The organism is Bradyrhizobium sp. 482_C4_N1_8, from assembly GCF_052075965.1.
Classification (GTDB): Bacteria; Pseudomonadota; Alphaproteobacteria; order Rhizobiales; family Xanthobacteraceae; genus Bradyrhizobium; species Bradyrhizobium barranii.
Genome location: NZ_CP197231.1, coordinates 6,517,511 through 6,748,196 on the forward strand (window position 1 = coordinate 6,517,511; position 230,686 = coordinate 6,748,196).

The 230,686-nt window shown below is 64.5% G+C and carries 187 protein-coding genes, 2 pseudogenes and 1 riboswitch (2 of these 190 cut by a window edge); of the genes and pseudogenes, 88 read left to right on the forward strand and 101 right to left on the reverse strand.

Features of this window, described 5'->3' with window-relative positions:
- The 3 genes from AB7Z56_RS31105 to AB7Z56_RS31115 all read right to left on the reverse strand — a co-directional run.
- On the reverse strand, positions 1-5,930 hold the 5' portion of the coding sequence (locus tag AB7Z56_RS31105; protein ID WP_441256715.1) for a filamentous haemagglutinin family protein. It extends 7,447 nt beyond the left edge of the window; the window shows 5,930 of its 13,377 coding nt (coding positions 1-5,930); the start codon lies at positions 5,928-5,930; its stop codon lies off the left edge, out of view.
- 333 nt (positions 5,931-6,263) lie between these two features.
- The gene (locus AB7Z56_RS31110) at positions 6,264-7,109 is read right to left on the reverse strand and encodes a hypothetical protein (RefSeq protein ID WP_283018557.1); all 846 of its coding nucleotides are present in this window, start codon (positions 7,107-7,109) and stop codon (positions 6,264-6,266) included.
- Positions 7,110-7,326: 217 nt separating this feature from the next.
- Positions 7,327-8,829: a substrate-binding domain-containing protein gene (locus tag AB7Z56_RS31115; RefSeq protein WP_231144459.1), complete on the reverse strand. Its 1,503-nt coding sequence runs from the start codon at positions 8,827-8,829 to the stop codon at positions 7,327-7,329.
- Positions 8,830-9,375: 546 nt separating this feature from the next.
- Here AB7Z56_RS31115 and AB7Z56_RS31120 point away from each other — a divergent pair.
- The 4 genes from AB7Z56_RS31120 (at position 9,376) to AB7Z56_RS31135 (ending at position 15,440) form a co-directional block, all read left to right on the forward strand.
- On the forward strand, positions 9,376-10,305 hold the full coding sequence (locus AB7Z56_RS31120; RefSeq protein WP_231144458.1) for a peptidylprolyl isomerase: 930 nt from the start codon (positions 9,376-9,378) through the stop codon (positions 10,303-10,305).
- A gap of 50 nt (positions 10,306-10,355) precedes the next feature.
- Positions 10,356-11,270, forward strand: a complete 915-nt coding sequence (locus AB7Z56_RS31125; RefSeq protein ID WP_085402769.1) for a glycosyltransferase family 2 protein — start codon at positions 10,356-10,358, stop codon at positions 11,268-11,270.
- A 45-nt stretch (positions 11,271-11,315) separates the two neighbouring features.
- Positions 11,316-13,511, forward strand: a complete 2,196-nt coding sequence (locus AB7Z56_RS31130) for a glycoside hydrolase family 55 protein (RefSeq protein WP_231144457.1) — start codon at positions 11,316-11,318, stop codon at positions 13,509-13,511.
- A 159-nt stretch (positions 13,512-13,670) separates the two neighbouring features.
- Complete coding sequence (locus AB7Z56_RS31135) at positions 13,671-15,440, forward strand: carbamoyltransferase family protein (protein WP_231144456.1); 1,770 nt, start codon at positions 13,671-13,673, stop codon at positions 15,438-15,440.
- Positions 15,441-15,537: 97 nt separating this feature from the next.
- On the opposite strand, the gene AB7Z56_RS31140 is transcribed toward AB7Z56_RS31135, so the two are convergent.
- Positions 15,538-16,923, reverse strand: coding sequence for an MBOAT family O-acyltransferase (locus tag AB7Z56_RS31140; RefSeq protein WP_166351439.1), 1,386 nt, complete (start codon positions 16,921-16,923; stop codon positions 15,538-15,540).
- A 47-nt stretch (positions 16,924-16,970) separates the two neighbouring features.
- Positions 16,971-17,948: a hypothetical protein gene (locus AB7Z56_RS31145; RefSeq protein WP_231144454.1), complete on the reverse strand. Its 978-nt coding sequence runs from the start codon at positions 17,946-17,948 to the stop codon at positions 16,971-16,973.
- A 509-nt stretch (positions 17,949-18,457) separates the two neighbouring features.
- Here AB7Z56_RS31145 and asnB point away from each other — a divergent pair.
- The 4 genes from asnB to AB7Z56_RS31165 all read left to right on the forward strand — a co-directional run bounded on the left by asnB (position 18,458) and on the right by AB7Z56_RS31165 (position 24,607).
- A complete protein-coding gene (asnB, locus tag AB7Z56_RS31150; protein WP_231144453.1) occupies positions 18,458-20,242 on the forward strand; it encodes an asparagine synthase (glutamine-hydrolyzing) in 1,785 nt (594 codons plus the stop codon).
- A gap of 10 nt (positions 20,243-20,252) precedes the next feature.
- Positions 20,253-21,419 (forward strand): glycosyltransferase, encoded by a 1,167-nt coding sequence (locus AB7Z56_RS31155; protein ID WP_283018555.1) that lies wholly within the window; start codon positions 20,253-20,255, stop codon positions 21,417-21,419.
- A 538-nt stretch (positions 21,420-21,957) separates the two neighbouring features.
- Positions 21,958-23,343, forward strand: coding sequence for a glycosyltransferase WbuB (locus AB7Z56_RS31160; protein ID WP_283018554.1), 1,386 nt, complete (start codon positions 21,958-21,960; stop codon positions 23,341-23,343).
- 25 nt (positions 23,344-23,368) lie between these two features.
- Entirely contained in the window at positions 23,369-24,607 is a 1,239-nt protein-coding gene (locus AB7Z56_RS31165; RefSeq protein WP_231144450.1) for an acyltransferase family protein, read from the forward strand.
- Between the two features lie 46 nt (positions 24,608-24,653).
- Here AB7Z56_RS31165 and AB7Z56_RS31170 read toward each other — a convergent pair whose 3' ends face one another.
- A complete protein-coding gene (locus AB7Z56_RS31170) occupies positions 24,654-26,000 on the reverse strand; it encodes a hypothetical protein (RefSeq protein WP_354233013.1) in 1,347 nt (448 codons plus the stop codon).
- A 248-nt stretch (positions 26,001-26,248) separates the two neighbouring features.
- On the opposite strand from AB7Z56_RS31170, the gene AB7Z56_RS31175 reads away from it, so the two are divergent.
- Together AB7Z56_RS31175 and AB7Z56_RS31180 are read left to right on the forward strand one after the other, a co-directional pair.
- Positions 26,249-28,747: a tetratricopeptide repeat protein gene (locus tag AB7Z56_RS31175; protein ID WP_354099366.1), complete on the forward strand. Its 2,499-nt coding sequence runs from the start codon at positions 26,249-26,251 to the stop codon at positions 28,745-28,747.
- Positions 28,748-28,776: 29 nt separating this feature from the next.
- Complete coding sequence (locus AB7Z56_RS31180; protein WP_231144447.1) at positions 28,777-30,039, forward strand: O-antigen ligase family protein; 1,263 nt, start codon at positions 28,777-28,779, stop codon at positions 30,037-30,039.
- 56 nt (positions 30,040-30,095) lie between these two features.
- Here AB7Z56_RS31180 and gspM read toward each other — a convergent pair whose 3' ends face one another.
- Genes gspM through AB7Z56_RS31225 form a run of 9 tightly spaced genes read right to left on the reverse strand, consistent with a single transcriptional unit; the run spans position 30,096 to position 37,440 of the window.
- Positions 30,096-30,653, reverse strand: coding sequence for a type II secretion system protein GspM (gspM, locus tag AB7Z56_RS31185; protein ID WP_071915597.1), 558 nt, complete (start codon positions 30,651-30,653; stop codon positions 30,096-30,098).
- Positions 30,650-31,720 carry a PilN domain-containing protein gene (locus AB7Z56_RS31190; RefSeq protein ID WP_231144446.1) on the reverse strand — a complete coding sequence of 357 codons (1,071 nt, stop codon included), beginning with the start codon at positions 31,718-31,720 and terminating at the stop codon, positions 30,650-30,652. The genes gspM and AB7Z56_RS31190 overlap by 4 nt, the downstream gene beginning before the upstream one ends.
- Positions 31,717-32,664 (reverse strand): general secretion pathway protein GspK, encoded by a 948-nt coding sequence (locus AB7Z56_RS31195; protein ID WP_231144445.1) that lies wholly within the window; start codon positions 32,662-32,664, stop codon positions 31,717-31,719. The genes AB7Z56_RS31190 and AB7Z56_RS31195 overlap by 4 nt, the downstream gene beginning before the upstream one ends.
- Positions 32,661-33,344: a PulJ/GspJ family protein gene (locus AB7Z56_RS31200; RefSeq protein ID WP_231144444.1), complete on the reverse strand. Its 684-nt coding sequence runs from the start codon at positions 33,342-33,344 to the stop codon at positions 32,661-32,663. The genes AB7Z56_RS31195 and AB7Z56_RS31200 overlap by 4 nt, the downstream gene beginning before the upstream one ends.
- Entirely contained in the window at positions 33,344-33,748 is a 405-nt protein-coding gene (locus AB7Z56_RS31205; RefSeq protein ID WP_231144443.1) for a prepilin-type N-terminal cleavage/methylation domain-containing protein, read from the reverse strand. Before AB7Z56_RS31205 ends, AB7Z56_RS31200 begins: the two co-directional genes overlap by 1 nt.
- Complete coding sequence (locus AB7Z56_RS31210; RefSeq protein ID WP_354099368.1) at positions 33,726-34,220, reverse strand: prepilin-type N-terminal cleavage/methylation domain-containing protein; 495 nt, start codon at positions 34,218-34,220, stop codon at positions 33,726-33,728. The genes AB7Z56_RS31205 and AB7Z56_RS31210 overlap by 23 nt, the downstream gene beginning before the upstream one ends.
- Positions 34,177-34,647, reverse strand: coding sequence for a type II secretion system major pseudopilin GspG (gspG, locus tag AB7Z56_RS31215; RefSeq protein ID WP_231144442.1), 471 nt, complete (start codon positions 34,645-34,647; stop codon positions 34,177-34,179). The genes AB7Z56_RS31210 and gspG overlap by 44 nt, the downstream gene beginning before the upstream one ends.
- 17 nt (positions 34,648-34,664) lie before the next feature.
- Complete coding sequence (locus AB7Z56_RS31220) at positions 34,665-35,882, reverse strand: type II secretion system F family protein (protein WP_231144441.1); 1,218 nt, start codon at positions 35,880-35,882, stop codon at positions 34,665-34,667.
- A gap of 4 nt (positions 35,883-35,886) precedes the next feature.
- Positions 35,887-37,440 carry a GspE/PulE family protein gene (locus tag AB7Z56_RS31225; RefSeq protein ID WP_231144440.1) on the reverse strand — a complete coding sequence of 518 codons (1,554 nt, stop codon included), beginning with the start codon at positions 37,438-37,440 and terminating at the stop codon, positions 35,887-35,889.
- 528 nt (positions 37,441-37,968) lie between these two features.
- Between AB7Z56_RS31225 and gspD the strand changes: the two genes are divergently transcribed.
- The 9 genes from gspD to AB7Z56_RS31270 all read left to right on the forward strand — a co-directional run bounded on the left by gspD (position 37,969) and on the right by AB7Z56_RS31270 (position 53,736).
- Positions 37,969-40,242: a type II secretion system secretin GspD gene (gene gspD / locus AB7Z56_RS31230; RefSeq protein WP_231144439.1), complete on the forward strand. Its 2,274-nt coding sequence runs from the start codon at positions 37,969-37,971 to the stop codon at positions 40,240-40,242.
- A 31-nt stretch (positions 40,243-40,273) separates the two neighbouring features.
- Positions 40,274-40,771 carry a tetratricopeptide repeat protein gene (locus tag AB7Z56_RS31235; RefSeq protein WP_283018551.1) on the forward strand — a complete coding sequence of 166 codons (498 nt, stop codon included), beginning with the start codon at positions 40,274-40,276 and terminating at the stop codon, positions 40,769-40,771.
- Positions 40,772-40,973: 202 nt separating this feature from the next.
- Entirely contained in the window at positions 40,974-41,621 is a 648-nt protein-coding gene (locus AB7Z56_RS31240; RefSeq protein WP_231144437.1) for a transglutaminase-like cysteine peptidase, read from the forward strand.
- Positions 41,622-41,868: 247 nt separating this feature from the next.
- Positions 41,869-43,254 carry a hypothetical protein gene (locus AB7Z56_RS31245; protein ID WP_231144436.1) on the forward strand — a complete coding sequence of 462 codons (1,386 nt, stop codon included), beginning with the start codon at positions 41,869-41,871 and terminating at the stop codon, positions 43,252-43,254.
- Between the two features lie 446 nt (positions 43,255-43,700).
- Positions 43,701-46,862 carry an AIDA repeat-containing protein gene (locus AB7Z56_RS31250; protein WP_441256716.1) on the forward strand — a complete coding sequence of 1,054 codons (3,162 nt, stop codon included), beginning with the start codon at positions 43,701-43,703 and terminating at the stop codon, positions 46,860-46,862.
- A 246-nt stretch (positions 46,863-47,108) separates the two neighbouring features.
- The gene (locus tag AB7Z56_RS31255; protein ID WP_441256717.1) at positions 47,109-49,307 is read left to right on the forward strand and encodes a type I secretion system permease/ATPase; all 2,199 of its coding nucleotides are present in this window, start codon (positions 47,109-47,111) and stop codon (positions 49,305-49,307) included.
- Complete coding sequence (locus AB7Z56_RS31260) at positions 49,294-50,715, forward strand: HlyD family type I secretion periplasmic adaptor subunit (protein WP_231144434.1); 1,422 nt, start codon at positions 49,294-49,296, stop codon at positions 50,713-50,715. The genes AB7Z56_RS31255 and AB7Z56_RS31260 overlap by 14 nt, the downstream gene beginning before the upstream one ends.
- Before the next feature lie 133 nt (positions 50,716-50,848).
- The gene (locus tag AB7Z56_RS31265) at positions 50,849-53,389 is read left to right on the forward strand and encodes an arylsulfatase (protein WP_441256718.1); all 2,541 of its coding nucleotides are present in this window, start codon (positions 50,849-50,851) and stop codon (positions 53,387-53,389) included.
- Positions 53,386-53,736, forward strand: a complete 351-nt coding sequence (locus AB7Z56_RS31270; RefSeq protein ID WP_085402745.1) for a hypothetical protein — start codon at positions 53,386-53,388, stop codon at positions 53,734-53,736. Before AB7Z56_RS31265 ends, AB7Z56_RS31270 begins: the two co-directional genes overlap by 4 nt.
- Before the next feature lie 84 nt (positions 53,737-53,820).
- Here AB7Z56_RS31270 and AB7Z56_RS31275 read toward each other — a convergent pair whose 3' ends face one another.
- The 12 genes from AB7Z56_RS31275 to AB7Z56_RS31330 all read right to left on the reverse strand — a co-directional run bounded on the left by AB7Z56_RS31275 (position 53,821) and on the right by AB7Z56_RS31330 (position 66,764).
- Positions 53,821-54,501, reverse strand: a complete 681-nt coding sequence (locus tag AB7Z56_RS31275; RefSeq protein ID WP_063986547.1) for a response regulator transcription factor — start codon at positions 54,499-54,501, stop codon at positions 53,821-53,823.
- A 274-nt stretch (positions 54,502-54,775) separates the two neighbouring features.
- Complete coding sequence (locus AB7Z56_RS31280) at positions 54,776-56,353, reverse strand: Do family serine endopeptidase (protein ID WP_441256719.1); 1,578 nt, start codon at positions 56,351-56,353, stop codon at positions 54,776-54,778.
- A 219-nt stretch (positions 56,354-56,572) separates the two neighbouring features.
- The gene (locus AB7Z56_RS31285) at positions 56,573-57,916 is read right to left on the reverse strand and encodes a methyl-accepting chemotaxis protein (RefSeq protein ID WP_063984544.1); all 1,344 of its coding nucleotides are present in this window, start codon (positions 57,914-57,916) and stop codon (positions 56,573-56,575) included.
- Between the two features lie 128 nt (positions 57,917-58,044).
- On the reverse strand, positions 58,045-58,527 hold the full coding sequence (locus AB7Z56_RS31290) for a cytochrome c-type biogenesis protein (RefSeq protein WP_063984545.1): 483 nt from the start codon (positions 58,525-58,527) through the stop codon (positions 58,045-58,047).
- A gap of 4 nt (positions 58,528-58,531) precedes the next feature.
- A complete protein-coding gene (locus tag AB7Z56_RS31295; protein ID WP_063984546.1) occupies positions 58,532-60,511 on the reverse strand; it encodes a heme lyase CcmF/NrfE family subunit in 1,980 nt (659 codons plus the stop codon).
- Positions 60,508-61,017, reverse strand: coding sequence for a cytochrome c maturation protein CcmE (ccmE, locus tag AB7Z56_RS31300; RefSeq protein WP_063984547.1), 510 nt, complete (start codon positions 61,015-61,017; stop codon positions 60,508-60,510). Before ccmE ends, AB7Z56_RS31295 begins: the two co-directional genes overlap by 4 nt.
- A 37-nt stretch (positions 61,018-61,054) precedes the next feature.
- Positions 61,055-62,164, reverse strand: coding sequence for a c-type cytochrome biogenesis protein CcmI (gene ccmI / locus AB7Z56_RS31305; protein ID WP_063986548.1), 1,110 nt, complete (start codon positions 62,162-62,164; stop codon positions 61,055-61,057).
- Positions 62,165-62,295: 131 nt separating this feature from the next.
- Positions 62,296-62,565 carry a hypothetical protein gene (locus AB7Z56_RS31310; protein WP_028149902.1) on the reverse strand — a complete coding sequence of 90 codons (270 nt, stop codon included), beginning with the start codon at positions 62,563-62,565 and terminating at the stop codon, positions 62,296-62,298.
- A gap of 99 nt (positions 62,566-62,664) precedes the next feature.
- Positions 62,665-64,068: a hypothetical protein gene (locus AB7Z56_RS31315; protein WP_441256720.1), complete on the reverse strand. Its 1,404-nt coding sequence runs from the start codon at positions 64,066-64,068 to the stop codon at positions 62,665-62,667.
- Positions 64,069-64,229: 161 nt separating this feature from the next.
- A complete protein-coding gene (locus AB7Z56_RS31320) occupies positions 64,230-65,606 on the reverse strand; it encodes a sensor histidine kinase (RefSeq protein WP_063984549.1) in 1,377 nt (458 codons plus the stop codon).
- A 92-nt stretch (positions 65,607-65,698) separates the two neighbouring features.
- Entirely contained in the window at positions 65,699-66,373 is a 675-nt protein-coding gene (locus AB7Z56_RS31325) for a response regulator transcription factor (RefSeq protein ID WP_014496705.1), read from the reverse strand.
- 235 nt (positions 66,374-66,608) lie between these two features.
- A complete protein-coding gene (locus tag AB7Z56_RS31330) occupies positions 66,609-66,764 on the reverse strand; it encodes a hypothetical protein (protein ID WP_187387765.1) in 156 nt (51 codons plus the stop codon).
- 236 nt (positions 66,765-67,000) lie between these two features.
- Between AB7Z56_RS31330 and ku the strand changes: the two genes are divergently transcribed.
- From ku to AB7Z56_RS31370, 8 genes and pseudogenes are all read left to right on the forward strand, one after another.
- A complete protein-coding gene (gene ku / locus AB7Z56_RS31335; RefSeq protein WP_063984550.1) occupies positions 67,001-67,975 on the forward strand; it encodes a non-homologous end joining protein Ku in 975 nt (324 codons plus the stop codon).
- A gap of 60 nt (positions 67,976-68,035) precedes the next feature.
- Positions 68,036-68,272: a hypothetical protein gene (locus AB7Z56_RS31340; protein ID WP_063984551.1), complete on the forward strand. Its 237-nt coding sequence runs from the start codon at positions 68,036-68,038 to the stop codon at positions 68,270-68,272.
- Between the two features lie 198 nt (positions 68,273-68,470).
- Positions 68,471-68,650: a hypothetical protein gene (locus tag AB7Z56_RS31345; RefSeq protein WP_028149907.1), complete on the forward strand. Its 180-nt coding sequence runs from the start codon at positions 68,471-68,473 to the stop codon at positions 68,648-68,650.
- A 217-nt stretch (positions 68,651-68,867) separates the two neighbouring features.
- Positions 68,868-69,032: a Flp family type IVb pilin gene (locus tag AB7Z56_RS31350; protein ID WP_014496710.1), complete on the forward strand. Its 165-nt coding sequence runs from the start codon at positions 68,868-68,870 to the stop codon at positions 69,030-69,032.
- Positions 69,033-69,382: 350 nt separating this feature from the next.
- Positions 69,383-69,817 carry a hypothetical protein gene (locus tag AB7Z56_RS31355; RefSeq protein WP_231144432.1) on the forward strand — a complete coding sequence of 145 codons (435 nt, stop codon included), beginning with the start codon at positions 69,383-69,385 and terminating at the stop codon, positions 69,815-69,817.
- Positions 69,818-70,008: 191 nt separating this feature from the next.
- Positions 70,009-71,652: pseudogene (locus AB7Z56_RS31360) on the forward strand (thiamine pyrophosphate-requiring protein); the annotation flags it as partial.
- 95 nt (positions 71,653-71,747) lie between these two features.
- The gene (locus AB7Z56_RS31365; protein WP_063984554.1) at positions 71,748-74,264 is read left to right on the forward strand and encodes a GAF domain-containing protein; all 2,517 of its coding nucleotides are present in this window, start codon (positions 71,748-71,750) and stop codon (positions 74,262-74,264) included.
- Positions 74,265-74,285: 21 nt separating this feature from the next.
- Entirely contained in the window at positions 74,286-75,986 is a 1,701-nt protein-coding gene (locus AB7Z56_RS31370; RefSeq protein WP_063984555.1) for an alpha/beta hydrolase, read from the forward strand.
- 3 nt (positions 75,987-75,989) lie between these two features.
- Here the strand turns inward: AB7Z56_RS31370 and AB7Z56_RS31375 are convergent, their stop codons facing one another.
- Positions 75,990-77,576 (reverse strand): MDR family MFS transporter, encoded by a 1,587-nt coding sequence (locus AB7Z56_RS31375; RefSeq protein WP_063984556.1) that lies wholly within the window; start codon positions 77,574-77,576, stop codon positions 75,990-75,992.
- Positions 77,577-77,732: 156 nt separating this feature from the next.
- Positions 77,733-78,248, reverse strand: a complete 516-nt coding sequence (locus AB7Z56_RS31380; protein WP_014496718.1) for a YcgN family cysteine cluster protein — start codon at positions 78,246-78,248, stop codon at positions 77,733-77,735.
- Between the two features lie 291 nt (positions 78,249-78,539).
- Between AB7Z56_RS31380 and AB7Z56_RS31385 the strand changes: the two genes are divergently transcribed.
- From AB7Z56_RS31385 to AB7Z56_RS31395, 3 genes are read left to right on the forward strand one after another with little or no spacing between them, the layout of a single operon-like run.
- On the forward strand, positions 78,540-80,825 hold the full coding sequence (locus AB7Z56_RS31385) for a transglycosylase domain-containing protein (RefSeq protein WP_071915626.1): 2,286 nt from the start codon (positions 78,540-78,542) through the stop codon (positions 80,823-80,825).
- 9 nt (positions 80,826-80,834) lie between these two features.
- Positions 80,835-81,413 (forward strand): DUF1214 domain-containing protein, encoded by a 579-nt coding sequence (locus AB7Z56_RS31390; RefSeq protein ID WP_063984558.1) that lies wholly within the window; start codon positions 80,835-80,837, stop codon positions 81,411-81,413.
- Complete coding sequence (locus tag AB7Z56_RS31395) at positions 81,410-81,994, forward strand: DUF1254 domain-containing protein (RefSeq protein ID WP_063984559.1); 585 nt, start codon at positions 81,410-81,412, stop codon at positions 81,992-81,994. The genes AB7Z56_RS31390 and AB7Z56_RS31395 overlap by 4 nt, the downstream gene beginning before the upstream one ends.
- Positions 81,995-82,341: 347 nt before the next feature.
- Here AB7Z56_RS31395 and AB7Z56_RS31400 read toward each other — a convergent pair whose 3' ends face one another.
- The 3 genes from AB7Z56_RS31400 to AB7Z56_RS31410 are packed head-to-tail and all read right to left on the reverse strand — an operon-like array spanning position 82,342 to position 83,310.
- Entirely contained in the window at positions 82,342-82,611 is a 270-nt protein-coding gene (locus tag AB7Z56_RS31400) for a glutathione binding-like protein (RefSeq protein ID WP_354123439.1), read from the reverse strand.
- Positions 82,506-83,033 carry a glutathione S-transferase family protein gene (locus tag AB7Z56_RS31405; RefSeq protein WP_354233017.1) on the reverse strand — a complete coding sequence of 176 codons (528 nt, stop codon included), beginning with the start codon at positions 83,031-83,033 and terminating at the stop codon, positions 82,506-82,508. The genes AB7Z56_RS31400 and AB7Z56_RS31405 overlap by 106 nt, the downstream gene beginning before the upstream one ends.
- A gap of 40 nt (positions 83,034-83,073) precedes the next feature.
- The gene (locus AB7Z56_RS31410; protein WP_187388104.1) at positions 83,074-83,310 is read right to left on the reverse strand and encodes a DUF1127 domain-containing protein; all 237 of its coding nucleotides are present in this window, start codon (positions 83,308-83,310) and stop codon (positions 83,074-83,076) included.
- A 129-nt stretch (positions 83,311-83,439) separates the two neighbouring features.
- Between AB7Z56_RS31410 and AB7Z56_RS31415 the strand changes: the two genes are divergently transcribed.
- On the forward strand, positions 83,440-84,378 hold the full coding sequence (locus tag AB7Z56_RS31415; RefSeq protein ID WP_063984561.1) for a transcriptional regulator GcvA: 939 nt from the start codon (positions 83,440-83,442) through the stop codon (positions 84,376-84,378).
- Positions 84,379-84,450: 72 nt separating this feature from the next.
- Here AB7Z56_RS31415 and AB7Z56_RS31420 read toward each other — a convergent pair whose 3' ends face one another.
- The 3 genes from AB7Z56_RS31420 to AB7Z56_RS31430 form a co-directional block, all read right to left on the reverse strand.
- The gene (locus AB7Z56_RS31420; protein ID WP_441256721.1) at positions 84,451-85,197 is read right to left on the reverse strand and encodes a sulfite exporter TauE/SafE family protein; all 747 of its coding nucleotides are present in this window, start codon (positions 85,195-85,197) and stop codon (positions 84,451-84,453) included.
- Positions 85,198-85,326: 129 nt separating this feature from the next.
- A complete protein-coding gene (locus AB7Z56_RS31425) occupies positions 85,327-85,923 on the reverse strand; it encodes a superoxide dismutase (RefSeq protein ID WP_231144430.1) in 597 nt (198 codons plus the stop codon).
- A 25-nt stretch (positions 85,924-85,948) separates the two neighbouring features.
- Positions 85,949-86,845, reverse strand: a complete 897-nt coding sequence (locus tag AB7Z56_RS31430; RefSeq protein ID WP_063984564.1) for a DUF1259 domain-containing protein — start codon at positions 86,843-86,845, stop codon at positions 85,949-85,951.
- Positions 86,846-87,553: 708 nt separating this feature from the next.
- Here AB7Z56_RS31430 and AB7Z56_RS31435 point away from each other — a divergent pair.
- Positions 87,554-88,336 carry a sulfite exporter TauE/SafE family protein gene (locus tag AB7Z56_RS31435; RefSeq protein WP_063984565.1) on the forward strand — a complete coding sequence of 261 codons (783 nt, stop codon included), beginning with the start codon at positions 87,554-87,556 and terminating at the stop codon, positions 88,334-88,336.
- A 7-nt stretch (positions 88,337-88,343) separates the two neighbouring features.
- Here AB7Z56_RS31435 and AB7Z56_RS31440 read toward each other — a convergent pair whose 3' ends face one another.
- From AB7Z56_RS31440 to AB7Z56_RS31460, 5 genes are all read right to left on the reverse strand, one after another.
- The gene (locus tag AB7Z56_RS31440; RefSeq protein WP_063984566.1) at positions 88,344-89,516 is read right to left on the reverse strand and encodes an MFS transporter; all 1,173 of its coding nucleotides are present in this window, start codon (positions 89,514-89,516) and stop codon (positions 88,344-88,346) included.
- A 28-nt stretch (positions 89,517-89,544) separates the two neighbouring features.
- Positions 89,545-90,765 (reverse strand): MFS transporter, encoded by a 1,221-nt coding sequence (locus AB7Z56_RS31445; protein ID WP_063984567.1) that lies wholly within the window; start codon positions 90,763-90,765, stop codon positions 89,545-89,547.
- On the reverse strand, positions 90,762-92,132 hold the full coding sequence (locus tag AB7Z56_RS31450) for an NAD(P)-binding domain-containing protein (protein ID WP_063984568.1): 1,371 nt from the start codon (positions 92,130-92,132) through the stop codon (positions 90,762-90,764). The genes AB7Z56_RS31445 and AB7Z56_RS31450 overlap by 4 nt, the downstream gene beginning before the upstream one ends.
- Before the next feature lie 50 nt (positions 92,133-92,182).
- On the reverse strand, positions 92,183-92,500 hold the full coding sequence (locus tag AB7Z56_RS31455; protein WP_063986549.1) for an ArsR/SmtB family transcription factor: 318 nt from the start codon (positions 92,498-92,500) through the stop codon (positions 92,183-92,185).
- Positions 92,501-92,591: 91 nt separating this feature from the next.
- A complete protein-coding gene (locus AB7Z56_RS31460; protein ID WP_080586512.1) occupies positions 92,592-92,792 on the reverse strand; it encodes a GDCCVxC domain-containing (seleno)protein in 201 nt (66 codons plus the stop codon).
- Between the two features lie 98 nt (positions 92,793-92,890).
- Here AB7Z56_RS31460 and AB7Z56_RS31465 point away from each other — a divergent pair, with 98 nt between their 5' ends.
- Genes AB7Z56_RS31465 through arsC form a run of 4 tightly spaced genes read left to right on the forward strand, consistent with a single transcriptional unit; the run spans position 92,891 to position 94,890 of the window.
- Positions 92,891-93,253, forward strand: coding sequence for an ArsR/SmtB family transcription factor (locus AB7Z56_RS31465; RefSeq protein WP_063984569.1), 363 nt, complete (start codon positions 92,891-92,893; stop codon positions 93,251-93,253).
- On the forward strand, positions 93,246-93,773 hold the full coding sequence (locus tag AB7Z56_RS31470) for an arsenate reductase ArsC (RefSeq protein WP_063984570.1): 528 nt from the start codon (positions 93,246-93,248) through the stop codon (positions 93,771-93,773). Before AB7Z56_RS31465 ends, AB7Z56_RS31470 begins: the two co-directional genes overlap by 8 nt.
- The gene (locus AB7Z56_RS31475) at positions 93,773-94,474 is read left to right on the forward strand and encodes an aquaporin (RefSeq protein WP_063984571.1); all 702 of its coding nucleotides are present in this window, start codon (positions 93,773-93,775) and stop codon (positions 94,472-94,474) included. Before AB7Z56_RS31470 ends, AB7Z56_RS31475 begins: the two co-directional genes overlap by 1 nt.
- Positions 94,471-94,890, forward strand: coding sequence for an arsenate reductase (glutaredoxin) (gene arsC, locus AB7Z56_RS31480; RefSeq protein WP_063984572.1), 420 nt, complete (start codon positions 94,471-94,473; stop codon positions 94,888-94,890). The genes AB7Z56_RS31475 and arsC overlap by 4 nt, the downstream gene beginning before the upstream one ends.
- Before the next feature lie 76 nt (positions 94,891-94,966).
- Here arsC and AB7Z56_RS31485 read toward each other — a convergent pair whose 3' ends face one another.
- The 4 genes from AB7Z56_RS31485 to AB7Z56_RS31500 all read right to left on the reverse strand — a co-directional run bounded on the left by AB7Z56_RS31485 (position 94,967) and on the right by AB7Z56_RS31500 (position 100,512).
- Positions 94,967-98,137 (reverse strand): efflux RND transporter permease subunit, encoded by a 3,171-nt coding sequence (locus tag AB7Z56_RS31485; RefSeq protein ID WP_063984573.1) that lies wholly within the window; start codon positions 98,135-98,137, stop codon positions 94,967-94,969.
- Positions 98,134-99,567: an efflux RND transporter periplasmic adaptor subunit gene (locus AB7Z56_RS31490; RefSeq protein WP_063984574.1), complete on the reverse strand. Its 1,434-nt coding sequence runs from the start codon at positions 99,565-99,567 to the stop codon at positions 98,134-98,136. Before AB7Z56_RS31490 ends, AB7Z56_RS31485 begins: the two co-directional genes overlap by 4 nt.
- A gap of 84 nt (positions 99,568-99,651) precedes the next feature.
- Complete coding sequence (locus AB7Z56_RS31495; RefSeq protein ID WP_063984575.1) at positions 99,652-100,044, reverse strand: FixH family protein; 393 nt, start codon at positions 100,042-100,044, stop codon at positions 99,652-99,654.
- A 102-nt stretch (positions 100,045-100,146) separates the two neighbouring features.
- Entirely contained in the window at positions 100,147-100,512 is a 366-nt protein-coding gene (locus AB7Z56_RS31500; RefSeq protein WP_063984576.1) for a hypothetical protein, read from the reverse strand.
- Positions 100,513-100,743: 231 nt separating this feature from the next.
- A riboswitch (cobalamin riboswitch) is annotated at positions 100,744-100,951 on the forward strand.
- 200 nt (positions 100,952-101,151) lie between these two features.
- On the opposite strand from AB7Z56_RS31500, the gene AB7Z56_RS31505 reads away from it, so the two are divergent.
- The 3 genes from AB7Z56_RS31505 (at position 101,152) to AB7Z56_RS31515 (ending at position 105,283) form a co-directional block, all read left to right on the forward strand.
- On the forward strand, positions 101,152-103,500 hold the full coding sequence (locus tag AB7Z56_RS31505; RefSeq protein WP_231144429.1) for a TonB-dependent receptor: 2,349 nt from the start codon (positions 101,152-101,154) through the stop codon (positions 103,498-103,500).
- 138 nt (positions 103,501-103,638) lie between these two features.
- Entirely contained in the window at positions 103,639-104,046 is a 408-nt protein-coding gene (locus AB7Z56_RS31510) for a GFA family protein (RefSeq protein WP_063984578.1), read from the forward strand.
- A 160-nt stretch (positions 104,047-104,206) separates the two neighbouring features.
- The gene (locus AB7Z56_RS31515; protein WP_063984579.1) at positions 104,207-105,283 is read left to right on the forward strand and encodes a Cj0069 family protein; all 1,077 of its coding nucleotides are present in this window, start codon (positions 104,207-104,209) and stop codon (positions 105,281-105,283) included.
- 22 nt (positions 105,284-105,305) lie between these two features.
- On the opposite strand, the gene AB7Z56_RS31520 is transcribed toward AB7Z56_RS31515, so the two are convergent.
- On the reverse strand, positions 105,306-106,133 hold the full coding sequence (locus AB7Z56_RS31520; protein ID WP_063984580.1) for an MBL fold metallo-hydrolase: 828 nt from the start codon (positions 106,131-106,133) through the stop codon (positions 105,306-105,308).
- 93 nt (positions 106,134-106,226) lie between these two features.
- Between AB7Z56_RS31520 and AB7Z56_RS31525 the strand changes: the two genes are divergently transcribed.
- The gene (locus AB7Z56_RS31525; RefSeq protein WP_063984581.1) at positions 106,227-107,090 is read left to right on the forward strand and encodes a LysR family transcriptional regulator; all 864 of its coding nucleotides are present in this window, start codon (positions 106,227-106,229) and stop codon (positions 107,088-107,090) included.
- On the opposite strand, the gene AB7Z56_RS31530 is transcribed toward AB7Z56_RS31525, so the two are convergent.
- Both AB7Z56_RS31530 and AB7Z56_RS31535 read right to left on the reverse strand, forming a co-directional pair.
- The gene (locus tag AB7Z56_RS31530; RefSeq protein WP_063984582.1) at positions 107,087-107,848 is read right to left on the reverse strand and encodes a hypothetical protein; all 762 of its coding nucleotides are present in this window, start codon (positions 107,846-107,848) and stop codon (positions 107,087-107,089) included. The two genes, AB7Z56_RS31525 and AB7Z56_RS31530, sit on opposite strands and share 4 nt — an antisense overlap.
- Before the next feature lie 15 nt (positions 107,849-107,863).
- On the reverse strand, positions 107,864-108,052 hold the full coding sequence (locus tag AB7Z56_RS31535; protein ID WP_014496746.1) for a hypothetical protein: 189 nt from the start codon (positions 108,050-108,052) through the stop codon (positions 107,864-107,866).
- A 255-nt stretch (positions 108,053-108,307) separates the two neighbouring features.
- On the opposite strand from AB7Z56_RS31535, the gene AB7Z56_RS31540 reads away from it, so the two are divergent.
- A complete protein-coding gene (locus AB7Z56_RS31540; RefSeq protein ID WP_063984583.1) occupies positions 108,308-109,282 on the forward strand; it encodes a DUF2336 domain-containing protein in 975 nt (324 codons plus the stop codon).
- On the opposite strand, the gene AB7Z56_RS31545 is transcribed toward AB7Z56_RS31540, so the two are convergent.
- From AB7Z56_RS31545 to AB7Z56_RS31555, 3 genes are read right to left on the reverse strand one after another with little or no spacing between them, the layout of a single operon-like run.
- The gene (locus AB7Z56_RS31545; RefSeq protein ID WP_063986550.1) at positions 109,279-109,623 is read right to left on the reverse strand and encodes a DUF1491 family protein; all 345 of its coding nucleotides are present in this window, start codon (positions 109,621-109,623) and stop codon (positions 109,279-109,281) included. The two genes, AB7Z56_RS31540 and AB7Z56_RS31545, sit on opposite strands and share 4 nt — an antisense overlap.
- 57 nt (positions 109,624-109,680) lie before the next feature.
- On the reverse strand, positions 109,681-110,397 hold the full coding sequence (locus AB7Z56_RS31550) for a peptidoglycan-binding domain-containing protein (protein ID WP_063984584.1): 717 nt from the start codon (positions 110,395-110,397) through the stop codon (positions 109,681-109,683).
- On the reverse strand, positions 110,390-112,261 hold the full coding sequence (locus AB7Z56_RS31555; protein ID WP_283018546.1) for a PAS domain-containing sensor histidine kinase: 1,872 nt from the start codon (positions 112,259-112,261) through the stop codon (positions 110,390-110,392). The genes AB7Z56_RS31550 and AB7Z56_RS31555 overlap by 8 nt, the downstream gene beginning before the upstream one ends.
- A 409-nt stretch (positions 112,262-112,670) precedes the next feature.
- Between AB7Z56_RS31555 and AB7Z56_RS31560 the strand changes: the two genes are divergently transcribed.
- Entirely contained in the window at positions 112,671-113,096 is a 426-nt protein-coding gene (locus tag AB7Z56_RS31560) for a DUF5330 domain-containing protein (RefSeq protein WP_063984586.1), read from the forward strand.
- Between the two features lie 68 nt (positions 113,097-113,164).
- Positions 113,165-113,593, forward strand: coding sequence for a SufE family protein (locus AB7Z56_RS31565; protein WP_028149946.1), 429 nt, complete (start codon positions 113,165-113,167; stop codon positions 113,591-113,593).
- A gap of 5 nt (positions 113,594-113,598) precedes the next feature.
- On the opposite strand, the gene AB7Z56_RS31570 is transcribed toward AB7Z56_RS31565, so the two are convergent.
- Complete coding sequence (locus AB7Z56_RS31570) at positions 113,599-114,015, reverse strand: MucR family transcriptional regulator (RefSeq protein ID WP_063984587.1); 417 nt, start codon at positions 114,013-114,015, stop codon at positions 113,599-113,601.
- Positions 114,016-114,173: 158 nt separating this feature from the next.
- Positions 114,174-115,034, reverse strand: a complete 861-nt coding sequence (locus AB7Z56_RS31575) for a hypothetical protein (protein ID WP_063984588.1) — start codon at positions 115,032-115,034, stop codon at positions 114,174-114,176.
- A gap of 312 nt (positions 115,035-115,346) precedes the next feature.
- Between AB7Z56_RS31575 and AB7Z56_RS31580 the strand changes: the two genes are divergently transcribed.
- Positions 115,347-116,996, forward strand: coding sequence for a glycosyltransferase family 39 protein (locus AB7Z56_RS31580; RefSeq protein ID WP_063984589.1), 1,650 nt, complete (start codon positions 115,347-115,349; stop codon positions 116,994-116,996).
- Between the two features lie 188 nt (positions 116,997-117,184).
- A complete protein-coding gene (locus AB7Z56_RS31585) occupies positions 117,185-117,964 on the forward strand; it encodes a class II aldolase/adducin family protein (protein WP_028153549.1) in 780 nt (259 codons plus the stop codon).
- A 303-nt stretch (positions 117,965-118,267) separates the two neighbouring features.
- On the opposite strand, the gene AB7Z56_RS31590 is transcribed toward AB7Z56_RS31585, so the two are convergent.
- The 3 genes from AB7Z56_RS31590 to AB7Z56_RS31600 form a co-directional block, all read right to left on the reverse strand.
- The gene (locus AB7Z56_RS31590) at positions 118,268-119,662 is read right to left on the reverse strand and encodes a M20/M25/M40 family metallo-hydrolase (protein WP_063984590.1); all 1,395 of its coding nucleotides are present in this window, start codon (positions 119,660-119,662) and stop codon (positions 118,268-118,270) included.
- 24 nt (positions 119,663-119,686) lie between these two features.
- Positions 119,687-120,970 (reverse strand): glycosyltransferase family 87 protein, encoded by a 1,284-nt coding sequence (locus tag AB7Z56_RS31595; protein ID WP_187387766.1) that lies wholly within the window; start codon positions 120,968-120,970, stop codon positions 119,687-119,689.
- Between the two features lie 337 nt (positions 120,971-121,307).
- Complete coding sequence (locus AB7Z56_RS31600; RefSeq protein ID WP_063984592.1) at positions 121,308-122,933, reverse strand: helicase HerA-like domain-containing protein; 1,626 nt, start codon at positions 122,931-122,933, stop codon at positions 121,308-121,310.
- Positions 122,934-123,281: 348 nt separating this feature from the next.
- Here AB7Z56_RS31600 and AB7Z56_RS31605 point away from each other — a divergent pair, with 348 nt between their 5' ends.
- The 16 genes from AB7Z56_RS31605 (at position 123,282) to AB7Z56_RS31680 (ending at position 138,379) form a co-directional block, all read left to right on the forward strand.
- A complete protein-coding gene (locus tag AB7Z56_RS31605) occupies positions 123,282-123,647 on the forward strand; it encodes a hypothetical protein (RefSeq protein ID WP_063984593.1) in 366 nt (121 codons plus the stop codon).
- A 24-nt stretch (positions 123,648-123,671) separates the two neighbouring features.
- Positions 123,672-124,079 carry a DUF4332 domain-containing protein gene (locus AB7Z56_RS31610; protein ID WP_071915663.1) on the forward strand — a complete coding sequence of 136 codons (408 nt, stop codon included), beginning with the start codon at positions 123,672-123,674 and terminating at the stop codon, positions 124,077-124,079.
- Positions 124,080-124,307: 228 nt separating this feature from the next.
- Positions 124,308-125,168, forward strand: a complete 861-nt coding sequence (folP, locus tag AB7Z56_RS31615) for a dihydropteroate synthase (protein WP_063984595.1) — start codon at positions 124,308-124,310, stop codon at positions 125,166-125,168.
- Positions 125,165-125,533, forward strand: coding sequence for a dihydroneopterin aldolase (folB, locus tag AB7Z56_RS31620; protein WP_008553485.1), 369 nt, complete (start codon positions 125,165-125,167; stop codon positions 125,531-125,533). Before folP ends, folB begins: the two co-directional genes overlap by 4 nt.
- A 1-nt stretch (position 125,534) precedes the next feature.
- The gene (gene folK / locus AB7Z56_RS31625; RefSeq protein ID WP_063984596.1) at positions 125,535-126,026 is read left to right on the forward strand and encodes a 2-amino-4-hydroxy-6-hydroxymethyldihydropteridine diphosphokinase; all 492 of its coding nucleotides are present in this window, start codon (positions 125,535-125,537) and stop codon (positions 126,024-126,026) included.
- A gap of 81 nt (positions 126,027-126,107) precedes the next feature.
- Positions 126,108-127,979, forward strand: coding sequence for a methylmalonyl-CoA mutase family protein (locus tag AB7Z56_RS31630; protein ID WP_441256722.1), 1,872 nt, complete (start codon positions 126,108-126,110; stop codon positions 127,977-127,979).
- Positions 127,976-128,440 carry a GFA family protein gene (locus tag AB7Z56_RS31635; RefSeq protein ID WP_063984598.1) on the forward strand — a complete coding sequence of 155 codons (465 nt, stop codon included), beginning with the start codon at positions 127,976-127,978 and terminating at the stop codon, positions 128,438-128,440. Before AB7Z56_RS31630 ends, AB7Z56_RS31635 begins: the two co-directional genes overlap by 4 nt.
- A 23-nt stretch (positions 128,441-128,463) precedes the next feature.
- Positions 128,464-130,620 (forward strand): methylmalonyl-CoA mutase, encoded by a 2,157-nt coding sequence (gene scpA, locus AB7Z56_RS31640; RefSeq protein ID WP_063986551.1) that lies wholly within the window; start codon positions 128,464-128,466, stop codon positions 130,618-130,620.
- Positions 130,621-130,657: 37 nt separating this feature from the next.
- Positions 130,658-130,954 carry a nucleotidyltransferase family protein gene (locus tag AB7Z56_RS31645; protein ID WP_063984599.1) on the forward strand — a complete coding sequence of 99 codons (297 nt, stop codon included), beginning with the start codon at positions 130,658-130,660 and terminating at the stop codon, positions 130,952-130,954.
- Positions 130,955-130,986: 32 nt separating this feature from the next.
- Positions 130,987-131,760 (forward strand): RsiV family protein, encoded by a 774-nt coding sequence (locus AB7Z56_RS31650; RefSeq protein ID WP_063986552.1) that lies wholly within the window; start codon positions 130,987-130,989, stop codon positions 131,758-131,760.
- Between the two features lie 131 nt (positions 131,761-131,891).
- Positions 131,892-132,884 carry a tripartite tricarboxylate transporter substrate binding protein gene (locus tag AB7Z56_RS31655; RefSeq protein ID WP_028146998.1) on the forward strand — a complete coding sequence of 331 codons (993 nt, stop codon included), beginning with the start codon at positions 131,892-131,894 and terminating at the stop codon, positions 132,882-132,884.
- Between the two features lie 191 nt (positions 132,885-133,075).
- Positions 133,076-133,567 (forward strand): tripartite tricarboxylate transporter TctB family protein, encoded by a 492-nt coding sequence (locus AB7Z56_RS31660; protein ID WP_063984600.1) that lies wholly within the window; start codon positions 133,076-133,078, stop codon positions 133,565-133,567.
- Positions 133,568-133,571: 4 nt separating this feature from the next.
- On the forward strand, positions 133,572-135,083 hold the full coding sequence (locus AB7Z56_RS31665) for a tripartite tricarboxylate transporter permease (RefSeq protein WP_063984601.1): 1,512 nt from the start codon (positions 133,572-133,574) through the stop codon (positions 135,081-135,083).
- 51 nt (positions 135,084-135,134) lie between these two features.
- Positions 135,135-136,124, forward strand: a complete 990-nt coding sequence (gene meaB, locus AB7Z56_RS31670) for a methylmalonyl Co-A mutase-associated GTPase MeaB (RefSeq protein ID WP_063984602.1) — start codon at positions 135,135-135,137, stop codon at positions 136,122-136,124.
- Positions 136,121-136,777, forward strand: a complete 657-nt coding sequence (locus AB7Z56_RS31675; RefSeq protein WP_063984603.1) for a pyroglutamyl-peptidase I — start codon at positions 136,121-136,123, stop codon at positions 136,775-136,777. Before meaB ends, AB7Z56_RS31675 begins: the two co-directional genes overlap by 4 nt.
- Before the next feature lie 231 nt (positions 136,778-137,008).
- On the forward strand, positions 137,009-138,379 hold the full coding sequence (locus tag AB7Z56_RS31680; RefSeq protein WP_063984604.1) for a TIGR03808 family TAT-translocated repetitive protein: 1,371 nt from the start codon (positions 137,009-137,011) through the stop codon (positions 138,377-138,379).
- 28 nt (positions 138,380-138,407) lie between these two features.
- On the opposite strand, the gene AB7Z56_RS31685 is transcribed toward AB7Z56_RS31680, so the two are convergent.
- The 4 genes from AB7Z56_RS31685 to AB7Z56_RS31700 form a co-directional block, all read right to left on the reverse strand.
- Positions 138,408-139,130: a TIGR03809 family protein gene (locus tag AB7Z56_RS31685; protein WP_231145230.1), complete on the reverse strand. Its 723-nt coding sequence runs from the start codon at positions 139,128-139,130 to the stop codon at positions 138,408-138,410.
- Between the two features lie 511 nt (positions 139,131-139,641).
- A complete protein-coding gene (locus tag AB7Z56_RS31690; RefSeq protein WP_063984605.1) occupies positions 139,642-141,348 on the reverse strand; it encodes a S8 family serine peptidase in 1,707 nt (568 codons plus the stop codon).
- A gap of 15 nt (positions 141,349-141,363) precedes the next feature.
- Positions 141,364-142,053 (reverse strand): hypothetical protein, encoded by a 690-nt coding sequence (locus AB7Z56_RS31695; protein ID WP_063984606.1) that lies wholly within the window; start codon positions 142,051-142,053, stop codon positions 141,364-141,366.
- Positions 142,050-142,619, reverse strand: coding sequence for a sigma-70 family RNA polymerase sigma factor (locus tag AB7Z56_RS31700; RefSeq protein ID WP_008140099.1), 570 nt, complete (start codon positions 142,617-142,619; stop codon positions 142,050-142,052). Before AB7Z56_RS31700 ends, AB7Z56_RS31695 begins: the two co-directional genes overlap by 4 nt.
- A gap of 433 nt (positions 142,620-143,052) precedes the next feature.
- Between AB7Z56_RS31700 and AB7Z56_RS31705 the strand changes: the two genes are divergently transcribed.
- A complete protein-coding gene (locus AB7Z56_RS31705; protein ID WP_063984607.1) occupies positions 143,053-144,210 on the forward strand; it encodes a GGDEF domain-containing protein in 1,158 nt (385 codons plus the stop codon).
- Between the two features lie 63 nt (positions 144,211-144,273).
- Complete coding sequence (locus AB7Z56_RS31710; protein WP_063984608.1) at positions 144,274-145,377, forward strand: DUF2336 domain-containing protein; 1,104 nt, start codon at positions 144,274-144,276, stop codon at positions 145,375-145,377.
- Positions 145,378-145,387: 10 nt separating this feature from the next.
- On the opposite strand, the gene AB7Z56_RS31715 is transcribed toward AB7Z56_RS31710, so the two are convergent.
- Both AB7Z56_RS31715 and AB7Z56_RS31720 read right to left on the reverse strand, forming a co-directional pair.
- Positions 145,388-146,026, reverse strand: a complete 639-nt coding sequence (locus AB7Z56_RS31715; protein ID WP_014496784.1) for an NrsF family protein — start codon at positions 146,024-146,026, stop codon at positions 145,388-145,390.
- Positions 146,027-146,028: 2 nt separating this feature from the next.
- The gene (locus AB7Z56_RS31720; protein ID WP_028146986.1) at positions 146,029-146,574 is read right to left on the reverse strand and encodes a sigma-70 family RNA polymerase sigma factor; all 546 of its coding nucleotides are present in this window, start codon (positions 146,572-146,574) and stop codon (positions 146,029-146,031) included.
- 289 nt (positions 146,575-146,863) lie between these two features.
- Between AB7Z56_RS31720 and AB7Z56_RS31725 the strand changes: the two genes are divergently transcribed.
- From AB7Z56_RS31725 to AB7Z56_RS31745, 5 genes are all read left to right on the forward strand, one after another.
- Complete coding sequence (locus AB7Z56_RS31725) at positions 146,864-147,499, forward strand: hypothetical protein (protein WP_063984609.1); 636 nt, start codon at positions 146,864-146,866, stop codon at positions 147,497-147,499.
- Between the two features lie 162 nt (positions 147,500-147,661).
- A complete protein-coding gene (locus AB7Z56_RS31730) occupies positions 147,662-148,441 on the forward strand; it encodes an enoyl-CoA hydratase (protein ID WP_063984610.1) in 780 nt (259 codons plus the stop codon).
- Positions 148,442-148,629: 188 nt separating this feature from the next.
- Positions 148,630-150,060 carry a TolC family outer membrane protein gene (locus AB7Z56_RS31735; protein ID WP_283018544.1) on the forward strand — a complete coding sequence of 477 codons (1,431 nt, stop codon included), beginning with the start codon at positions 148,630-148,632 and terminating at the stop codon, positions 150,058-150,060.
- A gap of 25 nt (positions 150,061-150,085) precedes the next feature.
- Entirely contained in the window at positions 150,086-150,649 is a 564-nt protein-coding gene (locus tag AB7Z56_RS31740) for a hypothetical protein (protein ID WP_063986554.1), read from the forward strand.
- Between the two features lie 46 nt (positions 150,650-150,695).
- On the forward strand, positions 150,696-151,658 hold the full coding sequence (locus AB7Z56_RS31745) for an amidohydrolase family protein (RefSeq protein WP_063984612.1): 963 nt from the start codon (positions 150,696-150,698) through the stop codon (positions 151,656-151,658).
- Between the two features lie 20 nt (positions 151,659-151,678).
- Here AB7Z56_RS31745 and AB7Z56_RS31750 read toward each other — a convergent pair whose 3' ends face one another.
- From AB7Z56_RS31750 to AB7Z56_RS31760, 3 genes are all read right to left on the reverse strand, one after another.
- Positions 151,679-154,795: an efflux RND transporter permease subunit gene (locus AB7Z56_RS31750; RefSeq protein WP_063984613.1), complete on the reverse strand. Its 3,117-nt coding sequence runs from the start codon at positions 154,793-154,795 to the stop codon at positions 151,679-151,681.
- 29 nt (positions 154,796-154,824) lie between these two features.
- Complete coding sequence (locus AB7Z56_RS31755; RefSeq protein WP_063984614.1) at positions 154,825-156,069, reverse strand: efflux RND transporter periplasmic adaptor subunit; 1,245 nt, start codon at positions 156,067-156,069, stop codon at positions 154,825-154,827.
- A gap of 145 nt (positions 156,070-156,214) precedes the next feature.
- Entirely contained in the window at positions 156,215-157,627 is a 1,413-nt protein-coding gene (locus tag AB7Z56_RS31760) for a CoA transferase (RefSeq protein ID WP_063984615.1), read from the reverse strand.
- Positions 157,628-157,740: 113 nt separating this feature from the next.
- Here AB7Z56_RS31760 and AB7Z56_RS31765 point away from each other — a divergent pair, with 113 nt between their 5' ends.
- A complete protein-coding gene (locus AB7Z56_RS31765) occupies positions 157,741-158,028 on the forward strand; it encodes a hypothetical protein (protein ID WP_063984616.1) in 288 nt (95 codons plus the stop codon).
- Between the two features lie 176 nt (positions 158,029-158,204).
- Positions 158,205-158,975 (forward strand): SDR family NAD(P)-dependent oxidoreductase, encoded by a 771-nt coding sequence (locus AB7Z56_RS31770; protein WP_063984617.1) that lies wholly within the window; start codon positions 158,205-158,207, stop codon positions 158,973-158,975.
- Positions 158,976-159,230: 255 nt separating this feature from the next.
- On the opposite strand, the gene AB7Z56_RS31775 is transcribed toward AB7Z56_RS31770, so the two are convergent.
- From AB7Z56_RS31775 to AB7Z56_RS31785, 3 genes are read right to left on the reverse strand one after another with little or no spacing between them, the layout of a single operon-like run.
- Positions 159,231-162,605 (reverse strand): error-prone DNA polymerase, encoded by a 3,375-nt coding sequence (locus AB7Z56_RS31775; RefSeq protein WP_063984618.1) that lies wholly within the window; start codon positions 162,603-162,605, stop codon positions 159,231-159,233.
- The gene (locus tag AB7Z56_RS31780) at positions 162,602-164,188 is read right to left on the reverse strand and encodes a Y-family DNA polymerase (protein ID WP_063984619.1); all 1,587 of its coding nucleotides are present in this window, start codon (positions 164,186-164,188) and stop codon (positions 162,602-162,604) included. The genes AB7Z56_RS31775 and AB7Z56_RS31780 overlap by 4 nt, the downstream gene beginning before the upstream one ends.
- Positions 164,091-164,873 (reverse strand): ImuA family protein, encoded by a 783-nt coding sequence (locus tag AB7Z56_RS31785; protein WP_063984620.1) that lies wholly within the window; start codon positions 164,871-164,873, stop codon positions 164,091-164,093. The genes AB7Z56_RS31780 and AB7Z56_RS31785 overlap by 98 nt, the downstream gene beginning before the upstream one ends.
- Before the next feature lie 163 nt (positions 164,874-165,036).
- On the opposite strand from AB7Z56_RS31785, the gene AB7Z56_RS31790 reads away from it, so the two are divergent.
- From AB7Z56_RS31790 to AB7Z56_RS31800, 3 genes are all read left to right on the forward strand, one after another.
- A complete protein-coding gene (locus AB7Z56_RS31790; protein WP_231144422.1) occupies positions 165,037-166,272 on the forward strand; it encodes a putative DNA modification/repair radical SAM protein in 1,236 nt (411 codons plus the stop codon).
- Positions 166,272-167,714 carry a UdgX family uracil-DNA binding protein gene (locus AB7Z56_RS31795; RefSeq protein ID WP_354095224.1) on the forward strand — a complete coding sequence of 481 codons (1,443 nt, stop codon included), beginning with the start codon at positions 166,272-166,274 and terminating at the stop codon, positions 167,712-167,714. The genes AB7Z56_RS31790 and AB7Z56_RS31795 overlap by 1 nt, the downstream gene beginning before the upstream one ends.
- Positions 167,715-167,821: 107 nt before the next feature.
- A complete protein-coding gene (locus AB7Z56_RS31800) occupies positions 167,822-169,450 on the forward strand; it encodes an inorganic phosphate transporter (protein WP_063984623.1) in 1,629 nt (542 codons plus the stop codon).
- Positions 169,451-169,521: 71 nt separating this feature from the next.
- On the opposite strand, the gene AB7Z56_RS31805 is transcribed toward AB7Z56_RS31800, so the two are convergent.
- A complete protein-coding gene (locus AB7Z56_RS31805) occupies positions 169,522-170,694 on the reverse strand; it encodes a M20 aminoacylase family protein (protein ID WP_063984624.1) in 1,173 nt (390 codons plus the stop codon).
- Positions 170,695-170,905: 211 nt separating this feature from the next.
- Between AB7Z56_RS31805 and AB7Z56_RS31810 the strand changes: the two genes are divergently transcribed.
- From AB7Z56_RS31810 to AB7Z56_RS31835, 6 genes are all read left to right on the forward strand, one after another.
- Positions 170,906-172,525, forward strand: coding sequence for a GMC family oxidoreductase (locus AB7Z56_RS31810; protein ID WP_063984625.1), 1,620 nt, complete (start codon positions 170,906-170,908; stop codon positions 172,523-172,525).
- A gap of 10 nt (positions 172,526-172,535) precedes the next feature.
- On the forward strand, positions 172,536-173,417 hold the full coding sequence (locus tag AB7Z56_RS31815; RefSeq protein WP_063984626.1) for an alpha/beta fold hydrolase: 882 nt from the start codon (positions 172,536-172,538) through the stop codon (positions 173,415-173,417).
- A gap of 263 nt (positions 173,418-173,680) precedes the next feature.
- Positions 173,681-174,622: a metallophosphoesterase family protein gene (locus tag AB7Z56_RS31820; RefSeq protein WP_063984627.1), complete on the forward strand. Its 942-nt coding sequence runs from the start codon at positions 173,681-173,683 to the stop codon at positions 174,620-174,622.
- A gap of 39 nt (positions 174,623-174,661) precedes the next feature.
- Positions 174,662-174,985: a cupredoxin domain-containing protein gene (locus tag AB7Z56_RS31825; protein WP_028146964.1), complete on the forward strand. Its 324-nt coding sequence runs from the start codon at positions 174,662-174,664 to the stop codon at positions 174,983-174,985.
- 142 nt (positions 174,986-175,127) lie between these two features.
- Entirely contained in the window at positions 175,128-175,676 is a 549-nt protein-coding gene (locus AB7Z56_RS31830; RefSeq protein ID WP_028146963.1) for a sigma-70 family RNA polymerase sigma factor, read from the forward strand.
- The gene (locus AB7Z56_RS31835) at positions 175,673-176,440 is read left to right on the forward strand and encodes an anti-sigma factor family protein (RefSeq protein ID WP_063984628.1); all 768 of its coding nucleotides are present in this window, start codon (positions 175,673-175,675) and stop codon (positions 176,438-176,440) included. Before AB7Z56_RS31830 ends, AB7Z56_RS31835 begins: the two co-directional genes overlap by 4 nt.
- A gap of 113 nt (positions 176,441-176,553) precedes the next feature.
- Here the strand turns inward: AB7Z56_RS31835 and hpnO are convergent, their stop codons facing one another.
- Positions 176,554-177,945: an aminobacteriohopanetriol synthase HpnO gene (hpnO, locus tag AB7Z56_RS31840; RefSeq protein ID WP_028146959.1), complete on the reverse strand. Its 1,392-nt coding sequence runs from the start codon at positions 177,943-177,945 to the stop codon at positions 176,554-176,556.
- A 141-nt stretch (positions 177,946-178,086) separates the two neighbouring features.
- Here hpnO and AB7Z56_RS31845 point away from each other — a divergent pair, with 141 nt between their 5' ends.
- A complete protein-coding gene (locus AB7Z56_RS31845; RefSeq protein WP_063984629.1) occupies positions 178,087-178,764 on the forward strand; it encodes a DUF2147 domain-containing protein in 678 nt (225 codons plus the stop codon).
- On the opposite strand, the gene AB7Z56_RS31850 is transcribed toward AB7Z56_RS31845, so the two are convergent.
- A complete protein-coding gene (locus AB7Z56_RS31850) occupies positions 178,732-181,320 on the reverse strand; it encodes an MMPL family transporter (protein ID WP_063984630.1) in 2,589 nt (862 codons plus the stop codon). The two genes, AB7Z56_RS31845 and AB7Z56_RS31850, sit on opposite strands and share 33 nt — an antisense overlap.
- Positions 181,321-181,782: 462 nt before the next feature.
- Between AB7Z56_RS31850 and ispH the strand changes: the two genes are divergently transcribed.
- From ispH to AB7Z56_RS31865, 3 genes and pseudogenes are all read left to right on the forward strand, one after another.
- Entirely contained in the window at positions 181,783-182,709 is a 927-nt protein-coding gene (gene ispH / locus AB7Z56_RS31855) for a 4-hydroxy-3-methylbut-2-enyl diphosphate reductase (RefSeq protein ID WP_063984631.1), read from the forward strand.
- Between the two features lie 35 nt (positions 182,710-182,744).
- Entirely contained in the window at positions 182,745-183,905 is a 1,161-nt protein-coding gene (gene hpnH / locus AB7Z56_RS31860) for an adenosyl-hopene transferase HpnH (RefSeq protein WP_063984632.1), read from the forward strand.
- 68 nt (positions 183,906-183,973) lie between these two features.
- Positions 183,974-184,219: pseudogene (locus AB7Z56_RS31865) on the forward strand (ROK family protein); the annotation flags it as partial.
- A gap of 70 nt (positions 184,220-184,289) precedes the next feature.
- Here AB7Z56_RS31865 and AB7Z56_RS31870 read toward each other — a convergent pair.
- The 6 genes from AB7Z56_RS31870 to AB7Z56_RS31895 all read right to left on the reverse strand — a co-directional run bounded on the left by AB7Z56_RS31870 (position 184,290) and on the right by AB7Z56_RS31895 (position 190,448).
- The gene (locus AB7Z56_RS31870) at positions 184,290-185,039 is read right to left on the reverse strand and encodes a phosphorylase (protein WP_063984634.1); all 750 of its coding nucleotides are present in this window, start codon (positions 185,037-185,039) and stop codon (positions 184,290-184,292) included.
- The gene (gene shc / locus AB7Z56_RS31875; protein WP_063984635.1) at positions 185,036-187,003 is read right to left on the reverse strand and encodes a squalene--hopene cyclase; all 1,968 of its coding nucleotides are present in this window, start codon (positions 187,001-187,003) and stop codon (positions 185,036-185,038) included. Before shc ends, AB7Z56_RS31870 begins: the two co-directional genes overlap by 4 nt.
- Positions 187,004-187,053: 50 nt before the next feature.
- On the reverse strand, positions 187,054-188,310 hold the full coding sequence (hpnE, locus tag AB7Z56_RS31880) for a hydroxysqualene dehydroxylase HpnE (RefSeq protein WP_063984636.1): 1,257 nt from the start codon (positions 188,308-188,310) through the stop codon (positions 187,054-187,056).
- Positions 188,310-189,149 (reverse strand): presqualene diphosphate synthase HpnD, encoded by an 840-nt coding sequence (gene hpnD, locus AB7Z56_RS31885; RefSeq protein ID WP_063984637.1) that lies wholly within the window; start codon positions 189,147-189,149, stop codon positions 188,310-188,312. Before hpnD ends, hpnE begins: the two co-directional genes overlap by 1 nt.
- Complete coding sequence (gene hpnC / locus AB7Z56_RS31890) at positions 189,139-190,023, reverse strand: squalene synthase HpnC (RefSeq protein WP_063984638.1); 885 nt, start codon at positions 190,021-190,023, stop codon at positions 189,139-189,141. Before hpnC ends, hpnD begins: the two co-directional genes overlap by 11 nt.
- 191 nt (positions 190,024-190,214) lie before the next feature.
- The gene (locus tag AB7Z56_RS31895) at positions 190,215-190,448 is read right to left on the reverse strand and encodes a hypothetical protein (protein ID WP_063984639.1); all 234 of its coding nucleotides are present in this window, start codon (positions 190,446-190,448) and stop codon (positions 190,215-190,217) included.
- A 452-nt stretch (positions 190,449-190,900) separates the two neighbouring features.
- Here AB7Z56_RS31895 and AB7Z56_RS31900 point away from each other — a divergent pair, with 452 nt between their 5' ends.
- Together AB7Z56_RS31900 and AB7Z56_RS31905 are read left to right on the forward strand one after the other, a co-directional pair.
- The gene (locus AB7Z56_RS31900) at positions 190,901-191,398 is read left to right on the forward strand and encodes a hypothetical protein (RefSeq protein WP_063984640.1); all 498 of its coding nucleotides are present in this window, start codon (positions 190,901-190,903) and stop codon (positions 191,396-191,398) included.
- A gap of 179 nt (positions 191,399-191,577) precedes the next feature.
- The gene (locus AB7Z56_RS31905; RefSeq protein ID WP_441256723.1) at positions 191,578-192,294 is read left to right on the forward strand and encodes a hypothetical protein; all 717 of its coding nucleotides are present in this window, start codon (positions 191,578-191,580) and stop codon (positions 192,292-192,294) included.
- A 28-nt stretch (positions 192,295-192,322) separates the two neighbouring features.
- Here AB7Z56_RS31905 and AB7Z56_RS31910 read toward each other — a convergent pair whose 3' ends face one another.
- From AB7Z56_RS31910 to AB7Z56_RS31925, 4 genes are all read right to left on the reverse strand, one after another.
- Complete coding sequence (locus AB7Z56_RS31910) at positions 192,323-194,689, reverse strand: efflux RND transporter permease subunit (RefSeq protein ID WP_063984642.1); 2,367 nt, start codon at positions 194,687-194,689, stop codon at positions 192,323-192,325.
- A gap of 207 nt (positions 194,690-194,896) precedes the next feature.
- Positions 194,897-195,679 carry an ethanolamine ammonia-lyase subunit EutC gene (eutC, locus tag AB7Z56_RS31915; protein ID WP_063984643.1) on the reverse strand — a complete coding sequence of 261 codons (783 nt, stop codon included), beginning with the start codon at positions 195,677-195,679 and terminating at the stop codon, positions 194,897-194,899.
- Between the two features lie 6 nt (positions 195,680-195,685).
- Positions 195,686-197,272: a B12-binding domain-containing radical SAM protein gene (locus AB7Z56_RS31920; RefSeq protein WP_063984644.1), complete on the reverse strand. Its 1,587-nt coding sequence runs from the start codon at positions 197,270-197,272 to the stop codon at positions 195,686-195,688.
- A 152-nt stretch (positions 197,273-197,424) separates the two neighbouring features.
- Positions 197,425-198,807: an ethanolamine ammonia-lyase subunit EutB gene (locus AB7Z56_RS31925; RefSeq protein WP_441256724.1), complete on the reverse strand. Its 1,383-nt coding sequence runs from the start codon at positions 198,805-198,807 to the stop codon at positions 197,425-197,427.
- A 219-nt stretch (positions 198,808-199,026) separates the two neighbouring features.
- On the opposite strand from AB7Z56_RS31925, the gene AB7Z56_RS31930 reads away from it, so the two are divergent.
- Entirely contained in the window at positions 199,027-200,766 is a 1,740-nt protein-coding gene (locus AB7Z56_RS31930) for a methyl-accepting chemotaxis protein (protein ID WP_063984646.1), read from the forward strand.
- Between the two features lie 228 nt (positions 200,767-200,994).
- Here AB7Z56_RS31930 and AB7Z56_RS31935 read toward each other — a convergent pair whose 3' ends face one another.
- From AB7Z56_RS31935 to AB7Z56_RS31995, 13 genes are all read right to left on the reverse strand, one after another.
- Positions 200,995-202,428 carry a hypothetical protein gene (locus AB7Z56_RS31935; protein WP_231144420.1) on the reverse strand — a complete coding sequence of 478 codons (1,434 nt, stop codon included), beginning with the start codon at positions 202,426-202,428 and terminating at the stop codon, positions 200,995-200,997.
- Between the two features lie 810 nt (positions 202,429-203,238).
- On the reverse strand, positions 203,239-204,090 hold the full coding sequence (locus AB7Z56_RS31940) for a phosphatase PAP2 family protein (protein ID WP_187387768.1): 852 nt from the start codon (positions 204,088-204,090) through the stop codon (positions 203,239-203,241).
- A 743-nt stretch (positions 204,091-204,833) separates the two neighbouring features.
- Positions 204,834-206,048 (reverse strand): acyl-CoA dehydrogenase family protein, encoded by a 1,215-nt coding sequence (locus AB7Z56_RS31945; RefSeq protein WP_063984648.1) that lies wholly within the window; start codon positions 206,046-206,048, stop codon positions 204,834-204,836.
- A 233-nt stretch (positions 206,049-206,281) separates the two neighbouring features.
- On the reverse strand, positions 206,282-207,493 hold the full coding sequence (locus AB7Z56_RS31950) for an ABC transporter substrate-binding protein (RefSeq protein WP_063984649.1): 1,212 nt from the start codon (positions 207,491-207,493) through the stop codon (positions 206,282-206,284).
- 113 nt (positions 207,494-207,606) lie between these two features.
- The gene (locus AB7Z56_RS31955) at positions 207,607-207,831 is read right to left on the reverse strand and encodes a hypothetical protein (protein WP_014496835.1); all 225 of its coding nucleotides are present in this window, start codon (positions 207,829-207,831) and stop codon (positions 207,607-207,609) included.
- A gap of 92 nt (positions 207,832-207,923) precedes the next feature.
- The gene (locus AB7Z56_RS31960; protein ID WP_014496836.1) at positions 207,924-208,499 is read right to left on the reverse strand and encodes an HdeD family acid-resistance protein; all 576 of its coding nucleotides are present in this window, start codon (positions 208,497-208,499) and stop codon (positions 207,924-207,926) included.
- Positions 208,500-208,628: 129 nt separating this feature from the next.
- A complete protein-coding gene (locus AB7Z56_RS31965; RefSeq protein ID WP_063984651.1) occupies positions 208,629-210,152 on the reverse strand; it encodes an FAD-dependent oxidoreductase in 1,524 nt (507 codons plus the stop codon).
- A 32-nt stretch (positions 210,153-210,184) separates the two neighbouring features.
- Positions 210,185-210,811, reverse strand: a complete 627-nt coding sequence (gene folE, locus AB7Z56_RS31970; protein ID WP_063984652.1) for a GTP cyclohydrolase I FolE — start codon at positions 210,809-210,811, stop codon at positions 210,185-210,187.
- Between the two features lie 126 nt (positions 210,812-210,937).
- Positions 210,938-211,828 carry an alpha/beta fold hydrolase gene (locus AB7Z56_RS31975; RefSeq protein WP_063984653.1) on the reverse strand — a complete coding sequence of 297 codons (891 nt, stop codon included), beginning with the start codon at positions 211,826-211,828 and terminating at the stop codon, positions 210,938-210,940.
- Positions 211,829-211,939: 111 nt separating this feature from the next.
- On the reverse strand, positions 211,940-212,767 hold the full coding sequence (locus AB7Z56_RS31980) for an HD domain-containing protein (RefSeq protein ID WP_063984654.1): 828 nt from the start codon (positions 212,765-212,767) through the stop codon (positions 211,940-211,942).
- Positions 212,768-212,972: 205 nt separating this feature from the next.
- Positions 212,973-213,851, reverse strand: coding sequence for a transglutaminase family protein (locus AB7Z56_RS31985; RefSeq protein ID WP_063984655.1), 879 nt, complete (start codon positions 213,849-213,851; stop codon positions 212,973-212,975).
- Positions 213,848-216,373 carry a circularly permuted type 2 ATP-grasp protein gene (locus AB7Z56_RS31990; protein WP_063984656.1) on the reverse strand — a complete coding sequence of 842 codons (2,526 nt, stop codon included), beginning with the start codon at positions 216,371-216,373 and terminating at the stop codon, positions 213,848-213,850. The genes AB7Z56_RS31985 and AB7Z56_RS31990 overlap by 4 nt, the downstream gene beginning before the upstream one ends.
- 27 nt (positions 216,374-216,400) lie before the next feature.
- The gene (locus tag AB7Z56_RS31995; protein WP_063984657.1) at positions 216,401-219,670 is read right to left on the reverse strand and encodes a transglutaminase family protein; all 3,270 of its coding nucleotides are present in this window, start codon (positions 219,668-219,670) and stop codon (positions 216,401-216,403) included.
- A gap of 263 nt (positions 219,671-219,933) precedes the next feature.
- Here AB7Z56_RS31995 and AB7Z56_RS32000 point away from each other — a divergent pair, with 263 nt between their 5' ends.
- Positions 219,934-220,860, forward strand: coding sequence for a lipase family protein (locus AB7Z56_RS32000; RefSeq protein WP_187387769.1), 927 nt, complete (start codon positions 219,934-219,936; stop codon positions 220,858-220,860).
- 13 nt (positions 220,861-220,873) lie between these two features.
- Here AB7Z56_RS32000 and AB7Z56_RS32005 read toward each other — a convergent pair whose 3' ends face one another.
- The 8 genes from AB7Z56_RS32005 to hpaR form a co-directional block, all read right to left on the reverse strand.
- A complete protein-coding gene (locus tag AB7Z56_RS32005) occupies positions 220,874-222,397 on the reverse strand; it encodes a UxaA family hydrolase (protein WP_071915717.1) in 1,524 nt (507 codons plus the stop codon).
- 159 nt (positions 222,398-222,556) lie between these two features.
- Complete coding sequence (locus AB7Z56_RS32010; RefSeq protein WP_028146930.1) at positions 222,557-223,333, reverse strand: HpcH/HpaI aldolase family protein; 777 nt, start codon at positions 223,331-223,333, stop codon at positions 222,557-222,559.
- 128 nt (positions 223,334-223,461) lie between these two features.
- Entirely contained in the window at positions 223,462-224,547 is a 1,086-nt protein-coding gene (locus AB7Z56_RS32015) for a malate/lactate/ureidoglycolate dehydrogenase (RefSeq protein ID WP_063984660.1), read from the reverse strand.
- Between the two features lie 15 nt (positions 224,548-224,562).
- The gene (locus tag AB7Z56_RS32020; RefSeq protein WP_063986556.1) at positions 224,563-225,291 is read right to left on the reverse strand and encodes an ABC transporter ATP-binding protein; all 729 of its coding nucleotides are present in this window, start codon (positions 225,289-225,291) and stop codon (positions 224,563-224,565) included.
- Positions 225,291-227,069: a branched-chain amino acid ABC transporter ATP-binding protein/permease gene (locus AB7Z56_RS32025; RefSeq protein ID WP_063984661.1), complete on the reverse strand. Its 1,779-nt coding sequence runs from the start codon at positions 227,067-227,069 to the stop codon at positions 225,291-225,293. Before AB7Z56_RS32025 ends, AB7Z56_RS32020 begins: the two co-directional genes overlap by 1 nt.
- The gene (locus tag AB7Z56_RS32030; RefSeq protein ID WP_063984662.1) at positions 227,066-227,938 is read right to left on the reverse strand and encodes a branched-chain amino acid ABC transporter permease; all 873 of its coding nucleotides are present in this window, start codon (positions 227,936-227,938) and stop codon (positions 227,066-227,068) included. Before AB7Z56_RS32030 ends, AB7Z56_RS32025 begins: the two co-directional genes overlap by 4 nt.
- Before the next feature lie 83 nt (positions 227,939-228,021).
- A complete protein-coding gene (locus tag AB7Z56_RS32035; RefSeq protein ID WP_063984663.1) occupies positions 228,022-229,167 on the reverse strand; it encodes an ABC transporter substrate-binding protein in 1,146 nt (381 codons plus the stop codon).
- Between the two features lie 305 nt (positions 229,168-229,472).
- Positions 229,473-229,988, reverse strand: coding sequence for a homoprotocatechuate degradation operon regulator HpaR (gene hpaR, locus AB7Z56_RS32040; protein WP_063984664.1), 516 nt, complete (start codon positions 229,986-229,988; stop codon positions 229,473-229,475).
- A 125-nt stretch (positions 229,989-230,113) separates the two neighbouring features.
- On the opposite strand from hpaR, the gene hpaH reads away from it, so the two are divergent.
- Positions 230,114-230,686, forward strand: partial view of a 2-oxo-hept-4-ene-1,7-dioate hydratase gene (gene hpaH, locus AB7Z56_RS32045; RefSeq protein WP_063984665.1) — the 5' portion only. 234 nt of this gene lie beyond the right edge of the window; 573 of the gene's 807 nt are visible here — the first part of the coding sequence; it begins with the start codon at positions 230,114-230,116; its stop codon lies beyond the right edge, outside the window.

A 230,686-nucleotide genomic window follows, 5' to 3' on the forward strand; every position in this document is an offset into this window, starting at 1 on the left:
TCGAAGTCGTTGAGCTGGGCAACGTCGAGGCCGACATAGCCGGCCGGAATGTCGTTGTTGACGTACCCGGCATGGCCGACCACCGCGAGCTTGGGCGCGCTTATGTCCAGCTCGCTGCCGCGGCCGGTGTTGCCGTTTCTGTCCTGTCCCGGCAGCGTCCGCGCAACGCCGTTCATCACGATCGACTGGAGCGCGGAGATCGACAGCCGGCCCGCATCCATCGGCAGCCGCGGCGCCGTGACATTGTTCTTGGCCGCCAGTTGGGCATAATAGGCGTTGGCGCCGTTGAAGCTGTACTCGCTGTATTGCTGCCAGACCGAGCTTGTCTGCACCGCGAACACCGTCTGGCCGGACGACTGCTTTCCGGGCGCGGTCGACTGCGTGTAATGACCGGTCACCAGAACGGTGCCATCAGGCAGTTTGGTTCCCGTGGCAATGTTCTTGCCGGTGTTGTCGCTGGAATAGACGACGACACGCATAGCGCCCGGCAGCGTCGCATAGTGCGCCGGATAAAGCGTATAGGTCCCCGCCGGGATGCCGTTGCCGCCGTCGATCGTGATCTGGGTGCCGGCCAGCGGGATCGCGTCGCCGGCGGTGACGGTCTTGCCCGCATCGGCACTGCGCGCGGTCGCAAAATGGATGTCATACGCAGCGATCGGATCGGTCTGCGACGGCAACAGCGCGTAGACGGTCTGGCCGGAAGGCGTCGTGGTCAGGCTATCGCGCGAGCCGCCCTTGCCCGCAATCCACTCCATGGCCTGGATATCGCCGCCGCCACGCAGGTCGATCGTCGAACCGTCGGCGCGCGTTACGTTCGATCCGGCCAGGATCAAACCCTTCGACGGCGGTTGCGCCAGCGGATTGAGATTGGCGTTGTAGTACCAGTTGGTGCCGTCGGACGTCGCACCATAGGGAACGGTCGTGTCGGCCAGCGACACCGAGGTGAGGCTCCCGGCCTCCAGCACCACCGACTGCGTGATGATCTTGGACACTGCGCTGTCGGTATTGCCGAGCGCGATCTTGCCGAGCGGCGCGAACAGATTGCCCGCTTGCTCGATGGTCCCGGCATACACGGTGATGCCGCCGCCGGCCGATAGCGGAATCCCGGTGTAGCTGTTGGCGGGCGCGGCGAACTTTACGTTCCCCGGCGTCTCGATCGTGAAGTTAACGGCGGAGACCGGATAGATTCGCTGGGCGGAGAGCAGGAGATCGCCGGCCGAGACCAGCTTGCCGGTGAAACTCGACTGCTCCGCCGTCGCGCTGGTGTCGTTTCCATTGGTCTTGAGACCGTTCACAACCTTGAGCGTGCCGAGGCGGAGGTCGCCGCTCGCAATCAGGTTGATCTGGCCGAAGCCCGAGAAGTCGAGGCCCGGCTGAGCGTCACCCGGTTTGAAATTGGACGGTCTTCCACTCTCCAGATCGATCGTCTGTGCATTCACCGTCAACGTGCTGGTGCCGGCCACCGGCTTAATACTGGAGAAGCCGGTGAGCACGACATAGGGCGCCGCAATGCGTGCATCGATCGAGCCGGATCCCGGCGCCTCGATGTCACCTGCCGCAATGTGCAGACGGCTGGTTACGGTCCAGTTCAGCGAACTGGAAATCGTGAGCGCTTTCCATGACGGATCGCTGTCGCCGTAGGTGGTGCCGGGCACATCGGTGAAGATGCGCGCGGCGCCGCCCTGCGCCGCGGCGGCGTAGAGATAGACGTTGTCAAACGGCGCGAGCTGATCGGCCGAAACGGTGAGCGTCGTCGGCGCGCTAATGACGCCGGCGGCGCCCTGCTGCAGGAATATGTTGCCGCCTCCGAGCAGGATGGTCCCGCCATTGGCGCGCGCGTCAGCATGCACCGTGCCATCGCCGGCGACATAACGGCCACCGGCCGCGGCGAAGCTGCCGCCCCAGGAAAATCCGCTGACGTCTGCGCTCACCGTGCCGGCGTCGCTCCAGGACCATTGCGACGTAGTCGCGCCGCGCGCGCCTGCCACCTGGATGTTGCCGGCCGCGCCGGAGACGTCGACCACCGCGCCGGCATCGGCGACGAGGTAGCTTTGCTGCGGGGTGCCGGCGGAGCCAGGAGCGCCATAAGCGAAATAGAACTTGTTCTTGTTGGTATCTGTCGGGTCTGTGTAGGTGTTGACCGTAGTAATCGCTCCACCTTCCACCGCGAACGTACCGCCAGCGATGTAGCTACCGCTCGTCCTTGGACCGTTGACCGTCCCGAACAGGGAATTGGCGACGAATGTCCCGGACAGGTCGATCTTCGCGTCAGACGAAAGATGCGTCGCCAGCGAGTTGATGAAGACGGAGCCGCCATGGTCGATGATCGTGCCACGCAGCTCGACGGACTGCGCTGGGACGCTCCAATCCGGAGTGCTTGGCTTTGGACTGGTAGATGTCGACCCGCTGCGATCTTTTGTGACCGCAGCCATCGTGATGCTCGCCTTGGGATCGGTGATGATCTTCGAACCCGTATCGAGCTTGATTTTGTCGGCCCTGAGCGTGAGATCGACCGGCTTGCGCCGGTCGTCCGCAAGCAGTGCCAGTTGCGGCGCGGGCTGCTGGCCGAGCTTGGTCCCGGTCGGCGTCGCTGTGTAGTCGGCGAGACTCGCCAGGTTCTTCTGCTGAAGGGTCAGGCTGGTCCCGGCCGAGACGATGATCTGGGCGTCCGCGCCGGACCAGTCGTCGCTCACCGTCTCGATGATGTAGGAGCCGAAGCCGCCGCCCGTCAGCAACGAGACAGGCAGCGTGCTCGCTTTGCCGCCGATGCGGATCGACGACGTCTGACTATCCTCGATCCGGATGGTGCCGACCGCGGCAACCCTCAGGCTCCCGTTGCTCTCGAAGCCATAGCCACGCAGGGTGCCGTCGAGCCCGATGACAGCCGGCTTCGCTAGATTTGGCGTTGGATGATGTGGGCCATTGATATCCTCCCACTGTCCACCCGAGTACAGGGCGAGCGAAATGCTGCCTGCCTTGCCAGCCATCACGCCATTGGCTGCGGTCTTGGCCTTGCCCTGCGGCGAGATGTAACCACCACTGGATACATCAAGGACGCTACCGTTTGCTAACAAGATGCTTCCGGTCGCGTCCAGGTAGCCATCTACGACAGCTGTGCTGTCCTTGGTTGTGGTAATCGAAACTGTGCCGCCATTGGTGAAGGCGGGACCAGCCGCGTCAACTCCCGCCACTCTTCCGATATCGTTTACAAATCGACCGCTGACATCGATCGTGCCCTCGACGAAAATGTTCGCGGCGATCGCGTGACCCGATTGATCGGTTGGGGCCTTGAACAAAGAACTGAATTTGCCTCCAACCGAGACACGATCCGTTGATAGGCTGACGCTTCCCCCTGCCGCCGAAACCGTTCCAGCGATATCGATCGCACCACCCGCCGTGACGGAAAGGCTGCCGCCGGCCGCGAGATTGAGCATGCTGCCATCCGACAACACGAAATCGTTCGCCGTCACCTTCAGCGAGCTGAGGCCGTAACCCGACAGGATGTCGGCCGACAGATTCGTCGTATAGGTGCTTTGCGTTGTGTAATTGGCCGATGCCGTCGCGCCGATCTGCACGCTCGACGGTGTCGTCAGCTCGAGTGAGCCCTGCAACGGCAACTGCCCGCCGCTGATCTGCCGCTCGCCGGCTGTCGAGCCGAAATACATCGTCCCGAGCAGCGCCGGATTGACGGTCACGACGCTTACGCGTCCGGCGTCATGCCCCTCGGTGAAGCCTGCCGAATAGATCTGGGTTGGCGTGGACCAGGTTTCCGTGACGCCCCAGCGCGCATGCTTGACGATGAACTGGCCCGCGATCCCGAGATAGGTCATGTTCGGGTCGGCGTTGGTCATGCTGTAGATGCGGCCGTCGCTGCCGATCAGGCGCGTCGTGTTCACCATGCCGGGCAGGAACTTCACGCTGCCGCCCGCGACATTCATGATCGAGCCGTCGGTCTTGACGCTGGCAGCACCGTTGCTGGTGGAGAGGTCCGTCGCGAGAGACACGCTGCCGCCGACGGTCATCAGCTGGTAGATGCTGCGCGGGACCTTGGCGACATAGCCGCTGGCGTCCGCGAGCGGCGTTCCCACCCACGTGGTGCCGTCGCTGCGGGTGCCGGTGTTGCGGATGTCGATATACATCGTCTGGCCGTACAGCGCGCCGTTGCGCTGCAAGGGCATGTCGGCGAACTCGGCGCGCGGCTGGAACGAGATGATGTTGTAGCTCGCCGGCAGCTCGACGTTCTGGAGCCCGGCGACGTCGACCGTTGCACCCGGCGAAAGCAGGACGCTCTGCGCAGCGTTCGAGTTGGAAAGGACGCCGCCTTCGTTGCCTCCGCTCGTGCCGACCCTGCCCTGCTGGAAAAGGTTTGGTACGTCGCCCGTCGGAAAGAGCTTCGCGTTGAGCGAGACCTGCGCCGATGGCGCCGAGATCAGCCCGTTCGATCCGACCGTGACGTTGGTTTGCGCCGACATCTCGATATAGGCCGGCGCGAAGCTCTGCGTGCTCGCCAGTCCCGCCGCGCCGTCGTCGACCGGAAGGCTCGAGATCACGCCGTTCATGGTGACGCTGGTCGCCGCGCGGAGAAGCACGAAGCTGTTGCGGTCGATACTTGTATCGACCGAGATCACGCCCTGGATCAGTCTTCCGGCGCTGTCGGCCAGAGCGTGACCGCTCGCATCTGTGGGATTTCCGATCGCAACGGTATCGCCATTCATCACCAAGATGCCGCGAGAAGCGTCGATCACACCGTCATGTTTGACTGCACCAGTGCCAGCCAGATAAGTGCCCGCAGCACCAGTTGGATAGCCAAAGGGTTTCGATGGATCTCCCGCTACGTCGTAGTACGACGACGCAAACTGCGACAGCCTGAATTCGGTGCCGCGGAATTTGATGGTGTTACCCTTGTCATCCTTGCCCAGTACACTGTCCGGCAGCGCCGAATAGCCGTTCGGAACGACATCGATCGTTCGCGCCGCCACCATGGCGACCTCCCCACCGGGCGTGGTGATCGAGCCGGAATTGTAGACGTTGGCGCCGAACAGATAGACCGAGCCGGGCGAGCCAAGCGAAACCTGGTCTGAGAGGATATTGCCGGTGATGGACGCGCCGCGCTCGACCTTGATGTCGCCGGCGATCAGCTTGGTCGCCGCGCCGCCGTCCTTGTCATAGATCGAGAACGAGTTGAGATCGGCGATGCCGTTGTTGAGAAAAAACTGGTCGCGCGTCGCCAGATCGCTGCCGAGCTTGCCGACATCGAGGCTGGACGCGATCAGCGTGTGAACGTTGACCTGTGAGCCCGCGCCGAAGATGATGCCGTTGCGGTTGATCAGGTAGACGCCGCCGATGGCATTGATCTGGCCAAGAATGCGGCTCGGCGAGGCGCTGGGATCCTGCACCCGGTTCAGCGCAATCCAGTCGGACGCGGACTGCCTGAAATTGACCGTGGTGTTGGCGCCGACGTTGAACGTGTCCCAGTAAAGAATGCTCTTCTTCTGGGTCTGCTGGATATCGACCGAGACCTTCGAGCCGCTCGTCGTCTGCTTCGGCAAATTCGCGCCGAGCCATTTGGAGGCATCGGCCTTGATGCCCGCCAATGGATCGCCCGCGGTGCCGCCGAACGGCATCAATCCGCCCGGGCTCAATCCATTCGGGACGGACGACGCAGCGGCCTGGGCGGCGGCGGCAGCATCCGACTGGAGCTTGCGCGCGGCGGCAAGCGCTGCTGCCGCACGGGCAAGCGAGGTCTGGGCCTGGGTCGCCGCGCCGGCAGCCTGCTGCGCGGCCAAAATCGCCGCCTGCTGTGCGGCCGCCGTCGGCACCACCGTGCTGGCGCCCGGCGTGAGGCTGCGTGCATGGCCGAAACCGCCCGCGACCGACAGCGCCAGCAGGCTGACGCCACAAAGCAGCGTCCGCTCAAACGCACGCCGCATCCCGGGGGGAGAAACAAGGATATCGCGATGGGGCACGCTGCGGCACTTTCTGATTGCAAGTTCCAGTCGAGCACGCCGCTGATGCAGGCGCATTCGCGCCTCGCATTTACTTTTCGTTTACTAACATTCATATGTCAGATTTGTAGCATTGAAGCACTATGTGCATCCGCGACATCGCGTTCCTCCGGCCGAGGTGCGGCAAAATCGCTTCAATTTCAGCAGGAAAGCGTGCGATTAATTATGTTATTGCTTGTTATCAGCGCGTTATCGCGTCGATGCGGGCTGCGGCGGCCCGGCCAGAATGGCCCTAAAGCATGATGAGATTGAGCTGCCCTAGCGCTGGCCCTGGTTGGCAAACGGGCTAAGCAGACCCGGCGGCAGCTTGAAATTTGCCGGCTGCGCACTCTTGTTGATCGTCAGGTTCTTGCTGGCGCCAGGGTGGACGTCGGAAGCCGGGGTTGGCCCACCTCGCGGAGGCGGGACCGGCATGGCGACCGGAACGGGCGGCGGCCCTGCAAGCACTGGCCCGCCCGGAACCGCGCCGGCCTTCATGTCGGGCGACGGGATGTCCAGCACGGTAATATCGAGTCCCCTCGCGAACTCCACCTGGCGCCGCTCGACCGCCCGAAGGGTCCATCCTTTGTGGTTTTCGCCCGCTTTCAGCCGGACCACGGACTTGCTGGCGGAATCAATGAACAAGCCGATCTTTTCGCTGCCGACGATGGTGCCGAGCAGAGAAAGCTGCGGCCTCTCGGGTTCGGCCGGCGGCGGCGGAGCTACCTGCACGGGCGCCGGCATGGCAACCGGTGCGGGCGCAGGCGGCCGTCGCGTGGGCGCAAACAGCGGCCGCTCGCGGCCGGCTGTCAAACGCCCGAGCGGGATAGCCCACAGCGGGTTGTCGCTGAGCGCGCGTTGTGCCGGCGGAGGCGCCGGCGGCCGTTCGACAATCGCGGGCGCCGGCACGACGGCGGGAGCTGGGGCCGGGCCGGTCGGCTTCGTGGCAAACAGATCATCGCGCGACTCGGCGGACGGAGAATCCATCGAACCTGGCGCGCTGACGGCGAACGCCTGGACGCTTCCCCCGGCAAGGATGCCAGCGAGCAAAGCAATGTATAGGCGCGTCGACATGGCACTGACCGTCCCTGATCGGACCCGAGCGATAACCGTCATGAATATCAATCATGTGACATTTGCGAGCAGGGAACCGATGTCCCAGGCCGGTCCGCGAGATCGCAGGGCATGTCAGCATCAATGCGCGCGCGCCCTATCGTCCGCCGCCATCACATCTACTGGGGCACGATGTTGGATCAAAGCCGGGCGCGCTTCAAAAAAATGCACCCGGCGAGCCGGGTGCAAAGTGTTGTCGATCGTCGATCAGGCTGAGACCTGATAGCGATCAGTAAGCGCCGACCTTGCCGGTGCAGCCGCTGCCGCCCACACCGTTGGTCGGGTCGTTGAGGAGCGTGTAGATTTCGCCCTGCCAGACAGCCGGAACCTGAGCGAAGCCGTTGTCGTTCATGATCAAAGCCGACCCGCTGCCGTAAACGTAGTCGAGGAAGGTCTTGAACCAGATGAACGCGTTGTTGCTGTTCGAGTGCGTCTGGTAGCACTGATACATTTCGAACCAGGAGAAGCCGGAGATCGGATACGAACCGGAAACCACCGGATTCGGATTGACACCCTGCAAGCTCCAGGTCAGCGGGTTCGCACGGCTGACGCTGTCGAACTGCGGGATGGCGGTCGCCATCGCCTTCTGCGCACCCTGGAAGGTCGGCGGCTGGAACTTGCCGGTCGCGCCGGTGATGTCCCACTGCGACTGGAGGTTGGCGGTCTTCAGGCCACCGGCCTTGACGGGCAGCCAGAAGTCCTGGGAGGCGTAGCCGATCGCACCGTTCGTCGAGGTGACGAGGGTGACGAGGGCGCCGCTGCCCGAGGCGTTGGCGAACGTGCCGGGGCTGGTCACGGCGTTGCCGCACTGGTCGGTCGGGAACTGATCCGGCCAGTTCAGCTGGTTCGCACCGCGCGCGAGCAGCGGAGTGGTGCAGGCCTGCGAACGATCGGTCCAGGGGAAAGCGTACGACACGACGGTCGCATCGCTCTCGCTGTTCGGTCCGAACTCATAACGGCACTGCTCAACCAGCGCGTTGGAGAGCAGGAAGGTGGTGCCGCTGCCGTCCTGACGATGCACGAAGGTGATGTTGCCGGTGCCGAGCGTGCCACCGTTGAGCGTGGTCAGGATCGCGTTGTTCCACTTGGTGATGTGGCCCGACGCGATGCCGCAGAACGCGTTACGCGACAGGTTGAGGCCGCTGCTGCCGCCAGCCGGGGTCGCCGGCAGAATGTTCAGGGTAGCGCCGGCACCATCCTTGCCGTTCAATCCAAACGCAACGGCGCCGATGACCGCCGGAATCTGGATGAGATTGCCGAACTTCGACTGCGCGCTGCTGGCGCCGCCCGTGTTCCAGGCGGTCATGTCGGCGGCGTTGACGACGTCGTCGCTGCCGATGAACTGCACGCCATCATAGTCGGAGATGTTGTTGATGCCGAAGTTGCTGCTGGTGTAGGCGGGAGCGGAAGAGGAAGGCGTTCCGATCTGGGTCTTGTCGTTGGTGCGCAGCACGGTCTTGCCGTTGCCCGAACCGGTACCGGCATAGAGAATCGCGCCGCCGATGCCGCTGGTGTTGAAGCTACCGCAGCTCGCAGCCTTGGCCATCGGACCCGGCTTGCCGGGGCTGCCCTGCGCCTGGGTGTAGATGCAGTCCATCAACTGCCGATAGACAACCTGCGGGAACGTCGCGCCCGCGCCAAACGCAACCGACTGCGCCTGAGCAGATTCGGAAGCAACGCCCATCGCAGCGAACGCAACCGATCCCAAGAGTAAAGTCTTCAAGTTTCGCATAACCTCAGTCTCCCTGTTTGGATACCCCAAGCCTGCTACGATCAGCAGCCGGGCCCCGGAGCGAGGCGGACGCTATCGGCGGTATGTGAGACTTTGATTGTTGTTTTGTGAATTATGATACTCATCTCATCTACAATGAGATCGATCTTCGTGCCGATCCGGCGACAAGCTCATAATTTCACGAGCAGAAGCATGGAATTCTCGCCCGCACCAAATGTTATCCACGCATCAAATCGCATCGTAAAATATGTGGACGCCGTCGGATCGGACGCCTCGCACGTATCCCGAAGCTTGAAGCGCGAACATCCGCGGCGCAATCGACCCGCCCTATTCGACGATCATCTCTTTACGACGTGCTGTGAGCAAATGCCTGCGTGCTTTCACAGACCTGTCTTGTCGACATCACATCACCGTTAATGTCGCATCGTTAAAAGGCACCCCGGCAATCCGGCCGCGCCGCACATGATGCCTCGTATCACAACAATATCGTTCGCCATTGTGTGAGTGCTGCGCGGATAAGACCAGCAAGCAAGAAGGATCCACGAAATGAACGCTCTGCCCGGTTTCCGCATGCCTTACCGCGCAATGACGGCACGCGCCGGCTTAGCTACCGTCTGGCTGGCCGTCATGCTCGGCGCCGGAGCACCGGCATTTGGCCAATCGCCGTCGGCCGATCCCGTTGTCGCCGTCGTCAACGGAAGCCCGATCCATGAGAGCGATCTGGAACTGGCGGACGAAGTCATCGGCCGAAATCTGCTGGTTCAAGACCCCATCGAGAGGCGCGAAACCCTTCTGAAGATGGTGACCGACGCCGTGCTGCTCGCGAAGGTGGCGACCGATCGACACATAGAAGACCCGGCCGATCTTCAGCGCCGCGCCATTTTCGCGCGCAATCAGGGCCTCACCAATCATCTTCTGACTGTCGTTGGTCAGCAGGCGGTGAGCGAGGAGGCAATGCGCAAGGCATATCAGGAGGTCGTGCTCAATGGGGTGACAACCGAGCCCGAGCTGCATCTGCGCCACCTTGTCTTCATGATCGCTCCGCCCGCGGACGATGCCGCGGTCAAGGCGGCCGAACAAAAGGCCAAGGCGGCGATGGACAGGATCAACAAGGGCGAGGACTTCACAGTCGTCGTCGCCGAAGTGTCCGAGGACCCCGTCACCAAAGCGAGGGGCGGCGACTACGATTGGCGGCAGCGCGGCGAAATGGGCAAGGAATACGCCGACGTGGCGATCAAGCTGAAAAAGGGCGAGGTTTCGCAGCCGTTCAAGACTGCAGTTGGCTGGCATATCCTCAAACTCGAGGATACGCGTCCACGTAAACCGGCCGACTACGACAAGATCCGTGATCGCCTGGCCGCGATGGTCGCCTCTGCAGCGCAGATCGAGCTCGTGGATAAAGTGCGCGCCGAGGCGAAGATCGTGCGCATGGACCAGATTCATAAAGCGGACAAGGAAGGCGCCAAAGTCAGGTAGCGCCCCTGCCCTGCCTGCCAATCCCGCGATATCCCGGCAGTGAGTAAGCTATGGGCCTTGCCGTCATCATCCTGACGCACAACGAAGAGCGCCACATCTTGCGGGCTCTCGCCTCGGTTGCCAAAATTGCAACCGAGGTTTTTGTTGTCGACAGCTTCTCAAGCGATCGAACGGTCGAGTTGGCGCGCGCTCAAGGCGCAACCGTATTGCAGAACCGATTCGTCAACTACGCGAAGCAGTTTCAGTGGGCGCTCGAGAATGCCCCGATCACCGCCTCGTGGATCATGCGGCTCGATGCCGACGAAATCATCGAAGCCGATCTCGGCGCCAGAATTCGCGATGAACTGCCGCGCCTGAGCAACGAGGTCGTCGGGATCAACCTCAAGCGCAAGCACATCTTCCTTGGTCGCTGGATTCGCCATGGTGGCCGCTACCCGCTCCTCCTCCTGCGGATCTGGCGACGCGGCCACGGCCGCATCGAAGACCGCTGGATGGACGAGCACATGATTCTGTGGGGCGGCCAGACCGTTACATTCGATGGCGGGTTCGCCGATCACAATCTCAACGATCTGACGTTCTTCACCGACAAGCACAACAAATACGCCACACGCGAGGCAATCGATGTGATCAACGAGCGTCACCGCCTGTTCGGGCGCGATGTCGATCTGATATCGGAGGAAGGCTCGCGCCAGGCAGCCATCAAGCGCTGGATCAAGGAACGGCTGTACAACCGTATCCCTTATCAAATCAGCGCGCCGGCCTATTTCCTGTTTCGCCTGATTTTCCAGCTCGGTTTTCTCGACGGCAAGGAAGGCCTCGTCTATCACGGATTACAGGGTCTCTGGTATCGCTTCCTTGTCGGCGCAAAGGTGGAAGAGCTGGAAGCCGCCATCTCTCATCTGAAAGATCCGGCGGAAATGCGCGCGGAGCTACGACGCCTGACCGGCCTCGTCATCGAGCTCTGATCAACATGCGCTCGAAAGCCAAAATGATTTCAATGGGCACGGTCCATGACGCGTAGTGTCGCGGCCATGGTTGCCCTATTCCAGTTGCTTTGGATGGCGGAGGCAACCGCACAGTCCGCGATGTTCTGGTTCAACGATCCTGTCGGTCCGGACGAAACCGTGCTCGTCACCGGCGCCGAGCTCGACAAGATTACATCTGTGACGGTTGACCGAATTGGCGACGGCCCCTCCCGCGAGAGCGGACAGGAAACCTCCGTTCCGATTCTGCAGGCCAATCCCCTCTCCCTTAAATTCACGATCCCGGAGCAGTTCACACCCGGGATCTATCGCTTCAGCCTGACCCATGCCCAAGGCACTCTCAGCGGCCGCATCAACCTGCCAACAATCTATTGGACGCAGGGAAACCTCGGCGACGAGGTCTCGCCGTCGGGCTGGCTCCAGGTGTTCGGTCGCAATATCGTTCGCCAGGCAAGCCGTGCACAATTGTTGATGCTGCCCGATGCCGGGAGCGCACCGACGAAAGCCGTTCTGACCAAAGGCGACCTGTGGCGCGGTGCGTTTCGCATCCCTGATCAGGTTTCACCCGGCCGCTACCGGTTGCGCCTCTCCAACGGAGACGGCGGCGACACCGAATGGGTCGACGTGGGCAGCATCGTCGTGCGCTCTCCCGAGGCGAACGCGGTGCAATCCTTCGATGTACGGGCGTATGGCGCTAACGGCGACGGCAAGTTTGATTGTACTCGCGCCGTCAAGGCCGCCATCGAAGCTGCGAGCCAGGCCGGAGGCGGGACCGTGTACTTTCCGCGCGGGCGCTATCTGATCTCGGACATGATCGCCATTCCACCTCGCGTCAAATTGCAGGGGGAACGCATCGATCTGGTCAACCTGGTCTGGCCTAGTCTGGCAACGCTTCCGGCCGCACTGATACAGGGAAGGTCGCAGTTCTCGGTCGAAGACCTGACAATCTACGCATCGAACCACCCGCACATCATCGCGGGGGGCTTTCAGTTCGGCGACGCCCCTATTCCTGACGCGGCCGATATCGCCATCCGACATGTTCGCATTCGCGGTTCGGCCTTCCGGGGTCTCATGGAGGCTGAAGCCACCCTGCAGCAAATGAACGACTTCCGCCGGATCTATCCCGATGGATCTCCCGACACCATTCGATTGAGCGGAAACAGGATCGAAGTATCCGATTGCGACATTCTCGGATCCGGACATTCGCTTCGCCTCTTCAAGGCAACCAACGCGATTGTGGCCCGCAATATCCTGACCAACGGCCGCTATGGCTCCTACTCGATCGTGGGATCGCGTCAGGTCATATTTGAAGGCAATACGGTGACTGCCGCCGACCTCCAGGGAACTGGCGGCGGAATATCGACGCTGTCAAAATGGGTCAGCGCATCCGAGAACATCTTCGTCGGCGGCAACACGTTCAAGGCCATTTATGGCTGGGATCGGGAAGCCATGACGTCGGACGGGCCAGGCGGATTCTATTTCGGACACGCGAACAGCACTGGTCCGGATCGGTTGTCGCTGCTGGATGCAGCCAATCCGTATCCGGCCGGCACGGACTGGACCGGCGCCGCCGTCATGGTGGTCAACGGGCGCGGTGCCGGCCAATACGCCAGGGTCAAAGCATTCGAGAAAAAGCCGTCCGACTTGTCGGTGGTGCTCGATCGACCGCTCGAGGTGGCGCTGGACTCGAATTCGGAGATCACAATTACCCAGGCGCAGCAGAACTATCTGATCATCGATAATGACTTCGAAGACACGGGCGTCGCCGCGCAGACGTACGGGACGGCGCTGGGACATGTCATCTCCGGCAATCGATCCAACAGGACCAGCGGTTTTGCCGTCTTCGGACTGTCCTACGACAGTTTCCAACCCGGCTGGCGGATTCAGATCCTCGACAATCACATACTCGAGGGAAACGTCTACCGGGCCGGGCCCGAACGGAGCATTTTCTCCAATGAGGCTTCAATTCTCGTCCAGGCGAACCAGACCGCAAAGGCTCCGGGTCGGCCGCCGATGGTGCAGGCGGTGATCGTTCGAGGCAATCGCCTCGATCAGGACGCTCACATCGAAATCAAAGGCTTTGCCGCGACCTCGCCCGGCGTCCGCGACGTGGTCGTCGAAGGAAACACCATGGGGCCATCACGGGTCGGTCTGATGATTGATCGCGGCGTCGCGTGGTGGCTCAGCCGAAGGAACGTCGAAGAACGGCGTATCCAGAAATAGCGCTGCGAGCTAACGCCCCCGCCTCGCGCTCCCTCTCGATCGGTCACGGTAATGATAAGTTCCGTTGTTAGTTAAACCTCTGCTCTGGCTGCGATCTCCCGCTGTGGCCGAACGGAATTCCTCTCCGGCAGCCGCTTCACAACCTGAAAGACTGTACCGATGACCGCAATTCTCGGCCTCAACCTCAACCATCCCGATGCCTCCGCGGCGCTCATCATCGATGGCAAGGTGGTCGCAGCTTCGGCCGAGGAGCGCTTCGGCAAACGCATCAAGCATGACCCGTCCTTCCCGCTGCAGGCGATCCAATCGGTTCTTGCCATGGGCGGCATATCGTCGAAGGATCTGGATTTCATCGCGGTCGCGCGCGATCCGTCGCAGAATCGCGCGGCCCAGGTCTCGTATGTATTGCGCAATCCGCTTTCGGGCGGCAAAGCGGCGCTTGAGCATATCCGGCGGGCCAAGGACGAGCTGAGCATCAGCGAGCAGGTCGCCGAGGCGTCCGGGCAGGCCCCGGACATGGTCAAGGCCAAAGTCGTCAACGTGGAGCATCATCTGTCCCACATTGCGAGCTCGTACTACTGCTCGCCGTTCGATGGGCTGACGGCCGGTTTCTCCTATGACGGCAGCGGCGATTTTACCAGCGCGATGGCGGCGCGCTGCGAGGGGACACGGATCGACGTGCTCGACCGCGTCAACCTGCCGAACAGCCTGGGCTTCTTCTACACGGCATGCTGTCAGTTCATCGGCTTCGCCGAATATGGCGAAGAGTACAAGGTCATGGGTCTCGCGCCATACGGCGTCGACAGCTTTGCGGACACGATGCGAGAACTCGTCCAAACGCGGCCCGATGGCTGGTTCAAGCTCGCCGAGGGCTTCTTTGGCATGCACCGCGGCGGCGAAAGCGGAAAGATGGACGAGCGAAATCACGTGGAAATGTTGCGCTTGTTCACCGACAAATGGATCGAGAAATTCGGTTCACCGCGCCAGCGCGGCGAGGAGCTGACGCAACGGGACAAGGACATCGCCCGCTCCTGTCAGGTCCGCTTCGAGGAAGTGGCGGTGCATTGCTTCAACAAGCTGCACGATCTGGTCCCGAGCAAACAGGTCGTTTATGCCGGAGGTTGCGCACTCAACGGCGTCATGAACGCACGCCTGTTGCGCGACACGCCCTTCCAGCAGGCATATATGCAGCCGGCCTCATCGGATGACGGTCTGTGTCTCGGTGCAGGCCTGTGGACATGGCACAATGTCGCGGGCGGACGAGAACGATTCCATATGACGCATTCCTATTGGGGGCCGGCTCACTCGGATGAGACGATGCGGCGCGCAGCAGAATCGGCCAAAACTCCCATGCGCGAACTATCGCCCGGCAACGTTCCGAAGGCGGTCGCATCCCTGTTGCACGCCGGGCTGGTGGTTGGCTGGTACCAGGGGCGATCCGAATGGGGCCCGCGCGCTCTTGGCAATCGCTCCATTCTCGCCGACCCGACCCGCGCCAACATGAAGGATGTGATCAACGCCAAGATCAAGCGAAGGGAGGGCTTCCGTCCCTTTGCTCCGACCATCTTGCAGCCGGCGGTATCGACCTATTTTGAACAGGATGTGTTCAGTCCCTTCATGATGCATGTCGTCAAGCTTCGCCCGGAATGGCGGGAAAGACTTCCCGCCATCACCCATGTCGACGGCACCGGACGGCTGCAAAGCATCGCGCGGGACACCAATCCACTCTACTACGACTTGATCCACAGCTTCGGCGAACTGTCCGGGATACCGATCGTGCTCAATACCAGCTTCAATGAGAACGAACCGATCGTCGACACACCCGAACAGGCCATGAGCTGCTTCCTTCGCACCGGTCTCGACGCCATCTGCCTTGGCAGGTACCTGGTTGTGAAAGGCGAGCATGCCAAGCTGTTGTCGGACGCGTAGGCCGCTGACGCCGTGAATTGGGGCGGTTGCGCCCCCCCTTTCGTTCTTCGGATCAGGATCTTCACGCCCAACCTTCGCGGCCGTGCGTCGGCCGCGGTCAGAACTGGAAGTAGATGAATTCGGCATGTCCAAAAATGCCGAACAGCACGATGTAATAAGCCAGCGCGACACCGGCAGCCGTTGGCAGCCAGCGCACCTCCCACAGTTCACGAAGGCGCTGCGGCCGAAACGACAGGTGGAAGTCGATCACGAACAGCAGTGCGAGCGAGACGGCGAGCATCACCAGTTCGCCGCTCGCGAGATCCAGCATCTTCAGGGTGAAATAGGAGATGGGACCGAAGTCGCCCAGGCTCCGCAGGGCGACGATCGCATTGGCGACGCTCGTCGACCGGAAGAAGACCCATCCCACGAGCACGACGGCTAGCATCCAGGCCCAGCCGAGCAGCAGACGAGCCGGCTCGCCGAGCCATGCTTCCGGTTTCGCAAGCCTGATAAAGGCTCGTTCGACAACCAGGCAGACCCCATGCAGCGTGCCCCAAGCGACGAAGTTCCACGCTGCACCGTGCCAGATACCACTGACCGCGAATACGATGATGAGATTGCGCGCGGTGGAGCCTTCGCTGCCGCGGCTTCCCCCGAGCGGAATGAACAGATAATCGCGGAACCAGGTCGACAGGGAGATATGCCAACGGCGCCAGAACTCGTTCAGGCTGGTGGCGAAATAAGGTTGCCCGAAATTGATCATGAGATCGAAGCCCATGATGCGTGCCACGCCACGCGCAATGTCCGAGTACCCCGAAAAATCGCAATAGATCTGGAGGGCGAAGAGCACCGCCGCGAGCAGTTGATAACTGCCGGAATACTGCGCCGGATTGGCGTAGATCCCGTTCACCACCGACGCGACCACGTCGGCGATGCACATCTTCTTGAACAGGCCATAGCCGACGAGCAACAGGCCCGCTGTGACATTTTGGTAGGAAAGCCGATGCGTGATCCGGAACTGCGGCAGCATGTGTGCCGCACGCTCGATCGGACCGGCGATCAGCTGCGGAAAGAAGCTCACATATTGGGCATAGGTGATAAAGTCGCGCTCAGCGGCAACCCGGCGATTGTACACGTCGAGCGTATAGCCGACCGACTGAAACGTGTAGAACGAAATGCCCAAAGGGAGCACCAGGCCGAGGGCATAATCCGGCACCACATACCCGAACAGCCCGACCACGCCGAGCACGTTCGAAATCAGGAAGTCCAGATATTTGACCGTTCCGAGTACGCCCAGGTTGATCGACAGCGCGATGATCAGCGCCGCCTTGCGTCCGCCATCGGTCCGAGCCCGCGCCATCATGAGTGCGGTCGTGTAATCCACGATCGTCGTCAATCCGAGCAGGAGTCCAAAGGAAGGGCGCCAGCTCATGTAGAATATGTAGCTGGCGATCAGCAGCACCAGCGGCTGGGTTCGCCCCGGCAACGAGAAGAACACCACCAGGAACGTTACGAAGAACGCCAGAAATTCGAAAGAGTTGAAGAGCATCAGTCGAATGCTCCGGTGGCCTTCAGCAATTTGGCCAGATCGGCCGTGTAGGCGCGCGCCCCGGCCGGATTCATGTGCTGCGGATCGGCAAAGAGCGCTGGCGGATACATGAAATAGTCCGGCCCAAACACCCGAATGAGGGGCCGATCCGAGATCATCATCGACCTGGCGTCGTCAGCGGCTGGCAGCGGAGCAGCCTCGCCAGCGCGGAAGAAGCCCGGAACAATCATGATCTGGAAGCCATACTGGCTCGCCAGCCGTTCGAGGTGATTACGAGAGTGAGACTTTTCAGGGATCATCCGTAGCTCAATACGTGCGGGATGATCGGTCGGCAGGGTGTAGTCATCCGGAAGGCGATCGCCCGGGTAATGGCTCTGCGACTTGATGAAGTACCAGCCCCGGTCGCGGAGCATTGCAGCGCGCTGGATCTCCACATCGCGGCGCGCGTCGGACAGTCGATCCAGATTCTGAAAAGCGAACAGCGCTGCTTCACGGGGCAAATTACGAAAAGGAAACAGCGTGCTTGCCAACAAATTATCGTTGCGCAGGATATCAGCAAAATTATCGGATGCGCCCTTGTCGTCCCAAGGGATCGTCAACAGCACGTGCGTGGGAACGTTGCCGGCTTCCAACGCGGCTTCCAGAATCGGTAGAAAGCGAACTTCGCCGGGCAGGCCAAGGTTATACGATCGGAAGCCGGATCCGACGGCCGCATCCAGGTCGGATGGACGCAACGCCGAGAGAAGCTTGCTGTTGCCGAAGACCATCACCCGATTGCGGTCCTGCGGACCGAACATCCGGCCCTTCACAAGCGTATCCAATTTTGCGTACGCAATGACGACCGAGCCCGGCCTGATAAAAGGCAGCATGGCGTAGGCGGTGTACAGCGAGAGCCACACCGCGCCGAACAACAGCCCGAAGACGACGACGGATTTGAACCACGGAGCGGCGATCGCGGCCGGCTCTTCTGCATTCACGGCCGATGCGGCCTCCGGAGATGGCAGAGGCGAGCGGACCGTGGCTGTAGCTCGTTCCGATATCTCTGAGCTCAGTGAAATCCGGTCAGAGAGTTGGCGCCGGCGAGGCTTGTACATATCCGACGGAACTCACGGGACAGAGCATTGGGACGATCGGGTGCCGTCGGTGGTGACGGGCCGTTCGCCGTGCCCGAACTGCAAGCGCGCGTGCGCCGGCGTGGTGCGTTCGGAAGCGGAGAACATGCAGCCCTGTTATCATTCTGTTATGTTCAGCCGAGGTCCTATCAAACGAACATTACAGTTTGACGATATCGAGGTCGCAGCACTCGATACATGCAGCGCATTGCCGAAGACGGTAACATTGAGTAGATAAACCGGCCGCTGGTCCGGGCTTCCCCGTCACATCGCGCGAGGGCCTGCGCAGGGAGGACGATTCAGGGCGCCGTAACGCACCGTCGCACAATTATCATCGTGCATGACAACGTCCCTCGCTGACCGAAAGCTGAACCATGTGTGGAATTGCTGGCGCCTTCGCATACCGTGCCGAGGCGCCCCCCATCGACAAAGCCGAGCTGCTGCGCGTGCGTGACGCGATGCTCGCGCGCGGTCCGGATGCCGCCGGCCTGTGGATGGCCGCCGACGGGCGCGTCGGCTTCGGACATCGCCGCCTGGCCATCATCGACCTGAGCGAGGGCGGCGCGCAGCCCATGCTTGACCCCGAAACCGGCAATTGGATCTGCTTCAACGGCGAGATCTACAATCACCAGCAGTTGCGCGCCCGGTTGCACCACGACGGCGTCGCGACGCGAACTCAATCGGACACCGAAGTGTTGCTCAAGCTCTACGCCCAGCGTGGCGAAGAGATGTTCTCCGACCTTCGCGGCATGTATGCCTTCGCAATCTGGGACGCGCGTCGGCGCGAGTTGCTGCTGGCCCGGGACCCGTTCGGCATCAAGCCTCTGTACGTGGCCGACGACGGCGCCACCATTCGCTTCGCGTCCCAGGTCAAGCCGTTGCTGCAAGCCCCGGTGGACCGGAGGCCCGAACCGGCGGGCCACGCCGGCTTCCTGCTGTGGGGGTCGGTACCCGAGCCATACACCCTGTACCGCGGCATCCGCGCGCTGCCGCCTGGGCACTGGCAGCGCTTCAGCGCCGCGGGCGCCGGACGGCCGGTCCGGTTTGCAAGCATCGTGGATGCGTTGGGTCGCCTGCCCACGGCCTCCGGCGCCCGCACCGACGACGCACTTGATCAGATCGCCGCAGCGGTCAGGGACAGCGTCGCCGCGCACATGGTGGCGGACGTGCCTGTTGGCGTCTTCCTTTCGGCGGGATTGGATTCAACCATGCTCGCGGCCTGTGCGGCGAGTGCCGGCGAGTTGCGCACGCTGACCCTGGGCTTCAACGAGTATGCCGACGGCCCCAACGACGAGGCCGGACTGGCCGACGAGGTCGCCGGCCTGCTCCACGCAAAGCATGCGCTGCATCGGATTTCAGCCCGCGACTTCGAGTGCGACCGGCAGCACCTGATCGACGCGATGGATCAACCCTCGATCGACGGCATCAACGTCTGGTTCGTCTCCAAGGCTGCGGCCGCGCAAGGCCTGAAGGTTGCAATCTCGGGGCTCGGCGGCGACGAGCTGTTCGGCTCTTACCCGAGCTTCCGGCAGGTACCGCGCCTGGTGAGCCTGATGCGGCGCGCACCGGTCGGCGCGCGAACCGGGCTGCTGCTGCGGCATCTGGCCCAACCTTTCGCCTCGGCACTGCCGTCGCCCAAATATGCGGGACTCGCCGAATACGGCCACAGCCTGTCGGGGGCATATCTGTTGCGGCGAGCACTCCACATGCCGTGGGAGCTCGCGCAGCTGATGGACCCGGCCATGGCCAGAGATGGCCTGGAGGAGCTCGCGACTATGAACCGCCTCGATGCCAGTACCGAGGGCCTGGAGAGCGACCGGCTGGCGGTCTCCGCTCTCGAGATGCAGTGGTACATGCGCAACCAGTTGCTGCGCGACGCCGACTGGGCGGGTATGGCGCATTCGCTCGAAATCCGCGTGCCCCTGGTCGATCTGCAACTGCTGCAACACTTCGTGGAACTTCCGGATTTCGATGCGAACAGCGAAAAGCGCACCATCGTCAGGCGCGTCGCGCCCGAATTGCCGGAAGGCGTGCTGAACCGGCCCAAGACCGGCTTTGCGGTGCCGATCCATCAGTGGCTCAATCCGGGCGCGAGCAGCGGCGTCACGCGGCATCGAGACTGGGCGATGACGCTGTATCGACATTTTGCCGCAGCCTGAGGAGACACCAGTGAGGCTGCTTCACGTCATTTCCTCCGCCGATCCCAGCAATGGCGGGCCCATCGAGGGCGTGCGCCAGCGCGGCTTGCGACTGCTGGAGATGGGCCATCAGGTCGAAGTAGCGTGTCTGGATGATCCCAGGGCGCCTCATCTGGAATCCTTTCCGTTACCCGTGCATGCACTCGGGCCGCCGCGCGGCAGCTATCATTTCTCGACGTCGCTCCAGCCATGGCTGCGCGCCCACGCCGGCGGTTATGACGCAGTCATTGTGAACGGTATCTGGCAGTACCACAGCTTTGCCGTTTGGCAGGTCATGCGCGAGCTGAGGCAGCCCTACGTCGTGTTCACGCACGGCATGCTTGATCCGTGGTTCAAGCAGAACTATCCGCTCAAGCATCTGAAGAAGTGCCTCTACTGGCCCTGGGCCGAATACCGGGTTCTGCGCGACGCTGCGGCTGTGCTGTTCACGAGCGAGGATGAGCGGTTGCTTGCGCGCCGCTCGTTTTGGCCCTACCGGGCGCAGGAGGTCGTGGTGTCCTACGGCACGCGATTGCCGCCGCAGGACGGATCCCCGCTACGAGAGGCTTTCCTTGCCGCCCATCCCGAGTTGCGCGGCAAGCGGGTGTTGCTCTTTCTCGGGCGGCTGCACGCCAAGAAGGGCTGCGATCTGCTTGTCGAGGCATTCGCCCACGTGGCGGCCGAGGAGCCTCGCCTGCATCTGCTGATGGCCGGGCCGGACCAGACCGGCTGGGTCGCTCAGCTCAAGGCCCGGACCCGCGCCTTGGGCGTGGCCGATCGCATCTCATGGCCCGGCATGTTGCAGGGCGACGCCAAATGGGGCGCGTTCCACAGCAGCGAGGCCTTCGTGCTGCCCTCCCATCAAGAGAACTTCGGCATCTCGGTCGCCGAGGCCCTGGGTTGCGGCCTGTCCGTGCTGATTTCTGACAAGGTCAATATATGGCGCGAGGTTCAAGCGGCCGGCGCAGGTCTAGTCGCCGAAGATTCGCTGCCGGGCACACTCAAAAACCTGCGCGCATGGCTGGCCATGTCTCCGGAAGACCGGGCGGCCATGGGCCGACGGACCCACGACCTGTTCGCGGATCGGTTCAGTGTTGACCGGATGGCGACGGCACTGATCGATGTCGTGCGTGCGGTGCAAGCCTCTCCGCGCTCGTGACGCGAGAACCCGGTATTTGGCGAAGTTCGGACGACCGGATCGAGGTCTGAGTTCGTCGATGACCCCGCCGTAGCATGTCGCGATCTTTCGTCATCTGGAACGTGTGACCCGGACCGCCGCCGCGCCATAACCGGCAGCGACAATGCAGCCTCGCAACAACCTGCGACGCTTGGCCTCGCCGCCGCGATCCGCGTCCTGGCCTGATCTCGGACTGCCGCCCGTGCGGAGCCAGGCTTCTCATCGCCGTATGTTGCACCGATCGACTTAATTCCCGGGATCGCCGTGCCACGCCGCCCCTTGTTACTTGTCGTATCGTTATTACGATAACGTCACACAAGAAATGATATCAGACCTAACAATACGCAGGAGGGCGCACGCCGCTGTCGGTCCTATCCAGGATCGTCTCGGACTCGGCTTCACCCCCAAGACACGCTCCCGCCTGCAGGCGCCACGACCGAACCCGTAACCGGATCGGCGGGCTGGGATTTGTCGCGGCCGGTCGAAGCCCCTTTCGCTTCGACCGAAAATGAGGACGGTCATGCGGGTGTTGGTGATAGGGATAAATTATGCTCCCGATCTGATCGGCGTGGCGAAATACAACACCGAATTCTGCGAGAGTCTCGCCAGTTGGGGTCACGAGGTTCGCGTCGTCACGGCCCCGCCCTATTACCCCGACTGGAGCATCCCACCGGGATATCGTTCGAGATGGTATCGCCATCAACGTCTGAACGATGTGGACGTCATTCGGGCGCCGATCTACGTGCCGAGCCGGCCCTCGGGTCTCAAGCGACTGCTTCACCACACCTCCTTCATGCTTTCGGCAGCCGTTCCCGTTCTGTCGAGCGCGCTCTGGTGGCGCCCCGATATCGTCTTCGTGGTGGCGCCATCCCTGCTTTCCGCGCCCATGGCGGCATTGGCCGCCAGGATGACCGGCGCATCCTCCTGGGTTCATGTTCAGGACCTCGAAGTCGACGCAGCCTTCGAGGTCGGGCTGCTCCGCAGCGGCGTCACGCGCAAGCTGATGCGTACGGTCGAACGATGGATACTGCGTTCATTCGACCGTGTTTCGACCATCTCGATACAGATGGTACGCCGCCTCGAGCACAAGGGCATCGTGCCTACCAGACTACGCGAGTTCCGGAACTGGATCGATACCAGCATCGTCGTGCCGGGAAGCAATCAAACGCAGCTCCGCTCGGAGCTGCAGCTGGCGCCGACCGATATCGTGGCGCTCTACTCGGGAGCCATGTCGAACAAGCAGGGGCTTGAGCTGATCATCGAAGCCGCCGCAGCATTGAAGGACAGCCAGCCCTCGGTAAAGTTCGTTCTCTGCGGAAATGGCCCGGTCAAACCGGCATTGGTGCAAATGGCTGCCGGTCTGCACAACGTCCGCTTCCTTGATCTCCAGCCGCTCGATCGGGTCTCGGAGCTGCTCAGCACCGCCGACATTCAGCTCTTGCCGCAAAAGGCCGAGATATCCGACCTGGTTCTGCCGTCCAAGCTGGCCGGCATGCTCGCATCCGGCCGACCGCTCATCGCGATGACCGAGCCTGGTACGGGGATCGCGTCCGAGGTGGAAGGTGCTGGCCTCGTCATCGCTCCGGGCGACGCTGGCGCGCTTGCCGCGGCTGTCACGATTCTGGCCGAAGACGAGGCACTGCGGGATCGCCTCGGTGCCGTCGCGCGCGCACGCGCCGAACAGAAATGGGATCGCATCTCGATCATCCGTTCGCTCGAACACGAATTCATGTCCCTTCCGCAACGGACCGCCACACCTGCTCCGCGCACCGCGCCATTGGCGACGCCGGTTCGCTCGATCGAACATGTCACGACGGGCAGCCGCCGCCGGCCAGAGACGTCAGGGTGGCCGCCCTCAAGAGAGCCCTTGCGTCCGCGAGCCAGGGGCGTCGGCTCTGAACACTAGCAAGACTGGACGGGGATCAGTACCGATGACTTCCGCGCTGCCCAAAGGAGAAAGCATCTCCGCTCGGATGGAATCCGTTGAGGGCCATTCAACAGGCTTCGACTACCTCAGGATACTTCTCTCTACGGCCGTCCTCTTCATCCACAGCAAGACGTTTACGCTCGGCGCAGATGTCCAGACCTTCAAGTCGCTGGTTGACTCGACGGTCCGCGTCGGCATGTTTTCCATGGCGCAGCCCCCGATCTACCAGCCAATTCTCTGGGCAGTGGTGCCGGCTTTCTTCGCCCTTAGCGGATTCCTTGTTTCAGGAAGTCTGCATCGTTCAAAGACGACAATCGGCTTTCTGTTGCTGAGAGTGCTGCGTATTATCCCGGCGCTTTGTGTCGAGTCGCTTCTCGCAATGCTGGTGCTCGGTCCGCTCGTGACCAGCTTCACCTTGGCCGCGTATTTCAGTGATCCCCTGTTTCGGGCATATCCTCTCAATATCATCGGCGATATCCAATATTATCTGCCTGGTGTCTTTCTCAACAACCCTGTGCCGCGGGTCGTGAATCTGCAGCTCTGGACCATTCCGGCGGAGATGTACTGCTACGCAATCCTCGCTACCCTGCTCGTCCTGCAGCTCGCACACCTGCGCCGGACCGTTCCGCTCGTCACCGTGGCGACGTTCATCTGCTTGCTGGGAATGCAGGCACTGGGAATTCATGCGCCGGCGGACTGGTCTGCAGGCGACGGGAGAGTGCAGATCGAGACTCTCGTCCTCGCGTTCTTGATCGGCGTGTCCTTGTTCGAGCTCAAGGACAAGGTTCCGCTGCGAGCTGACCTTTTCGCTCTTTCGGTCGTGCTTTCCTACGCCCTGCTCTGGGGAGGAGCGCTGCAATATCTGGCGATGATCCCGATCGCCTACGCCACCGTCTTCGTCGGACTTTCCAACTTCCGCGAGACGTTCGTCAATCGGACGGGCGACTATTCCTACGGAGTGTACCTGTATGGACTACCGGTACAGCAGCTCCTCGTCTACCTCTTTCCTGAGAACCGGAACTGGCTGCTCAGCTTTGCCATGGCTTATGTCCTCAGCCTGGTGTTCGCGGCGCTGTCCTGGCATCTCGTCGAATCGAAGGTCCTGGCGAAGAAGAGGGTTATCGTCGCTGCTGCCGAAAATTTCCTGAGGCCTTTGTCATTCCGGTTGCCATGGGGGCCTGCAGCCAAGCCAGTCTCCGCTCCCCCCATCGCGATGGTGCCGAAACCGGCCGACTTGAGCTGATATCACAGGACTACAAGATCGGGGCTCGGCCGTCCAGGCTCGTCCCTCAGGGACGCAGATAGCGATATCCGACATAGAGCCCAACCAGATTCAAGACGACCTCTCCCGCCACGAAAGCATAGACACCAAGCATCGAAACCAGCAAGTAACTGACCAGCATTCCCGCCGCCGAGCCGATCGCCAGAGCTCCGGCGGCGAGGCCATACGCGCCCGTCGCAGCCAGGGCTTGCATCATCATCAGCAACAGCGACATCGTGAATATCGTCGGCGCGAAGCCGGCGATGACAATCGCAGCCCGGTGCAAGCCAAAATCCGGCACCTGCGCAGCGATGCCGGCGACGACTGTAACCCCGACTGCAAACGTCGCCGCGCAATAGAGCGCCATTCTCTGCGCCCCGAGCATATTGCCGAGGCTCTGCTTTCCGGCTGCCGACAGTTTCTCGACGAGGCTTGGGAATTCCACCCTCAGCACGAACCCTACGATCTGGGTCGATGCCGTCACGATCTGCTTGGCGTACACGAAAAGGGCGGTCGTCTCGGCGCTGAGATAGACCGTGCTCAATACCAACTGAACGCGCATGTTGACCTGCCCCGGCAAGATCTGGAACGACAGGGCACAGCCGTCCGTCAGTGCCCTTGTCAGGCCCGCACGTGTCACCCTGTGAAATCGCGGGTACCAGCCCTTGCGCGCCAGCGTCGTCCATTGCGCGATCAACGTCACGAGATAGCCTATGGAAAAGGCGCCGCCCAGGATCGCGCCTGCTGCGGCAGCCAACTTGTGGGCCGCCAAGGCGAGGCCGGCGGCGGTGGCCAGGTAAGCCACCGATCCCGTGATTCCGCTGATGCCACTAAGTCTCAGGCCGTCGAGCAGACCAACCCCGTTGACGGCCCACAGCAGCAATCCGGGGAGCGCAAGGGCGACGTACCATCGCGAAAACTCGTCAGACGAGAGTCGCCAGACATACAGGGCTGCAGCGACACCGACGATCAAGGCCACCGTGATCCTTATCGCGCTCGTCTCGCAGAATATCCGCCATACCTCGCCGCTTGCCTCTCGACCGCTCGGCAAGCGGGCGACTGCCCGGGCGAGTGTCGTACTCGCACCGGCATCAACGAGGACGATGCCCAGAATGGCAAAGGAATAATGCGTGCCGAATGCGGCGAGAAGTTCGTACTCGCCTGCGGCTACGAGTACGGTCTGGACGATGAATATCGCCCCTTGACCGAGGCCGAACCCGGCGACCAGCAGCCCGATGTTGGCAATCTGCCTCCATTGGCCATGGACGGCTCTGACCCACCCGGCGGCGCGCATTTGTGCAAGCCGGTATCGAGACGCCGCAGGGCTCCGCGTTCCATCCGAGGCGTTGGAGCTCGCGACACTTGTTTCAAGCATGATGTTTTCCGGGGCGGGCGTCGTTACCTGAACCTACGGCTGGCAGCGCCGATGTAGACCAATGTTACACTAATTGATACCTCGCATAACCGGTCCGACGACAGCTCGCGGATCATCGCATAGCTCGCCGCTAACTTCGCCGATGTCACAGTCTTGTGCAATTCGGAACGTAAGGAGTGGGGTCGGGTCAAGCAGAGCGGGAGTTCGTCCCGGCCATCGGGCCTTTGAGGCAGTGTGCGGTTCGAGCGATGCGTGACGAGCGACGGATATTGGATCGGGCGCTGTCCTTGCATGACAAGGGGGACATCGCGGCCGCCGCCAAACTGTATCGACGCATCATCGATGCCAATCCCAATAATCTTCACGCCGTGCACTTCCTGGGCGTGGCCGAGGCAGCGGCGGGAAATATTGATCGCGCAAAACTGCTGATGACACGGTCGTTGCAGTCAAAGCCGGTCAACGTGGAGTTCATTGAGAATTACGCGGCCGTGCTCCACCGGGCCGGCGAGCATGACGAGTTGGTCCGGCTGTGCCAGCACGGACTACAATTCGCGCCGACCAGCCTGGGACTTCTGCATGGAAGCGCAGCTGGGCTGTTGGCACTGAGCCGCCATTCGGAAGCCATCGAACATCTGACACGCCTGTTGATACATCACCCCGGGCATTTTCCGGCCCACTTCATGCTGGGTTCGGCGCTGGCGAAGTCGCGCCAATATGAACTGGCACTCGCTTCGTATGACCAGGCATTGCAGTTGAACCCACAGCTCGCGGAGGCGCATCTCGATAAGGGAACGATCCACTTCGCGACCTGCCGTTACAACGACGCGCTCTCGGCCTATGACAACGCCCTCACGCTGCGGCCCGATCTTGCGGCAGCGGCACTCGGCCGCTGCTACGCCCTGATCCAGCTGGGCCGGCGCGACGAAGCTCTGGCTGCCGCGGACCACACATTGAAGCTGCAACCCGACCTCCCCGAAGCATGGGCTGGCCGCGGCAACGCGCTCCTCGATCTCGGTCGCCTCGAGGACGCTGCGGCAGCGTACGACCGTGCGCTCACCATCGGGCCGTACCTCGCGTCGGCCTGGTCCGGACACGGCAATATTCTCCTTCGATCAGGCCGTCAGCGCGATGCGGAGGTCGCGTTCGATCGCGCCATCGCTGCGGATGCCGCTTTCGCCGAGGCCTGGCTCGGGCGCGGGACTGTGTTGCTGTCCCTTGGCCGTCACCACGATGCGGCGGCGGCTCTCGACCGCGCCACAGTCCTGAATCCCGGCCTGGTGAGCGCCTGGCTGGCGAAGGGCCAGGTCGCCTATCTCGAGAAGCGTTATGACGACGCGTTGGTCGCCTGGAACAGGGCTCTCGACCTCAATCCGGATCAGTCCGCCGTGGCCGCCGCCTGTTTGCGCGTCAAGTTGCATCAATGCGATTGGACGGATTTCGAGAGTGGTTGTGCCTCGGTCAGGTCATCGGTCCGAAGCGGGAAGCTCGTCTCACCGTTCATGTTCGTCGCGATTCCGTCCACATCGGCCGAGCAGCTTCAATGCGCGCGCACGTGGGCCGAGAACAACTTTCGTCTCCAGAGTTCGCCGGTCTGGCGCGGCGAGCGCTACACTCACGACCGCATCCGCATCGGCTATCTCTCGGCGGATTTTCATCAGCACGCGACCTCGCAACTGATGGCGGGCGTCTTCGAACATCACGACAGGACGCGCTTTGAAATCACCGCCATCTCGATCGGCCCAAACGACGGCTCGGACATGCGCCGGCGGATCGAAGCCGCGTTCGAGCGCTTTGTCGACGCCAAACCGCAAAGTGACACTCAAATCGCCGAGCTTGTCAGGGCTCTGGAAGTCGACATCCTCGTCGATTTGAAAGGATATACCCAGGACGCGCGCACCGGCATCTTGGCCATGCGTCCCGCCCCGATCCAGGTCAACTATCTCGGCTTTCCCGGCACCATCGGTGCAGGCTTCATCGACTACATCGTCGCAGACCGAAACGTCATTCCCGAGCACGATTACGATTGCTACGTGGAGAAAATCGCCTGGCTTCCCGAAAGCTATCAGGCAAACGATCGCGACCGTGCAATTGCGGATCTGATGCCTGTCCGCGCCGAGCACGGCCTTCCGGATGACGCTTTCGTCTTCTGCTGCTTCAACGACAACTACAAGATCACGCCCGACGTTTTCTCATCCTGGATGCGGATTCTCGCCGCGGTGGAGAACAGCGTGTTGTGGCTGTTCGAGGACAATCCAACGGCTGCGGACAATTTGCGTCGAGAGGCGCAGGCAAGGGGCGTGGCGCCGCGTCGTCTGGTTTTCGCCCAACGGCTCCCCACCTCCGCGCACCTGGCGCGGCATCGTTGCGCGGACCTTTTCCTCGATACAGTTCCGTACGGCGCTCATACGACCGCCAGCGATGCGCTCTGGACCGGACTTCCGGTCGTGACCTGCCTCGGCGAAACATTCGCGGCGCGTGTCGGGGCGAGCTTGCTCAATGCGATCCGCCTGCCCGAACTGATCACGACGACGCCGGCGGCCTACGAACAATTGGCGATCGAACTGGCGAACGATCCCGCCAGGCTCGCGGCGCTGAGAGCGAAGCTGGCCCGCGATCGACTGACGACACCTTTGTACGACACGGAGCAATACACGCGTGATCTGGAGACGGCATACGCGGCCATGATGGAGCGGCACATGGCGGGATTGCCGCCGGACCACGTCCGGGTGCCGGGAACCACCGTCTGACAAGCGCACCCGCAAGAGGGACGATTTCCTTGAACCTGCCAGCATCTTTCGTCGATCGATCGACGACCAACCCGGGCAAGCACCGATTGACCGCTGGTGCTGCCGCAATTTTCCGCGCACGCAGCGTTTCGACGATTGCAGTTATCGGGACTTTCTGGGCGTGGTGCGGCCTCCTTTCCTTCCCCATGATTGACCTGAACCCGGACTTCGCGGACGTTCCAACTTCGTTTGCCCTGGGCGGCACGGTTCTGATCGGACAGATTACCGGAATCGCGCTGTTCATCACGACGGTGTCCTTGATGCACGCTTCGCGGGCGTTCGCCAGCCTGGGGCGATTGAGCCTCGCCCAGGTCGCGATCATTGGCATCATCTACCTGTCTGTTGTCCTACAATTGCACGATGACGAGGCGGCGACGTTCGTTGGCGTTTTTTACACCATTCTGCTCATGCTGACTGCTTTGATGCTGTCTGTCGTATGGACGCTGCCACCGGACGACATCGAAACCTGCATGAAGGTGGCATCCATCATATTTTGTCTGTTCGGCATCTCCGCGCTGGCCGTCCTGGGATTACCGCAAGGCCGCAATGTCGGGGGTATTCAACCAAATCTTTTTTCCGCACCGTTACTCGCAGGCTTCATTCTGTCGCAGTTTCACGCTGGGAAAACGGGTATCGTCGTCAGAATCCTGTGCTTCTCGATGGCCGCTCTCGTCAGCTCGCGATACGCCTTGATCGGCTGCATTTCCGCGCTTGTCGTGCATGACTTGACCTTCAATTCCCTGCGCCCGTGGAAGGTTGCCGCGGCGATCGTTGCGTTGCTGTTGTGCATATTCCTTTGGCCGCAGATTGCCACCTTTCTCGCGCTTGACGATTCAAGTCGAGATCTGTCTTCAGGATTCACAGGAAGGGATGAATACTGGTACGCGGCCCTGGCGACGATCATGGATCATCCGCTCGGCATCGGATTCAAGCGCGCATCAGCCTTTGAGGCCGGGCACAATGGCTACCTGAAGACGCTGGTGGAATTCGGAATCGTCGGGGGCGGATTGATAATCCTCTTTGTCGGCTGCGTCATTGCCGCTGCACGCGCCGAAGCAGTGCGATCAACGGGGAAGGATCGGCAGCAACGCCGCTTTGCCTGTGCCCGCTTGGGCGGATTGGTCGCCCTGGCGTTTGGGGCCTTCTTCCAACCCCAGTTGTTCAGTCTCGGCGACGCGTTCGGGGTCTCGCTCCTGTTGCTGCTGTTCAAACCCGAAATGAAGCCGGTATCCGGTCGCGCAGCAATTGCGTGAGCGCAGACCGCGCAACGATCGCGAGCTGATTTCGCCTCCACCCGAGGTCGCTTCGTTCACTTCGCGTTCTGTCGCTGCGCCGAGATGCCGAGGACCAGGCGCAACTTGCTGTTGTCGGCGCTGCCCGAGGCGGTCTGGACGACCAGACCATCGATGAACAGAAAGGGCATGCCGGCCTCCAGGTCATAGAGGAGCGGCTGAAGAGATGCTGAAGCGAGCTCGATGTTGAACGTCGCCGAGACGAAGCCGGATTTGGCGAGCGGTCCCTGGACATCGACCTGCGACGACAGCGTGTTGCCGTTCACCCGCTTGGTCGCCGCGAGCACCCGCTGGAGCAGCACGGCGCTTGCGACCGAGGCCGTCTGTCCTTCGAGGAACGCCGAGCCCGTGGGAACGCTGATATCGGCCCGGACGGCGGGCGGCGGCGTAGCACGCCGAGCCTCGAGCGTCTGAAGGATCTCCGCGGCTGACGCCGCAGCATCGCGGCTACCCAGGATCTCGATCACGGTCTGCACTGTCGTGAACGCGAACAACACCACCAGCGCCACATAGGCCGCGACCGCGGCGACCGGTAAGCGCGTGAGATATCCTTCGAACTTCTGCATGCTGATCATGTGCCCGGCCCGAATTGCGGCTTGATCCTGGTCTCGATGTGGAAGCGCTCGCCCGCCTCGTTGGCGGCGCGCGTCGTCGGTGCGAAGAAGGCTGCGCTGGCGAAATGCGGCGACTGCTCCAGGATCTGGATCAGCGACGGGGCGTCGCTGGTCAGACCCGTGATCTGGAGCTTGTCGCCCTCGATCCTCAGCTCGGTCGCATAGGTGTGGTCGGGCAAGAGGCCGGACAGCTCTTCCAGCACCATCACGGCCGACGGCATCGTCTGCTTGCGGCGCGCCAGGATTTCGAGGGGCGAGCTGCCCTGGCCGCCCTGCCCGCCGCGCGCGAGCGCGCGGCGTTCGGCGATCCGGCGCTGGGTCTGCTGCAGCTGGGCATCGTAGGAATCGGTGGCGACCCCGCCGAGCCCGACCGACAGCATCGCCAGCACGCCGGTCGTCGCGAGGACTGCGATCAGCGCAAAGCGGAGCCGGCTCGAGCCGGTTTGCCCGCCGACGCGTTGACGATAGACGGCGACCTGCTCCATCCCGGGCGCCGAGGTCGATATCTCGACGGCGGCCGCGCCTGCATCGAGGAGAGCTTGCGACAACGACGTCACCGCCGCGCGCGCCGTCGCCACCACCGTCAACTCGACATGGTCGTCGGCGATCGCCTGCGGCGGCGTCCAGTGAAACACCGCTTCCGCCGGGCTCCAGGGTGTCAGCCGATCGATCTGGGCACGAATGATGCCGTCGAGAAACTCCACTGCACGTCCCGGTAGCTCCAGCGGACGAAATACGAAGCGCGATGGCTGAAGTGCGAGGTCGACCATCGCACCCTTCATCGCCGCGGACCATTCGTCCGACAGCGGCTCGGTGATAACGCCATCGACGATGTCGATGCGACCGGGCGGCAGGTCTGCGTCCTTGCTCGTCGTCGAGGCAAGGCGCAGCGTCAGAGCGCCCTCCTCGTCCTCGCTGATCGCGATCTGCCGCGCACCGCGCGTTCGTTCGAGCCGCGCGCTCACCGTGCGTGCAACGCTGTCGATCCACAGCGACAGCGCGGCTGCGATTTGACTGGGAATACTCATCGACTCTCCCGCGGCCTTGGCCGCCCTCCTCGATCCGGATCAACTTCGTCGGTCCATGCCAGTACGCGGAAGGCCTCCTTCTCGCCCGGTCCCGGAATCCGGATTACCGCCTCGGGCGTTCTTTGCCGGCCGTCCCGTAGCGTGATCCGTATGCGCACCCGATAGGCGTCGCTCGCCGATATCGTGGCACCCGGCTGCCGCCCGCCGAGCGCGCCGATGACGAACTCTGGATTGTCGGGCGGCAGGTCCGCGCGCTGATTGAGGAAGGCGTCGAGCCTGGCCGTCGTCATGTCCGGCAGTGCCGCGATCACTTCCGGCGCAGCATCGAGCACGTTGACCTCCGCCATACCGCTGTAGACGGTCACGAAAGGCATCGCATGCTCGACCAGCTCGACCGGCAGGCCGAGCACCAGCCACAGCTCATCGGCGCTGGCGAATGGCGCTTGCCGCGGCACGTAAGTGAGGTCCGCCGCAGCATAGGCCGCCGGCTCCGTATCCCGCCCGTCCGGTCTCGGCGTGCGCCGCCAGGCGACGACGCGCGCGGCATATTCGTCGGCTGCTTCCGCCGGCGCGCCGAGCGCCCTGAACAGTCCCGCGATCATCGCACGCGGCGCCATGTTGAGATTGATCCGTGCCGATTCCGACATGTACTCGACGCGTACGGAGGCATCGGCCAGGCGGAAGCCGAAGCCGCCATGGGTCGGACGCCGCATCGTCGCAGGCGCCGACAATTGGTAGGCGGCGAGCTCGACACCGGCCGAACCCAGCATCTCCCATTGCGTCGCGGCGTCCAGCGCCGAGAGCGCATTGGCCGATTGTGCGATGTAGACCGAAGCGACAGTCGCAAGCGCGGCCAATCCCGCAAGCAGCCACAGGGTGGCGACGACGATGAACCCGTCCTGCGCTGCAAGCCTGCGTCTCAGTCGAGCGGACGGACTGGTCATTGCGTCGGCCCGTTACCGGATTGCGTCTGCGTCGCCTCCTGCTCGGTCGACGGATCCGGCCGCGGCGCGCTTGTCTCGACATGGATCCGGGCGGCGCTCGAAATCACGGTTCCGCGCTCGACATCCCTGATGTCGAAGCGGACCGACATCGGCAGCTCGCCGGAGTTGAGCCAGCGGCTGCCCCATTTGCCGTCAAGGCCGGCATAGGCGAAGCTGATGCGATATGGCAGCCGCAGCAGCACGACGGGATCGACGAACGGAATCTGGTCTGCCCTGGGATCTCCCGCCTTCAGCAGCACGAACGGCGCGCGCGTGCGCACCAGTGCCGGACCGTTTCTGTCGTTGATCTCGGAGATCCGCACGATCTCCAGACCCGGCCGACCATTCGGGCCGAGCACGGAGCGAACGAACATCACGGCCTGCTCCCCGCCGCGAAACAACGGCAGATTGTCCGACCGCGTCACGTAGTCGGCCGCCGCCAGATCGGCCGTGAGCCGGTCGAGAGCGACCGCGACCTGCTCGTTGCGCTGGGCACGGATGATGCCGCGATTCCAGCTCGGCAGCCATTGCCCGGTGACCGAAGCCAGCGCGCCCATGATCAGGCCCATCAGTGCCAGCGCAACCAGGGCTTCGAACAGCGTGAAGCCGTCTTCGGCGCGCCATTGCCGGGCGTCGGTCATCAGCTCCCGCCCCTGCTCTGCAAGCGGATCGTTTCGAACGACACGATCGCTCCGCCCGGCGCCTGCACGCGCAATTCGACACGCTGCGGAACGAACCGCGACTCCGGCACGACAGGCACATCGTCGAGGAATGGCGTCAAGCGCATCTGCCAACGGTGGCCGGCGACCCGTCCGCGCAGATCATCAAGCATCGGCGCTCCGGCGCGCGGCAAGGTGGACACCACCACGCGCGCCGCATTGACGAGGGCGGCATGCTGCTCGAGCTTCCAGGCGCCGCGCGAATTGGTCGCGACCAACGTTCCGATCGCAGCGAGCACGATCGTCACCAGTGCGAGCGCCACGACGGCCTCGATCATGGTGAAGCCGGCTTCGCGCCGGCGGCTAGAGGACTTCCTGCGCGACAATGTCCACGCCTCCCGTCAGCCAATTCACGCGCACCTCGATGGCGTTGCCCAGACGTGTCAGGCGGATCGTGCCGCCGCATGACATGCCGCTGGCGAAAAAACTGATGGTCGAGAACGCCGGCCGGCCGTTGCAGCGTTGCGGCAGCAGCGCGTCGAACACCACGTCCTGCGGCACCTGGATGATCCAGGGGCCCGAACCCGACCTCACGGTACGTGCCCGCGCGTCCACAACGGCGCTGACCGCGCCGTAGCGCGACAGCGCGGCATTGCGGTCGGCCTTGAGCAGGGCCGCAACCTCGATCGCATAAGCCTCGAGCCGCGGCCGCGAGGTCTGCGACGGAAAGCGCGGCAGCAGCACGGCCGCGAGCATAGCGACGATGGCCAGCACGCAGACCATTTCGAGCAGCGTGAAGCCGGCCTCGCCCGTATCAGTTCGCTCCGGAGACGAGATCGGCCGACGTTCCCGTTCCACCCTCCTGCCCGTCGGAGCCGAGCGAGCGAATTTCGTAGGGCGCGCGTTCCGCCGGCTGCTTGTAGACATAAGGATTGCCCCATGGGTCGTTGGGAACGTTGCCGCCCTTTAAATACGGGCCATTCCAGGACGCCACGCCGCTCACGGCATGAGCGAGGGCGCCGAGTCCTTCCGAGCTGGTCGGGAAGCGGCCGGCGTCGAGGTAGAACAGGTCGAGCGCGCTGCTGAAACTCTGGATCTGTATCTTGGCCGCCTTGACGCGGGATTCGCTGAGATAGTTCAGCACCCGCGGGCCGACCAGCGCCATGATCATGCCGATGATGGTGATGACGACCAGCATCTCCACCAGCGTAAAGCCTTCCTCGCCGCGACGCCGGCGCCGCCGCCTCGGCGCAGGGAACAGCGCCTTCCTAGACACGCGGATCATGCGAAACCCTCCCCTTCTCAACCGACAACTTGCGTCACTGACAACAGCGCCGTCATGACCGACACGATCAGGCCGCCGACCACGACGCTGATGAGGATGATCGCGGCAGGCCCGATGATGGCGACGACGCGATCGAGCTGCCGTTGCAGCTTTTCCTCGTAGAACTCCGCGACCCGGCCCGACAGCGTCGGCAACTGCCCGGTCTCCTCGCCGAGCCGCAGCATCCGCACCGCGACGGGCGGCAGCACGGCCGAAGCAGCCAGCGCCTCGGCGAGCCTGCCGCCATGGCGCACGCGGTCGGCCATCGCCGCCCAGGCCTGCACGTTGCCGGTCGCATTCATGATGTCGATCAGGATGCGAAGCGTCGCCGTCAGCGTCACGCCGCTGCCGAGCAGAATACCGAGATTGCGCGAGAACAGCGCGGCGCGGTGGAATTCGACCACGGTCGAGATGACAGGCAGCCGCGCGATCTGCGTGACGATGCTGGCGCGGACCGATGGCCTGCGCCACGCCAGCCAGCCGCCGATGACGGCGATGGCAACCACGGCGCCGACCTCGAAGCCGTGACCGCGCAGGATGTCCGACAGCGTCAGGAACACCTCGATGACGGGATCGGTCTTGGCGTTGAAGTCGCGCAACACCGCCGAAAACTGCGGAAGCACGAACGTGACGAAGAAGATCAGCACGCCACCGGCCGCGAGCAGCACGAAGGCAGGATATTGCAGGGCGCCGGTCACCTTGCGGCGCAGAGCCTCCGCGCGCGTGCGCTCGGTCCCGATCGTCTCCAGAATGTGGTCCAGCGTGCCCGACATCTCGCCGACTCTGACCAGGGCGACATACATGGGCGGAAACAGCGTCGGCTCGCGCGCAAGCGCTTCGGCAAAGCTCTCGCCGGACATGATCGCGGTCTTGATGGTATTGACGACCGGACGAAGCCGGCTGACGTCCATATCGCCTGCGAGCAGTTCGAGCGCATCATTCAACCGGGCACCGGCCTTCAGGAGCAGAGCAAGGTCGCGCGTGAAGATCGTGACATCCGCGGGCCCCGGCTTCGACAACGTCAACGACGCCAGCGAGAGCGACCAGCCCTTGGCTTCCTCCGCGGGCCCGGCATCGATCGCGACTAGGCCGAGATATTCGATGCGTTGGGACACTTCGGCGAGGTTGGCCGCCGTGATCGAGCCGGAGACCACCTCTCCCTTCTGCGTCAGCGCACGATAGCGAAAATTCGGCATCTCGTCACCGCACGGTGGTCACGCGCAGGATCTCCGCCGCCGAGGTCATGCCCGACAGGCATTTGGCGAGGCCATCCTCGATCATGGTCGTCATGCCGTTGCGGATGGCCACCTTGTCGATGGATTCCCAGTCGGACTGTTCCTCGACCAGCGCGCGGACTTCCTCGTTCATCTCGAGCACCTCGAACACACCGATACGGCCGCGATAGCCGACATTGCCGCAGCGCTCGCAGCCGACGGGTTCGAAGATGACATTGCCGACGGACAGACCGACCGCCGTGTAGCGCGGATCGGCCTCGACGTCGGCATGGGTCAGCGGCCGGCTGCTCTTGCAGCGGTCACAGAGCTGCCGGACCAGGCGCTGCGCGATCACCGCGCGCAAGGTCGAGCGCAGCAGGAACGCCTCGACGCCGAGATCAAGCAGGCGCGGCACGGCGGCCGCCGCCGTCTCGGTGTGCAGCGTGGTCAGCACGAGATGGCCGGTGAGCGCTGCGTGGATCGCGACATGAGCGGTCTCGGAGTCGCGGACTTCGCCGACCATGATGACGTCGGGGTCCTGGCGCACGAAGGAGCGCAGCGCGGTGGCGAAGGTCAGGCCGATCGAGGGCTTGGCCTGCGACTGGGAGATGCCGGGGATCTCGTATTCGACGGGATCCTCGATGGTCAGGATTTTTCGGGTCGGCTCGTTGAGCAGCGACAGCACCGTCGCGAGCGTCGTGGTCTTGCCGCTGCCGGTCGGGCCGGTGACGATGATCATGCCGTGCGGCAGTGCCAGCATGCGCCGCAATTTGCCCTGGTCGCCGGCCAGGAAGCCGAGCTTGTCGATCGACAGCAAAGCGCGGTCCCGCGGCAGCAGGCGGATGACGGCGGACTCGCCATGCTGCGTCGGCATGATCGCGACGCGCACGTCGATTTCCGAACGCGCCGCCCGCACCCGCGCGCCGCCGTCCTGCGGCAACCGGCGCTCGGCGATGTTCAGTCCCGCCAGGATCTTGATGCGCGAGATCACCGCCGCCGGGGGCACGCCGTTCGGTGTCGCGACATTGCGCAACAGCCCATCGACGCGCATCCGTATCACCAGCGAGGTGCGGCCGGGCTCGATATGGATATCGCTGGCGCGCAGCTCGACGGCGGTCTCGAACATGTCGTTGACGGCGCGAACGACCGGCGCGCCGCTGGCAAGGTCGCGCAGATTGTCGATGTCGTCATCCTGCGCCGTGGCATTGACGGCGGTCTCGGCGCTCGCGCTCTCCTCCTCGCCGAGACGCTGGTCGAGCACGGTGGCGATGTCCTCGAACGAGGCAACCTTGATGGTCGGCCCCGTGCCAAGCACGATTGCGGCCGCCTGTATGGAGGCCCGGTCCGTGGGGTCGGCCAGTACAAGTACCGGCGATCCGCCAGTGGGCTGGCACGGGAACACCGCCATTTCGCGCAGGAACCGGCGCGAAAACTGTTGCGCGCGGGATTCCGTCGCCATCATCTCCTGAAGCGTGACGCGCGGAAGCTCGAAGAACAGCGACACCTCATCGGCGAATTCGCTCGCCGACAATTCACTCATTTCCCACAGCTTACGCAGACCACCTTCGGCAGGGCGGGACCCATTCAGCCTGCCGAGTTTGTCCGCGTCCGGTTTCAGGCCAACCTTCTGGCTGAAACGAGCTACGAACTCGTGCGCATTCGGGGAAGCCATGGACGTCTACCGCAGTCACTCTGATGGCCGCAGAGCGGCGAGCGGGCCGTTTACCTTAGTTTTCCGATTGGAAATGTGACGGCATGATCGAGCGCAATATCGTCCCCGGCCAGTCACAACATGATCGAACAGAACGTCCTTGATGTCTCTGCCCAATTTCCCGTCGCATCACATTCTCACAACAAGCTCGCGTGACGGGCGCAAGGCTAACAGAATTCGTAACACACGACTGTCATACGAGAGGGTTAAGCAAGCCGCATTCGGCCCGCCCCGCCTCGACGGGAACAACAGCGGGCGGCGCGTGAGTGAGGCAGTCCAGTGAGCCGAGCAACATTCCGGATCGGCTTGGTTGTCCAATGCGCTGCCATCTGCGTATTGCTCGGATCGTGCAACACGGTGAGCGGCATCGCCGATGCCGACACCAAGGATCCGGATGTCTTCGACAAGGTCCGCTCGGTTGACCTGTTGCCGCGCTATCCGAACCAGTTGCCGCAGCGCGAACTCTCGACCGGCCCCCGCGCCAAGACCGCGATCTACGCGGCGGTTGCCAGCGACGATGCGCCAACCGCCACCTCGTCGCAGCAAGCGGCGGTCAGCACCGACCGGTTCGAGCTCAATTTCGACAATTCGCCGGTCGCATCCGTCGCCAAGATCGTGCTCGGCGACATCCTCGGCGTCGGCTACGTCATCGATCCGCGCGTCCAGGGCAATGTCAGCCTCTCCTCGGGCCGCCCGATCCCCAAATCCGACGTCGTCTTCGCGCTCGAAAACGCGCTGCGGATCGGCGGCGTCGCGCTGGTGCGCGACGATACCGGCTACCGGCTGATGCCGCAGGGCGACGCGGTCGGCGTCGGCGGTGCGGACGCCTCCGATCGCATGACACCCGGCTACGGCATAACGATCGTGCCGCTGCAATATGTCTCGGCGCAGACCGTCATCAAGCTGGTCGACAGTTTTGCCACCAAGCAGGGCATGATCCGCGCCGACACCAGCCGCAACCTGATCCTGATCCAGGGCTCCGGCAGCGAGCGCCGCAACGCGGTCGATCTCGTGCTGAGCTTCGATGCGGACTTCTTGAAGGGACAGTCGGTCGGTATCTTCCCGGTGCAGAACAGCAATCCGGGACCGATCATCGCCGAGCTCGAGAAAATCGTCGATTCCGGCGAAGGCGGCATGACGCAGAACGTGATCAAATTCCAGTCGATCGCCCGGATGAACGCGGTGCTCGCGGTGACGCGGAAGCCGGAGCTGTTGAACCGTGTCGAAACCTGGATCCGCCGCCTCGACACCACCAATACAGGCCGCTCGGCGGTCCACGTCTACCGCGTGAAGTTCGGCGACGCCCGGCAGATCGCGCGGGTGCTCAACGACGTCTTCGGTTCGAGCAGCTCTTCCGGCTCGTCCGCCTCTCAGCTCGACAGCCCGGGTGGACAGGTCGCACCAGGATCCGGCCTCGCCTCGAGCTCGAGCGGCGGCTCTGCGCTCAGCCGCCTGTCGGCCTCGCCCAATCAGTCAAGCAGCGGCTTTGGCTCGAATTCAGGCGGACGCGCCGCAAGCGCGGGTGCTTCCGACGCGTCTACCGGCAATCAGGCCGCCTACGGTTCATCATCCGCTTCGCAGGGCGGCGGCAGCCTGTTCGACAACTCCTCCACAGGACAGAATTCAGGCCGCGGCGGCGCAGGTCCCGGCAACGTTCTCGACGGTGTCCGCATCACTGCCGACAGCGTCAATAACACGCTGTTGATCTATGCGAGCCAGGAACAGTACCGGATCATCGAGCAGACCATCAAGGAGATCGACCAACCGCAGCTCCAGGTCGCCATCGACGCCACCATCGCCGAGGTGACGCTGACCGACGATCTCCAATACGGCATCCAGTCCTACATCATGAGCCGCGATGTCGGCCTGAAGCCCAACACCGGCTCGGTGGGCTTTAACGGCGCAACGTCGGTCGCCGCGGCGGCAGCCGATGTCGTGCTCCAGCGCGCCATCCCCGGCTTCAACTTCCTGGTCGGCTCGGCGCAGACGCCGCGCGCCGTGCTCAACGCGCTGCATGCGATCACCGACGTCAAGGTGCTGTCGAACCCGTCCGTGGTCGTGATCGACAACCAGGTCGCGACCCTCCAGGTCGGCGACGAGATCCCGATCCAGACCGGAAGCGCAACCGTGCTGACCGGCAACAACACCATCGCCAACACGACCGACTATCGCAGCACCGGCATCATCCTGCGCGTGGTGCCGCGGATCAATGCCAACGGCAATGTCAGGCTCGATGTCGAGCAGGAGATCTCCAATCCGGTCAGCAACTCGTCGTCAGGATCGTCCTCGACGTCGACCAACTCGCTGACGCCGACGGTGTCGACCCGCAAGGTGCGCAGCTCGGTCGCGGTCGCGAGCGGACAGACGGTCCTGCTGGCGGGCCTGATCAGCGACACCCAGACCAAGAGCCGCGCGGGCATTCCGGGCCTCGACCAGATTCCCGGCCTCGGCGAAGCCGTGTTCGGGCAGACGGACAAGCAGGTCAAGCGCACCGAGCTTATCATCTTCATCCGGCCGCAGATCATCCGCGACGGCGCCGATGCTCATTTCGTTGCCGAGGAGCTGCGCACCAAGCTGCGCGGTACGATCAACGCGATCGGGCCGAGGCCCGCGCCGACGACCTACCGCTGAGCCAGTACAAATTGCCCGAGGAGCGGTTCACATGATCAGGTCCAGCAGACTCTTGATTGCCGCCATCGTGCTGGGACTTGCCTCGACAAGCATCGCCCACGCAAATTCCCTCGGCGCCGGAACCGGCGCCTTCAACCGCGGCGACTACAATACCGCTGCCCGTCTGCTGTTGCCGCAGGCCGAGCGCGGCAATGCCCGCGCGCAAGGGATGGTCGGCTTCATGTACGCGACGGGACAAGGCCTGCCGCAGGCCTATGACGCCGCCGGCTACTGGTACAGGCTGGCCGCCGAGCAAGGCGACACCACGTCGCAATATCTGCTCGGCCTCGCCTACGACAAGGGCCAGGGCGTGCCGCAGGACGACGTCGCCGCCTACAAATGGCTGAACCTCGCGGCTGCGCATGCACCGAGGAAAACCCGCGAGAATTTTGCAAAGCTGCGCAATGCCGTCGCCTCGAAGATGAGCCGCGGCCAGATCGCGGCCGGCCAATGGCACGCGCTGCGCTGGCCCGAGGAGTCGCCGTTCTGATCGACGGCGCGGGCCGCAAGCTGCGGGGAACGCCGTCATATCATGATGTGACGGCGTAACGCCGGTCTTAACGGAAATCATACCATCACCGCCGCCGTCCCAGCCGACATCGCGCGGATCGGTACAATTTGAAGCAATCGCTTAGCCGGATCGCGAGCTGTCTCTGCCAACGTCCCCTGCACAGGGAGCGTCGGGGCACGACATGGCGGGAAATCGCAACGCAAAACAGAGACTGACGACGCTGGCGGCCGCCGGCCTTGCCGCGGCCTGCCTGTCGATGGCGCTGCCGGCCCATGCTTTCCTGGCCCGCCCCACCCTGTTTGCTGCGATCGGCGCCGCGACCAAGGCACCGTCCGGCTGGCAACAGTTCTGCGCCGAGAATGCCGAGGACTGCCGGCCCGGCGCTGATCAGGCCCGGGACGTCGTGCTCACGCCCGAACTGCTTCAGCAGCTCTACGAGACCAACAAATACGTCAATGATCGCGTCGCCTGGACCAGCGATGACGCGCTTTACGGCAAGGCCGAACGCTGGACGCTGCCGCTCGATCGCGGCGATTGCGAGGACATCGTCCTGCTCAAGCGCAAGATGCTCGCCAAGCTGGGCTGGCCGCAGGGGTCGCTCCTGATCACAACGGTCGAGGAGCCCGGTCCGGCCAAAGGTCGTCACGCCGTACTCACCGTCCGCTCCGACCGCGGCGAGATGATCCTCGACAACCAGACCCCGGAAATCCTGTTCTGGTACGAGACCAAATACCGCTACCTGTCGCGGCAAAGCGCCACCGACCCGAACGTCTGGGTGGCCTTCGGCGCCGAGCAGCCCAGGCCGCCGGCTTTTCCCGTCGAGCGTTAATTCCCCGTAGAGCGACCCTGAAGACCAGCCTCTCGGCCACGGCGCGCCGCGCGGTCGCCGGTCATGCGCGACAGTCCGCATGACCTCGCAAGACGTCCGGCGTTTCGCCGCACCTTCTTGTTCTGAACATCACTATAACATTGTTCGCGCGTTATGATACAAAATATATCATTAGCGACGGAATGATTCCCATTCCGAGTTGTATCATCATCGCGACCATCCCCATTAGCGCTCATTTGAGGCATCAATGACCACTCAAGTTGTATTTGGCGGCACGACAACGATCTCCGCCCCCACCACCACGACCTACATCGTCGTCTCGGGCACGCTCGACGTCGCCAGCGGCGGCGTCGTGTCCGGCGCGACCGCGGTCGGCCCCGGCACTGTCATCATGATCGAGGCCGGCGGCACCGCCAACAACTCGACCATCGCCGGCGGTGTGCAGTACAATTACGGCACGGCCAACGGCGTCGTCATCTCCAACGGCGGCACCCAGCACGTCTATGGCGGCACCGCCAGTAACGTCGTGATCAGCGCCGGCGGTTACCAGGACGTCATGAACGCCACCGTCACCGGAACGACGCTCGCCGGCTTCCAGCAGGTGCATGTCGGCGGCGTGACCTACGCGACGGTCATCGTCAACGGCGGCAACGAATTCGTGGCGGCCGGCGGCACCACCAATGGCACGATCATCTCGTCGGGCGGCCTGCAATATGTCGGCGAGGACGGCACCGCCAACGGCACCGCGATCAACAACGGCGGCTATCAATTCGTGCTCGGCACCGGCAATGACACCGTCGTATTCGGCGGCGGCGTCCAGGAAGTCGCCGGCACGACCAACAACACCACCGTCAACAGCGGCGGCATTCAGCACATCGTGCTGGACGGCACCGCGATCACGACGACGGTCCAGGCCGGCGGCTTCCAGCAGGTCAACAGCGGCAGCGTGCAGGGCAGCCAGGTCAGCGGCGGCCTTCAGGTTCTCGGCACCGGCAGTTCGACCGACACGGTGGTTCTGTCCGGCGGCAGCGAATATATCGGCTCCGGCGCTTCGGCGACGGGAACGACGGTCAACGCCGGCGGCCTGCAATATGTGGACGTTGGCGCTTCGGCGGCCTCCACGACGGTCAACGGCGGCTTCGTCTTCGTGGCTGGCACGGCCTCGGGCGCGACCGTCAACAGCGGCGAGTTCGATGTGGTTGGCAGCGCCAGCAACACGCATCTCGCCGGCGGCGCCGAATATGTCTATGCCGGCGGCGTCCAGAACGGCGTCGATTTCGCTGGCTCGGCTTCGACGCTCTATCTCGAGGACGCGTCCGGCCTGACCGGCACGATCTCGAATTTCGAGATCGGCGACGTCATCGACTTCCGCAACCTTGCTGTGACCTCGTACGAATTCGATGGCGCGACGCTCACGCTGACCACCAGCAACGGCTCGCTCGCCTATCAATTCGCAGGCGTCGAGGCCGGCACCGCGTTGAACGTCGCCTCCGACGGCCATGGCGGCACGTCCGTGTCGCTCTCGCTGCTCTCGCAGTTCTCGGCGAGCCTGGTCCCGGATGCTGGCGAAGGCGCGATCACGCAGCAGGGCTCCGATCCCGAGAGCGCCTCGCTCGTTCACGCCCAGAGCTGACCTGAGACGACATTGCTGTACCGGGACAAGTCCCGGTACAGCTTCCTCGGCTGTCGAGCCCTGCTCCGGCCAAGGCCATCGACGCAAGCCTCGCCATCGCTCATCAAATCTCAGACGCAACAGGTCGCGCGCCATCGAGGGGCAACCCGCGAGCACGTCCGTGCGACGGCGGCTCCGGTCACGCCTGCCTATGCGGGAGGCATGCCCAGCGCGAGATTGCATACCATTTGGAGCACCCGCACCGGCTGCACGCGCGGACCCCCTTCATATCATTGATGTAACGTTATTCCGGACAAAATGCCGCACATCGCGCAAAAATGTATCATAAAATATCATAAATAGATCGTTTAGAGCGCATGCAGGTTCGGCGCAGGCCTCCGCAGCAGGCGGTCGCGGCGCGGAATTCAGCCCTTCAGCGCTCTCTTTAGCATCACTTGAGGTATGTTATGACCACCGTCGTAAAAATGGGTACCGAATTTCAGGTCAATAGCCAGACGGCTGGCAGCCAGTGGTATCCCTCCATTACCGGCCTCACCAATGGCGGCTTCGTCGTCACTTGGCAGGACGGCCTCGCCGGCTCCACCAGCGGCAGCAGCACGCTCGGCGACGCCAGCGGCTCCGCCGTCCATGCCCAGCTCTATGCCGCGGACGGCAGCAAGGTCGGCGGCGAATTCCTGGTCAACACCCAGACCAACGGCTCGCAGGCCTCCCCGGTCGTGACCGGCCTCAGCAACGGCGGCTTCGTCGTCTCCTGGCAGGACCAGAACTCCACGAGCGGCGACATCAAGGCCCAGATCTACGGCGCGAACGGCGCCCCGGTCGGCGGCGAATTCCTGATCAACTCCGTCACCGCCAACAACCAGAATACGCCGGCCATCACCGGCCTGCCCAATGGCGGCTTCGTCGTCGCCTGGACCAACCAGGGCAGCGTCGCGCCCGACATCAAGGCCCAGGTCTATGACGCGAACGGCGCCAAGGTCGGCTCCGAATTCCTCGTCAACTCCGCCAGCGCCAACTTCGATCAGGAGCGCGCCTCGATCGCAACGCTCAGCAACGGCGACTTCGTCGTCACCTGGAACGATTTCCGCACCGGCAATTGGGAAGTCCGCGGTCAGGTGTTCCACCCGGGTGCGAGCGGCGCGACCAAGGTCGGCTCCGAATTCACCGTCGACACCGCCTATTACAACAGCCGCATGGTTGCCGGCGTGACCGGTCTTGCCAACGGCAATTTCGTCATCAGCTTCGAGGACACCAGCGGCGAAATTCGCGCGCAGGTCTTCACGGCTGGCGGCAGCAAGGTCGGCTCGGAATTCCAGGTCAACACCCAGACCGGCGGCAACCAGGGCTTTTCGAGCATCACCGCACTGACCGGCGGCGGCTTCGTCGTGACCTGGTCGGACGAAGGAACGGCCGACGGCAGCGGCTCCGGCATCAAGGCGCAGGTCTATGATACGGCCGGCAACAAGATCGGCGGCGAGTACATCGTCAACTCGCAGACCAACAGCTATCAGTACTATCCGACCGTCTCGGCGCTCGCCAATGGCGGCTTCGTCATCAGCTGGCAGGACTTCAGCCAGACGCTTGGTGACAACTCCTCCTACGGCATCACCGCGCAGGTCTTCAACCTGTCGAACGCCCCGACCGCGCCGACCATCGTGTCGGTCACCGATGACGTCTCGCCCAACAGCGGCGCGCTCGCCAACGGCGCCAGCACCAACGACACCAACCTGACGGTCCGCATCGCAACCGGCAGCAACTTTGCCGGCGACGTCGTGCAGCTGTTCGACGGCCAGACCGCGATCGGCTCGGCAGTCACGCTCTCGCTCGCCGACATCGCGCGCGGCTACGTCGACATCCAGACCGGCCTGCTCGGCAACGCGGCCCACGCCATCACTGCGAAGGTCACCGATACGACCGGCGCCGTGAGCGATGCCGCCTCCGCGATCAACGTGACCGTCGACACGGTTGCCCCGGCCGTCGGCGTCACCGGCGTGACGCTCGACACCGCCAACCTGCCCACCTTCACGGTGAGCGGCACCACCGAAGCCGGCCTTCTGGTCTCGGTCTATGACGGTGCCACCCTGGTCGGCACTACCACGGCTGGCGCCAACGGCTCCTGGAGCCTCGCCGGCCTGACGCTGGTGGAAGGCGCCAACAACCTGACCGCCAAGACCACCGATGCAGCCGGCAACGCCGGCACCTCGACCGTCTTCGCGGCGCCGACGCTGGTCTCGACCGGCGCGGTTTCGGTCACGGGCGCGTCGACGACCTCGCAGGGCTATGTCGTGCTCGGCGACGGCACTCTCGATGTCGTCACCGGCGGCAACGTCTCCGGCCAGATCACGATCGGCAATGGCGGCGTCGTCGACGTCCTCAACGGCGCGACCACCGAGCATACCAACATCCGCAGCGGCAGCGTGCAGTACGACTACGGCACCGCGAACGACACCATCGTTCACGCGGGCGGCCAGCAGCACGTCTACTTCGGCGGCAGCGCCAACGGTTCGACGGTCGAGGCCGGCGGCTACCAGGACGTCTACTCGAATTCGACCGTCACCAACGTCAGCCTCAGCGGCAACCAGCAGGTGCTGGCGGGCGGAACGGCCATCGACACCACGGTCTATGGCGGCGGCTACCAATATGTCGGCGATGGCGGCACCAGCGCCGGCACGCTGGTCAAAACCGGCGGCTTCCAATACATCGATGCCGGCGGGTCGGCCAGCGACACCGTGATCGACGGCGGCTTCCAGTATGTCGACGGCACGGCGACCGGCGGCTCGGTCGGCGGCGGCAACTCGCTGGGCGGCGGCGTCGCGACCGGTGTGACCGTCAAGAACGGCGGCGCGCAGCACGTCTACCACGGCGGCAGCGCGACCGGCACGATCGTTGCGGCTGGCGGCTTCCAGGACGTCTACCACGCCACCGTCTCCGGCACGAACCTCAGCGGCAATCAGCAGGTGCTGGATGGCGGCATCGCCGCGAACACCGTGATCGAGAACGGCGGCAATTCGTACATTGGCGCGGGCGGATCGGTGACGGCGACCACGGTCAACGGCGGCGGTCTGCTCTATGTCGACGCCGGCGGCTCGGCCGCGTCCACGACGATCAACGGCGGGGTCGGGTTCGTGATCGGAACGGCGTCCGGCACGACGCTCAACAGCGGCGAACTCGACGTCGCAGGCACCGCCGACAACACCCACCTTGCGGGCGGGGTCGAGCATGTCTTCGCCGGAGGCGTCCAGAACGGCGTCGACTTCGCCGGCTCGGCTGCAACGTTGACGCTCGAAAACGCGTCCGGCCTGACCGGCACGGTGTCGAACTTCGAACTCGGCGACACGATCGACCTGCTCAACACGTCGGTCTCGTCGTTCACCTTCGACGGTACGACACTGACGCTCGCCACGAACTCGGGCAGCCACACCTACCAGTTCGCGGGCGTTCAGTCCGGCACCGAGCTCAACGTCACCGACGACGGCCACGGCGGATCGGCGGTCTCGCTGTCGCTGCTGGTGCAGCAATCGGCGAGCATCGTCCCGGATGCCGGCGAGAGCAGCCTCGTGTCTTCGGACACGACGCAGCAGCAGCCCACGCTGGCCAGCCACGGCTGATCGGCCAACACGATCTGCGCACCGGGGTCCCCGCCCCGGTGCGTCATGCGATCGCGGCGGGAGGTGAACTTGCCTCCCGCCGTCCCGCATCCCGCCGCAGAACGCCAAATCCGACCGTTATGTGAGCGGTCCGACATAGTTATCAAACCGTAACATAGCCGCGTTAGCTATCGGCCGCCCTGCCGACCGGCGGGACACCCGTCCGTGAAATCGTCCGGACCCGATGACCGCGGATATTTGCTTCCAATGAGCCCGAACGAGACCATTTCACGCGACCCGGCCGCCAAAGAGCAGCCGAAGGAGCCGCCGGTGCAGGCCGTGCCGAAGCCGCCGGCCGACCCCGGCCTGACCGCGCTCGTCATGATGCTCCAATTCCTCGGGGTGCCCGCCGAGCCGGAGCAGCTCCGCCATCAGCTCGGCGTCACCGTGATCGGCACCACCGAGATGCTGCGCTGTACCAGGCAGTTCAACATCAAGGCGCGCGTGGTGAAGACGAGCTGGGACCGGCTCGACAAGACGCCGCTGCCCGCCATCGTCCCCTTGCGCGACGGCGGCTTCCTGATCCTCGGCAAGGCCGGCGACGGTAAGGCCATCGTGCAATATCCGGGCTCGCCGCGGCCGCAGATGCTGACCAAGGCGCAGTTCGAGGTGCTCTGGGACGGCCGCATCGTGCTGATGACCAAGCGCGCCGGCCTCGCCGATCTGTCGCGGCGCTTCGACATCACCTGGTTCATGGGCGCGGTCAACCGCTATCGCGGCCTGCTCGGCGAAGTGCTGCTCGCCTCGTTCTTCCTCCAGATCTTTGCGCTGGTGTCGCCGCTGTTCTTCCAGGTGGTGATCGACAAGGTGCTGGTGCATCGCAGCCTCGGCACGCTGGATGTGCTGGTCGCCGGCATCGTCGCGATCTCGATCTTCGAGGTCGTGCTCGGCGCGCTCCGCACCTACCTGTTCTCGCACACGACCAACCGCATCGACGTCGAGCTCGGCGCGCGGCTGTTCCACCACCTGCTGGCGCTGCCGCTGTCCTATTTTCAGGCGCGGCGGGTCGGCGACACGGTCGCGCGGGTGCGCGAGCTGGAGAATTTGCGCAACTTCATCACCGGCTCGGCGCTGACGCTGGTGATCGACCTGTTCTTCACCTTCGTCTTCCTCGGCCTGATGGCGTTCTACTCGCCGCTGCTGACCGCGATCGTGCTGGCGTCGTTCCCGCTCTACATCGTCATCTCGGCCGGCGCCACGCCGCTGTTCCGCTACCGTCTCGACGAGAAGTTCAAGCGCGGCGCGGAGAACCAGTCGTTCCTTGTCGAGAGCGTCACCGGCGTCGAGACCTTGAAGGCGATGGCGGTCGAGCCGCAGATGCAGAAGCGCTGGGAAGAGCAGCTTGCCGGCTACGTCGCCTCGAGCTTTCGCGTGGTCAATCTCGGCAATGTTGCAAGCCAGGCCGTTCAGTTCGTCAGCAAGATCAACATGGCGATCCTGCTCTATTTCGGCGCCAAGCTGGTCATCGACGGTAACCTCACGGTCGGCGAGCTCGTCGCCTTCAACATGCTGTCGGGACGTGTCACCGCACCGGTGCTTCGGCTCGCCCAGCTCTGGCAGGATTTCCACCAGGCGCGGCTGTCGGTCGAGCGGCTCGGCGACATCCTCAACACCGTGCCCGAGCCGACCCATCGCCCGGGTCGCGCGGCGTTGCCTGCCATCCGTGGCGACATCACCTTCGAGCATGTCGGCTTCCGCTATCGCGTCGACGGACCGCAGATCCTGAGCGACATCACCCTGAAGATTCCGGCCGGCCAGATCGTCGGCATCGTCGGCACCTCCGGCTCCGGCAAGAGCACGCTCGGAAAACTGATCCAGAGGCTCTATCTCCCCGAGTGCGGCCGCGTGCTGGTCGACGGCAATGACCTTGCGGCGGTCGACCCGACCTGGCTGCGCCGGCAGGTCGGCGTCGTGCTGCAGGAGAACATGCTGTTTAACCGCTCGGTGCGCGACAACATCGCACTCGCCGACCCCGCGCTGCCGATGGAGCGCGTCGTCGCCGCAGCGAAGCTCGCCGGCGCACACGATTTCATCCTCGAACTCCAGGATGGCTACGACACCGTCATCGGCGAGCGCGGCAGCACGCTGTCCGGCGGCCAGCGCCAGCGCATCGCGATCGCACGCGCGCTAACGACCAATCCGCGCGTTCTCATCTTCGACGAAGCAACGAGCGCGCTCGACTATGAAAGCGAGCGCATCATCCAGCACAACATGCGCGAGATCACGGCGGGCCGTACCGTTCTGATCATCGCCCACCGTCTGTCGACCGTGCGTACCGCGGACCGCATCATCACCGTGGAGCGTGGCCGTATCGTCGAGGACGGTTCGCACGACCAGCTGATCCGCAGCGGCGGCCGCTACGCCACGCTGCATCGTGTCCAGGCAGGCATCCATGAAGTCGGCTAAGGCGATGATGGCCTCGCTGCGCAGCCCGACGCGGACGCGCGACGAACTGGCGTTCCTCCCCGCGGCGCTCGAGATCGTCGAGACCCCGCCTTCGCCGATCGGCCGCGCCATCTCCGCGTCGATCTCGGCGGTGTTTCTGATCGCGCTGGTGTGGGCCAGCATCGGCACGATCGACATCATCGCGACCGCGACCGGCAAGATCGTCCCCGACGGCCGCACCAAGGTGATCCAGCCGTTCGAGACCGCGGTCGTGCGCGCCATCCACGTGCAGGACGGTCAGCGCGTCAAGGCCGGCGACCTCCTGATCGAGCTCGATCCCACCATGAGCCAGGCCGAGCTCGGCCATCTCCAGAGCGATCTGCTGGCGAGCGAGCTCGACATCGCACGTCTGCACGCCGCACTTGCCGGCGGTGATCCCGCCAAATTCATCGCGCCCGCGCGCGCGACCTCCGATCAGATCCGCACCGCAAAGCGTTTCCTGGCCTCGCAGGCCGCCGAGCAGGCGTCCAAGATCACCTCGCTCGAATGGCAGGGCACGCAGAAGAAAGCGGAGCGTTCGACCAGCGAGGCCACGATCGGCAAGATCAGCGCCCTGATCCCCATCATGCAGCAGCGGGTCGATGTGCGAAAATATCTCGTCGACCGCGAGTTCGGCTCCAAACTGCAATACCTCACGGAAACGCAGGACCTGGTCGCACAACAGCAGGAATTGCTGGTCCAGAAGAGCCACTATGCCGAGGCCGATGCCGCCGTTGGAGGCATCGAGGAGACGCTGCGGCGCACCGAGGCGGAATATCAGCGCGGCCTGTTTGACGAGCTTGCGAAAGCCGAGCAGAAGGCGGCTGGCCTGCGCCAGGACATCGTCAAGGCCGAGCAGCGCACCAGCCTGCTGCGCCTCGCCGCGCAGGAGGACGGCATCGTCCAGCAGCTCGCCGTGCACTCGGTCGGCGGCGTGGTGACGCCGGCCCAGACGCTGATGGTGGTGGTGCCCACCAGCGGCGGCCTCGAGATCGAGGCGATGATCTCGAACCGCGACATCGGCTTCGTCAATCCCGGCGAGGAAGCCGCGATCAAGGTCGACACCTTCAGCTTCACCCGCTACGGCCTGCGCCAGGGCAAGGTGCTCAGCGTCTCCCAGGACGCCATCGTCCGCCAGAAACCGCCGGAAAAGCCCGGCGACACGCCGGCCGGCACCGACACATCATCCAGTGAACCCAAGGGCCAGGAGCTGGTTTACTCCGCCCGCGTCTCGCTCGACCGCTCGCAGATGGACATCGACGGCCGCACCGTCAACCTCGCGCCCGGCATGGCCGTAACCGTCGAGATCAAGACCGGCACAAGGAAGATCATCAGCTATGTGGTGTCGCCGCTGATCCGCTATGGGCAGGAGAGTTTGCGGGAGCGGTGAGACGGCCGCGAATCCGGCGGGATGGTATCGGGATCTCTGGCCCAGCCCAACCGGCACATTTGACCTAAATCAAGCAGGTATCGGTTAGCGGTGACAGCCTCAACCCGCCAAATGGACTGCGGGAGGTCGGAATATGAAAATCCGTTGCCGCACCCTTGCGACCACAGCAAGTATTCTCGCCCTCGGTTGCATCTCCGCGTCGGCTCAGCAGGTCACGGGCACCCCAGGCTCGCCCGCAGCCACGACGACAATTGACGGCAAGCTGCTTCCGCCGCCGCCTCCAGAATTCGGAGGGGTCATCAACGAGAGAGCCTCGGAGTCGAAGGCGTGGTGGGCACCGCGTGTCGTACCGCCGAAGGGCGCGCCCAATGTGTTGCTCATCATGACCGACGACCAAGGTTTCGGAGCGCCGAGCACCTTCGGCGGCGTTGTCCCCACGCCCGCGATGGATCGTATCGCTGCGCAGGGCCTGCGCTACACCAATTTTCATTCCACCTCGCTGTGCTCACCGACGCGGGCGGCGCTCATCACCGGCCGCAATCATCATTCGGTCGGCTTCGGAGTCGTCGGCGAAATATCGACGGGATTCCCAGGTTACGACTCGATCATTCCGATCGAGAAGGGCACCATCGGCACCACCCTGAAGGCGAACGGGTACGCCACCTCGTGGTTCGGCAAGAACCATAACACGCCCTCATATCAATCGAGCCAGGCGGGGCCATTCAATCAATGGCCCAATGGCATGGGCTTCGAGTATTTCTATGGTTTTGTCGGCGGCGATGCCAGTCAGTGGCAGCCGAATCTGTTCCGCAACACCACAGCGATTTATCCATTCCAGGACAATCCCCGCTGGAACCTGACAACCGCGATGGCCGACGAAGCCATCCAGCACATGAAACAGCTCAAGGAGATCGCGCCCGACAAGCCGTTCTTCGTTTATTACGTGCCCGGCGGCACGCACGCGCCGCATCATCCGACGCCGGACTGGATCAAGAAGATCAGCGACATGCACCTGTTCGACCAAGGCTGGAACAAGCTGCGGGAGACGATCTTCGCCAACCAGAAGCGGTTGGGCATCATGCCCGACCACGCCAGGCTGACGCCATGGCCGAAGGAATTGCCGCAATGGGATTCTACCGGCGAGTTGGAGAAGAAGCTCTTCATCAAGCAGGCAGATGTCTATGGCGCCTACCTTGCCTACACCGACTATGAGATCGGCCGCGTCATTCAAGCCGTCGAAGACCTCGGAGAGCTCAACAACACGTTGATTATCTACATCGGCGGCGACAACGGCGCGAGTGCCGAAGGCATGATCAACGGTACGCCCAACGAGTTCACGACCTTCAATGGCGTCCCGGTGCCGGTGAAGGCTCAGTACCTCTGGTATCCGTTCTGGGGCTCGGACAAGACTTTCCCGCATTTTGCCGCGCCCTGGGCGTGGGCGATGGACACTCCATTCAAGTGGGTCAAGCAGGTGCCGTCGCATTTTGGCGGGACCGCCCAAGGCGTCGCCATGTCCTGGCCCGGCCATATCAACGATGTCGGAGGCATCCGTCGCCAATTCCATCACGTCATCGATATTGCCCCGACCATCCTCGAAGCAACCGGCATTTCGCAACCTGACACGATCGACGGTATCAAACAGAGCCCCATGGAAGGGGTGAGTATGGCGTACACATGGGACAAGGCGAACGCCAATGCCAGGACGACGCACACGACCCAATATTTCGAGATGCTCGGCAATCGCTCCATCTATCACGATGGGTGGGCGGCGGCCACGACGCCGATCACGCTTCCATGGGAGCTAAGCAGCGCGCCCCCGCCAGATGTGATCACGGGCTACAAGTGGGAGCTCTACAACGTCCAGGAAGACCCCACTCAGTTCAATGATCTGGCCGCCAAAATGCCGGAGAAGGTCAAGGAGCTGCAAGCCGTCTTTGATGTCGAGGCGAAGAAGTACAACGTGCTGCCGCTCGATAACACGACGCTCGCGCGTTGGAATACGCCGCGCCCAAGCCTGACGGCTGGGCAGACGGTATTCACCTATTCGGGCGAACTGACCGGTGTGCCGGCTAGCGCCGCGCCGAGCATCCTCAACAAGTCCTATACCATCACCGCCGAGGTTGAGATTCCCAACGGCGGCGCTGAAGGGATGATCGTCACCGAAGGCGGACGTTTCGGCGGCTACGGGCTACTTCTAAGCAAGGGTGTGGCGGGCCTTCGGCGGGGTAAGCCCGTGTTCCTCTACAACCTGCTCAACCTCAAGCGCACGGTCTGGTCGGGACCGGAGTTGACCGCGGGCAAGCACACCATCGTCTTCGACTTCAAGTCGGATGGGCCGGGATTGGGCAAGGGCGGTACAGGCGTACTTTCAGTGGATGGCAAGGAAGTAGACCGGAAATCCATAGAACACGGTACGCCGATCACGTTCCCCGAGGACGAGACCTTCGACGTCGGCCAGGACACCCGCACCGGGGTCGCGATGCTCGAGTATCGCTACGATCCTCCGTTCAAGTTCACGGGCAAGATCAACAAGCTGACGTTCAAGCTCGGACCTGAGTTGAAGGACCCAGCGCAAGCCAAGGCAGAACTTGGACCTATGCCAGCGCCGGAGCCGGATCCCATTGAAGAGTCGAAGTCTCAAAAGCCACCCGCGAACGTTGGGAAGAAATGAAAGGCGCATTGGCGTTCGCCGCCATCAGCGAAGCTGCAACGGGATTGGCGCTGTTGATCGCGCCGTCGCTGGTTGGCCAGTTGTTGCTGGGCGAGCAGCTTTCCGGTGTCGCAACGCCGGTCGCGCGTGTCGCCGGCATTGCGCTGATTGCCTTGGGGATCGCCTGTTGGCCAGGGTGGCCGCCACTGCCGGGCATGTTGATCTACAACGGAGCCATCACCCTATATTTGGCCTACCTCGGTTTCGCAGGTGGATTGAGCGGCGTCCTTCTGTGGCCGGCAGTCGTCCTTCATCTAATCCTGACCACGCTCTTGATGCGCGGCGGCTCGCAAAGCCGCGACCGCTGAATTTCTCATCGACCCCGCCGTTTCCGGGGAAGCTTCAAAATTCTTCTGGCTCAGTGCCTTGCGTATTGAAGAGTATCCAAAGCTTTAACGTATCCCATCCCGGATCATGTATCCGGCGCCGCGGATCGTGTGCAGCAGCGGCCGCTCAAAACCCTTGTCGATCTTGGAGCGCAGCCGCGAAATGTGCACGTCGATCACGTTGGTCTGCGGATCGAAATGGTAGTCCCAGACGTTCTCCAGCAGCATGGTGCGCGTCACCACCTGGCCGGCATGCTTCATGAGGTATTCGAGCAGGCGGAATTCGCGCGGCTGGAGCGTCAGCTCGTCCTTGCCGCGGGCGACGCGATGGGACAGCCGGTCGAGCTCGAGATCGCCGACGCGGTAGAGCGTGTCCTCGGCCGGACCGCCGCGGCGCCGTGACAGCACTTCGACCCGGGCCAGCAGCTCGGCAAAGGAATAAGGCTTCGGCAGATAGTCGTCGCCGCCGGCGCGCAGACCCTTGATGCGATCGTCGACCTGCCCGAGCGCGGAGAGAATCAGCACCGGCGACGAGTCGCCCTTGTCGCGCAACGCGCCGATCAGGGACAGGCCGTCACGCTTGGGCAGCATGCGGTCGACCACCAGCACGTCGTAATCGCCGCTCTCGGCCATGGCGAGGCCTTCCTCGCCGTCGGCGGCGTGGTCGGCAATGTGTCCGACTTCACGAAACGCCTTCACGAGATAGTCGGCGGATTCGCGGTCGTCTTCGATGATGAGGAGGCGCATCGTGCGTTCGGCGGCGGTCAAGGGGGTCAACCTTCTCTGAACATGGCGCGAGCGGCAATCGCATGCAAGCCAAGCAAACGGGACTTGGGTAGGCAAAAAGGCGGGCGGTGAAGCTGGGGGGACCTCACCGCCCTAGGCCTTCCGACGGAGGGGGGCGTAATTCCACCGGAAGGTAGGCTGGGGGAGCGGGCCTTACGCTGCTCCCCCGAAGGGCGTCGGCGGCGGGGGCGACTGATGCCGGCGACACCCCTCATCTCGTAGACCTCCTGACGGCTTAGCCCTTGGCGATGGGCACGGCGACGAAGCGCGACTGGCCGCCGCTCTTCACGCGCATCAGGACGCTGTTCTTGTTGTCGGTCCGCGCCGTGTTGATGGCGTCGCGGACTTCGCCGGCGGTGCTCACGCTCTTGCCGCCGACTTCGAGAATGACGTCGCCTTCCTTGAAGCCGCGTTCGGCCGCGGCGCTCTTCGGATCGACTTCGGTGACCACGACACCTTCCTTGCCGGCGCCGGCGACGGAGTCGGCGGGCGCGACGGTCATGCCGAGCTTGGGCACGTCGGTGCCACGGCTCGCACCCTTGCCGCTATCCTTGTCGGTGTCGGCCTTGGCCTCGATCGTGTTCGGCAGCTGGCCGAGGGTGAGGTTCACGACCTTGTCCTGGCCCTTGTGCAACACGTTGAGCTTCACGGTCGCGCCGGGCGCCATGCCGCCGATGGTACGGGCAAGCTCGCGGGCATCCTTGACGGATTCGCCGTTGACCGAGGTGATCACGTCGCCGGACTCGATGCCGGCCTTCGCCGCCGGACCGTTCGCCTGCGGCTCCGCCACCAGCGCACCTTCAGCCTTCTTCATGCCGAGGCTGTCGGCGATATCGGACGTCACCGGCTGGATCTGGACGCCGATCCAGCCGCGGCTGACCGAGCCCTTGTCCTTGAGCTGGGCCACCACGCTCTTCACGGTGCTCGCGGGAATCGAGAACGCGATGCCGACGCTGCCGCCGGAGGGCGAGTAGATCGCGGTATTGACGCCCATCACCTCGCCGTTGGTGTCGAAAGCGGGACCACCGGAATTGCCCTTGTTCACGGGCGCATCGATCTGGATGAAATCGTCATAGGGACCGTTGCCGATGTCGCGGCCGCTGGCCGACACGATGCCCGCAGTCACGGTACCGCCGAGGCCGAAGGGATTGCCGACCGCGAGCACCCAGTCGCCGATCCGCGGCTTGCTGTCGGCGAGCTTGGCGAACGGGAAGTTCGAGCTGCCCTCGACCTTGATGAGGGCGAGGTCAGTGCGCTGGTCGGTGCCGATCACCTTGGCGGTATAGGTCTTGCCGTCGTCGGTCGTGACCTCGACCTTGTCGGCGCCGTCGACCACGTGGTTGTTGGTCACGGCAAAACCGTCGGCGGAGATGAAGAAGCCGGAGCCCTGGCCCTGCACGACGCGGCCGCGGCCACCCTTCTGGCCCGGGAAACCATCCGGACCGCCGAAGCGGCGGAAGAACCGCTCCATCGGCGAGCCCGGCTGGAACGGCGAGGAGGAATCGTCGCCATCGTCGTTGCTTGCGGTCTTCTCCTTGATGTTGACCTTCACCGAGATCACCGACGGTTTCACGCGCTCGACGATGTCGGCGAATCCGACCGGACGCTCAACCTTCCGGACCTCGTTGTTGACCTGCGCATGCGCCGGGCTGGAGAACAGCTCGCTCGGCGAGGTCGACGGGCTGAAGCCGTGGACGGCAATCCCGAGGCCAGCGACGACCGAAGCCATCAGCGCGATCCTGCGCGCGGAGAAAACCGACCGGCGGGGCGACCGGTAGGACGGAAGGTTCGTAAGGTCGGGACGGTCGGTCATGCAGGAATCTCCAAGGCCTTGAATTCTTTCGGTGCCGGATGGCAGCACGTTACGGACATGAAGATGGGGGCTCCCGCCTTACCGTGCGCTGGCGGCGGGGTTAAACTTTTGTAATGAAGGGTCGCGCCGTTGCGGCAGTTTATCGCACGCCGAAAGTCGTGGCCTTACAGGAACTTAATCGAGTTCCCCTGACGAGCGTCGAACACGCCTTTGGCGAGATCAGCTCGCCCTCACGCTGACGATGAATTCGTCGACTTCACGCTTCAGGGTTTTGGCCTGCTGCGACAGATCGACGGCGGAATCGCGCGCTTCGGCCGCCATGCGGCCGGTCTCCGCCGACGTCGAGGTGATCTGGACGATGTGGTTGGAGACGTCCAGCGTTCCATGCGCGGCATCCTGCGCGCTGCGGGTGATGTCCTGCGTGGCGTTGCGCTGCTGGGCGGTGTCGACCTCGATGCCCGACATGATCGACGAGATCTCCGACAGCGTCTTCGAGATGCCGTCGATCGCGCCGCGCGTCTCCGCGGTGATGCCCTGGATGCTGGCGACGTGCGAGGTGATCTCCTCCGTCGCCTTGCTGGTCTGGTGCGCGAGGCTCTTCACTTCGGAGGCAACCACGGCAAAACCCTTGCCGGCGTCCCCTGCCCGCGCCGCCTCGATGGTGGCGTTGAGCGCCAGCAGGTTGGTCTGCGAGGCGATCGCCTGCACGAGCTGCACGACCTCGCCGATCTTGTCGGCGGCATCCGACAGCGTGTGGATGGTGTCGCGGCTCTTCTCGGCCTGCGTCGCCGCGCCTTCGGCACGCTGCGTCGCGTCGGTGACGCGGCGGCTGATCGTGCCGATCGAGTTCGTCATCTCCTCGGCCGAGCCCGCGACGATCTGCACGCTGGCGCTGGCCTGGTTCGCCGCGCTCGCGACTGCATTGGCCTTGGAGCTCGTGTCGTTGGCCGTACGTGACAGCGTTTCGGCATTGCTCTTCAGGTGCGCGGCCGAGGACGCCACGCTGTCGACCACGCTGGCAACGAGATCGTTGAAGCGCTTGATCCGGGCGTCCAGGAATTTCGACCGCTCGGCCTGATGCTGCGCTTCGTGTAATTGCTGCTCGGTGAGGCGCCGCCGCTCCAAGCCGTTGGTCTTGAACACTTCCAGTGCGCCGGCGAGCAGGCCGATCTCGTTGGTACCGCCGAGACCCGGAACAGGCGTCTCGAATTTCTGATCGGCGACCTCACGCATGGCGTGCACAATCGCCGCCAGCGGATTGAGGATGCCGTTGCGCACAGCGAACCAGGTGGTGAGGCAGATCGCGACAGCGACCACCGCGATCACGCCGCAGGCGATCAGGAAATAGGAGAATGCCGCCTGCGCCTGCTGGTAGATCAGCATTGCATGCTCGCGCGCGGGGCCGCTGAGCGCGGCGAAATCCGACGACAGGCTGGTGATCTCGTTGTTGAGGTAGAGCACCGCGACGAAGCCGGTGCCGCCGCCGATGCCCAGCAGGAACAATAATGCAGCGACGACGGCGCCGACCAGGAAGCGGATCGTCAGATTGCTGTTCGTGAACATCGGCTGAGGACTCAAAAATCTGGAATCGAATTTCGCGACAAGCTTCCAGACAAAGGTCAACAGAGCATGAAACACGCGGCCGCAGACGGCCTACGTATCATTACGTAGGCCGGGACGACTTGAAGTCGCTAGGACGACTTCGTCTCGTCCGACATCAAGGCTGCGAGCCGAGCCTCTTCCTCGGGCGTGAGCGGCGGAGCTGGTAGGTCTGCACCGCTTCGCGCGCGCCGGCGGATTTGCAGCCAGAGCGCCAGGCCGCCGCCGATCAGCAGCAGCGGCGCGAGCAGCCACAACAACACGGTCTGCCGCTCGAAGCGCGGCTTGAGCAGCACGAACTCGCCATAGCGCGCGACCAGGAAGTCGAGCACCTGCGAATTGCTGTCGCCGGCAGCGATCCGCTCGCGCACCAGCAGCCGCAGATCGCGCGCCAGCGGCGCGTCGGAATCGTCGATCGACTGGTTCTGGCAGACCATGCAGCGCAGCTCGCGCGATAGGTCGCGGGCGCGCACCTCCTTCGCGGGATCCGACATGATCTCGTCGGGCTGCACGGCGTGGGCGGCGGGCAAAGCCAGCAGCGTGAGCGCAACGATCGTGACCATCATCCGCCGCATCGGATCACTCCGCCGGCTGAAGGCGCTGCTTGGCCCGCGCCGGCTTCGGTGCGCCGACCCGCAGGCGCCGATCGGACAGCGACAGCATGCCGCCAAAGGCCATGAGCACCGGTCCCCACCAGATCAGCAGCACCAGCGGCTTGTGATAGATGCGCACCGCAATGGCGCCATCGGCAGTCGCGTCGCCGAGAGAAACGTAGAGCTGGCTCGCGCCGCGCGTCAGCAATGCGGCCTCGGTGGTCGAGGACCCGCGCGTCGTGAAGTTGCGCTTGGACGGCGTCATGACGCTGATCTTCTCACCGTCGCGGCTGACGTTGAACTCGGCGATCATCTCGCGGAAGTTCGGCCCCTGACGCTGGGACAGGCCGTCGAGCTTGAGATCATAGCCGGCGACGTGTGCAACGTCGTTCTGCTTCATGGTCGCGATATACTCGCTGTTCCAGGTGGTCTCGCAGACGATCCCGATCAGCGCGACGCCGAGGCCCGCATGGGCAAACACAGAACCCCAGGCCGAACGCGGCAGGCCGCGGGCCCGGTGCAGCGTCGTTGCGAACGGCAGGCGGAACAAACCGGTCCGTTCGGACAGATCGGTCACGGCACCGGCGATGACGAAGACTCCAAGCCCAATTGCCAATGGTGCCAGCGCACTGCCACCACGGGTCCAGGCCCAGACGATGGCGATCACAACGAGCGCGGCAACGCCCGCCGCAAGCAGCCGCTGGGTGACGCCGAGCAGATCGCCGCGCTTCCACGCCAGCATCGGCCCGAACGGCACCACGAGCAGCAGCAGCGCGAACAGCGGGACGAAGGTGAGATTGTAGAAGGGCGCGCCGACCGACATCTTGAAGTCGAGCGCTTCCATCGCCAGCGGATAGAGCGTGCCGAACAGCACGACCGCGCAGGCTACGCTGAGCAGCAGATTGTTCAAGACCAGCGCGCCCTCGCGCGAGATCGGCGCGAACAGGCCGCCCTGCTTCAACGAGGTCGCGCGCCCTGCGAACAGCGACAGGCTGCCGCCGATGAACAGGCAGAGGATCAGCAGGATGAACACGCCGCGCGTCGGATCGGTGGCGAAAGCGTGCACGGAGGTGATGACGCCCGAACGCACCAGGAAGGTGCCGAGCAGCGACAGCGAGAAGGTCAGGATCGACAGCAGGATGGTCCAGACCTTCAGCGCGTTGCGCTTCTCCATCACCAGCGCCGAGTGCAGCAGCGCCGTGCCGGCGAGCCACGGCATCAGCGAGGCGTTCTCGACCGGATCCCAGAACCACCAGCCGCCCCAGCCGAGCTCGTAATAGGCCCAGTACGACCCCATCGCGATGCCGAGGGTCAGGAAGATCCAGGCCACCAGCGTCCACGGCCGCACCCAGCGCGCCCAGGCCGCGTCGATCCGCCCCTCCATCAGCGCCGCGATGGCGAAGGAGAACGAGATCGAGAAGCCGACATAGCCGAGATAGAGCATCGGCGGATGCACGGCGAGGCCGATGTCCTGGAGCACCGGATTGAGATCGCGTCCCTCGATCGGCGGATTGGCGATGCGCAGGAACGGATTCGATGTCACCAGGATGAAGAGATAGAAGGCGCTGGCGATCCACGCCTGCACGGCCAGCACATGCGCGCGCAGCGACAGCGGCAGATTGTTGCCGAAGGCGGCGACCATTCCGCCGAACAGCGCCAGGATCGAGACCCACAGCAGCATCGAGCCTTCATGGTTCCCCCACACGCCGGTGATCTTGTAGATCAGCGGCTTCATCGAATGGGAGTTCTCGTAGACGTTGGCGACGGAGAAATCCGAATTCACGTGAAGCATCACGAGCGCGATGAACGACGCACCGACGAACAGCAGCTGCGCCAGCGCGGCGGAGCGCGCCACGTTCATCAGCGCGTCATCGCGCAAGCGCGCACCGATCAGCGGCACGATGGACTGGATCAGCGCCAGGCCAAGGGCTAGCACCAGCGCGTAGTGTCCGGATTCCGCGATCAACGCACTGCTCCCTGCGGGTTGCCCTGCGCGGTCGTCGCCGCGGGCTTGACGCTATCAGAAGCCTTGGCGCCGTAATCGTCCTTCCAATGCCCCTGCTTCTTCAGGGCATCGGCGACTTCCTTGGGCATGTAGGTCTCATCGTGCTTGGCGAGCACGGTGTCGGCCTTGAACACGCCATTGGCGTCGAGCGCGCCTTCGGCGACCACGCCCTGCCCTTCCCGGAACAGGTCGGGCAGGATGCCCTTGTAGGCGACCGGCAGCTTGGCGCCGCCGTCCGCAACCTCGAAGGTCACGGCGAGATTATCGCCGCGCTGGAGCGAGCCGGGCTGCACCAGGCCGCCGAGACGAAACCGCTTGCCGGGCTCGACGTGCTTTTCGGCGACCATCGTCGGCGTCGAGAAGAACACGATGGAGTCGCGCAGAGCGTTGAGCACCAGCGCGGCTGCAAGCGCGAGCACCGCGAGGGAGCCGCCGATGATGGTCATACGTCGCTGCTTGCGCGTCATCGCGTATCCGTTCTCCGCTCGCCTCGTCCCGACATCGTCATCCGTCGAGCCCGAGAGTCTTGAGGCCTTCGTTGAGCTGGCGCAGCCGCGCGGCGTCGTTGGCGACCGCCTGTCGGGCGTCGGTCGAAGCGCCCATTGCCCTGTCACGATCGCCCATCACGAGATAGGCGCGCACCAGGCGCAGCCAACCCTCGACATCATCGCCGTTCTGCTTCAGCCGGGTGGCCAGGCGTTCGACCATGCCGCGCACCATCGCGTTGCGATCGCCCTCGTTCATGTCCTTGGAGGCTGCGATCGTCTCGTCAGACAGCGCCGGCATCGTAGCGCCACCGCCGCCGACCCGCGCCAACGAGGTCTGCACCAGAGGACGCCACGGCGCATCCGCCGGCGCTTTCGCCAGCAGTGCGCGCCAGATGTTGGCGGCATCGTCCTTGCGGCCATCCTGCTCGGCGGCAAGCCCGAGGAAATAGTTCGCCTTGGGATCGTCCGCGTTCAGGCCACGCGCGCGCTCGAATTCGGTCTTGGCCTCGGCGGTCACCACACCGCCGGCAGCAGCCGCGATCGCCTCGCCGAGATCGGCCCGGCGCTCCGAACTCTCGCCATTGTAGGTGAGCGAGTTGCGATAGGCGCGCACCGCATCGTCGAAGCGGCCGAGCCGCACCAGCACCGGCGCGAGCACGTTCCAGCCGCGCCCGTCGGTCGGATTCTTGTCCAGATGCTGCTCGACCTGCACGACGAGATTCTCGAGCGCCATGCCGGACCCGGCCCCGCGCTCCCGCTGCGCCAGGGGAAAGTCCTGAAGCCTGGGCGAGCCGAGCGGCATGTAGACGCCGATCGCAATGAGCGGCAGGCCGGCAAGCGCCAGCACAGCCGCCGCGCGGCGCCATTTGAGGCTCGATGTCGGTTCCGATACCGGCTCGCTCCCGGCCGCGGCAAGCAGCCTGCGGCTGATCTCGACACGTGCGGCCTCGGCTTCCGGCGCGGCGATCAGTCCTGCGGCGAGATCACGCTCGATCTCGGCCAACTGGTCCTTGTAGACCGCGACCTCGCTCCCCTGATTTTGCGCGCGTCCGCTGCGGCCGAGCGGCAGAAGCACGGCGAAAATCGCCGCGACCGTCATCAGCGCGAACACGAACCATAGCGTCATCTGGCAAGCTTCCGGCGGCGCGCGAACCGCGCCCATAGGTGGCTTTACACCACGGCCGGACGATGCGGCAATTGACAATTGTCAATTCGGCGCGACCGCACACAGTCCCGAAACTGTGAAAATCCAACGGCTTAACGGATCTCGAAGTCCGCGCTTTGAGCCGCGTCCTCGCCGTGCCCGTTGAAGGCCCTCAGGAAGTATGTTCCCGGCTCGATTGCTTCAGGCAATTTGATGCGCAACGCCCCGACGGGAACGGGCGATGCAACCCTGGTGACGGTCTCAGGCAGTTGCCGGCCGCTTGCCTTCTCGATCAGCACCACCTTCGCGCCAACCATCAGCCTCTGATACTTGGCGACAATGACGCGGTTTTCAATTTCGATGGAGCTGATAAGGGGTTTCATGCGCCCACAGATAGAAATTCCAAAATCTTGCACGGCGACCGTAGGGCCCGCCACCGGCACCGTCAACCACAAATTGTGATCACAAAAAAATGCGCTTGATCAGCTTGCCCGCGACGATTTGCGCTCGCCCGTGGCCGCGTTCTCCGCGGCGCGGCTCATCAGCGACGCATAATCATCGCCGAACAGCACCTGGCAGAAGCGGATCGCGGCCTGCACCTGCTGCTGCCGATAGGTGCGGACCTTGTGATCGGCCGCACGCAGCGACTGCACCAACTGCTCGGTTGAGCGTTCGACATATTGCTGGAGATCGGAATAGGTGCGCAGCGTCACCTCGTTGATCGCAAGCTCGCTCGCATAGTTGCGGCAGGTCGCGACGAAATCGATCAGCGCCGCGGTTTCCTCGACCTCGGTGCTGTCGATCCGCGCCCCCGGCGGAATGTCCTTCTCGGCGCGCTGGCGCAGGATGCGGCGAACGCGGCCGGGAACGCTGTCGATCTCCGATTGCAGCGCATTGGAGATGTCGGCCCGGATCGAGGTCAGCTGCTTGCCCCAGACGGAATCGTTGCGCAGATCGAGCTCCGTGCGAAGACCGCGCACGCCGTCATGCAGCGCCTTGAGATTGTCGGCGACGTTCTCGAAATGGCCGCGCTTGATGTCCATGCGCAGGATCGCGGCAACGCAGGACAAATCATGCAAAGCGATCGTGACGGCCACGCCGTAGGGCGTCGCCGCGACGCGGATCTCGTCGTCGGACGCGGCAATCTTGATGGCGAGGCGGATGATCTGCCACGGCGCGGTCATCCGCTGCACAACCATCGACAGCGCGAAGGGCAGCATCTGCGGCGTCTGGAGCGCGGGGATGTTGAGCGTGGAAGTCACTGACGCGATTTGGGCTTCGCCGAAGGCACGCAGGAAGCGCGGCAGCTTCTCGTTCAGCGTAGCGATGGCCTCCCGGACCTGAAGCACCGCTCCGATCGAATAGAGGTCCTCGATCACGTTGGGCGGGCCGACGCGGGCGAGCGCGCGCGACTTGTCGCCGCCGCCGGGACCCGTCAGCCCGAAGATGGCATCCGCGGCCACCGCCTGGAGCTTCGCGGCGAGGGCTTCGACCTGCCCTGCACTGTCTGAAGCCGGCATGCGCGCCAGCGCCGCCTCGAATTCGTTGACCTTGTCGGGGGCGCCATCGCGGCCGAGCCATTGCCAGATCGGATGCAATGAGGAGCGGCGGATCTGGCCGACCCTGACAGGGGCGCCCGTCTCGACCAGGAACGGTTCCAGCACCTGGAACAACAGCCGCGACAGATCGTCCGTGCGCGGCGGCGCAGCCTCGTCGACTTCGGTCTTGCGGACGATCTTGCGCAGCTGCTCGAGCACGAGCGTCGCCACCGCCGTGTCCTGGCCGCTCTCGAGCGCGCGCTCGAACTCCCGCATCAGCAGCGCCTGCGACTGCGGCGGGAGCTGCGCGAGATATTCCCTCAGCCGCTCGATCGATGTCTGGCTCATGCGCCCGGGTGATGCACGATAAAATGGCAGACGTGGGATGCGTCCTGCGCGATCATAGATGGGGCCCACTTAAGAAGCCGTTTAGGAAGTCGCTCCGAAATAGCTCCGGTTTGGTCCGGATCGGTGCCGGACCGGTCAAATAGTCGAGCCGGAACAAAGGATTATATTCCGGGGAGGACCAGCTCCGCCCGCAGGCCACCAGTCGGGGCGCCCGCGAGCGAGAGGCTGCCGCCATAGAGCGCGGCGAGGTCGGTCACGATGGACAGGCCGAGTCCCGAGCCGGGCTTGGACTCGTCGAGCCGCTGGCCGCGCCGGGAGACCTGGGCGCGCTCGGCCTCCGACAGTCCGCGGCCATCGTCGTCGACGATGATCCGCAGGCGCGGGCCGGCGCCCGTCTGGTGCGGCGCTTCCACCAGAACCTCGATGAAGACCTGCGAGGCCGCCCATTTGCAGGCATTGTCGACGAGATTGCCGACCATCTCCTCCAGATCTTGCCGCTCGCCGCGAAACTTTGCGGACGGATCGGCCTTCGCCTCGACCAGTATCCCGCGATCGCGATGGATCTTCTCCATGGTCCGCCGCAGCGCCTCGATGACGGGTGCGACCTCCGTCACGGTCGCGACCACCGAGACGCGCGCCGCGATGCGCGCGCGCTCCAGATGATGGGCGAGCTGGTCGCGCATCACGTCCGCCTGCTCCATCACCTTGGCTGCGAACGGCTCGGTGGCGTGCGTGCCGGCCTCATTCACGATCACCGAGAGCGGCGTCTTGATCGCATGGGCGAGATTGCCGACATGGGTGCGCGCGCGCTCGACGATCTCGCGATTGGCATCGATCAGCGCGTTGGTCTCGCGCGCCAACGGCGCGATCTCGACCGGGAATTCACCTTCGAGCCGCTCCGCCCGCCCCGAGCGGATGTCGGCGATAGATTCCGAGATGCGCTTGAGCGGCGCGAGACCGAACCTCACCTGGAACACCGTGGTCAGCAGCAGCACGATGCCGAGCGCGGTGAAGGTGCCGCCGAGATAGTAGTCGAAGCTCCGCGTCTCGTCGAAAATCTCGGTGTCGTCGCCGGCGACGCTGACCAGATATTTGCCGTCCGCGCCGAGATCGACCGGCCGCTCCACCATGCGGAGATTCTGTCCCTCGGGCCCGTCGACATAGGCGAGGCGGATGCCGGCAGCGGTGAGCTCGGTGCCCTGCTCCTCCAGCTTCGGCAGCTTCTTGTCCCAGAGCGAGCGCGAGGAGCGCACCTCCGGCTTTTCGGTGTCGGTCCGCGTGATCTGCCAGTACCAGCCCGACAGCGGCAGCTCGAACAGGGGCTCGCCGAGCGACTGGAATTGACGGTCCGGCGGCTCGTCGGGCGTCGCGACCTCCGCGATGAGGGTGCGCAGATAGAGATTGAGCCGGCGGTCGAAGGCGCGCTCGGTGGCGCTCTTGTAGACCGACGACAGCACCACCCCGGTGATGGCCAGGATCACCACGAGCCACGCCGTCGCCGACAGGAACAGGCGGTTGGCAAGCGAGCTAGCGGCCATCGGAAGGATCCCGGCAGGCGCAGGGGGGCGGGGCGTCGGACGTCATGACCGGACCAAGGCCCCTGTTCGGCCGGCCGTCAAGTCCTGACGCCTCAAGCGCCGGGAGCAGGCGGCGGGGTCAGGAGATAGCCGAGGCCGCGGACGGTCTGGATGATGTCGACGTCGAGCTTCTTGCGGATGCGGCCGACGAAGACCTCGATGGTGTTGGAGTCGCGGTCGAAGTCCTGGTCGTAGAGGTGCTCGACCAGCTCGGTTCGGGACACGACGCGCCCCGAATGGTGCATCAGGTAGGCCAGAAGCCGATATTCGTGCGAGGTCATCTTGACCGGATTGCCGGAGACGCTGACCCGTCCGGTCCTGGTGTCGAGCGTGACGGGGCCGCAACTCAATTCGCTCTGGGCATGGCCGGTGGAGCGGCGCAGCAGCGCGCGGATGCGGGCCAGCACCTCCTCCAGATGGAACGGCTTCGGCACGTAATCGTCGGCGCCGGCATCGAACCCCTGGACCTTGTCGCTCCAGCGGTCGCGCGCGGTGAGGATCAGGACCGGCATGGTGCGGCCGTTGCGGCGCCAGGCTTCCAGCACCGAGATGCCGTCCTTCTTCGGCAGGCCGATGTCGAGCACAACGGCATCGTAGGGCTCATTATCGCCGAGATAATGCCCCTCCTCGCCGTCGAAGGCACGGTCGACGACGTAGCCGGCGTCGGTCAGCGCCTTGGTGAGCTGCCGATTGAGATCGGGGTCGTCCTCAACAACAAGCAGGCGCACGCTTCTCTCCAGAAATAGACTGCACAATCGATCGCCAGAGATGAGCAATTCCGGCGTGAACTGAATATGAACACGGGGAACCGGCCGCGTTACTTTTTGGTCATATAGAGCTTCTCAAGCGCCGACGCGACTGCGCCCGCCAGGCAGCCACCGGACGAGCCGGCGGGCGTGGCGGGCGCAATGTGCCGCGTTACGCGACGAGTCGGAAGGTCCGAACCGTCCCGTCGATCGGCCGTCAGGTCCGGAAGAACACGAACCAGATGACGGCAAGGATCAGGACCGCGAGCCCCGTCGAGATGGTAAGCAGAGCCGCCACTGACGGCCCGGGCTCGCCCTGACGCGCCTCGGTGGCGGTTTCGACGATCTGATCGTGCTCTCGCGCGGTTGCCATATTGCCCTCAATCTCTGGATGTCGGCTGCGGTGGTCGCGCCCCCCCTCGCGGCCTGATGTCTTGAGCCAACGCGTGATTGGATATGATGTTCCGGCTTTTGCCGCTGCATCGGGCTGCAACCCCGCGCCGGGCGGCCGGTTAACGCAGTTGCAAGATTCCGCAATCCGCCTTGCTATGATTCGTTGTTCCCCGATGGTATCCTCGTCCTCTGTCCCCGTTGCGTTTGGAGTAGCCCATGGCCCCCCGCGCCAATTGGAAGGGTTTTCTGCGTCTGTCGCTCGTGACCTGCCCGGTCGCGCTGTATCCGGCCACTTCGGATACCGAGAAGGTCTCGTTCAACCAGATCAACCGCAAGACCGGCCACCGGATCAAGTACCTCAAGGTCGACGCCGAGACCGGCGACGAGGTGACCTCCGAGGACATCGTCAAGGGCTACAAGGTCGACACCGACACCTATATCGAGGTCACCAAGGACGAGCTCGACGACATCGCGCTGGACTCGACGCACACGATCGAGATCGACGAGTTCGTGCCGAAGACCGATATCGACAGCCGCTATTTGATCCGCCCCTATTATCTCGTGCCTGACGGCAAGGTCGGCCACGACGCCTTCGCGGTGATCCGCGAGACCATCCGCAGCATGGACAAGGTCGCGATCGGCCGCGTCGTGCTGACCAACCGCGAGCACATCATCGCGCTGGAGCCGCTCGAGAGCGGCCTGATGGGCACGCTGCTGCGCTATCCCTACGAGGTCCGCAGCGAGAAGGAATATTTCGACGACATTCAGGACGTAAAGCTGACCAGGGACATGCTCGACCTTGCCAAGCACATCGTCGAGAAGAAGTCCGGCGCGTTCGAGCCCGAGCTGTTCGAGGACCATTACGAGACGGCGCTGATCGACCTCATCAACAAGAAGCGCAGCGGTGCACCGATCGCGGCGAAGGCCGCGCCGAAGACCGGCGGCAACGTCATCAACCTGATGGACGCGCTGAAGAAGAGCATCGCCAGCGAGAAGGACATGGCGCCCGCGGCCAAGGCCGCCAAGGAGCCCGTCAGGGAGACCGTCAAGGGCAAGAAGCCGAAGAAGCGCGTCGAGGGCCAGCGCGAGATGCTGCTGCCGATCACCGGCAAGGGTGGCAAGACTGCAGCAGCCAAGGAAGCGCCCCCGAAGAAGGCCGACAAGCCGGCGCGGGCGAAGAAGGCCGGTTAGACGCAATCCGCGTCTGCAATCGCGCCGTGATGTCTCCCCTCGCCGATCGGCCGGCCTGACATGCCCTGGTCGACGGCGTTCGACGATCCCGTTCGCGCAAGTCACAAGCGCAAGCTGCTGACACTGCAAGACGCGGCGGACTACATCATGCAGCTGCCTGAGGACGCACAGCACGAGGTGCACTGGCAGACCGCCATCGAGACGTTGATCAACGCAGCCGAGACAGGCGGCGGCTGGGTGATGTTCGCCCGCATCGCGATGTTGCGGGCGCTGAATGCGGACGGCCGCAACCGATGAGCGCCTTGGTTGTCGTCCTTTGTTGTCATCCCTGGCAGGCATCCGTGCCGACCGTGACGAACAGGCTCAACAAACCGTTAATCGGCGCCCTCGTGTCCAGCACGACAGGGTATTCCTACGGGCGACAAAATTAACCGTTGGTTCCCCTTATGCGCAGCATGGTTCCGGCTCCGATCGAGCCAAGGTTCGCGTGCCCCCGTGCAGCAGGACGTCAGAAAGAACTACATCAGCATCGTGAACGACGCGCCTGATCACGAGCAGGCGGCGAGCACCGCGCCGCGGCCGCAGCCGGGCACGATGAAGGACTTCGTCGGCCGTCTCGCGACCGTGCTGAAGCGCCGCCTCCCCGCCGCACCGGGCCCGACCATCACGCCCTGACAGACACCGCGGCTTCCGCGCGTCCTTGCGGAGGGCGGTCGATTTGAATCCATTTGGATGGATCGATGGAACCTTAATTTAATGGATGCCATCGTATGTGACGGAGGCGCGGCCGCCCGGGCTTCATTCTTCCGTCGCGCAGAAAAATCTATTCGATCTATTTACCAGTCCGAAAACGACGCTGCCACACATTGGATCGGATGAAGAGGAGTTGGCAATGACTTTGCTTAGGTCTTTCCTTGCCGATGAGACTGGCGCAACCGCCATCGAATACGGCCTGATTGCCGCCGGCATTGCACTGGCGATCGTGACCGTCGTGAACAACACGGGCAGCCAGCTCCTCAACAACAAGTTCAACTCGATCAGCTCGTCGCTGAAGTAACGGCCGCCTCGTAACGGCCGCCCTGGCCTGAGGCGACGTCCCTGCACGCGCCGGCTCGGGCGCGGCCGTCGGCGCATGCTCCCTCCGCGATCTCGTCATTGCGAGCGCAGCGAAGCAATCCAGAGTCCTCCCGCGGAGGAATTCTGGATTACCTCGCTGCGCTCGCAATGACGGTGGGTGGCCCGTAAAGCACTCAAAATCGTGTCCCGGACGCTACGCAACGTCCTTCGAGCAACCACATCCTCGCGCTCCCGCGCTTTGACGGCCTTTTGAGTCCTGATAGTCTTCGGCCCGGCGTGGTTCGACGGGCCATGCTCAATCATTGGACCAGAGCTGTTTGAAGGATGCGGATGAGAAGCGCGACGGTCTTGGCTCTCAGCCTCATGTTTGTCGGCGCATGGTCGCACGACAGCGCGAGAGGACAGACTTCGGTCGCGCCTCCGGTTTCGCTTGCCCCGCCCAATGCATCGCCACCGCGCGCGAGCGCCAAAACTTCCAGAATTCCGCCGGCGACATCCGGCAGGGAGGCTTCGCCCCCTGTGATCGGCGGGCCTCCGCCGATGCCTAATCCGGCCGCCGACTACGATGGCTTCAGCGTAGGCACCGTCGACGACAACGACGCCTCAAGCCAGGTGACGCCGCCTGTGAGGTCACGCGCAGCAAAGGGCGCCAAGTCCAATTCCACGTCCAATCCCGATACAAATGGCCTCGGCGGCCAGTCATCGATCGATCAGGAAGATGAGGCGTTGAAACGAAAGCTGACGATCTGCAAAAACTGCAAGTAGGACGTTTGTAGCCCGGATTGCGCTTCCGCCCTCGCTCTTCGAGCTACGGCGGACAAGTCGCTCCGTCCGGGCTACGGCAGCTCGCTGCATGGCTGACCTACCGCGACCGTCGCCCACCCGTGCTTTACCCTTCTGTAAATTCCTGATCCTCTCTCCCCAATCGGCCGGAGCAACCGGCCAAGCCTGAGGAGAGAGACGCCATGAAGCTCGGCACCGCCATTGCGGAAATCATGAAGCGCGAGGGGATCGAAATCCTCTGCGGCTATCCGGTCAACCATCTGATCGAGCACGCGGCCAAGGCCGAGATCCGGCCCGTGATGGTGCGGCAGGAACGCGTCGGGGTGCATATGGCGGACGCGATCTCGCGGGTGACGTCGGGGCGTTCGATCGGCGCCTTCTGCATGCAGCACGGGCCGGGCGCCGAGAACGCAATGGGCGGCGTTGCGCAATGCTATGGCGAATCCGTGCCCGTGCTGGTGCTGCCGATGGGCTATCAGCGCCGGCTCGCGCATATCGAGCCGAACTTCAATTCCAGCGAGGCGATGAAGCCGTTTTCGAAATCGTCCGAGCCGATCATTTTAGCGTCCGAGGTCACCAACATTTTTCGCCGTGCCTTCACCAAGCTCAAGAACGGCCGCGGTGGGCCCGTCATTGTCGAGATCCCCGCCGACATGTGGAACGAGGAGGTGCCGGAGCCGCTGAACTACACGCCGGTGCTGCGCACGCGCTACGGCGCCGATCCCGTTCATGTGAAGGAGGCGGCAGCCCTGCTCGTCAACGCGAAGCGCCCCGTGATCTATGCCGGCCAGGGCGTGCACTACGCGCAGGCCTGGCCGCAACTGAAGCGGCTCGCCGAGCGGCTCGCCATTCCCGTCACCACCAGCCTAGGGGGCAAATCATCGTTCCCGGAAACGCATCCTCTGTCGCTCGGCTCGGGCGGCCTCGCGGTGCCGCGCGCGGTCCCGAAATTCCTCGCTGAGGCCGACGTGATCTTCGGCATCGGCTGCTCGTTCACGGAAACCAGTTTCGGCATCGCGATGCCCAAGGGCAAGACCATCATCCACTCCACGCTCGATCCGAACCATCTCAACAAGGATGTGGAAGCCAAGGTCGGCCTCGTCGGCGATGCCGGCCTCGTGCTCGATGCGCTGCTGGAGGAGACCGGCAAGACCGTCACGAAGGATCGCGATGCATCAGCGATCGCTGCCGAGATCGCCGCTTCGCACAAGGAGTGGCTGGCGAAATGGATGCCAAAACTCACCAGCAATGACGCGCCGCTCAGCCCCTATCGCGTGCTCTGGGACCTCCAGCACACCGTCGACATCAAGAACACCATCATCACCCATGATGCCGGCAGTCCGCGCGACCAGCTCTCGCCGTTCTGGAAGGCGGTCGAGCCCCTCACCTATCTCGGCTGGGGCAAGACGACGCAGCTCGGCTACGGCCTTGGGCTCGCGATGGGCGCAAAACTCGCAAAGCCCGACAAGCTCTGCATCAATGTCTGGGGCGACGCCGCCATCGGGTTCACCGGTATGGATTTCGAGACCGCGGTGCGCGAGCGCATCCCGATCATGTCGATCCTGCTCAACAATTTCTCGATGGCGATCGAGTTGAAGGTGATGCCGATCTCGACCGAGAAATATCGCTCGACCGACATTTCCGGCGACTATGCCGCGATGGCGCGCGCCTTTGGCGGTCATGGCGAGCGGGTGACGAGGCCGGAGGACATCATCCCCGCGATCAAGCGCGGCATCCAGAAGACGAAGGAAGGCGTGCCGGTGCTGCTGGAGTTCATCACCAGCAAGGAGACCGAGGTGTCGCGGCCAGGGACTTGAGGCGGCCACAAGGCTGTGGGCGCTGGCTCCGGCCGCAGGAGATGTGATAATCGGGCTTGGTACCGCGTACGTCGCGGCGCTTAGCCGGATTATCAATGACCGCGCCTCCCCAGGACAAGGCCGCCGAGCTCGAACGGCAATTGCGATCCCAAGCGGCCGAGAATGCCCGCCTGCAGGCCGAGCTTGCCATTGCGCGCGACCGCCAGAACGCCAGCATGGAGATCCTGCGCACCATCGCCAACTCCTCGGGCGATGCTGAGGGCTCGCTGCAACAGATCGCGGAAGCGACCATGCATCTGTTCGGCGCGCCGAGCGCCACCATTCACATTGCGGAAGGCGACGGGTGGTCCAGGGTGATCCGTGTCGGTGACAGCTCCATGCGCGTCGGCGCCGGCGTGCCGCTCGCCCAGCTCAAGATCGGCGGCCGCAACATGCCCGGCACCATCGTGGCCGAGAACCGGCAGGTTCATGTCCCCGATCTCGACAATGTCGATCCGGCCATCGCCGACTGGCCCGGCATGCCTCACGCTCGCGCCGCCGGCACGCGTTCGATGTCCGGCTCGCCGCTGCGGCTTGAAGGGAAGGCGATCGGCGCGCTGATCGTCTACCGCGACCGCCTCGCGCCCTTCACCGATGACGAGATGGCGCTGCAACAGAGCTTTGCCGACCAGGCCGCGATCGCGATCGAGAACGCGCGCCTGTTCAACGAGACGCGGGAATCACTGGAACGGCAGACCGCGACCGCCGACATTCTGAAAGTGCTGGCGAGTTCGCCCTCCGACGTGCAGCCGGTGTTCGACGCCGTCGCCGCCAACGCCAACCGGCTGATCGGCGGCTTCTCCACCGCCGTGCTGCGCTATGTCGACGGCGCCGCGCACCTCGTGGCATTCACGCCGGGCGATCCAGCCGGCGACCGCGTGCTCCAGGCCTCGTTTCCGGTGCCGTTCGCGCAGTTCCCGGCGTACCAGCTCACGGCCCATGGTGAATCGGCGCAGCTGCCGGATACCGAGCTCGAGCCGGCGGCACGCGACATCGCGCGCGCCCGCGGCTTTCGCAGCATGCTGTTCACGCCGCTGATGAGCGAGGGCGAGGCCAAAGGCGTCATCATCGCCACGCGGCGGACGACCGGCACATTCGCCGAGCATCATGTGCGGCTGCTGCAGACCTTCGCCGACCAGGCGGTGATCGCGGTCAAGAATGTCAGCCTGTTCAACGCCACCAGGGAAGCGCTGGAACGGCAGACCGCGACCGCCGACATCCTCAAGGTGATCGCGGCCTCGCCGGCCGACGTCACGCCGGTGTTCCAGGCCATCTCCGACAGTGCCAAGGCGCTGGTCGGCGGACATTCCTCCACCGTCACCCGCGTCTTCAACGGCATGCTGCATCTGGCCGCCTTCACCACCGACAACGAGGCCGGCAACGCGGAGCTGCGTAGCTCGTTCCCGGCGCCGCTTGCGGCATCGGGCATTCACAGCCGGGTGGCGACGAGTGGTGAATACGCCTTCCGCAGCGACATGCAGAACGAGCCCGACCTCACGGAGGCGATGCGGGAGCTGGCGCGGACGCGAGGCTATCGCAGCATCCTCGTGATTCCGATGCTGCGCGACGGCATTGCGATCGGAACCATCGGCGTGACGCGCCGCGAGGCCGGGCCTTTCCCGGACAAGGCGATCAGCCTGCTCAAGACCTTTGCCGACCAGGCCGTGATCGCGGTCGAGAACACCCGCCTGTTCAACGAGGTGCAGGACCGCACGCGGGAGCTCGCCAGATCGCTCGACGATTTGCGCGCGGCGCAAGACCGCCTGGTCCAGACCGAAAAGCTGGCCTCGCTCGGCCAGCTCACCGCCGGAATTGCGCACGAGATCAAGAACCCGCTCAACTTCGTCAACAATTTTGCATCGCTCTCGGCCGAGCTGACCGACGAGCTGAACGAGGTGCTTGCGCCCGTCCCGCTCGCCGACGATCTGCGCGCGGAGGTCGACGAGCTGACGGGGCTGCTGAGAGACAATCTTGGAAAGATCGTGCAGCACGGAAGGCGGGCCGATTCCATCGTCAAGAACATGCTGCTGCATTCGCGCGAGGGCGGCGGCGAGCACCGGCTGAGCGACATCAACGCCCTGGTCGAGGAGAGCCTCAACCTCGCCTATCACGGCGCGCGTGCCGAGAAGCCGCTCTTCGACGTGACGATGAAGAGCGAGCTCGACCCGGCGGCAGGTTCGGCGGAGGTGTTTCCGCAGGAGATTTCCCGGGTGCTTTTGAACCTGATCTCGAACGGGTTCTATGCGGTGACCAGGCGCCAGATGGGCAGCGGCGCCGCCGGTTACGAGCCGGTGGTGATCGCCGCGACCCGCGACCGCGGCGACAGCATCGAGATCCGCATCCGCGACAACGGCACCGGCATTCCGGAAGACGTGAAGGCGAAGATGTTTAATCCGTTCTTCACCACCAAGCCGGCCGGCGAAGGTACCGGTCTCGGGCTGTCGATGAGCCACGACATCATCGTGAAGCAGCACGGCGGCACGATCGACGTCACGACAGAGCCCGGCGCGTTCACGGAGTTCACGATCCTGTTGCCGCGAAAGAGCAGCTTTCCGGACACGACCGGAGGATAGCGTGGCTCGGGAGGTGCTTTCATGAATCCAGCTCGGTTCATTCGGCGACAATTGCTGTCGCTGTCCGGCGTCGGCCTCATGCTGGGTGCGCTGTTCTTCGCTGCCGCGCTGACGCCGACGCTGATCCCGCGCAGCTATCTCACGCAAGGTGCCCTCGCCGGCGGCTGCTTTGCGATCGGCTATTTCACCGGAATCCTGTGGCGCCGGCTGTGGCACTATCTCGAACTGCCCGAACCTTCGGCGCGCGCAAGATCAATTGCGAATGCACTGGCCGCAGCCGTCTGCTTGCTCGTCGTCATCGTCTTCCTTTGGCGCACGGCCGAATGGCAGAACTCGATCCGCGCCGTGATGAAGATGGCGCCGTTGGAGACCGCCCATCCGCTCAAGGTCTGCGTCATCGCCCTGATCACGTTCGTCTTGCTGCTGGCGCTGGGGCGGCTGTTCGCGCTTGTCGCCCGCTTTCTCGCCGCGCGCACACGACGCCTCGTTCCGCGGAAGGTCGCGAACGTGATCGGCGTGCTCGTCGCAGCCCTGCTGTTCTGGTCGATCGCCAGCAATGTCCTGATCCGCACGGCGTTCAACGCACTCGATTCCTCCTTCCGCGAACTCGATGTTCTGTTCGAGCCCGAGCGGCCGCAGCCGACCGATCCCGGTCGGACGGGAAGCCCGGCATCGCTGGTGAAGTGGACCGAGCTCGGGCGCATGGGGCGCCGGTTCATTGCCTCAGGCCCGGCCGCAGCCGAGATCAGCGCCGTCACGGAAAGGCCTGCGCAGAATCCCGTGCGCGTCTATGTCGGGCTCGGGAGCCGCAACACCGCGCAAGCGCGCGCCAGGCTTGCGCTCGAGGAGCTCAAGCGCCAACACGGCTTCGACCGCAAAATCCTGATCGTCATCACGCCGACCGGCACGGGCTGGATCGATCCGGCCGCGATGGATACGGTCGAATATCTCCACCATGGCGATGTCGCGAGCGTCGCGATGCAGTATTCCTATCTCAACAGTCCGCTGTCGCTGCTGTTTCAGCCCGAATACGGCGCGGAAGCGTCGCGCGCACTGTTCGCGGAAATCTACGGCTACTGGACGACGCTGCCGAAGGACAAGCGGCCGAAGCTGTATCTGCATGGACTGAGCCTCGGCGCCATGAACTCGGAGAAATCCGCGGAGCTGTTCGAGACGATCGGGGATCCCATTGGCGGCGCGCTGTGGAGCGGGGCGCCATTCGAGAGCCGCATCTGGCGATCGGTCACCGCGAACCGCAATCCAGGATCGCCGGCCTGGCTCCCGGAATTCCGCGACGGCCGCCTCGTCCGCTTCATGAACCAGAACGGGCCGACGGTGCCGCCGGATAGGCCCTGGGGGCCGATGCGCGTCGTTTATCTGCAATATGCCAGCGACGCGATCACGTTCTTCGCCTACCGCGACGCCTATCGGGCGCCGGACTGGATGAATGCGCCGCGCGGGCCGGACGTATCACCGGAGCTGCGTTGGTATCCCATCGTGACGATGCTGCAGCTCGCCCTCGACATGGCGGTCGCGACCGCGACGCCGATGGGCTTTGGCCATGTCTACGCGCCCGAGCATTACGTCGATGCCTGGGTCGCGGTGACAGATGTCAATGATTGGTCCGCCGAAGCACTCGCGCGTCTCAAGGAACAGCTTGCGGCGAAGGCGCGAAAGACGAGCGCAGGTGATGCCGACGACGATCCCGATCGCGGCGGCTAACCCCTACTCCGCCATCTCCACCTGCTGCGTGACGGAGGGGCCGGCGAGTGGCCGCTCCTCCATCATGATCAGGCAGAGCGAGGCGGTGGTCATCAGCGCGGTGGCGGCACCGAAGACGTAGCGGAACGCGTGCCTCATATCCTCGGCGGGAATCGCGGGGATGTTGCCCACGGCATGATGCTCACCGGCCAGCGGAACGTCGGCGCCGAGCGCGATCAGCAGGATCGCCGCGAACGCCGCGACCGTGAACGAGGACATCAGCGAGCGGAAGAAGTTCATCGCGCCGGTGATGGTGCCGACTTGCGGGCGCGCGACCGAATTCTGCAGCGAGACCACGCAGACCGGGAAGGTCGTGCCGAGGCCGAGCGCAAACGCGGCCATCAGCATCAGCAAGCCCCACAGCGGCAAGGTGGTGACCGTGAGGGCGAGGCCGCACAGCGCGGCCCAGGACGTGCCGATGATGGCAACGCGCTTGTAGTGCTTTGCGCGCGCCATGGTACGGCCGGCAATCGCCGCACCGCAGGTCGAGACTGCCGCGAGCGGAATCAGCGCAAGGCCCGCCTCGCTGGCACTGAGATGGTAGACCGACTCGTAATAGAGCGGCAGCTGCACGGTGAGGCCCGTGATCGCACCGAGCCCGCAGCCACCGGCTGTCATGGCGAAAGGCGCCACCGAACCCGTCAATAGCTTCAACGGCAGGAACGGCTCGTCGGCCCGCCGCGCGTGCCACACGAAGGTGACCGCGAGCGCGACGGCGCCGCCCACCATCGCAAGCACGGTCGGCGAGAGCCACGGATAGCGCGTGCCGCCCCAGGTCAGCACCAGCATGAAGACGACCGCAGAGGCCATCAGCAGCACGCCGCCGAGCCAGTCGACCTTGCGCTTGCGGTGGAACACCGGGATCTTCTTCATCTTCGGCAGCAGCATCGCGATGGCGGCGGCCGCGAGCGGCAGATTGATCCAGAAGATCATCGACCAGTGCAGATGCTCGGCGAACACGCCGCCGATGACCGGGCCCAAAATGCCGCCGACCATCCAGACGCTGGAGAAATAGGCCTGGTACTGGCCGCGCTCGCGCGGGGAGACGATGTCGGAGATCACGGTCTGCACGACAGGCATGATGCCGCCGCCGCCGAGGCCCTGAAGGCCGCGCGCCAGAATCAGCATCGGCATGTTCGGCGCGATCGCGCACAGCACGGAGCCGGCGACGAACAGGCTGAGCGAAATGATGATCATCACGCGGCGGCCGTAGATATCGCTCAGCGTCCCGAACACCGGTGCGACCGCGGTCGAGGCGAGCAGATAGGCGGTGATGACCCAGGAGAGATTGGAGACGTCGTGAAACTGGCGCCCGATGGTCGGCAGCGCGGTCGCGACGATGGTCTGGTCAAGCGCAGCCAGGAACATCGTCAGCATCAGGCTGATCACGATGGTCCGGACCTCGTCCTGCGACAACGGCGCCGGCGGCGCGAGCGAAGGCGCGTCGTCGACGCTCAAGACCTCGCTGGGAAGGCGGGACAGCTCTTCGGCAATGTCGTCAGGCAACGCCTGAATGTCGGCAGAACTGCTCTGCCGGTCGAACTTGTTCATCTCGATCGGAAGCCGTGAAGCGGCGCAAACGCCGCGAAGGATTCGTTCTATGCAGGCAATGTAGAGAGGAAAGTTCTTCTCAGGCAGGCACCGCGGCGCATGGGTGCATCCCGCCGCGGGGTCATCGCGATGACGTGATTCGACGTCGCAGGCGGGTCAGTCCTTCGGACGTCGCTTCAGGCGTGCCCGTTTCGGCAGCTGCGCCGGCCATTGCACGATGTGGTCCTCGAGCTCCTCGTCCGGGATCTCCTCCTCGCTGCCCTCGACCCGGCCGCGGACGGAGACGCCGGCTTCATGAACGGTGTTGGGATCGCCCGAGACCAGCGGATGCCACCAATAGAGGTCGCGCCCTTCCGCGACCAGCTTGTAGCCGCAGCTCGGCGGCAGCCAGTTCAGGGTGCGGACATTGGCCGGGGTCAGGCGGACGCAGTCGGGAACCTTGGCGGAGCGATTCGGATAGTCTTTGCAGCCGCAGGTCCCGGCATCGAGCAGCTTGCAGCCGACATGGGTGAAATAGATGTCGCCGGTATCCTCGTCCTCGAGCTTGTTCAGGCAGCAGCGGCCGCAGCCGTCGCACAGGCTCTCCCATTCGGCCGTCGACAGCTCTTCCAACGTCTTGGTTTTCCAGAAGAATCCTTCCTGGCCTGAAGGTCGTTTGGGAGCTGCGGTCATGCGCCTCAACAAGGGTTCGAAAGAGCTACGGCTCGTTCATCTACGGCGTGCGGCCGGGACGCTGCAAGCAACGCCCAATTGAGGCCCGTAATGAACCGGGGTCAATTAGGCCTGTTGTTCAAAATCGCGAGCCTGACCATTGGTTTATGGGCCCTGCTCGGCTAGAAGGAACAGCAAGTCCCCTCGGACGCGAACCGGCGCCTTGGGTTTGCCGTAACATTCCCTCAAGACGTCTCGGTGCCGCCCGGCCGGGTGCCTGAACGCTGTCGAACCGAGCCTCAAGGGTTCTAGGTGGTCCAGAACACACCATCCAACTGGAAGAGCCGCATCCGGAATTTCTTTCTGGATCTCGACGCGCGCATCGATTCCTCGCTGTTCTCCTCCGCCAAGGGCATCCGCGAGCTCTACGAGCGCTACTCGACCTTCATGGACCGCTTCTATGTCGGGCGGTGGAAGCGCTGGGTTTTCATCGAGCCGCTGTCGGAGGCCGCGACGCTGGGCCTCGGCGGCCTGGTCGTGATGCTCACCCTCGCCATCCCCGCCTTCCGCGAGACCGCGGACGAGGACTGGCTGAAGAAGTCCGACCTGGCGGTGTCGTTCCTCGACCGCTACGGCAACCCGATCGGCAGCCGCGGCATCAAGCACAACGACTCGATCCCGCTGGAAGACTTTCCGGACGTGCTGATCAAGGCGACGCTCGCCACCGAAGACCGCCGCTTCTACGAGCATTTCGGCATCGACATCGCCGGCACCGCGCGCGCGCTCGTCACCAACGCCCAGGCCGGCGGCGTCCGCCAGGGCGGCTCCTCGATCACCCAGCAGCTCGCCAAGAACCTGTTCTTGAGCAACGAGCGCACCATCGAGCGCAAGGTCAACGAGGCCTTCCTGGCGGTCTGGCTGGAATGGCGCCTGACCAAGAACGAGATCCTCAAGCTCTATCTCGACCGCGCCTATATGGGCGGCGGCACTTTTGGCGTCGACGGCGCAGCCCACTTCTACTTCAACAAATCCGCGCGCGACGTGACGCTGGCCGAAGCCGCGATGCTCGCCGGCCTGTTCAAGGCGCCGACCAAATACGCGCCCCACATCAACCTGCCCGCGGCGCGTGCCCGCGCCAACGTCGTGCTCGACAACCTCGTCGACGCCGGCTTCATGACCGAGGGCCAGGTGTTCGGCGCCCGCCGCAACCCGGCCTTCGCGGTCGATCGCCGCGACGAGGCCTCGCCGAACTACTATCTCGACTACGCCTTCGACGAGATGCGCAAGCTGGTCGACACCTTCCCGAAATCCTACACCGAGCGCGTCTTCGTGGTGCGCCTCGCGATCGACACCAACGTGCAGAAGGCCGCGGAAGACGCCATCGAGAACCAGCTGCGCCAGTTCGGCCGCGATTATCACGCGACGCAGGCCGCGACCGTCGTCTCCGATCTCGACGGCGGCATCCGCGCCATGGTCGGCGGCCGCGACTATGGTGCCAGCCAGTTCAACCGCGCCACCGACGCCTACCGCCAGCCCGGCTCGTCGTTCAAGCCTTACGTCTACACCACCGCGCTCCTCAACGGCTTCACGCCAAACTCGATCGTGGTCGACGGTCCGGTCTGCATCGGCAATTGGTGTCCGCAGAACTATGGCCATTCCTATTCCGGCTCGGTGACGCTGACGCAGGCGATCACGCGCTCGATCAACGTCGTGCCGGTCAAGCTGTCGATCGCGATCGGCCAGAAGGAACAGCCGAAGGCGCCGAACCCGGCCAAGCTCGGCCGCGCCAAGATCGTCGAGGTCGCCCGCCGCTTCGGCCTCAAGGCGCCGCTGCCCGACACGCCGTCGCTGCCGATCGGCTCGGACGAAGTCACCGTGATCGAGCACGCCGTCGCCTACGCCACCTTCCCCAACCGCGGCAAGGCGGTGACGCCGCATTCGGTGCTGGAAGTGCGCACCGGTGCCGGTGATCCGGTCTGGCGCTGGGACCGCGACGGTCCGAAGCCGCGGCAGGCGATCCCGGCCTCCGTTGCCGCCGACATGGCCGGCATGATGAGCCACGTCGTCAGCGAAGGCACCGCGCGCCGCGCCGCGCTCGACGGCATTCCGACCGCCGGCAAGACCGGCACGACCAATGCGTATCGCGACGCCTGGTTCGTCGGCTACACCGGCAATTTCACCTGCGCGGTGTGGTACGGCAATGACGACTATTCGCCGACCAACCGCATGACCGGCGGCTCGCTGCCGGCGCAGACCTGGCACGACATCATGGTCACCGCGCATCAGGGCGTCGAGGTCCGGGAAATCCCCGGCATCGGCATGGGCCAGAAGCTGCCGCCGCAGCCGACGGCAGCGCAGGCCAATGCGGCGCCGAAGGTGCTGGAGACCAAGCCCGGCCCGCCGCCCGTGCTGACCAAGCGCGGCGCCGACGTCCTGGTGCGCGTCGAGAAGCTGCTCGATGACGCCGCCAGGACCGCGACCAAGGCGGCTGCCGACGACGACAAGCTGGCCAAGCCGGCGTCGTCGACGAGCGCGCTCGCCTTCCCGCAGAACTATGCGGAAGAGAATGCGAATGCATCCGTCCCGCGCAAGAACTGATCGAAACCCGTGCGGCTGATCCTGATCACATTGACGGCCCTTCTGCTCGCGAGCGTGGTCGGCGTCGGCGCGACCTGGATGACGACGACGCGCGGCACCGAGATCGGCGCGCTGACCATCGGCCCGTGGACCGCCCGCCCGCGCACCGGCACCGCCGACGTCGATCCCTATTCGCGCGCCACCATCGTGCGCAATGGCGAGCTGCCGATCGGCACCGGTGACGGCGTCGCCTTCACCGCGACCGCCGACGAGAAGAAGAAGGCGCTCGACGGCCGCTGCGACGTCATCGTCTCCGGCGTGACGCCGCCGGCGCGGTTCTGGACGCTGACGCTGTACGACCGCAAGGGCCACCTCGTCGCCAATTCGCTGCAGCGCTATGGCTTCACCAGCCAGGAGATCGTGCGGCAGTCCGACGGGACGTTCGAGATCCGCATCGCCTCGCGCTCGCGCGCCGGCAACTGGCTGCCGACCGGCGGCATCGAGCGCTACGCGCTGATGCTGCGCCTCTACGACACGCCGGTCGGGGTCGCGACGCGCACCCAGCGCGATGCGCCGATGCCCACGATCAAGACGGTGGGCTGCTCATGATCCGCCTGATGTTCACCATCGTCGCGGGCGTGGTGCTGGGCCTCGTGGTCCATCTCGTCAGCGTGCTGGCGCTGCCGCGGATCGCGACACAGGACGCCTATTCGCGGCTGACGCCGATGACCAAGCTCAATGCCGTGACGCAGCTTCCCCTCGCCGATCCCAACAATTCGCCGATGCCGTTCATGGACCCGGCCTTCGCGATCGCGATCTGCCGCTACGACCTCACGGGCGGGCCGCTCAAGCTCACGGTGCCGGTGAGCCAGGCCTACACCTCGGTGTCGTTCTACACCCGCAACGAGATCGCCTATTACGCCATCAACGACCGCTCCGCCGGCAAGAAGGTGATCGAGCTCGACCTCATGACCGAGCCGCAGCACAACGAGCTGCCCGAGGACGAAGAGATCACCGCGGCCGACCGCCTCATCATCGATTCCCCTGCTACCACCGGCCTGATCGTGATGAAGGCGCTCGCCGCCGAGCCCGGCCTGATGCAGCAGGCGCAAAACTCGCTTCAGGCTGCGACCTGCGCGCCGCAGACAGAAGCGCCCGCCAAGGCCGAAGCGCCGCGCGGACGGCGCTGAGCGCGGCCGTTTCGGCGAGCCGCAATACAAAAACTGAAAAACAACCCCATGCACAGTAGCGGGGGCATTGAAACTGTTAGCTAATCTGAACGACCGATCAGCAGCAGCGCGACCTCAGCGGCGAGACCATTTTGGCCGCCTTTGACACGTCGGGCAAAACACTGGCATGATGGCAACATCGAAAGTTCGTAACACCCGCGGCGGAGCAATCCGCCGCGTTTTTCATGTCGTAGCACAGGTTGCCGTGATCTAAGGATCACCGTCGTCCCCCGCCGCTCGAAAACGCAATCCACTGCGTCGGGTACCTGGCGGAAAGTCCCTGCCCCCAGTGTCAGTCCAAGCCTAGCTCAATATCTCGGGCGGTGCGAGTGCGCCCACTCGCGGGCATGCGCAATGGGCGCGCGCGGCGGCAGGATCGCGCGCAGCTTCTGCGTCGTCGGCAGGCTCTCCATGCGCTCCCGCCATCGACAGAAGGCCGGATATTTCGGGTACATGGCCTTGCCTTCCTCCGTCAGGCTGAACGCAAAGGTGCTTGGCAAAAGGTAGAAATCCGCGATCGAGAGTTCTGGACCGAGGAGGTAGTCCCGACCATCGGCGAGCTCGCGCTCGATGGCCACGAGTGCGTTCTCGACCTTGGCAGTGCGTGCGCCACCACCTTCTCGTCGGATGCAATCCCGAGCTCGGGAAACACCAGCCGCTCGTGGGTCACATGGTAGATCATGTAGGGATAGACGTAGGAATCGACGACACCGATCCATTGATTCATGCGAGCCCGCGCGTGCGGGTTCTGCGGCGTCAGCCGTGCTCCCGCGAACACCTCGTCGATGTAGCCGACGATGGCGCGCGTCTCGTAGACGGTGAAGTCGCCGTGCCGGAAGATCGGAACGCGGTTGAACGGATGGAGCGCGAGATGCTCGCTCCTGCCCATCACGGGCTCGAGGTCCTCGAAGCGGTAGGCCACGTCCTTGTGGGTGAGGACGAGCCGCACGATGTTGACGAACGTGCTGCGGGGAAAGCCGTAAACGATGGTCTCGGACATCTTTTCTCCTCCCGGTTCGCTTGCTGTCGATCGGGCTCGATCAGCGCCAGAACGGCTTGTTCGCTTGCTCCAAGGCCTCTTCCCGGGTGAGCCCGAGATCGGCAAGGAGATGGGGATTGTCGGCAATCGCGCGAAGATCGTCGCGCTGATTTATCCGCTCGATACGGGCAAGCCATCTGCCGATCAACGCCTGCCATGAATTATGTTTATGATCCGCAGCCGTCGCGCTGCGTCGAACTCGCGCCGGAAAACCGCGAACGGCAATAGGTATTGACATTTATTGCCTCCAACTCCCATGATTTCGTGTCGTGGCCGCCTGCATAGGGCCGGCAGGGCAAAGTCCGCAAAGCATCGTTTCTCGGGCCAGCCCCAATTTTTCTCATGAAGTCCCTCAGGAAGGTTCGTCATGCGCCCGCGTTTGCCACCGCTGAACGCACTAAAGGCCTTCGAAGCCGCAGCCCGCCACGAGAGCTTCACGCGGGCCGCCGAAGAGCTGTGCGTCACGCAAGGTGCGGTGAGTCATCAGGTCAAGGCGTTGGAAACGGAGCTCGCCATCAAGCTGTTCAGCCGCGAGCGCCAGCGCCTGATCATCACGGAAGCGGGCCGCGACTATCTCGCGGTGATACGTGATGCGCTGGACCGAATTGCCGCGGGTACGGAGCGGCTGTTGCAGCGACAGAACGCAGGCGTGCTCACGGTCAGCACGTCCCCGGATTTTGCCGCCAAATGGCTGGTGCATCGCCTCGGCCATTTCGCGGAAGCGCATTCGGGAATCGATCTCCGCGTCTCGGCAACGATGCATCACGTCGATTTTGCGCGTGAGGAGGTCGATCTTGCGGTCCGCCATGGCGATGGAAACTGGCCGGGCCTCGATGCCACAAGGCTCTGCACGGAACGGCTCTTCGCCGTGTGCAGTCCCAAGCTGCTGTCGGGACGCCGCCGCATCGGCGGGGTCGCGGATATCCTGAGATTTCCCCTGATCCACCTCGACAGCAGGTCCGACTGGGCAAATTGGCTACGTGGCGTCGGCATTGACGACGCCGATGTCACGCATGGTCCGGTGCTCAATCGCGCCAGCATGGTCATCGATGCCGCAATCAACGGCCAGGGCATCGCCCTGGCCCGCACGACATTAGGGGCCTGGGACCTGATCAATGGACGGCTGGCGCTGCCCTTCCCGGAGTCGGTGCCATTGTCGAAGAGCTATTGGATCGTCTGCCCCAAGGCGACCGCGTCACTTCCGAAGATTGCGACATTTCGTGACTGGCTGCTCGCGGAGGCGTCGAGCGACCTGCGCCTGCTTAAATCCGTCATCGGGACACCAAAGGCAGCGAGGCGGCGATAGGCCTCTTTCCGGCGATTTTCTCGTCCGCGGAGAATAGTCCGAGGTGGTAAGCCGCCGGGGATTCGGCTGATATCAACGCAGTCCGAACGACAGCACCGATGCGATCAGCGACAATCCCGCGAGCAGCAGAAGCGCCAGCACGGTCCTGCGGAAGGTCTCGTCGTTGATCTTGCCGAAAAGTTTGAAGCCGGACCAAAGGCCCGCGACCATGAAGGGAACGCCCAATGCGTATAGCATCAGCGTTTCCTTCGTTATGGTACCGGCTACGGCCTGAGAGCTCGAGATGACAACGAACGCCACGAACAGCACTGGCTGAAACACCGCGCGCTGCACGTCCTTGGGCCAGCCGCGCCATTGGCAGGAAATCGTCGAGATCACGCCGCCGAGCCCTGTCAGGCCGCCAAGCAAGCCGTTGGAGACGCCAATGGCGATATCGGCTCCGACTCCGATCTTTACCGGAGCGAATACGGGCTTCGTCAGGCCGTAGATTGCGTAGAGCACCAGCAGGACCCCCACACCAAATCGGAGGTAGCTGGGGTTCAGGTAAGCGAGAATGCTGACGCCGATCGGGATGCCGATGACAGTTCCGAGCGCGAGCGGCCAAGCCTTCCGAAGGTCGAGGAGATGTCGCAGCTTGAAGATGCCGTAGCCCTGCGTGAGCAAGCCGTAGCCTGCGATCAAGGTAGCGGTCTGCATCGGCGTGATGATGTGCAGCCATACGCCCGACACCACGAGGCCCATGGCGAATTCGGAAAAGCCGCTGACGAAGCCGCCAGCGAGCGCGGCAAGTGCGAAGAGAGCGAAGACAGGTCCATCCATGGGTCGTCTCCCCAAGAACAATGCAGGCGAGCACTTGGATGGATATCCATCTGATGGGGAGGTCGCGGGTCCCCGCAATCGATCACTCGTTTGGCAATACCTCGGCGTCCTACCCCCCTCCCGCCTCTTTCAGGATTCCCCGGCGTATCGATCGTACAATTTGGCGGCGTTCTCCCAGCGAATGGCCTCCATGTAGACGTCGACATAGCGGGCGGCGGCAGCGCCGAAATCCATGTGATAGGCGTGCTCATACATGTCGAGCACCAGCACCGGCCGACCGCCGGCGAGCGTTGTGGTATGATCTGCGGCCCATTGATTGATGAGCCGCCCGTCACGGGGTGAATAGGCAAGGATCACCCAACCCGAGCCACCGCCTTCGGCCTTGCCCATGGCCGCGAATTCCGTACGCCAGCGCTCGATGCTGCCAAAGTCGCGCGCAATCGCATCGGCGAGAGCGCCGCTCGGCCTCTCGGATCCACCAAGACCGTCGAAGTAGATCTCGTGCAGGATCATCGAGTTCGTTGCGATCAACTCCTCGCGCTTCAGGCCGTTGATGAGAAAGTTCGGCGCCTTCGCGAAATCGAGCTCTGCGAGCTGCGCGCCAATCGCGTTGAGCCGCTTCACGGCTCCGCCGTAGTTGTTCTCGTAGTGGCTGACGAGCACCTTTTCAGAGATTCCGCTGATCGACTTTGGATCGAACGGCATCGGTTTGGCTTCGTAACGCATCGGGCTTCTCCTTCTAATCCTTGGCTCAACTTTTCGTGCTGGCAGTCTTGTCCAGGGCCGCGCGCAAGCCTTCGGCGAGCTTCACGGCATCGTCGTTCGCCCAGAAGTGCATGAAGAAAAGCCGCGGCTGCTCATCCAGCATGTGGCTATGCAGCGCGGTCACCTCGATGCCGTGCGTGCGCAGCGCCAGAATGACAAGGTTGACCTCGTTGCCCGTCAGCACGAAGTCGCCCGTGATGGCCGCCTTCCCGCCCCCCGTCGGCTGGAAGTTGATACCGATCGCAACGCCCATTGGGGCGACAGGGGTCAATGGCATGCCATCTTGCGTGATCGGATCACGTCGCTTCACGTTGAATTGGTAGACGCCTCCGTTGACCTGTCCCTTGCTGCCGATAATCTGGTCGAGCTTCGCGGTGTCTAGGTCCACGGCCGGCGGCGGGCTCGCCGGCGCTGCGACGGTCAATGGAGTCTTGCTTTCGGCAAGTGCATCGTGGATCGCAGCGGCGAGCTTGACCGGGTCCCCGTGCCCGGCAACATGCATGTAGAACGTCGCCGGACTCGCGCGCAGCAGATGATTGTGGATGGCGGTGATCTCGAGGCCGTTCGCGATCATCTTCGCCATCACGGGATTGATCTCGGTTTCGAGCAGCACGAGGTCGCCCATGACCATGGCGCCGCCGTGCCCAGGCTTGAACGCAACCCAGCCGCCGAGCGCCAGCGCCGGCTTGATCGTCACCCCGTCCAACGTCACGGAGAGATCGCTGCGGGGAAAGCCGTAGCGGTGGACGTCGTCCGAAACGGCGGGCTTGCGGCCCAGCGTCTCGTCAACCTTCTGCCAGTCGATGTTCTGCGCTTGAGCCGTCGAGACCGAGCCAAGGAGGCAGGCGCCGAGACCGATGAACGTGAAGAGTGTGTTTCTCATTGATGTGCTCCTAGGTCTTGAAGCAGCTGCGGCTAATCACGCCCCGAGATCGATCGCATCGGCCCATCAAGCGGGAGGCCCAATCCTGGACGTCGCGCGAGCGTCGCCCGGCGCCGGGTATCAGGCGGGGGTCGGCTGAGACGTCCCCGTCAACGCGCGCATCGATAAGCGCCGGCGTATTCGCCGTGCCGATCAGTCTAGATAATCTGCCGGAAGAAATGGGGATGTATGATGCTGACATGCTGCGCCCTTGGTGATTAAGGACGCGATACTTGGGCATGTCGCCTCACGGGGAGATCGCACATCCCCGTAGCGGCGAATTAAAACCCGGATGGCCGAACTGTCAACCTGCTTAAGTCGGGGAATGCAGAAGTCATCGGAGGCACGTCACGAGGATAGCGCCGACGGTTTGGAACCTTTGGCACGTCGAGCAAAAGACCCGCATACAGGCAGCATCTAAAGTTCGTAACACCCGCGCGGAGCAATCCGTCGCGGTTTCATGTCGGAGAAAAGCGAGCCATGATCGAAGGATCGTCATCGTCCCCTGCCACTCGAAGCCGAGTGGACGTAAGTTTGCAACGCCCGAGATTCTAGACTAGCCTGTTCCTCTGCCCCACTCCCTGCCGTAAGCAGGTGTGAAGCTCCCCGCCACGACGGATTACGGGCAAGTCCAGTTTTGCGCACCAGCGCATTTTTTCCGTCGTGTCCATGCGAAACAATTCCGCCGCGTTCGGCTCGGGCGCAATCATCGGTACCTTGGGCGGCCTCATCGGCCTCGGGGGCGCTGAATTTCGTCTGCCGCTGCTCATCAGCTTGTTCAGGTTTCGCGGTCTTGAAGCCGTGGTCCTCAACAAGGCGACGAGCCTGATCGTGGTGGCCAGCGCGCTGCCATTTCGTGCCCGCGCCGTTCCCTTTGCCGAAATATATGCGCATTGGCCGGTCATCCTGAACCTGCTGGCTGGCAGCCTTGTTGGCGCCTATGCCGGAGCATCCTGGGCGACGCGCCTCAAATCCGAAACGCTCTACAAGATCATAGCCGTCTTGTTGCTGCTGATCGCAGGTGTGCTTCTGTTCGCGCACAGCACTGCGGCAGCAACCGCCCCGGCGCTAGCCGGCATGTACCTGATTATCGCGGGCGTAGCGGCAGGCTTCGTGATTGGCATCGTGACGTCGTTGCTCGGCGTTGCCGGTGGAGAATTCCTGATCCCCACCCTGATCCTGCTGTTCGGCGCGGACGTCAAGCTGGCAGGCAGCCTCTCACTCGCGGTAAGCCTTCCGACGATGCTGGTGGGCTTCGCGCGCTATAGCCGCGATCAAAGCTTTTCAGTGCTCCGCGCCAACTGGCAGTTCATGCTTGCAATGGCGATCGGATCGATCGTCGGTACATTCATCGGCGGCTTGCTGCTCGGCGTTGTCCCGAATTCGATTCTTTTGCCGGGATTGGCTGTGATCCTGGTCATCTCAGCCGTGGAGATATGGCGGCACGAGTAGAGCTGGCTCAGGCGTGATACGTTCGATCCATCCGCGCCCAGAGCAGCGCGAACGGACCCAACGCAATTCCCGCCGCAAGAACGATGAACGCCAGCAGCCAGCCGGTCGCGCTCTGCGGACCGCCGGCGGCGTCGAGCGCGGCGCCGGTTCCCCAGGCTCCAACCGCCGACAGACCGAAGCCGACCGTCGAATGCAAGGCCAGGGTCGCACCGCGATGTTCGGAAGTCGCCGCGGCAGACATGCCGGCAGTCAACGCACCTGAATCGGCGGGCACGGTCAGGCCATAGGCGAGCAGCAGCAGTGCGAGCACCCATGCCGGCGCCGTCGCGTTGAGGCCGATGATAAGTGCGACGCAGGCCGATGCGATCATGACGATCGTGATCGCCCGATGGCGGCCGAATTTCAGCGCGGCCTCGTTGCCGAGGATGCTTGCGGGCATCGAGATCACCGCGAAGCAGAAGCTCAGCACGACGGGACTCAACCAAGACGGCGCGCCCTGGTGCGCAACGACGAAGGTCCAGAACCCGACCAGCCAGGTGCGGATGCCGTAAAGCTCGAAGCAGTGCGCGCCATAGCCGAGGATGTAACCGAGCGCCTCGCGGTTGGCGAAGACGGGTGCGAAGTTGAGCAGACGTCCCGCCTTCGGCGCGGACCGCTGCTCCCGCATCAGAAGGCACGCGACGACCATGGCGACGGGACCGAGGCCGGTGACGAGGAAGGCGGTGCGCCACCCCCAGCGGTCGGCGATCAGTTGCGCGACCAGGAACGAGAGGCCAACGCCGACCGAGAAGCTCGAGGTGTACAGTGTGACGGCGCGTGAGGTGTTGCCGGCGGGAAGCCGGTCCGTCAGCGCCTTCAGGCCCGGCATGTAGGCGCCGGCAAATCCAAGCCCTGCAAGGGACCAGATCGCGGTGGCCGACCAGAACCCTTGCGCGAAGATTCCGAACGCTGCGGTCGCGAGCCCGCTGACGATCGAGCCCCAGAGCAGGACAATCCTCGCGTCGATCCGGTCGGTCAACGTCGTCAGCACGGGCACCGCGAGCATGTAGCCGAACGCATAACCGCTCGCCATCAGGCCGCCTTCGGCAGCGGAGAGGCCCCACTCCGGCATCAAATGCTGCGCCAGATTTGCGGACAAGGTCACATGCGGCAGGAGGTTGCCGACCTGCCCAATGCACATCACCGCAATCAGAGACCGACCGCCGAACTTACGAATTTTGTTCTCCTACCTGGAGAGGCGTTGAGTTTGCCCGCTCCGTACGAAGCAGCAAGAGCGCGAAGAAGGCCGAGACCGAGACGAGCGCGCTGATCCACAGCGCACTGCTGCCGATGTGCTCCACCATCAGCCCCAGTGCGAGCGGCGCGGCGGCACCCGTCAGTCTAGAAGGCAGCGAGATCATGCCGACCCGCCTGCCGAATCCGGCCGGCCCAAACAGCGCCAATGGAAGCGTCCCACGGGCAATGGTGATGATGCCGTTGCCCGCTCCGTACAGCACCGTGAAGGTCGACGCGAGCAAGGGTCCGCCCATCACCAGCGCAACGACGCCGATCGGATTCATCAGCATGGCCAGCCTCGCCGAAAGCAGCGGGTGAAACCGGGCGAGCCATCCTGCTTCCAGCAGACGCGCGCCGACTTGTGCAGGCCCAACCAGCGCGCCCGCGAGCAAGGCCTGAGCCGGTGTGGCGCCGAACGCAACCAGCATGGTCGGCAGAATGGCCGAGATGCCCGAACTGACGAAGCTAGCTGCCGCGAACATGTAAGCCAGCAGCACCATCGCGAAGGTCTCGCTCTGGCGTCCGGATTGCTGGATTGCACCCGGCCCCGGTCGAGCCTGTTGGTCCAATGGGACGGCGCGCGGCAGCGAGAGATTGAGCGGCAACGCAACAGCGATATGGATCGACGCCCATACCTGACAGGCGACGCGCCAGCCGTACTCCGACGCGAGCCAGGTCGTGAGGGGCCAACCGAGCGTGCTGGCGAAACCGGCGATCAGCGTGATGCCGGTGATGGTTCGTCGTGCATTGGTACCGTAGATGCGCGCAAGCGTCGCAAAGGCCGCCTCATAGAGGCCCATGCCCATACCGATCCCGAGCAACGTCCAGGCCGCAATCAGCACCGCCACGCCATGGGCCACGGACAGCAGGAGCAGGCCTGCCACAAACACGAGGTTCGAAATGGCAAGCAGGCTGCGCCCGCCAAACGTATCGATGGCATGCCCCACGCGCGGGCCGAGCAGACCAGAGATGACGAGCGCTCCCGACAGCGCGCCGAACACGTAAGTCGGCGCGAGACCGAGATCGCGCGCAATCGGCGCAGCCAGGATGGCCGGGAGATAATAGCTCGACGCCCATGCAACCGTTTGCGCGGTGCCGAGCGCGGCGACGACGCCGAGCGGGCCTCGGGCTTGGCCCGCGAGAACTTGCTTCATGAACAACCACACCCCGAAGCGCCGGCCTTCTTGGCCGTTTCGTCGGCAGCACAGCAGGCGGACAAATCCTCCTTCGCCGGCCCGCCGCAACATCCCGATGCGGTCCCGGCGGCCTCGACACCGCCACGTGTGCAGACGCCGGTCTCCGGCAGCACAAGCTCCACCCTCGCCGCCGCCTCCTTGTCGCCGGCGATGTCGGCCGCAATCGAGCGAACCTGCTCATAACCCGTCATCATCAGGAAGGTCGGAGCGCGGCCGTACGACTTCATGCCAGCCATGTAGAAACCCGCTTCATCATGCGCGAGCTCGCGCGCGCCGTGGGGACGCACCGTCCCGCAGCTATGCTCGTTGGGGTCGATCAGCGGCGCCAGGGCGACCGGTGCCTCGATGGCGGGATCGAGCCGCAAACGCAGTTCGGACAGGAACGAGAAGTCAGGACGGAAACCTGTCGACACGATCAGTTCGTCCACGACCACGCTTCGCCCTCCGCAACAGGACCCTGCCGCGATCTTGAGGCGACCTTCGGAGTCCGAGAGGTGCGTCACCCCGAATTCGGTTTCGACCTTGATCTTCCCGGAGGCAACAAGTGCGGCGAAGGCACTGCCGAGTTCGCCGCGCGCCGCGAGCTTGTCGTTACGGCCGCCGCCAAACGCCTTCGCGGGATCGGCGCCGCGCAACAGCCAGACGGGCTGCGTACCCGGCACTTCGTCGGCGAGATGCACGAGATCGATCAGCGTGCCCACCGCAGAATGGCCCGCGCCGAGCACCGCAACAGTCTTCCCGGCATATCTGGAACGGCCGGCACCCCGCACATCCGGCATGCCGTAGGCAATTCGGTCGCCGCATTCGGATTCACCGATCGCCGGCAGGCCGTTGCGGCCGGCCGGATTGGGGGAGAACCATGTGCCTGATGTATCGATCACGGCGTCTGCACGCAGAACCTCGGGCCCCTTGCCGTTCTGATAGCGGATTTCAAAAGGCGCCTGCTCGCGCCCCCTGGTCTTTGCCTTGTCGAAGCCGACGCGGCTGATGGCCGAGACGCGGCTGGAGGTCCGGATCACATCGCGCAGCGACGTTCGCGTCGCGAGCGGCGTCAGGTATCGATCGAGCAGTTCGCCGCCGGTCGGATAGGATTGCGGGTCCGGCGAATTCCATCCCGTCGGTGCAAGCAGGCGCGCGGCGGCCTTGTCGACATTGTACTCCCATGGCGAGAACAGCTGGACCTGCTGCCACTGGCGGACGGCGTGTCCGGCTTCGGGTCCGGCCTCGAGCACGATGGGAGACATGCCGCGTTCGAGCACGTGCGCGCCCGCAGCCAGGCCGACCGGCCCTGCCCCGACAATGGCAACTGTCTTTCCGTCGCTCATTTCGCTACTCCCGTTGTTCTAGAATCATCGAATAATTCGGCCCAAAAAAATCAGGCCGCCGTTTTGGTATCCTTGCATTCGGTTTCGTCGGCACAGCACTCCGACACCAGGAAATCCACCAGGCCCCGCATCCCGTCGTAGTTCGCGTGGCAGACCAGGGTCGTGGATTCGCGGACCTGACTAATGAGCCCGACCGCAACCAGAGACTTGATGTGATGAGATAGCGTCGATGCCGGGATCTTCAGCTTGTCCTGCAAGCGACCGACGGGCATGCCCGGCTGTCCAGCCCGGACCAGCGCCCGATAAATCTGGAGCCGCGTCCGGTTACCCAGGGCTTCCAAGCGTGCTGCTGCGTCGTCGATCTTCATGACCATAAGATGCGCCGATCCGCCCTCGCCGTCAACCGTATTTCTAGAATATTGGAAATATATATATGCGACCGCCCCCGGCGGAGCGGCTTCAGCAGCACTTTCCGTTCTGCTGGATCGGCGGACAAGGGACCGATCCGTACGAACAGAAGACGCAGCAATCGCCGCTCGTCGGCTTGAGCCGGGTCCCGCATCCCTTGCAATCGTAGAAGAACTGACAGGCGTCGGTCGGCATGGTTTCGGCTGACGCGTGATGACAGACCGGACACGTGATCACCGATTGGGTTTGCATGGCCGGCTTTCCTCGATCGCAAGACACAACGCATTCTAAGCGCGGCGAGTTCGGAAATTCAATTGACGCTTTATCATCATTTCTATAAATCTGGATATATGGAAACTGAAGAAGCAGTCCTGGCGCTCGCCGCCCTGTCACAATCGACCCGTCTGGAGGCCTTCCGGACGCTGGTCCGACACGAGCCCGATGGCCTTGCGGCCGGCGACCTCGCACGTCTGCTGGAAGTCCCGCCGAATACGCTTTCGGCTCATCTCTCGATCCTGACGCGTGCCCGCCTCGTCACCTCCGAGCGACACAGCCGTTCAATCGTCTATCGCGCCAACCTTGCGGAGTTCAGGGACGTTGCGGTTTTCCTGCTTCGGGATTGCTGCGGCGGCCGGCCGGAGGTTTGCGAACCGGTTGTCGAGAGCCTTCAAGCCTGCTGCTCGCCAAAGCGAAAGGAGCGAAGCCGTGCCTGACCAGATGTACAATGTTTTGTTCTTGTGCACCGGCAATTCGGCGCGCTCGATCCTCGCCGAGTCGATCCTTCGCAAGGACGGAGCCGGCCGTTTTCAGTCGTTCTCCGCCGGCAGCGCGCCGAAAGGCGCGGTGCACCCGCTGGCGCTGCGCACGCTGGAAAGCATGGACTACCCCGCCGACGGGATGCGCTCGAAGAGCTGGCTGGAGTTCGCCGCTCCCGATGCGCCGGTGATGGATTTCGTCTTCACCGTTTGTGACAATGCGGCCGGTGAATCCTGCCCCATCTGGCCGGGACAGCCGATGACCGCACATTGGGGTATCGAGGACCCCGCCGCAGCCGAAGGTACCGATCTGGAGAAACAGGCAGCGTTCGTCACCGCATTCCGCTACCTCAAGAATCGGATCGACACCTTTGTGAGCCTGCCGCTCAGGAGCATCGACAAGCTCTCCCTCGGCACCAAGCTGCGCGAGATCGGACGCTCCCAGGGCGCAACACATTCAACGCCGAAGGCCGGCTGATGGACAATTTCGATCTTCCACGGCGCCTCGCAGCCGAAGCGCTCGGCACGGGCATTCTCGTCGCCACCGTCGTCGGCTCCGGCATCATGGCCGAGACGCTGACCAAGGACGTAGCGCTGGCGCTTCTGTGCAATACCCTGCCGACCGGAGCCATTCTGGTTGTCCTGATCACCGTGCTCGGTCCGATCTCCGGCGCGCATTTCAATCCCGCGGTGACCCTCGTCTTCACCGGCAAGCGCGAGCTTCCGGTCAACGAAGCCGTGCTCTACGTGGTCGCGCAGATCGCCGGCGGCATCGCGGGAACGATGGCCGCGCATCTGATGTTCGGACTTCCCCTGCTCGATTTCTCGACGAAGGTTCGAACGGGAGGGCCGCAATGGTTCGCCGAAGCGGTCGCCGCCTTCGGTCTGGTCGCGACGATCCTGGCCGGCATCCGATTTCAGCGGACGGCGGTTCCCTGGCTGGTGGGCCTTTACATCACGGCAGCCTATTGGTTCACGGCCTCCACGTCGTTTGCAAATCCGGCGGTGGCCATCGCGCGGTCGCTGACGAACACGTTCTCGGGCATTCGTCCGACCGACCTGCCCGGTTTCATCCTTGCGGAGCTCTGCGGAGCATTCGCCGGCATGCTGTTGATGAACTGGCTGCTCGGACAGTCGAAGTCGCGCGGCCCTGTCCCAATCGCGGAGACGACCCGATGAACGTCACGATCTACCACAACCCCGATTGCGGCACCTCGCGCAACACGCTGGCGATGATTCGACAGAGCGGCGCGGAGCCCACGGTCATCGAATATCTCAAGACCCCGCCATCGCGCGAGACGCTCAAGCAGCTGATTGCAGCGATGGGCATCACGGTTCGCGGATTGCTGCGCGAGAAGGGCACGCCGTACAAGGAGCTCGGCCTCGCCGACCCCAAATGGACCGACGACCAGTTGATCGATCAGATGCTCGCGCATCCCATTCTCATCAACCGCCCGATCGTCGTGACCTCGAAGGGCACGCGCTTGTGCCGCCCTTCCGAAGCCGTCGTCGATCTCCTCGACAATCCGGTCGGCCGGTTCACGAAGGAAGATGGCGAGGTGGTCGAAGCGCGCCAGGCGACTCACCGCCCCTAACGCTCCTCGGTCGGAATCCGCCGCGGTTTTTTTCACGCCAGAGCGGAGGTCGCCGTGAAGACGACCTCCGCCCAGCCTATTCGGCGGCTTGCGACGCGCGCGCGGTCCATTCGTCGGCAGGAGCCGATCGTTCGCCCGATGGAAGCCCCCGGCCCTTCACCAAGCCGAAAATTGCGGGGATCACGACCAGCGTCAGCAGTGTCGATGACGTCATGCCGCCGATCATGGGCACCGCAATGCGCTGCATGATCTCCGATCCGGCCCCGGTGCTCCACATGATCGGCAGCAGACCGGCCATGATGGCAACCACCGTCATCATTTTGGGCCGCACGCGCTCGACCGCGCCCACCATGATGGCGTCGTGGAGATCCCGGCGCGTCAGTGGCCTCCCCTCGGCGCTGCATCTGGCCTTCACCTCGGCCAGCGCGTGATCGAGGTAGATCAGCATGACGACACCCGTCTCGGCGGCGACGCCTGCGAGCGCGATGAAGCCGACCGCGACGGCAACGGACAGGTTGAAGCCGAGCCACCACATCATCCAGATGCCGCCGACCAGCGCGAACGGCAGCGACAGCATCACGATCAGCGTCTCGGTCATCGCCCGGAAGTTCAGGTACAGCAGCAGGAAGATGATCGTGAGCGTCACGGGCACCACGATCTTCAGACGGGCGGCGGCGCGCTGCAGATATTCGTACTGGCCGCTCCACACGACGTAGGTGCCGGCGGGAAACCGGATGCTCTCCGTCACGGCGCGTTGCGCGTCAGTGACGTAGCTTCCGATGTCGCGATCCCGGATGTCGACGTAGATGTAGGTCGCAAGCTGGCCGTTCTCCGTCCGGATCGACGTCGGCCCGCGCGCGGGTTCGACCTTCGCCACCTCGCCGAGCGGCACGGCGCCGCCCGACGGCATCGGCACCAGGATGTCGCTGGCGATGGCCTTGGGGTTGTCACGAAGGTCGCGCGGATAGCGCATGTTCACGGTGAACCGCTGCCGTCCCTCCACGATCGTCGTGACCGTCTGACCGCCGAGCGCGGCCGCGATGGTGTCCTGGACGTCCTGGATCAGGATGCCGTAACGGGCGAGCGCCTCACGGTCGGGAACGATCTCGAGATAATAGCCGCCGATGCCACGCTCGGCGTAGGCCGACGAGGTGCCGGGTACGGTCTTGATGACGCGTTCGATCTGCTTCGCGAGCCGGTCGATCTCGGCGAGGTCATTGCCCATGACCTTGACGCCGACCGGCGTGCGGATTCCGGTCGAGAGCATGTCGATACGTGCCTTGATCGGCATGGTCCAGGCATTGGAGACACCCGGAAACTGCAACGCCTTGTCCATCTCGGCGATGAGACTGTCGACGGTAACGCCGGAACGCCACTGCTCCCTAGGCTTCAGGTTGACGATCGTCTCAAACATCTCTGTCGGGGCGGGATCGGTCGCAGTGGCGGCTCGTCCCGCCTTGCCATAGACCGAAGCGACCTCCGGGAACGACTTGATGATGCGGTCCTGCATCTGCATCAGCTCGGCCGCCTTGGTGACCGAAATGCCGGGCAGCGTCGTTGGCATGTAGAGCAGCGTTCCCTCATTCAGCGCCGGCATGAACTCGGTGCCGAGCTGGCGCGCCGGCCAGATCGTCACCGCAAGCACGACGAGCGAAGCCAGGATGACCGGCGTCTTGGCGCGCAGAACCCCCTTGATCACGGGACGGTAGACCCAGATCAGGAAGCGGTTGATGACGTTCCTGCTCTCCGGGACGATCCTGCCGCGGACGAAGATCACCATCAGCGCCGGCACCAGGGTGACGGACAGCAACGCCGCGGCGGCCATCGAGAAGGTCTTCGTGAACGCCAGCGGGCTGAACAATCGGCCCTCCTGCGATTCCAGCGTGAAGATCGGCATGAACGACACGGTGATGATCAACAGGCTGAAGAAGAGCGCGGGGCCGACCTCGGATGCCGCGTCGATCAGAACCTGCACGCGTGACTGATCGGGCCCCGCCCGTTCGAGGTGCTTGTGTGCGTTCTCGATCATGACGATGGCGGCGTCCACCATGGCGCCGATCGCAATCGCGATGCCACCCAGGCTCATGATGTTCGATCCCAGCCCGAGCAGCTTCATGGCGCCAAACGCCATCAACACGCCGACCGGCAACATCAGGATCGCGACGAGTGCGCTGCGGACATGCAGCAGGAACACGATGCAGACGAGCCCGACGACGATGCTCTCCTCGAACAGGGTATGCTTGAGGGTATCGATCGCCGCGTAGATCAGGTTCGACCGGTCGTAGACCGGCACGATCTCGACCGATTTCGGCAGGCTGCTCGCGATCTCCCTGAAGCGCTTCTTGACGTTTTCGATGACGTCGAGGGCGTTGACGCCGAACCGCTGCAGCACGATGCCGCTTGCGACCTCGCCCTCGCCGTTCAATTCGGCGATGCCGCGCCGCTCGTCGGGCCCGAGCTCGACGTTGGCGACGTCCCGCAGCAGCACCGGCGTGCCGTTGCTCGTCTTCAGCACGATGTTGCCGAGATCGTTGATGCTCTTGATGTAGCCCTTGCCGCGGATGACGTATTCGAACTCGGAGAGCTCGACGGTGCGGCCGCCGACGTCGGCGTTGCTGGCGCGGATCGCCTCACGTATTTTTTGCATGCTGATGCCGCGGTCGCGCATCCGCTGCGGGTCGAGGACCACGTTGTACTGCTTGACGAAGCCGCCGACGCTGGCGACCTCGGCGACGCCTTCGGCCTTGGCCAGCGCGAACTTCAGATTCCAGTCCTGGATCGTGCGCGTGTCCGCCAGGTTCAATTCCTTCGATATGACGGCGTATTGGTAGACCCAGCCGACGCCGGTCGCGTCGGGCCCGATGGTCGGGGTGACGCCGGCGGGAAGCCTGGACGCCGCGCCGTTCAGGAATTCCATGACGCGCGACCGCGCCCAATAGATGTCGGTGCCGTCCTCGAAGATCACATAGACGAAGGAGACGCCGAAGAACGAGAAGCCGCGTACGACCTTCGATTTCGGCACGGTGAGCATCGCCGTCGTCAGCGGATAGGTGACCTGATCCTCGATCACCTGCGGCGCCTGGCCGGGATACTCGGTGTAGACGATGACCTGCGTATCCGAGAGGTCCGGGATCGCATCCAGCGGAAGGTGAACCAGGGCATAGAGGCCGGCGGCGGCCGCGAAGCCGGCGCCGAACAGCACGAGCAGCAGATTGCGCGCCGACCAGGCGATGATGCGGGCGATCATTTGTGATCTCCCGTTGCATTGCCAGGGCCGGCGTCGGTGGCCTGGGATGCCGCCTCGCCAAACCCCTTCAGCGCGGCCTTCAGGTTGCTTTCCGCATCGATCAGGAAGTTGGCGGAGGTCACCACCGCCTCGCCGTCCGCGAGACCATGGCGCACCTCGACATAGCCGCCGCCGCGACGGCCGAGCTTGACTTCCCGCGGCTCGAAACGCCCTTCCCCCTTGTCGACGAGCACGGCCTGCCGGCTGCCGGTGTCGAGCACCGCGCTGTCCTGTATCGCCAGGACGGGCGCGGCATCGGCCGTGTCGATGTCGGCATCGACGTACATGTCGGGCAGCAGCACCGCGTCCGGATTGGCGAGCTCGATCCTGATGCGAACGGTGCGCGTGTCGCGGTTCACCTGCGGATAGACGACGGCGATGGTCCCGGTGAAGGTCCGGCCGGGGAAACTGCGCGCGCGCACCGCGACTGACTGCCCCACCGCGATGTTGCCGAGATCGCGCTCGGCCACGTCGACCAGCGCCCAGACCACCGAGGTGTCCGCGATCCGGAACAGAACGTCGCCGGGATTGGCCCGCATCCCTTCGATCGCATTGCGTTCGAGCACGACCCCGTCGCGCGGCGCAGACCAGCGTATGGCGACGGGCGCGGTGTGCGTCTTGTCCATCTCCGCAATGACGGACTCGGGAACGTCGAGATTGACCAGCCGCTGTCGCGAGCCGCGGCCGTACATCTCGACACCGCCGACCGTCTTGGAGGTGATCGTCGCAAGATATTCCGCCGCTGCGGACGCCACCGCCGAACTGTAGATTTCCATCAGCGGCTGGCCGGCCTTCACGCGCGTGCCGGTGGTCACGTCGGCGACCTTCTGCACGAAGCTTTCGGCGCGCATCGCGATCACCGACACGCGGCGTTCATCGAGCTGGATCGTGCCGGGCGCCTTCACCGAGACCCGGATCGAGCGCCGCGTGACGGGCTCGGACTTCACGCCCGCGCGCTGGATCTTGCCGGGCGACAGCTTCACCGTGCCGTCGTCGGTGTCGTCGCCTTCGTAAACGGCGACATAGTCCATCCCCATCGGATCCTTCTTTGGGACGGGCGACGTGTCGGGCAGCCCCATCGGATTGCGGTAGTAGAGGATTTTTCGCGGCGAAGCCGCTTGCGCCTTCGGTAGCGCCGGCGCGACGGCCGCTCCATCGTCGTCGTAGACCGGCAGATAGTCCCGCCCGCGGTCGTCCTTCTTCGGACCCGCAGACCAGAGCGACGCGCCGCTTGGATCGCGGTAGTAGAGCGGAGTTCGCTCCGCGGCGGCCGCAGCCGATGATATGTCGGCCTCAGCGAGCCAGCCCGCACCGTTCGAATGCCAGTAGTAGCCGGCCAGGACCAGGCCGCCGCCCAGCGCAAGTGCCGTCAGGAGACGCAGCGTTTTCATGTCGTGTATCCGCGCACCCGGGAGCGCGCGTCCGTGTGAAGGAAAAGGGGGAATGTCGGGCGCTGCCGGGCAGCGCCCGAACGCTCACTTGACCGCCGTGACGATCACCTTGCCGGTGACGGTCTCCGGTTCGCCCTGCACCTTCACGGACAGCGTCATCTGGTAGCGGCCAGCCATCGGCAGGTCCGTCTTGAAGGCGTACACACCAGGCTCCCTGGACGGCAGCGGCGCGACCGCCGATTCCATCTCGGCCATCCCGTCCGGGGCCATGTCGAGGCGGGTCTTGAAGATGACTGCGTCCGGTATCGGCTTGCCGGACTGCTTGTTCGTCAGGCGAACGGCGAGCGTGACGTCTTCGCCCTTCCTCATCTGCGGAGTGACGGGCTCGAAGGCGTAGTCGCCCGCGCCCGCCATCGCGGCTGAAGCGGCAAGCGAAAGGGTGGCGGCGAGAGCCGCGGTGCGGATTTTGGAAAGCATTGTCTTGTCCTCATGAATTGATCTTTCGCCGTGGCGCGTGAAGCGCGCACGTCAGTCGTCGTCGCGAGCAGGCATGCCGCTCGCGTCTCGGGCTTTGCGAGATCAGATTCGAGGAGGTCGGAAAGGAGGACTGCCGCCGCGGAAGGAAACGACCTGATCCGGGGGAATAGCCAACGTGCTGGCCATGACGGCGAGACGCTCGAACGCCACGGGCCTGACATCACCGAGCGCGATGATCCCACCGACGCAGCAGAAGCCCATCCCGCACTTGTAGCCGCCGCTATGGGAGCCTGTTCCCTTCATGTCGGGACAACAATCGTCCATCGACATGTCGGCGTCGCCGCTCATGTGCATGGCCGTCTGCATGCCATCCGACGACATTGCGAGGTTCGCCGCGGACGCGCCAACCGGCAGCATCGCCAAGGATATGGCGATGGCGACTGCCAGGATGGTACGGACGAACTGCATCAATATCGACTTACTTTGTCAGGCCGGAACTCGGCCTCAGTAGCATATTCGGGCACCAAAGGCAGTCATTGATCGTGGTCAAGCGTTCGTTACCCAGGCTGGTCCGGAGGCCGGGTTGGACGTTTCGACGCGGTCCTTCGGACTATCGTGCAAAACAGCAACACAAGGCCACCATCGACCGACCAGCCCGTCCAGCAGCCCGCGCGGATGTTGACGCGCTCATCCCCTGATGCCAGTTTCGTGATCGGTAGTGTCCGCAAGGACTCTTCAAGGGAATGCGGTGCGTCCACCTCAGTGGGCAATTCCGCGGCTGCCCCCGCAACTGTAGGCGGATAGTCGACGACCAAACAAACCACTGGAGCCCCGCTTGGGCCTCTGGGAAGGTGGTCGAAGGCGATGACCCGCGAGCCAGGAAACCTGCTGCCAGCCATGGTCACGCGCGAACGCATTGGGCGGGGTGCCCTGATGTCGGACAAGTAGCCGGTGCATCCGCCGCCTGGGGCGAAGGTGGATGACTAAGGCAACCGCGGTGACGGTTTGTTTGCGTCGCCGCAGAGCGTTGTTGTGCAACATTTTCATTTCCGTGCTGGCGCAAGGCCAGCGTTATCGCGTGCTTTCCTGATTACTCTGCTCTCGTCGGTGTCCTTGTCGTCCGCGGCGCTCGCGCAAAGCGCGGCGCAGGACAACCGCTCCCGGGAGGTCGGCCCGGTGATCGTGTCGCCGCCTGCGCCGCGACAGGCTCCTGCCGTCAGCCCCGGCACTCAGAAGCAGCGCGCCGCCCGGCGCGCCGCGGGACGCAATCGTGGCGCCCCTGCTGTCGCCGTTCCGGCCACGCAAGCTCCGAGCGGCCCGGTGCAGACGCCGCTCAACACGGCAGCCGTCACCGATGTCGGCTCCCGGCTCGGCATCACGGCGCGCGAGATGCCGGCGACCGTCGAGGTCATCAGTCAGCGGACGATGCAGGACCTGGGCATCCGGACCACGACCGACGTCGCCAAGGCTGCAGTCGGCGTCACCGGCGGCGATGCGCCCGGCGCGCCCGCCATCTTCTCGATGCGTGGCTTTTCCGGCGACCAGATCTCCACGCTCTACAACGGCATCCCGATCGGGCCGTCGACCATGACCGGCCGTCCCATGGACGTGGCTGGCCTCCAGCAGGTCGAGATCATCAAGGGACCGGACTCGCTGGTGGCGGGCCTCGGTGCGACCGGCGGCGCCATCAACTACGTGAACAAGGCGCCGCACACCGGACCAATCGTCAACGACGCCTTCACCTCCTACGATTCCTTCAACGGCTATCGCGCCGGTTACGGATCGGGCGGCAGCACGCTGATCAACGGCCTCGACTACCGCTTCGATATCAGCCATTTCAACAACAAGGGCTTTATCGACGACACCTATTCGAAGCTCAGCAACGTCTCGGGCCAGCTGAACTATCGCGTCAACGAGAACCTGAAGATCTGGGGCGCAACCGAATACAGGCAGGACAACGACCGCTTCTACTGGGGGACGCCGCTGGTGCCGGCGAACGCGCCGGGCATCGTGCCGACGTACGGCATCGTGTCCGGCGTCTGGAGCAACTATTACCTCGGCGGCGGCACGCCGGTCCCGGTCACCATCGACGCGCGCACGCTGACCACGAACTACAACGTGCTCGACAATCACAGCGGCGCCAACGAGCTCTGGCTGCGCAGCGGCTTTCAATGGGACATCACCAACAACATCTCGCTGAAAAGCCAAGTCTACGGCTATGACGCCCACCGGCACTGGTTCAACAACGAGATCTCGTCGTTCGACCAGACCGTAGGCAATTTCGCAGGCGCGCAGAGCATCTACCGCGAGCGCCTGGCGCTCGATCACGCGCAGCGGCTCTACGGCAACATCACCGACCTCACCGTCAATTCCAACGTCGCCGGAATGGACAATCGCTTCGTCGCCACCGTGGCGGCGAGCAGCAACCAGTTCAACGTCTCGCAGGACACGTTGTTCTTCAATGACTACGTCGATCTCCTCAATCCGGACCGCGGCCTCTACGGCCCGCGCAGCGACGAGAAGATCTACACCCATCTCGACACCACCTCGCTGTCGTTCGAGGACCGGCTCAAGCTGACCTCGACCTTCGCGCTGATCGGCGGCATCCGTTTTGAGAATATCGAGCTGTCGCGGACCCGCTTCGACGAGACTGGCCTCCTGAAAGCCAGCTATCCTTTCTCGAAGACGTTCAATCCGGTCACCGGACGCATCGGCTACACCTGGGACATCGCGCCCGGCGTGATGCTTTACGGCCAGTACGCGACGGCGGCGGACCCGACGGTCGCGAACATCTTCATCCTCAGGCCCACGACGCCGCTGCTGCTCACGACGTCGCGAACCTACGAGACCGGCGTGAAGCTGCTGTCGGCCGACAAGCGCGCGGAGGCCACGCTCTCGGCCTTCGACATCGAGCGCAAGAACGTCTACGTCCCCGAAAGCGGCATCCTCTTCAACGTCGCCGGCAAGATGGCCTCCAAGGGCGTCGAGATTGCCGCCGCGGTCAATCCGGTCGCGGGCCTGAAACTATGGGGCAACGTCGCCTTCGTGCAGTCGCGCTTCATCGACTTCACCTATGTCGACGGCAATGGCGACTTCCAGTCCTATTCGGGCAAGACGCCGCCCAACGTTCCCAACTTCATCGCCAACGCCGGCGCCTCCTATCGCTTCGACACGAAGCTGCCGGTGGAGATCGGCGGCCTCGTCCGTCACGTCGGCGACCGCTTCAACTTCCAGGACAATCTGGTCACGATGGACGCCTACACGATCTTCGACGCATACGCGTTCGTCGATATTCCAAAAGCCTATTTCCCGGGCGTCGACCAGACCCGGATCAGCTTTCGCGTGAGGAACCTGACCAACAAGCTCTACGCGGCCTGGGGCGATCCGGGTTACACCGACCAGATCATCCTGGGCGCGCCGCGCAGCTACGAGGTCGCGGCTTCGTTCAAGTGGTAGTCGCGGATCACCTCGTCCGCGCCGTGGCGGGAGGTGTCACGCGACAGTAGGACGCAATCGCAAATCGATTGCGCCGTTGAAGCCGCGGGTCTCGAGAGCTATCGATCAACGAAACCTCGCTTCCATCGGGAGGAACGCATGAGCACCATCACCGGCGGTTGTCACTGTGGCGCAATCCGCTATCAGGTCGAGGGCGAAGCGATCGTGCACGCGCTGTGTCACTGCCGCGATTGCAGGCTTCACGCGGGCGCTCCCGTCGTCGGCTGGACGATGTACGCGGACGATGCCGTCAAGGTGACCAAGGGCGAGCCCAAGGTGTATCACTCCTCGGAACATGCCTGGCGGCACTTTTGCGGCGACTGCGGAACCGGCCTGTTTTATGTCAATGCCGACATGTTACCCGGGGTCATCGACGTCCAGAGCGCGACCTACGACGATCCCGATGCCGTACCGGCGACGATGCACATCCAGGTCGCAGAGCGCCTTCGATGGATGGAGCGCGCGCACGAACTGCCGACATTCGACCGCTATCCTCCGCCACCGTAGCGGCGCGCGCGAAGCGTTCGCCGTCTGGATGGAACCGCACAAACACCATCTTGCAACGGCCGGACGATCTCACGTAGATTGATCGGCGTGGGGACGAAGCAGACTCCCCGTGAGACCTCGGTCCAAGCTCTGCGCAGCACGCCATTCGTGGAGCTTGCGCATGGATACCGAACGCCACCCTCCTCTCCGCCCTACCGTTGCCATCCTCTCCCGCGGCGACGCTGCCGCGCGCCGGGACACGACGGCACAAAACAGCCGCTTCGTCCGCGTTTTCGAAGCACTCGCCGCGGTCGGCATCGAAGCCCGGCCGGTGATCTACGACGAGATCTTCGCCGACGCCGTCCGCGATCAACTGCTCGCCGTCGATGGCGTGCTCGTCTGGGTCGATCCGATCCATCAGGGCAAGACGCGCGAGGCCCTCGACCCGCTGCTTCGCGACGTTGCGGCGCAAGGGCCATGGGTGAGCGCACATCCCGACGTGATCCTGAAGATGGGCGTCAAGGACGTGCTCTACCGAACGCGTCATCTCGGCTGGGGAGCCGACACGCATCGCTATGACACCGCCGCAAGCTTCCGCGCCGAATTTCCTTCGCGCCTTCAGGCGAACGGTCCGCGCGTGCTCAAGCAAAATCGCGGCAATGGTGGCCAAGGGGTGTGGAAGGTGGAGGCCCTGCCCAACGCGGACGCCATGGTTCGCGTGCTGCATGCCCAACGCGGCAGTCTACCCGAGGACATGCCGCTCGATGCCTTGCTCGCCCGCTGCGAACCGTATTTCGGATGGGGCGGCTGCATCATCGACCAGGCGTTCCAACCCCGCCTGCCCGACGGCATGATCCGCTGCTACATGAGCGGCGCTGAGGTCGTGGGCTTCGGGCATCAATTGATCAAGGCGCTGATCCCGCCGCCGGAAGGCCCCGACGCACCTGAGGCGCAGCCGGGCCCACGGATCATGCACGGACCCGATGCTCCGCAATTCCAGGCGCTCCGAAGATCGATGGAGGACGAATGGACGCCGCAGCTGATGGACACGCTCGGCATCGACGAACCGTCGCTGCCGGTGATCTGGGACGCCGACTTCCTGTACGGGCCCCGCGACGCCGCCGGTACCGACACCTACGTCCTGTGCGAAATCAACGCGAGCTCATGCTTTGCGATTCCCGACGACGCGCCGGCGGCAATCGCCCGAACGGTGAAGCACCGCTTGCTCCGGACTCAAGCAGTGCGTTCGGGCGCATAACCGGCGGCCCGGCTTCGACACCCTAATGCGCAGCGCAGCGGCAGCTTTCATAGGCGACGGGATCGTGGCTGTTGACGATGCTCACGCGGTCGCCGTGGTTCAGCTTCAGCGCGCGCAGCCGCGCCTGGTTGGCGATCCGCATCTTGCGATCCATGTCGCCGCGGCGCTGGAAATAGCCGAGCATGAGCGGCACGTGCGGCGACGCGTCGAGCTGGCCGTGGTGGAAATAGCTGTCGCCGGCATGCAGCAGCCATTTCTCGCCTGATCGCACCGCGATGCCGCAATGGCCGAGTGTGTGGCCGGCGAGCGGGATCATCAGGATGTCGGCTTCCTTGTCGCCGAGCGCGCGCACGCCCTTGAAGCCGAACCAGTCCTCGCCGGCCTCGCCATAGAATGTCCAGCCCGGCCCATGGCTCCACTGCCCCGTGACATAACGCCCTTCGGGCGGCGCGGGCTTGCGCAGCACCGCCATGTCGTATTCGGCGCGGTGGACGTGGATCGCGGCATGGGGAAAGTCCGGCACGCCGCCGGCGTGGTCGCGGTCGAGATGCGTCAGCAGCACGTGGCGCACATCGCTGGGCGAGTAGCCGAGCGCCTTCACCTGCTCGACCGCCGTCTCCGCCGGATCCAGCCTCGGCGCGGTCTGGCGCAGCCATCGGCCCCCGAGCCGATCGGGCGTTGCGATATCGCCGAGACCGATGCCGGTGTCGACCAGAGCGAGTCCGTCCCTCGTCTCGACCAGCAGGCAATGGCAGACCAGGCGGGCGCGCTGGAACAGGCCGCCCGTGCCGTTCACAAGGCGGCGGCCCATGGGGCACATCGTGCCGGTGTTGAGGTGCTGGATCTTCATGGCGCGTTCCTGCTGTTGTGAGCAGGGCGTTCTTGCCACCGGGCGATCTATAGGTAAAATATTGAATATTGATACTATCTCTAGGCATATCCTATGGACATCCGCGAGCTTCGCTACTTCGCAGCCGTGTACCGCGAGCGCAATCTGACCGCGGCGGCGCGGGCTTGCTTCGTGTCGCAGCCGTCGATCTCGACCGCGATCACCCATCTGGAGGCCGAGCTCGGCACCACCCTGTTCATCCGGCACAAGAAGGGCGTCGCGCCGACCGCCTCAGCCGAGCAGTTTCATGCGCTGGCCCGCCGCATCATCGACGAGGCGGACGCCGCACGCAGCCTGTTCAGGAAGCCGAATACGAAGACCACCGTCACGCTGGGACTGATGCGCACGCTCGACATACCCCGAACGATCGCGCTGCTGAAGCCGCTGACGGCGCGCACCGACATCGCGCTCCGCCTCGTCGGCAGCGACGAGCGCGCCGATGCGCGCATCATCTCGAAGAGCATGCTCCGCGCCGACGAGCATTTCGTCGCGCTGTGGAGCGAGCGCTATGTCGCCGCACTTCCGCCCTCGCATCCGCTGACGCTGAAGGAGAAGCTGCGGACCGCCGATCTCGCCGGCGTCCCTCTGATCGACCGCTGCCATTGCGAGCAAAGCGAATTCTTCGGTCGGAGCTCACAACGAAGGCAGACCGCGGCGATCGCGCAATCGGAGGATTGGGCGATGGCGCTGGTCGCGGCCGGCGTCGGCATTGCCATCGTCCCGGAAGGCGTGGCGCGCGGCAACCCTGATGTCGCGGTGCGCGAGATCGAGGTCAGGGTCAAACGCGAGGTCGGCCTCGCCTACCGCGCGTCAGAGCCGCTGGCGGATGCGCTGAAGGAGTTTGTCGGGAAGCTCCAGAGGCAGCGGCGAAAGCCGGATCGGACCGGCCCACGGCGTAACAAGCGCAGGAAGTCCTAGCCCTTCGTGACCACGGCGCGCCCGTAAGGCGGCTGCGCCGCGACCGGCGGATTGGCGGTCTGGGCTGCGAGTTCGCCGATCAGGCGGTCGGCATCGGCGGCCATGCCGTCGGGCGCCTGGATCACCAGACGCTCCAGCGCCCAGCGATAGGACGAGACGCGCTGCTCGAGGCACAGCTGCACCCACTGGATGATCAGCGAGTTCTCCTGCATGCGCGCGACCGCATCGTCCCTCTCCCTTGGCGAGAGCTCGGAGACGCGCGCCATGGTCGCATCGCGCTTCCTGTCGAGATCGATGACGCGGATCGCGGAGCCGAAGAACGGCTCGAAACGGGTGATGTCGTTGCGCACGTCCTCGATCAGCTGCGCATAGCGCGATGAATGCGAGCGATGCGGCTCGTCGATCAGCGTGCGCCCATACATGGTGCGGTCGAACACGACCTTCTGCTGCCAGGGCGACGGCAGCGCCCTGTAGTCGCCGAATACGCTCTTCCAGGCGGGCCGCGACAGCGGCGGCTCGATCATGGGATAGGCGAGATCGCGAAGCTGGCGCTCCGCGTCGGTGAGCTGGAATTGTGACGACTTCAGGCCGACGCTGCCGGTGGCCTCGGCCCCGAGCCAGCGATGCATGTCGTCGCTGCGCATGTCAGCGCGGGTGCGGCCGAAATCGCCGCCGCTGCACGCGCCGAGCGTCGCACCGACGAGTGCGAGCAGGACGGCCGTTACGACAGGCCGGATCTGGCGGATGGCATCCGGCATTGCAAAAGCCGGATGCTAGCGGCGACGACGACGGCGCCCCGGCGCTGTGCCCTGCTCCGGCCCGCGATCGCCGCTGGTTTCTTCCGTCTGGCGCTCGATGCGGATCACGGGGAGGATCAGAATCGTTCCCGTTTCCGTACGCGGCGTGGCATCCCCCGACGAGCCTGCCCGGCGACCGGCCGGAAATTCGATAATGGTCCCCATATCAGCTCTCTATCAATTGCCGCGCGACCGAGCGCGCTGGTGCAACGTGCGTTCATTAAGATCAGTTCATGGTTAACGGGGTGTAAACGCGCCTTCCGGACCGTAACTTCACGGGCGGCCTCCCGCGTCCCGTTGCGGGACGACAACACCTGAAATGATGGGGTCGACTTCACGCCTCGTTTTCCTTAACGAGCCTTTAAAGGAACCTGCGTTAGGCTCGCGGACGAGTATCTTTTCCAGGTCGCGTATCTCTCCATGACCAAGTCGCTGTTTCCCGGATTCGACGGGCTGATGAGCCTCTCCCGTCGCGAAGGCGTTGATGTTCGCCCGACGCTGCTGCGCGTGCTGACGGACCTCTATGTCCAGGCGCCCACCCACAGCGACGACGAGCAGCGCCAGTTCATCGAGCTTGCGACGCGGCTGATCGACCAGGTCGACGATGCGACGCGCGCGGCCGTCAAGGCGAAGCTTGCGATCTATCCGCAGACGCCCGTCCCGGTCCTGCAGAAACTCGGGCTGGTTGCGACCCAGGAAGGCCGCAGGGTTCCGCTCGCGCGCGAAATTCGCAGCTCCCCGCAGGCGGCTTCGCCAGCTCGCACGCCGACCGACGCCGAGTTGCGCATGGCCGCCAACATGGCGATGCAGCCGAAGGAAGCGGCCGAGATCCACGACATGTTCTTCCGCGCCGATGCGACCCAGCGCGCGCTGGTCCTGCACAATCTGGCGCAAACCCCGCTGAAGGCCGCGCCGCGGATTCCGACCGTGCGTGCCAAGCGCGCGCTCCAGATCCTGGAGATGGCGGCAATCGCCAACGATGTCGAGAATTTCACCTACGAGCTCGGCGACAGCCTGATCCTGCCCTCGCGCGTCGCAGCCCAGATCGTCGACGATGCCGGTGGCGAAGCGCTCGCAATCGCCGCGCGCGCGCTCGACATGCCGAGCCCGAACTTCCAGCGCATCCTCCTGTTCTTCAAGCCGGAGATCGGCACGTCGGTCGATGCGGTGTACCGGTTGTCGCGGCTCTACGACCGGCTCAGCGACCGCTCCGCGCTGGTGATGCTGGCGGCCTGGCGCGGCTCGACGCTCGCAGTCACGCGCGCAAAATACCAGTCGTCGCTGCATGACAGCGAACGCCAACGCCCGCGTGCGGGCGCCAGCCAGACCCGGCCGGGCGTGCAGCCGGGCTCGGCGCCTGCGGTGCGGACGGGCACCGACGGATCGGACCGCTAGGTCTTCGCCAATTCGAGGAAGTGACGACCTTTGCGGTCCTCGGTCTCGACGATCCAGGCGTCCGGATCGAAGCGGATTTCCTTGGTGAGGCGCTCCTCGACCGCTGGCTCAGGCATCGGCTGCGCGGCAAGTGGCACGAAGAAGCGATCGACCGGCCGGCCGTCGTCATAGACGGTCTGCGGCGCCGGTACGTACAGCATCGCGTTGCCGTCGAGCAGCGACACCTTCACGAATACCGCGCCCGCCTCCTCGGCACCGCGACGACGCACCGCCCCGAACACGCCTTCGGTCTGGCACCGGCGCAGGTAGGCGGAAACCCAAATGTTTGATTTCAAACGCATGAAGAGCACGATAGGCCAGTGCTGCAATCAGCACCAGCCTTCGCACAACAATGACGCTTATTCGACGGGGTGGCCGATCGCGGCTCCGAGCTCGCGCAGCAGGCGGTCGGAGACCTGACCCGTCACCTGCATCTTGTGCTCGCGCTCGAATTTCTGGATCGCGGACTGCGTCTCTGCGCCCATCGTGCCCGTGATCTTCAAATTGCCATAGCCGTATTCGGATAGCGCGCGCTGCACGCCGGCGATACGCCGCGCGGCCGGACTCTGCGCGACGGGAATCGGCGCCGGCGGACGCGCGATGGCGACGGATTGCGGCGGCGCCGACGTCGTTTGCTTGACCAGATTGGTCATCGGATCGCCCGCGCGCGGCGTCGATGCCGTCGCCTCGACCGGCTTCTCGGGGGCCTTCTCGGCGGCGCGCTCGACAGGCTTGGGCTCGGCGCGGAATTCCGTCGCTCTCGGCTCCAGCGGCGAGGTATCCGCGCCGACGGGGCGCGGACGCGGCAAGGGGTTCGACAGCGGCACGGACGACGGCGCGGGAAGATTGATCACGGTGCCGAACATCGGCGCCGGATGCCGGCCGGTCTGAAGGAACAGCGCGTTGGCAACGATCGCGCTGACTGCGGCGACGGCGACGAGACCGGCCAGCGTGTCCTTGGGACTGTGCAGCAGGATGCGCATCGCAAGATTGCGCTCGGTCTCGACATCGATGACCGCGGCCTTGGCGCCACGGCGGCGCGGAGCGGCTTCGTCCTTGGCAGACTTCTTAGGCACTTTTCTTCACCAGAGCTGGTTGGTCGTGAGATTGGTCCTGAAGCTCCTGGCGCGGCACCGGCGTCAGCGTCGCGATCTTGCTCTCGGCCGCCATTCTATCGGACGTCTTGGCCTGCGGCGGCGTGTAGACGAGCGGCAATCTGACGGTGACGGAGGTGCCCTCGCCGAGCCTGCTTTGTACAGTCAATTCGCCGAGATGCAACGCCACCAGACTCTTCACGATCGAAAGCCCGAGACCCGTGCCTTCGTGACGGCGCTGATAGGTCTTCCCGGCCTGGAAGAACGGCGCACCGATGCGCTTGAGATCATCGGCCGCAATGCCGACACCGGTGTCGCTGATGCGCAGCGCGAGCTGCGATCCGGACACCGCGGCCGATACGGCGACCTGACCGCCGCGCTCGGTGAACTTGATGGCGTTGGCGACGAGATTGAGCACGATCTGCTTGAAGGCGCGCGGATCGCCGGTCATGACAGGCAGGTCCTGCGGCGCATCGGTGATGAGGTCGATGCCGTTCTCCCGCGCCTTCAGCGCCAGCAGATTGCAGCAATGCATCAGAGAGGCGCGCGGCGTGAACGGTTCCGACGCAATCTCGAAATTGCCCGATTCCATCTTCGACATGTCGAGGATGCCGTTGACGACCGACAGCAGATGCTGGCCGGAATCGTTGATGAGCTGGGCATATTCCTTGCGTTGGGCCGCACCCAGCATCAGGGTCTGCTCCTGCGCGATCATCTCGGAGAAACCGATGATGGCGTTGAGCGGCGTGCGCAGCTCGTGGCTCATGGTGGCGAGGAAGCGGGTCTTGGCAGCATCGGCCGCTTCCGCGGCGCTGCGCGCCTGATCGAGCGCCTGCTCCGCGAGCTTGCGATCGGTGACGTCGCGCATCACGCCGACGACTTCCGCCTCGCGCGTGGCATCGCCGTCAATATCCTGGCGGCCGATATCCTGGTCGAGCGGCCGGCAGCGCATCTCGACCCAGATGAAATCGACCTGGCCACGCTCCGATCCGGCCGGCTCCCGCCGCAGCCGGAACTCGACGCTGCGCACGTCGCCGCGCGCGGCATCGGAGAGCGCGGTGAGATAGGCCGGACGATCGGCGACATGGACGCGGTCGAACAGGCCGTGGCCGAGCAGCTGCGCGACGGGCATGCCGAGCATGGCTTCCACCGCCGGCGAGATGAACTGCACCGCGCCGTTGCGCCGATGCCGCGAGATGACGTCGCTCATGTTGCGCGCCAGCAGCCGATAGCGCTCTTCCTCGCGCAACAGCAGTGCAACGCTGGTGCGCGCGAGCGATTCCGCACCGAAGGCGAGGCCCGCGGCATAGAGCGTCGCCGAGGCGACGCCGAACGCCATCAGCACGCCGCGTTGTGCGGCGCTGGCGTCTCCAGCCGGAAGCCAGCCGAGCTGGCCGGCAAAGATCAGGACGCCGGCGCAGGACAGCGCAAGCAGGGAGGCAAAGGCCGCGACGCGGCGCGAGGCCGACAACGCGGCTTCCAGGGGAACCACGACCAGCCAGATCGCAGCGAATGATTCGATGCCGCCGGTGGTGCCGGCAACCGCCATGATCAGGCCGGCGAGCGCCAGCGACGACAGCACATGGGCGCCTTCATAGCGGCCGGTGCGCGACAGGAACCATGACAGGAGAATGGGGGCGATCAGCCACGCGAAGGCGGCGACCTCGATCGCGCTCGGCACGCCGCGCGTGGCGAGATAGACCGGGAATGCGGCAAACGCGGCCAGGCTGCCGAGCAGCCGCGGCGCCATGAAGGCGCGATGGCGCGCTCGCGTCAGCGCGTCGTAACGCGCGGAGGGATGCAGCAGTGCATCGAGACAATCGCGGATGATACTCAAAACTGTCACGGGTCTCGCGCTTCGGCCCACTCGTCGAGAAGACGCGCCGGAACGCCTCCTTATCGTTGAGCCACCGTGTCAGAGCGACCTTAAACGAGTGCTAAGGCAATGCGGCCCGCCGCCGGACACTGTGTCATCGCGGAGATTTTTAGGCGATTTGACCACGTCATCATCGGGGATGGTGAACACAGGGTTTCACCAGTCCCCGCATGGTTTCGAATTGGTGGACAAGCGGCGCCACCGGAATCACGGGGCTCCGGCGTCAATCGAAAATTTACGACGTGGCGGTTCGGGAAGATTCTTGCGTAGATTTTCCGCGAATTAAGCGGAAGGCAATCACTTGCGATTTATCGAGAGTTGCTAGGTCCGGCGCCTCGCGGGCATCGCCGCGGCGGGATCTAACATACAGGTCGATAAGATGCGCTTTCTGCTCCGCATCACATTCTGGCTCGGGCTGGTGCTGGTGCTCCTGCCGCGGGACAAGACGCCCGAATCGGAGAAGCTGCCGCAGATCGGCGCCGCCGATGCGGTGCAGGCTGCGACCGCGGCCGTCTCCGACGTGACCCAGTTCTGCAAGCGCCAGCCGGCGGCCTGCGAGGTCGGCGGCCAGGCCGCGACCATCATCGGCCAGCGCGCACAGGACGGCGCGAAGAAGATCTACCAGATCATCAACGACAAGAAAGAACAGCTCGAGAAGACCGACAAGAAGGCGCCCGATCATACCGGCTCGATCGCGCTGGCCGGCGAAGGCGATGCCGCCTCGGGCGAGGCGCCGCGCGACACCCTGAGCCAGGACGACCTCGCGCTGGAATGGCGCGGCCCTGCGGCGGCGCCGGCGAATTAGCGGCCAAACCCTATCGATTTCGCCTCCTCGCATCCTTATATTGGCCTGAACGGGAACATTGGGCCAGCATGACGACGATCGACGAAATCAGGGACAATTTCGAGCTCCTGGACGAGTGGGACGACCGCTACCGGTACGTCATCGAGCTCGGCCGCACCCTGGAACCGATGCCCGAATCCGAGCATTCGGCCGAGAACAAGGTGAATGGCTGCGTCAGCCAGGTCTGGCTCCAGAAGCTGGTCGATCGCGATGGCGGCGCCCCGATCCTGAAATATCGCGGCGACAGTGACGCCCACATCGTGCGCGGGCTGGTCGCGATCGTGCTCTCGCTTTACTCCGGCCGCACGCCACAGCAGATCCTTGCGACCGACGCGATCGCGGTGTTCAACGAATTCGGCTTTCGCGATCATCTGACGCCGCAGCGCTCCAACGGCCTGCGCTCGATGGTCGAGCGCATCAAGACCGACGCGAAAGAGGCGCTCGCGGAAGCCACCTGAAGCGGTTACTTCCGCTTCCGCTGCTGCTGTCCCAGTCCCATCTGCTTTGCCAGTTGCGAGCGCGCCACCGCGTAGTTCGGCGCGACCATGGGATAGTCGGCCGGCAGGCCCCATTTCTCGCGATATTGCTCCGGCGTCATGTTGTACTGGGTGCGCAGATGGCGCTTCAGCGACTTGAAGCGCTTGCCGTCTTCCAGACAGACCAGATAGTCCGGCGCGATCGACTTCTTCAGCGACACCGCCGGCTTGGCCGGCTCGAGCGGCGCGGTCTCGGTGCGGCCTGACGAGACGCGCACCAAGGCGCCATGCACCTGGCTGATCAGGTTCGGGATATCGGCCGCCGGCGTCGGGTTGTTGCCGACATAGGCGGACACGATGCTCGCCGTCAGCTCGATGAAATTCTTAGCCCCGTTATCCGACATGGGCCCGACCTTTCCCTGACCTTGCGTCTCGCCGGAGAGACGACGCCTAAGTATTCCGTGTCAACAATACATTCGGCCGAAATAAGACGACTGACGAATATGAGCTGATTACTGACGAAGTGACAAGAACGATGGCGCTCTACTTGGACGCGGCGGCCTCAGGACCGCTGGTCGAGATGGGCGCGCAGTTCGTCGATCGAGGCGAAGCGCATCATGCCTTCCGGCATCTGCGCTTCGATCGAGCCATCGGAATAGAGCGAATAGGCCATGCCGTCGACGATACCCGATTTGAGCACGGTCACGGGCGCCTGCTCGACCGGCGTCGGTTCGGGGGGAGGCGGCGGCGGGCCGGGCTCGGTAAAGATCGACGGGGAGCGCGGCGGCGGGCGACGCCCGGCGGCCGGCGGTTCCGGTGGCCGCATACGGTCCGGCCTCGGCCAGGCATCGTCGAAGCTCGCCGGCTGACTCTCCGGGCCGGCCGGTTCCGTGGGCTCGTCATGAGGCTGCGGCGGCAAGCTCTCTGTCGCCTTCGCCTCCGCGCGCTCGCGCTCCTTGCGGGAGGACGATGCGAACAACAGGTTGCGGCGGCGCGGCGCTTCCGGAGCCGCAGGCGGTGTCGGAGCTTCCGGCTCCGGCGGCGGTTCGGCGCGCGGCCGCTCGCGCGCGGCGGCCTCGCTCTGCCACGGCGGCAGACCCGCGGCCGGTGGTGGCTCGGTTTTCGTCGCCGGTGCCGGGAACGGCTCGGACACTGGCGCGCCAGGCACCGCGAGGCCCGGCAGCACGGGCCTGACCCGAACCTCGGCCGGCGCGGCCGATCCGGCCAGCCGGCGGGCGATGCCCTTCAGTTCCACGACCACGACGTAAAGGCCGGCCAGTAACATTCCGGAGCAGACGCCAATGGTGCCGGAGATTATGAGGGTGCTACCGAGGCTGGCCTCCCTAACGGTGAAGCCGAACAGGATCGTAAGGAGGCCCGCCAGGACGGCGAAAATCCCCACAATCAACAATGCCAAGCTCATCGAACTCACCCCTGGTCGCGCAGCCGTGCGCGACACCCGTTACGCCACGATACCGTCATACGGTGTTCCACGCCAACGGCGAATTAGAGCCTGCGTTCCTAAAGGGAAGGATATCAGGGACTTATTCACATTCCCTTCAGCTACCACCCGCTACTTCTAACCTGCTCTCAACTGTCTGGATTTGCTGCGTCGCATCAGGATTTTAGCCATAATGCCCAATTACTTGGTAATGGAACTGCGCTATAGGGATTCCGGGGAAGTGGCCCGCGGGCACCAGCAGGGCCAAGAGGGGATTCCGGGTCACCAATAGCCATGACATCCATCACGACTTCGGCGATCGACACGCCTCTGCGGCGCTCGGTTGAACGGACTTGCGACGATCTCGCCATGCTGGTGCTGGCTGCGGTCGCCGTCATTGCAGGCTTGACCTTCCGCGACTACGGGCTCGGCTGGGACGATTACACCCACGCTGAATATGCCGACCTGCTGCTGCGCATGTTCGGTTCCGGCTTCAGGGACACCGCGGCGCTCTCTTTCGCGAATCTCTACATGTATGGCGGCGGCTTCGACATGGTCGCGGCTCTCCTGCACAAGGTCATTCCGCTCGAGCTGTTCGAGACGCGACGCATGCTCGGCGCCATGGTCGGCGTGATCGGGCTTGCGGTGACGTGGCGGCTCGGCCGCCGCATCGGCGGGCCCCTTGCCGGTCTTGCCGCGCTCCTGCTGCTCGCGCTCTGCCCGATCTTCTACGGCCACATGTTCATGAACCCGAAGGATGCGCCCTTCGCGGTGGCCATGATCATCCTGATGCTGGGCCTCGTCCGTCTCGCCGAGGAATATCCGCAGCCGTCGCCGCGCACAATCCTGATCGTCGGCCTGGGTGCCGGCCTCTCGCTCGGCTGCCGCGTCCTCGGCGGCCTCGCACTGGTCTACGCCATGATCGGCTTCATGCCGCTGTTCCTGGAGGAGCTGCGCACCGAAGGCGCCCGCGAAGCAGCCCGCCGCTTCGCCCATGTCGTCTACGTGCTGCTGCCCGGCCTCGTGTTCGGCTATCTCGTGATGGGCCTGATCTGGCCGTGGTCGATCATGGAGCCCGGCAATCCCTTCGAGGCCCTGACCTATTTCTCGCACTTCTTCGAGAAGCCCTGGAAGGAGATGTTCGACGGCGCGATCGTGTCCGTGCCCGACATGCCCTGGTCCTATCTGCCGACGCTGTTCGCGCTGCAGCTTCCCGAGGTGATGCTGGTGCTGATGGGCGGCGCCGTGGTTAGCACCTTCGCGATGCTGCCGCGCCGCGAGGTTCCGGCGCGCCGCAAGACCATCCTCTTGATGCTGACGCTGGCGGCGACCCTGCCGCTCGCGATCGCGATGGTAAAGCGGCCGGCGCTGTACAACGGCATCCGCCATTTCGTCTTCGTGATCCCGCCGATGGCGGTGCTCGGCGGCGTCGCCTTTGCCTGGGCCATGGAGCGCCTGCGCACCAACCACCGCACCTGGCAGCCCGTCGTGCTCGCGACCTTCTGCTTCGGCCTCGCGCTGTCGCTGGCCGAGATGATCCGGCTGCATCCCTATCAATACACGCACTTCAACCACATCGCCGGCACCGTGCGCGGCGCCGACGACCGCTTCATGCTGGACTATTGGGGCCTTGCGCTGAAGCAGGCCTCGGACGAATTGCGCGAGCAGATCGTCGAGCGGCAGGAAGTGGCGCCGGGCAACCGCAAATGGAAGGTCGCGGTGTGCGGTCCGCAGCGCCCGGCCCAGGTCGCGCTCGGGCCCGACTTCACCATCGGCTGGGATTCCAACGCGGCCGATTTCGCGATGACGCTCGGCGAGTTCTACTGCAAGGGCCTCACTGCGCCCGTGATGGTCGAGATCAAGCGCGACGACGTGGTGTTCGCCCGCGTCTACGACATCCGCGGCCGTAGCATTTCCAGCCTGCTGTCGATCCCGGCGCCGTAATAATTTTCTCCGGGAGCTTTCGGGAAGGCGCCCCCCATTTCGCGGAGCCTGTCATCGGGCGGCGCTTCGCGCCGACCCGTTGGCTCCATGCGGGCTACGCGTGGCTGCTGCGATTTGACCGCCTTGCCGCCAGCCTCACCCGCGACTACGCTCCCTCCCCGCAACAACGATGTTCGGAGAGATAAGCCATGTCGCCAGCGGAAGCGCGCCTGAAGGAAGTGCCGTCGAACATGACGGAGGCGGAGTGGCAGCAACGGGTCAATCTCGCCGCCTGCTACCGCCTCGTCTCGCTGTACGGCTGGGACGATCTGGTCGACACCCACATCTCCGCCCGCGTGCCCGGCCCCGACCATCATTTCCTCATCAACCCCTACGGACTGATGTTCGACGAGATCACGGCATCGAGCCTCGTCAAGGTCGACCTGCACGGCAACCAGCTCTCCGAGAGCGAGTACAGCATCAACCCGGCCGGGTTCACCATCCATTCGGCGATCCACGAGGTGCGCGAGGACGCAATCTGCGTGCTGCATCTCCACACGCTCGACGGCACCGCGGTGTCGAGCAGCGCGGAAGGGCTGCTGCCGCTGAACCAGACCGCCCAGCTCGTCACCCACGACCTCGCCTATCACGACTACGAGGGCATCGCGCTCGATCACGACGAGCGGCCGCGGCTGCAGAAGGACCTCGGCGACCACAACCACATGCTGCTGCGTAACCACGGCACGCTGACGGTCGGCCGGTCGGTCGCCTCCGCGTTCGAGCGCATGTACCATCTCGAGCGCGCCTGCTCGATGCAGGTGCGCACGCGCGCTCTGGGCACGCCGGTCTACCCGGTTGAGGAGATTGCGATCGAGAAGAACACCGAGCTGCTCGCCAACCGCGACCGCGCCGAGCTGCGCGCCACCAACCTGGTCTGGCCGCCGCTGCTGCGCAAGCTCGACCGCGAGCTTCCGGGCTACCGGTCTTGAGATTTTGCGGATTTGGTGTAGGGTAGCGTTCAATGAACCTCTACGCCTTTTGGAATGAAACGCCGCCCAATTCCGGGCGGCGTTTTTATTTGCGCCGTCATTGCGAGGAGCGAAGCGACGAAGCAATCCAGACTGTGCCCGTGGAGGGATTCTGGGTTGCTTCGCTACGCTCGCAATGACGAGGAGAGAGTCTTCGTAGGGTGGGCAAAGCGACTCGTCCGCCGTAGCTCGAAGAGCGAAGGCGATCGCGGAGAGATGGTGGGCACGGCGCTTTGCGCCTTTGCCCACCCTACGGCACCGCGCCTATGTCACGTCCGCGAGCGCAGCGAGGATCCGCGCCCAGGAGCGGATGCCCTTCTGGAAACTCCGCAGGTCGTATTTCTCGTTCGGCGAATGGATGTTGTCGTCGTCCAATCCGAAGCCGACCAGCAGCGAGTCGAGCCCAAGCGTCCGCTTGAAATCGGCGACGATCGGGATCGAGGCGCCCGAACCCATCAGCACGGTCTCCTTGCCCCACTCCTCGGTCAGCGCCTTGCTGGCGGCGGCGAGCGGTTTCATGTTCCAGTCGAGCGCCACCGCGGGCGCGGCGGAATGATCGCCGAACTCGACCTTGCAGTCGCCCGGAAGCCGCGCCGCCACGTAGTCGCGAAAAGCCTTGCGGATCTTCTGGGGGTCCTGCCCCTCGACCAGGCGGAACGAGACCTTGGCCGAGGCGTGCGACGGGATCACCGTCTTGGAGCCTTCGCCGATATAGCCGCCCCAGATGCCGTTGACGTCGCAGGTCGGACGCGACGAGGCCTGCTCGATCAGCAGCCGGCCCTTCTCGCCGGCGGGGATCGACAGACCGATCGGCTTGAGGAACATCTCCGGCGTGAGGTTCAGCTTCTTCCACTGCTCCAGGATATCGGGCGGCAGATCCTTCACGCCGTCATAGAAGCCGGGGATGGTGATGCGGTTGTCGTCGTCGAACAGGCCGCCCAGGATTTTCGTCAGCACCCGGATCGGGTTCATGGCGCTGCCGCCGAACACGCCGGAATGCAAATCGCGATTGGCGGCGGTGATCTTCAGCTCTTCATAGAGCAGACCGCGAAGCGACGTCGTGATCGCGGGCGTGTTGCGGTCCCACATGCCGGTGTCGCAGACCAGCACGTAGTCCGCTTTGAACTCGTCCTTGTTGGCCTCGATGAACGGCACGAAATTCTTGGAGCCGACCTCCTCCTCGCCTTCGATCAGGAAGGTGATGTCGATCGGCAGCGAGCCGGTCACTTTCTTCCAGGCGCGGCAGGCCTCGACGAAGGTCATGACCTGGCCCTTGTCGTCCTCGGCGCCGCGCGCGACGATGATCTTGCGGCCGTCGGCGTGGTCGGTCACGGCAGGCTCGAACGGCGGACGGTGCCAGAGATCGAGCGGATCGACCGGCTGCACGTCGTAATGGCCGTAGAAAATCACATGCGGCCGTCCGCCGGCCCCGGTCTTGCCGACGATGGCGGGATGGCCGGCGGTCGGGCGCACTTCAGTGGCGACACCGAGGCTCGCGATGTCCTTGGCGAGATGCTCGGCCGCGGCCTTGCAGTCGGCGGCAAAAGCCGGATCCGCAGAGATCGACTTGATCCGCAACAGCGAGAACAGACGCTCCAGGCTGTTGTCAAAATCCTTGTCGATGTGATCGAGCACCGATTGAAGCTGCGCATTGGCCATGGTCGTATTCCTGACTTTTGAGTCTCAAGAGGTACCGGGTTTTAGCGCTGCCGCAGCCTCGGAGCCAGCCGCAACCGGCGGATGCCGGATGTGCCATGCGAGGCTACCCGCAAGAATGGCGGTCGCGACAAGGTTATTGCCCCAGGCCTGGATGACATTGGGAAACCACGGCAGCGACAGCAGCATGAGGATGCCGGCGGCGCCCAGCGCGAGCCAGGTTCCCAGCCGCACGTTCGGTCGCGCGTCGAAGGCGGCGCGATGCATCAGCACCGTCATCGGGAAGAACAGCCACATGAAGTAGTATTGCCGCGCCAGCGGCGATGCCACCGTCATCAGGCAGAACAGGATGCCGAGCTCCTCCGCATCCGAGCGCGCCGTTCGCCGCGCTTGCGACGGCATCACCGCGAGGAAGCCGAGCCCGAGCAACGCCGATAACGCCAGCACGATCAAGTTCGCCGTCTTGTAGTCGACGTCGATGACATTCATCGTGCGCGGTGGCTTGCTGGGATCTTCCTGATTGTAGTTGATCGGGCGGACCAGGCGATGCGTGACGGCAATCAGCGACTGGTTGACCCACGACCAGTTCTGCTCGTCGCGCTGGCCAAAGCCCTTTTCCGAGCTCGTGCCGACCATGCCCTGATACCAGGTCTTGAGCTCGGCCGCGTTGCGCTCGAAGCCGCGGATCGGTGCAGGCACGACATAGAGAAGGATGCCGGTGAAAGCGACCGTCGCGACGGTGGCCGCCCACTTCCTGCGCCAGATCAGATAGGGCAGCACCGCGATCGGAAACACCTTGATGGCGGTGGCGAGCGCGAACAGGAAGCCTGCGAGCCAGGAGCGCTGATGCTGCAACGACCAGAAGCCCCACAGCATCATCGCCAGCAGCACGAGGTTCGGCTGGCCGAGGTCGAACATGTCGAACACGAAGGTCACGGTGACGATGGCCGGCAGCGCTTCGAGCCACGGGCCGGGCCTGCGGCCCGATCCCGTCATGGCATTGGAGAAGTTGCCCGTGTACCACCATGCCACCACGTTCAGGATCGACAGCACGACATAGAGCGGGATCTTGCCGAACCAGCTCGGGATCGCCAGCAGGATCGCCGGCAGCGGTGGATAGATGAATTCGAAATACTCGCCGATCTCGTCGGGATAGAGCGACCCGCCGTGCAGCACCTGCTGTCCGGCCCAGTACCACAGCCCATAATCCTTGGTCTTGCCGTGGCCGAATATCTCGGGAACGAGCACGTCGGCGGTCAGGAGGACGCAGCAGATCAGGAAGAGCAGATCGAGCGGCGCACGTAGCGACAAGGCTCTGTGCGGGCCAAGTTTGTCTGATAGATTCGGTGATGTCACATTATGTCCCGTCGGCAACAAATAGCACGTAGCAGACCGACGGACGCTTGGAGAACCCCCCTCACCTGAATTTATGGTGTTCGGCCTCGCCCGGCGTGCGGGGCAATCGCATCTAAACACTCGCGAGATCTCGTCATGCCCGGGATTGTCCCGCCTGCGCGGCCGAAGCCGCTTCGGCGAGGCGAAGGCCCGGGCATCCAGGTTCTTAGAGCTGCAAGTAAGGCGTGGATGGCCGGGACAAGCCCGGCGATGACGCTGTGGAGGCTTGGTGCCTCAAACCTGGCTTCTCTGCCTAACGACGCAGCAGCCCGCCGAGCGCGCCTCGCACCAGGGTGCGGCCGATCGAGCCACCGAGCTGGCCGGCGACCGATTTGCCGAGATTGGCCGCCATCCCCCCGATCACCTGGTTGGTGACCGATCGCGTCACGTCGCGCGCAATGACCTGGCCCGCCGACAGGCGGCCGCGCTTGACGTTGGTGCCGAAGATGGTGCCGACCATCGAGCCGATCTGGCCGAGAATGCCGCCGCCACCTCCGTCGGCCGCACCGGCATCGGCAGTCGCAGCCGTGCCGGCAATCCGCTTCTGGATCATCTCGTAGGCAGATTCGGCATCGACAGCGGTGTCGTATTTGCCCTTCACCGGGCTCGCATCCATGATCGCCTTGCGCTCTTCCGGCGTGATCGATCCGATGCGGGCCGATGGCGGCCGGATCATGACACGCTCGACCATCGTCGGCGTGCCGTTGCCTTCGAGGAAGGACACCAGCGCCTCGCCCTTGCCGAGCTCCATGATCACCTTGGCGGTGTCGAGCTTCGGGTTGGGCCGGAAGGTCTGGGCCGCTGCGGCGACCGCTTTCTGGTCGCGCGGGGTGAAGGCACGCAGCGCATGCTGCACACGGTTGCCCAATTGCCCGAGCACGCGGTCGGGCACGTCGACGGGGTTTTGCGTCACGAAATAGACGCCGACGCCCTTGGACCGGATCAAACGCACCACCTGCTCGATCTTGTCCATCAACGCCTTCGGCGCATCGTTGAACAACAGATGTGCCTCGTCGAAGAAGAACACCAGCTTCGGCTTCGGCAGGTCGCCGGCCTCGGGCAGCTCTTCGAACAATTCTGACAGCATCCACAGCAGGAATGTCGCGTAAAGCCGTGGACTCTGCAGCAGCTTGTCGGCAACAAGGATGTTGACCATGCCGCGGCCGTCGCGGTCGGTCTTCATGAAGTCCTTCAGCGTCAGCGCCGGCTCACCGAAGAATTTGGTGCCGCCCTGGTTCTCGAGCACCAGAAGCTGGCGCTGGATGGTGCCGACGGTGGCCTTGGTGACGTTGCCAAAACCCTGGGCCTCCTTCTTGATGTCGGCAAGCGGGCTTTCCTCGGCGTCCGCCCCCTTCTTGCCGGCATCCGGCACGATGGCATCGAGCAGCGCGCGCAGATCCTTCATGTCGATGAGGGTCAGCCCGTTGTCGTCGGCGACGCGGAAGGCGACGTTGAGCACTCCTTCCTGCACGTCGTTCAGGTCGAGCATGCGCGCGAGCAGAAGCGGCCCCATCTCCGTGACGGTCGCCCGCACCGGATGGCCCTGTTCGCCGAACACGTCCCAGAACACCGTCGAGAACTGGTCGGGCTGGAACGTCAGCCCCATCTCGGTGGCACGCTTGACAATGAAATCCTTGGCCTCGCCGACCTCGGAGATGCCGGAGAGGTCGCCCTTGATGTCGGATGCGAAGACCGGAACGCCGGCGCGCGCAAATCCTTCCGCCATGACTTGCAGCGATACCGTCTTACCGGTCCCGGTTGCACCCGTGACGAGGCCGTGTCGATTGGCAAGCGCCAGCGTCAGCCATGCCTGCTCGTCTCCCTTGCCGACGAAGATCTTGTCGTCGGTGTCGCCGAGCTTGCTGTCCTGTGCGGTCATGCTTCTCTCTGATCTCTCTGCCGTGTTTCGCCTATTGAAACTCGAATGCACCTGCTCCGTAGTTTAACGCATGTCGCGTGCGGATTAAAACCGTTCAACGCGCCCCGAGCATGCGACATTGTCGGAAACATACCGCCGACATCAGCCGAAAGTAGGAATGACGCGTTCGCACCGCGGCAATTTTTCGCTGAATCCATCTCCGCTCTTGCATCGTTGCAACACTTTTCGCGCCTTCGAGAGTGAATCGGAACCTTGCGTACGTTCATCGCTTGTATTTCACATCGCTCCGGATCAAGATCATTTCGGAAGCAATACTCGGGCATGCAAACCGGCTGAGGGGCGGGCCTTATGGACGAGCTGATCGGGCGGCTGGCGTCGAACGCCAGCATAGATGGTGCTGTGGCTGAAAAGACCGTCGGCATTATCCTGGGCTTCCTCCGCAGCGAAGGTCCTTCCGAGAACGTCGAAGCGCTGATCGATCAGATTCCCGGTGCAGAAGCGGCGATAGAAGCGTCCAGGAGCGGCGGCGGACTGTCGCGGCTGATGGGCGGCGGCCTGATGGCCGTCGGCACGCGCCTGATGGGCCTGGGACTTGGCATGTCCGAGATTCAGAACGTTGCCCGTGAACTTTTCCGCTACGGCCGAGACAAAATCGGAGCGGATCAGATGGGCAAGATCATCGCGGGGACGCCGGGCCTCAGCCAGTTCGCCTGAGCGACGCTTTTCATATCGAGCATCATGACATATCCGATCTCCGAGATTGAGGGCCTGCCAGCCTTTGCCGCCAACAAATTGAAGGCGCAAGGAATCCGCACGACCGACGCGCTGCTCGAGGCGGCCTCGACCGTGAAGGGTCGCAAGGCGCTCGCCGCCAAGACCGGCATCAGCGAGCAGCAGTTGCTGGAATGGGCCAACGTCTCCGACTACATGCGCATTCCCGGGATGGGCCGGGCCAAGGTCGGCCTCGTCCGCGCCGCCGGCGTCACCACCGTGCGCGAGCTCGCTTATCGGAATCCGGCACGGCTGGCCCAGAGCATGCGGGAAGCCAACGTGAAGAAGAAGCTCGTCCGCATCCTGCCCTCGGAAAAATCGGTCGGCGACATCATCGCCAAGGCGAAGAAGCTGCCGCCGAAGATCACGTATTAGGGCATCTCCCTCGGCATACGACCTGCCGCGTTAGCTCTCGGTGTCATACCCGCGAAGGCGGGGTATCCAGTACGCCGCGGCTCCTCCGTATCACCGCACGGCCTCGGAATACTGGATTGCCCGCTTTCGCGGGCAATGACAGCGGAGGCGATCGATGCTCCGCGAACACATCGACATTCGCCACCTCCCACCTTGAATCCCCCCTCCCCGACCGCTAAAGCGGGCCGCATGAATGCCTCGCCCTCCCCATCCGTCCCGCCGGCCGGCTCGGCCGGGCCCGACGTGCTGCGGACGCTGCTGGAGCGGCCGATTCCGGCAGTGATGGGCGTGCTCAACGTCACCCCGGATTCCTTCTCCGACGGCGGCGAGTTTATCGCGCCCGAGCTGGCGCTTGCGCGGGCGCGGGCGATGATCGAGGCCGGCGTCGACATCATCGACATCGGCGCCGAGTCCACCCGGCCCTACACGGGCGCCCGGCCGGTGACGGCCGCGGACGAGCTGGCCCGGCTGAAGCCGGTGCTGTCAGGCGTGGTGGCGCTGGGCGTCCCCGTGTCGATCGACAGCATGAAGGCTGAAGTCGTAGCCTTTGCGCTCGACCAAGGCGCTGCGATCGCCAACGACGTCTGGGGCCTGCAGCGCGACACCGGCATGGCACAGCTCATCGCCGCGCGCGGCGTCCCCGTCATCGTCATGCACAACCGCGAGGCCGTCGATTCCGCCATCGACATCGTCACGGACATGAAAGCGTTCTTCCTGCGCTCGCTCGATATCGCCGCCAAGGCCGGCATCGCGCGCGACAAGATCGTACTCGATCCCGGCATCGGCTTCGGCAAGACGGCCGAGCAGAGCATGACCGCGCTGGCGCGGCTGCGCGAATTCGACATGTTCGGCCTGCCGATCCTCGTTGGTGCCTCGCGAAAACGCTTCATCGCCTCGGTGTCGCCCTCGGAGCCGAAGGAACGGCTCGCCGGCTCGATCGCTGCGCATCTGATCGCCGCACAGCGCGGCGCCAAAATCATCCGCACGCATGACGTCGCCGAGACCTTGCAGGCCCTGCGGGTCGCGAATGCAATCGAGAGCAAGCAATGACCGATACGATCTTCGTCACCGGCCTGTCGATCCACGCCCGCCACGGCGTGATGGATCACGAGACCGAAGTCGGCCAGCGCTTCGTCATCGATCTCGAGCTCTATACCGATTTGTCGGAGCCGTCGCGCAGCGACCGGCTCGCCGATACGGTGTCCTATGCCGAAGTCGTGGCGACCACGACGGCGGCGTTCAAGAACACCAACTACAAGCTCCTGGAGCGGGCGGCCGGCGCGGTCGCCGATGCCATCCTGTCGCACTTCCCGCGCATCCGCGCCGTGAAGATCACCGTGCACAAGCCGCATGCGCCGATCGCCGCGATCTTCGACGACGTCGGCATCATGCTGACGCGCTCGCGGCATCCTTGATATGGCGAGCGTGCTGATCGCACTCGGCGGCAATGTCGGCGATGTCCGCGCGACGTTCCGGAAGGCGATCTCGCACATCTGCGGCATGGCGCAAGCCGCGCTGATCGCGCGCTCCTCGGACTATGCGACGCCGCCCTGGGGCGACGAGGACCAGGATCCCTTCATCAATGCCTGCGTCGAGATCGAAACCAGCCTCGATCCGCATGCGCTCCTGTTCGTGATGCATAAGGTCGAGCAGAAATTCGGCCGCACACGGAACAAGGAGAGGCAATGGGGCCCGCGCACGCTCGATCTCGACATGATCGCCTATGACGATGTCAGCTTGCAGAAACCCGACCTGACCTTGCCGCATCCGCGCTTGTTCGAGCGCGCCTTCGTGCTGGTGCCGCTGGCCGAAATCGCGCCCGACCGCGTGATCTCAGGCATTCGTGTGCGTGACGGGCTTGCCAGCGTCTCGACGCAAGGCATTGAGCGGCTTCCGGATACCGGTTAACCAAAAACAACCGTTTGCAGCGACGGCCGGCCGTGGCAATTTCGCCCGCGAACAACAAGATTTTTGGGAGCCCTTGGCCGTATGACCTCCGTGACTGACGACCTGCCGCTGGCGGCGGATTTCCCCAAGGCCACGGTCGACGACTGGCGCAAGCTGGTCGACGGCGTGCTGAAGGGCGCGCCGTTCGAGAAGCTGGTCGGCAAGACTTATGACGGCCTCAAGATCGACCCTCTCTATCCGCGCGCCCGGGGCGTTGCGCCCGTGGTGGGACGGCCTGCCGCCGCGCCGTGGCAGATCATGCAGCGGATCGACCATCCCGATGCGGCGCTCGCGAATGCGCAGGCGCTGACCGATCTCGAAAATGGCGCGACGGGTCTCGCGCTGGTGTTCGCCGGCGGCAGTGGCGCTCACGGGTTCGGGCTGGAACCTTCGGCCGATGCGGTCGCAAAGGTCTTCAAGGATATTCATCTCGATGCCGGCATCGGCATCGAGCTCCAGATCGGTCCGCAATCGCGGATGGCGGCGATCCATGTCGCGGAATATGTGAAGAGCAACGGCCTCGATCCCGCCGCCTGCAACATCCGCTTCGGGCTCGATCCGCTTGCGGCCGGCGCGGTGTGGGGTCACAGCCCCTACACATGGGACGAGATCGTTCCGGCCGTCACCGGCGCCATCAAGGGGCTCGCCGCGCTCGGCTTCAAGGGACCGTTCGCGTCCGCCGACGGGCGCGTGATCCACGATGCCGGCGGCTCCGAGGTGCAGGAGCTCGCGTTCGTGCTCGCCTGCGGCGTCGCCTATCTGCGCGCGATCGAGGGCGCCGGCGTTCCGCTGGAGCAGGCGCAGGACATGATCTATGCGCGGCTCTCTGCGGATGCCGACCAGTTTTTGACAATGGCAAAATTCCGTGCACTGCGGCTGCTGTGGGCGCGCATCGAGACGGCGTGCGGGCTGACGCCGAAGCCGCTGTTCATTGCCGCCGATACGGCCTGGCGCATGCTGGCGCAGCGCGATCCTTACGTGAACATGCTGCGCGCGACCATCGCGACATTCGCGGCCGGGCTCGCCGGCGCCAATGCAATCACCGTGCTGCCGCATACGCTGGCGCTCGGGCTGCCTGATCCATTCGCGCGGCGCGTGGCGCGCAATACGCAAGCCCTGCTGCTGGAAGAAAGCAACCTCGCCAAGGTCAGCGATCCCGCCGCCGGCGCGGGCGGCATCGAGACATTGACCGCACAGCTTTGCGACGCCGCCTGGGTGCTGTTCCAGGACAGCGAGAAAGCCGGCGGCGCCTTCGCCGCGCTTCAGCAAGGTCTGTTCCAGAGCAAGGTCGCGGCCGCGCGAAAGGCGCGCGACGCCAACATCGCAAAGCGCCGCGACGTGCTGACAGGCGCCAGCGAGTTTCCCAACCTGCATGAGCGCGAGACGGCGGTGCTGACGGCGACGCCGGTCAAGCTCGCTCCCTACGGCGAGCAGAAATACAAGTTCGATGCGCTGCCGCCGATCCGGCTGGCGGAACCGTTCGAGGCGTTGCGCGACAAATCCGATGCGGCGCTGAAGGCGCGCGGTGCGCGGCCAAAGGTGTTTCTGGCCAATCTCGGCACGCCCGCCGATTTCACGGCGCGGGCGACCTTTGCCAAGAGCTTGTTCGAGGCCGGCGGCATCCAGGCCGTCGACAGCGAGGGCTTTGCCGATCCGGCCAAATTGGCCGCCGCATTCAAGGCCTCCGGCGCCGAGCTCGCCTGTCTTTGTTCCAGCGACAAGGTCTATCCGGAACACGCCGACGCCGCGGCGAAGGCCCTGCAAACGGCCGGCGCGCGACTTATCTATCTGGCAGGCCGTCCGACCGATGCCGAGGCGGCGCTCCGTGCGGCCGGCGTCACGGGTTTTGTCTTCGCCGGAGTCGATGCGCTTGCGACACTGCAAGACGCCTACCGACGGATGGAGCAGGCATGAGCGAGGCGGGCAAACCAGTTTTCACCGGCGGCTGCCAATGCGGCGCGGTGCGCTTTGCGATTTCGGCAACCCCCAACCGGGTTTCGATCTGCCATTGCCGGATGTGCCAGAAGGCGAGCGGCGCGCCGTTCGCGTCCTTCGCCGACATCAACCGGACGGATTTCGCCTGGAGCAAGGGGCAGCCGGCGTTCTTCCGCTCCTCCTCGATCGCTGATCGCGGCTATTGCGCCGCCTGCGGCACGCCGCTGAGCTTTGGCCGCATCGACGGCGACCGGATCGAGATCATGACCGGCGCCTTCGACCGGCCCGACCAGTTGGTGCCGACGCGCCAATACGGAACTGAATCCCGCCTCGGCTGGGTGGTCGGAATCTCCAATTTGCCGAGCCAGACCACGCAACAGAATTACGGACCGGAGAAGATGGCGACCATCGTCAGCCATCAGCATCCGGATCATGATTGAGCGTTTATGATATGGTTGAAACCATGAGCCGCATTCCTGATTTCGCCGACGTCGCCTTCGAGCGAGCCGCGACCGCTGCGCCGACCGGCAGCGCCGAGCCGTGGCTGACGCCCGAGGGCATTCTGGTGAAGCCTGCCTACGGCGAGGCCGATCTCGCCGGGCTCGATTTCCTCGAGACCTATCCGGGCATCGCGCCCTACCTGCGCGGCCCTTACCCGACCATGTATGTCAATCAGCCCTGGACCGTCCGGCAATATGCCGGCTTCTCCACGGCGGAGGATTCCAACGCATTCTACCGCCGCAACCTCGCGGCCGGACAGAAGGGCCTCTCGGTCGCCTTCGACCTCGCCACCCATCGCGGCTATGACAGCGACCATCCGCGCGTCGGCGGCGACGTCGGCATGGCCGGTGTTGCCATCGATTCCATCTACGACATGCGCACGCTGTTCGCAGGCATTCCGCTCGACCAGATGAGCGTGTCCATGACCATGAACGGCGCGGTGCTGCCGATCCTCGCGCTATATGTGGCCGCCGCCGGCGAACAGGGCGTGCCGCCGGAAAAGCTCTCGGGCACCATTCAGAACGACATTCTGAAAGAGTTCATGGTGCGCAACACCTATATCTATCCGCCCGCGCCCTCGATGCGGATCATCTCGGACATCTTCGCCTATACCTCCACGAAGATGCCGAAATACAATTCGATCTCGATCTCCGGCTATCACATGCAGGAGGCCGGCGCGACGCAGGACCTCGAGCTCGCCTACACGCTCGCCGACGGCGTCGAATATCTCCGTGCCGGTCTTGCCGCGGGCCTGGATGTCGACCGCTTCGCGCCGCGCCTGTCGTTCTTCTGGGCGATCGGCATGAACTTCTTCATGGAAGTCGCCAAGATGCGCGCCGCGCGCCTGCTCTGGGCGAAGCTGTTGAAGCCCTTTAACCCGAAGGATCCGCGCTCGCTCTCGCTGCGCACGCATTGCCAGACCTCGGGCTGGTCCCTGACCGCGCAGGACGTGTTCAACAATGTGATGCGCACGACGGTGGAGGCGATGGCGGCGACGCAAGGCCACACCCAGTCGCTCCACACCAACGCGCTCGACGAGGCCTTGGCGCTGCCGACCGACTTCTCGGCGCGCATCGCCCGCAACACCCAGCTCTTCCTGCAGCAGGAGAGCGGCACCACCCGCATCATCGATCCCTGGGGCGGCTCCTATTATGTCGAGCGGCTGACGCGCGATCTCGCGGCGAAGGCGTGGGGCCACATCCAGGAGGTCGAGGAGCTCGGCGGCATGGCCAAGGCCATCGAGGCCGGCGTGCCAAAGCTGCGCATCGAGGAGGCCTCGGCCAAGACGCAAGCCCGGATCGATGCCGGCAAGCAGGCGGTGATCGGTGTCAACAAGTACAAGCCGACGGATGAGGCTCCCATCGACATCCTCAAGGTCGACAACACCAATGTCCGCCGCCTCCAGATCGACAAGCTGACGCGGCTGAAATCCGAGCGCAACCAGACCGACGTCGACGCGGCGCTTGCCGCGCTGACGCGCTCGGCCGGCGAAGGCAACGGCAATCTGCTCGCACTCGCGATCGACGCGGCACGGGCGAAGGCGACCGTCGGCGAAATCTCGGACGCGATGGAAAAGGTGTTCGGCCGGCACCGCGCCGAGATCAGGTCCATCACCGGCGTCTACAAGCGGGAGGCGTCCAGCATGGGTAACCAGGTCGAGAAGGTTCAGGCGCTGATCGACACCTTCGAGGAGGCGGAAGGCCGCCGGCCGCGAATCCTGGTCGCCAAGATCGGCCAGGACGGCCACGACCGCGGCCAGAAGGTGATTGCCTCGGCCTTCGCCGACATCGGCTTCGACGTCGACATCGGGCCGCTGTTTGCCACGGCGGATGAAGCTGCGCGGCAGGCGGTCGAGAACGACGTGCACATCCTCGGCGTCTCCTCGCTCGCCGCCGCCCATCTCACCGCAGTGCCTGAACTCAAGGCCGCGCTGAAGAAACAGGGCCGCGACGACATCATGATCATCGTCGGCGGCGTGGTGCCGCCGCAGGATTACGACGCGCTCTATGCGGCCGGCGCCGAAGCCATCTTCCCGCCGGGCACGGTGATCGCGGAAGCCGCCGAGGAGCTGATCCGCAAGCTGAATGCCCGGCTCGGGCATAGCGAGGCGGCGGAGTAGATGGTACGCTGGCCGCATCACCGGCCGGATTGTCTCCATGACACGTGATGAGCTCATCGCTGCGATACGCCAGAACGCTGATGCCATCAAAGCCAAGGGCGTCTCGAAGCTCGCCATCCTCGGCTGTCGGGCCGGCGACGATTATCACCCGCACAGCGACATCGATGTCCTGGTCGAGGTCGAACCGGAGGCCTCTTTCTCGCTGCTCAACCTGATCGACGTCGAGCAGATCATCGAGGATGCAACCGGCCTGCAGGCGCAGGCGACCGTCCGGCGCTCCGCCTCCCCCCACTCTGCGCAGCAGATCGCAGACGACATCCTCGAAATATTCTGACGCTCACGTAAGGAGCATTCCCCTTGAAGTTCATGATCGGTTTGAGCGTCGCCGTGGCGCTTAGCGCAACGTGCGTGATCTCCGCCCTCGCCGCGGACCCCAAGCCCGACGCCGTCATCAAGACCAAGAGCATCGACGCCCGCATCTTCCTCGACGACAGGATCAAGGCGGATGCAACGCTGGCGGCGGATTGCCTGGCCGAAGGCAGGAAGTGGCTCGACAAGAACGCGGCCGAGGCCGCCGCCTCGCGCAAGGAAGATCCGCAGTTCTTCAAGGAGGGCGGCTGGGATTTCGAACGCAAATATGCGATCCGCTCCGTGGTCGGCGATCGCTATGTCAGCGTCCTGCGCAACGACTACATGGACACTCATGGCGCGCATCCCAATTCGGACGTGAACACGATCCTGTGGGACAAGAGCGAGCACAAGCGCATCTCGATCCGCCCGTTCTTCACCGAGACCGCCGACAACGGGGCAACCATGAAGGCGATGGTGAAGGCCGTGATCGCTTCGCTGAGAGTCGAGAAGAAGAAGCGCGACACCAGCGAGACCGCGACCGACGAGTGGTTCAAGAGCGTCGAGCCGAGCCTGCTCAAGATCGGCGCGGTGACGCTCGCGCCGTCAACCGAAGCGGGCAAGAGTTCCGGGCTCACCTTCCACTATCCGCCTTACGCGGTCGGCCCCTACGCCGAGGGCGAATATGTCGCCTTCGTGCCGTGGGAAACGCTGAAGACCTATCTCACGGCGGAAGGCATACGCATCTTCGGCGGCGCGCGGCCGAAGGGCGACGCCGAGGAGCCGCAGTGATGATGTTTTGAGCAGCGACACATTGCTCACAGCGCTGTGGTAGCGCTACCTTGCAGCGGCGCCGCAAAGCCGACTAGAATGCCTTCATTGACAAGAGCGCCCGGTGTCACGGGCGCCGCTGGGAGGCATTGATGTCCAAGATTTCGCGCCGCACTTTTGCGGCCTCTTCCGCCGCGATTGCCGCATCCGCCGCATTCGGTCTCACACCCGCGCGCGCACAGGCGTATCCGGCCCGGCCGGTCACCGTGATCGTGCCCTGGGGCGCCGGTGGCGGCACCGACGCGACTGCGCGCATTGTCGCAGCCCTGCTGGAAAAGGATCTCGGCCAGCCCTTCAACGTCGTCAACCGCACCGGCGGTTCGGGCGTGGTCGGCCATAGCGCGATCGCGACCGCACAGCCGGACGGCTACACGATCGGCATGCTCACCGTCGAAATCTCGATGATGCACTGGCAGGGCCTCACCGAGCTGACGCCGAAGAGCTACACGCCGCTGGCGCTGATGAACGAGGACCCGCCCGGCATCCAGGTCTCCTCCTCCTCGCCCTACAAGACCGTCAAGGAGCTCGCCGAAGCCATCAAGGCGGCGCCCCCCGGCAAGTTCAAGGCGTCGGGCACCGGCCAGGGCGGCATCTGGCATCTCGCGCTGGTCGGCTGGATGCAGGCGATGGGCCTGCCCGCCAACCAGGTCGCCTGGGTGCCGTCGAATGGCGCTGCGCCCGCGATGCAGGATCTCGCCGCCGGCGGCCTCGACCTCACGACGTGCTCGGTGCCGGAGGCGCGCGCCATCATCGAGGCGGGCAAGGCAAGGAGCCTTGCCATCATGGCGCCGGCGCGCAACCCGATCTTCAAGGACGTGCCGACGCTGAAGGAGGCGATGGGCATCGACTACGCAACCGGCGCCTGGCGCGGCATCGGCGCACCGAAGAACCTGCCGCCGGAGATCGCAACGAAGCTCACCGCAGCGCTGAAGAAGGTCTACGACTCCGCCGAGTTCAAGGACTTCATGAGCAACCGCGGCTTCGGCACGGTGTGGGGCGATGCCGGTCAGTTCGCAAGCTTCATGGACAAGGGCGACGCCCAGATGGGCGAGGCGATGAAGGCCGCCGGCCTGAGCAAGGCGTGATCCGCACCTGCGATGCTCTGATCGCCTCTCACCGCTTGCGGGGAGAGGCCGGAATTCGCGCGAAGCGCGGATTCCGGGTGAGGGGGACTCTCCACAAGTCCAATTCTCACCTTCCCCGCGGAGAGCCCCCCTCACCCCAACCCTCTCCCCGCGCGCGGGGAGAGGGAGAATACCTCGCATAGGATTCTCACATGCGTCTTCCCGACTCCGTCACGGGATCGTTTCTCGTCGTGCTCGGCGCGGCGGCTGCCTATGGCGGCTGGATCCTGCCGCCGGTGCCGGGGCAGCCGGTCGGCCCCAACGTATTTCCGCTCGTGATCGGTATCGGGCTCGCGCTGTGCGGGCTCGCGATCGTGTTCGGCATCGGCCATTCCTTCGAGGAGGAGGAAGAGCTGATCCCACTGGAAGACGGCCAAGCCGCCGCACCGCCGCCGCAGAGCAAGCTCTACGGCCTGCGCGCCCTGCTGCCGCCGGCGCTGCTGCTGTTCTACGTCGCCGCCGCCGACCGGCTCGGCTTCATCATCACCGCGGCAATCATGGTCTACGTCACCTCGACCGCGCTCGGGGCGAAGTGGAAGCTGGCGCTGCCGCTCGCGGCGCTGTCGCCGTTCGGCATCCACCTCATCTTCGGCAAGCTGCTGCGCGTGCCGCTCCCCGCCGGCCTGCTGCCGACGCCCTGGTGATCCCATGCTGAAAACCCTGATTGAAGCATTCGCGCTGATCTCCACCTGGGAGGTCATCATCGCGATGTTCGCAGCCTCCGTGTACGGCCTCGTGATCGGCTCGCTGCCCGGCCTGTCGGCGACGATGGCGACCGCCCTGCTCGTCCCCGTCACCTTCTACCTCTCGCCGATCGCGGCGATCGCAACCATTGTCGCGGCCTCCTCGATGGCGATCTTCTCGGGCGACATCCCCGGCGCGCTGCTGCGCATTCCCGGCACCCCCGCCTCGGCCGCCTATGCCGACGAGGCCTACGCCATGACGCGCAAGGGCCAGGCCGAGCTGGCGCTGGGGGCCGGCGTCTGGTTCTCCGCCATCGGCGGCATCGCCGGCGTGCTGTCGCTGATGATCCTGGCGCCGCCGCTCGCCGAGATCGCGCTGTCGTTCTCGACCTTCGAATATTTCTGGCTGGCGCTGCTCGGCCTGATGTGCGCCACTTTGGTCGCGCGCTCCTCGCCGGTGAAGGCGATCGCGGGCATGTTCCTCGGCCTGCTGGTGTCCTGCATCGGCATCGAGAATCCCGGCGGCGTGCCGCGCTTCACCTTCGGCATCACCGATTTGTTCGGCGGCATCGAGCCGATCCCGGCGCTGGTCGGCGTGTTCGCGGTGGCACAGGTGATGCGCGCGATGCTGACGCCCGAGCCGCCGCCGCTGCCGCGGCGAAAATTCGGAAGCATCATGGCCGGCCAGTGGAAGCTGACCAAGAAGTATCACTGGCAGATGACGCGTGGAAACATCATCGGCATCATCATCGGCGTGCTGCCCGGCGCTGGCGCCGACATGGCCGCCTGGGTCTCCTACGCGATGTCGAAACGCTTCTCCAAGGAGCCGGAGAAATTCGGCACCGGCCATGTCGAGGGCCTGGTCGAGGCCGGCGCCAGCAACAACGCCAGCATCGCCTCGGGCTGGGTGCCGTCGCTGCTGTTCGGCATTCCCGGTGACACCATCGCCGCGATCGCGATCGGCGTACTCTACATGAAGGGGCTCAATCCCGGCCCGACGCTGTTCACCGAGAAGGCGTCGAGCATGTACGCGATCTACCTGATGTTCATCATCGCGAACATCGTGATGATCCCGCTCGGCATCGCCATGATCCGGATCGCCGCCTACATCCTGCTGGCGCCGCGCTCCGCCATCATGCCGATCATCATGCTGTGCTGCGCGGTCGGCTCGTTCGCGATCGGCAACAACATGTTCGGCGTCGTCACCGTCGCCGCCTTCGGCATCATCGGCTATGTCATGGAGGCGAACGGCTATCCGGTGGCCGCGATGGTGCTCGGCATCGTCATGGGCACCATGGTCGAGCAGGCCTTCGTGACGTCGCTGATCAAGTCCGACGGCAGTATCCTGCCGTTCTTCGAGCGACCCGTCGCGGCGATCCTCGCCGCCATGGCGATCGGCGCGCTGCTCTGGCCGGTGCTGGTGTGGGTCTGGCGCAAGGTGAAGCCGGTGCAGACAGCGGCGGCAACGACTCGGTGATATCGGGCGAGCGGCCCTCGCCTGCCTCGGCGGGGCGTTGTAAAGCAGGGCATGACTGAGAAGAAGGCCTCGCTGGACATCAAGACCCTCGCCCGCGACTTGCGCGCCGGCAGTCGCGCGGCGCTCGCCCGGGCGATCACCCTGGCGGAGAGCCGGCGCGGCGACCATCAGGCGCTGGCGCGCGAGCTGGTGCAGATGCTGCTGCCCGACACCGGCAAGGCGGTTCGCGTCGGCATCACCGGCTCGCCCGGCGTCGGCAAGTCCACCACCATCGACGTGCTCGGGACGTACCTGATCGAACAGGGTAACAAGGTCGCGGTGCTCGCGGTCGATCCGTCCTCGGCGCGCAGCGGCGGCTCGATCCTTGGTGACAAGACGCGGATGGCGCGGCTGTCAGCCTCCAATGACGCCTTCATCCGTCCCTCCCCATCGTCAGGCACGCTCGGCGGCGTCGCCGCCAAGACGCGCGAGGCCATGCTGTTGTGCGAGGCCGCCGGCTTCGACGTCGTGCTGGTCGAGACCGTCGGCATCGGCCAGTCCGAGACCGCAGTCTGCGACATGACCGACTTCTTCCTCGCGCTGATGCTGCCGGGCGGCGGCGACGAGCTGCAAGGCATCAAGAAGGGTCTGGTCGAGCTCGCCGATATGATCGCGATCAACAAGGCCGACGGCGACAACCTCAAGCGCGCCAACATCACCGCCGCCGACTATCGCGGCGCGCTGCATATTTTGGCGCCGCGATCCGAGCATTGGCACCCGCCGGTCGAGACCTATTCGGCGCTGACCGGCGACGGGATCGCAAAACTCTGGCAGAAGGTTCTGGATCACCGCAAGGCGATGAACGCGTCCGGCGATTTCGCCGCACGGCGGCGCGAGCAGCAGGTGAAATGGATGTGGTCGATGCTGGAGCAGCGCATGCTGGCGCGGCTGCGCAGCGAGGCGTCGGTGCGGACCAAGGTCAGGAAGATCGAGGCTGAGGTGGCCGAAGGCCATCTCACGCCGGCACTCGCCGCCGAGCAGATTTTGGAGTTGCTGCAATGAGCGAAAAGCTCCGCATTCTCCTCACCGGGTTCGGACCGTTTCCCGGCGCGCCCTATAACCCGACCCAGCCACTGGTCGCGCGGCTGGCGCAATTGCGCCGTCCGGCGCTCGACGATGTCGCGCTCGCGAGCCACATCTTCCCGGTCACCTATGCCGCGGTCGACCGGCAATTGCCTGATGTGCTCGCGAAGGAACAGCCCGACGCGCTGCTGATGTTCGGCCTCGCCGCGCGTACGCCTTACCTCCGCATCGAGACCCGCGCACGCAACGCCGTCACCATGCTCTGGCCCGATGCCGCCAACACCCGCTCCAGCAAGCGCGGCATCGCCGGCCATGCGGACGCGATGACGTTCGGTCCGCACACGGCAAGGCTGCTGCGCGCCGCGCGCCTCACCGGCATCGACGCGCGCGCCTCGCGCGATGCCGGCGCCTATCTCTGCAATTATCTGAGCTGGCGCGCGATCGAGAATGTGAGGGCGGGCGGACCGCAGCTTGCGGCGTTCATCCACATTCCCCTGCTCGCCCGCAGCGGCGCGGTGCGGCGCAAGGGCGCAGCCCGGATTACGCTGGAGGAGCTGGTGGACGCGGGGGAAGCGATGCTGATGGAGCTGGTGGGGCTGGCAAGGAAGCAGCGGAACACTCAGATTTCGTAGGGTGGCAAAGGCGCGTCGCGCCGTGCCCACCATACATCCGCATTCGTGTAACAATGGTGAGCACGCTTCCGCCTTCGCTCTTCGAGCTACGGCGGACAAGTCGCTTTGCCCACCCTACGGCACCGTCTTTGCGGTAAACATTTAACCCTACCGCGAACAATCCTCACCGCCCCAGCCACCCTGCGCTACCTAGTCGGTCGCGGACCTCCCGCGTCCGCCGAAGGATGCGTCATGGACCTCAATCGCCGTCATCTCATCGGAGCTTCGACCGCAGGCATCGCGGGCGCCCTCGCCATGCCGGCCGACGCCGCGCGCGCGGCGCCGCTGACGTCCCTGCTCGGCCGCGATGCCACGCAATACGGCGTGCGGCCCGGCAGCAGCGAGGACCAGACCCGCGTGCTCCAGCGCGCCATCGACGACGCTGCGCGGGCACAGATGCCGCTGGCGCTGCCACCCGGCATCTACCGCAGCGGATTGCTGCGGTTGCCGAATGGCGCCCAGCTGATCGGCGTGCGCGGCGCGACAAAAATCATCTTCACCGGCGGGGCCGCAGCGATCCAGAGCGACGGGTCGGACTCGATCGGCCTGACCGGCCTCATCTTCGACGGCGGCGGCATCCCGCTGCCGACGCGGCGCGGACTGATCCATGTCCTCGGCGGGCGTGACGTCCGCATCACCGATTGCGAGATCACCGGCTCCGGCGGCAGCGGCATCTGGCTCGAGCAGGTGTCCGGCGACATCTCGGGCAACATCTTCACCAACATCGCGGTGACGGCAGTCGTCTCGTTCGACGCCAAGGGCCTCAGCGTGTCCCGCAACACCATCATCGGCACCAACGACAACGGCATCGAGATCCTGCGCACCGCAATCGGCGACGACGGCACGCTGGTCACTGACAACCGCATCGAGGACATCAAGGCCGGCCCCGGCGGCTCGGGCCAGTACGGCAACGCCATCAACGCGTTTCGCGCCGGCAACGTGATCGTGCGCGGCAATCGCATCAGGAACTGCGATTACTCGGCGGTGCGCGGCAATTCGGCGTCGAACATCCACATATCAGGCAACAGCGTCAGCGACGTGCGCGAGGTCGCGCTCTATTCGGAGTTCGCGTTCGAGGCCGCGATGATCGCCAACAACACGGTCGATGGTGCCGCCGTCGGCGTCTCCGTCTGCAATTTCAACGAAGGCGGCCGCATCGCGGTGGTCCAGGGCAACATCATCCGCAATCTGATCCCGAAGCGGCCGATCGGCACCGCCCCCGACGACGATGCCGGTGTGGGCATCTACATCGAGGCTGACAGCTCCGTGACCGGCAATGTGATCGAGAACGCGCCGTCCTATGGCATCGTCGCCGGCTGGGGCAAATATCTGCGCGACGTCGCGATCACGGGCAATGTGATCCGCAAGGCGCTGGCCGGCGTCGGCGTCTCCGTGGTGTCCGGCGCAGGCACCGCGCTCGTCAACAACAACATGATCTCGGAAACCCCGCGCGGCGCCGTGGTTGGGCTCGATCACGCCCGTGCAGTGACGTCGGATCTGTCGGCCGACGGCGCACAGCGCTTTGCGCAGCTGGTGGTCGGCGGCAATGCGGTGCGGCGGTAGCTGCCGCCCTCATCCCGGCGCCCAAACGCTAGAACGCGTTCCTCAGCAGCGGGTACTTCGCTTGCAGGCCGTCGAGGCTGAAGGTGAATTCGACGACGCGCTCGGGTGCGGCGACGATTTCGGCGGCGGGCGGGGCGAACTGCGGCAGAAGCGTTGCCATTGCAGCAGGCGTGGCGGGGGGCGCCTTCACGGCAGGTGCGGTGAACGCCGCCTTCACGGCAGGCGTGGTGAACGCCGCCATTGCGGCAGGCGCGGCGACCGGCGACCTCACGGCGGGTGCGGTGAGTGGCGCCCGCGCAGCGGGAGCCTTGAGCGGCGCGACAGCGGCCGGCGCAGTGAACAATGCCATCGCAGCAGGCGTCGCTCGCGGCACGAGCGGGGCTTCGGTGATTTCGGCAAGGACCTCCGGCTTGGCTGCGAGCCTGACCGGGACGGTGGTCTCCGCGGCGATGCGGACGGCCTTCGGCTGCACGGTCTGCGCCTGTTGGTCGCGCGGAAACACGCGGGGCATGGTCGCCGGCGACCAGCCGAATACGGGCGAGACACTCGCGGCCGCCGCGGCCACGTCAGCACCGGTCGCGAGAGCGCGCCAGGTCTGGACGGCGCGCTTGGCTTCCTGGATGTTTTCGAGGAATGCGATCTCGGAGTGATAGCGGCGCCACCGTCCGGTCTCGAACATTTCGGAGAGATGTTCCAGCCGCTGCTCGGCGAGAGCGCACCAGCGTGCCGCAATGTCGCGGCCACGCGCCACGTCGCGAACAGCCTCTTGGCGATGTGTCATAAACCAGCCCGTTGGGAGAAAAATACGGACGCGACGCAACGCACACGAATCAATTTAGACGCGACATGAATATTTTGTGGAAAAGTTTTGACTTGTCCAGCAACGACACGCCGGTCGTCGTCAATCACCGTAGTCGTGCGGACAATTGCTGTGTTTTCGAGTCAAGCTTCGCACAAGCATAACCGGCCTGCGGGGCGACTCGCGGACGCCGACAAGGGGCGCCGCCACGTTCGTTCAACCGGAAGCTGATCGCGCCGAGCGGTTCAAGAAATCAGACGCCTGAAAAGAAAAGACCCGTCCGGGGGGACAACCGGACGGGTCGAGCCATATGGGCGCTTGGGGTGGATGGGCGCTCGCGCCTGATATGACTTATGGGGAGGGATGACCGCTCCCACATAATTTGGTCGTGGCAGCCGGCTGAACGTTCAATGCGGCGTTCGATTTCTTGGCCCTCGCACCGCGCGCAAAGTTGTCGCAGCCGCTATCGCGTCGCCGGCCTATCCGCCTGAGAAATCGTGGATTTATCGCCTGCGCTCGACAGCGAGGGTTGTTCGATCGCGCGGACGCCAGGCTCGTCGCGACGCTTCTCGGCATCTTCACGTTTTGTTGTACCCGACGCAGCCGCAACAGGCGTCGCGTTGTCGACGGGAACGGCCATCACCGCGGCAAACGCGTCGGCCTCACCGTCGCCGAAGAGATCATCACGGCCGGGTGAACCGAGGTCGCGCGCTGTCTTCGCCAGCGTCATGCGCAGCGCCTCCGGCTTGAGCGTGTAATTGCGCTCGAGCAGCAGCGCGGCGACGCCCGAGACATAGGCGGCCGAGAACGAGGTCCCCGAGGTCATCTGGTACTTGCCGTCCGGCGCGGGAAGGAAGATGTCGACGCCAGGCGCCGCCAGCGCGATGTAATTGCCGCGGTTGGACGCCGAGAACAGCTTGTCCTGCTGGTCGGTCGCGCTGACCGCGATCACGTTGGGATTGGCGGCCGGATAGAGCGGCGGCGATTTCGCGCCGGCATTGCCGGCGGCCGCGATCAGCACCAGCCCGCGGGCGGCGGCCGCCGCGATGGCGCGCTCGATCACGGCGTCCTTCGGACCGGCAAAGCTCATATTGACGATCTGCGCGCCGTGCTCGGCGGCGTAATTCAGCGAGCGCAGGACGATGTAGGACGAGCTCTGGGCTCCACCCGTCGAGCCGCCAAAGGCGCGGATGGCGATGATGCGCGCTTCGGGCGCGCTGCCCATCAGCTTGGCATGCGCCACGATGGCACCGGCAATGCCGGTGCCATGGACATGCGGGCCCTCGGCGCTGCCGAGCGCATCAAAGTTGTCGGCGATGGAATGGGCGAGCTCGGGATGTTGGGCGTCGATGCCGGAGTCGATCACGGCAACCGTCACGTTGGCGCCGTGCGCCAGCGTATGCGCTTGCGGCAGGCGAAGCCTGGCCAGCGCGTATTGCGCGGGATCGCCCTCGGTAGGCACCGACGATTTCTGATCCTGGAGCACGTAGCGGAAGTTCGGCTGGACCGAGCGCACGCTGCCGTCGGCGGCGAACTCACGCCGCACCGTCTCGGAAGGCCGGCCGTCCGTGATGCGGAACAGGCCGAACGTCGCCCCGATCAGCGGGAAATTCTCGGATGAGACACGCGTCAGGCCGTGGCGACGCGCAAGCTCGTCGGCTTCGGTCGCCGACAGCGCGCCGTCGATCTCGGCCACGAATTCGTTGGCGAAGGTGCGCAAGTCGACGGCGGCCGGCGTGCTGTTGCCCCGCCCCTTGCCGGCGCTCTTCTTGCCCGATTTGCCCGTGCCATCGCCGCCTGCGCCCGGCTGCGCCAGGCATTCGCCGTCGGCGTCGCGATAGGGGGCGGTGCAGGCGGGGTACAGGTTCGGCGAATAGCGCGCATAGGGCAGCACCGGTCTCATCCGCGCCGTGGTGGTGGTACGCGGGATAGCAGGGATAGAACGCGGGCCGGGGCCGACGCCGACAGCCCGCGCACCGACACCGGGGCTGACGCGCGCGGCGATGCTGGGAGAGATGGTCGGGGTGCGCGTGGGGACGCTGATCGTCGGCGTGCGCATGATCGCCTGCGCCTGCGCAACCTCGACGCCGAGACCGGCGAGCAGGAGTGCAGCTCCGACCGATGAAGCGTAGGCCCCGGCTCGCGACTTACTCTCGGACTTGCGCGTCATCGGTGCAGCGGCGCCTTACGGCGCCGCAACGGCGAGGTTGACGAACTTCTCGCGCGACATCCTGCCGAGCAGCGAGGCGAGCTCGTCCCGGCCCATCGCCTTATCGAACTGGAGACGGAACATGCCGCCCTTGGCATCGCCGATGATCGAAGCCTGGTAGCTGTCGAGCAGCGCGGTGATGTCGGCGACGCGCGCCTCGGGCGTGAAGCGCACCAGCGCGCGCGCAGGTGGAGCTCCAAGCTCACGCGTGATCGGCGCGCCGACCGACAGCGAAGCGGTCTCGAAGGTCGCGGGCTGGGTCTTCATCAGCACGGCGCCGATGATGCCGGCCTGGAGCAGCAGCGCGATGGCACCCAGGCTCGCCGACCAGGCCAGCGTACGCGGCGACAGGCTCGAGAAGAAGGTCGCGATGCGCGCCGAGAGCGGCAGCGAACCGACCGGCCGCGCCGGCTCGGCATCGATCGCGGCGAACAGCTTCTGCATCGCCCGCGCCGACGGGGCCCCTAAGCTCTCGTTCAGATGGATGGTCTCTTCGTACTCGCCGCGGATCGCGGCATATTGCTTTGCAAGCGCCGGATCACGCGCCAGCGCTTCCTCGACGCGGCGAGCGTCACGCGCGTTCAGCGTACCGGCGGCGTGCCAGGGCAGTAGCAGTTCAATTTCACTGGGCTCTTGCTCCAGCATCTTTTTGCTCAATGCCATCATGGCCAGCCTCGCTCAACGCCGGCTGCCTTCAGCAGTTCGGCCAGTTTCTTGCGCGCATAGAACAAGCGCGTCTTCACAGTGTTCTCCGGAATACCGACGATTTCGGCCACTTCTTCCACGGATTTCTCGTGGTAGTAGACGAGATCGACGATTTCCCGGTGGTCCGGCGAGAGGCCCGTCAGACACTCCCGCAACGCTTCACTGGTATCCTTTTTCTGCACCGCGATTTCCGGATCGTCAGACGAATCCTCGATCGCGTTGGCAGCTTCGTCGTCCAACCCAACGTCCTTCCTGCGCCGGAGCGCAGACAGGGCCTTGAATCGGGTGATTGCCAGCAGCCAGGTGGAAACGGCGGATCGACCCTCGAACTTGCCGGCTTGACGCCAGACGTCGAGAAACACCTCGCTGATGAGGTCTTCCGCCGCCTGCTCGTCCCGCACGAGCCTTAGCCCGAACCTGTAGACCCTGACATGGTGCCGCCCGTACAGCACCTGCATGGCGAGCCGGTCACCTTGAGCGATCCTGGCGATGAGGACCTCGTCCGAAGCCGCCTGTGTCACGCTCAATGCCCGTCTCGCAAAGTTGGTCGGGTCGGCGCGGCGGACGGTTCGACGGGCGGGGCGAAATTCTTCAGCCTACCGCAGTCACACGGGGGTCTGTGTGATCTACCCCACATACGCGAATTTTCCTTTTGCCACCCGCGGCGGTTGGCCGGCTCGCTCGATAACGGTAACATAGTAATGAAGCATTCCCTGCGCAATGCCGTCCGGCGCGGACGGCCCGACATGATGGAACCATAGCAGCCCTGCACGACGTATGTCTCACCAAGCCCTGCTTTGGCTCGACCCCGTCGCCAACGATGCCTAATCGCCGGCAAATTTCCCCGCCGGCCGCTGTCACCCTGTTGCGCGCTGCACCGTTTGGATTCGATTTCGAAGGATACCAAACCTAAAGGCTTGCCGCGTAGATTTTTGGGCGACATTCACCCTTGGCGGGACAATGAGCACGGCCGCGACGACCTTACCGGAGAGGAATGCCGCTGAGGTCGCGGATCTCGTTCTCATGCCCGACGCGGCTGCGCCCGAGGTACGAGCACGCCGGGTCCGGCAACGCCGGCAGATGTATGTCGGCCAGGTCGCAAGCTACTCGCTCGGCGCCTTCGTGCTGCTGATCTATGCCCATGACGGCGTCGTCCCGATGAACGTTCCGTCGCTGTTCTGGGTCGGCGGCCTGATGATCATCGGCATCTTCGTCGTGATGTCGGAAGCCGGCGTCGGCGACAGACACAGCGACCATTATCTCACCGTCTTCCAGATCTCGGCGCACATGGCGCTGCAGTTCATCTTCCTGGTGTCGGTGCCGACCCTCGGCATCGCCTTCATCAGCGTGCTGTTCCTGATCTTCGCCTTCGGCACGCTGCGCATGACCTCGGCGCAGGCGATGTTCACCTGGGCGATCGCGACGACCTGCCTCGCGGCCGTCTTCCTCGCCTCCGACCTGCCGATCGGCATGCCAGTCGCCACGAAGCTCCAGCGGACCGCCTCGATGCTGTGCTTCGTCCTGGTGATCGGCCAGTGCGCCTTCCTCGGCCTGTTCGGCGCCACCCTGCGAAAGGTCCTGTACCGGCGCAGCATCGAGCTGAAGGCCGCCTATCAGCGCATCGAGGAGCTAGCCGAGCTCGACGAGCTCACCGGCTCCTACAACCGCCGCTGCATCATGCGGCTGCTCGATGCAGAGGTCGAAAAGTCGCAGCTGGCGTCCGCACCTTGCGCCATCGCGCTGATCGACCTCGACTGGTTCAAGCGCATCAACGACGCCCACGGCCACCCCGTCGGCGACGAGGTGCTGCGCACCTTCGCCATCACCATTTTTGCAAATATCCGCCCGGCCGACTTTTTCGGCCGCTATGGCGGCGAGGAATTTCTGCTGCTGCTGCCGGGCACCGACGGCGGCGCGGCGGGGCGCATGCTCGAGCGGCTGCGCGGCATCGTCGCCGATCTCGACTGGAGTGCATTTTCCCCGGGCATGCGGGTGACGATTTCCGCGGGCGTCGTGACGCTGCGCGACAACGATACTGCCGACACGTTTCTCGCACGCGCCGACAGCGCGCTTTATTCCGCCAAGGCGCAAGGGCGCAACCGTATTGCAACGAGCTGACTAATCCATTTTTTCCTAGCTGCGCGGAAGCCGCAGCCGGACCGAACGCTCCAGGACAGGGCCATGAGATCGAAATCCGAAAAACCATCCGAGAACCTGCTTGAGGAATTGCAGACCGCGCTCTCGCACGGCACCGTCGCGCGCCGGGTCGAGGCCCTGCGCCGCGTCACCGATCTCTTCATCAACAATGCGGTGGATTATTCCGACGAGCACATCAGGGTGTTCGACGACGTGTTCCAGTGCCTGATCGAGCAGATCGAGGCCTCGGCGAGAACGCTGCTCGCCAACCGTCTCGCGCCGATCGCGGCCGCGCCGCCCAAGATCATCCGCACGCTCGCGCTCGACGAGGTGATCGAAGTCTCCGGACCCGTGCTCTCGAAATCGGAACGGCTGGACGAGGCGACCCTGATCGAGATCGCGCGCACCAGGAGCCAGGCGCATCTCAAGGCGATCTCGCTGCGGCGGGTGCTGTCGGAAGCACTGACCGACGTGCTGGTGGCGCGCGGCAACGAAGACGTCGTGCAATCGACCGTCAGCAATCCGGGCGCGCAGCTCTCCGAGGGAAGTTTCACCGACCTCGTCACGCGCGCCGAACGCGACGATGACCTCGCCACCTGCATCGGCCTGCGGCCCGACCTGCCGCGCCATCACTACCTGAAGCTGATCGCCAAGGCGTCCCTGAGCGTGCGCAGGAAGCTCGAGACCGCGCATCCGGAGCTCGCGGACGAAGTGTCCAGCGTGGTCCAGGAAGCGACCCAGCGGGTCCGCGCCGCCGCCATGACCAGGCAGACCGAAATGGCGCGCGCGCTGGTGAGATCGCTGCACGAGGATGGTCGTCTCAACGAGTTCCAGGTCACCAGCTTCGCCGAGCAGGGCAAGTTCGACGAGACCAATGCGGGGCTCGCGGCGCTCGCGGGCGTCGCGGTCGAGACCGCCGAGAACATGATGATCGAGAGCCGCAACGAGGGTGTGATGGTCCTCGCCAAGGTCGCGGGCATGCAATGGTCGAGCGTCCGCGCGATCATCGCCATGCGCGAAAAGCTCTCGGGCGGCTCGAAGACCGACATGCTGACGCTGCGCGATGCCTACGAGGCCCTGCGCTCATCGACCGCGCAGCAGGTGCTGCGCTTCCACCGCATGCAGCAGGGCACGACGCCGGTGGCGTGAGGCCGGCGCGCTAGTAGCGCAAAACTTTCGAACCCGCGTAGGCGCCGATCGCGGTCACGAGCGCCGTCGCGATCGTGTACCAGGTCGCGACGAACAGCGGCGAGTCGTCGGTGCAGTGCGAGGCGTAGAGCGTTGCGGCAAGGCCGGCCGACAGCAGGCCGGCGAGCGCGCCGGCGAGTGCAGGATGCGACGGCGCGCCGTGGCGCAGGCCGAACAGCGCGCCCGCAAGCAGCGGCAGCGACATCGCGGGGATCGCGAGCATGCACACCCGGGAGTTCTTGCCCACCAGCCGCATCGTCATCGGCATCGCCGGAGCCATCATGGTCTCGCTGCCGATCGCAACCGCAAGCAGGCCGACGGGAAGCAGCAGCAGCCAGCCCCAGCCGCGCATCAAGGCTTCGGGCCGCGACAGATGCAGGCTGACGATGATCGCGGGGATCGCAAGCGACAGCGTGACCGCGAACTTCGTGTCGAAGAACGGATTATGCATCGCGGTCATCACGTCGGGCCGCACGCCCAGGAAGCTGGCGAAGATCAGGATCGAGAACGGTGCCGCCACCAGCAGCGCCATCGTCAGCACGGCGCCGACGCGCGGCGCGCGATGCGCGTTGTCGGCCGCGAGCGAGCGAATGAGTTGATCGGTATCCATGACTAGTGGTCCCGCAGTTTGGCAGTCAGCGCCGCAAGTCCGCGATGCAGCGCGACCCGCACCGCACCTTCGCTCATCGAAAACTTTGACGCCGTGTCCTTGATCGAAGCGCTGTCGACGGCGATCGACTGCAGCACGTCGCGCTGGCGCTGCGGCAGCGTATCGAGCTGCGTTGCGACCTCGGCCGCCGAGGCTGTCTCCTGCGGCGCCTCGCCCGGCAGCGTCTCGGCGAAATCGTCGATGTTGACGAAGACCCGCCGGCCCCGCCGCCGGAGCGCATCGATCAGCTTGTTGCGCCCGATCGCAAACAGCCACGGGGCGAAGGGGGCTTCGCTGTCCCAGGTGTGCCGCTTCAGATGCACCGCCAACAAAATCTCCTGCACGATATCCTCGGCCTGGTCGGGAGGCTGCCCGGCCCGCGCCAGACCCCGCCTCGCGGCAGCGCGCAGCACAGGCGTGACCGCCTTCAACAGGCGATGATACGCCGCATCATCGCCTGCCATGGCCGACCGCATCAGGCCGGTCCACTCGTCCTCACGTCCGCGCACGCGCCCTCACCATGCAATTCGGCAGCTCTTTCAGTTTGTTACGCCGGCACCAGAACGATCACGACTTCGTGATCTTCGCCGTGCCTCGCCACGCGATGCGGCCGTCGAAACCCGCGACGGCTCATAACACCGATCGGTCCCGTCCGCATCCGGCGGCCGGTTGCGAGGCGGCGGTTTGCCCCGCTTTTGCCCGGGATAGCCCGAAGATTCCCATTTTTTGCCCCGCTGTGGTCACGCCCCAGGGGCTCTGTTCGGTCCCGGGACAGGCGGAATTGGGGAGATCGTCAACATGATGAAAGCCAGCGGGCGCGCCGCACTGATTCTTCTTGCCGGCCTTTTCGTGCTGGTCGGAGCCGCTGCACAGGCGGCACCGAGTTCAGCCGCAAGCAGCAAATCGGACAGCGCGAGCAACCAGGCCGACGTAGTCAAGCCGAGCAAGCAGCGGCACCATGCATCGCGCCACCGCGACAGCGGCAAGACGGCGCAGAAATCCGACGACAAGGCCGACAAGAAGGACGGCGCGGCGAAGGCCGAAAACGACGTGCCGGCCTTGAGCCAGATGCCGCCGGCAGTCGCCAACGCCAACGCGCAGATCGCCGCAGCCGATACGCCGACGGCTGCCGCGGCCTCCGCGTTGACCGGCCGCGCCAACGACAACGTTCAGGCTGCAGCCGATAATACCACCGCGCCGAATGACGAGGCTCAGGTGGTGGCGCCCGATCAGCTCAACGACATCGACCGCGCCCTCCAACAGGACCCGCCGGCACAGAAGGCGGTGATCGCCGCAACCGACGCGCGGCCGGCGCCGGTGATGGCGAGCAGCCACAGCTCGGCCTGGGACCAGAGCTCGCTGATCGGCAAGATCTTCATCGGCGTCGGCACGCTGCTGACGCTGGCCTCTGCCGCACGCATGTTCTTCGCTTGATGCTTGGCCTGATTTTTGGCCTGATTTTGGGGTGAGGGACCTCGTCCGGAACGCGCGTCTCGCCGCGCGTTCCGGACGGCCTCGTTCCGACAGCTTTTCGGCCCTTGAAGCCCACCGCGCCAGCGGGCACATTGCCCGCCCAATCAAACGCGTGGGTGGAGCATGAGCACGTTCGAACACATCATCGTCGAGAGCAAAGGCGCGGTCGGCATCATCAAGCTGAACCGGCCGAAGATGCTCAATGCGCTCTCCTTCGGCGTCTTCCGCGAGATCGCCGCGGCCGTCGACGATCTCGAGGCCGATGACGCCATCGGCTGCATCGTCGTGACCGGCAGCGAGAAGGCCTTTGCCGCCGGCGCCGACATCAAGGAGATGCAGCCGAAAGGCTTCATCGACATGTTCTCCGAGGATTTCGCCGCGATCGGCGGCGACCGCGTCGCGCGCTGCCGCAAGCCGACCATCGCCGCGGTCGCGGGCTATGCGCTCGGCGGCGGCTGCGAGCTCGCCATGATGTGCGACTTCATCATCGCCGCCGACACCGCCAAGTTCGGCCAGCCCGAAATCACGCTCGGCACCATTCCCGGCATCGGCGGCACCCAGCGCCTGACCCGCGCGATCGGCAAGTCGAAGGCGATGGACCTCTGCCTCACCGGCCGCATGATGGATGCGGCGGAAGCGGAGCGCTCAGGCCTCGTCAGCCGCATCGTGCCCGCCGACAGGCTCATGGACGAGGTCATGGAAGCCGCCGAGAAGATCGCATCGATGTCGCGGCCCGCCGTCGCCATGGCCAAGGAAGCGGTCAACCGCGCCTTCGAGACCACGCTCGCCGAAGGCATGAGCGTCGAGCGCAACCTGTTTCACGCGACCTTCGCGCTGGAGGACCGCTCCGAGGGCATGGCGGCGTTCATCGAGAAGCGCAAGCCGGTGAACAAGAACCGGTAATAGCCGCGGGCGGTCAGGCTGGTGTAAGGCTTCGCCGCTCTGGTGCAGAAACCCTGTGACGCACCTGCAACAAGCACGGAATAGATGGGGGTTTTCCCCGCGGCAGTTTGCCTGCGGGACCCCGGCTGGTTAAACAGTTAAGAGGCCACCGTCGGCGGGGGCGGACAGCCGGGGTTTAGCAGGATTACATGATTGGGCGTGCCGCCAGAGTTGGTCGCGTGATGACGCGGCATCGATCGGGCGTGGGTCCTGTGCTTGCGACATGGACCACGCTGGCGCTCTGTTGCGCCCTGCCCTCAGCCGCATGGGCGGAAGCCCTGCCGGAGGCGCTCGCCAAGGCCTACCAGACCAACCCGCAGCTCAATGCCGAGCGCGCGCGGCAACGCGCCACGGATGAAAACGTGCCGCAGGCGCTCGCCGGCTACCGGCCGCAGATCGTGGCAAGCCTCAGCGCCGGCCTGCAATCGGTGCGCAATTTGCTGCCCGACAACACGATCCAGACCGCCAATCTGAAGCCGTGGATCATCGGCGTCACCGTGACGCAGACCCTGTTCAACGGGTTCCGCACCGCCAACAGCGTCCGCGCCGCGGAACTTCAGGTGCAGTCCGGCCGCGAGGCGCTGCGCAATGTCGGTCAGGGCGTGCTGCTCGACGCGGTCACCGCCTACACCAACGTGCTCGCCAACCAGTCACTGGTCGAGGCGCAACGCTCCAACGTCGCGTTCCTGCGCGAGACGCTCGCCGTCACTCAGCGCCGCCTCAACGCCGGCGACGTCACGCCGACCGACAGCGCCCAGGCCGAGGCGCGGCTCAGCCGGGGGCTCGCCGATCTCAACGCCGCGGAAGTCGCGCTGGCGGTGAGCCAGGCGGTCTACGCGCAGGTGATCGGCAATGCGCCAACGCAGCTTCGGCCCGCCGAAGTCGTCGACCGCTATCTGCCGAAGAGCCGCGAGGATGCGCTGACGACGGCGATCCGCCAGCACCCGGCGGTGATGGCGGCGGGCTTCGACGTCGATGTCGCCTCGACCAACATCCGCGTCGCCGAGGGCGCGCTGCTGCCGAGCGCCAGTCTTCAGGGCAGCGCCAGCAAGAGCCGCAGCAACGACCCGACGCTGAGCACCATCGCCGAAGACCAGGCCTCGATCGTCGCCAACGTCACCGCGCCGATCTACGACGGCGGCCAGGCCGCCGCACAGACCCGACAGGCCAAGGAGATCACGGCGCAGAGCCGGCTCGTGCTCGACCAGGTCCGCAACCAGGCGCGCACGGCGGCGACCAGCGCCTGGGTCGCCAATGAGGGCGCCAAGATCACGGTCTCCGCTTCCGAATCAGAGGTGAAGGCCGCGACCGTCGCGCTCCAGGGCGTGCAGCGCGAGGCCGCCGGCGGGCAGCGCACGACGGTGGACGTGCTGAACTCGCAGGCCGATTTGATCCAGGCCAAGGCCCGCCTGATCGGCGCACTGCGCGACCGCGTCATCGCCTCCTACACGCTGCTCAGCGCCGTCGGCCATCTCGACGTCAAGACGCTTAGCCTCAACACGCCGGACTATCTGCCCGAGGTGCATTACCAGCAGGTCCGCGACGCCTGGCACGGCCTGCGCACGCCGTCGGGGCAGTAGTTTCAAATCGTCTGGCCTGATGCCGATGAAGAGCCGCCGCATCCATCTGATGGGAGCTTCGGGCTCCGGCGTGACGACGCTCGGTCGCGCGCTCGCCGGCCGGCTTGCGCTGCCGCATCACGACAGCGACGATTATTTCTGGCTGCCGACCGCGCCGCCCTACCAGACGACACGCACTGCCGCGGATCGTCTGCGCCTGATGCGCGAAATGTTTCTGCCGCGTCTCGATTGGGTGCTGAGCGGAACCGTCACCGGCTGGGGCGACGAGCTCGTCCCGTTCTTCGATCTTGTCGTCTTCGTGACGACGCCGCGCGAGCTTCGCTTGCAGCGCCTGCGTGGCCGCGAGGCTACGCATTTCGGAGCTGATGCCGTCGCACAGGGTGGCTGGCGTCATGAGGAGACGGAGTCGTTCGTCGAATGGGCCTCGCGCTACGAAGCCGGCGATCGCGAGGGCCGCAGTCTCACAAAAGATGAAGCCTGGCTCGCGGGCCTGCCCTGCCCGGTCGTGCGGATCGACGGCTCACGCCGGCTTGCGGATCTTGTCGAGCAGCTATGCAGCGAAGCGGAGTTGGTTACCCGGCTGATGTGATACCGTTCCGGTCCCACCTCAAAAATAACGAAGCAGGGAGAGAACCATGCTCAACCGACGCAGCGTCCTGCTTGCCTCCCTTGCCGCCGGAGTAGCCATGACCAACAAAGCTCACGCCCGTGCGGCGCAGCCCGCGACGCCGGTCGATTTCGACGTTCCGGCCCTTGCCTGCGATTGCCACACGCACATCCATGGTGACGTCGAAAAGTTTCCGTTCTTCGCGGGGCGCGTCTATACGCCGGAACCGGCAAGCCCCGAGGAAATGGCGGCGCTGCACAAGGCGCTGCATATCGAGCGCGTGGTGATCGTGACGCCGAGCGTCTACGGCACCGACAATTCCTCCACCTTGTTCGGCATGAAGGCGCGCGGCGCGACAGCGCGCGGAGTGGCCGTGATCGACGACAAGACGACCGAAGCACAGCTCGACGCGATGCAGGCGGACGGTTTTCGCGGCAGTCGCATCAATCTCGCCACCGGCGGCGTCAGCGATCCGAATGTCGGCCGCGCGCGCTTCACCGCCGCCGTCGAGCGCATGAAGGCGCGCGGCTGGCACGTGCAGCTCTACACCACGCTGCCGATGATCTCGGCGATCAAGGAGCTCGTGCTGGCTTCGCCCGTGCCGGCCGTGTTCGACCATTTCGGCGGCCTCGAGGCGTCGCTCGGACTGGAGCAGCCGGGATTCTCCGACCTGGTCGCGCTCGTCAAATCCGGCAAGGCCTATGTGAAGATCTCGGGAGCCTATCGCTCGTCGAACCTCGCGCCCGACTATCAGGACATGGTGCCCTATGCCCGGGCGCTGATCGCGGCGAACCCGGACCGCATCGTCTGGGGCACCGACTGGCCGCATCCGGATTCCAGCCCCGTCGAGGGACGCAAGCCCACCGACATCGCGCCCTTCTATCAGATCGAAGACGGCCGGCTCCTCAACCAGCTTCCTGTGTGGGCGCCGGATGCGGAGGTGCGCAAGAAGATCCTGGTCGACAATCCCGCGCGTCTCTACGGATTCTGAGGCGCGGCGACGGCGCGCGATCAGCGCGCGCGGCGGGAGAAGAAGGAGATCAGGACCGGCAAGGTCACCAGGATCACGACCGGCGCGAGCATCATGCCGGTGACGACGACGACGGCGAGCGGCTTCTGCACCTGCGAGCCGATGCCTTCCGACAGCGCCGCCGGCAGCAGGCCGACGCCGGCAACGACGCAGGTCATCAGCACCGGCCGGAGCTGCAACTCGCCGGTGCGTATCACCGCGCTCACGCGGTCCATGCCTTCTTCGATCAGCTGGTTGAACTGCGACAGGATGATGATGCCGTCCATGACCGCAATGCCGAACAGCGCGATGAATCCGATCGCGGCGGAGACGCTGAAGGCGGTGCCGGTGATCAAGAGACCGAGCACGCCGCCGAAGATCGCCATCGGAATCACGCTCATGGCGAGCAGCGTGTCGGTCATCGAGCCGAAATTGAACCAGAGCAGCACGCCGATCAGCGCCAGCGAGATCGGCACCACGATCGACAGCCGGCGGATGGCGTCCTGGAGATTGCCGAACTCGCCGACCCAGTCCATGTGCGCGCCGGGCGGCAGCTGCACCTGCTCGGCGACCTTCTGTTGCGCCTCGCGGATCGCGCTGCCGAGGTCGCGCTCGCGCACCGAGAACTTGATCGGCAGATAGCGTTCCTGCTGCTCGCGATAGATGTAGGCGGCACCGGAGACGAGGCTGATGGTGGCGACCTCGCTCAGGGGAATCTGCGTGACGGTGCCGTTGGGGCCAGGCGCGCCGATGCGCAAATTCTGGATCGCCTCGGCGCTCCTGCGATATTCCGGCGCGAGGCGGACGATGATCGGGAAGTGACGATCGGAGCCCGGCTCGTAGAGATCGCCCGCGGTATCGCCGCCGATCGCGACCTTGATCGTGGCGTTGATGTCGCCGGGCGCGAGCCCATAGCGCGCGGCCTTGGCACGGTCGATGTCAATCTGAATGGTCGGCTGCCCGAGCGAGGTGAACACCGCAAGGTCGGTGACGCCTTGCACTGTCGCCAGCACCGACTTGATCTTGTTGGCGGTGTCGGTGAGCGCCTGGAGATCGCTGCCGAACAGCTTGATCGAGTTCTCGCCCTTCACGCCCGAGACGGCTTCGGAGACGTTGTCCTGGAGATATTGCGAGAAGTTGAATTCGACGCCGGGGAAGCGATCGTCGAGCTGCTTCAACAGCTGCGCGGTCAACTCTTCCTTGTCGTGCGTTCCCGGCCATTGGCTTGCGGGCTTGAGGGGGGCGAAGAACTCGGCGTTGAAGAAGCCGGCAGCGTCGGTGCCGTCATCGGGGCGGCCATGCTGCGACACCACGGATTCCACCTCGGGCCGGGCACGGATCAGCTTGCGCATCTCGTTGACGTAGGTGTTGCCTTCCTGGAGCGAGATGGTCGGCGGCAGCGTGGCGCGGATCCAGAGATTGCCCTCTTCCAGCTTGGGCAGGAATTCGAGGCCGAGCAGGCGGCTGAGCGCCACCGTCATCAGCACGAGACCGACCGCGCCGCCGAGCATGATGCCGCGGTTGGCGACGGCCCAATTCAGCACCGGCATGTAGATCCGGTGCAGGATCCGCATGACCCTCGTCTCGGTCTCCTCGAGATGCGCAGGCAGAATGATCGCGGACAGCGCCGGGGTAACCGTGAAGGTCGCGAGCAGCCCGCCGGCGAGCGCATAGGCATAGGTGCGCGCCATCGGCCCGAAGATGTTGCCCTCGACGCCGGACAGCGTGAACAACGGCAGGAACGCCGCGATGATGATGGCGGCGGCAAAGAAGATCGAGCGCGACACGTCGGCGGCGGCGCTGAGGATGGCGTGGCTCTTCATGCCGAACAGCGTCTCGGGCGACATCTGCTCGGATTCCGACACCGGCGTGGTCTGCGTCAGGCGGCGGAAGATCGCTTCCACCATGATGACGGTGGCGTCGACGATGAGGCCGAAATCGATCGCGCCGACCGACAGCAGATTCGCGGATTCCCCGCGTAGCACCAGGATGATCACGGCGAAGAACAGCGCGAACGGAATCGTGGCGCCGACGATCAGCGCGCTGCGGAGATCGCCGAGGAACATCCACTGCAACAGTACGATGAGCAGGATGCCGACCACCATGTTGTGCAACACGGTGTGGGTGGTGAGTTCGATCAGGTCCCCGCGATCGTAGATGCGCTCGATGCGCACGCCGGGCGGCAGGATGCTGGAGTTGTTGATGGTTTGAACGAGCTGGTGGACGCGCTTGATGGTTGGCGAGCTTTGCTCACCGCGGCGCATCAGGACGATGCCCTGCACGATGTCGTCGGAATCGTCGATGCCGGCAATGCCGAGACGGGGTTTTTGGCCGACAGTGACGGTGGCGACGTCCTTGACCAGCACCGGATTGCCGTTGGTCTGCGAGACCATGGTGTTGGCGAGGTCGTCGATCGAACGGATCAGGCCGACGCCGCGTACCACGGCCGATTGCTGGCCGATATTGACGGTGTTGCCGCCGACATTGACGTTGGAATTGCTGACCGCCTGGAGCAATTGCGGCAGTGTCAGGCCGTTGGCGACCAGCTTGTTGAAATCGACCTGGAGCTCGTAGGTCTTGCTCTTGCCGCCCCAGCCGGTGACGTCGATGACGCCGGGCACGGCGCGGAAGCGGCGCTGCAGAATCCAGTCCTGGATGGTCTTGAGATCGAGCACGCTGTAGTTCGGCGGACCGACGAGGCGGTAGCGGAAGATTTCGCCGATCGGGCTGAGCGGCGAGATCTGCGGCTGCACATTACCCGGCAGCGGCGCGAGCTGCGCCAGGCGGTTCAAGACCTGCTGCTGCGCCTCGTCATAGGTGTAGGCGAAGGAGAACTGGAGCTTGATGTCGGAGAGGCCGTAGAGCGAGATGGTGCGGATCGTCGTGAGGTTCTTCAGACCCGCGACCTGGGTCTCGATTGGAATCGTGATGTAGCGCTCGATCTCTTCCGCCGACAGGCCCGGGCTCTGCGTCACGATGTCGACCATCGGCGGCGTCGGATCGGGATAGGCCTCGATGTTGAGCTGGTTGAACGCGATCAGGCCGCCGATCAGCACGGCGAAGAACATCCCGACCATCAGGAAGCGCCGGTTGACGGCAAGGGCGACGAGACGATCCATTCAGGTCTTCAATTTTCTTGGGTCGTCGATCAGCTACCGGACGCCGCGCGGTCGATGAACAGGCTGCCCTTGGTGACGACCTGCTCGCCTGGCTTCAGATTGCTGGTGACCTCGACGAAATTGCCATTGATGAGGCCGGTCTTGATCTGGCGCAGCTCGACCGACTTGTCCTCGCGCGCGACCCAGATGCGGACCTTGTCGGCCTCGTAGATCAAAGCCTGCTTCGGCACCGCCGGCGCGGCACGGTCGCCGGCCGAATAGATCGTGACGTTGGCGAACATTTCCGGCTTGAGCAGGCCGTCCTTGTTGTCGATGGTCGCGCGAACCAGCAGGCGGCGGGTGTTGGGATCGATGGCGGCGGCGACGTAGTTGATCTTGGCGGTCAGGGGGTGGCCCGGCAGCGCCATCACGTTGACGCTGATGTCCTGGCCGATGCACACCGCGGCCGCATCGCTCTCGCGCACGAAGGCGGTGAGCCAGACCGTGGAGAGGTCGCCGATCACGAAGACCGGATCGCTGGCGCCGGAATTGACGTATTGGCCCGGACCGATCTTGCGCTGCACGACGGTGCCGGAGATCGGCGAATAGATCGTGATCTCCCGATCGATGACGCCCTTGTCCTGGAATGCCTTGATGGTCTCGTCGGTGAAGCCGAGGATGCGCAGCTTGTTGCGCGCGGCTTCCAGCGCCGTCCCCGAGGAGCGCACGTCGTTCTGCGCCTGGACCTGGGTCGTTTCGGCCTGCTGATAGTCCTTCAGCGGAATGGCGCGGCCCTCATAGAGGTCCTTGGCGCGCCTGAACTGGATGTCGGCAAGATCGATCGCAGACTTCGCCTTGTTCTGCGCGGTCATCGCCGCGATGAAATCGTTCTGGGCCTGCACGGTGTCGGCGGCCTCGATCGTGAACAGCGGTTGACCTTGCTTCAGCATCTCGCCCGGCTTGGCGAGCAGCTTGGTCACCCGGCCCGCATAGGGCGAGAACACCGGCGTCGAGCGATCCTCGTCGACCGCGACCTTGCCCTCGGTGACATATTCGGCCCGGAAGGTCTTGGCCTTGACCGGCTCGATCGTCAGCGTCGCCCACTCGGACGGCGTCGGCGTGAAATTCTGCGCATTCCTGCGCGACTGGCTGGAGACCTCGGAGTGGCTCTTTTCCTTGGCCCCCGCACGCAGGAAGCCATAGGCACCGGCGCAGGCGAGTGCCAGTAAAACTACGGATGTGATCACCCGTTGTTTTGTAAACACCTGCAATCGCTTGGTATTTTCAACTACCATGGGGCCCGGTCAAGTCTGCGACGATCTCGGCAGACGCCTGCCTTATCGGTCGCGCTAATAGTGCTGAATTGGGATTTCAAACAACCTAAAAAACGCCAGCCACCTTTCCGTTTGCGTTAAAATATTGCATCGCGTCAGCTTCACGTCAGTTTCGCGCCGGCCACTGTGGCGGATGACTGCCGAGCGGCATCGCCGGGCGGCTCCATCGCGCCGGCGTGGTCGACAGCAGCGCAGAATGGCGCACCGCCTTCAACGTGCCGAAGCCAGATGGCACGGACTCGATGAATGCAGCATGTACGGCCTCGCCCGTAAGATCCGGGGTATCCAGGCCGCCATCGAGCCGGCCGAGCTTCCACAGCCAGCGTCCGGTCTGCGCCAGCGACACGCGCACGTGCCAGCTCCCGCCCTCGCGGGCCTGGCGTGCCTTGGCCATCATCGCACCGAACGCCATCAGATAGCCGGTGGCATGGTCGAGCATCTGCGCCGGCAATTCCTTGGGACCGTCGATGCCCGCGGCCTGCCCCTCGGCGTGGTTGAAGCCCGTCGTGGTCTGCACCAGTGAATCGAAACCGCGCCGCTCCGCCCAGGGGCCGGCATGGCCATAGGCCGACAGCGTGACATAGACGATGCCGGGATTGATGTTCGCTGCATCCTCCGGCGCGAACCCGAGGGCTGCGAGCGCTCGCGGGCGATAGCCTTGCGAGAAGATGTCCGCGCCCTTCAACAGCTCGCGCAGCTGCGCCCTGCCCGCCTCGCTTTTCAGCTCGACCAACGTGGTGAGCTTGCCGCGGCCGGTATCGATGGTGAGCCAGGGAATGGCCGGCAGCTCCGGCCCCGAGACGAGCAGCACATCCGCGCCGTGCGCGGCGAGCGTGCGACCGGCAACGGGGCCTGCGATGACGCGCGAGAGATCGAGCACGCGCAGCCCGGAAAGCGGACGATCGCCGTTCGACAATCCCTGCGGCCACGGCTTTGGCGGGGCCTCGCCGATCTTCTCGATCGAGACCAGCGGCAGTTCGGCGAGCGCGCGCGCCTGCGGCAGCGCGGACCATTCGTCGTAGGAACGCATCAGGGCGACGACGCCGCCCGCGGCATAGGCCGCAGTTTCAAAATCCTCGCCCTTCCATTGCATCAACGCGGCCTGAACCTTGTCGCGCTCGGGCTCGCAGCCGAGCACGTTGCAGACGGCGTCGCGATGATGCGGGAAATTGGTGTGACAGCGGACGAAGCGGTTGTCGCCGGTCTTGTAGACACCGGCGATGGCGTCCCAGGCTGGCGGTGGTGGCTTGTCGTCGAGGCGCAAATAACGCTCCGAACGGCATTCGGCGACGGCGTGGCGCATGTCGACGGAGACGTCCTGCGTCTCACCGCTGCGCAGTCTCCAGATTTCGGCGGCGGCAAGGCCGGCGGCGGCGATCGTCGTCTGTCCGGCGACAGCGACGCGAAATGAGGACGGAATTTGCGACTCCTCGCCGGTCAGCCGCACGCGTCCGAGCGCGGCCCTGTCGCCGCCGATGGAGGTCCAGAGATCCCTAAGAATATCGGCGGGGCTTTGCATGACCGCTTCTCTCCCTTTCAGATTTGAGCATGATCCTTTCGGAAATCCGCTGCGCATTTTCCGGATCATGCTGTAGTTTTCGCGACCATGTCATGATCGCAGAAAGGAATGCAATGGCTGCCGTAGATCCCCTCACCGCAGGCGCCGTGTTCATCGCAACGGCGGCCACCGACGCAGTCTATGTCATGTTCACCTCGGCCGTGATCGCGCGCAAGCGCGTGCCGGCGGCGAACTGGAGCGCGGTCTGGTACCTGCTCTCCTCCTACGCCGTGATCAGCTACACCGAAAACCCGTTCTATGTCGCTTTCGCGGCGATCGGCTCTTGGGCCGGCGCCTACGCCTCGCTGACCTTCCTGCACCGCCCGCCCGGCGGCCCGCCGGTGGGGGCGGCACCGGAGTGAGGGAACCGCCTCTCCGCGTCGTCATTGCGAGGAGCCCTTGCGACGAAGCAATCCAGACTGTCTCTGCGGATGCATTTCTGGATTGCTTCGCTACGCTCGCAATGACGAATTGGAGAGTTCAGCATGTCTCCTGAAACGGCTACACTCTTTGCACCAACAAAAAGGAAAACCAAACAATGGATCTCGGTCTCAAAGGCAAGAACGCCATCGTCCTCGGCGGCACGCGCGGCATCGGGCGGGCGATTGCGGCAACGCTGGCCGGCGAAGGCGCCAATGTCGCGGTGTGCGCGCGCAACGCGGATCAGGTTGCGGCGACCGTCACTGAACTCAAGGCAAGCGGAATCCGTGCCAGCGGCGGACCGGTCGACGTCACCGACGGCGCGGCGCTGAAATCTTGGATCGAGACCGCTGCAAAGGAGCTCGGCGGCGTCGACCTGCTGTTCGCCAATGCCGGCGCGATGGCGCAGGGCCACGATGCAGCATCCTGGGAGCAGAACTTCCGGCTCGACGTGCTCGGCGCCGTGCATGCGTTCGACGCCGCGCGGCCGTTCCTCGAGGCCAGCGGCGAAAAGAGCGGAGATGCCGCCTTCGTCATCATCTCCTCGATCTCGGCGGCGCAGGCCGATCTCGCCAGCTCCTACGGCCCGATCAAGGCGGCGCTGATCCACATGGCCAAGGGATTGGCGCGGCAATACGCAAAGAAGAAGATCCGCGTCAACGTGGTGTCGCCCGGCACGGTCTATTTCAAGGGCGGCGTCTGGAATATGATCGAGCAGAAGATGCCGGAGCGCTACAATGATGCGATGAAGCGCAATCCGACGGGCCGCATGGCAACGCCACAGGAGATCGCAAGCGCGGCGGTGTTTCTGGCAAGCCCGGTGTCGGGGTTCACCACGGGCTCCAATCTCGTCGTGGACGGCGCGATCTCGAACCGGGTGAATTTTTGAGACGAGCACACTGTCGTCGCCCGGCTTGACCGGGCGACCCAGTATTCCAGAGACGGCTCGGCTAGAGCCGAGGGGCCGCAGCGTACTGGATACCCCGCTTTCGCGGGGTATGACACCGAGAGTCTGACACGGCCCGGCTCAACAAGCTCGTCATTGCGAGCGCAGCGAAGCAATCCAGAGTCTTTCCGCGGGCGGCAGTCTGGATTGCTTCGCTGCGCTCGCAATGACGGTGTGGCGACATTCTGCGTCACATTCTCAATGAAAATCCCGCGATGGCGGCAGGATGCGGACGTTGCGGGGGTGACGGATTTTTTGCGCCGGCATATCCGCGTGGGCCCCGGGATCGTCGTTGAGGGGCTCGATCAGATCGGCGCCTGCCGGCACCGGATGCTTGCGGCTCAGCGCGTCGTTGGCGAGGCCGACCAGATCGTGCGAGCGGTCGACCATGCGCTGGGCGATGAGATGCGTCACCTTTTCGGGGCTGCTCTGGATATAGCCCTCGACCAGGATGAGGCGCGCGCCCATCACCTCCTTGCGGTACTGCTCCATGATCTTGGGCCACACCACGACATTCGCGATGCCGGTCTCGTCCTCCAGCGTCATGAACACGACGCCGCTGGCGCTGCCCGGCCGCTGCCGCACCAGCACCACGCCGGCGCAGCGGACGCGGCGCCGCTCGTTCTCATGGCTGACGTCCCTGCAGGCCACCACACGCTCGCGCGAAAACATCTCGCGCAAAAATTCCATCGGATGGCCCTTCAGCGATAGCCGGATGGTCTGGTAGTCCGCGACCACCTGCTCGGCCCGCGGCATCTCCGGCAACGGTTTTGCGTGCTCGTCCGGCTGCTCGCGCGCGGTCGCGGCCTCGAACAGCGGCAGCGACACGTCGTCGGGCAGCCGCCGCACCTGCCACAGCGCCTCGCGGCGGTCGAGGCCGAGCGAGCGGAACGCGTCGGCATCCGCGAGCAGGATCAGCGCACGCTTGGGCAGCCCGGTGTCGCGGGCGAAGTCTTCGAGCGAGGTGAAGGGACCGCTGTTGCGGGCGTCGATGATCAGGTCGGCCCAGTCTTTCTGAGTGACGTAGACCTTGCCTTGCCGTTTCGCCTGCGCCTCTTTGAGCAACTCCTCATCGGGATCGAGCCAGTGAAAGCCGTCGATCTGACGGAAGCCCAGGCGCACGGCGCAGTATTTGCCGTCGGTGTTCTCCAGCGTGTTTTGCGCAAAGCTGCAGGATACGTCGATGTCGCGCACCTCGACGCCGTTCTTGCGGGCGTCGCCGACGATCTGCGCCGGCGCGTAAAAGCCCATGGGCTGCGAGTTCAACAGGCCGCAACAGAACGCATCGGGGTGATGATATTTCAGCCATGACGAGATGTAGACGAGCTGAGCAAAGCTCGCGGCATGGCTCTCTGGAAAACCGTAGGAGCCAAAGCCCTTGATCTGGTCAAAGCAGCTTCTGGCGAAGTTGGGATCGTAGCCGCGCGCGACCATGTTGCCGATCAGCTTCTCCTCGTATTGGCCGATGGTGCCGACATTGCGGAAGGTCGCCATTGAGCGGCGCAGGCCGTTAGCCTCCTCGGAGGTGAACTTTGCTGCTTCGATCGCGATTCGCATGGCCTGTTCCTGAAACAGCGGCACGCCCTTCGTCTTGTGCAGCACCTTGTAGAGCTCATCCGCGGGACCATGCTCGGGCGATGGCGAGGGATAGGTCACTTTCTCGATCCCGTTACGCCGTCGCAAATAGGGATGCACCATGTCGCCCTGGATTGGCCCCGGCCGCACGATCGCGACTTCGATGACAAGGTCGTAGAAGGTCCGCGGCTTCAACCGCGGCAACATGTTCATCTGGGCGCGGCTCTCGACCTGGAATACGCCGAGGGATTCCCCAGCACACAGCATGTCGTAAACCTTGGGATCGTCCTGAGGGACACTCGCCAGCACCCAGCGCTTGCCCTTGTGGTGGTCGATCAAATCAAAACATTTCCGGATGCAGGTCAGCATGCCCAGCGCGAGCACGTCGACCTTCATCATGTTGAGCGCGTCGACGTCGTCCTTGTCCCATTCGATGAAGGTGCGGTCGTCCATCGCGGCGTTGCCGATCGGCACATAGGTGTCGAGCCGGTCCTGCGTCAGTACATAGCCCCCGACATGCTGGGAGAGATGGCGCGGGAATTCGATCAGCTCGGTCGCGAGCTCGACCGCGAGGTTGATCATGGGATTGTTGGGATCGAGCCCGGCCTGCCTGACCTGCATGTCGTTGAGGCCCTTGCCCCAGCTTCCCCAGACGGTGTCGGCAAGCGCAGCGGTGACGTCCTCGGTCAGGCCCAGCGCCTTGCCGACGTCACGGATGGCGCTGCGCGGGCGGTAATGGATGATCGTGGCGATGATCGCGGCGCGGTGGCGGCCGTAGCGGCGATAGACATATTGCATCACCTCCTCGCGCCGCGAATGCTCGAAATCGACGTCGATGTCAGGCGGCTCCAGCCGCTCCTTGGAGATGAAGCGCTCGAACAGGAGATCGACGCTGGTCGGATTAACGGAGGTGATGCCGAGCACGTAGCAGACCGCTGAGTTCGCCGCCGATCCCCGCCCCTGGCACAGGATGTTCTGGCTGCGCGCATAATGCACGATGTCGTGCACGGTGAGGAAGTAGTGCGCGTATTTCAGCTCTGCGATCAGCGCGAGCTCTTTCTTCAGGGTCGCGCGAAGCTTGTCATCGATGTTGCCGCCGAAATATGTCTGCACGCCCGCCCAGGTCAGATCCTCCAGATGCCCCTGCGCGGTCTTGCCCCGCGGCACAGGTTCGTCCGGATACTGGTATTTGAGTTGGTCGAGCGTGAAATCGATCTTGCCCGCAAAGCGCATGGTCTCCGCGATCGCCTCGGGAAAATCTCGGAACAGCCGCGACATTTCGCGTGGCGTCTTCAGGAAGCGCTCGGCATTGGCTTCGAGCTTCCGTCCGACCGCCTCGATCGTGGTCTTTTCCCGGATGCAGGTGAGCACGTCCTGGAGCGGGCGGCGGCCGGGATGGTGATAGAGCACCTCGTTGGTTGCGAGCAGCGGCACGTTTGCTTTGGCGGCGAGATCATCGAGCCGCGCCAGGCGGCGGCGGTCGTCGCCGCGATAGACCAGGCTCGCCGCCAGCCACACGCCCTCGGCGCGGCTGTCCTTAAGCTTGGCGAGAACATCCAGCGCCTGCGCGGGCTCGAAGCGATGCGGCAGCGTCAGGACCAGGAGCTGGCCCTCGGAAAACTCAAGAAGGTCGACAAAAGTGAGATGGCATTCGCCCTTCTCGATCCGCGTGATGTCGTCGCCGCGCTTGCCCCTGGTGAGGAGCTGGCACAGCCGGCCATAGGCGGCGCGGTCGCGCGGATAGACAAAAATGTCGGGCGTTCCGTCGATGAAAACGATGCGCGCGCCGATCAGCAATTTCGGCTTGTGCAGCACCTTGTCATTGTCGAGCTCCTTGTAGGCGCGCACGACGCCGGCGAGCGTGTTGTGGTCGGCAATGCCGATCACGGGAATGCCGAGGATGCTCGCCTGATGCACATAGGCGCGCGGATCCGAGCCGCCGCGCAGGAAGGAGAAGTTGGTGGTGATGCCGATCTCGGCATAAGCGGGCGTGTTCATGCGAAGAGACCGTGCACATACCAGTTGGGGGGAATGGGTTTACCTTCGTCGTCGAACACCTCTCCTTCGTAAAGACCGTCGCGAAAGATCCAGAAGCGCAGGCCTTCGGCATCCTCGATGCGGAAATAATCCCGCGTCAATTGCTTGCCGTCCTGCCGCCACCATTCCATCGCGATGCGCTCGGGCCCTTCCACCCGCACCACCGCATGCAGCGCGCGCCGCCAGGTGAACTGATGCGGCGGGCCGTCGGGCACGGTCGCGAACGGCACCTTGATCGGCTCCGGTCTGTCGAACAGCCGCAGGGGGCGCAGCGGCGGCTCGCTCTCGGCGCGCGCCGGCCATTCGGCCTGCATGGCCACGGCGAGATGGTGCTGGGCAGGCGCGGCCAGCACCGCACATTCCGGGATATGGGTATCCTCAGGCAAATGCACGACGACGCGCTTTCCGCCGATGCGCGCGGCGATGCGGTCGATCAGCGCGGCGAGCTCGTCATTGTCATGGACATGGGCGTCGAGATCGCGCTGCTCCTGCACCACGATCTCGGTGCGGCTTGCCGACAGTCGTACCATGTCGAAACCGAAGCCGGGATCCAGCGGATCGGCGAGCGCATCGAGGCGCTCGCGGAACAGCCGGTCGATGACTTTGCTTTGCGTGACCGGCCGCCCGGTCTCGACCATGATCGCGCGCACCACGCCGTCGGTGCGAAAGAAGGCGGCTTCCAGGCGCCGCGCACCCTTGCCCTGCTTCTCCATGGACGCGATCAGCGTGTCGGCCAGCCGCGACAGCGTCATCGCGATCATGGTGTCGGTGGCGATCGGTTCGGCAAAGCGCTTCTCCACGATGTAATCCGGCAGCGGTTTGCGCGGATTGATCGGGGCATCGCCATGCCCCTGCGCATGCGCGAGCAGCGTGGAGAACCGCGCGCCGAACCGCGCCGTGATCTCATGCGGCTCGCGCGAGGCGACATCGCCGATGGTTTTCAGGCCGGCGCGACGCAGGCCCGTGGTGATGGCCTCGCCCGCACCGAGCGCGGACACCGGCAGCCGGCTGACCGCCGCCGCCTCCCCGCCATCGGCGACGATGGTGCCGGAGGCCTGCCGCGTCAGCGTGCGCGCGCAGACCGAGGTGCCGGCGATCGCCGCGCTGACGGCAAAACCCTGACGGGCGAGCCCGCGGACGAAGGTCTGCAACAACGCAGCCTCGCCGCCGAACAGATGCGCGCAGCCGGTGATGTCCAGAAACAGCCCGTGCGGCGGATCGAGCGCCACCAGCGGCGTGAAGCGATCGCACCAGTCGGCGACGTCGCTGAGCGTCTTCGCATCGGCCACGACATCGGCGTCGAACACTTTCAAGTCCGGACACATCGCCCGTGCATTGGCCAGGGGCTGGCCGATGTGCAAGCCGAGGCGCTCGGCGGCTTCGTCCAGCGCATGGATCACCAGCGCATTGTTGTCCTTGATGACGACGATGCTCGGATCATTGGTCTTACCCAGCGCGCCGAAGAACCGCTGAATCCGATCGATGGGCAGGCGTGGCAGCCACAGGCTGAGGATACGTCGACGGTTCAGAGAACTGGCACTCATCACATTTCCATTCCATGATCCACCGGCCGCAGGGGCCATGACGATTGCGCAAGAGCTCGGCATCGAAGCGCGGCGCGCCCCAGGCACTCCATGCCGGGCCCGGCGGCGAATGCGCCGCGCGCAGCATCCATCGCGTCTCCGCGGTCGAGGGCAGCGGCTGCGCGGCCATCCGCAACATCAGGCCGGTGACACCGGACGATTGCGCGGCCAGTGTCAGCTTACGGCTCGCCACGAGATCGAACTGCCGCGTCTCACCCCAGAGCTCGAGCACGACGGCGCCAAGCGCGTCGCAGGCGAGCGCATCGGCCGAGGTCCGCAACGCGCTCTCGACATCGGCGGCGCGCACCATCACCACGCGGCGCGGATCGAGACCGATCTCGGCAAGCCCGCTCATCGACAGCGCGCCGGTCTCGAGTTCCGAAAAATCCTGCCGCACCCACAGCAGCGGCCGGCGCCGCGAGACACGCCCCGCAAGCCCCATGACAAAACCCGTCGCGGCGGTTCCCTGCCGGCCCTCGCAAAACACCTCGTGGATCACCGCGCGCGCGAGCCCGCCCTTCAGCGCGCTGTCGACCTCGTCGTGGCCGAGCGCGACGCGATCGTGCTGATGCACGACCTCCGCCGTCTCGATGCGCTCGATCTGGCCGCGCAAGGTCGCAAGCGCGTTCATCCGTGCGCCGCTCATATACGCCGCTCCTTCAGAGGTGATTGCCGAGGTTCTCAAAAATAAGAACCTGCGGCTGGCTCATTTGTTCATGATATGTTCTAATATAAAGCTAACAGCGGCCGGGGAGTCAATCGAATTGGTGCTCATCCGGATTCGTAAGCTGAATCAAAGGGATTCCACGATGGACGTACAACGCAAGCTGGAGATTCTGGCTGATGCCGCCAAATACGATGCGTCGTGCGCCTCCAGCGGCACCGAGAAGCGGGATTCCAGCGACGGCAAGGGCATGGGCTCGACCGCACCGGGCATGGGCATCTGCCATTCCTACGCGCCGGACGGACGCTGCATCTCGCTGCTCAAAGTGCTCCTGACCAACGCCTGCAATTACAACTGCCTTTATTGCGTCAACCGCGCCTCTTCCAACGTGCCGCGTGCCCGCTTCACCATCGACGAAGTGGTCAAGCTCACGCTCGACTTCTACCGGCGCAATTACATCGAGGGCTTGTTTCTCTCCTCCGGCATCATCCGCAGCCCCGACTACACCATGGAGCAGGTGGTCAGCGTCGCGCGCAAACTGCGCGAGGAGCATCACTTTCGCGGCTACATCCATCTCAAGACCATTCCCGAGGCCGACGACGCGCTGATCGCGGAAGCCGGCAAATATGCAGATCGCCTCTCCATCAACATCGAGATGCCTGAGGAGACGAGCCTGCAGCAATACGCACCGGAAAAGGATGTGCGCGCGATCCGCCGCACCATGGGCCGGCTGCGGCTGAAGCTCGACGAGGCTGAGGAAAACCGCAGCACAAAGACGAAGGCGAGGCCGCAGCGCTTCGCGCCCGCCGGACAGAGCACGCAGATGATCGTCGGCGCCGACGCGGCCTCCGATCACACCATTCTCCACACCAGCTCCAATCTCTATGGCTCCTACAGGCTGCGGCGCGTCTATTACTCCGCCTTCAGCCCGATCCCCGATGCCAGCCGCGCTTTGCCTCTGGTACAGCCGCCGCTGCTGCGCGAGCACCGGCTCTACCAGGCCGACTGGCTGATGCGGTTCTACGGTTTCGACGTTGCGGAGATCGTCGATGACAACGCGATGCTGCCGCTCGACATCGATCCGAAGCTCGCCTGGGCGCTGCGCCATCGCGACCGCTTCCCGCTCGACGTCAACCGCGCCAGCCGCGAGGAGCTGTTGCGCGTGCCCGGCTTCGGCACCAAGGCGGTCGAACGCATCATCGCGACCCGGCGCACCACCACGATCCGCCTCTCCGATCTCGCGCGGCTGCACGTGCCCCGCAACAAGGCGCTGCCTTTCATCGTCCTCAGCGATCACCGCCCCGCGCCGCACCGCCTCGACGAGGCGCGGCTGATCGAACGGTTCAAGCCGAAGGCAACACAACTGGGGTTTGGCTTCTGATGCAGTACATCACCCTCGACACCGAAACCGATTTCGACGGCTGGCGCAAAGCCGCGCGGTCGCTCGTGCTGCATCATGTGCCGCCAACCGATGCCACCTGGACCGTACAAGGCGGCGAAGCCGAGCTGTTCGCACCGCCCGCGCCGTCTCCGATATTTGAGGTGAACGACGGCACCTTCAACGTCTCGGCAAAATTCGTCGAGCTCGCCAAGGCCGCGATCCTGCATCGCGACGGCGAGCGCTTTGCGATCCTCTATCGCCTGCTCTGGCGCTTGAAAGACAATCACGATCTCATCGAGGTCGCGACCGATCCCGATGTCGCGCAAGTCACCGCCATGGCAAGAGCAGTCCATCGCGACGAGCACAAGATGCATGCCTTCGTGCGCTTCCGCGAGATCGGACGCGAGCGCGCGGCGCATTACGTCGCCTGGTTCGAGCCGGAGCATCACATCGTCGAGCTTGCCGCGCCGTTCTTTGCCAAGCGCTTCGCCGACATGCCCTGGTCGATCCTGACACCCGATCTGTGTGCGCATTGGGACGGCCACGCGCTCTCGTTCACGTCGGGCGTGAGCAAGAACGAAGCACCCGGCGAAGACCGGTTGGAGGAAACCTGGCGGCGCTACTACGCCAGCATCTTCAATCCGGCGCGGCTGAAGGTGAAGGCAATGCAGACGGAGATGCCGAAGAAATACTGGAGGAACCTGCCCGAGGCGTCGATCATTAAGCCCTTGATCGAGGACGCCGAGCGCATGACCGGCGCCATGATCGCCAATGCCGCAACCGATCCGCACAAGCCCCAGAAGCGGCCGGAGGCTCCGATGCCACGCAAGCTGGCTGCCGACGATCTCGAAGCGCTCCGCGAGGAGGCCGCGCATTGCCGCGCCTGCCCGCTCTACAAGGACGCGACGCAGACCGTGTTCGGCGAGGGCCCGAAAGACGCGACCATCATGCTGGTCGGCGAGCAGCCCGGCGACAAGGAAGACCTCGCCGGCCACCCCTTCGTCGGCCCGGCCGGCCAGATGCTCGACCGTGCGCTTCAGGAAGCCGGCGTCGACCGCAACAAGGTCTACGTCACCAACGCGGTCAAGCACTTCAAATTCGTGCCGCGCGGAAAGATCCGTCTGCACCAGAAGCCGGCGACGCCGGAGATCCGGGCGTGCCGGCAATGGTACGAGCGGGAAGTTTCGGCAATCCAGCCCGAGCTCATCGTGGCAATGGGCGCCACCGCCGCGCAAAGCGTGTTCGGCAAGATCATCCCGATCGGCAAGACCCGTGGCCGGCTCATAGACCTGCCCGACGGCCGCAAGGCGCTGGTGACGGTGCACCCGTCCTATCTGCTCCGACTGCCCGATCCGGAAGCCAAAGTGCTGGAATATCAGCGCTTTGTCGAAGACCTGAAGATTGCCGCCGGCTTGCAGAAGAAAGCCGCACGCGCCGCCTAAATACTGGCAAATACTGGAGGGAAAGCGACTTTACGACGCAGCTGTCATCCAGCCTTCAAATCCATCGCGGACAATAGCCCTTCAAATTAGTTAAGGGGCGTCCAAAAATGACAGATGTTGCATTCGACCGTGCGGTAGGCGATCCGACGCCTGTCCAGCCGGCTTCCAGGCCAAATCTCGACAAGGGTTTTAACCCGCTCACGATGATCCTGTTCTTCGGCATCCTTGCCGCAGGCCTGCTGTTCGTTGCCTACAGCATCTATGTCGACGTCAACGCGACCGGCACGAAGGTGACGACCTTCCTGCCCTACATCCTGTTGTTCGTCGCGCTGCTGATCGCGCTCGGCTTCGAATTCGTCAACGGCTTCCACGACACCGCCAACGCGGTGGCGACCGTGATCTACACCCATTCGCTGCCGGCTGAATTCGCGGTGATGTGGTCGGGCTTCTTCAACTTCCTCGGCGTGCTGCTGTCCTCCGGCGCGGTCGCGTTCGGCATCGTCTCGCTGCTGCCGGTCGAGCTGATCCTCCAGGTCGGCTCCAGCGCCGGCTTCGCCATGGTGTTCGCACTCTTGATCGCCGCGATCATCTGGAACCTCGGTACCTGGTATTTCGGCCTGCCCGCCTCCTCCTCGCACACGCTGATCGGCTCGATCATCGGCGTCGGCATCGCCAATGCCGTCATGCGCGGCCGCGACGGCACCTCGGGCGTCGACTGGAGCAAGGCCACCGAGATCGGCTACGCGCTGCTGCTGTCGCCGCTGTTCGGTTTCATCTGCGCCGCCGTGCTGCTGCTGCTGCTCAAGTTCATCGTGCGCAACCCTGCGCTCTATGCCGCGCCCGAAGGCAACAAGGCGCCGCCGCTGTGGATCCGCGGCCTGCTGATCGCAACCTGCACCGGCGTCAGCTTCGCCCACGGCTCGAACGACGGCCAGAAGGGCATGGGCCTGATCATGCTGATCCTGATCGGCACCGTGCCGACCGCTTACGCGCTTAACCGCGCGCTGCCGGAGAGCCAGGTCGCCCAGTTCCAGAAGGTCTCGGACGCAGCCTCCAAGGTGATCGCGGCCAAGGGCGCCGGTCACTCGATCATCGGCGATCCCCGTCCTGCGGTGACGCAGTACATCACCTCGCACCACATCAGCGAAGGCACCTACCCCTCGCTGTCGGTGCTGGTGAAGGATGTCGGCGACCAGGTCGCGAAGTACGGCTCGCTCAACAAGGTACCGGCGGAAGTGGTCGGCAACACCCGTAACGACATGTACCTGACCTCGGAAGCGATCCGCTTCCTGATGAAGGACAAGGAAAACGACCTCAACAAGGAAGAGGTCGCGACCTTGAACGCCTACAAGGGCGGCCTCGATAGCGCCACGAAGTTCATCCCGACCTGGGTGAAGGTCGCCGTCGCCATCGCGCTCGGCCTCGGCACCATGGTCGGCTGGAAGCGCATCGTCGTCACCGTCGGTGAGAAGATCGGCAAGACCCATCTCACCTACGCACAGGGCGCCTCCGCCGAGCTGGTCGCCGCCGCCACGATCGGCGCCGCCGACGTGTTCGGCCTGCCGGTCTCGACCACCCACGTGCTGTCGTCCGGCGTCGCCGGCACCATGGCCGCGAACGGCTCGGGCCTGCAGATGGCGACCATCCGCAACCTGCTGATGGCCTGGGTGCTGACGCTGCCCTGCGCGATCGCGCTGTCGGCCACGCTGTATGTGATCTTCTCGCAGATTTTCTGAGCCGATCATTCCGCAAAGACAAAGGGCCCGTGCGATGCACGGGCCCTCTTCGTTTGTGCTTCGGTTCGGCGTTAAGACGCCGCGAGCGACTCCTCGACCAGCTTGACCCAATAGGACGTACCGAACACGATCGCCTCGTCGTTGAAATTGTAGGCGGGGTGATGCAGACCGGCGCTGTCGCCGTTGCCGCAGAAGATGAACGCGCCGGGCCGCGCTTCCAGCATGTAGGCGAAATCCTCGCCGCCCATCAGCGGCGGCATCTCGTGCACATTGGCCTCGCCGGCAACGTTCCTGGCGATGCGCCGCGCCACCTCGGTCTCCGCGGCGTGGTTGTTCACGACAGGGTAGTTGCGCTTGTAGTGCAGGTCGATCTTGGCACCGGTGATCTGCGCCACGCCCGCCACCACTTCGTGCACGCGCTTCTCGACCAGCTTGCGCACCTCCGGCGACAACGTGCGGATGGTGCCCCTCAACGTCGCAGTCTGCGGAATGACGTTGCGGGCATTGCCGGCGTGGAATTCGCAGATCGAGATCACGGCCGATTCCAGCGGATCGACGCTGCGGGCGACGATCGACTGCAGCGCGGTGATCACCTGCGCGCCGACCAGCACGGAATCGATGCACTTGTGCGGACGCGCGGCATGGCCGCCGAGGCCCTCGATCATGATGTCGACCTCGTCGGTCGCCGCCATGATCGGGCCCGGCCGGATCGCGAACGAGCCGATCGGGATGCCCGGGCCGTTGTGCATGCCGTAGACCTGCTCGATGCCGAAGCGCTCCATCAGGCCGTCCTTGACCATGGCCGCGCCGCCGGCGCCGCCCTCCTCGGCAGGCTGGAAGATCACCACAGCATCGCCGGCGAAGTTGCGGGTCTCGGCGAGGTAGCGGGCCGCACCGAGCAGCATCGCGGTGTGGCCGTCATGGCCACAGGCGTGCATCTTGCCCGGAGTCTTGGAGGCGTAAGGCAGGTTGGTCTGCTCGTCGACGGGCAGCGCGTCCATGTCGGCACGCATGCCGATCACCTTGAGCCCGTCGCCGGCCGGCTTGCTGCCCTTGATCACGCCGACCACGCCGGTCTGCCCGAGGCCGGTCACAACCTCGTCGCAGCCGAACTCGCGCAGCCGGTCCGCAACGAATGCTGCGGTGCGGTGAACATCGTACAGCAGCTCCGGATGCTGGTGGATGTCCCGGCGCCAGGCCTGAATATCGGGTTGGAGGTCGGCGACGCGGTTCACGATGGGCATGGAGGGTCTCAAGCCTTGTTGGGAATACAGGACTGTCTACCATGCAAGCACCAGTCCACCTAACTCCCGTGGATCGAGGGTCCCCTGTGCTCTCGTCATGGCCGGGCTTGTCACCAGCTTGTCTTGGCCATCCACGTCTGACTATTAGGACGGAAAGCGCGTGGATGCCCCGGACAAGCCCGGGCATGACGCCTGTTTGGGTGGAAGCTGAATGCCGAGGCGCCTCGAAGGTGAGTTTGACTACATTGTCGTCGGAGCCGGCACGGCCGGCTGCATCATCGCCAACCGCCTCTCGGCCGTATCAGGGAATCGCGTCCTCATTCTCGAAGCCGGCGGCGACGACAACTGGATCTGGTTCCACATTCCGGTCGGCTATCTCTTCGCGATCGGCAATCCGCGCTCGGACTGGATGTTCAAGACCGAGGCGGAGCCGGGCCTGAACGGCCGCTCGCTGGCCTATCCCCGCGGCAAGGTGATCGGCGGCTCTTCGGCGATCAACGCCATGATCTCGATGCGCGGACAGGCCGCCGATTACGACCACTGGCGCCAGCTCGGCATGACCGGTTGGGGTTATGACGACGTGCTGCCGCTGTTCAAGAAACTCGAAGATCACTTCCTCGGTGCGAGCGAGCATCATGGCACCGGCGGCGGCTGGCGCATCGAGGCGCCACGGCTGTCATGGGCCGTTCTCGACGCCGTCGGCGACGCCGCCGAGGAGATGGGCATCAAGCGCATTCCCGATTTCAACACCGGCGACAACGAAGGCACCAGCTATTTCCACGTCAACCAGAAGCGCGGTCGGCGCTGGTCGTCCGCACGGGGCTTCCTCAAGCCGGCGCTGAACCGTCCCAACCTGCGGCTCGAGAAGAACGTGCTGGTCGACCGTCTCATCATCGAGCAGGGCCGCGCCGTCGGCGTGCGCTTCATCCAGAATGGCGAGGTCATCGAGGCGCGTGCCAAGCGCGAGGTGATCCTCTCGGCAGGCTCCATCGGCTCGGTGCAGGTGCTGCATCGCTCCGGCATTGGTCCCGCCGACTGGCTGTCGCCGCTCGGCATCGACATCGTGATGGACAAGCCCGGAATCGGTCGCAACCTCCAGGACCACCTCCAGCAGCGCGCGATCTACAAGGTCGAGGGCGTGCGCACGCTGAACGAGACCTACTACAATTTGTTCCGCCGTGGCCTGATGGGGCTCGACTACGCCTTCCGCCGTCGCGGACCGCTGACCATGGCGCCGTCGCAGCTCGGTATCTTCACCCGCTCCGACGCGACGCGCGCCCGCGCCAACATCCAGTTCCACGTGCAGCCGCTGTCGCTCGACAAGTTCGGTGATCCCCTGCACCGCTTCCCCGCGATCACGGTGAGCGCCTGCAATCTGCAGCCGACCTCGCGCGGCACGGTGCGGCTGCGCTCGGCGAGCGCGGACGAGAAGCCGATCATTGCGCCGAACTATTTGTCGACCGACGACGACCGCCAGGTCGGCGCCGACGCCATCCGGACCACGCGGCGACTGATGCAGCAGAAGGCGCTCGCCAAATATCGCCCGAGCGAATATCTGCCCGGCCCCACCGTCGGCGACGACGATGCCTCGCTCGCCAAGGCCGCCGGCGACATCGGCACCACCATCTTCCATCCCGTCGGCACCGCGAAGATGGGCGCGGCGAATGATCCGATGGCGGTGGTGGACGAGCGGCTGCGTTTCTACGGCCTGAGCGGCCTGCGCATTATCGACGCGTCGATCATGCCGACGATAACGTCAGGCAATACCAACACGCCGACCGCGATGATCGCCGAGAAGGGTGCGACGATGATTTTGGAGGATGCGAAGTAGCGCCCCAACCATGATCAGCCCGCATCTCTTTTCAATCGGCCCGGCCGACACAGAGATCGCCATGCTGCAATGGGGCGAGAGCGGGAGGCCGCCCGCGCTGCTCGTGCACGGCACCGGTTTCGTCGCCGACGTCTGGGACGAGGTCGCGCGCGAGCTTGCATCGAGCTACACCGTCTATGCGCTCGACCGCCGCGGCCACGGCGCGAGCCACAAGCCCGATGCCTATCATTTCCTTGATTATGCCGAGGATGTCTGCCGGGTGATCGATGCGCTCGATCTGCGCGACGTCTATGGCATCGGCCACAGCGCCGGCGCGACCGATCTTCTGCTCGCGACGAAACTTCGGCCCGGACGCTTCACACGCCTGTTCGTGATGGAGCCGACCGTGATGGACCCGCGCGCGGCGCGGCCCGGGGGATTGAACGAAGAGTCCCTCGCTCGCGTCCAGGGCACGCTGCGCCGGCGGGCCGAGTTCGACAGTGCCGACACCGTGTTCGAGCGCTACCGCGCTGCGCCGGCGTTTGCCGATTGGACCGAGACCTCGCTCCGGGCCTATGTCCAACACGGCTTCGTACCGCTGGAGAATGGCCGGGTTCGGCTTTGCTGCACGCCCGAGATCGAATTCGCAATCCTGCGTCCGATCTACGAGGCGATGGAGCAGGTCTATGTCGGCGATGCCCGCGGCAACCCGTTTGCAGGGCTCGCCGAGATCGAATGCCCCGTCCGCGTCGCGACCGCCGCGAAGTCGGGGCCGATCTACAAGGAGATGGCGCGACGCGCCGTGTCGCTGATTCCGCGTGTCAGCACGATGGTCTTTGAGGGTGCCGGGCACTGCGTGGCGCAGGAAGTGCCGGAACGCGTGGTAGCCGCCGTGCGGGAATTCGCGAAATAAGTCTCGCGCCCCGGACGCGCTGCAGCGTGCAACGCTGCTGCGCAGAGCCGGGGCCCAGACAACCCGAGCCGCGTGGGTCCCGGCTCTGCGGCGCACCGCCATAGCGCGTCGAAGACGCGCGTGAACGCGCTTTTGGGCGCTGCACCGCGTCCGGGACACGAGACCCTACCACCTCACGAAAACGTCATCGCATCCGGGAATAAGTCTCCCCCTCCCCCAATCACCTCCCCGAAGCCCAATTCCGGGCGAAGTGGAGACGTGCGATGAGCGGACACGATCACGGGGACGGCGTCAGCCGCCGCAAGGTGCTGGAATGCATGACCTGGGCCGGCACCGGGGTGCTCTGGACCATCACGGGCGGCGTGCCGCGCTCGCTCGGCATCATCGATTCCGCGCAGGCCGCGACCGCGGCCGCGCCCGGCATGACCTTCCTCCAGATCAGCGACAGCCATGTCGGCTTCGACAAGCCGGCGAACCCCAACGCGCTCGGCACGCTGGAGGAGGCCATCAACAAGATCAACGCAATGCCGGCAAAACCCTCCTTCATGATCCACACCGGCGACATCACGCACCTGTCGAAGGCCGCCGAGTTCGACAATGCCGACCGCATCATCTCGCAGAGCAAGCTCGACGTGCACTACGTGCCTGGCGAGCATGACTTTCTCGACGAGGAGGTGAAATTCTATCGCGAGCGTTACGGCCGCGGCACCAAGGGTGCAGGCTGGTATTCGTTCGACGCCGGCGGCGTACACTTCATCGGCCTCGTCAACGTCGTCGACCTCAAGGGCGGCGGTCTCGGCAATCTCGGCGCCGAGCAACTCGCCTGGCTCGAGGACGATCTGCGCGGCAAGTCGAAATCGACGCCGATCGTGCTGTTCGCGCATATCCCGCTTTGGACGGTCTATCCCGAATGGGGCTGGGGCACCGAGGACGGCGGCCGCGCGCTGGAACACGTGAAAGGCTTCGGCTCCGTCACCGTGCTGAACGGCCATATCCATCAGGTGATGCAGAAGGTCGAGGGCAACGTCACTTTCCACACCGCGCGCTCGACTGCGTTCCCGCAGCCCGCGCCGGGGACCGCGCCCTCGCCCGGACCAATGAAGGTCGAGGACGCAAAGCTGCGCGGCATGCTCGGCGTCGCCAGCATCAACTTCAAGCAGAACGAGCAGCGGCTCGCGATCATCGACACGCCACTGCAGGGTTGATCCAAGATTGAACGGAAAAAGGCTGAACGGAAGCTGACAATGAAAACACTCAATCGCCGCGACTTCGGTGTCGCCGTGGTCGCGGCCATCCTGTTGCCCGCAACGACGGCCCGTGCCGACGACATGGAAGTGCATATCGACAATTTCGTTTTCCAGCCGGCCGAGTTGAAGATCAAGCTCGGCACCACCGTGACCTGGACCAACCGGGACGACATCCCCCACACCGTGGTGTCGGCCGGCAAGTTCAGGTCCAAGGCCCTGGACACCGACGACAAGTTCTCGTTCACCTTCACCAATGCGGGCGACTACAAATATTTTTGTTCGTTGCACCCGCACATGACGGGGATGATCAAGGTTGAGTAACGTCTCAAACCAAGGCATCAACGTCTTGCCCGGCCGGTGGTCCCACGCCGGCCGGGCTCGTGTGCCTTCCGTCACACACGGGGACGAAACAAACAGGGACGAAACAACGCGACGCGCAGAACAAGAGGCAAAGCGAGGAGCGATGCCCGCCAACGACGATTTGCAGAAGGCGCAGCGCTTCCGCGAAGCCGCGCTGCCCTATCTCGACGACGTCTACACGCTCGCGCGCTATCTGCTGCGCGATGCCTCTGATGCCGAGGACGCGGTGCAGGAGTGCTATCTCCGCGCGCTGAAGCACTTCGACAGCTATCGCGGACCGGCGATGAAGCCCTGGCTGTTCGCGATCCTGCGCAACGTCTGCAACGCCGAATACGCGCGGCGCGCGCACAGGCCCAGCGCGATCGAGGATACGCCCGGCGCCGCCGAGCAGACGCCGATCTGGCAGGAGAGCGAGGCGAGCCCCGAGACCGAAGTGCTGCGCAGCCGCGATGCCGGCGCCATCCGCAAGCTGATCGACGCGCTCGCCGAACCGTTCAAGGAAACATTCGTGCTGCGGGAGATCAACAACCTGTCCTATCGTGAAATCGCCGAGGCCGTCGGCGCCCCCGTCGGCACCGTGATGTCCCGCCTCGCCCGCGCCCGCGCCATGCTGCGCGCGGCCTGGACGGCGGAAGAGGAGCACTCTCGATGACCTGCGACGAAGCAAAAATCCTGCTTCACGCGCTGCTCGACAACGAGCTCGATGCTGGCCACGCGCGCGAGGTCGAAGCCCACATTGCCAGTTGCCCGGACTGCGCCGCGGAGTTTGCCGCACAACGCGAGATGCAGCGCGTGCTCGCCGACACCGATTTGCGCTATGCTGCGCCGGCTAGCCTGCGCGCCCGGATCGAAGCCTCGCTGCCACAGCCGCAGCGCCGGCAACCGACCCGCCGCTCCGTGCTGCGCGGCTTTGCGATGGGCTCTGCCGTCTCCGCGCTCGCCGCCTCCGGCGTCGTCGCCGTGGTGCTGCGCCAGGACGACCAGCAGCGCATCCTGTCGGAGGTCGTCTCCGCGCATCTGCGCTCGCTTCAAGCCGGCCACCTCATCGACGTGGTTTCCACCGACCAGCACACCGTGAAGCCGTGGTTCAACGGCAAGCTCGACGTCGCCCCGCCCGTGATCGATCTCACCGCGCAAGGCTTCACGCTGGTCGGCGGCCGGCTCGACTATATCGACGCCCGCGCCATCGGCGCCGTCGTCTACAAGCGCCGGCAGCACGTGATCAATTTGTTCGTATCGCAGACATCGAACGCGGAATATCGCGCGCCGAAGACCGAGACCATGCAGGGCTTCAACTGCCGCCGCTGGGGCAATCGCGGCCTGAACTTCTGGGCCGTCAGCGATATCGGCGCCGACGAGCTCGCCGAATTCGTCGACAAGTTCGAGGCGGCGATGAAGGCGAATGTGGAGGGGTAACTGAAACCAGCGTCATTGCGAGCGGAGCGAAGCAATCCAGCCCGCATCCGCAGAGGGATACTGGATTGCTTCGCTTCGCTCGCAATGACGATTGCTGAGATAGATCGGCGAATTTACGCCGACCGCCGCACCGCGTTGTCCACCAGCGTCTTGCCGAGCGACCAGATCGCGCCGGGGACCTTGTGACTGCCGGCGATGACGTCGTCGAAGGCGCGCTCGATCCAGCCGCAGTCTTCCTCGGTGATGGTGAGCGGCGGCAGCAGCTTGATGGTGTGGCTGCCGTGACCGGCGACCTGCGTGAGGATCTTGTGGTCCTTGAACAGCGGCACGGTGATGAGCTGGCAGAACAGGCCCTTGTTGGCAGCTTCCAGCACGTTCCAGGACGCCCGGAGCCGCAGCGACTTCGGCGGGCCGAACTCGACGCCGATCATCAGGCCCTTGCCGCGCACTTCCTTCATCAGCTCGTAGCCGGGCACCATGCGCGTCAGCGCCAGGCGCAGCTCGGCGCCGCGCTTGGCGGCGGACTCGATCAGCTTCTCGGACTCCATGACGTCGAGCGTCGCGATGCCCGCGGCCATCGCCAGATCGTTCTTGGAGAAGGTGGAGCCGTGCACCACCGCGCGGTCCATCTGGTTGAAGATCTTGTCGAAGATGCTCTTGCGCGTCAGCACGGCACCGACCGGCACGTGGCCGCCGGACAGCGACTTCGACAGCAGCACCATGTCGGGCTCGACGTTCCAGTGCTCGACCGCCAGGAATCGGCCGGTGCGGCCCATGCCGGTCTGGATCTCGTCGGCGACGAACAGCGTGCCGTATTTCTTGCAGAGCGCGGCAGCGCCCGGCAGGAACTCGTCGGTGGGCATGTTGACGCCCTTGCCCTGGATCGGCTCGACGACGAAGGCCGCGACCTCGCGCGAGGCCAGCGCCTTTTCGAGCGCGGCGAGGTCGTTGAACGGAATTGAGGTGCAGCCGGGCAGCAGCGGCTCGAAGCCGGTGCGGAAGTTCGAATCACCTGTCAGCGACAGCGCGCCGTAGGTCAGGCCATGATAGCCGTGGGCGCAATAGACGATGCCGGGACGGCCGGTGGCGCCGCGCGCGAACTTGATTGCCGCTTCGACGCATTCGGCGCCGGAATTGGCGAAGAACGCCTTGTCGAGATAGGGGACGTATTTCAGCAGCCGCTCGGCGAGCACGCCGGCGAGCACCGAGACGTCGAACTGGACCAGATTGGGCAGGTCGGCATCGAGCACGCTCTTGAGCGCCTCGCGCATGACGGGGTGATTGCGCCCGATCGCGAACACGCCAAAGCCGGACAGCAGGTCGAGATAGCGCGCCCCCTCGCGATCGTAGAGGTACTGCCCCTGCCCCTTCTGGAAGCCGACATCGTAGCCGATGGTCTTGAGAACCCGAACGAACTGCTCGTTCAGATACCGATTATGCAGGGTGCTGCGCTGGGCCTGACGGTCCGCGAATAGCTGAGACATGTCTGGATTTGGGCTGTGCATCCGCTACATACTTCGCTTGAGGGCCGGCTCGTCAACTGAAAAGGGACCGTTACCGAAAACGGTCTGTGCGGCCTTTTGCCCTTTTTCGGACCATCTTCGCAAGCACAGCTTTAAACCATGTTGCACTGCCAAGGAACTATCATGCGTTTAGCCCTTTACACCGGACTAATACTGGCTGGTGGTTACACCTGCCTGACACCCGCGCTCGCCGCCGATCCCACCGGCGACTGGCGGGTCGCCGACGCCGTCGCCAACATTCGTGTCGCCCAATGCAATGGCAGCATGTGGGGCGCGGTTTCCTGGGAAAAGCAGCCCGGCGGCCGCGATGAATACAATCCGGATGCGTCGAAAAAGACCAGGCCGACGCTGGGCATGGCGACCCTGATCGACATGAAGAAGAAGCCCGGCGTCGATCAGTGGGAAGGGCAGGTCTACAACGCCAAGGACGGCCAGCTCTACAGCGCAACCATCACGACCGTCGGCACCGACCAGCTCGAAATCAAGGGCTGCGTGATGGGCTTCCTCTGCGGCGGCGAGACCTGGACCCGCGTCGCCCCGCCGATTCCTTTGAGCACCGCCAACGCCATGGCCAAGGGCGCGCCAAAGCCCACCGGCGCGGCGCCGAAAGTCCAAGGCAACAACGGCGGCACCACAGGCGGCCCGACAACAGGCGGCACGACCGGCGCCAGCGCCCCAGCGCCGGCCCCTGCCCCCGCAGCCCAGAAGACCGCTACCACCGCCAAGCCCGGTCAGAAGAACGCCGCCGACCCGGTCGGCGACATCTGCCTACTCCCTGAGATTGCGGGGTTTGCCCATTAGGGCCGGCTGGAACAGCAGCACTGCGGCAAGCGTCGTCACCAGCGAGAGTGCGAGCAGCTTGCCCATGCTGGACGTTCCGGGGTGGCTCGACAGCCACAGGCTGCCGAACGCGGTCGCCGTCGTCAGCGCGCTGAAAAAGATTGCGCGCGTCAGGCTGGTCTGCAGCAGGTTTGTCCTGCCAGAGCGCCAGGCCACGACATAATAGATCTTGAAGGCGACGCCGACGCCGAGCAGCAGCGGGAACGCGACGATGTTGGCGAAGTTGAGCGGCAGGCCGATCAACACGCAGATTTCGAGCGTAACCGCGCCGGCGACCAGCAGCGGCACCAGCGTCATCAGCACGTCGACGAACCGCCGCAGCGTGATCCAAAGCAACAGGCCGATCACCAGCAGCGCGTAGATGCCGGCGTGGATGAACGCCTTCACCACGGTGTCACCGGATTTCAGGATCGAGACCGGCCCGCCGATCGCGGTCGGCTCGGCAGCGAGCACGGCGGCTGCAAATTTGCGCAGCGTGTCGTTGTCATTGGGATCGCCCTTCGGCTGCGCCTCGACGCGGATGATCCCGTCCTTGCTCTTCCAGGCGCTGACGAGCTCGGGGGGCAGTGAGGCCAGGGTGACCGGCCCGGCCTGCATCGCGTTCCTGAGCTGGCCGAACGCGATCTTCAGCGGCGTGACGAACACGTCCTGCGCCTTGTTCCGCGTGGCCTCGTCGCCATTGGCGAGCTTTTCGAGCGCGTCCGCCAGCCGGCGCGAGGCGACGGCGCCCGGGCCCTTCGTGTCACCGGCGGTCCGGCGCAGATTGTCGACCGAGGATTTCAACGCCTCGACGTTTTCCTTGTCCGTTGGCGCAGCGTCGACCTGGTCAGGATTGAGCGCGGGGTTGAGCACCTTGGCGCCCTGCGCGAGCAGCTTCAGCTTTGGCGCCTGGTCGGTCGGCACGAAGCTGTCGAGCGACATCACGCGCAGCACCTCCGGCACCTTCTCCAGCTTCGCCTCGACCTGCCTCGCCTGCTCCTCGGACGTGGTCATCACGTTGATGGCATTGGCGCCGGTGTTCGGATCCTTGCGCAAATCGAGGAAGGTCGCGATCGACTCGGCCTTCGGGTTGCGCAGGTTCATCGGGTTGAAGTCGAACTTCAGGAAGTAGAGCAGCGGCAGACCGGCGAGCGCCAGCAGCAACGTGCCGCCCACGACCAGCACACGGTGCTTCTCCAGAAAGTAATCGAGCGGCGCCAGGAAGGCATAACCGACGGGCTCCTGCTCACCGGGCGGGTTCAACAGCTTCAGCATTGCGGGCAGTACGGTGATGCTGGAGAGGAACGCCACCAGCATGCCGACGCCGGCGATCTGGCCGAGCTCGGAGATGCCCTTGTAATCGGTGGGCAGGAAACAGAGGAAGCCGGCGGCGGTCGCCATTGCCGCCAGCGACAGCGGCACCGCGGAGCGCTTGGCGGCAAGCACCAGCGCGCCGGAGAGATCGTTGTGCTTGTAGCGCTCCGAGCGGTAGCGGACGCTGTACTGGATACCAAAATCGACGCCCAGTCCCACGAACAGTACGGCGAACGCGATCGACAGCAAATTGAACGAGCCGACCATCATCAGGCCGGCAGCGGTCGTCAGCGCAAGGCCGACGAAGAGATTGACGAACACCGCGAAAATGATCTTCGACGAGTGCAGCGCCATCCACAGGATGAGCAGCACGACCAGCACAGTCCCGACGCCGTTGACGACGGCGCCTTCCTGGACGGTGGCGTATTCCTCGTTGGCGATCGGGACCGGACCGGTCAGTCGCACTCGTGCCTGGTACTTGTTCGCAAAATCCAGATCAACTGCCGCCTTGCGGATCGCGTCGGTGGCGCCCTTGCCGGGCTCCAGCGCGTTGTAGTCCAGGATCGGCTTGAACTCGATGAAGGCGCGCTTATCGGAATCCGTCAGCGGCTCGTCGCTGACGAGCTCACGCCAGGAGAAGCTCGCTTTGCCCTTGTTGAGCACGGTCTCGACCGTTTGCGCGATCTGATTGAAGGGCCGCGCGGTATTGTCGAGCTTGACCTGGCCGCGCTTGACGCCGGCAAGTCCCGTCTCCAGCGCGCCGGTCAGGCCGCGGATCGAGGGATCACCGGCCATGATCTCGACCAGGGGCGCTGCAGATTCGAACTGGCTGGTGATCTTGCCGACCTCTTCGGTCGGCAGGAACAGCAAGCCGTTCTTCTCAAAGAACTCGCCGGTGCCGAGCTGCTGCATCGACTGGAAGTCGGTCTTGTTGTCCTTCAGCTTGGCGAAGAGCGCATCCGCTGCCGCGGTCGCCATCTCCGGCGTCCTGGCCTCGACGACCGCGAGAATCGTCGCGTCGCGGTCGAAGGCACGGTCGAACTGCTGGTCGCGCTGGCGCCAGTCCAAATTCTGGGCAATCAGCGAATTGATGTCGGTGTTGATGGCGAAATGCTTAGACGTGTAATAGCCCGCCCCGACCGAAAGCAGGAGCCCGAGAACGACGACGAGGGAGGCAAACCGGGTGCAGGCCCTGACGATGGCAACGACTACGCTTTGCAGCATCTTTTCTTTCTGCGGTTAACAGCTTGCCGGAAACGCCCGCTGTTTATCGGAGTTCCCCGGCGAAACCTATTGCTGTTTTGAGTGGTTCTCGCCGCACGAAGGTTCGAGGTAAACGGCGACAGACCTAGGCAAAATCATGCGGGGCGGTCGGTATAGCCGGTGACTTGAGGCGGGAAAGTGGCGAAGCGGTGAGCACAAATGTCGCCATTTTGCTCAGAGCGCATGCCCTATTATAATACCGCGGATGCGCACGGTAACGGAACCAGGGTTTCATCCGGTCTTTCCTTTTTGCCGATTTTTTGACACAAAGTGCTGTGCCTCCATGCGCCGGGGCCCAAGTAGGGTGGGCGGTTACCGCGTGCGCGAAACCAATGGTGCGGTTATTGCAACTCATTGGACAGTATCGAAGTGCCGCCGGGGACTTGAGAAGCGGATTGGTGCAAATTGCGTGATGGGCGTCCTATGGAAGTTTATCTAGCGCAGCCGCGCGGCTTTTGCGCGGGCGTGGTGCGTGCGATCGAGATCGTGGAACGGGCGCTGGAGAAGTACGGCCCGCCCGTCTACGTGCGCCACGAGATCGTGCACAACAAGTACGTGGTCGAGAGCCTGAAGAACAAGGGCGCGATCTTCGTCGAGGAACTGTCCGAGGTTCCGCCGAAAGCCGTGACCGTTTTCAGTGCCCATGGCGTCGCCCGCAGCGTCGAGGAAGAGGCTGCCGCGCGCGACCTTCCGGTGCTCAATGCCACCTGCCCCCTGGTCACGAAAGTTCACAATCAGGGGAAACGCTACATCTCCAGGGGCCGCACCCTGATCCTGATCGGCCATGCCGGCCACCCCGAGGTCGAGGGCACGATGGGCCAGGTTCCCGCCCCGGTGCTGCTTGTCCAAAGCGTTGAAGAGGTTAAGGCCTTGACGCTGCAGGCGGATACGCCAGTGGCCTACATCACCCAGACCACCCTGTCGGTCGACGACACCAAGGACATTATTGCGGCCCTCCAGGCCCGCTTTACAGATATTCAAGGCCCGGATATCCGGGATATCTGCTATGCGACACAGAACCGCCAATCTGCGGTAAGGGACTTGAGCAAGCTGGTCGACGTGATCTTGGTGGTGGGCGCTGCCAATAGCTCGAACTCGAACCGGCTCCGCGAAATCGGCACTGAGGCCGGCGTCGCGAGTTATTTGATTGCCGACGGCAGCGCGCTCAATCCGGAGTGGTTGAAAGATGCCAAGACCGTCGGCGTCACGGCCGGCGCTTCGGCGCCTGAGGTACTCGTGGATGACGTGATCGAAGCGATGCGGCGGATCGGACCAGTCAAGGTCTCGGTGCTGCCGGGCCGCGAGGAAAACATCGAATTCCGGCTTCCGGCCGAACTGGCTGCGAGCTGACCCACCCGAATTCCTAGCCCAGAAAGAAACTTGTAATGGCTATCCCCTTCTTCAAGGAAATGCGTATCGGCGGCTATTTGCTCAAGCAGAAACTGCTTGGCCGCAAGCGCTATCCGCTCGTGCTGATGCTGGAGCCGCTGTTCCGCTGCAACCTCGCCTGCGTCGGCTGCGGCAAGATCGATTATCCGGATGCGATCCTCAACCGCCGCATGACCGCCCAGGAGTGCTGGGACGCGGCCGACGAGTGCGGCGCGCCGATGGTCGCCATTCCCGGCGGCGAGCCGCTGATCCACAAGGAGATCGGCGAGATCGTGCGTGGCCTGGTCGAACGCAAGAAGTTCGTCTCGCTCTGCACCAACGCGCTGCTGCTCGAGAAGAAGCTCGACCTGTTCACGCCCTCCCCGTACCTGTTCTTCTCCGTGCATCTCGACGGCCTGAAGGACCATCACGACAAGGCTGTGTCGCAGAAGGGCGTGTTCGACCGCGCCGTCTCCGCGATCAAGGCGGCCAAGGCGCGCGGCTTCACCGTCAACGTCAACGCCACCATCTTCGACGGCCATCCGGCCGAGGAGATCGCGAAATTCCTCGACCTCACCGTCGAGCTCGGTGTCGGCGTCTCGATGTCGCCGGGCTATGCGTATGAGCGTGCGCCGGACCAGGAGCACTTCCTCAACCGCACCAAGACCAAGAAGCTGTTCCGCGACGTCTTCGCGATGGGCAAGGGCAAGAAGTGGAACTTCATGCATTCCGGCCTGTTCCTGGACTTCCTCGCCGGCAACCAGGAATACGAGTGCACGCCGTGGGGCATGCCCGCGCGCAACATCTTCGGCTGGCAGAAGCCCTGCTATCTGCTCGGTGAAGGCTATGCCAAGACCTTCAAGGAGCTGATGGACACCACCGATTGGGAAACCTACGGCACCGGCAAGTACGAGAAGTGCGCCGACTGTATGGCCCATTGCGGCTACGAGCCGACGGCTGCGACCGCTGCCATCAGCCACCCGCTGAAGGCGATGTGGGTGTCGCTGCGCGGGATCAGGACCACGGGCCCGATGGCGCCCGAGATCGACATGACCAAGCAGCGTCCGGCGCAGTACATCTTCTCGGCGGAAGTGCAGAAGCGCCTGTCGGAGATCCGCAAGGACGAGGCGGCCGCGGCGCAGGAGAAGGCGGCCCGCAAGGCTTCGACTGCCGCGTAAGCACGCGAGTCGGTACGAACGAAAAAGGCCCGGTCGCCACCGCGACCGGGCCTTTTCATCTTCGGCGCGAACGCCCCGCGGCAACGATATCCGTGCTGCGCCCACACCATGTGATCCTGGCGGGACCCGGCCTGCAGGCATTCGACATGATGCGCCGCGCCTATGAGGAGCGGCTCGAGCAAGCGGTGTTGCCATGGCTGCTCAAGTCCACGGCGATCTATCTGCTTCCAAGCGAGTCGGCGGCAATTGTCGAAGGCATGATGCGACGGACGCTGTGGGTCGTGGACCGAAACCGCATGGAGGCGACCGAGTGAGTAGGCACCAAAACGCAAAAGGCCCGGTCGCCAATGGCGACCGGGCCTTTTGCTTTATCGCATCAAGAGCTCAGGCCGCCTTGGAGACCAGGGCCTCGCTGTCGACGAGCTCGGTGCCGATCAAATAGTCGCGGCAGCCGCGCAAGCTACGCAGCGCGCGGTTGAAGTCGATGCCGGTCGAGACCAGCGCATGCAGCGTGGTCGGATTGCGCACGATGCCACGGAGCACGGCGGCGAGATCAATCTGGCCGTTCGGCTTGATGGCGGCGCGGGCGAGCGCCGGCAGCGCGCGATGGGCGGGATCGCTGATGACGCGGACCGCGGCAAAGGGTAGCCCCGCCTCGGCGGCGTAGGCGGCCGCGATGTGGCTCTCCATGTCGACGGCAGAGGCGCCGGTTTCCGAATGCAGCGCCGCCTTGCAGGACCGCTTCGTGACCACCTCCTCGGCGCCGGCAAGGCTGCCGCGCACGACGCGGCGGCGCCCGGACGTCAGACGGTCGATCAGGTCGTCGCCGAGCGACAGGCCCGCGGCCCAGCGGGTATCGCCGGAGAGCACCTCGGTCGCCAGCACGACGTCGCCGGAGCGCAGCGTCGGGTCGAGCCCGCCGGCCACGCCGAACGAGATCACGCCGCGAATCGTCTCGGGATCCACCACCGTCAGAAGCGCCCGCAACTGGGTCGGGCTGCTCGACGAGCAAATGACCGCCATTCCGGGCCCAGCCGCGATACGGGCCTCCTGAACCAGTCCAGTCACGATCAATATCGGCCGCGGGTCGATGGCATTACCCACGGTCAGATAGTCCCCCGTCCCCAAAGTCACATCCCGACCCCTACCACCCTGCTGTTGGTGTTCCGCAAGTTCCGATACCGCGCCAACGCCCACAGCGGGAAGAACTTCGGGTAACCGTGATAACGCAGATAGAATACACGAGGAAAGCCTGTGGCGGTGTACCGCTCTTCGTCCCACAGTCCTTTTTTGTTCTGTGTTGCAATCAGGTACTCCACCCCGCGGGCGACGGCCGGGTGATCAACCTCGCCAGCAGCCATCAGGGCAAGCAAGGCCCATGCCGTTTGCGAGGCGGTCGAGGGAGACGCCTCCCAGCCCTTGTAGTCGAGACGGTAGCTGACGGCGGCCTCGCCCCAGCCGCCGTCCTTGTTCTGGATCGAGGCCAGCCAGTCGGCGGCTTTCCGAATCATCGGGTCGTTATGGCGGACGCCGGCCATGTTGAGGGCACAGAGCACCGACCAGGTTCCGTAGATGAAGTTCATGCCCCAGCGGCCATACCAGGACCCCTCCGGGTGCTGGGTCTTCCTGAGGTAGGCGACCCCGTCGGCCACATGCTTGCTGGACTTCTCGGTCTCGCCGAGCTGGGCCAGCATGGAGATGCAGCGCGCGGTGACGTCCTCGGTCGGCGGATCGAGCAGCGCGCCATGATCCGAGAACGGGATGTTGTTCAGATAGTATTCGAGGTTGTTGACGTCGAAGGCGGCCCAGCCGCCGTCGTCGCTCTGCATGCCCTCGATCCACTCCCGGCCGCGGTCGATCGCGGCGTCATAGCCGGTCGCACCGTGCTCGCGTCGCATGCGGTCCATCGACATCACCACCACCGCGGTGTCGTCGAGATCGGGATAATAGGCATTGTTGTACTGGAAGGCCCAGCCGCCCGGGCGTACCTCGGGCCGCTTCACCGCCCAGTCGCCCTTCACCTCGAGCTCCTGCTTCGGGATCAGCCAGTCGAGGCCCTGCTTGGCCGCAGGCAGGGCTATGTCACCGCCGGCTTCCAGCAGCGCGTGGGCGGTCAGCGTCGTGTCCCACACCGGCGAGACGCAGGGCTGGCAATAGGCCTCGTCGCCGTTGAACACGAGCAGCTTGTCGATGCCCCGGCGCGTGACCGCGCGCGGCGGATAATTCTCGTCCTTGCCGAGCGCGTCATACATCATGACGATGTTGGCCATGGGCGGATAGATCGCGCCCATGCCGTCCTCGCCGTTGAGGCGTTCCTCGGTGAAGGCGAGCGCCGCATCGATCGCGCGCTGGCGCAGGCTCTTCGGAAACATCGGCTCGATCACGCGCAGAATGCCGTCGAGCGCGCGGAACAGCACGAACCAGGCCATGCTCTGGTGCGGCGCCTTCGCGGTCATGCCGATCGAGCGCGGATCCTGGAGAAACAGCTCGTCGATCCCGACGCCCTTGGGATTCTTCGCCAGCGGCTTCAGCGCGGCAAGAACCATCAGCGGCACCATGGTGGTGCGGGCCCAGTAGGAAATCTTGTTGATGTGGAACGGCGACCAGAACGGCAGCAGCACGATCTCGATCGGCAGCACCGGCACCGCGCGCCAGGTCACCACGCCGAACATCGCAAGCAGGAAGCGCGTGAAGACGTTGCTGTTGATCGCGCCGCCGCGGGCATGGATCGCCTCGCGCGCACGCACCATGTGCGGGGCGTCGACGGAATCGCCGATCATCTTGAGCGCGAAGTAGGACTTCACGCTCGCACTCATGTCGAACTCGCCGTCATGCACGAGCGGCCAGCCACCATGGGCGCCCTGAACGCGGCGGAGATAATTGCCGATCTTGGCCTCGAGCACGGCGTCCACGGGCTCTGCGAGATAATGGCGCAGCAGGATGTATTCGGCCGGAATCGTGCAGTCGGCCTCGAGCTCGAACACCCAATGGCCGTCGGATTGCTGGAAGCCGAGAACGCCTTGCGTCGCCGACGCAATGCTCGATTCCAGGACGCCCGATTCCAAGGCTTCGCGGCTGGTCGCGTTCACGGCATCCATGTCGCTCGATTGCTCCGATAGTCGATTGAAATTGACCGGGACTTTGCCCGTCAGGGCCGCTTTGCGGCCAAAACCAGATCGGCGGCGCGATCACCGGACCGCACCGATCCCTCGATGGTTGCAGGCAATCCCGTAGCAGTCCAGTCGCCGGCAAGAAACAGGTTTTTCAGCGCAGTGGCCGGCCCCGGACGCAGGGCATTCTGGGCCGGCGTCGCCGCAAATGTGGCACGGCGCTCGCGCACGATCTGCCAGGGGGGCAGCTCGCCGGACACCCCGCCCGCCTTGCAGACGTCGTTCCAGATCGCCTGCGCGAGTTCCTCGCGCGGCATGTCGACCAGGCGGTCGCCATTGCTGATGGTCACGGACAGCCGGTTCGGGAACGCGAACAGCCATTCCACGACGCCGCCGATCACGCCGAGGATCGGCGCCGAACCGGGCGGCGGTTCAAAGCGGAAATGCGCGTTCACGATGGCGCGGAATTCGGTCGGCGTCTTCAGCCTGGGCAGCAGGCTCGCGGCGGCGCGCGGCGGCACTGCCATCACGACGACATCGCCCTCACCGAGCTGGATCACATCCTCGCCGCCGAAATTCAGCGCGCTAGCCTTGCCGTCACCGGTCGTAAACGAACGCAGCTCATGGCCGAGCTGAACGGTGTGGCCGCGCTCCTGCAAGAACTTCACGGCAGGCTCGATCAGCACGGCGCTCAAGCCGTCGCGCGCAATCAGCGGCCGGCACGCCTGTCCGCCAGCAAGCAGCGTCTCGCGCACGATCGCGCCGGCAAGCCCGGCCGAGCCCTCTGGCGGATCGACGTTGAGCGCCGCAAGCAGCAGCGGCTGCACCAAGCGCTGATAGAGGATGCCTTCGCAGGGAATGGACTTGCCGACCAGCGTCTCCTCCGACGCCCAGATCAGCGGCGCCAGCTTGAGATAATCGCTGAGCCCGGTGTCGGGAACGCGGCGGCTCTCGTCGAGCACCCAGGTCGGCAGCCGGCCATCGCCGAGATCGATCTGCCAGCGCTGCCCGGTCTTGATGTCGACGAACGGAAACTGCGCGCGTTCGGGGCCGACGAGGCCCGCCTCGGTGCCGATCGAGCGGGCATAGGCGCGCGCATGGCTGTTGCCCGACAGCAGCAGATGATTGCCGTTGTCGATGGTGAGATTGGTGGCGCCGTCGAAATAGGAGCGGCAGCGGCCGCCGGCCTGGTGCGTCGCCTCGTGGACGGCGACCTTGAAGCCCGCATTGGCGAGCCGCACGGCGGCGGAGAGGCCGGAAATTCCAGCACCGATGATATGAGCTGTCTTTTGCATCAGATGAAAGCGTAACGGAGCAGGATCAGGATGCGCGTGACCTTCGACACACGCACCGGCTCGCGCGGCGCGTTGAAGCCGCGCGCGATCAGGAGATCCAAGATGGAATGATAATACTTCGACATGATCCGCGGCGCGCGCACGGCGCGGCGCTTGTTGCGGTTCATGATCTCGTCAGACTTCTCGAAATGCGCCTTCGCACGCTGCGTCAGCGACTGGCAGACCTTCGGCAGCGCGCGCTCGGTGATCACGCGGTTCGGGTCGTTGGAGGTGATGCCGGCATGCAGCAGCGCCTCGCGCGGCAGATAGAGCCGGCCGAGGCCAGCGTCCTCGTCGATGTCGCGCAGGATGTTGGTGAGCTGGAGCGCGCGGCCGAGATGGTAGGCGAGCTGGATGCCGTCTTCCTCGGGCAGGCCGAACACCCGTACCGACAGCCGCCCCACGGCGCTGGCGACGCGATCGCAGTAGAGATCGAGCGTCGCCATGTCGGGCGCACGGATGTCCTGCGGCACGTCCATCTCCATGCCGTCGACGATCGCAAGGAAATCCTCGCGCTTGAGGCCGAAGGTCTTCACCGAGGCGACGTAGTCCTTCAGCCGCGGCGGCGGATGGCCCTGATAGAGCGCGTCGATGTCGTTGCGCCACTCCTGAAGCGCGGCGAGCCGCTCGTCGCGCGGGCCGTCGGAGTCGGCGATGTCGTCGACCTGTCGGCAGAAGCTGTAGATCTGGAACATCGCTTCGCGCTGGTCATGCGGCAGGATGCGCATCGCAGCGTAGAAGGAGCTGTTCGATGCGGTCGAGCCGTAATTGGCGCTGGGCGAGGTCGCCTCAAGCGTCATGTGCAGTCCCCGGTCTGGAAATGGCCTTGCGTCCGATCGCGCGGCGGCCGACTTCGCCGATCATGCCGGCGAGGCTGAAAGTGAGAAGCTCGAACTTGTTCAGATGCACGCGCTCGCGCAGGGGATCGCGCACCTTCAACAGACGCACGATACGATCGGCATAGGCCTGGATCACCGCAACATCGACGCCGAGGCGGAAATCCCGGATCTCCGCGCTCAGCGATCTGCCCTCGTCGAGCAGGGCTGCGTTACGCACGGCGAGCGCCTGAAGGCAGGCCAGCATCGCCGGCGGCGACTGCGTCAGCCCCAACTGCTCGACCGAGGCGCCACTCGCGGCCAGCGCGTCGCGCGGCAGATAGACACGATTGAGCTCGCGAAAATCCTTGCCGCAATCCTGGAGGTGGTTGTTGATCTGGAGCGCCGCACAGAGCGCGTCCGAGGCCGCCCATGTCGACGTGCTCTCGCCGTGGACGTCGAGCATGAAACGGCCGACCGGCATCGCCGAGTAGCGGCAATAGTGGATGACCTCGTCCCAGTTCTCGTAGCGCAGCTTGGTGACGTCCATGCGGAACGCGATGAGCACGTCGAGCGCGTGGCGCGGCGCCATGCCTCGCTCGGCCAGCGCCCGCCGCAGAATGACGGCTTCGGCCTGGGTGTCGCCCTCGCCGAGCAGTTCCGCCTCGAGCAGGTCGAGATAAGCGAGTTTCTGGTCGGGAGGCAGCGTCGCGTGATCCGCGATGTCGTCGGCGGTGCGGACGAAATTGTAGTACGCCAGGATCAGCGCGCGATGGCGCGGATGAATGATCCAGGACGCGACGGGAAAATTCTCGTCGCGGTCACCCTTGCCGGATCGCAATTCGCTCGCAGAGGTCATCGAGGGCTGGTTTACAATCGTTTGGACAGGAAGGGCTTTTTCGCTCGCGCGGGCTTATGCCGGCGATGCCGCCGCGGCCCCCATATAGGGGAATACGGCCGCAAAACCAATCCTGTCTCTCGATGGCTGCCCTTCCGGATCCGGCCCGAAAAGGCGGCCCCCGGGCCGCCCTTGTGGGCCAGTGGCCGAGCTTACTGGTTGTGGGTCTTCAGGACCTGGTCGCAGGCCTGCGAGATCTTGGCCCGGTTCTCCTTGAGGCAGGCCAGGATGGTGAAATCGCCCTGGTCGATGACCGGACGGCAGAACTTCTGCACATCGCGCGTGCAGGCCTTCTGTTCCGCGTCTGTGCCACGTCCTGCCTGGGCGAATGCCGCCGTCGAAAGGGATGCCAACAGTAGGGTGAGAGCGACGAGAAGCTTACGCATTGTATTCCTTCATTCTGACGGCAGAACCGCACCGATCCCGGACAGGGCGAACGACCGGAACGGATTGTTCTGATGGCAAGTCGCCGCGGAACGTGCGGCCTCGGAGAAGGCACAAGCACTGGCAAATGCGGCCAAATTGGCGCCACAGCCACCAAATCGGGTCTTCCCTCGCTCTTCATTGGCAGATGTAACAGATTGATACTACGTCATAATTCTGGCACACTGCGTTTTGATGCGTACCTGTTGCAGAGCTGCATCTCTCCGCCCTGCTTTTCCCGCGAGAAACACAGCGAAACAGAGAGAATCGCGCAGCCTGACCTGGCGCGACGGCGTCGTGAACCGCCGTCCCTGGCTGTCAGGCTTTGAACCAGACACAGGCTCGGAACACTAAACTTTCGATGTGGCGAGACGTTCATCCTAAGCGAACGTCGCTCGAAAACGGGATATTCAAAATGCAATTCATTGGGCGATCTGGACAGGCAATCAAGGCGGCCGGCATCGGGGCTGCGCTGCTCTTCTCAGTCTCGGCAAGCCATGCTCAGTCGTCCGGACCGTTTGCAGGTTTCGACGGTGCGTGGAGCGGCACCGGCACGGTGTCGCTGTCCGATGGTAGCACCGAGCGCATCCGCTGCAAGGCCGACTACAAGGTCGCCGGCACCGGTCTCAGCCTCAAGCAGGCCCTTCACTGCGCGTCCGACAGCTACAAGTTCGACCTCACCAGCGACGTGACGAGCCAGGGCGAGCGAATCTCCGGCAACTGGAGCGAGACCAACCGCAACATCTTCGGCAATCTCCAGGGCACCGCCGGCGGAGGCCAGATCGAGGTGTTCGTCGAGGCCAACGGCTTCGCCGCCAACCTGTCGCTGCGCACCAACGGCACCAAGCAGACGGTGCAGATCAGCTCGAAGGGCGAGATCCGCGGCGTCAACATCACGATGACGAAGGGCTGACACCCTTCCCGCTTCGAGAGGAACACGCCCCCGGTTCTCGCGAGCCGGGGGCTTTTTGCTGACATTGTTACGGACATGGACCCAATTCGCAGACATCTGCTCAAGGCCGCCGGGCTCTTCGTAACCAGCCGCGCCTTCGCCAATGACCAGCAGGGTACTCGTCGGTAAAACCGCGTCACGTGCTCTGCTTCCTCGGCAAGGACGAGAGCCTGCTGCACCCGCCGAAGGCGGTGGCCAAGACAATCGCGGATTTCAACTTCGAGATCGACCGCACCTATTCGCAGGCCAAGCCCGATCCGCACATGGAGTGGTCGTTCGGCGTGTGCTGGGACCGCGTCTTCCCGAAAGCCTGGTCTGCCGCGGACGAAGCGGCCGTGGTCAACCACAAAGCGGTGCTTTATTTGCTGAGCCCGCCGCTAGAGCAGCAGAAAGCAGTCGCCTTTTCGGCGGCGGCCTTGCGCATCGTCGAGGAGATGATCGAAGCCGGCGCCACCGCCGTGAAGGGCGAAAGCGCCGGCGTTGCCCACGGCCTCGAGCGGTGGCGCAGTCTCGGCGATCAGGCACGCAAGGGCGCAAAGACCAGTCAGGACCTTGGCATGACCCTCGCCGTCGCCAAGGCGTGTCGTCTTGCTTTCGCCAAGCGTCCGCTCGGCGGCGATCGCTATTACGAGACCGTCGGCTATCACCTCGTCGGCTTGCCGGAGATCTATGTCGCGAAATCGCGCGGCAACGAATGGTCGGCGGTGCTGCTCATGGAGGAGCTTGCCAACGCCATGGCCGAGCGCGGCATCGAAGCGACGCTACGCGATCGCAAGCTTACGCTCTCGCGGGAGCAGGACTACGCCGAGGACGATTTCAAGTTCAATCCGTACGGGATCGTCCGGGTCGAGGCGTGAGCAAGGGGCGGCGTATGCCGCCGCCCGCTCAGATCGCCGGCTTGTCGGGGCCCTGAAGCTTGGCGTGCAGGTTGATCAGCCACATCGCCGTCGGCCGCAGGATGAAGAGGTCGGCGACGAGGGCCATCACCATCGAGAAGGCGCTGAGCCAGCCGAACAGCCGCAGCGACGGCAGGTCGGAGAACACGGTGACGACGAGACCGCAGGCCAGCACCAGCGTGGTCAGGATCAACGCCGGGCCGACCAGCACCGTCGCGCGCTCCACCGCGAGCGCCGAACCGACGCCCGGCTTGCTCTCCAGCCTGAGGCGATTGAGGAAGTGGATCGTCGCGCTCAAGCCCAGGCCGAACGAAACGGTCAGCGCCACGACACTGGCAAATTGCAGCCCCTCGCCCATCGCCCACAGCACCGTTCCCGACATCACCACCGGGAAGATGCCCGGCAGGATACAGGCGAACATCACGACCCAGGAGCGGAAGGCAAGGCCGATGAAGATCGCGACGAGCGCGAATTCGACAGTGAGCCCGCGGTTGAGCTTCTCGATCATGCCGGCCGAGTTGCGCGCGGCAATCGCGGCAAGACCCGTTACCGCGATCTCGTAGCCGGGATGCTTCTTGCGGACGGCGTCAAGTTCGGAATCGAGCTTGTCGACGATCGGTAGCAGCTGGCTGGAATCCTTGTCCGGCACGCGGCCTGCGACCACGACGGCGTCCTGCTCGGCGTCGATGAAGCGCCGGACCAGATGCTCGGGGATGACGTTGACATATTCCTTCAGCGTCGCGACGTCGGCGCTGCCGGCCTTGTCCGCGAGCCAGCGACGCAGGGTCTCGAGCGACCAGACGTTGCCGACACCGGCGGCTTTCTCGACGGTCGCATGCACGTCCGCGATGGTCTGGAGCGTCTCCGGCGAGTAGAGCGTCTCACCCTTGGGGAACTGGACCAGCACGTTGACCGGATTGGCACCGGTGAGCTTGGCATCGAGCCGGTCGCTGGCGGCGACGGCCTGGCGCTTGTCCGGCACCTGGTCGGCGAGCCGGTAGCGCGGCTCCAGATTGGCGTAGATGACGCCGAGGCCCGCGACGAACAACACCGCAATCAGGCTGAACAGGCCGGGACGACCCACCATGCGGACCGCGATCCAGTAGCAGAAATTGCGCAGCGCCTGCACGCCGGCATCCGCGCTCTGGAACTTGGAAGCAAAGACTTTCTCGTTGCGCACCAACAGCACGCCGAACACCGGCACCAGCGACAACACCGCGACCAGCGCGATGATGGTGGCGGCGAGGCCCGCCTCGCCGAACTTGCGGATCAGGTCGGAGTCGGAGAACTGGAGCGCGATGAAGGAAATGCCGGCGGTGCCGTGCGTCAGCACGCAGGCCGGGCCCACCACCAGCACCGCGTTCTTGAACGCGGTGAACTTGTCCTGGCCCGCGATCAGCCGGTCGCGCGCGGCGAAGGTGAGCTGCATCGAGTCGGAGAAGCTGATGACCATGATGAGCGGCGTCATCACGTTCAGGAACATGTTGAGATTGAAATTGGCCCAGCCGAGCGCACCGAGCGCCAGCAGGATCGCAATCATCGGCGGGAACGCCGCCGCGACCATGAACGAGATCTTGCGGAAGAAGATGATGGCGATAACGCAGCCGGCGAGGATGCCGAGGATGTTGTAGGTCAGCCCGTCACGCTCGACCGCGTTGCGGATCTCGAGCTGCATCACCGGCACGCCGGAGAGCTGCACGTTGAGGCCGGTATTGCCGAGGTCTTCCTTCATCAGCGCACGGATGTCGCCGACGGTCTTGGTCAGCTTGTTGGAGGCGACCACCTCCGGATCGAGCGACAGCACGATCAGCGCCAGCGTGCCGTCGTCCGACAACAGCTTGCCGCGGATGATCTCGTTGTTCTTGACGGTCTCGACGAACTTGTCATAGGCCGCGCCCTCGGGCAGTTCGGGCGGGAACAGCGCCGCCGGCAGCCTGCCCGGCGCCGGCGCCTGCCGCGCCGAGAACAGCGAGACCAGGCCACGCGTGCCTTCGACCAGCTGCATGTCGGTGACGAAGTCGCGCAGCTTCTCGAGGTTATTCCGCGCCAGGAGGGTCTTGCCCTCGACCACGACGAGGACGTCGAATTCCTCGGCCGGGAACTTCTTTGTCACCGCTTCATACTGGCGGAATTCCGGCGTGTTGGACCGGAACAGCTGGGACAGCGAATCGTCGATCTTGATCCGGTGAATGCCGAACACGGCACCGACGATCAGGGCGAGCAGAACGATGCAGGAGACGATCGGCGCCCGGACGGCGATCAGCCCGATGCGCTCGAGCCCGAAGGCGATCGAGGACGTCGGTCCCTGCTCGACCTTGTCGACATGAACCTCATTCTCGCGGTGCTTTTCGAGCATGCCTTGTCCAGTTCCTAATCGGCTCGGGTCTGTGAGCTTATTGCGTCCCGCGAACGGCTTGAAAATGCCATACAGATGGGAGGCTTGCCCTTTGAAAATGCGCGGAAAATCGCCGCGAGGGGTTTAGCAGGTCCAAACGCCCTCTCGCAAGCGCGCGCAAGCGCACAAATTGGATCAACATGCGGCGATTTCGACCCTTGATACCGGTCATTCCGGCCGGATCGTCCCGATTCGAGCGGGAGGATCGCCGCTCTCGTCTTTCAGCGCCACGCCGGTGGCCTCCCGCGCCAGCCCCTCGCGAACAAGCCAAGCGATTTTGAAGGCGGCCTCGTCATGGCTCAACCCGGCCTTGTGGACGTTCGAGACGCAATTGCGCTCGGCATCGGTGCGGCCCGGCTTCGGTGCGAAGGTCAGATAGGCGCCGAGGCTGTCGGGCGCGGACAGGCCCGGCCGCTCGCCGATCAGCGTCACCACCATGCGCGCACCGAGAATGGCGCCGATCTCGTCGCCGAGCGCGACGCGCGCGCCTGAGGCGACAACGACATGTCCAATCGCGACGTCGTCGCCTTCCGCGAGCAGCGGCAGCAGGTGAGACACCAACGCCACCGCATGGGCGTGGACCGCCGCCGCCGACAGGCCGTCGCCGATCACGACCGCGAGCTGGCACAGCTCCGAGGCATGTCGTGCCAACAATTCGACCGAGCCGGCATCGAGCTGTCGTCCCAAATCCGGCCGCCGCAAATAATCCCTGCGGTCGACCGCCTGGCTCCGCGCCTCGGTGACGATAAGGCCAAGCGCGCGGAGATCTGCGACCAGACGCGGCGTGTCAAACACTGCATGCACGGCATCGCGGGCGCGGGCATGATCCAGCGTGAAATCGAGCAAGGCCCTTGTGGGCACGCTCGCGCCGCTGCGGCCGAGCGCGACGCGCGCAGGCGTCAGCGACCGCAGATCGAGGGTCGGGCGGCGCGGGACGGCCGGATCAGACATGTCGCGTCATTCGGCGGGAACGGAGGCCTCGCGCAGGCGGATCGAATAGTTCGAGGCGTTTTGCCTGCCGCTGGAGGCCGCGCGCGCAAAGGTGATGAGATGGTGCGCGATCAAGGTGCAGCCGATCAGTCCCTCGAGGTCGCCGCGCTTGATGCGCCCGAGCGCAAACTTCCAGAACACGCGCCTGTAGTCGCCGAGCACACCGACCTTCCAGAAGATGTTGCGCAGCATCACGAGCCCACGCCGGATGTTGGGCCAGGTCTTCATCTCGTCCGGCGTCGGCATCTTCAGGCGGTGCACATAGACGTTGTCGCATTGATACTGGAAGCGCGCGTAGACCCTCTCGGGCTCGTAGGCGACGCCCATGGCGTGCTTCCAGGATGCGACGACCTCGTCATAGGGCAACAGGAAGTCGACGTTGGAATCGCGGCCGTCATCCTCGATCAGGCGTCCCTCGCGCTCCAGACGGTCCCACAGCGGCGTCTTCGGCAGCGCCTGGAGCAGGTTGATCGTGAGCAGCGGAATCCGGGACTCCTCGACGAAGGCCAGCAGCGCCTCCGACGTGTTCGGCTTGTCGGTGTCGAGCCCCATGATGATGCCGGACACGACCTCCATGCCGTAGGAGTTGATCGTTTGCACGCCCTCGAGGATCGGGACCATCATGTTGTGGTCCTTGTGCATCGCCTTCAGGGCGTCGGGATCGGGCGTCTCGATGCCGCAGAAGATGGTGATGAAATAGGCCTCGCGCATCTTCTCGAGGATCTCGGGCCGCTTGGCGATGTTGAGCGTCGCCTCGCAGGCGAGCCGCACCACATAGCCGGTCCGCTTCTGCCATTCGATCAGATGCGGCAGCAGGTCCATCGCCGCCTTGCGGTTGCCGATGAAATTGTCGTCGACGAAATAGACCGTGTCGGTCATCCCGCATTCGCGCAGGCGGTCGAGCTCGGCGATGATCTGCTCGGGCGACTTGAGGCGCGGATTGCGGCCGTAGAGGCCGGGGATGTCGCAGAACTCGCACTGATAGGGACAGCCGCTGGAATACTGGATGCTGCCGAGAAAGTATTTCTTCACGTCGGCAAGTTCGTAGGCCGGGATCGGAAACTCCGTCATCGGCACGCGGTCCTTGGTGGTGAGCACCACCTGCTCCCCGGGACGCGACGCGTCGCGCGCCAAAATCTCGATCAGCCGATTGGTGGCGTCGCCGAGTTCGCCGACATGAAGATAGTCGAAGGACGGATAATAGTCCGGGCAGGCGCTGACGGAGGGACCGCCGAGCGCGACCGGCAGATCGAACTCATGGGCGCGGCGGCAGATGTCGTTCATCTGCTGGCGCTGGATGTGCATGCCGCTGACGAAGACCGCCTCCGCCCAGGCGAACTCTTCGTTGGTCGCGCGACGGAGATTCTCGTCGACGAACTTGACCTCCCACTCCTCGGGCAGATAGGCCGCGAGCAGCAAAAGCCCCTGCGGGGGCATGAAGGCACAGACGCCGTCGGTCAATGGATAGGAATGCTCGAACGTCCCGAACGACGAAGTGTACCGCGGAAACACGCACAGAATCCGCCGGGCCGTACCGTTACTTTCAGCTCGCATCAAAGCTCCCCCGCCACGGTCGACATAGCTGCGGAAATTGCCAGCCAGACACATAGCGTAATGCTGTCGCCGGAATTTCTCAATATTGTGGCAGGACCATAATTCCGAGAGGGACCAATGGTTTCCTCAAGCCGCCGGACGCTCCCGCCGCGTCACGCGATCAGCCGTGAGGCAAAATCGGGCAGCAGGCCTGCGTCGCCGGCAAGACGGAAATCGGCGCCCGCGATCCCCGACTGCACCAACCAGTCGTCGAATTCCGGCGCGCGGCGCAGGCCGAAGACGTCGCGGACATAGAGCGCGTCGTGAAAAGACGTCGACTGGTAGTTCAGCATGACGTCGTCGGCCCCGGGGACACCCATGATGAAGGTGACGCCGGCGGCCGCCAGCAGCGTCAGCAGATTGTCCATGTCGTCCTGGTCCGCCTCGGCATGGTTGGTGTAGCAGATGTCGATCCCGAGCGGCAGGCCGAGCAGCTTGCCGCAAAAATGATCCTCCAGCCCGGCACGGATGATTTCCTTGCCGTCGTAGAGATATTCCGGGCCGATGAAGCCGACCACGCTGTTGACCAGCAACGGCGCAAAGGCGCGGGCGACCGCATAGGCCCGCGCCTCGCAGGTCTGCTGGTCGACGCCGTGATGGGCGCCCGCCGACAGCGCCGAGCCCTGGCCGGTCTCGAAATACATCACGTTCTCGCCGACCGTGCCGCGCTTCTGCGACAGGCCGGCCTGCTGCGCCTCCTTCAGGAGCGCGAGGTCGACGCCAAAGCTGCGGTTGGCGGCCTCGGTGCCGGCGACCGACTGGAAGACGAGATCGACCGGCACGCCCTGCCCGATCAGCGACAGCGTCGTCGTGACATGGGTCAGCACGCAGGCTTGCGTCGGGATCTTCAGCCGCGCGATGATCTCGTCCAGCAGCCGCAGCAATTGCCCGATGACCGCGGGATCGTCGCTGGCCGGATTGATGCCGATGCAGGCATCGCCGGCCCCTAACAGGATGCCGTCGAGGATCGAGGCGGTGATGCCCCTGGCGTCGTCGAAGGGATGGTTGGGCTGCAGCCGCGTGCTCATCCGCCCCTTCAGGCCAATGGTGTTGCGAAAGGCGGTGGTGACCTCGCATTTCCGCGCCGCCAGGATCAAATCCTGGTTGCGCATCAGCTTTGAGACCGCGGCCGCCATTTCCGGGGTGATGCCGTCCGCCAGCCTGCGCAAAACCTCGGATGTCGCCGCATCCGACAGCAGCCAGTCGCGAAAGGCGCCGACCGTCAGCGAAGCCACCGGCGCGAATGCCCTGGCATCGTGGCTGTCGATGACGAGGCGGGTGACCTCGTCGGCTTCGTACGGGATGACCGCTTCCTGCAAGAACTGGCCGAGCGGGACGTCGGCGAGCGCCATCCGCGCCGCGATCATCTGCGCGGCGCTTGCGGCGGCAATCCCGGCCAGCCGGTCGCCGGAGCGCGGCGGCGTCGCCTTGGCGAGCAGGTCGCGCAGGTCCGGAAATGTGTAGGTCGTGGCGTCGATGGTGTGGCGGTAGACCAAAGGCCCCTCCGGGGTTCATCGGCCAGTGGCCGACATCAGCGCGATCCCAAACTATACCCAGATCAAGACACTGAAATATCTTACCTTTCTTTTGACTAAGGACGAAGGGGCCGGGCCACGGCGTTAAGACGGCGTCCATCTTCATTCTGCATAGTTTTGCATCAATTTTATACGACCGCGCTCTCCGGCCACTGCCGGCCATTGGGGCCTCTGAAAAGCATGACAACCGACCGTTCTGGGAATGCCACGGGGGTGGCAGGCCGTTTCACGCTTGCGATCAAGCTCTACGCGATCTTCGCGCTGTTCGCGCTGCTCACGGCGGCGATCGCGATGCTGTCCGACTACAACAGCCGCCGCAGCGCCGAGTTGACGAGCGCGATCGAGACGGCGAACGCCGCAGCACTCAATGTCGAGCGGGTCAACTCGCTGGTCTACGCGGTCGTGATGGAATCGCGCGGCGTCTACATGTCGACCGAACCGGCCGTCGTGAAGAAATACGGCGAAGGCCTGCTCAAGTTCAACGCCCAGATCCTCGATGTCGTGAAGCGCTGGGAGACCATCGTCAAAGCCGACGATGCCGAGCAGTTTGCCACGTTCAAGAGGCGCATCGAGCAGTTCGTCGAGTTCCGCAAGGAGCTGGTGCGCCGCGGCGTCGAGATCAATGCGGCCGCGGGCCGCGAATGGGGCGACAACGACGCCAATCGCGCCGTGCGCTCGGCGCTGAACAAGGATCTCGAGGCGCTGTCCAAGGTCTATGCCGAGCGCGCCAGGCAGATCGCGCACGAGACCGAGACCAATCGCACCCTCTCCTTCGTGCTGACCTGCCTCGGCGGCGTGGCGCTGGCCCTCGTCGTGATCGGCATCGTCATCATCGCCCGCTCGATAGCCCGTCCCCTCTCCGCCATCACCGCGACCATCGAGCAGGTCGCGGACGGCGCCGAGAATGTCGTGGTGCCGCACTCTGACCGCGCCGACGAGATCGGCGCGCTGGCACGCGCCATCCAGATCTTCCAGGACGCGATGGGCCGCAACCGCAATCTCGCCTCGCAGGTCTCGCAGGACTCCGCCGCGCGCGAGCAGCGCGCCCGCCACATCGAGCAATCCGTCGAGGCGTTTGGCGAGGCGATCGGCGCGATCATGCGCGGCCTCAGCGACAACGCCTCCGTCATGCGCGAGACGGCACAGACCATCACCCGCGTCACGGCGGATGCCAGCAGCCGCGCCGGCACCGCGGCGAACGCCACCGAGCAGGCCTCGCACAACGTCACGGCGGTGGCAGGCGCAGCCGAGGAGCTGTCCGCGTCGGTGGTGGAGATCGGCCGCCAGGTCCGGCAGTCCGCAGGCGCGGTCGAGCAGACCGGTCAGCGCACCGAGAAGTCGATCTCCGAGATCGAAAGCCTCGCGGCCGCCACCCAGCGCATCGACGGCGTGCTCAACCTGATCCAGGCGATCGCCGAGCAGACCAATCTGCTCGCGCTCAACGCCACCATCGAAGCCGCGCGCGCCGGTGACGCCGGCCGCGGCTTTGCCGTCGTCGCGCACGAAGTGAAGGCGCTGGCGGGTCAGACCGCCAAGGCGACCGCCGAGATCGGCGAGAACGTCTCGATGATCCAGGCGTCCACCCGCAACGCGGTCGATGCCGTGCGCGAGATCGGCGGCGCCGTGCGCGAGATCAGCGACGTCACCTCGGCAATCGCCGGCGCCATCGGCCAGCAGGACACCGCCACGCGCGAGATCTCGTCCAACGCCCAATCGGCCGCGCAGGGCAACGAGACCCTGGTCGCCAACATCACCTCGCTGCGCGACGCCATCGGCGAGACCGACACGGCGGCAGCCTCCGTGCTGACGGCGGCGAGCAGCCTCACGGAGACGGCGGACACGCTGTCGCGGGAGGTGGAGACGTTTTTCCAGAACCTGCGATCGGGCTCCGCGGACAGCCGCGTCGCCAAGGCGGGGTAAGAGCGCGCACACCCGCGGCGGGCTCACGCTCTCACAAAAAACGCGAAAACAACCCTATGCACAGTAGCCGGGGATAACGATATCAATGGCTTGACCGCCCCACTCGACGCCTTGCGGATTTTACGAATCCTATTTGACTCGTCGGGCAAAACACCGGCATGATGTCATCATCGCGATGGCACGCCAGTCCCCGCTCCGGCATTGGCAGCCTGCCATCGAACGCAGGGATCAGCGTTCTGAATTCGATTGATCGACGAATATTCGAACGCGGCCGACATCCTCGACTTCACGATAGCGGCTTAACTCCATCCGGAGCTCGGGATCCGAATTGGCCCAGGCCAGCCAATCGAACGGGAACGAGCTCAGCAGAGAGGTATCAACGAGAATGACGTTGGGGCGCCCGTTTCGCACGTCCGCCAGCAATTGCTGCCGCTCGAACTCGATGATGCTGTCCAATCTTGCTCGCTCACCTTCGCTTGGTTGCGAGCTGTTCTCGCGCAGCATCGCGCCGGCGGCCAGCAGCTGCGCACAAGAGCTGCCCACCCAAACTCCGTCGATCTGGCGGACGAGCGGATGCCCGAGGCCGATGTGATCGGTAATCGTCAGCAGCCGCGGGTGCTTCACATATGCCTGGACGCGCGCCTGCAGCGGCGGAAATCCCGGGGCTGGTGATGACAAATAGAGCCCGATGGCGACGACGGTCGCAAGGCCGCCGATCACAACAGGCGCCCGCAACGTCTTGGTGCCAACCTGCAGCAACGGTGCGGTAATCGCAAACAGACAGAGCGCGAAGGCCGTGTATGGCCATCCCTTGCCTTGAAGCAGGAAACTCGCGGCGCCGCCGACCGATGCGGCAAGCCAAGGGATTGCGGCGCTCCCCATCTTGAGGTTTTGAGGACCGCTCAGACGCAAGAACCCAAGAGAAGCGCCGATCACGGCGATCGGAATAGGAAGCAGGGCACTTAGCTCCCGTCTGATCGGCAAATAGGCTTCGGCGACCATCGGGGCATAGGTGGAGAGATAAGCGGGGAAGACGGCAACAACCACCGCCCCGTAGCTGATTACGACAATCGCGGCCGTCCATGCTTCAGGGGTGAACAAGGGCCTGAAGGACCGCTGGCGGAGGGCGCTCAGAATGATCGGGAGGCCGGCCACCAGGGCAAAGAACGGCTTGATGCTCATGGCCAGCCCCGCCCCTACGCCAGCGAGGATCGCGACCCGTCCGGGATCGAGCCCGCGCCAGCGCAGCGCGGTGATGGCGACAAAAGGGGTCAGCGCGATGACAGCGATGTGTTCACGCTGTCCGAAGATGGTGCCCGGAAGAATTGCGAGCAGAAACGCAAACGACCAGGTTGAAAGACTCCTCTCCCGAGCGCCCAGCTTCGCGGCCGCAGCCGCGCGATCGATCACAAAAAGCGCGCCTGATATCTCGGCGATCACCAGGACGATCACGATGAACTCGGGTGCAATGCCGGTCATTCGCCCGAGCATCGCCGCCGGCATGTACATGTAGACCGACAGAGGCGGATTGGACTCGAAGAGGTCGACCCCAAACTTTCGGCCGTCCAGGATTTTTTCGTTGACGGTCAGAAGCCAGCCCACATCCGCGTTGAGAACGACAGGTATTTGGACGAGCAGGGCCGTCAGCAGGATCGCGATCACGACAAACTGCCGCTGATGCGTGCCGAAGTCGGTTCCTAGCAGGGCCAGGGCGCTCTCCCTGGAAGGAGGCGATCTATTCTCTTTCACCCGCGTGAACCTGCCATGGCGTGATGGGCCATTCTCAACCGGCAGTCGTTACTATTGTGCTACGAGAAGTCGCAGCTGAGCGGCGCTACCCGCCCCGCCGGCAATCGAGTGCTCCGCACTGGCAATTGCTACCGAAGTCGCTACGCGTCGTGCTGAAGGACGCCGAGCATCGCCCCATGATCGAGGAACGCTTCGCCGGCGCAGCTCGTCGATGATATTGAGTACCTCGATCCCCAAACCGCGCTGGGCAAGATCGACGAACCGATTCGGCTGCTGATCGGAAGTCTATGCCATCAACAGCGCAGATCGAATGAAACGAACTGGCGTTCCGAATTGGATTGAGCAACCAAAATTTGAACGCGGCCGCCGGGAGTCCTCAACTTCACGATAATGACTCAATTCCACCCAGAGTTCGGGGTCCGAATTGGTGTCCCAAGCCAACCCATCGAAACGGGCCGCACTCAGCAGATAGGCATCCACGAGAATCACATCGGGGCGCCCTCTCGCAGGTCCGCCAACAGCAGCCGCTGCTCGAAATGTGCGATGTCATCGAGTTTCGTTCGCTCGTCTCGAGTCAGCTGCGAGCTATTCTGGCGCAGCATTGCGCCAGCCGCCAAAGGATGCGCGGCGCAAGAACTGCTCATCCAGCTTCCGCCGATTTGTGGGTAGAGCGGACATCAACCAACCGAAAACCACCGTCGAAAATGATACGTAGCCGAAGTCTCATTGCACTCTCAAAATCGGCGCGTTTAGGGGATCTGGCGGCATCAGAGTCTTTTGTTGCTTCTGCCGATCGCTCGTAAGATATTTTCCAACACGGCGCACCGCGTATGTCGCCGCCACGGCTATGATCAATCCGGCGGCAACATCAGCAAAGAAATGGCCACCACCAATTGGAGTCGCTGCGACCATAACGGCATTCCACAAGAGACCAACGGCCCTCAGCCAACGAAACGGCCAAAAGACCCAAGCGTAAAGTGCCGCGGAAATGGCATGGAAGCTCGGAAACGTCAGAATAGGCCCCAGGAGATAGGCGTTGAGCAGTCTGGTAGTGCCGTCGCGCACGAGTGGAAGCTCTTTCAGAGTCCCGTAGTAGACAACTGGTTCGACATTGGGATGGTCGCTCGGCACGAGTCCAAGAGCGTGATAGACACCAGTCGCCGGCACAAGCGTAGAGATGATGGTGGTCACGATCAGCGCTATGGCGAAGGCAAGCGCGAACTCCGCCGCGCGCCGATGGTGGCCGAACAACGGCAGGATTAGAATCAGGATGACGAGCTGCCATTGAATGGAATTATAGGTTTGCTCAAACGCCCAGCGTAACTGAAGCTGGTCGTTTACGACACCGAGATAGGCCCGGAAATCCAATCCCAGCCTGCGGTCAAGCGTGAGCAGATTTTCTTCCTGCATTGGCAGGTTCGCAGAAGCTGCGACGTAACCGAGCGAAGTGATCAGCACGATCATCGAAATGAATTGGGCCTGCATCAGGAGCGTGGCGTAGATCCTGGGGTCTCCGGCCGCGGATCTCGCATTGAGATGGCCGACGGTACCATACAGCGCGGCGATTCCGAGCATAGTGAGGTAGCTGCACCACTCAATGCGGAATTCGGTGAGCAAAAGGCCGAGACAAAAGCTCCCCAAGACCATGGTGATGAGAGCCCAATTCAGCTGGAACAGCCGCAGAGAAACGATTTCGTCTTGCGTCGTGCTTCTCTACTTTGAATGTGACGACTTCCCACAAGAATCCTGCGCCATTTGCGGCCACTCCCTGCATTACGAGAGTGCAAATGAATACACAACCATTAATAGAATCACAACAAACGCGTGTTTATCAAGTTGGATACACTCTAACTGACTCCTTTAGGTTGTGGAGTCTTGATAGAATCATAATGGCGCCAAATCTCTGCGCAGGCCATTGCTACCGAAGCCGCTATGCCGAGGAGGTTTTCCACCACCGAGCCAAGCTCGAAGGTCTGGATTGGCTCTCCTTCTCGCGAGCCGCGGCCGAGAAACTTTCGCCTGAAGACGTCGGTCCCATCTCGCCATTTGCGTTAGAGGCCCTGCAAGCAAAAGGTATTGCGGCGGGAGGAACTGCGCGGAATCCGTTGCTCTGTACTGTCGCTGATTTTCCGGACGCGGAACTAGTGGTCGCGCTAAAGGACGGCGGAGATCGCTGTGCCGTGTAGCTCATTGTGTCGAATACTGGGACGTGGATGATATCGAGTACCTCGCTCCCAAACCGCGCTGGGCAAGATCGACGACTGGGCTGCTGATCAGAAGCCTGCAGATTCACACCCGAGAGGCCGAGAGCAGCGCCCCTACCCCATCACGCCGCCGCGCTTGATCAACTCCTTGCCGACGGCAGCGAGATGCACCTGGTCGGGGCCGTCGCCGATGCGGATGAAGCGGGCATAGACATAGGCGCGGGCGAGGAAGGTGTCCTGCGAGACGCCGGCGGCGCCGTGGATCTGGATGGCGCGGTCGATGACGCGGGCGGCCATGCTGGGCACCACGATCTTGGCGGCGGCGATCAGGTCGCGCGCTGACTTGTTGCCTTCGCGGTCCATCTTGTCGGTAGCTTGCAAGGTGAGGAGCCGCGCCTGCGCGATCTCGCAGAAGGAGTTGGCGATGTCCTCGCGCACCGAGCCCTGGTCTGCGAGCGGCTTGCCGAAGGCTGTGCGCGACACGGATCGCCGGCACATCAATTCGAGCGCGCGCTGGGCGCAGCCGATCAGGCGCATGCAGTGGTGGATGCGGCCGGGGCCGAGCCGGCCTTGCGCGATCTCGAAGCCGCGGCCCTCGCCGAGCAGGATGTTCTCGGCCGGCACACGGACATTCTCGTAGACGATTTCGGGATGGCCGACCGGCGCGTCATCGTAGCCGTAGGTCAGCATGTCGCGGACGATGCGCACGCCGGGCGTCGCCTTCGGCATCAGGATCATGGATTGCTGGCGATGGCGATCGGGATCATCGGGCGCGGTCTTGCCCATCACGATCAGGATCTCGCAATCCTCATTCATCGCGCCTGACGTGAACCATTTGCGGCCGTTGACGACGTAGTCGCCGCCGTCGCGCTTGATCTCGCACTGGATGTTGGTGGCATCGCTGGAGGCGACCTGCGGCTCCGTCATCGAGAAGCCGGAGCGGATGCGCCCCTCCAGCAGCGGCTTCAGCCAGCGCTCCTGCTGCGCCGGCGTGCCGTAATTGGCCAGCACCTCCATGTTGCCGACATCGGGCGCGGAGCAGTTGAAGACCTCCGGCGCCCAGAGGATGCGGCCCATGATCTCTTTCACGGGGGCGTATTCGAGATTGGTCAGGCCTGGACCGTGCTCGCCGGAGAGGAACAGGTTCCAAAGCCCCTGCTCGCGCGCCAACCGCTTCAAGTCCTGCAGCACCTGCGGCGTCTTGTAACGCGCGGCTTCCGGCTTCACCTGCTCGTAATAGAGCTCCTCGACCGGCTCGACATGCGTCCGCATGAACTGGCGGACACGCTCCTGGAGTTCCAGCGAACGGGCGGAGTGTTGAAAGTCCATGGGGTTCTCTCCACAAGCAGAAAGTATTGTAGGGTGGGCAAAGCGAAGCGTGCCCACCGCTTCTGTTGCAGTGTTGGATCGGTGGTGGGCACGGCGCAAGTGCGCCTTTGCCCACCCTACGATTCCGGACTCGCGGAGAGATACCCCTCACCCGGCTCGCCGCTTCGCGGCGATCCACCCTCTCCCACAAGGGGAGAGGGTGCACTGTCTCTGCGGCCGCTCGCGCAGTCCCCTCACGTCCCGCGCAGCAGCTCGCTCGCCACGATCCAGTCGTTGCCGTCGAACTGGAGCATGTAGCCGTCCTTGATGGGGCGGAAATCCTGCGGTGTGGTGTTGAGCGTGATGCCGGGCAACAGAAGCGACAGCGGCACGTTCTTGAGGTTCGCCGCCTGCGCCATGATGTTCTCGCGCGTCAGATTGTCCTTGCACTGCTTGAGCAGGACGACCAGCGCCTCGGCGACGGTGTAGCCGTAGAGGCCGGCGACGTTGTTGATGTCGGCATTGGGCAGGCGCTTCTTCATGAAGTCGATATAGGCCGTCATCGACGGGTCGTCCTTCGGCTGCTCGACAAACGGCTTGAGCGAGCCGAGCGACAGCACGCCCTTGCCGGCATCGAGGCCCGCAGGGACCATGACGGTCGCCTTGTTGGCGCAGCCGGAGGCGAGGAAGCGCGTCGGTTGCCAGCCGACCTCGTGCGCCTTGCGGATCGCCTGCGCGCAGGCGCGCGGCGTCACCGAATAGATCATGAAGACATCGGCCTTGGTGTTGGCCAGCGTCAACACCTGGGAATCGACGGTGGGATCGGTGACCTCGAAGCTCGAGGCCATCGCGAGTGCCTTGTCGGCGTCGGCACCAAGCGCTTCCTTGACACCGCGAAAATATTCCTTGCCGGCGTCGTCGTTCTGATAGAGCACCGCAAAGCGCGCGTTCGGGTTCTTGGCGCGGGCGTAAGCGACGTCGATCGCGGCCTCGCTGGTGTAGTTCGGCGCCCAGGGCAGCGCCATCGACCACGGCATGTTGGCGGGATCGTTCCACTTCGAGGCCGAGCTGATCAGGAACAGCTGCGGCACCTTGTTGCTGTTGAGGTATTTTGCGATCGCCGAGTTCGGCGCCGTGCCCATGGTCGCGAAGATGAAGGCGACGCCGTCGCCCTCGACCAAGCGTCGCGCGGCTTCCATGGTCTTCGGCGGCGAGAAGGCGTCGTCGAGCGACAACAGATTGAGCTTGCGGCCGTTGACGCCGCCCTTCTCGTTGACCTCATCGAAATAGGCGGAGATCACCCTGCCGGTGATGCCCAGCGGCGATGCGGGGCCGCTATAGGGCATGGTGTTGCCGATCTTGATCTCGGTGTCACTGACGCCGGGACCGTAGGACTTTTGCGCGGAGACGGGCGTGGACAGGCAGGCGGCAGCCAGCGCTGCGGCCAGGACCAAAGCGGCTCTCATGGTTTCTCCCCGGTGATGATCGTCCACGCGAGGCGACCGCGCGGCGTGCTGCTTTTTGCCAGCACGTCAGATCAGCGGAGTTCCGCAACACGGTCTTGCGTCGAGTTGCTGGTTCATTCGACGTCTCGTTTCGAACCTGCGTATGAACGCCGCAGCAGGGCGAACAGGCTGCCGCCGGTCGCGGCTCCAACGAGATAGACAACGAGGGTTTGGAGCGCGAGCGGCAGACTGAGATTCATCTTGAAGAAGGAGATCGTGACCGTGTCGAGATTCTGCACGGCGAAGACGATGGTCGCTGCGGCGAAAAACACGATCACGGCGAGATGAAACCAGCGCATGACAATCCCTCAGCGTCGCCCGACGCGCGATGAAATCTGGATGAACCGTCATCGCGCTCTTGGGCGACCACGGTCCTTCTCCGGATCAAGCCTTAATGGCGCCGCCGCAGGCTAAAGCCCAGACTGACCCAGCCGGCGCCGGCCATGATCAGGTCGATGCCGAGGAACAGGCCGAGGATATAGACGCTGTTGACCGGCCAGCGCGCCAGGATCAAGAGCCCGAGCAGCAGGGTGATGACCGCAGACAGCGCTACCCACACCCACGGGCTTTCCCTTTTCATGCTGAAGGCGAGAAACAGCCTGACGGCGCCCGAGGCCAGCAGCGACGCGCCGAGGAACAAGGTGAGCAGCACCGCGGCGAACAACGGGTTCTCGAAGGTCAGGAAGCCCGCGACGATATAGAGCACGCCGAGCAAGGCCCAGATCAGGAACTTGCCCCAGCTCTTCATCTGGAACGCGCCGATCACCTCGGTGACCCCGGCGATGATCATCATCACACCAACCACGAGCACGCTCGCCACCGTCGCCATCATCATGCTGCCGAGCGCGATGAAGCCGGTGATGAGATAGACGACGCCGAGGGCGACGATCCAGCCCCACTTGGCGTGCAGCGCAGCAATGCCGGACCCAAGACCCAAGTTTGGAGACGTATCCGAAGCACTTGTCATGACGGCTACTCCTGCATGCGAAGTCCCAAGGCACATCTCAGGATAGCACGAGCCGCGCCGGGACAACAGCCAGTAGAGCAGCCCCCCGGGAGCCCCCATTGACTTAAGTCAAGAGCGGACGGGGCCGCCTCACGCGCGCGAGCGCTCCATGTCGAGCTCGGCCTTGAGACTATCGAGATCGCGATAGATCGAAGCAACCGCGAGCACGCGGCCGTCCTTGCTGTACTTCAGCAGGCAATCCCTGCCGTCGATGCTGCCGTCGATGGCGATGTCGTCGAAGCTCTCGGCATGGCCGACATAGTTGATCGGAACGTCGTAGTGCTGCGACCAGAAGAACGGCACGGCGTCGAAACGTTCGCGCCTGCCGAGCATGTTGCGCGCCGCGGCCTGGCCCTGCCGCTCCGCCACCACCCAGTGCTCGACGCGGATGTTCTGGCCCGAATGCGGATCGGGCCAGCGCGCGATATCGCCGGCCGCGAAGATACCTGATGCGCTGGTCTCGAGATACTCGTTCACGCTGACGCCGCGATCGATGGCGAGCCCCGCCTGCTCCGCGAGCACAAGGCGCGGCCTGACGCCGATCCCGACCACGACCAGATCGGCCTCGATCACGCTGCCGCTCTTCAGTGTGGCGCGTTTGCCGTCGAGCTTTTCCACGGTGTCCTCGAGGTGAAAGTGGACGCCGCTCTCTTCATGCAGCGCGCGGACGAAATCGCCCATCTCGGGGCCGAGAACACGCTGCATCGGCCGCTCCTCGGGCGCAACCACATGCACCTCCAGCTTGCGCGCCCGCAAGGAGGCCGCGACTTCGAGGCCAATGAAGCTGGCGCCGATCACCAGCGCGCGCTTCGCGCTGCCCGCCGCCTTGATGATGGCACGGCTGTCGGCAACGGTCCGCAAGGTGTGCACGTGTGGCTGGTCCGCGCCCGGAATCTGCAATTTGACCGGCTCGGCGCCGGTCGCGAGCAGCAGCCGGTCGAACGGCAGCTTGTCGCCATTGCCGAGCGTGATGGTGCGCGCCTTCGGATCGATCGCTGCAACATTGGTGTTGAGCCTGAGATCGATGCCCGCGTCCTGATAATAGTCCTCGCCCCGCAGCGGCAGCCAATCCTCGGGTGCACTGCCGGCGAGGTAATCCTTGGAGAGGTTCGGCCGGTCGACCGGCATCGCGCCGTCATCGCTCAGCATGGTGATGGCGCCGGCAAAGCCCTCGCGCCGAAGCGTCTCGGCGGCCGCAAAGCCGGCCGCACCGCCGCCGACGATGACGAATTTTTCCGCCGTCGGCGCGCTGCGATGTGACGCTGCAGGCTGCGGCATCTCGCGCTTGCGCTGAACCGAGATCCCGTCCTGGTCGCGCGTGACCTCCCAGACCGCCAGCGCGTTCAGCGCGGGCGGGCGGGTGGCCTCGCCGGTGCGCAAGGAGAAGCAGGCGTGATGCCAGGGGCAGCGGATCGTGTCGCCGACGACCAGCCCTTCGGCGAGCGGGCCGTGGTAGTGGCTGCAGGACGGCTCGATCGCGAAGACCTCGCTGCCGGCTTGCACCAGCAAGACGTCTTCCTCGCCGACATGGCCGAGCAGCTTGCCGTCCTCGAACGCGGTCAGCAACACGCCCTTGGTGAGGTCCGGCCCGCTCGGCGTCTTGTGCTCGGTCATGGTGTCGTCTCCTTCAGCTCGGCCCGCGCGGATCACGCGTCCGAATTGGCCAGCCCCAACAGCTCCTGACGCGTCAGCGCGTTGTCACGGAACACACCCAGCATGCGGCTGGTAACGAGATCGGTTCCAAGTTTGTGCGCGCCACGCGTGGTCATGCAATGATGCGTCGCCTTGATGATGACGCCGACGCCTTCCGGCTTCAACACATCGTTGATCGTATTGGCGATCTGCGCGGTCATCTTCTCCTGGATCTGGAGGCGTTTTGCGTAGATGTCCACCACACGCGCGAGCTTGCTGATGCCGACGACGCGGCCCTGCGGGATATAGGCGACCCAGGCGCGGCCGACGATCGGCGCCATGTGGTGCTCGCAATGGCTTTCGAAGCGAACGCCGCGCAGGACGATCATCTCGTCATAGCCTTCGATCTCCTCAAAGGTCTTTTGCAGGATTTCGGTCGGATCCTGCGCATAGCCGGAAAAATACTCTGCGAAGGCGCGCGCAACCCGGTCCGGCGTGTCGTGCAGACCGTCGCGCGCGGGATCGTCGCCCGCCCAGCGGATCATGGTCCGGACCGCCTGCTCGACCTCGGCCCTGCCAGGCCGTTCGCCCGGCAGCTGCGCCACCGCGACGGCTTGCAACCTGCGCGCATGTGAATTCATCAATAGCCTCCCTGCAATGAGCCGCGCACATCTGGCGGCCCCTCAGCTTGGACGGCTGCAATCGGAAAAGGTTCCCGAAGTCGCGAAAAATCGGGCGACCGGGCGGCAGGGCGGGAAAGCCGGGCTTTACGAGGCTGCTTTCCGCACGTCGAGCACGGCGCGCGCCCATTCCGCAGGCCGCTCCTGCGGCAGGTTGTGGCCGGCTCCAGCGAAGACACGCCGTTCGAACACGCCTTCGAATTTGGGCGCATGATGGGCGGTGCCGGGATTGACGCCATCGCTGTCGCCGTCGACCGCGATCGTCGGGACACGGATCGGCGGCTGCGCGGCGAGCTTCGCCTCGATCGCGGCATAGGCGGGATCGCCTTCGACCAGCCCATAGCGATGACGGTAGGAGTGGATCACGACATCGACGAAATCAGGATTGTCGAACGCCATCGCACTCGTTTCGAACGTCGCGTCGTCGAAGCTCCATTTCGGCGACCACATCGCCCAGAGCTGGCGCGCAAAACCGCGCCGGTTGCGCTCCAGCGCACGCCGGCCGCGCTCGTTGTGGAAGAGATATTGATACCAGAGCGCCGCTTCCTCCGGTGGCGAAGCCGGCTCCATCGAACGCGCGATGTTCTGGATGTTGTAGGAATTGCCGGAGACCAGGGCGATCACGCGCTCGGGATGCAGCACCGAGACCACGCAGGCCGCGCGCCCGCCCCAATCGTAACCGCCGAGGACCGCGCGTTCGATGCGAAGCGCATCCATGAAGGCCAGCAGATCGGCGCCGAGCGCCGCCTGCTCGCCGGAGCGCAGCGTCGCGGCGGACCGGAACCGCGTCGGCCCGTAGCCGCGCAGCCACGGCACAAGCACCCGCGCGCCGGCTTCCGCGATCAGCGGCGCGGTCTCGGCATAGGCGTTCACATCATAGGGAAAGCCGTGACCCATGATGCAGGGCCAGCCATCCGGTGCGCCGTATTCGAGATAGGCGATGTCGAGGATATCCGTGGCGATGGTTTTTTGTTGCATGATTTGCTCACGGAGTTGAGAGGCCGTAGCCTGGATGGAGCGCAGCGCAATCCAGGATTCGCGGATGCAGGCGTCCCCGCATTCCGCTTCGCTCCATGCGGGCTACGGGGGCTATTTCTGCGGGCCTGACAGCGAGATCTCGCGTTCGGCGCGGAACACATTGCTGTAGAGATTGGCGATCCACTGCCGGCCGATCTCGGTCTTGTTGAGGTAGCTGATCTCGGTCTGGATGTGCGGTGCGACGCTGTTCCAGTAGAATTGTGGATAGCGGTTCACGATGTCGGCGGGCGAGTCGTAGCCGAGCTGGCGATTGATGCCGACCTCTTCGAATTCGTAGTAGAGCGCGTTGGCCTTGCGCAGATAGTTGGGATCGCCGAGCTGACCGATGAAGTCCGCGGCGCGCAGGATCGAGGCCTCGTCGTCGTACTCCTGGCCTTCACGGGCCGGGAAGCGGGTGCCCTCGATGGCGCGGGCGACGCGCTCACTGTCGATACCGCGGATCGGTGGCAGCCGCCGCCGCACGAAAAGCATCGAACGATCAACGTGATACATCATCAGACTGGCATCCGACGCGCCGCGCGGCAGCGACACCTTGGTGCCGGCCTCGTCGACCACGAAACCGTCTTCGTCGTCCTCCGGAAACAGCCCGCGAACATAGCCGATGTCGTGCGCAAGGCAGGCGATCAGGATATGGATGTAGTCCTCGGCATCGAGGTGCGTGTGCAGATTGCGGCCAAGCATGATCGCCTGGGCCGCCAGCGTCACCAGCATCGTATGCTCGATATTGTGATAGAGCGCATCGCTGTTGCCGATGCATTCCATCGCAGTGCGCGTCGAGGCCTCCACCACCCTGGCATAGGAATCGTCGTACCTGCGACGCATGAACGAGCCCAGCAACTTCTCCAGGGATTCAGCCGCCAGTCTCGGTAACGTCATCATGGATGCAGCCCCGCTTGTCGGTGGTGTCCCACGCCAGCTCCCGACGTCTCATTCGTGTCCTCAACGCAACGGCCAGCATAGCCCATCTTGGGCCAAGTGACCAAACGCCGGGACGAATTTACGGAAATATGTTGCTGTTGTGCCCTGCGACATCACGGTTGCGGTCGGGCCGCGACACAGCCTGGCCGAGCCGGCGAGACCGCTTTTATTCCACCAGCAGCACGTCCACGGCGACGCCGAGCTTCTGCTTCGGCGAGCCGACAATGATGCCGTCGACCGGCGAGACGTCGGAAAAGTCGCGCCCGACCGCGAGCACGATGTGATCGTTGGCGACCAGCAAATCATTGGTCGGATCGAAATCGACCCAGCCAAGCTCCGCGCCGCACCACAGCGACACCCAGGCATGGGTGGCATCGGCGCCCTGCAAGCGCGGCTGGCCCGGCGGCGGAATGGTACGGAGATAGCCGCTGACATAGGCTGCCGGAAGGCCGAGCCCGCGCAGCCCTGCGATCATCACATGGGCAAAGTCCTGACAAACGCCGTGGCGCTTGTCGAAGACCTCGCCAAGCGGCGTCGAGATCACCGTGGCCTTCGGATCGTAGCGGAATTCGGTGCGGATGCGATGCATGAGATCGGTCGCACCGGCGAGGATCCCTGCGCCGGGCGCAAAGCTCGTGGCCGCATAGGCGCTGACGGGGTGCAGCACCGGCACCAGCGGGCTCGCAAAGACATAGCCGACCGGCGAGGACGGCCCGAGGCTCGTTGCTTCAAACGCGATGTCGCGGATGCTCTCCCAAGGCGGGCTGACGGCATCGCGCGCCGGCGATTTGCGCGAGACGGACACGCGCGAGCGCGAGTCGATGCGCAAGTTTCGGTGCGCGGTTTCGATCACGACGCTCTCGGTGAGCGTGCCGAAGAAGTCGCGGCGGACGTGGCGCTCGGACGGGCGCGGCCGGATCTCGACCCTGTGCGAGATCAGCTCCTGACCGTCGCCGCTCTTCGGCTCCAGCCGCAGCGTGCAGCGAGCGAAGCTGACCGCACTCTCGTATTCGTAAGTCGTGACGTGACGGATGTCGTAGATCACGCCAGCCCCGTCAGCTTTTCCGGCCGGCTGGCATTGGGGCCGTGCGGGAAGTAGTGCAGCCCGATCGCCTCGGCGAGGCTGAGCAGGTCCTGTTCCAGCGAGAACAGGGTCTTGACCTCGAGCTTCTCGGCTTCCGCGGTGGCCAGCATCGCCTGCGCCGCCACCGCGAGCCGCTGCGGCTGCTCGATCAGGCCGTGCTCCTTCAGGCTCGGGAGCGAAGCGATGTGCTCGTTCAGCGTCGTCACCTGGAACGCGACCGAACGCGGATTGTAGCTGTCGAGCACCGCGAGATCGCGCACCGGCGCCAGGATCGGCGCCAGCAGATAGCGCGAGCGGTAGGTGATCTGGGAATCCACCAGCGTCAGCAGGATATCGAGATCCTCGTCGCAGGCCTCGTCATAGGCGAACTGGCGCGCGAAGCGCGTGGTGTTGATGGCGCGCTCGGTGCGGCGGCCGATATCGAGGAAGCGCCAGCCGGCGGCGCGGTTCATGTTCTCCTGCGCCAGTCCCGCAAGGCTCGCAAGCTCCTGCAAGGTCAGCTCGGCCGCGCTCAGCACATCGTCGTCGTCCTCGACCTCGTAGGCCAGCCGATCGGCCATCTCGGTGATGACCTGCCAGGCGTCGGGCGACAGCCGCTCGCGCAGGGATGTCGCCGTGCGCTGCGCCGCGCGCACCAGCGACAGCGCCGAGCCGAACCGCTCCGGGCTCTGCAGCGCTTCGGCGACGATGCGCCCCGGCGCAGTGCGCGAGGCCTGCGAGATCGCGCCCCACGCCACCAGCAGGCGCTGGATGCGGTCGGCCGATTGCAGCGAGGCCGCGGTGCCCTTGTTGGGCCCGCTCGGCGAGCCCAGCGCGCGCACCAGCCGCAGCGTTGCCTCGGCGCGTTCGAGATAGCGGCCGAGCCAGAACAGATTGTCCGCGGCGCGGCTCGGCAGCACACCGGCGATGCGGCGGATCCGCACCTTGTCGGTCGCGGGCAGCAGCGTCGCGATCGAGACCTTCTTGTCCGAGACCACCCAGACGTCGGCGGCGCGCGCGCCGTCGCCCATCGACACCGCGCGCGCGTCCGCCTGCTCGGCGATCCGGCAGAAGCCGCCGGGCATGATGGCCCAGCCGTCGGCCGTCGCGGCCGCGAACACGCGCAGCACGAAGGGACGCGGCGTGAGCTGGCCCTGCTCCCACACCGGCATGGTCGAAAGCCGCACCATCTCCTGGCCGACATAGTCCATGCCGCGCGCGCTGATGGCGTCGACGAGACGCTGGCGCCCGGCGGCGTCGAGCTCGCTCGCGAGCACCGGGCCATTGCTGTCGAAGCCGGGAACGCCGCGGCGATAGGCGCCCTCGATCGCGACCTCGTCGAGCCGTGACAACACCTCGTCGCGCGCGTTGCGCTGGCCGCACCACCAGGTCGCGATATGCGGCATCTTGAGCTCTTGCCCGAGCAGGCGGCGGCTCAGGGCCGGCAGGAAGCCGAGCAGCGCGCGCGCCTCCAGCACGCCCGAGCCCGGCATGTTGGCGACGACGACGCCGTCCTTGCGCAGCACGTCGATCAGGCCGGCCACGCCGAGATGCGAGGACGCATCGAGCTCGAGCGGATCGAGCGAGTTGGAATCGACCCGGCGCAGCAGCACGTCGAGCCGCTTCAGGCCGGCGACGGTGCGGATGTGGATACGGTTGTCGCTGACGGCGAGATCGTCGCCCTCGACCAGCAGGAAGCCGAGATAGCGCGCCAGGGTTGCGTGCTCGAAATAGGTCTCGCTGAAGCTGCCCGGCGTGAGCACGCCGATGCGCGGCTCGTCGCGATCGGCGCGCGCGCGCAGGCTGTCGCGAAACGCCTCGAAGAACGGCGCGACGCGCGGCACGTTCATCGACTTGTAGAGGTCGGAGAAGGCACGCGAGAGCACCAGGCGGTTCTCCAGCGCATAGCCCGCGCCTGAGGGCGCCTGCGTGCGGTCGCCGAGCACCCACCAGCGCCCGTCGGGCCCGCGGCCGACATCGGCGGCATAGAGCGAGAGATAGCGCCCACCCGGCGGTGGCACGCCGCAGACGGGACGGAGATATTCGGGGCTGCCGGCGATCGCGGCCGCCGGCAACGCGCCTTCCGCGACCAGCCGCCCCTCGCCATAGATGTCGCGCAGCACGAGCTCGAGCAGTTCGGCGCGCTGGGTGATGCCGGCGGACAGCTGCTTCCAGTCGGCCTCGTCGATCAGCAGCGGCAGATGGCTAATCGACCACGGCCGGTCGGCGCTGTCGCCGGGCGCACGGTAGGTGACGCCGGCCTCGCGCAAATGGCGGTCGGCCATGCCGAACCGCCGTTCGATCTCGTCCGGCGCGAGCGCGCCGAAGGCGTCGAAGAAGCGGCTCCAGACCGCGCGGGGGGCGCCGCCGGGCCCCAGGAACTCGTCGGGGATGCCGGGCAGGCGGCTATAGTCGCGGACCCATTGCGCGAGGCGGCGCTGGCCTTCGCGCTGACCTTGCGCCTTACCCGTCTTGTCGTCCTGTTCGGCTGCGCCCTCGCCCATGCGCCTCTCCCTGCCCCACCATCATTCTCATTGCAGGAGCGGGGTCCGCAAGTCGAGGGTCAGCGGAAACTCATTTGTGCGTTCCTCGGGCGGGGGCTGCATCGGACCCGGCGTATGGCCGTGGTCCTGGAAGCGCGCCAGCCGCCGCGCCTCGGCCTCGTAGGTGTTGACGGGCTTGGTGTCGTAGCTGCGGCCGCCGGGATGGGCGACGTGATAGACGCAGCCGCCCAGCGAGCGCCCGTTCCAGGTGTCGATCAGGTCGAAGGTCAGGGGCGCGTGAACGGGGATGGTCGGGTGCAGGCCGGAGGCCGGCTGCCAGGCCTTGAAGCGGACGCCGGCCACGGCTTCGCCCGAGCGACCGGTCGAGGTCATCGGCAGGCGGCGGCCGTTGCAGGTCACGATGTGGCGGCCCTCGACAAACCCCTCAGCTTTCACTTGAAGCCGTTCGACCGAACTGTCGACATAACGCACCGTGCCGCCGGCCGAGCCCTCCTCGCCGAGCACATGCCAGGGCTCCAGCGCCTGACGCAATTCCAGCGTCACGCCGCCATGATGGACGCGGCCGAAGGCGGGGAAACGGAATTCGAGCTGGGCCAGATACCATTCTGGCTCAAAGGGATAGCCGGACTGCTTCAACTCAGAAAGCACGTCAAGAAAATCCTGCCAGATGAAGTGAGGCAGCATGAAGCGATCATGCAGCGCAGTGCCCCAGCGCACGAACTTGCCTTGTTGCGGCTCGCGCCAGAATTTTGCGATCAGCGCGCGGATCAGCAACTGCTGCGCCAGCGACATGCGCGGATCGGGCGGCATTTCGAGCGCGCGGAATTCGACGAGGCCGAGCCGGCCTGTGGAGCCATCCGGCGAATAGAGCTTGTCGATGCAGATTTCGGCGCGATGGGTGTTGCCGGTGATGTCGACGAGCAGATGGCGGAACAGCCGGTCCACCAGCCACAGCGGCGTCTGGTAGCCCGGCGGCGGCACATGCGAGAGCGCGATCTCGAGCTCGTAGATGCTGTCGTGGCGCGCTTCGTCGATCCGCGGCGCCTGGCTGGTCGGGCCGATGAACAGGCCGGAGAAGAAATAGGACAGTGACGGATGCCGCTGCCAGTACAGCACGAGGCTCTTCAAGAGATCAGGCCGGCGCAGGAACGGCGAGTCCTGCGGGCTGGAGCCGCCGACCACGACGTGGTTGCCGCCACCGGTGCCAGTGTGGCGGCCGTCGACCAGGAAGCGGTTGGCGCCGAGGCGTGTCTTGCCGGCGTCCTCATAGAGCCCGACGGTGATGTCGACCGCCTCGCGCCAGCTCTTTGCCGGCTGGATGTTGACCTCGATGACACCAGGGTCGGGCGTCACCTTGATGACCTCGACGCGCGGATCGAACGGCGGCGGATAGCCCTCGACATGGACCTGGAGCTGCATCTCCTCGGCGGTGGCTTCGAGGGCCGCGACCAGTTCGAGATAATCCTCGATGCGCTCGACCGGCGGCATGAAGGCGCAGAGCACGCCGTCGCGGACTTCGACCGACATCGCGGTGCGGACGGGGACGGACGTGTTGAGATGCTCGGGCGCGATCTGCGGCGGCGATTCCGGGCGCGCGGCGAGGGTGAACACCGGCAGCTTGCCCCGCGGCTCCAACGGATCCTGCTCGACGATGTAAGGATATTGGTTGGGCGGGATGTAGCCGAGCGAGCCGATCGGCAGGCGCAAGCCCAGCGGTGAATCGCCCGGCATCAGGAACAGATGATTGCGCCGGAGTTGCCAGCGCTCGCTGCGCCAGCGCGGCGGCGCGTTCCAGCGTTGCACCGGCAGCACGAAGCCACGCGGCGTGTTGAGGCCCTCGTCGAACACGCGCGCCATCCGCGCGCGGGCTTCGGGATCGGATAATTTGGAGTCGGACGGATCGACGTTGAGGGGAAGCTCGGCTTCCTTCTGGAGCCAGTACGCGGTGTCCTCATAGGCTGGGATGATGTAGCCGGGATCAAGTCCGAGCCGCGCCGCCGCGCCCTCCACGAATTCCTGGGCGTCCTTGACCTCGGCGCGCCGCGGATTCTCGATCCTGGCGATCAGATCGGCATTCTTCCAGATCGGTACGCCGTCCTTGCGCCAGTACAGGCCAAAGGCCCAGCGCGGCAGGCTTTCACCGGGATACCATTTGCCCTCGCCGAAGTGCAGCAGGCCACCCGGCCCGAAGCGCGTGTGCAAGCGGCGGATCAGATCGTCGGCGAGCGCGCGCTTGGTCGGGCCGACGGCCTCGGTGTTCCATTCCGCCGCTTCGAGATCATCGACGGAGACGAAGGTCGGCTCGCCGCCCATGGTCAGCCGGACATCCTGCGCGGCGAGATCGCCGTCGACCTGCTCGCCGAGGTCATTGAGCCGCGTCCAGGATTCGTCGGAGAACGGCTTTGTAATGCGCGGCGCCTCGCGGATGCGCTTCACGCTCATGTCGAACTCGAACTCGACCTCGGCAAAGCCGGCGCCGCCGGAGATCGGCGCCGCCGAACGATAATGCGGCGTGGCCGCAACCGGGATGTGCCCCTCGCCCGCGAGCATACCCGAGGTCGCGTCGAAGCCGATCCAGCCCGCGCCGGGCAAATAGACTTCGGCCCAGGCATGCAGGTCGGTAAAATCGTTCTCGACCTCTGGCGGTCCCTCGATCGGATCGATGTCGGGGCGTATCTGAATGAGATAACCGGAGACGAAACGGGCCGCGAGACCGAGATGACGGAAGGTCTGGATCAGGAGCCAGGCGGAGTCGCGGCACGATCCGGCACCGGAGGAGAGCGTCTCCTCCGGAGTCTGCACGCCGGGCTCCATGCGGATGATGTAACGGACGTGCTTCTGAAGCTCGCGATTGAGATCGACCAGGAAGTTGACGGTGTTCGGGGCTTCAGGCGGGATCGCGTCGAGAAATTTTGCGAACAGGCGATCGGGCTTGATGGTCTCGAGATACGGCGCGAGCTCGGTCTTCAGATCCTTCGAATACTCGAACGGAAAGCTGTCGGCATAAGGCTCGACGAAAAAGTCGAACGGGTTGACCACGGTCATCTGCGCCGTGAAGTCGACCTCGAATTTCAGCTCGGTCGTCTTCTCCGGAAAGACGTAGCGCGCCAGCCAATTGCCTTGCGGGTCCTGCTGCCAGTTCACGAAATGATTGGCCGGAGTGACCTTGAGCGAATAGCTCAGAACCGGCGTGCGCGTATGCGGCGCCGGCCGCAGCCGGATGGTCTGCGGGCCAAGATCGATCGGGCGGTCGTATTTGTAGTGCGTGACGTGGTGTAATGCGACGTAGATCGACACGGGGTGCGGTGCTCCAGCAGCTTTTTTGAGCAGAACACCGGTTCCGGGTGGGATCAAGCACTAACAACGGGCACGGGTTGCCTACGCCGCGGGCTGAATTGCGAGTTACACTTGCCGAAGTGATCTACCTATGATCGAATGAACCATTGCCTGCACAAGCCGCGCCCGACGCGCCGCTTTGCGCATGATGGACTCTCCCGTTCGTAATGGTTGCCGCGCAACGTCTCGACGCGTGGCGCGGCCCGAAAGAGGAGATGTTTCCGATGAGCTTTCTGGTCAGATTCCCACGGGCTTCCTATCGCGCCGACGCGCTCGATGGTTTCACGGTCACTCCAGGTTTCACACCGGAAAACGCGCAAGCCATGATGTGGTTGTCGCAGCTCGCCTACGAGACCGACGACCGCGACAAGGTAGACAATATCCTGACGGCACTGGGGCTAGAGATGCGCGGCTTCGGTGCCGACACTCCCGCTACAGGTTTGGTACCGCCAAAAGCCCGCTTCATTGTCGCCGTCGGACGCGGCGCGACTTTCGTCACACTCTCCGGCACCGATCCGCTCAGTATCAAGGATTGGATCACCGACTTCACCCTCGCACCAAGTCAAAATGTTCTTCACAAAGGATTTGCCGAAGCCGTCGATGCAGTCCGATCAGACATCGAAGTCGCGATCAGGAGTGGCGGCGCCGGACAGCCGCTCTTCTTTACTGGACACAGCATGGGCGGCGCCTTGGCAAATATCTCAGCACTGCGGGCGTTGGATCATGGCCTGCGGGCAACCGCCATTTACACGTTTGGCGGGCCGCGAACCGGCGGTCAGGATTTCTTTGAAGCCTACGAGCCTCTCAGCGAAAGCACGTTCCGGCTCGTCAACGGTAACGACATCGTCCCGGCCGTTCCACCCAGCCTGCGAGGCAACTTCCGCCACGTCGGCCGAATGCTGCGTTGCGCGTCTGGCTCGACCTTCGCAGGTCAGGTGCCGGCGTCGAAAGAGGGAAACGACCCCAGCTTCAACCTAGTCGGGCTTGGTACCCTTCTTACCGGAGGCAATTTCCACCTGAAGATCCCAAGCATCGAGGAACTCCGCAACATCGACCCGCGGACGCTCGACCAATCCGACGTACTGCCCGGCTTCGTGCGCGACCATGTTCCGGCAAGCTACTTCCGGGCGTTGTCGGTCACCATTCCGTAACTGCCGCGTAGCCTCACATCGTCGCCCCGAGCACCCAGGGCGCGAATTCGGCACCGCCGAAATCGAAGCTTTCGCTCTTGGTCGGCTGTCCGGACGCCGTCTTCAGGATGAGCTCGAAGATGCGCTGGCCGCATTGCTCGACGCTCTCCTCGCCTTCGAGGATGGTGCCGCAATTGACGTCCATGTCCTCCTCCATGCGCTTGTACATGGGCGTGTTGGTGGCAAGCTTGATCGAGGGCGCCGGCTTGCAGCCGAACACGCTGCCGCGGCCGGTGGTGAAGCAGACCAGATTGGCACCGCCGGCGACCTGGCCGGTCGCCGCGACCGGATCGTAGCCGGGCGTGTCCATGAAGATGAAACCCTTCTTGGTGATGGGCTCGGCATAGCGCAGCACGTCGACGAGATTGGTGGTGCCGGCCTTGGCCATCGCGCCGAGCGATTTCTCCAAAATGGTGGTGAGGCCGCCGGCCTTGTTGCCGGGGCTCGGATTGGCGTTCATCTCGGCGCCCTCGCGCTCGGTATACGCGTCCCACCAGCGCATGAGATCGACCAGCTTCTCGCCGACCTCGCGGCTGACGGCGCGGCGCGTGAGCAGGTGCTCGGCGCCGTAGGTCTCCGGCGTCTCCGACAGGATCACGGTGCCGCCGTGACGGACGATGAGATCGCTGGCAGCCCCAAGCGCCGGATTGGCGGATACGCCGGAATAGCCGTCCGAGCCGCCGCATTGCAGGGCCACGGTGAGTTCGCTGACGGGCACGGATTCGCGCTTGACCTTGTTGGAGTCCGCGAGAGCTTCACGCACGAAGGCAATACCCGCTTCGACAGTCTTGCGGGTGCCGCCGACCTCCTGGATGTCCATCGCGCGCAGGCGGCCGGCGAGCTTCTGCTCCTCCATCAGGCCGCCGATCTGGTTCACCTCGCAGCCCAGCCCAAGCACGATGACGTGGGAGAAATTGACGTGACGCGCATAGCCGCCGAGCGTGCGGCGGAGCAGCGCCAAGGGCTCGTTCTGCGTCATGCCGCAGCCGGTCTTGTGGGTCAGCGCGACCACGCCGTCGACATTGGGGAAGTCGGCGAGCGGATTGTCGCCGGTGAACGGATTCTTCTTGAAGACGTCGGCGACGAGGCTTGCGACATGCGCGCTGCAATTCACCGAGGTGAGGATGCCGATATAGTTGCGCGTGGCGACGCGGCCATCCGGGCGGCGGATGCCCTCGAAGGTCGCCGGCAGATCGAAGTTCGGCGTCGGCTTGACGTCGGCGCAATAGGCATAGTCCTTGGAAAAATCGCCCATGCCGCAGTTCTGCGTATGCACGTGCTGGCCCGGCGCGATCGGCACCGTCGCAAAGCCGATGATCTGTCCGTAGCGCCTGACCGGCTCGCCCACTGCGATCGGCTTGATCGCGACCTTGTGGCCGGAGGGAATGCGCTCGACCGTGGTCACGCCGTCGGCAACCAATGTTCCCGGCGGCAGGCTCGCGCGCGCGATCAGCACGCCATCATCGGGATGGAGGCGAATGACGGGGCTGATGGTCATGGCAGGTCTCCTGTATCAAAACTATCGTGCCCCGGACGCAGCGCAGCGTGAAACGGTGCGCTGCTGAGCCGGGGCCCCATGTGTCGTTTCTTTCGCAAGCAACCGGGTCCCGGCTCTGCGAAGCGGCGCTAGGCGCCGCATCGCGTCCGGGACACGAGATCAGGCCTTCCCGGCCGAATCCTTGCGGGTCGCGTTGACCTGCATCTTGGCGTAGGTCGTCATCAGGCCGACTTCGTTGGACAACGTCACCAGCTTGAAGCCCATGTTGATCGCACGCGCCGCGCCTTCCGCGCCGCTGCAATGGATACCCGGGTTGAGGCCGCGCTTGGCGCATTCCTTGATGATCTTGTCGTAGATCGCGAGGATCTCGGGCTCGCTGCGGTCGAGCTTCGGCTCGAGGCCGTAGGAGAAGCCGAGGTCGGACGGGCCGATATAGACGCCGTCGATGCCCTCGACGTCGAGGATCGCTTCCATGTTCTCGACCGCGGTCCTGGTCTCCATCATCGGCAGCAGGATGGTGTCGGCATTCGCGGTCTTCTGGTAGGAGCCCGCGGTGCCGTACATGCCGGCGCGGATCGGGCCGTTGGAGCGGACGCCCTGCGGCGGATACTTGGAATACGAGACGAGGTTCTTGGCCTCCTGCGCCGTGTTCACCATCGGGCAGATCACGCCGTAGGCGCCGCCATCGAGCACCTTGCCGATGATGCCGGGCTCGTTCCAGGGCACGCGGACCATCGGGGTCACGGGATGCTTGTCCATCGCCTGGAAGCACTGCACCATCGAGAGATAGTCCTGCACGCCGTGCTGCATGTCGACGGTGACGCTGTCGAAGCCGCATTGCGCGATCATCTCGGCCGAGAAGCCGGAGGGAATCGCGAGCCACGCGTTGACCACGGCCTTGCCCGACTTCCAGATTTCCTTGACCTTGTTCGCCACGTTGCCTTCCTTCTTTTGTTGCTTGGACCGTTGTTTGGACCTTCGTCACCATGACGAGCGCCGCGACAGCACGGCTCTGCTGTTACCGCGAACCGGGGCTCCGCGCTACGCTCGCAATGACGCAAGACCTATGCGGTCGCCCGCTGGATGCTGACTTCGCTGACGCCGACCTCGCGGGCGGTGCTCACTATTGCCGCCCAGGTGTCATCCGGCAAGGGGATGCCGTTCTTGGTGCGCTCAGCCCGGGTTTTCCGCTCGGGATCGCCGGGAATCAGCACCTGATCGACCCCCGCCATCGGCTTGGTGGCACGGATGAAGTCCGTATAGCGCGATACCTCTGCGTCGAACACATGGGAGGTATCGACGACCTTCGGATCGATATAGAACGCCAGCATGCCGTTGGCAAAGCGCCGCTCGCCCGAGGTGGCTCCAGTTCCGGTCAGCGCGCCGCCGAGCAGCTCGCACATGAAGGCGAGGCCCGATCCCTTGTGGTCGCCGAAGGCGCGGATCGCGCCGGTGCCCTTGGTGTGATCGCGCGGCCCTTCCGGCGTGAAGGGCCCGTAGAGCACGGTCGGGTCCTCGCTCAGGGTCCCGTCGGCATCGACCAGTGCGCCCTTCGGCAGCTTCTTGCCGCCGCGGCTTGCGACCAGCACCTTGCCTTCGGCGACGACCGAGGTGGCGAAATCCAGCACGATCGGATCCTGGCCCTCGCGGGGGATGCCGACGCAATAAGGCGCGGTCGAGAGCCGCTTCTCGACGCCGCCGAACGGCGCCACCAGCAGCGAGCCGGCGGCATTGACGAAATGCACGGAGACCAACCCATCGGCGGCGGCCATCTCGGCCCAGTCGCCGACGCGGCCGATATGGCCGGCATTGCGCAACGCAACAGCGGCAAGGCCCGCCTTCTTGCACTTCTCGATGCCGATCCTGACCGCTTGCGGCGTTACGGTCTGGCCGTAGCCGAACTTGCCGTCGACCACCGCGAGCGAGGGCGTGTCGACAACCACCTCTGCGGTCTGGTTCGGGACCACGAAGCCGGTCTTCAGCCAGCGGATGTAGACGGGCACGCGGATCACGCCGTGGCTGTCATGGCCAGTGAGATTGGCCGTGGTGAGATAGGTCGCGATCCGCTTCGCCTCCTCCGGCGAGGATTCTGCGTGACCAAACACCTCGCCGACGAAATCGATGAGGTTCTGGACCTGGATCGTGACCATCAAGAAACTCCCCGGTTAAGCATTCACCTTGGCATGGCCGCCGAGATAGGCGGCGCGGATCGCTTCGTTGCCCCAGAGCGCGTCGGGCTTGCCGCCGAGCACGATGCGGCCGGTTTCGAGCACGTAGCCGTAATCGGCCACCGACAGGCCCATGCGCGCATTCTGCTCGACGAGCAGCACTGTCGTGTTGCGCCGGATCTCCGAGATGATCTTGAACACCGCCTGCACGATGACGGGCGCAAGACCGAGCGAGGGCTCGTCGAGCAACAACAGCCGCGGCTTGGCCATCAAGCCGCGCGCGACCGCCACCATCTGCAACTGGCCGCCGGACAGCGTCCAGCCGAGCGCGTTGGTGAACTTCCGGATGTCAGGGAACAGGTCGAACATCGCGTCCGCCTCCCGCGAAATCTCCGAGGTCGGCGCCCGGCGATTGGACGCGCCGAGCATGATGTTCTCTTTCACGGTGAGACCCGGGAACACCCTGCGGCCTTCCGGCACGTGCGAGATACCCATGCGGACGATCGCTTCCGGACCAAGACCTGCGATCGACTTACCGTCGAAAAGGATGTCGCCGGAGGTCGGCTTGGCGAGGCCGGAGATGGCACGCAAGGTCGTGGACTTGCCGGCGCCGTTGGCCCCGAGCAGCGTCACCACCTGCCCCTGCTCCACCGCGCAGGTCACCCCGCGCAGCGCTTCGATCTCGCCGTAGCGCACCACCAGATTGCGGATTTCGAGCAACGGCATCATTCGCTCCCGAGATAGGCGGAGACGACGTCGGGATGACGCAGCACGGCCAGAGATTCGCCGTCCGCGATACGGCGTCCGAAGTTGAGCACGGTGATGTGCTGGGCCGCTTCCGAGACCAGCGTCATGTCGTGATCGATGATCAGGATGGTCAGGCCCTGCGCCGCGATGCGCTTGAGCAGCTCGTGCAGCTCCAGCTTCTCGGTCGAGTTGAGGCCGGCCGCGGGCTCGTCGAGCAGCAGCAGCGTCGGGTTCGACGCGAGCGCACGAGCGATCTCGATCAGCCGCTGATGGCCGTAGGAGAAGCTCGATATCAGCTCGTTGGCGCGGCTGCCGAGCCCGACGAAGGTCAGTGCCTCCATCGCACGCTCGGTCAGGGCGTCGTCGCCCTTCCCGACCATGGTGTTACCGGGCCGTTCCGCGCCGATCTCGACGTTCTCCAGCGCCGTCATCGAGCGGAACAGGCGGATGTTCTGGAAGGTGCGCCCGAGACCCGACGCCGTGCGCTGATGCGGCGGCATGTGGGTGATGTCGGTGCCGTCGAGCACGATCTTGCCTGCGGTGGCCACATAGAGCCCTGAGAGCACGTTGAGCGTCGTGGTCTTGCCCGAGCCGTTCGGCCCGATCAGCGCATGCACACCGCCGCGCTTCACAGCGATGTCGACACCGTCGACCGCCTTCAGGCCACCGAAATGCTTCGACAGGCCGGTGACTTCCAGCACCGTGTCGCCGCCGATCGTCGCCGGCTTCAATTGCAGGGCAGCCGCTGCCGGCGGCGCCTTGATCTTGGCGCGCCAGCGCGTGAAGGCGTCCGCAACAAAGCCCCATATGCCGTCAGGCATGAAGCGAATGATCAGGATCACGAACAGGCCGTAGATCGCGAGATAAAGGCCCGGCACGCTCTTGAGGAAGCGCAGCCATTCCGGGATCAGGATCAACAGACCCGTGCCGATGGCAGAACCGATCGGCGAGGCCACGCCGCCGAGCAGCGACATGGTCAGGAACACGATCGATTCCGCAAAGGAGAACTGATCGGGGCTGACATAGGCGAAGCCGCCGGCGAACAATCCGCCCGCGAGTCCGCCGAGCAGCGCACAGAGCGCGAAGGCGTAGATCTTGGTGCGGAACACGTCGATGCCGTTGACACCAGCCGCAAGCTCGTTGTCGCGGACAGCGCGCATGGCACGACCGAGCTTGGTGTCGGAGAGATGCCAGACCAGATAACCGACGATCGCCAGCATCGCGACGCAGAAGGCGAGATAGCTTTGCGACGACTGGAACAGCTCGGGACGCTTGATGTTGGGGACGCCGTCGGGACCGCGCGTGAGCCAGATCGCGTTGATCATCACCAGCGTGACGATCTGCTGGAACGAGATCGTCACCATCGCGAGATAATGACCGCCGAGCCGCAGCGTGGACATGCCGAGGAACGCGCCCGCGAGCAGCGAGATCACGCAGCCGCCGACGAGACACAGCCAGAAGCTGAGCTGCAGATCCGTCGTGCCCATGCCGACCGCATAGGCGCCGAGCCCGAAGAACGCGGCCTGCGCCAGATTGATCTGGCCGCACAGGCCGAGCACCACCGAGAGCCCGAACACCGCGATCGAGAACGTGGTGGCCTGAAGCAGGATGTTATGGACGTATCCGTCGAAGCGCATGTTGGCCGCGAGCGCGACCAGGATCGCCGCGCCGATGAAGTACGGCAGGTGCCGGATCACGAGCGGTTTCGAACGGATGGCGGGCGCCGGGATCGGCATGTTGTCGCTGGGGGCGCTCATGCCTTTTCCGCCACGCGTTCGCCGAAGATGCCTTGCGGCCGGAAGATCAGGAAGGCGACCAGCACCAGGAAGGCGAAGCCGTCCTTGTAGGGCACCGAGATATAGGCCGCACCAAAGGTCTCGATCACGCCGAGCGCGAGACCGCCGATGATGGCGCCGGCAACGTCGCCAAAGCCGCCGATGATGGTGGCCGCGAACGCCTTCAGCGCGATCGTCGAGCCCATCTGGATCGAGACGAACAGCACGGGCGCGACGAGGATGCCGGCAAGGCCGCCAAGCACCGCCGAATAGATGAAGGTGATCATGATCATGGTGGAGACGGAAATGCCGAGCAGCGAGGCCATTTCCTTGTCCTGCGAGGTCGCCTGCAGCTTCTTGCCGAGCAGCGTCTTCTCGAAGAACCAGAAATTGAAGATCACGAGACAGATGGTGACGCCGATGATCAGCAGATACTGGCTGTCGAGATAGACCGGGCCGACCTGAATGCCCGGCGTCTCAAACCAGCCTTCCAGCACCTGCGGCTGCGGGCCGTAGATCGCGAGCACCGAATTCGCCATCAGGATCGAGGCGCCGATGGTGGCGATGATCACAGGCAGATAGGTGCGGTGACGCAGCGGATAATAGACGCCGAGATTGAAGATGACACCGAGCAGCGCCATGCCGAGCAGCGCGACGATGAAGGCCGCCCAATAGGGCAGACCGGCTTCGACCGCGACGACCATCAGATAGGCCGCGACCATGGAGAATTCGCCCTGGGCGAAATTCACCACGTTGGTGGCACGGAAGATCAGCACGAAGCCGAGCGCGACGAGCGCGTAGACGGCGCCGATACCGATGCCGGTAAAAAGGAGTTGTAGGGCGAGATCCATGACAAGCTTCTGTTGGAGGTCGGATGCGTTCGCCGAAAGACGGTTCGACCTCCCCGATCGAAATCGGGGAGGCCGTTTCAACGTCAGTCGTTGAACTCGATGTGCTTGTCGAAGACGATGTTGCCCTTCTCGTTCTTCACGATGTTGTAGCCGTGGAGACCATCGCCGTTCTGGTCGAAATTGTATTCGCCCTCGGCACCCGGGAACTTCTTGATCGCGAGGATGGCTTCGCGGACCTTGGCCGGATCGGTCGTGCCGGCCTTGTTGATGGCCGCCGACAAGACGCTGATGGCGTCGAAGGTCCAGGAGCTCTGGTTGTCGGGCGCGACCTTGACCGCATCACGGTAGATCTTGCCGAACGCCTTCGAGCCTTCGCTGGAATTCTCGGCATAATCGGCAACGCCATATGTATTGTACAGCGCGGGACCCGCGAGCTTCAACGCGGTGATGTTGACGATCGAGGGCGAGCCGACCCAGGGAATGTTCACGCCGAGCTGACGGAGCTGCCGGGCGAAGATGCCGAGATCGTTCTCGAAGGTGAAGTAGGAACCGAGAATGTCGGCACCCGACTGCTTGATCGCGAGCACGACCGGGGTGAAGTCCTGGCTCTGGTTGGCGTAGCCTTGGTCGAGCACCGAGGGGGCACCGAGCTTTTCGAGCGCGGCGGTCAACGCCTTGCCGCCGGCGGTGCCAAAAGCGTCGGTCGAGTGCAGCACGGCCCACTTTTTCTTGCCGAGCGTATTGACGCCGTATTCGGCGATGACGCGACCGGAATAGCTGTCATTGGGGCGGCAGCGGAACAGCCACTGATTGCCCATGTGGGTGAGGTTAGGATCGGTGCCGCCGATCATCACGGGCTTGCCAAGCTTGATCACGTCGGGCGCCATCGCGTGCACCTGGGTCGAACGGATCGAGCCGAGGAACCCGACGATGTCGGACTGCGCGGCGAGCTTGGAGAAAGCGAGCACGATGCCGGGATTGGTGGTCTGGTCGTCCTCGACGATCAGCTCGCCCTGCTTTCCCAGGATACCGCCGGCTTTGTTCACAGCTTCGAGCGCGAGCTTGGCGCCCTTGATGGCGTAACCGCCGGATTCAGCGGCTGGACCGGTGACGGGCGCGCACATGCCGATCTTGATGGTGGCGCCTTGCGCATGCGCGCTCTTGATGAGGTATGGCGCGGCAATGCCGGCAGCAATTCCGGCCGCGAAGTCGCGTCTCGTCAGTCTCATTCATTCCTCCCTGGGGCCGGGCATCCTTGTCGGCCCTTCTTGGTCTTGGTTCTGTTTTGGCTCTATCGCTGAATACAGGACCGGATGCTACTTACGAATTCTGCCGATACGAGTAAATTGATATTGCGCCAACATCGACTAACTGCGCAGAGCGCGCACCCAATAGTGATCAACACCCGCGACGGCTGTCTATTCTCAGCGATTTCTCACGGCATTTTCACGCATTTCGCGGCGATCGCGCTGCCCACGCGTTATGCAATGATGACAGTCATGCGTAGTTGGAAAGTGATCATGCAAATTTGCCGTTACGTTTCATCCGTGACGTCACTCGCGTCCGTGGAAGCGAGACACGATTCCAACTGACCGAGCATCTCCTGCAACTCGGCGAGCTTGCGCGCGCCGAAGCGTTGCGTGATCTCGGCGTAGATCGCCTCCGAGGATGGGGCGACCGCGGCCATCAGCTTCACGCCCTCCTTCGAGATCGAGACCATGCTGCGGCGCTGGTCCACCTTCGCGGTCTTGCGCTCGATCAGATTGCGCGCCTCGAGATCGCGCAGGATGCGCGACAGGCTCGGGCCGAGGAGAAATGCCGTGCGCGCAAGCTCAGTCACCTCCGCGGCCTCGATGGCTGCCAATGCGCGGAGGATGCGCCATTGCTGCTCGGTCAGGCCGTGCTCGCGCAGCTTGGGACGAAATTGCCGCATCACCGCTTCACGTGCCCTGAGCAGCGACATCGGCAGCGAACGCGAGAAGTCACGCATCGGCACCTGCCGTGCGGCGGGCTCACTTCCGTTCGCGGGATCAGCCGGTCTCTTCGTCATGTCGTCCTTTCAAAGCCGCCCTTTCAAGCCGCAAAATGTTTGCAGTGCAGCAAACCCAAATTGTGTTTGACGCATCCACTTAACATGTTAAGTATCTCCGGGCACCACGATTTGTAAGATCACAGATGGCGCTTTCCAACGACGATATCCAAGCTTGTGCGAACCGTCTGCACCAGGCGGAGAAGACCCGCACCCAGATCCGGCAGCTCTCGCAGGATTTTCCGGGCATTACCATCGCTGACGCCTACGCGATTCAGAAGGCCTGGGTCGACCTCAAGCTCGCGGAAGGCCGCACCGTCAAAGGCCACAAGATCGGCTTGACCTCGAAGGCGATGCAGAGCGCGCTCAATATCGACGAGCCGGATTCCGGCGTGCTGCTCGACGACATGTTCTTTGCCGATGGCGGCCTCGTCCCGACCGAGCGCTTCATCGCCACGCGCGTCGAGGCCGAGCTCGCCTTCGTCATGAGCAAGCGCCTCGCGGGGCCGGACTGCACGATGTTCGACGTGCTCAACGCCACCGACTTCGTCGTGCCGGCGCTGGAGATCCTGGACACGCGCATCGAACGTGTCGATCCCGGCACCAAGGCGACACGAAAAATCTTCGACACCGTCGCCGACAACGCGGCGAATGCCGGCATCGTGCTCGGTGGACGTCCGATCCGCCCGCTGGACGCCGACCTGCGCTGGATCGGCGCG

Coding starts and splice junctions, on each gene's coding strand:
- AB7Z56_RS31630 (WP_441256722.1), top strand. CDS start 126,108: ATGACCTCCGTGACTGACGACCTGCCGCTGGCGGCGGATTTCCCCAAG.
- ispH (WP_063984631.1), top strand. CDS start 181,783: ATGGAAGTTTATCTAGCGCAGCCGCGCGGCTTTTGCGCGGGCGTGGTG.
- AB7Z56_RS31350 (WP_014496710.1), top strand. CDS start 68,868: ATGACTTTGCTTAGGTCTTTCCTTGCCGATGAGACTGGCGCAACCGCC.
- AB7Z56_RS31650 (WP_063986552.1), top strand. CDS start 130,987: ATGATCGGTTTGAGCGTCGCCGTGGCGCTTAGCGCAACGTGCGTGATC.
- AB7Z56_RS31710 (WP_063984608.1), top strand. CDS start 144,274: ATGAGATCGAAATCCGAAAAACCATCCGAGAACCTGCTTGAGGAATTG.
- AB7Z56_RS31120 (WP_231144458.1), top strand. CDS start 9,376: ATGAACGCTCTGCCCGGTTTCCGCATGCCTTACCGCGCAATGACGGCA.
- AB7Z56_RS31680 (WP_063984604.1), top strand. CDS start 137,009: ATGGACCTCAATCGCCGTCATCTCATCGGAGCTTCGACCGCAGGCATC.
- AB7Z56_RS31260 (WP_231144434.1), top strand. CDS start 49,294: ATGAAGTCGGCTAAGGCGATGATGGCCTCGCTGCGCAGCCCGACGCGG.
- AB7Z56_RS31125 (WP_085402769.1), top strand. CDS start 10,356: ATGGGCCTTGCCGTCATCATCCTGACGCACAACGAAGAGCGCCACATC.
- AB7Z56_RS31755 (WP_063984614.1), bottom strand. CDS start 156,069: ATGGTAGTTGAAAATACCAAGCGATTGCAGGTGTTTACAAAACAACGG.
- AB7Z56_RS31235 (WP_283018551.1), top strand. CDS start 40,274: ATGATCAGGTCCAGCAGACTCTTGATTGCCGCCATCGTGCTGGGACTT.
- AB7Z56_RS31775 (WP_063984618.1), bottom strand. CDS start 162,605: ATGAACACGCCCGCTTATGCCGAGATCGGCATCACCACCAACTTCTCC.
- asnB (WP_231144453.1), top strand. CDS start 18,458: ATGTGTGGAATTGCTGGCGCCTTCGCATACCGTGCCGAGGCGCCCCCC.
- AB7Z56_RS31730 (WP_063984610.1), top strand. CDS start 147,662: ATGAGCACGTTCGAACACATCATCGTCGAGAGCAAAGGCGCGGTCGGC.
- AB7Z56_RS31495 (WP_063984575.1), bottom strand. CDS start 100,044: ATGCTTTCCAAAATCCGCACCGCGGCTCTCGCCGCCACCCTTTCGCTT.
- AB7Z56_RS32035 (WP_063984663.1), bottom strand. CDS start 229,167: ATGAGACTGACGAGACGCGACTTCGCGGCCGGAATTGCTGCCGGCATT.
- AB7Z56_RS31965 (WP_063984651.1), bottom strand. CDS start 210,152: ATGACCGAGCACAAGACGCCGAGCGGGCCGGACCTCACCAAGGGCGTG.
- AB7Z56_RS31370 (WP_063984555.1), top strand. CDS start 74,286: ATGAATCCAGCTCGGTTCATTCGGCGACAATTGCTGTCGCTGTCCGGC.
- AB7Z56_RS31515 (WP_063984579.1), top strand. CDS start 104,207: ATGGATACCGAACGCCACCCTCCTCTCCGCCCTACCGTTGCCATCCTC.
- AB7Z56_RS31645 (WP_063984599.1), top strand. CDS start 130,658: ATGACACGTGATGAGCTCATCGCTGCGATACGCCAGAACGCTGATGCC.
- AB7Z56_RS31910 (WP_063984642.1), bottom strand. CDS start 194,689: ATGCTCGAAAAGCACCGCGAGAATGAGGTTCATGTCGACAAGGTCGAG.
- AB7Z56_RS31420 (WP_441256721.1), bottom strand. CDS start 85,197: ATGGATGGACCTGTCTTCGCTCTCTTCGCACTTGCCGCGCTCGCTGGC.
- AB7Z56_RS31445 (WP_063984567.1), bottom strand. CDS start 90,765: ATGAAGCAAGTTCTCGCGGGCCAAGCCCGAGGCCCGCTCGGCGTCGTC.
- AB7Z56_RS31570 (WP_063984587.1), bottom strand. CDS start 114,015: ATGTCGGATAACGGGGCTAAGAATTTCATCGAGCTGACGGCGAGCATC.
- hpnH (WP_063984632.1), top strand. CDS start 182,745: ATGGCTATCCCCTTCTTCAAGGAAATGCGTATCGGCGGCTATTTGCTC.
- AB7Z56_RS31585 (WP_028153549.1), top strand. CDS start 117,185: ATGTCGCCAGCGGAAGCGCGCCTGAAGGAAGTGCCGTCGAACATGACG.
- AB7Z56_RS31990 (WP_063984656.1), bottom strand. CDS start 216,373: ATGGGCGAGGGCGCAGCCGAACAGGACGACAAGACGGGTAAGGCGCAA.
- AB7Z56_RS31250 (WP_441256716.1), top strand. CDS start 43,701: ATGACCACCGTCGTAAAAATGGGTACCGAATTTCAGGTCAATAGCCAG.
- AB7Z56_RS31760 (WP_063984615.1), bottom strand. CDS start 157,627: ATGCAAAGCCCCGCCGATATTCTTAGGGATCTCTGGACCTCCATCGGC.
- AB7Z56_RS31845 (WP_063984629.1), top strand. CDS start 178,087: ATGCGTTTAGCCCTTTACACCGGACTAATACTGGCTGGTGGTTACACC.
- AB7Z56_RS31395 (WP_063984559.1), top strand. CDS start 81,410: ATGATCCGCCTGATGTTCACCATCGTCGCGGGCGTGGTGCTGGGCCTC.
- AB7Z56_RS31820 (WP_063984627.1), top strand. CDS start 173,681: ATGAGCGGACACGATCACGGGGACGGCGTCAGCCGCCGCAAGGTGCTG.
- AB7Z56_RS31735 (WP_283018544.1), top strand. CDS start 148,630: ATGATTGGGCGTGCCGCCAGAGTTGGTCGCGTGATGACGCGGCATCGA.
- ccmI (WP_063986548.1), bottom strand. CDS start 62,164: ATGACGCTATGGTTCGTGTTCGCGCTGATGACGGTCGCGGCGATTTTC.
- folK (WP_063984596.1), top strand. CDS start 125,535: ATGGCGAGCGTGCTGATCGCACTCGGCGGCAATGTCGGCGATGTCCGC.
- hpaR (WP_063984664.1), bottom strand. CDS start 229,988: ATGACGAAGAGACCGGCTGATCCCGCGAACGGAAGTGAGCCCGCCGCA.
- AB7Z56_RS31740 (WP_063986554.1), top strand. CDS start 150,086: ATGAAGAGCCGCCGCATCCATCTGATGGGAGCTTCGGGCTCCGGCGTG.
- AB7Z56_RS31375 (WP_063984556.1), bottom strand. CDS start 77,576: ATGAACAAGTTCGACCGGCAGAGCAGTTCTGCCGACATTCAGGCGTTG.
- AB7Z56_RS31800 (WP_063984623.1), top strand. CDS start 167,822: ATGACAGATGTTGCATTCGACCGTGCGGTAGGCGATCCGACGCCTGTC.
- AB7Z56_RS31175 (WP_354099366.1), top strand. CDS start 26,249: ATGCGTGACGAGCGACGGATATTGGATCGGGCGCTGTCCTTGCATGAC.
- AB7Z56_RS31405 (WP_354233017.1), bottom strand. CDS start 83,033: ATGTCCGAGACCATCGTTTACGGCTTTCCCCGCAGCACGTTCGTCAAC.
- AB7Z56_RS31320 (WP_063984549.1), bottom strand. CDS start 65,606: ATGGCCGCTAGCTCGCTTGCCAACCGCCTGTTCCTGTCGGCGACGGCG.
- AB7Z56_RS31795 (WP_354095224.1), top strand. CDS start 166,272: ATGCAGTACATCACCCTCGACACCGAAACCGATTTCGACGGCTGGCGC.
- AB7Z56_RS31610 (WP_071915663.1), top strand. CDS start 123,672: ATGACATATCCGATCTCCGAGATTGAGGGCCTGCCAGCCTTTGCCGCC.
- AB7Z56_RS31290 (WP_063984545.1), bottom strand. CDS start 58,527: ATGCGGCGGATGATGGTCACGATCGTTGCGCTCACGCTGCTGGCTTTG.
- AB7Z56_RS31245 (WP_231144436.1), top strand. CDS start 41,869: ATGACCACTCAAGTTGTATTTGGCGGCACGACAACGATCTCCGCCCCC.
- AB7Z56_RS31790 (WP_231144422.1), top strand. CDS start 165,037: ATGGACGTACAACGCAAGCTGGAGATTCTGGCTGATGCCGCCAAATAC.
- AB7Z56_RS31565 (WP_028149946.1), top strand. CDS start 113,165: ATGACGACGATCGACGAAATCAGGGACAATTTCGAGCTCCTGGACGAG.
- ccmE (WP_063984547.1), bottom strand. CDS start 61,017: ATGACGCGCAAGCAGCGACGTATGACCATCATCGGCGGCTCCCTCGCG.
- AB7Z56_RS31315 (WP_441256720.1), bottom strand. CDS start 64,068: ATGAGCCAGACATCGATCGAGCGGCTGAGGGAATATCTCGCGCAGCTC.
- AB7Z56_RS31780 (WP_063984619.1), bottom strand. CDS start 164,188: ATGAGTGCCAGTTCTCTGAACCGTCGACGTATCCTCAGCCTGTGGCTG.
- AB7Z56_RS31200 (WP_231144444.1), bottom strand. CDS start 33,344: ATGACCGACGCCCGGCAATGGCGCGCCGAAGACGGCTTCACGCTGTTC.
- AB7Z56_RS31815 (WP_063984626.1), top strand. CDS start 172,536: ATGATCAGCCCGCATCTCTTTTCAATCGGCCCGGCCGACACAGAGATC.
- AB7Z56_RS31330 (WP_187387765.1), bottom strand. CDS start 66,764: ATGGCAACCGCGCGAGAGCACGATCAGATCGTCGAAACCGCCACCGAG.
- AB7Z56_RS31135 (WP_231144456.1), top strand. CDS start 13,671: ATGACCGCAATTCTCGGCCTCAACCTCAACCATCCCGATGCCTCCGCG.
- AB7Z56_RS31580 (WP_063984589.1), top strand. CDS start 115,347: ATGACATCCATCACGACTTCGGCGATCGACACGCCTCTGCGGCGCTCG.
- AB7Z56_RS31310 (WP_028149902.1), bottom strand. CDS start 62,565: ATGAAACCCCTTATCAGCTCCATCGAAATTGAAAACCGCGTCATTGTC.
- AB7Z56_RS31655 (WP_028146998.1), top strand. CDS start 131,892: ATGTCCAAGATTTCGCGCCGCACTTTTGCGGCCTCTTCCGCCGCGATT.
- AB7Z56_RS31955 (WP_014496835.1), bottom strand. CDS start 207,831: ATGCGCTGGTTTCATCTCGCCGTGATCGTGTTTTTCGCCGCAGCGACC.
- AB7Z56_RS31225 (WP_231144440.1), bottom strand. CDS start 37,440: ATGAGTGAATTGTCGGCGAGCGAATTCGCCGATGAGGTGTCGCTGTTC.
- AB7Z56_RS31605 (WP_063984593.1), top strand. CDS start 123,282: ATGGACGAGCTGATCGGGCGGCTGGCGTCGAACGCCAGCATAGATGGT.
- AB7Z56_RS31975 (WP_063984653.1), bottom strand. CDS start 211,828: ATGCAACAAAAAACCATCGCCACGGATATCCTCGACATCGCCTATCTC.
- AB7Z56_RS31715 (WP_014496784.1), bottom strand. CDS start 146,026: ATGGATACCGATCAACTCATTCGCTCGCTCGCGGCCGACAACGCGCAT.
- AB7Z56_RS31170 (WP_354233013.1), bottom strand. CDS start 26,000: ATGCTTGAAACAAGTGTCGCGAGCTCCAACGCCTCGGATGGAACGCGG.
- AB7Z56_RS31500 (WP_063984576.1), bottom strand. CDS start 100,512: ATGCAGTTCGTCCGTACCATCCTGGCAGTCGCCATCGCCATATCCTTG.
- AB7Z56_RS32015 (WP_063984660.1), bottom strand. CDS start 224,547: ATGGTCACGATCCAGGTCCAGAACCTCATCGATTTCGTCGGCGAGGTG.
- AB7Z56_RS31665 (WP_063984601.1), top strand. CDS start 133,572: ATGCTGAAAACCCTGATTGAAGCATTCGCGCTGATCTCCACCTGGGAG.
- AB7Z56_RS31590 (WP_063984590.1), bottom strand. CDS start 119,662: ATGGCCAATGCGCAGCTTCAATCGGTGCTCGATCACATCGACAAGGAT.
- AB7Z56_RS31415 (WP_063984561.1), top strand. CDS start 83,440: ATGCGCCCGCGTTTGCCACCGCTGAACGCACTAAAGGCCTTCGAAGCC.
- AB7Z56_RS31540 (WP_063984583.1), top strand. CDS start 108,308: ATGACCAAGTCGCTGTTTCCCGGATTCGACGGGCTGATGAGCCTCTCC.
- AB7Z56_RS31490 (WP_063984574.1), bottom strand. CDS start 99,567: ATGAAAACGCTGCGTCTCCTGACGGCACTTGCGCTGGGCGGCGGCCTG.
- AB7Z56_RS32020 (WP_063986556.1), bottom strand. CDS start 225,291: ATGCCGTTGCTCGAAATCCGCAATCTGGTGGTGCGCTACGGCGAGATC.
- AB7Z56_RS31830 (WP_028146963.1), top strand. CDS start 175,128: ATGCCCGCCAACGACGATTTGCAGAAGGCGCAGCGCTTCCGCGAAGCC.
- AB7Z56_RS31195 (WP_231144445.1), bottom strand. CDS start 32,664: ATGACCAGTCCGTCCGCTCGACTGAGACGCAGGCTTGCAGCGCAGGAC.
- AB7Z56_RS31825 (WP_028146964.1), top strand. CDS start 174,662: ATGAAAACACTCAATCGCCGCGACTTCGGTGTCGCCGTGGTCGCGGCC.
- AB7Z56_RS31510 (WP_063984578.1), top strand. CDS start 103,639: ATGAGCACCATCACCGGCGGTTGTCACTGTGGCGCAATCCGCTATCAG.
- hpnD (WP_063984637.1), bottom strand. CDS start 189,149: ATGACGCTTGAGGCGACCTCGCCCAGCGCCAATTACGGCTCGACCGCA.
- AB7Z56_RS31600 (WP_063984592.1), bottom strand. CDS start 122,933: ATGACCGCACAGGACAGCAAGCTCGGCGACACCGACGACAAGATCTTC.
- AB7Z56_RS31240 (WP_231144437.1), top strand. CDS start 40,974: ATGGCGGGAAATCGCAACGCAAAACAGAGACTGACGACGCTGGCGGCC.
- AB7Z56_RS31340 (WP_063984551.1), top strand. CDS start 68,036: ATGCCCTGGTCGACGGCGTTCGACGATCCCGTTCGCGCAAGTCACAAG.
- hpnE (WP_063984636.1), bottom strand. CDS start 188,310: ATGCAAAAGACAGCTCATATCATCGGTGCTGGAATTTCCGGCCTCTCC.
- AB7Z56_RS31950 (WP_063984649.1), bottom strand. CDS start 207,493: ATGAGAGCCGCTTTGGTCCTGGCCGCAGCGCTGGCTGCCGCCTGCCTG.
- scpA (WP_063986551.1), top strand. CDS start 128,464: ATGAGCCGCATTCCTGATTTCGCCGACGTCGCCTTCGAGCGAGCCGCG.
- AB7Z56_RS31930 (WP_063984646.1), top strand. CDS start 199,027: ATGACAACCGACCGTTCTGGGAATGCCACGGGGGTGGCAGGCCGTTTC.
- AB7Z56_RS31165 (WP_231144450.1), top strand. CDS start 23,369: ATGACTTCCGCGCTGCCCAAAGGAGAAAGCATCTCCGCTCGGATGGAA.
- AB7Z56_RS31835 (WP_063984628.1), top strand. CDS start 175,673: ATGACCTGCGACGAAGCAAAAATCCTGCTTCACGCGCTGCTCGACAAC.
- AB7Z56_RS31380 (WP_014496718.1), bottom strand. CDS start 78,248: ATGACCGCAGCTCCCAAACGACCTTCAGGCCAGGAAGGATTCTTCTGG.
- shc (WP_063984635.1), bottom strand. CDS start 187,003: ATGGATGCCGTGAACGCGACCAGCCGCGAAGCCTTGGAATCGGGCGTC.
- hpnO (WP_028146959.1), bottom strand. CDS start 177,945: ATGCACAGCCCAAATCCAGACATGTCTCAGCTATTCGCGGACCGTCAG.
- AB7Z56_RS31960 (WP_014496836.1), bottom strand. CDS start 208,499: ATGACAAGTGCTTCGGATACGTCTCCAAACTTGGGTCTTGGGTCCGGC.
- AB7Z56_RS31785 (WP_063984620.1), bottom strand. CDS start 164,873: ATGAGCGGCGCACGGATGAACGCGCTTGCGACCTTGCGCGGCCAGATC.
- ku (WP_063984550.1), top strand. CDS start 67,001: ATGGCCCCCCGCGCCAATTGGAAGGGTTTTCTGCGTCTGTCGCTCGTG.
- AB7Z56_RS31255 (WP_441256717.1), top strand. CDS start 47,109: ATGAGCCCGAACGAGACCATTTCACGCGACCCGGCCGCCAAAGAGCAG.
- AB7Z56_RS31695 (WP_063984606.1), bottom strand. CDS start 142,053: ATGATGGCATTGAGCAAAAAGATGCTGGAGCAAGAGCCCAGTGAAATT.
- gspM (WP_071915597.1), bottom strand. CDS start 30,653: ATGATCAGCATGCAGAAGTTCGAAGGATATCTCACGCGCTTACCGGTC.
- hpnC (WP_063984638.1), bottom strand. CDS start 190,023: ATGACCTCTGCGAGCGAATTGCGATCCGGCAAGGGTGACCGCGACGAG.
- AB7Z56_RS31430 (WP_063984564.1), bottom strand. CDS start 86,845: ATGAGAAACACACTCTTCACGTTCATCGGTCTCGGCGCCTGCCTCCTT.
- AB7Z56_RS32000 (WP_187387769.1), top strand. CDS start 219,934: ATGAGCTTTCTGGTCAGATTCCCACGGGCTTCCTATCGCGCCGACGCG.
- AB7Z56_RS31265 (WP_441256718.1), top strand. CDS start 50,849: ATGAAAATCCGTTGCCGCACCCTTGCGACCACAGCAAGTATTCTCGCC.
- folP (WP_063984595.1), top strand. CDS start 124,308: ATGAATGCCTCGCCCTCCCCATCCGTCCCGCCGGCCGGCTCGGCCGGG.
- AB7Z56_RS31660 (WP_063984600.1), top strand. CDS start 133,076: ATGCGTCTTCCCGACTCCGTCACGGGATCGTTTCTCGTCGTGCTCGGC.
- AB7Z56_RS31280 (WP_441256719.1), bottom strand. CDS start 56,353: ATGACCGACCGTCCCGACCTTACGAACCTTCCGTCCTACCGGTCGCCC.
- AB7Z56_RS31115 (WP_231144459.1), bottom strand. CDS start 8,829: ATGCGAAACTTGAAGACTTTACTCTTGGGATCGGTTGCGTTCGCTGCG.
- AB7Z56_RS31130 (WP_231144457.1), top strand. CDS start 11,316: ATGACGCGTAGTGTCGCGGCCATGGTTGCCCTATTCCAGTTGCTTTGG.
- AB7Z56_RS31530 (WP_063984582.1), bottom strand. CDS start 107,848: ATGCCGGATGCCATCCGCCAGATCCGGCCTGTCGTAACGGCCGTCCTG.
- AB7Z56_RS31485 (WP_063984573.1), bottom strand. CDS start 98,137: ATGATCGCCCGCATCATCGCCTGGTCGGCGCGCAATCTGCTGCTCGTG.
- AB7Z56_RS31850 (WP_063984630.1), bottom strand. CDS start 181,320: ATGCTGCAAAGCGTAGTCGTTGCCATCGTCAGGGCCTGCACCCGGTTT.
- AB7Z56_RS31365 (WP_063984554.1), top strand. CDS start 71,748: ATGACCGCGCCTCCCCAGGACAAGGCCGCCGAGCTCGAACGGCAATTG.
- AB7Z56_RS32030 (WP_063984662.1), bottom strand. CDS start 227,938: ATGGATCTCGCCCTACAACTCCTTTTTACCGGCATCGGTATCGGCGCC.
- AB7Z56_RS31920 (WP_063984644.1), bottom strand. CDS start 197,272: ATGCGAGCTGAAAGTAACGGTACGGCCCGGCGGATTCTGTGCGTGTTT.
- AB7Z56_RS31475 (WP_063984571.1), top strand. CDS start 93,773: ATGGACAATTTCGATCTTCCACGGCGCCTCGCAGCCGAAGCGCTCGGC.
- AB7Z56_RS31270 (WP_085402745.1), top strand. CDS start 53,386: ATGAAAGGCGCATTGGCGTTCGCCGCCATCAGCGAAGCTGCAACGGGA.
- AB7Z56_RS31435 (WP_063984565.1), top strand. CDS start 87,554: ATGCGAAACAATTCCGCCGCGTTCGGCTCGGGCGCAATCATCGGTACC.
- AB7Z56_RS31440 (WP_063984566.1), bottom strand. CDS start 89,516: ATGTGCATTGGGCAGGTCGGCAACCTCCTGCCGCATGTGACCTTGTCC.
- AB7Z56_RS31535 (WP_014496746.1), bottom strand. CDS start 108,052: ATGGGGACCATTATCGAATTTCCGGCCGGTCGCCGGGCAGGCTCGTCG.
- eutC (WP_063984643.1), bottom strand. CDS start 195,679: ATGTCTGATCCGGCCGTCCCGCGCCGCCCGACCCTCGATCTGCGGTCG.
- AB7Z56_RS31190 (WP_231144446.1), bottom strand. CDS start 31,720: ATGAGTATTCCCAGTCAAATCGCAGCCGCGCTGTCGCTGTGGATCGAC.
- AB7Z56_RS31220 (WP_231144441.1), bottom strand. CDS start 35,882: ATGCCGAATTTTCGCTATCGTGCGCTGACGCAGAAGGGAGAGGTGGTC.
- gspG (WP_231144442.1), bottom strand. CDS start 34,647: ATGATCCGCGTGTCTAGGAAGGCGCTGTTCCCTGCGCCGAGGCGGCGG.
- AB7Z56_RS31275 (WP_063986547.1), bottom strand. CDS start 54,501: ATGCGCCTCCTCATCATCGAAGACGACCGCGAATCCGCCGACTATCTC.
- AB7Z56_RS32005 (WP_071915717.1), bottom strand. CDS start 222,397: ATGACCATCAGCCCCGTCATTCGCCTCCATCCCGATGATGGCGTGCTG.
- AB7Z56_RS31945 (WP_063984648.1), bottom strand. CDS start 206,048: ATGGACTTTCAACACTCCGCCCGTTCGCTGGAACTCCAGGAGCGTGTC.
- AB7Z56_RS31750 (WP_063984613.1), bottom strand. CDS start 154,795: ATGGATCGTCTCGTCGCCCTTGCCGTCAACCGGCGCTTCCTGATGGTC.
- AB7Z56_RS31460 (WP_080586512.1), bottom strand. CDS start 92,792: ATGCAAACCCAATCGGTGATCACGTGTCCGGTCTGTCATCACGCGTCA.
- AB7Z56_RS31575 (WP_063984588.1), bottom strand. CDS start 115,034: ATGAGCTTGGCATTGTTGATTGTGGGGATTTTCGCCGTCCTGGCGGGC.
- AB7Z56_RS31940 (WP_187387768.1), bottom strand. CDS start 204,090: ATGCTCGGAATCGCCGCGCTGTATGGTACCGTCGGCCATCTCAATGCG.
- AB7Z56_RS31980 (WP_063984654.1), bottom strand. CDS start 212,767: ATGATGACGTTACCGAGACTGGCGGCTGAATCCCTGGAGAAGTTGCTG.
- AB7Z56_RS31520 (WP_063984580.1), bottom strand. CDS start 106,133: ATGAAGATCCAGCACCTCAACACCGGCACGATGTGCCCCATGGGCCGC.
- AB7Z56_RS31690 (WP_063984605.1), bottom strand. CDS start 141,348: ATGACGCGCAAGTCCGAGAGTAAGTCGCGAGCCGGGGCCTACGCTTCA.
- AB7Z56_RS31160 (WP_283018554.1), top strand. CDS start 21,958: ATGCGGGTGTTGGTGATAGGGATAAATTATGCTCCCGATCTGATCGGC.
- folE (WP_063984652.1), bottom strand. CDS start 210,811: ATGAATTCACATGCGCGCAGGTTGCAAGCCGTCGCGGTGGCGCAGCTG.
- AB7Z56_RS31635 (WP_063984598.1), top strand. CDS start 127,976: ATGAGCGAGGCGGGCAAACCAGTTTTCACCGGCGGCTGCCAATGCGGC.
- AB7Z56_RS31810 (WP_063984625.1), top strand. CDS start 170,906: ATGCCGAGGCGCCTCGAAGGTGAGTTTGACTACATTGTCGTCGGAGCC.
- AB7Z56_RS31765 (WP_063984616.1), top strand. CDS start 157,741: ATGGCTGCCGTAGATCCCCTCACCGCAGGCGCCGTGTTCATCGCAACG.
- AB7Z56_RS31355 (WP_231144432.1), top strand. CDS start 69,383: ATGAGAAGCGCGACGGTCTTGGCTCTCAGCCTCATGTTTGTCGGCGCA.
- folB (WP_008553485.1), top strand. CDS start 125,165: ATGACCGATACGATCTTCGTCACCGGCCTGTCGATCCACGCCCGCCAC.
- AB7Z56_RS31285 (WP_063984544.1), bottom strand. CDS start 57,916: ATGTTCACGAACAGCAATCTGACGATCCGCTTCCTGGTCGGCGCCGTC.
- AB7Z56_RS31455 (WP_063986549.1), bottom strand. CDS start 92,500: ATGAAGATCGACGACGCAGCAGCACGCTTGGAAGCCCTGGGTAACCGG.
- AB7Z56_RS31705 (WP_063984607.1), top strand. CDS start 143,053: ATGAGCACGGCCGCGACGACCTTACCGGAGAGGAATGCCGCTGAGGTC.
- AB7Z56_RS31805 (WP_063984624.1), bottom strand. CDS start 170,694: ATGCCCATCGTGAACCGCGTCGCCGACCTCCAACCCGATATTCAGGCC.
- AB7Z56_RS31425 (WP_231144430.1), bottom strand. CDS start 85,923: ATGCGTTACGAAGCCAAACCGATGCCGTTCGATCCAAAGTCGATCAGC.
- arsC (WP_063984572.1), top strand. CDS start 94,471: ATGAACGTCACGATCTACCACAACCCCGATTGCGGCACCTCGCGCAAC.
- meaB (WP_063984602.1), top strand. CDS start 135,135: ATGACTGAGAAGAAGGCCTCGCTGGACATCAAGACCCTCGCCCGCGAC.
- AB7Z56_RS31770 (WP_063984617.1), top strand. CDS start 158,205: ATGGATCTCGGTCTCAAAGGCAAGAACGCCATCGTCCTCGGCGGCACG.
- AB7Z56_RS31745 (WP_063984612.1), top strand. CDS start 150,696: ATGCTCAACCGACGCAGCGTCCTGCTTGCCTCCCTTGCCGCCGGAGTA.
- AB7Z56_RS32025 (WP_063984661.1), bottom strand. CDS start 227,069: ATGAGCGCCCCCAGCGACAACATGCCGATCCCGGCGCCCGCCATCCGT.
- AB7Z56_RS31410 (WP_187388104.1), bottom strand. CDS start 83,310: ATGTCAATACCTATTGCCGTTCGCGGTTTTCCGGCGCGAGTTCGACGC.
- AB7Z56_RS31465 (WP_063984569.1), top strand. CDS start 92,891: ATGGAAACTGAAGAAGCAGTCCTGGCGCTCGCCGCCCTGTCACAATCG.
- AB7Z56_RS31675 (WP_063984603.1), top strand. CDS start 136,121: ATGAGCGAAAAGCTCCGCATTCTCCTCACCGGGTTCGGACCGTTTCCC.
- AB7Z56_RS31725 (WP_063984609.1), top strand. CDS start 146,864: ATGATGAAAGCCAGCGGGCGCGCCGCACTGATTCTTCTTGCCGGCCTT.
- AB7Z56_RS31560 (WP_063984586.1), top strand. CDS start 112,671: ATGCGCTTTCTGCTCCGCATCACATTCTGGCTCGGGCTGGTGCTGGTG.
- AB7Z56_RS31545 (WP_063986550.1), bottom strand. CDS start 109,623: ATGCGTTTGAAATCAAACATTTGGGTTTCCGCCTACCTGCGCCGGTGC.
- AB7Z56_RS31525 (WP_063984581.1), top strand. CDS start 106,227: ATGGACATCCGCGAGCTTCGCTACTTCGCAGCCGTGTACCGCGAGCGC.
- AB7Z56_RS31450 (WP_063984568.1), bottom strand. CDS start 92,132: ATGAGCGACGGAAAGACAGTTGCCATTGTCGGGGCAGGGCCGGTCGGC.
- AB7Z56_RS31895 (WP_063984639.1), bottom strand. CDS start 190,448: ATGCGTAAGCTTCTCGTCGCTCTCACCCTACTGTTGGCATCCCTTTCG.
- AB7Z56_RS31900 (WP_063984640.1), top strand. CDS start 190,901: ATGCAATTCATTGGGCGATCTGGACAGGCAATCAAGGCGGCCGGCATC.